Origin of the sequence: Halonotius sp. GCM10025705 (genome assembly GCF_042662885.1) — an archaeon.
GTDB classification, from domain to species: domain Archaea; phylum Halobacteriota; class Halobacteria; order Halobacteriales; family Haloferacaceae; genus Halonotius; species Halonotius aquaticus.
In genome coordinates this window covers 2008124-2231668 of record NZ_JBHSZD010000001.1, presented here as the reverse complement: position 1 = coordinate 2231668, position 223545 = coordinate 2008124, and the positions used below count along the sequence as shown (strand labels likewise).

The following is a 223545-nucleotide window of genomic DNA, read 5'->3' as shown; positions in this document are numbered from 1 at the left end:
CGTTCGGCAGTGCCGTCGCGGACGAGACTCACGTCGCTTGAGGTGCCGCCCATATCGAAGGTGACGACGCTGGGGGCGGTGGTCGCATCCGATTCGGCGGCTGTCGCCGCCGCGCCGACGACGCCAGCCGCGGGGCCCGAGAGCGTCGTCGAGACGGCACGGTCGCTGACGGTCGCGCTGTCGGCGATCCCGCCGTTGGCCTGCATGATTCGCGGTTCCGGCACACCGGCGTCAGTCGCTTTCTCGGTAAGTCGGTTCAGATACCCGCGGATCGCCGGTGTGACGTAGGCGTCGACGGCAGTTGTGGCGGTACGCTCGAACTCCCGAAACTCCGGGAGCACCTCGTGAGAGGCCGAGACTGGCACGTCGAGTGCTTCTCGAAGAATGTCGGCGACGCGCTGTTCGTTTTCCGGATGGGCGTAGGCGTGGAGCAGACAGACCGCGACGCTTTCGGCGTCGGTCGCGGCGATTTCGCGGGCAAGGTCGCGCACATCGTCGGGGTCGATCGGCTGCTCGATGCCCTCGGTCGTCGCGCGTTCGTCGATCTCGAAGCGTCGGCTGCGGGGGACGAGCGGGTCGGGTTTGGTGGCGTTGAGATCGTAAAGATCCGGGCGATCCTGTCGGGCGATCTCTAAGACATCGCGGAAGCCTGCGGTCGTCACGAGTGCCGTTGTCGCGCCGTCGCGTTCGAGCAGGGCGTTGACCGAGACAGTCATCGCATGCGCGAAGGCATCGATGTCGGCAGGGCCGATGCCAGCAGCGTCGCTGGCCTTTGCAATGCCGTCGAGAACGCCGACGCTCTGGTCGGCAGTCGTCGGTACTTTCGCGGTGTAGCGGTCGCCGTCGACGACGAGAACGACATCGGTGAAGGTACCACCGACGTCGACGCCGATCCGGGTTGGGTCGATCGCTGGCGGCGGCGTCATTCCTCGGGGGCGACGCTGACGACGTTCATCAGCGAGGAGACGGGGACGCCGTCGATCTCATCGAGGCCCTGTTTGTCGACGAGGACGACACAGCCGACCGGGGTGCCGCCGTGCTCGCGGACGGCCGTGATCGTCTCCCGCATCGTCGTCCCCGAAGTGATGATGTCATCGATGATGTAGCAGTGCTGATCGGAGACGGCCGAGAAATTCTGGGAGAAGCCGCCGTCGATCTCGTCGATATCGCCTTCCTCCCACTGGTGTTTTGCGGGGCCGTAGGCCGCGATATCGGTGTCGAGTTCGTTGGCGACGACCGTCGCCAGCGGGACGCCCGCCTTTTCGATGCCGACAGTCAACCCGACATCGGTATCATCCTTCGAGATCAGGTCGGCCATCGCGTGGCTGACGTAGGTGAGCCGCCGGCTGTCGCGGCCGATCGCACTCCAGTCGACGTGGATATCCTGTGGGCTGGCGGTCGCACGCGGTTCCTGGTCGGCTTCGTGTTCGACCCCGCCGCGCTCGACGAGCCAGCTTGCGGTCTCCCGAGAGACGTTGAGTTCATCGGCGATCTCGCCGCGGGAGAGCCCCCGCCCCGCCAACTCGGTCGCGCTCTCGATGAGGTTATCGACGTTTTTCATACTCGCTGAATTGAATCGCGTTTTTGATAGTCCTGTCGTCGTCGACGAAGGCGGCTTCGTAGTCGTCGAGCTCGAAAATTCCAGTCACGAGATCGTCAAGGAACGAGTCCGACAGCGACGCAAGCGTGTCGACAGCGGCCTCGAAGTGGCCGACATGGGAGTTGACGCTGCCGACGACAGCTTTGTTGTGCAACACCAGTTCGCGGTGGAGCTTCCCGCCCTCGATCTCGAAATCCCAGTCGCCCGGAATGCCGAGCGCCGCGAGGACGCCGTTTGGCGCAAGCGCTTCGATCGATTCGAAGGGGTGTTTCGCATACCCTGTCGACTCGTAGATCAGATCGGGCGCCTCGTGGGCGTCGGGGATCTCAGGCACCGGTGTCTCGGTGCTGTTGACGTAGGTGCTCCCCAGCGATTCGATGATATCGATGGTCGGATCGGGCCGCTCGCGGCGACCCAGACAGTAGGTGCGGTCGAACCGCTGTTCGAACATGGCCAGCGTGATCAGCCCGAGGCTGCCGTTGCCGAGCACGAGGGCTGAGTCGGGGTTCCACTCGAAGGCCGACCGGCTGGCGTCGGCGTGGTCGACCGCCTTTTCGGTAATGGAGATCGGCTCAACGAGAAACCCGTGTGCCGCAAGTTCGGGTGGAACAGTGACGAGAGACTCCGCCGGGCTGGTGAAATACTCGGCCATGAAGCCGTGTGCGCCGACGATGCCGCGCTCGTGGTACTGGCCGTCGGGGGCCATATCCGGCTCGCCGCGGGCGAAGTAGGCGTTGTCGCCGTTGGGTCGCCGTCGGACGGTTGGGACGACGACATCGCCCTCGCTAAGCTCGGTGCCGTTGGCGTCCTCGACGACGCCGACGGCCTCGTGGCCCAACACCATGTGGTCGGTGCCGGCCGGATAGTCGCCGTGGCCGCCGCTGATAACCTCGTGGTCGGTGCCGTCGACGCCGACCCGCAGCGTCCGAACCAGTGCCTCGCCGGCGTCGGGATCGGGTCGCGGCAGGTCGATGAGTTCGGGCTCCGATTCGCCCTCGTAGACCGCGATAGCGTGCATACCGTGTCGGATGATCCCACGGCTCAATAGCGTTACTCTTCTGTGAGTAAGAATTTCACACGCGCGAATGAAACGCGGATCGGTCGTGACGGCGGCTGTCTCAGGCGTCGAGTTCGTCGCGGAGCAGTTGGTTGACGCTGCCGGGATCGGCCGAGCCGCCGGATTTCTGCATGACCTGGCCGACGAGGAAGTTGAGCGCGCCGTCCTCGCCGCTGTGGTAGTCGTCGACAGCGTCGGGGTTTTCCTCGATGGCTTCGACCACGAAGTCGGCGATGGCGTCGTCGTCGGCCTTGCCGAGGCCCTCGCGGTCGATGATCGTTTCGGGGGCGTCGCCGTCATCGAGCATTGACCGGAGGACGACCTCCTCGGCGTTTTTGACGGTGAGTTCGTCGTTTTCGACGAGTTCGATGAGCCGCGAAAATTCGTCGAGGCGGCCCTCGATATCGGTGATCAACATATCCCGATAGTTGAGTTCGCCGAGGAGGTTGTCGGCGACCCACGTCGCGGCCACATCGGGATCGAACTGCTCGGCGACAGCCTCGAAGAAGTCCGCGACCTCCTTCGTTGAGGTGAGTTTTGAGGCGGCCTCGCTGTCGAGGCCGTAGTCGGCAACGAATCGCTCCCGTCGAGCGTCGGGGAGTTCCGGGATGTCGATTTTATCCTTCCAGTCGGCGACTTCCAGCGGCGGAAGGTCGGCTTCCCGGAAGTACCGATAGTCGGCTTCTGACTCCTTTGAACGCATCGAGACGGTGATCCCGCGGGACTCATCCCAGTGGCGGGTCTCGGTTTCGAGGGCGCGGCCGCGCTTGACGGCGTTTTTCTGGCGGCTGACCTCGTAGGCGAGGGCCTTCTCGGCGGCTTTGTGACTGGAGATATTCTTGACCTCGGTGCGGTTCGCATCTTCAAGCACAGCGTCGTCAATCGCGCCCTCCTCGTCGACTTCGTCGGCATCAACAAGCGAAATATTGGCGTCAACGCGGAGGCTGCCGTCGCGGGTCGCATCGAAGACGCCGAGATATTCGAGGACTTCTTCGAGTTTCGCGAGGAAGGCCCGCGTTTCGGCCGGCGAGCGGAAATCCGGCTCGGTGACGATCTCGACGAGTGGCGTCCCCGCGCGGTTGTAGTTGATCAGCGTCGCCTCGGCGGTGTCGATGCTGCCGCCCTTGTGCTGGAGGCTGCCGGGATCCTCTTCGAGGTGTGCACGGGTGATCCCGATCTCTCTGCGGTCGCCCTCAACGCTGATCTCGAGTTCGCCCTCCTGGCAGATCGGCGCGTCGTACTGCGTGAGCTGGAAATTTTTGGGGAGATCAGGGTAGTAGTAGTTCTTCCGGTGGAACGTGGTGCGCTCGGGGATGTCGGCGGAGAGTGCCTTCCCGATCTTGACGGCGGCTTCGACCGCGCCCTCGTTGAGCACCGGCAGTGCGCCCGGCAAGCCGAGACAGACCGGGCAGGTTCGGCTGTTTGGCTCTTCGTCATCATCGGCCGCAGTCGAGCAGCCACAGAAGATCTTGGTGGCCGTCTCAAGCTGGACGTGCACCTCCAGCCCGATGACGACCGCGTGTTCGTCGGTTTGGACGGCCTGCGCTGTCATTGGCCGGGATTTGCCGCCCGCCCGCTAAAGCCTAACGGAGCCACGGGATCGACTGCTAACGCCGCAAAAGCATCACACGACGCGTCGATCCCCGTGGTGGCCAAGGGTGCCCAGCCGAACCCGCGAGCCGGTGCTGGAGCCCTCGACACCGGCCCGCAGCGCGTAGATGTGTGTGTCGTCGCTGCCGACAAACAGGGTGCCGTCGACCACCGTCGGCGAGGAACGACCACCGATCGGGAGGCTCCACTGCTGGGCACCGGTGGCCGCATCGACAGCGTAGACCTTGCGTAATGATTCGAAAAAGACCGTCTCGTCGGCGACCGTCGGCGAGGAGTGCAGCGAACTCTTCGTCTCAAAGGCCCACTCGCGGTCGCCGGTTGCCGCCGAGAGGGCGTAGAGCAACCCGCCAGCACCGGTAACGAAGACCGTGCCGTCGGCGACGGTTGGCGAGGAGACAACGGTCGCATCGACACGCCACTGTTCGTCGCCGGTGGCAGCATCAATGGCATGCAACTGCTCCCACCCACCGACGAAGACCGTCCCATCGGCGACCGTCGGCGACGACTCGATCTTCCGGTCGGTCTCAACTGTCCACTGGCTGTCGCCAGTCGCGGCAGCAGGGCATAGAGCGTGCCGTCATCGCTGCCGACAAAGACCGTCTCGTCGACAACCGTCGGCGACGACGTCACGTGATCGCCGGTGTCGACAGCCCACTGCTGGTCGCCGGTCGCGGCGTCGACCGCATAGATCGAGGCGTCGTTGCTGCCGACGAAGACCGTGCCATCGACGACGGTCGGCGAGGAGCCGACGCTGTCGCCGGTGTCGAACGTCCACTGCTGGTCGCCGGTGGCAGCGTCCAGCGCGTATAGGCTGCCGTCGTCGCTACCGATAAAGACCGTCCCGTCGGCGACTGTCGGCGATGCGTAGACGTAACCCCCGTTTCGGCCGTCCACTGCTGGTCGCCGGTTGCAGCGTCCAGCGCGTAGATGTTGCCATCCCCGCTGCCAACAAAGACCGTCTCATCGACGACGGTTGGCGAGGATGCAACAGCGTTGTCAGTGTCGACCGCCCACCGTTGTCGGTCGCCTGGTTGTGCACTCGCCCACGACGCAGCAACCCCCGTGGCGAGTCCGACGCCGACAACCGATTTCAACAGTGTGCGGCGGCTCGGACGATACGTGCCGTCCCCCAGCGGCTCATGGTACGCCATCAGTATCACTATTGCAAGTTTTCATATAAATAACCAGTGCAGCGACGGCTCGATCGGCACACCTCGCGTCGATCATCGTTCGGGAATCAGACATGTGTCTGACACAGTTTTATACAGAGACAGAACGGTTGTCATGGTATGAGTAATCGGGTCGATGAACTCGAAGGACAGCTCGCAGAGCTCCGCGCCGCAGTCAACGGTCTCACCGAGGAACTCGTTGAGACGAAAGACCGGGTTCGTGAACTCGAAGCCGAGGCCGCAGCCACCGACGCCGAGACACCGACCCCGGAGACCGAAACGCCGACGAAAAGCGACGATCACGTCGTTGTCGTCGAACAGGAGCAAGACGATGTCGACGTCGCCACCGACTCGCTGGCGGCAACCGAGTCAGAGGCCGATCCGATCGACGAGGCTGTTGAAACGGAAGACACAACTGAGGAGGAGTCCAACGAGTCGACCGACGACATCATCGTCGCCTAACCGACCGGCGACGACCCAGGCTGTCGCCCGAGTTCATCCATGCACATCAAAGCCCTCGTCTTAGACGGTTTCAAGAGTTTCGGGCGGCCGACGCGTATTCCGCTGTACGAAGATTTTACCGTGATTACCGGGCCAAACGGCTCGGGGAAGTCGAACATCATCGACGGCGTGCTCTTTGCCCTCGGACTCGCGAAAACCCGTGGCATCCGCGCCGAGAAGCTAACTGATCTGATCTACAACCCTGGCCACGACGGCGAGGCCTCAACCGACGATGGCCCACGCGAGGCCAGCGTCGAGGTCATCCTCGACAACAGCGCGGGGACGCTCACCCGCGAGCAGGTCGTCACCGCCGCCGGCACCGACCGCGTCGGCGATGTCGAGGAGATCACGATCAAACGCCGCGTCAAGCAGACCGACGACAACTACTATTCGTACTACTACCTCAACGAACGCTCGGTGAATCTCGGCGACATTCAGGACCTCCTTTCGCAGGCCGGCATCGCCCCTGAGGGGTACAACGTCGTCATGCAAGGCGACGTGACTGAGATCATCAACATGTCAGCCGGCCAGCGGCGCGGCATCATCGACGAGATCGCCGGCGTCGCCGAGTTCGACGCCAAGAAGGAATCCGCCTTCGAGGAACTCGACGCCGTCGAGGAGCGGATCAACGAGGCGACGCTCAAAATCGAGGAAAAAGAAGAGCGACTCGACCAGCTGGCTGACGAACGTGACACAGCCCTCGAATATCAGTCCTTACGCGACGAGAAACAGGAGTACGAGGGCTACCTGAAAGCCGCCGAACTGGAGGATAAACGCGCCGAACTCGACGAGATCGAAGACCAGATCGACAGCCACGAGGAGACCCTCGCTGAGCGGCAGGACACCCTCGACAGCGCGCAGGGCCGCCTCACCCGGCTGGAAGACGAACTGGAGGAGCTCAACCGCGAAATCGAACGCAAGGGCGAAGACGAGCAGTTGCGGCTCAAACGCGAGATGGAGTCGATCAAAGGGGAGATCGACCGCCTCGAAGGCCGGATTGAGGCCGCCGAAGGCCGGATCGAGGATGCCGAGGACGAACGCCGGCAAGCGTTCGTCCAGATCGACCGCAAGCAGGAGGAACTCGATGAGATTGAGTCGACGATCAAGGATCTCAAAGTCGAGCAGGCATCGGTCAAAAGCACGATCCAGAGCAAGCAGGCCGACCTCGCCGAGATCCAAGACGAGATCGACAACGCCGACACCGAGTTCGACGAACTCAAAGCCGAGTTGGCCGACAAAAAGGAGCGACGCGAGGAGCTAAAGACGCAGGCCAACGATATCCAACGGAAGAAGGATCGCCTGCTCGACGACGCTCGGCGACGCTCGACCGAAGTCGAGGAGGCCCAAGCCGATCTCACGGAGGCCCAAGAGGCGATTCCGGATCTCAAAGCCGAGCTCTCGAACCTCCAGAGCGAACTCGACAAAGCCGAAAAGAACAAATCGAAGATCGAAGCCTCAATCGGCGCGCTCCGGGATGACCGCGAGGAAACGAAAGCCGAGTTGGAGGAGGTCGAAGCGAAGCTCCGCGAGAAACAATCGGAGTACGCCGACATCGAGGCCCGCAGCGACGACGACAGCTCGTGGCCGCGGTCGGTGACGACAATCCTCAACGCCGGTAAACGCGGCGTCCACGGCGCGGTCGGCGATCTCGGTAGCGTCGACAGCGAGTATGCGACCGCCTGTGAGACCGCGGCTGGCGGCCGGCTCGCCAACGTCGTCGTCGACGACGACGGCGTCGGCTCGGAGTGTATCGACTACCTCAAATCACGTAACGCCGGCCGGGCGACCTTCCTCCCAATTACGGAGATGGACAACCGCGGGCTGCCGACCCTCCTCCCATCCGGGTGTCGTCGACTTCGCGCGCAACCTCGTCGAGTACGACAGCAAATACGAGGGCATTTTCTCGTACGTGCTCGGCTCGACACTCGTCGTCGAGGATATGGAAACAGCCCGCGAGTTCATGGGCCAGTTCCGGATGGTCACGTTGGACGGCGACCTCGTCGAGAAAAGCGGCGCGATGACCGGCGGCTCCGGCGGCGGCTCCCGCTACGCCTTTTCGGCATCGGGCGGCGGTAAACTCGAACGCCTCGCTGAGGAAATCGACCAACTCGAAGACAAACGCCGCCAGCACGAAGACGAAATCCGCGACCTTGAGGAGCAGATCGACGCCGCCCGCGACCGCAAATCCGACGCCGTCGAGAAAGTCCAATCCATCGAGGCCGATATCGAACGCACCCACGAGGAGATCGACGACGCCGAAAGCGAGATTGACGACCTCGAAGCGCGCCTCGACGAGATCGAAGCCGAACGCGAGGCTGTCGAAGAAGAGATGGCCGAGGTCGATGCCGAACTCGATGAGATCGAGAGCGAACGCGAGGAGATCGACGCGGAAATCGACGACCTCGAAGCCGAGTTGGCCGAGTCAAAAATCCCCGAGTTGACCGACGAAGCCGACGCGATCCGCGAGGAGATCCGTGACCACGAAGACCGGATGGACGATCTCGAAGGGCGACTCAACGAACAACAGCTCGAACAGCAGTACGCGGAGGAGGCCATCGACGACCTCCACGACACCGTCGAAGCGGCCCAAGACCGGAAGGCCGACGCCCAAGACGAGATCAGCGAGTTGGAAAGCCAGATCGAGGACAAGGAGGACAACCTCGACGAGAAACGCGAAGCTATCGAGGAGTTGGAAGCCGAGTTGGTCGATCTCAAAGACGAGCGCGAAGACCTGAAGGCGACAGTCAAAGACGCCCAAGCCGAGCGCGACGAGGCCAAGGAGGCCGTCGGCGAAATCGAGTCAAAACTCCAGTCGGCCCGCGAGGAGCGCGATCGCCTCGAATGGGAGATCGACGAACTGGAGCAGGCCGTCGGCGACTACGACCCCGAGGAGGTTCCCGATCACGACGAGGTCGAGTCCAACATCGACCGCCTCGAAACCGAGATGGAGAAACTGGAGCCGGTCAACATGCTCGCTATCGACGAGTACGAGGAGGTCGAAGCTGACCTTGAGGAACTCGTCGATGGCCGCGACACGCTTGAGGAGGAACGCGACGGCATCCGCGACCGGATCGACCAGTACGAATCCCAGAAGAAGGCGACGTTCATGGACGCCTTCGAGTCGATCAACGGCCACTTCCAGGACATCTTCTCGCGGCTCTCCGACGGCTCAGGCGAACTCGTCTTAGAAGACCCCGACGACCCCTTCGAGGGCGGACTGACGATGAAGGCCCAGCCCGCGGACAAACCGATCCAGCGACTCGCAGCGATGTCCGGCGGCGAGAAATCGCTGACAGCGCTGGCCTTCATCTTCGCCATCCAGCGACACAACCCCGCGCCGTTCTACGCCCTCGATGAGATCGACGCCTTCCTCGATGCGGTCAACGCCGAGCGCGTCGGCGAGATGGTCGACGATCTGGCCGGCGACGCCCAGTTCGTCGTCGTCTCTCATCGCTCCGCGCTCTTGGAACGCTCCGAGCGCGCTATCGGCGTGACGATGCAGGACGACAACTACAGTGCGGTGACCGGCATTCAGTTCGACGGCGACGACGCGGACGCGGAGGTGCCAGCCGATGACTGATCTCCCCGATTCGGTTGGTCTCGATGGGATCGCCGGTGAGTACAGCGACGACCAAGAGCGACCGCCGGAGCCGACCGCCGACGATGACGAAGTCGAACCCGTCGAACTGTTGGTGCAGTTGGCCGAGGAAGGCGAAATCGAGCCGTGGGATATTGACATCGTCGAGGTCACCGACGCTTTCCTCTCGAAACTCGAAGCGACTGATCTGCGCACGAGCGCGCGAGCACTGTTCTACGCCAGTGTCCTCCTGCGGATGAAAGGCGACGAACTGCTCGATCCAACCGAGGACGAGCCAGACGACGAGCCCGAACCGTGGGAGCAAGCCTTCGAAGGCGGTGAGCGTGCCGCCGACGAGGGAGGCGCGCCCGGCTTCGACCCGGTCGACGAGCTTGAAGCCGAGATGGATCGTCGCCTCGACCGGAAAAGCACCCGTGGCAACCCCGAAACGCTGGACGAACTCGTCCGCGAACTTCGGGAGGCCGAACGCGACAACTGGTGGAAGCGACGCCGGGAGTACGACACCAGCGACACCGGCGGCGGGGGTACGGCACCCAGACGGTCGATTACCGCGCGGCCGACGATTTTCGGGAAGATGACGAACCGACCGAAGGCGACGTGACCGCCAACACCCACACCGAGGATATCGACCACGTCATCGAACAGGTGCAGGCCGCGCTTGCCCCCGAGTTCGACAATGGCCGCAGCGAGGTGCTGTACGCCGAAATCAAGTCCGCCGGCGGCCGGCCGTTCATGACCTATCTCGCACTGTTGTTCCTGTCGCACCGCGGCGAACTCCGGCTGCAGCAGGATGATCTCTTCGGCGACCTCTGGGTGCAGGATCCCGCACAGCGATCTGGAGACGATGCACAAGAGGAACCCGACGAGGAACTCGAAGCAACGGCCGACTGAGTGACGGCGATCGAGCGGCGGTGTGTTTATGTGGTATCTCGCTCGACACGGAAACAGTGACCTCCGACCCGTCTCCCACGCCGCCCGAGGAACGGATTCTCGGCCTCGACGTGCTCCGTGGGTTTGCCTTACTTGGGATTCTCATCATCAACATCCAGGTCTTTGCGATGCCGTTTGCGACGCTGAACAACCCGACAGTGTACGCGTCGACAATGCCTTACGGCGAGTTCGCCGGAGCAAACTACCTCGTCTGGCTGGTGAGTCACATCGTCGCCGAGCGAAAGTTCATCACCCTGTTTACCGTCATGTTTGGTGCAGGGATCATCCTCTTTACCCAGGGTAAGGATGAAGACGAGGTGTTGGGCCTCCACTATCGCCGAACCGGATTTCTGCTGGCAGCCGGCCTCGCGCATGCGTACCTGCTGTGGTACGGCGATATCCTCGTCCCCTACGCGCTGTGTGGGTTGGTCGTCGTCTTCGTCCGCGATTGGGAACCAAAACAGCTTGCGCGAACCGGCCTGGTGTTGGTGGCGGTTCCCTCGCTGCTGTATATTATCTCAGGGCTCTCACCGGGGTCGACACAGGCGGTCGCCGCCCAGTGGGCACCCGCCGAAGCCACGTTGCTTGCGGAGGTCGAAACCTATCGGAGCGGCTGGCTCGCCCAGCTCGACCACCGCGTGCCGACAGCGTTCGCCCAACAGACCGGCGGCTTCATCAGCGTCGTCTTCTGGCGGACAAGCGGGCTGATGCTGGCTGGGATGGCGCTGTTCAAATGGGGCGTCCTCACGAATGAGCGATCAACGTCATTCTACCGGCGACTCCTCGCTGGCGGCCTGTTGGGCGGACTTGCGCTGATTCTCGCCGGCGTCTGGTATACCGAGGCAGTCGACTGGGCCGCCCGCGAATCGCTGTTTTTTGGCTCACAGTTCAACTACTGGGGGAGCCTCCTGCTGGCCGGCGCGTATATCGCCGGCATCATGCTGTTGTGTCGTCGCGTCGGCGGCGGGCTCGTGACGACCGCGCTGTCGGCCGTCGGCCGAACCGCCTTTAGCAACTACCTGTTGCAGACGCTGGTCGCCACCTCGATCTTCTACGGCCATGGCCTCGGACTGTTCGGGAGTGTGACCCGCGTCGAACAGGCTGGGATCGTCGTTGGCATCTGGGCGGGACAGATCGCCCTCTCGGTGCTGTGGCTGCGGTACTTCCGGTTTGGCCCCGCCGAATGGCTCTGGCGTGCCGTCACATATGGGCGTCGACCACCGCTACGAAACGATCGATCCGCCGACGCAACCGGCGATTAGTTCGGTGTCGACGCGGCGTGAGCGTCGGTGACGCCCTCGACGGTTTCTCGAACCGCATCACAGCCTTCTTCGTGGAGGAGGTCGCCGACGACGATCACGTCGGCGTGCTGGCCCATCTCGTAGGCACTGTCGTAGTCGCCGATCCCGCCGCCGTAGAACAGCGTCGCGTCGTCGAGGCCGTCGGCGGCAGCCTGGACGATCTCAGGGTCGCCGAAGGTACCGGAGTATTCGACGTAGACGATCTCCTGTCCGAACATCTTCTCGGCGACGCGGGCGAAGGCGCCGACATCCTCAGCGGACTGCTCGCAGTCGGCCTCGGTGTACTCGGCGACGGAGGCCTCGGGGTTCATCACGATGTAGGCCTCGGTCGTCGTGCGATCCCAATCGAGGCCGTCCTCGATGCGCACCCACTCCTTGTGTGCGCCGACCATCCAGAAGGGATCCGTCGAGTTGAACACCGTCGGGATCAGGTAGCCATCGAGATCCGGCGAGTCGATGACGACGCTCGGATTTGATGGCTCCTGGTAGAGCGGCACGTCGTACTCGGCGCAGGCGTCGACGACGCGCTGCATCTTGTCTTCGGTCATCCCGAGGGTGCCGCCGATCTCGATGGCGTCGGTGCCGGTCTGACAGACATCCGCGAACGTCTCGCCCTCGACGAGGGGCTTGTCGGGGTCGATCTTGAGGATATGATCCCACTCCGCCCAAGGTGTGCTCATTGGCTATTGGATGCTCGCGCTGAGAATAAAAAGCGTACGGTGGCGAGAAAGGCGGTGTGTCGACCAAGCGGCCGAACTTACGCCAGTTTCGATGCCGTCTCCCGGAGCAACCCATCGAGCAGTTCCGGCAGCGTCGGGTGATAGGCCCGATCCGGCACCTCGCGGACATCGAGTTCGTTCTCGACGAGTACCTGCAGCGTTTTCGCCATCGTGTCGGCGTGGGCATGGAGCCCCTGATAGCCAAGCACGGTGCCGGTGTCGGCATCGACAGTCAGGCGAGCGAGACCGTGGGGAAGATCCTTGACGGTGAACACGCCGTCGTCTTTGGCCCACCGGGTCGCGGTGACAACCTCGTGACCGGCGGCGTCGGCCGTCTCGGGTGTGTGGCCTACCCGAGCGAAGGGGTAGACGCTGGCCCCCGAGAAGATGACGTGATGGTGGACAGTTTCGTAGGGATCCATCGGCTCGCCGGCGTGGTGAGCGAGGATATTCTCGGCGGCAGCGAACCCTTGTTCTTTGGCGACATGGAGGATCGGTTCCTTGCCGTTTGCGTCGCCAACGACAAACACCTGCTCGTCGTCGACAGCAGCCATCGTGTCGTCGACCCAGCCCGCACCGGGGTCGATCGCTGTGGTGTCGAGGCCAAGGCGATCAATCGAGGGGCGGCGCCCGGTAAACGTGAACAGTGCGTCGGCTTCGATAGCCCGGTCGTCGGTTTGGTCGTTCTCGTCGTCGACGTAGAGCCGAACGCCGCCATCATCGGTCGGTTCGAGCCGCTGTTCGGTGGCGTTGGTGAGGATGTCGACGCCGAACGCCGCCCGATAGAGTGTCATGAGTTCGTCGCCGAAAATCGGATCGGCCTCGTCGATCGGCCGGGCATCGTGTTCGATAACGGTGAGGTCGACACCCGCCTCAGCGAGATACGGCACGAGTTCGAGGCCGATATAGCCAAAGCCCATGACGACCCCCGAGTCGGGGAGGTCAGTCGACGCGAGCACGTCCTTGCTCGTCAGCGGCTCAACGGCGTCCATACCAGGCAGATCAGGGATGGACGGCGAGGAGCCCGTGGCGATGACGACGTAATCGGGCTCGTAGCGGTCGCCGTCGATGTCGACAACGCGGTCGTCGACGAAGCGGGCGGTGTCGTGGATGAACTCGACGCCCGCGCGGTCAGTCAGCCATGGATCGCCTCCCGGCGATGGGCTGCGAAGCGGTCGACATGGTCGTCCTTCCGGGCGACGACACGGTCGAGGTCGATCGTCGGCGGGTCGCCCGCAAGCCGGTCGTCGACGCGAGCCTGAAACCGGTGGGCCGCCGTCGACAACACCTCTTTTGAGGGCATACAGCCGTTGCGAATACAGAGCCCGCCGCCGGGGTCGCCGTCATCGACGAGCGTCAGTCGATCGATATCGCTGCCGACATGTTCGGTCAAGGTGTCAGCGACGGCTGACCCCGCGCTGCCGTAGGCACCGATAACGAGGACGTGCATGGTCGGCGGTCGGCCCGCGGCTACAAAACCGTATGGCGGCTGGCCGGCGCGGCATCACAAGCGCAGCTACTGCTGGGGGCAGTGAAAGTCACGCAACGAGAAAGGCGTAGATGTGGGAAGCACGTATCACTTCCCGACCTGTTCCGGGCAGGCGTGTTCGACAGTCGCCGTCGTTGACACGAGGCGACAACTGTGCGTTTCGACGTATGATATAAATAAGTGGTGTTTGAAATATCAATCACAATAATGCAATGCGTATATCATGATCGGTACACCCTCCAAGACGGCGACGATAACAGTGCTACCAGCGCGCTTAAATTATCTATTCTGAAAACCTGATCCCACTTTTTATTATAATCGTACTCGTCGGTTTAGCTACCGTCTGACCGTGTTCCGGGCAGGCGGTGGCCGTCTCCGGGCAGGCGGCACGCGACTTCCGGGCAGGCACCGCAGTTCATTCCGGGCAGGCGTGCGGTGCAGCAGTTGCGATCGGGTTCCGTTCTTATCGGGAGATTCCAGCCGACTCATCAGCAAGCACCGACTCGATCTCCGCGCGCGTCGAGACCAACACATCACCCGTGATCGTCCGCTTGACCGCCGCAGCCGCCGCCGCATGCGCCTGGGCGGTTTCGACATGCGCCGGCGTCAACGCGCCGTCGCCGTTGGTGAGCAGTTCACCGAGGAAGCCGCCGACAAACGCGTCGCCGGTGCCGATGGCATCAACCGTCTCATCCGAGTAGATCCCTTCTTCGATGACCGTTTCGTCGACGAGTGCGAGCGAGCCATCCGCGCCGCGAGTGACGACAACCGCATCAAGCTCATAGTCGGCGGCCAGCTCACGGGCGACCGCTTCGGCGTCGCCGTCGTAGCCGAGGATGCTTTTGGCATCTCTGAGCGGCGCAAACAGGAGGTCGACGCGGGGCAGCAGGCTATCATAGGCGATCGCGGCCGCCTCCTGTGACCAGAGCTTCGAGCGATAGTTGAGATCGAACGAACACAGCGTGTTGGCCTCCGCAGCGATGTCGAGGAGGTCATGTGTCGTCTCGGCGGTGGCGTCGCTGAGCGCGGGCGTGATCCCGGTGGTGTGGAACACGTCAGCGTCGGCGACCCACTCGGTGTCGAGTTCATCAGTACTGACCGTCGTGATCGACGCATTGGCACGGTCGTAGACAACAGTCGTCTCTCTGGGGTCGGCCCCGTATTCGAGATAGTAGGTGCCGAGGCGGGCGGTATCGCTGTCATCCCACGCAACCGCGGGCGTCACATCGTGGCCGCGGAGCGCGCGAGTGACCCGCCGCCCGAGTGGGTTTGCCGGGAGCTTCGAGCACCACGCTGCGTCGACGCCGAGACAGCTTGCGGCGGCGGCAACGTTGCTTTCGGCGCCACCGACCTGTGCGTCCAGCTCACCCTCCGTTTCAAGTCGCGTGCCGCGAGGCGGCGAAAGCCGGAGCATCGTCTCGCCGAACGTCACCAACTCAGCCATAGTATCGACCGCCGTGCATACCGCGTGGTTGGGCGGTACGGCTCTTAATTCCAGCCGTTGTCACTCCGCGCGCCGACCGTGGCCGGGGTAGTCGCGCTCGAAGCGGTCGGTGATCTCCTCACGGGTAATCTCGATGAGCACCGGCCGACCATGCGGGCAGGCATAAGGATTCTCACAGTCGTCGAGGGCCGACAGCAGGTCAACAACTGAGCCCTCAGTGAGCGAGGTGTTGCCGGTCACCGAGGGATGACAGGCGAGATCGGCGAGCAACTCGTCGATGGCAGCTTCAACAGTTGCATCGCCGTCAGCTGATTCGACGACACCGAGCAGCGCGTCACGAAGGAACTCGGGTTCCAGTGTCGTCTCGAAGATCGCCGGGACACCGGTGACAGCAACCTCGCGGTCGCTGACGCGCTCGGCGCGGAAGCCGATCGCAGCGAGGTGGTCGGCAACCGACTCGAAGAGGGCTGCCTCGCGGGCGGTGAGTTCCAACGACACCGGCTCGGCGAGTGTCTGAGTTGCCGGCGACTCGCCAAGAGCAGTTTGGAGGCGTTCGTAGTTGACGCGCTCGTCGGCGGCATGCTGGTCGATCAACACCAGCCCATCGTCGGTCGCCGCCAGCAGATAGGTGTCATACAACTGGCCGAGCACCCGAAGGGCCGGCAACGTGTCATACCCCCGCTCGACGGTCGTCGACTCGCCGGTGAGCGTTCGCTGGGTCGTTGGCTGCGTTGGCTCGAAGTCCCGCGCGTCAGCGGGTGGGTGGGGAGTGGGGGTTTCGTCAGTGGCAGTACTGCCAGTCTCACCATGCTCGACTGGGGGGATTCGGCCGACGATTCCGCTGGTGTCGTCGCTGCGGTGGTGTCCGGCGTTGCGGGAGTATCTGTTGCGGGGGTGTCTGTTGCTGAGTCGTCTGCTGTCGACAGCTCACCTGCTGTCGACTGCTCGTCCGGTGTCGGCGAGTCGGCTGCTGTCACCGGATCGGTCGCCTGCTCGACGGATTCGGTCGGTGTCGACTCGGTCGCGATGTCGTCGACGACCCAACTGTCCTCCGCGCTTGGATCGACCGGCTCGGCAGAATCGACGCCGTCAGTGGGCTCTGTAGGCGTCGCCTCTGACTCCGAGGTCTGGGGATCGGCCGTATCGTCAGCGGCGTCGTTGACGGTGGAAGGTTCAACAGGAGAAGCGGTATCATCGCGGTCAGACGAACGATCGGCGTCGACATCGCCGACCCCAACAGCGTCACCAGCTTCACCACGGTCGCCACCGCCGACAGCGGTTGTGTCGGGGGATTCCGGCTCGATAGCTGTCTCCTCGGGTGCCGATCGCCCGCGGGGGGCCGACGAGCGGATCAAGCCATCCTCAAGCAGGGCGTCGGTCACAGCCTCGCGGACAGCGGATTCAACGGCATCCTCGTCGTCGAACCGTACCTCTGTTTTGCGCGGGTGGACGTTGACATCGACCGATCCTGGCGGGACATCGACAAAGAGCACAGCGAAGGGATATCGGTCAGGAGCCAGTTGGCCGCCGTAGGCGTCGACAACCGCGCCCCGCAGCAGCGACGCCGTCACGTATCGGTCGTTGACGAACGTCGCCAGATACGATCGAGTGCTTCGGGTCGTCTCCGGGTCGCTGACAAGCCCCGAGATGCGTGCAATTGGCCCATCGCTGTCTGGCTCATAGTCGACTTCGATCATCGCTTCGGCGACATCGCGGCCGTACACCGCGAGCACAGCCGAGCGCAGCGAGCCGGTGCCCTCGGTCGCAAACACTTCCCGGCCGTCGTGCTCGAAGGCGACGGCGACATCGGGGTTTGCCAGGGCATACTGGCTGACGACCGTGTTGACGTGATCGAACTCGGTGCGGTCGCGGTTGAGGAACTTCCGGCGGGCCGGCGTGTTGTAAAATAGGTCGTTGACTTCGACGGTCGTCCCGACCGGACAGCCGGCAGGATCGATCCCGCCGACATCGCCGCCGTCGACGGTGAGTTCGGCTCCCGAGGCGGCGTCGGCCGGCCGCGAGCGAACCGTTAGCCGGGAGACAGCACCGATCGTGGCGAGAGCCTCACCACGAAAGCCGAGAGTGCCGACACCGGCGTCGAGATCATCGATATCGCTGATCTTGCTCGTTGCGTGTTCGGCGACCGCCAGCGAGAGCTCGGATTCGGGGATTCCGTGGCCGTTATCGCGGACGCGGATGTGCTCAGTACCGCCACCTTCGATGGCGACGGCGATCCGGGTTGCACCCGCATCAAGGCTGTTTTCGATGAGTTCCTTGACGACGGAGGCAGGTCGTTCGACGACCTCGCCGGCCGCGATCCGCTGGACAGTCTGTTCGTCGAGATGGCGGATAGCACCGTCGGTGGGGGCAGCGTCCTCAGTCATCGGTGGCAGCCGTCTGTCCGATCGGCGACTCTTCGGCAGCCAACAGCCGATCGATCGCCGTCTGGTGGATACTCACCGTCAGAAACGCATCGCGGGCGGTCGACGGCGAGACCCACTCGTAATCACAGTGCTCGTCGCTGAGCTCAACATCGGTCGTCTCAGCCTCACAGTAGTAGACGACGCTGAACCGTCCGCGGCCAACGTCGTTGCGCCAGGCGGCGGTGTGGATCGGCTCGCCGACGGTCACCGAGAGGCCGGTCTCCTCGGTTACCTCCCGTTTCAGTCCGACGATCGGGGCCTCGGTCGCCCCCATCCGACCGCCGGGGAGTTCCCAGGTATCGGCGTCGACCTGCATCACCAGTAGCTCGTCGGCAGGCGATCGGATGAGTGCCTTCTGGCTGACTTCGGCGATCAACGGTTGGTCAGTCATCGGTAGGTGGGAGGTGTCGGCGGTGATTCACCTCGTCCGGCTGGCAGCCGACCACTCGGCTGCTGGCGGATCGATGGGAAGCGAACGATTGCATTAGCTGAGTTTTGTGGGTGAGCGGTATGAATCCATTGTTGCTTCCGTGTCATGTCAGCGCGCAGAGTGCGTTCTACGACACCGGAAGTTGACGGTACTCGTTGCCAGCGGTGACAGAACAGCACCGAAAGGAGTGGGGTGGATCGACGGTGAGCACTCAGGCGGTTCGCTCGACGCGCCACGTCGTCGCGCCGGTGTACGACCACCGTTCGATCGAGAGGTCGTCGATCGAGTCTTGGAGCTTGACGATCAGGGCACCGATCTCTTTGGCGGAGAGGCCGACTTCCTCAGCGATAAACTTGCTTTTGAAGTACATATCGCCGGCGTCGGCACGCTCACGCAGATAGTTGGCAAGCCGTGCCTCCTTCGATTGGGGGCTATCTACGTCGGGCGATTCCTCGGTCTGAACGGGTTGGGTCGTCGCAGTCATAGATTATGGTCTCTTATACTGGTGGCCAGCAAGCAATGCGAGCAGTTGACAACCGAGCAGTCCAAGGAAGACTGCCCCAGTGTGCGTGCCGATACCGAGGGAGAGGACTGGCAGGTAGACTGCCGGCAGGACGATCGCCGCCCAGAAGCCAAGCCAGCGGATCGGCTGGGTGAGCGACAGACTATAGGAGGCCTGCGGGGGCGACTCAGCTTCGGCCGGCGGCGACCGACCAACGGTTGATGGGGAACCTGTCATTGAGTGCTCACCGTCTACCCGTGTCAACAGGCCGTACCCATATATAATAGCCCGAGCGTTCGGGAGAATTCATCGTCTAAAACGTCGTAAAACGTACTCAACTGATAGTTTATAATTCGCTCAAACGGCGTTAGACCTTTTACAATTGTATCTCAGCCACTTACTTTCCTACAAGCAAAAATCACCGGTGAATGAACGACCACCGTGTTTAAATATGAGTTTCGGTGCCGCTCAGTGCTGGACGTCATCAGCGTCGGCGAGCTGTTCTTGCCACTGCTGTACCTTCGCCATCAGCTCGACCGGCGGTGTTTCATCGATATCGGTCGCCTCTAACTCCGAGAGTACCGATGTGACCGCCGGATCGGGCGCCTCACTCGTCTCGGTTGCCGCGGCAGCGTCCGCACCGTTGTTGGCCGCCCGAAACTCACCCGCACTCAGATCAAAAACCGCCTGTGTCGGCTCATCGGAGCCGCTGCCTTTCGCTTCGACAGCCTTCTCCGACCGAAGTTTGTCGAGGACATCGCGCGCGCGGCCAACAACAGGATCAGGGACGCCCGCAAGATCGGCGACGTGAATCCCATAGGAGCGGTCTGTCGCGCCCGCTTCGACCGTCCGGAGGAAGGTGATCTCCTCGTTGCTCTCGCCCTCGTTGGCGACGGCGACGTGGACGTTGCCAACGCGGTCGAGATGGGAGGCCAGCGCGGTTAGCTCATGGTAGTGGGTCGCAAACAAACAGTGACAGCCGATTCGGTTGTGAATATACTCTGTTGCGGCCCATGCGATCGAAATCCCATCGTAGGTCGCGGTGCCACGACCGACTTCGTCGAGGATCACCAGCGATTCGTCGGTCGCCGAATGGAGGATGTTGGAGAGCTCCTGCATCTCAACCATGAACGTCGATCGACCCTGGGCGAGCTCATCGAGTGCGCCAACGCGGGTGTAGATCCCGTCGACGACGCCGACGGTCGCCGCGTCGGCGGGAACAAAGCTGCCAACCTGTGCGAGTAAGGTAATCAGCGCGGCCTGTCGCATGTAGGTCGATTTCCCGCTCATGTTCGGCCCCGTCACAAGCAGAAAGCCGCGGTCGTCGTCAAGCCGGAGGTCGTTAGGCACGAACTCGGTGGCCTGTTCGACGACGGGATGGCGACCAGCCGTGATGTCGAGAGTTCCCGGCTCGGCCAGTGTCGGGCGGCACCAGCCGTTGGCGGCGGCGTGAGTTGCCAGCGAGCAGTAGACATCGAGTTCGGCGATAGCTCGGCCCACGTCTTGCAGCAACGCTGCCTGCTCGGCAACGGTTTCGCGGAGTGCCTCAAAGAGCTCATATTCGAGGTCGCCGCGCTGTTCTTCCAAGCGAAGGATTTCGCGCTCACGCTCGGCTAACTCGTCGGTGACAAACCGTTGTGAGTTTTTCAGCGTCTTGACGTGCGAGAAGGAATCGGGGACGGCGTCGGCTTCCGACTGGCCGACCTGGACGTAGTAGCCGTCGGTTTTGTTGCGGCCGACCGAGACGTGGGTGAGTCCATGTCGCTGTTTGAGACGGTCAGCCAGCCCATCGAGCCACTCCTTGGCGGCCTCATGTTGGTCGATGAGATCATCGAGGTCGTCGTCGTAGCCGCGTTTGAAAAGTTCGCCCTGTGTCACCGTCTGTGGTGGATCCGCAACGATGGCATCGCCCAGCGTTGCCCGAAGGTCGGCTGCGGCGTCCCGGTCGATGTCGGCGAGAACGCCGGGTAGTGGCGAGTCTGCGAGTTCACCATCCGTGAGTTCACTGGCGATATCGGGCAGCAGTGCCAGCGTGTCACGGATCGATAGCAACTCGGTTGCGCCCGCGCTCCCGCTGGCGACGCGGCTGGCGAGGCGTTCGAGATCGCTCGCGCCCGCAAGCGTTTCCTGGAGTCGTTGGCGGGAAAGCGCGGCCGAGGCGACGGCGGCGACGCTGTCGAGGCGGCGATCCAACGTTGTGTGGTCGCGACGCGGCCGGGTCAGCCACTCCCGCAGCAGGCGACGCCCCGGACTCGTTTCGGTGTGATCGAGCGTCGCCAACAACGAGCCGTCGCTGTCGCCCTGCATCGTCTCAACGAGTTCGAGGTTGCGCTGGGTCGTCGCATCGAGCGTCAGATGGTCGTCGGCTGTATACGGCTGAAGCCGGGTCATCGATTGCCGGACGCCGACGCCAGTTTCGGCGACGTACGCGAGAATTGCACCCGCAGCCCGACGGGCCAACTCGGAGTCCAGCCCGATGCTGTCGGCGGTTTCGTCGCCGAACTGTTCGGTGACGGCATGGGTCGCTCGTCCGGGCGCAAAGGCATCGGTGGTGTGCAGCGTCACCTCGGCGTTGCTGCGGTCGGTGACCGCATCGAGGAACGCGTCGTCGGTGCGGACGGCCGGGCCAGGCAGCAGTTCGACGGGGTCGAACCGATAGCATTCGGCGACCGCGCTGTCGGCATCTGCGACCTCGGTGACAAGGAACTGGCCGGTTGTGATGTCGGCGAAGGCAAGTCCGTAGGGGCCGCTGTCGGCGGCGTTGTCGTCGGCAGCGGGTGCGACGACCGCTGCGAGATACTGGGCGTCGCTGTCGGCGGTTTCCAGCAGTGTGCCGGGCGTGACGCGGCGGGTGATTTCTCGGTAGAAGTCGCCCGAATCATCTTCGAACTGGTCGGCGACAGCGACGGTGTAGCCGCGTTCGACGAGCGCGGTGAGGTACGGTTGGAGTTCCGAGACCGGTACGCCAGCCATCGGGTAGGATTCGCCGCCGGAGGATTTCGTGGAGGTTGTCAGATCCAGTTCGGCAGCCACACACTCGGCGTCATCGTCGAAAAACTCGTAGAAATCGCCGCACTGCATCGCCACCAGATCGGCGTCGCTGTCGGCCTTCAGCGCGTGAAACTGGCCGACGATTCCCTGAGACATACCGGCCGTGGGGCGGACAGTCGCTAAAACGCTACGATGCAGGTGGCAGTGGTGCCGCCGTCACTCCGTAATTAGCGCGTCGTGAAGCCCCACCAGCCGCTTGCGGAGCGTCGCCGCCGTGGGTGCAGCCACGATCACCGCGGGCTGTCGATCCGCACCACCGGCGTCGATGATCGCTGCTGGGGGCGCGTCAGCATCGTCGAGTGCGGTTGCGACGACCTCGGTCGCGCTCGCCCCTGAACCGCGGACGACCGCCCCATCGAGTGTGTCGAGAGCTTGCTCGACAGCGTCGTCAAGGCGACAGGTGGCCGCAAACCGGAGCGCGGGGAACGCCTCGCGGGCAGCTAAGAGCTGGTGGGCGAGGTCGCTGCCGACACCGGATCGAACCCCGGCGTTGTGTCGGATCCCGGTTCGCGTTTGGCTGAGGCGGCCGTCAACACCGACAACCTCGGCGGCTGACTCGGCGTATCGGGTCGCACCAACGACATTCATGCCGCCGGCGGGAACGAGGGGTTCGACGTTGGCCTTGACCAGTCGGGCGACGATCCGCTCGACGGCGGCGGTTGTCGCCTCGCGGTCGGCGCGTTCGCGCATCTCGACGAGGTGGTGGACTGAGCCCGGGCCGCTTCCGGCATCGATCCCGTAGCGGACGGCCCGCTCCATGAACGCGACGCCGCCGGCGACGGCCTCGGTGAGCGTTTCCTCGTGGGCCAAGCGGGCGGCGATAGCACTGGAGAGCGTACAGCCCGAGCCATGCGTCGCGTCGGTGTCGATGCGCGGGTGGCTGAACCCTTCGGTGTGGGTTGCGTCGGTGGCTGACTCGTCGATGACGAGCGTGTCGACAACGTCGTCGCCGTCGATGTGGCCGCCCTTCACGAGCGCGGCGTCAGCCCCTAACTCGACGATATCGCGGCCCGCGGCCTCGGCGGCGTCGACGCTATCGACCGTCCGGTCGGTCAGCAGTTCGGCTTCGTCGGCGTTCGGCGTCACGAGCGTCGCGTGATCGAACAACGCCTCGTAGGCGGCTTCGGCGTCCTCGCTCAGCAGGCGGTCGCCGGTCGCCGCGACCATGACAGGGTCGACGACAACCGGGCCGTCGAACTCGGCGAGGCAACCGGTGACGGTCTCGATCACCGCAGCGGTGGCAAGCATGCCGGTTTTGATCGCACCGACATCAAAGTCGTCGACGACGGCGTCGTACTGGGCGGCGATGTGGTCGGTCGGGAGGACGTTGATATCCTCGACACCGGTCGTGTTCTGGGCGGTCGTCGCCGTGATCGCCGAGGTGCCGAAGGCGTCGTGGGCTTCGATCGTTTTGAGATCCGCTTGGATCCCCGCGCCGCCGCCGGAGTCGCTGCCGGCGATGGTGAGGGTTACCGGCGGGGAGACAGGTGCGTGTGTACGCGTCATGGGTTGATTCGGATGCGAGAAGCGGTCGGTTGGGTGACACCACTCGTCATAGCTACCGATACGTCGGTTTCGGTAAAAAGTCGCGGGACTCACCGGGTGCTGTCGCCGTCGATCTCAGGCGTTCGGTTGTGGGTCGTTGATCCCGCAGCCGTCGCTGTAGTCGACCGCGGCGATCGAGTCGATGCTGTCCTCGCCGCAGACCGGGCAGTCCGGCGACTGCTGGTAGGGGACGCGTTCGGTCGCAAGTTCCATCGCATCATACGACAGCAGCGTGCCGACCAGCGGGTCGCCAACCCCGACCAGCAGTTTCACGGCTTCGGTCGCCTGCAGACAGCCGATGGTGCCCGGCAGCACACCCAACACGCCGGTCGTCGCACAGTCGGGGACGGTACCCGGATCAGGGGCCTCAGGAAACAGACATCGGTAGCAGGGCCCGTCGGGAACGAGCGTCGTGACCTGGCCTTCAAACTTGTAGACCGCGCCGTTGACCAGCGGAACCCCCGCCAGCCGACAGGCGTCGTTGAGCAGGTATCGCGTCGGGAAATTGTCGGAGCCATCGACAACGAGGTCGTAGTCGGCGATCAGTTCGGCGGCGTTGTCGGGGCTGAGGCGTCGGTCGTGGGTTTCGACCGTCACGTCGGGATTGAGGTCGGCGACGAACGCCGCCGCGCTCTCGACTTTCGGCCGGCCCACATCGCTGTCGGCGTGGATCACCTGTCGCTGGAGATTTGACCGCTCGACGACATCGTCATCAACGACACCAAGCGTGCCGACGCCGGCGGCCGCGAGATACTGGATAACCGGCGCGCCGAGGCCGCCCGCGCCGACGACGAGGACACTGCTATCCAGCAGTGTTGCCTGCCCCTCGGGGCCGATCTCGTCGGTGATGAGATGCCGCGAGTAGCGGTCAAGTTGGGTTGCATCCAGCGAGAGGCTCATAGCCCCAGGTTGGGCGACAGCAAAATAAGACCGCGGATGTCACTGCTCGGGTGGCTCAGTTGTTGGCCGGGACAGTAAACGGATCGTTCGTCGACTCGGTGTGTTCGATCACGTCGCCGTCCTCGTTTGTATCCGCGCCGTTCGTGTTGACCGTGTCGCGCTGGCCGGTCGCTCCCTCGGTGGCCACGTCCTCTTCAAGATCAAACTGCGAGAGGAGCGATTCGAGTTCGTCGGCCTCGCTGGCGAGTGATTCGACCGTCTCCGAAACGGTCGACAGCGACACCGTCTGCTGTTCGGCCGCCGACGCCGCGCTGGCGGCATCCTCGGCGGTCTCATCGCTGATGTCGGCGACCTCATCCACGACGGCCGCGACATCCTCTGCGGAGGTGGCCTGTTGGTCGGTCGCGTCGCTGATCTCGTGGACGCTGTCGCTCAACTCGGTGACGACCTCAGCGATCTCATCGAACCGACCCAGTGAGCGTTCGACGGCGTCGGTGCTCTCGCTGACGCGCTGGCTGGCTGATTCAACCTCGGCGATCGTGTCGTCGGATTGGGCCTGAATCTCTTCGAGGCGGTCGGCGATCTCACCGGCGGCGTCTTTCGTCTCCTCGGCGAGACTTTTGACCTCCTCGGCGACAACCGCGAAGCCATCGCCCTCCTCGCCGGCGCGGGCGGCTTCGATCGAGGCGTTGAGTGCGAGCAGGTTGGTCTGTTCGGCGATATCGGTGATCACCGAAACGATCTCGTCGACCTCGTCGATCCGGCTGCCGAGTGCCTCAACGCTGTCGGCGGCCTCGGTGATCTCGACTTCGATCTCATCGAGTTCCGCGATCGTATCGGTCACCTCTTGGCGGCCCTCGGTGGCGGCCTCGCTTGCGGTTTCGGCCGTTCGGCTGACCTCCTCGGCGGAGGCGGCGATCTCCTCGACGGTCGCCGACAGCGTGTTGACCTCGCTGACGGCGGCTTGGAGCTGCTCGCGTTGCTCGTCGGCTCCGGCGGCGATCTCGTCGGTGGCGGCGGCGATCTCGTCGCCCGCGCGGTCAAGTTCGGTCGTGCTCTCGACGACGCTGTCGGTCGATCGGGAGACCTCAGCGGCGAAGGCGGCGGTCTCGCCGAGGGATTCCTGGAGTGTTCGCAGCAGTTCGTTGTATCGCTCGATAACTACGGTGTAGGTGCCGTCCTCGTCGTTGACGACGGCGGGGTCGATGGTCGCCGTCAGATCGCCGTCGATGGCGGCGGTCGTCGACTCCTCGAAGGCCTCGACAAGGCGTTCAAGCCGGGCCGAGCGGGTTTCGACCTCGTTGGTGTGGGCTTCGAGGTTGTCAGCCATCCGGGTCAGCGATTCACCGAAGGGGCCGGGGACTGACTCATCGAGGGCGTCGTCGTCGAACTCCTGTTCGGCCAAGGCGTCAGCCTGTGCGGAGACCGTCGCAAGATAGGACTGCAGCGCGCTGAACGAGCGGGTGAGTTCGCCGACCTCGTCAGGCTGGTCGGTGGCGACGGCCTCAGTTTCGACGTGGCCCTCAGCGATTCGTCCGGCGGCGGTTTCGATGTCGGCCAGTGGGTCGATCAGATCCCGCTGGACGATCAGGGCTGTGTTGATAAACGCCACAGTCGCGCCAGTGAACAACAAGGCCTGGATCGCTGTCAGTACCGTTCCCGACAGGACGAACGGGAGCCCAAAGAGACCGATGGCGACGCTGAACTGGATCGCCACCGCTGCCAGCATCTTCCGACGGACGGAGTCGGTGATCCGGAGCCAGTCCATCGTCTTCCAGAGGACGGCTTCGTAGCTATCGAGCAGTGACATAACGTCCGGTACATCAGTCTAATATAAGAAAAAGATGTAGGTTATCACTGTCTGGGAATCGACAATTCGACGGAAAACAGCCCGAACCCGGGGCTCGATCGGTGAGCAGCGGTCGTGAGACCGAGGTGAGCAGCTACTTGCTGCGGTTGCGATCGCTGTTGACGCTCGGGCGCGCGTGCTCAGTCCCTTTCCCACGGGTCTGCATGCCGCGGCCTTTGTCGCCCGCGTTGGTGAGGCCACGGAACGCCCGACCCTTGTGTTGATCCTCGCAGATCCAGTTGAGGTCGTCGTCGGCCTCGATGGCGGGATGGTTCGGGTCGATGAGGATGACCTCGTGCCATTTCTGTGAGCCGTCTTCGCCGACCCAGTAGGAGTTCAGCACCCGGAGGTTGCGGTATTTCCGGGAGGCGCGCTCCTCGGCGATGCGCTGGATCGATTTCCGGCGGCCGATGCGGTTGACGCCCTGCCGTTTGGTACGGCGGCCGGCTTTGTGTCGCTGCTTGCGCGCCCCGCCCTTGCGGACGGACACGCGGGCGACAACGACGCCTTGTTTTGCTTTGTAGCCCTGCGAGCGAGCCTTATCGAGGCGGGTTGGGCGATCGACGCGTTCGATCGCTCCTTGGTTCCGCCATTCCTGTTTGCGCTGCCACTGTAGTTCGGCGAGTTTGCCCTCGCTTGGGCTCTCCCATGCTTCGCGGATGTGTGAGTAGACGCTTCGTGCCATAGTTGTCCTCGGGCGCTTGCGATTCAGTCGGTCAGGCCGACCACATTTCGTCCCGGCGAACCGGGTGCCCACTGGTAGCCCGTTACCGCAGTGAGTTGCCTGTTCTATCCCCGAAGCCCGTTTAACCGCTTCGGACTCGCCGCACCGCGGGACGGTGTCACACGGGCAGAAGTCACAGCGAGACGCTACGCTGGACAGTCGCTCTCGCTGACGGTCTGTCGCTCCGAACCCTGCAAAATCGCGTTCTGCCCGCCAGAGTCGAGATTTACCACGATCGCCCGGCCGCCGTAGCCGTGGGTCTGGTCGTGGCCGCGAACGACGACGCAGGTCACATCGTCGGGGATTTCGATTGTTCCGGATCGTTCGAACGGTTGTTCGTCATGTGGGTGTGTGAGATCACGGCGGCCGAGTTGTGTGCCATCAAGCGTTTCGACCTGCCACCAGTCGGCATAGCCATCCTCGCCAGCGTCGTCGTGGTGGAGACCAACAGTGAACGTACTCGCTCCGCCGTTGTCATCGACGACGACACTCACAACGTTGGCCTCGCGGAGATCCAACTCGCTGTCGTCGTCAGCGGTTGTCGGTTCGTTGTCGTCGCTTGAACTTCCAGATTCGTTTCCGTCGGTTTGCCCCCGGATTCGTTCTGCTCGACGCTGAAACAGCCAGCCAGCGTCGTCGACAGTGTGATCCCGCCAGTGACCGTGAGCACGTCGCGTCGATTCATGACCGGGATTCAGCCGCGATAGTGAAAAAGTCAGGTCTCAGTGTCACACAGCTCGCAAATATACTGCCCAACGTGGTCGTCCATCCGTCGCTTATAGCCGTTTTGGCGAGCCAGGCGATCCAACTCGCGGCTGACATAGGTGCCATACTGTACCGCTTTCTTGTCCGCGCCCGCGACAGAGTCCGGGAGGCCAACCGTCTCACGAGCAACCCGCCGCAGGGCAACCTTCCGCGCCTCAGGCGTCGCCAACAATTTGCCGGGCAGCCGCAACGCGGCGTCGACAACGCGATCCTGGAGGAATGGCGTCACCGGCTCGACGCCAGCGGCTGAGAGCCCACACACGTCGCGTTCCAGTTGGCCGGGGAGCGTCTCGATCGTCTCCCGCACTGCGCCGCGAACCGTGTCGCTGTCGACGCGGTGATCGTCGGCCGGCTCGACGACCTTCGAGTAGCCGCCAAAGAGTTCGTCCGCCCCCTGGCCGAGCGCGAGGCGATCGTAGCCGTCGGCTGCGGCCCGCTCGGCGACAACGAGCAGCGGCAGCGCGATCGTTGCGTCCATCGGATTTGTCCGGTCAATCGCAGCAGCGACCCGCGGGACGGCGTCGATCAGATCGTCGTGAGTGAGTTCGATGACCGTGAGGTCGGCGGCGCGGTCAATTGCGGCGGCAGCCTCGCGGGCGGCGGCGATGTCGTGGCAGCCCTCGAAGCCGACGACGTACAGTGGCGCGTCCGGGAAGCCGCTGGCGACAAGCGCTGAGTCGACCCCACCAGAGAAGGCGACGGCAACGTCGTCTGTGGCCGTCTTCTCGGTGTCGTCGACGCCGAGCGCGCCGAGGAGTGCGTCAGTCACAGCCGCCATCGCCGCGTCGCTGTCGGCGGCCGGCGGCTCCGGGAGCGTGAGTCTCGTCTCGTCGCCGGCGGCGGTGCGAACACCACCAGGTGGGACGACAACTGGATCCTCAAGGTCGCCAGGCGTGAACGCCCACGCGCCGGCGGCGGTCGGGTCGGCGGCGTCGGCCTCGCTGTAGACCGGCTGGCGTCCCAGTACATCCCGGACGAGGCAGTTGTCGAGACGGCCGCCGAAACCGTCCATCGCTGCCGGCCCAACGTTGCTCGCGCCAGGAAGCGGATCGCCAGCGTCGAGCGCGGCGCGGACAACATCGGGGTCAGCACCGCGAAGCGGCGGCTGTGGTGGCTGCCTCATCGGAACAACTCACGGATCGCCCGCTGGGCGCGGCGTTTCGCGCCGCCGCCGAACTGCCGGAGGCTAACGTGCCACGGCGTTCGGTGGCCGATAACGCTCGTGCGACCCCCGCGGATCGCATCGAGAATCGCGTCGGCGGTCGGCTCGTCGGCGTCGACCTCGGTGACCGCTTGACCGACCAGCTCGGAGATGTGGGCGTCGCTGCCGGCGGTCATCGGGAGTTCGCGTTCGAGGGCGAACTGTTCGGCTTGGCGGTTTGCCCGGCCGGTGAACAGCCGGGAGTTGTAGACCTCGATGGCGTCGGCTGAAGCGAGTTGGTCGTCGGTGATATGCGGAGCGACGCCGTGGCGGGATTTCTGGAACGGATGGGGGACGACGGCGATCCCGCCTTGATCGTGGATGCGATCGAGCGTCTCGTCGTAGGAGAGGCCCGGCGGGACGAGTTCGTCGATGCCTAAGGCGAGAATATGGCCGACCGCGCTGGTGACCTCCATACCGACAATGCCGACAAGGCCGTAGTCCGGTGCGCTCACCGCGGCCTCGATGCTGGCGTCGATCTCATCGTGGTCGGTGATCGCAAGCGCGTCGAGTCCGACAGCCGCGGCCTGTTCGAGCAACAGATCGACGGGGTCGCGGCCGTCATGGGAGCGTTCCGAGTGGGCGTGAAGCTCGACGCGAAACACATCGCTTCCTTCGTGGCGACGCTAATAACTCCCCCGTTTGCGTCGCGGTCGACAGGGGGCTGTCAGCGATCGGCTTAGCTGCTCGATCGCATGCTCGGGACGATCAACAGGATGGCGATAACGGTTGCCAGGACGACCGCACCGCCGTAGGCGACGGGCAAGGGGTTGCCAACTTCGATCCCGTGTTGGATTTCGGAGATGACAAACGCGGTGCCGGCCAGTGCCAACACGAGCCCCGCGCCGCCCCAGGTGATGTTCGCGTTCATACCCATGGCTGATTCCATCGGCCTACAAGGAGGTGTCGGATTCCAACGGGTGCCGATGGCCGCCAGCGGGCGCAACCGGAGAGGGAACCGGACGCAACGCCTATGGCCCCGTCGCTCCTATGGAGTGGTATGACCTTCCAACCCGACAGCGAACTGGACGCCGAGAACGTCCAGGAACGCGTCGATGAGGCGATCGAAAGCAACGATGTGGTGTTGTTCATGAAGGGGAATCAACTGATGCCGCAGTGTGGCTACTCGGCGAACGCCCTTGAGTTGATCAGCGAACACGTCACCGAGTTTGAGACCGTCGACGTGTTGCCCGCCCTCGACGAATACCGCGAAGCCCTATCGACTCACAGCGATTGGGAGACGATCCCCCAAACGTTCGTCGACGGCGAGTTTGTCGGCGGCAGCGATATTCTGACCGAACTCGACGAGCGCGGCGAACTCGAAGCGACGCTGACGACCTGAGCCCACACGAGGTCGCTGGCGACGCCGCCCACAGCCATCGGTCGCGGGCGGACACGAAAGGATAGCCCATATACCAGTGGGGGCCCTACAGTCGGTAGGTATCGGCACCCACGTCGACGACACCACCATCCAACATCATGACAGGCCGCGTATTCCGTCTCCACTCGACGCTTGAATTGCCGCTCGAAGACCTGAGGAGTATCTGGAGGATCCAGCACTCCCCGATGAGATCGACGAGGTGACACTCACCCGACGCAACAACACGTTAATCATCAACGCCGAGGCCAGCGACGAGAGCCTCAGCAAATACACCCCAACAGCCCAACTCAAAGCCAGCGTGACCGAAACCCGGGTCTACGAGGAGGAACCGCCGCGGGCCGGCGGGCCGAGCTGGGGCGACGAGGAGGAAGAAGAGATCCCCTCAGAACTCGTCGAGTTCGCCTGCTTCAAGGGCGACCGCGAAACCGTGCTCCAGAACACCGCCGTCCAGTACGGGATGTTTCAGGTGCTCACCGAGATCGCCAAGCTCTCTGAGAAAGGGACGCTGACAGCGATCTCCGAACACGACGGCGAGCTCGAAGCAACACGGATCGTCGAGGGCGAAAAACGACCCGCAACCGTCGAGGTCGTCGAAAACCCACAGAACAGTGCCGGGAAAAACGGTGTCGACTGGCGCGACAACGAGTTTATCGACGAATAGCGCGAGGACGTGTTTTTCTGAGACGCAGCCAGCAGCGACAACACGTTAGTCAGCCGCAGAATCACCGGCCGTGGCGTGGTCGGTGGCTGCGTCGGCAACGCCGTCTGCGGCCGGGGCCGCAGGGACGGTCGCAACCGTCGTGATCGCCTTCGGGCTACCGGGGCTGGCCTGTTGGATATGGTGTTCGAAGTCAGTGTAGCCGGCAGTCTCAAACATGCGGTCGGCCTCGTTTTCGTCGTAAAACAGCATGATCGCATCGGCGAGTTTCTGCATGACGACCGAGTTTGGATAGTCGGGGCCGACGACGAGGACGCGGCCGCCGGGCTTGGTGACCCGCCGGAACTCTTCGAGGGCGTCGATCGGGTTGGGCCAGTACTCGATCGAGCCTGACGACCAGAGGTGATCAAACGTGTCGTCAGCAAACGGGAGGCGTTCGGCGTCACCGCGGTGGAACCTCACCGTGTCGTGTTTGCCGAACTTGTCGAAGGCCTTCTCCATCTGGTGGATCGACTGGTCAAGACAGTACACGTTGTCGGTGTGTTGGAGCAGCCCTTCGGTCGCAAACCCGGTGCCTGAGCCCACATCGAGGACGCGGTCGTCGGGCTGGATGTCGAGCCACGCGATGGCCTCGTCGCGCATCTCGTCGTTCCAGATGAAGGGGTTGATGGTATCGTAAACCTTCGAGAGATATTTGTAGAACAGGCGCGCTCTGGCCTTGTTCTCAAGGATTCCCATGTCAATATTCCCTATGGGCGGCGTGACAATAACGGTACGGATTTGCTGAACACACGGAGCCGACACAGACCCATCGAACCGCCGAGACGTTCCGCAAACACCTTATATGCAGCTACTGCAATTCCGGATGATTAGTGAGCATGCCGAGACAAGAGGTTCTCAACGAGATCAAGGCGGCCGAGGACGACGCCGAGGAGATCGTTGCCGAGGCGGAAGCCGACGCCGAGGAACGCATCGCCGAGGCCCGATCCGAAGCCGACGAGATCCGCACGACGGCCGAGGAGGAGGCCGAACAGGACGCGGCCGACCAACTGGAGGCGGCCCACGAGGAGATCGACGCCCGCCGTGAGGAAATCCTCGAAGAGGGCGAGGCAGCCCGAGAGGAACTCGTCGAGGAGGCCCAAGACCGGATCGACGAGGCCGTCGAGTTGGCCATCGACCGCTTCGAGGAGGCCGTAAATGCTCAGACCTGAGCAGATGAGCAAGGTGTCGGTGACGGGTTCGAAACGCGTCATCGACGATGTCATCGAGGCTGTCCACGCGCTGAACCTGCTGGATCTGTCGGATTACGACGGCTCCTGGGAGGGCTTCGACGGCGGCCGCTCCTGAGAGCGCGGAGGAAACCAACGAGCAACTCGTCACCGTTCGCGCGCTCAAAAGCACGCTCGGGATCGAAGCCGGCGACGCCGGCCAGACCCGGATCGTCGACCGCGAGGAACTCAACGCCGAGCTGCCGGAGCTCCGCGACCGGATCAACGACCTCGACGACCAGCGCGGCGAGCTTGAAACCCAGATCCGCGAGATCAACGAGGAGATCGAGGCGGTCGCCCCCTTCGCCGAACTCGGCCTTGATTTGGCTCTCCTGAGCGGTTACGACTCCCTGGCTGTCCTCGTCGGCCACGGCGACCGCGACACCATCGCCGCGGAGCTCGACGACGAGGAGACGATCAACCGCTTCGAGATCTTCACGGGCGGCGACACACAAGCGATCTTCGCCCAGCCCGCCGAGGGGTACGACCCCACAAGTGAACTCATCGCCGACTCACTCGTCGGTGTCGAGTTCACGACGCTATCGGTGCCTGACGCCGAGACCTCTCCCAAGCAGTACGTCGCTGACCTCGAAAGCGAAAAGGAAACACTCGAAGCCGAACTCGGCGAGGTCGAAGCCGAGTTGGAAACGGTCAAAGCTGAGTCGGCTGGCTTCCTGCTCGCGGCTGAGGAGTATCTCGCCATCGAGGCCCAAAAGAAGGAGGCGCCACTGTCGTTTGCGACGACGACCAACGCCTTCGTCGCCGAGGGCTGGATTCCGACCGACCGCTACGACGACCTTGCGGCCACGCTCGATAGCGAGGTCGACGGCCCGGTCGATGTCGACGAGATCGAGCGCGCCGAATTCAAATCAAGCGGCGAGGCGCACGTCGAAGACCACGGCAGCGCGGCTGACGCTGATGCCGAGGCTGCTACCGATGGCGGCGAAGTCGTCGCCGACGGTGGTGGCGCGGTCACGATGAACGATGACGATCCGCCGATCATCCAGAGCAACCCCGGCATCGTCAAACCGTTCGAAGTGCTCATCGAAGCCGTCAGCCGGCCAAAGTACAACGAGTTCGATCCGACGGTCATCCTCTTTCTGACGTTCCCGGCCTTTTTCGGGTTCATGATCGGTGATCTCGGCTACGGGCTCATCTACATGGGGATCGGCTACTACCTGTATACGGCCTTCGACAGTCAGGGATTCAAGAGCATGGGCGGGGTCACCATCGCCGCCGGTGTGTTCACCGCTGTCTTTGGGATTCTCTATGGTGAGCTGTTCGGCTTACACGTGATTGCGACGTACTTCTGGGAAGGCGTCGTCGGCCTTGCCCACGCACCGATAGAGAAGGGTCTCTCGCCGGCTGGTGCCGACTGGGCCCGCGGCTGGCTCGTCGTCAGCGTGCTCGTCGGTGTTGTCCACCTCAATATCGCGTGGATTCTCGGCTTCATCGAGGACTTCCAGATTCACGACCTCAAACACGCGATCTACGAAAACGGCTCGTGGATCCTGATGATGAATGGGCTGTGGGTCTGGGTCTTCAGCGACGCGGTTCGCGGTGCCGTGCCGGAGTTCATCTACACCACCTTCGCTGCTGAGGGTGTGCTCCCACTCGGATTCAGTGGCTTCCCGGCGATGGGGCTGTTCAGCATTCCGGTGATTGGTGGCGAATTCACGATCCCGCTGTTGGTCTTCGTCATCGGGCTGTTCCTCTTGGCCCTCGGCGAGCCGATCGAGGTCGTCGAATTCCTGAACGTCCTTGTCAACGTGCTGTCGTACACCCGACTTGCGGCGGTGCTGCTCGCCAAGGCGGGGATGGCTTTCACGGTCAACCTCCTGTTTTTCGGCGTGTGGGTCACCGAAACGAGCCACGGTGCGGAGTGGCACTTCGGGCTTCAACACTCGCCGGCGTACTACCTCGAACAGGGCACCTATCACGGTGAGGCGGTCACCGGCGTGTTGTTCCCGGGACTCGTCCACGGGGAAGCCGCCTCGCTGTTGATCGGGATTCTCGTCCTCGTTCTCGGTCACATCCTCGTCCTCGCGCTTGGTGTGACGAGTGCCGGCCTGCAGGCAGTGCGTCTTGAGTACGTCGAGTTCTTCGGGAAGTTCTTCGACGGCGGCGGTCGTGAGTACACGCCGTTCGGCTACGAGCGGACGTACACGACCAGCGACGAATAACACCACCCGACGGCGTTTTTCTCTCAGCGGTTTTGCGGTACCCATTGAGATCGAGTGACCACAGCAGTGAGTGGGCCGAGAGCCGTTCGCAACCGCGAAGGCGGCTGTGAACCGCTCCCATAGGATTCGCTCGAAATCACCGTCTATGACCGTTCCAACCAGTGGGTTTGGGAAGCTTTATGCCCACGGTAAAACCAACAAGCAACTGTTCGGCGACAAGCCAACGCAACCAGAGCGGACGAGACACAATACATGAGTTTGGAACTTGCATCAGAGCTCGGTAACGTTGTACTGCAGACTGGACAATCCGGCGGCCCGGCACTCAGCCCATCGGCAGCGGCTGCCCTCGGTGTTGGACTGGCGGCCTTCGGCGCTGGCTATGCGGAGCGCGGCATCGGTGCGGCCGCAGTCGGCGCAATGGCCGAAAACGAGGATCTGTTCGTCAGAGGCCTGATTCTGACTGTCCTGCCCGAGACGCTCGTGATCCTCGCACTCGTTGCGATCTTCCTCGTCTAACGGGGCGTTCCTTTCACCAATGAGTTTGGAACACGTCGTAGACGACATCAAAGACGAAGCCCGCGCGCGTGCAGAGGAGATTCGTGCGGACGCCGAGGAGGAAGCCGAGGCCATCATCGCCGAGGCCGAGGCCGACGCCGAGGCGATCAAAGACGAGCGCGCCGCCGAGGTCGAGCGGCAGATCGACCAAGAGCGCGAACAGGCACTGTCGAGTGCGAACCTCGAAGCCAAACAGCAGCGGCTCGAAGCCCGTCGGGACGTCCTCGCCGATGTTCGCGAGGAGGTCGAAGCCGCATTGGTCGAGCTGTCGGGTGACCGCCGCGAGTCGCTTACCGAAGCGCTCATCGCAAACGCCGCGACGGAGTTCGATGACGACGCGACCGTCACCGTCTACGGGCGCGGCGACGATCAGGAACTCATCGAGGGGATCCTGACGGACTACGACGGGTTCAGCTTCGGCGGCGAGCGCGACTGCCTCGGCGGCGTGATCGTCGAGAGCGACACCTCACGCGTTCGGGTGAACAACACCTTCGACTCGGTTCTCGACACCGTCTGGGATGAGAACCTGAAGGAACTCTCAGAACACCTCTTCGAGCAATGAGCACGCCCGGCATGAACGCATCGTCCGGCTCGCCCGGTAGCTCGAACCCCGAGTACGTCACCGCCCGGGTGCGAGCCCGGCGGGGCGTGCTGTTCGACGACGACGAGTACAGCAAGCTCGTCCGGATGAGTCCCGCGGAGATCGCCCGCTACATGGAGGAATCCGAGTACGAACAGGAGATCAACGCCCTCGGCAGCCGCCACAGCGGCGTTGACCTCATCGAGTACGCGCTGAACCGCAATCTGGCGCGGCACTTCGATGCACTGCTGGGCTTCGCCGAGGGGCAGCTGTACGATCTCATCGCCCGCTACCTGCGAAAATTCGACGCCTGGAACGTCAAAACGGTGTTCCGCGGCGTCTACACTGACGCAGATAGCGAGGCCGTCGAGACCGATATGATCCGGGCCGGCGAGTTCGACGACGCCCTGATCAACCGCCTGCTTGAGGCCGGCACCGTCGAAGATGTCGTGACCGTCCTCGATGGCACGATGTTCGGCGACGCGGTCGACGCGGCCTTTGAGGACTTCCAGGAGAGCGAGACGCTGGTGCCGCTGGAGAACGCCGTCGATCGGGCGTTCTACGAACAGCTACTCGGCACCCTCCCCAGCGGGGAGGCGATCGATCTCTACCGGGAGTTCCTCGAAGCCGAGATCGACTTCCGGAACGTTCGCAACGCCCTGCGGCTTGCCCGCAGCGGCGCGGAGATCGACCCCGGCGAGTACTTCATCGATGGCGGGCGGCTGTTTTCGGCCAGCGAGATGACGACACTGGTCGAAAACACCGACGAGCTCGTCGCGCGGATCCGAGAGAGCCGGTACGGCACAAAGCTCTCCGAGCCACTCGATGAACTGGAGGCCGCCGATAGCCTCATCGACTTCGAGCGCGCCTTGGAGGGTGTGTTGCTACGATACTCCAAACAGCTCGGCAACGTCCATCCGTTGTCGATCTGTCCGGTCGTAGCCTACATCTTGATGAAGGAGCGGGAAGTAACCAACATCCGTGCCATCGCTCGCGGCCGCGAGGCCGGGCTGAGCGAGACGGCCATCGAACAGGAGTTGGTGATCCTATGAGCCAGGAGATCGCGGTCATCGGCAGCCCGGATTTCACCACCGGCTTCCGGCTGGCCGGCGTGCAGACGTTCGAAAACGTTCCCGACGACGAGAAGGACGACGCGCTTGACGACGCCGTCGAGCGTGTTCTCGACAACGAGAACGTCGGTATCATCGTCATGTACGACGACGATCTCGATCACCTGTCCCGCGGGACGCGGAAAGCAGTCGAAACCAGCGTCGAGCCAACGCTTGTCACCCTCGGTGGCGGCGCGGGCAGCGGCGATCTCCGCGGACAGATCAAACGCGCCATCGGCATCGATCTGATGGAGGAAGACGACTAACTATGAGTCAAGCAACCCAACAGGACGCCGCAACCGGCGTCATCGAAAGCGTCAGTGGGCCGGTTGTCACCGCCCGCGATCTCGACGCCCGGATGAACGACGTCGTCTATGTCGGCGACGAAGGGCTGATGGGCGAGGTTATCGAGATCGAAGGCGACGTGACAACCATCCAGGTGTACGAGGAGACCTCCGGGGTCGGCCCGGGCGAACCCGTCGAGAACACGGGCGAGCCGCTGTCGGTCGACCTTGGCCCTGGCATGCTGGATGCCATCTACGACGGCACCCAGCGCCCACTCGACGTGCTGAAGACAAGATGAACAGTGCGTTCCTCGACCGTGGGGTCGACGCCCCCGGCATCGACCTCGACAAGGAGTGGGAGTTCCAGCCCGAGGTCGAGGCAGGCGACGAAGTATCCGCCGGCGACGTGGTCGGCATCGTCGAGGAGACGGTCACCATCGACCACAAGGTCATGGTGCCACCGGACTACGAGGGCGGCGAGGTCGTCGCCGTCGAATCCGGCAGCTACACCGTCGAAGAGACGGTTGTCGAACTCGACAACGGCGAGGAGATCTCGATGCACCAGGAGTGGCCGGTCCGCCAGCCACGCCCGGCCGTCGAGAAGAAGACGCCGACGAAGCCACTCATTTCGGGCCAGCGCGTCCTTGATGGGCTGTTCCCGATCGCGAAAGGCGGGACGGCGGCGATTCCGGGGCCGTTCGGCTCGGGGAAAACCGTCACCCAGCACCAACTCGCCAAGTGGGCCGACGCCGACATCGTCGTCTACGTCGGCTGTGGCGAGCGCGGCAACGAGATGACCGAGGTCATCGAGGATTTCCCGGAACTGGACGACCCGAAAACCGGGAACCCGTTGATGGCCCGCACCTGCCTCATCGCCAACACCTCAAACATGCCCGTCGCAGCACGCGAGTCCTGTATTTACACGGGCATCACCATCGCGGAGTTCTTCCGCGACATGGGGTACGACGTGGCACTCATGGCCGACTCCACCTCGCGGTGGGCCGAGGCCATGCGGGAAATCTCCTCCCGGCTTGAGGAGATGCCCGGCGAGGAGGGCTATCCGGCCTACCTCTCGGCACGGCTCAGCCAGTTCTACGAGCGAGCCGGCTTCTTCGAGAACACCAACGGGACGACCGGCTCGGTGTCGGTCATCGGTGCCGTCTCGCCGCCCGGCGGTGACTTCTCCGAGCCAGTCACCCAGAACACGCTGCGAATCGTCAAAACGTTCTGGGCCCTCGACGCGGATCTGGCCGAACGCCGGCACTTCCCGTCGATCAACTGGAACGAGTCCTATTCGCTGTATCGGGATCAACTCGATCCATGGTTCGAGGAGAACGTCACCGAGGACTGGTCGGAGATCCGCCAGTGGGCTATCGACGTCCTCGACGAGGAAAGCGAACTCCAGGAGATTGTGCTTCGTCGGCAAGGACGCCCTGCCGGAGGATCAGCAGCTGACCCTTGAGATCGCCCGCTACCTCCGGGAGGCCTACCTCCAACAGAACGCCTTCCACCCAACGGATACGTTCTGCCCGCCGGAGAAGACCCACCTCATCCTGACGACGATCAAGACGTACAACGACGAAGCCTTCGAGGCCCTCGACGCCGGCGTGCCGGTCGAGGATCTCGTCTCGCTTGACTCCACGCCGCGGATCAACCGGATCGGCGTCCAGGAGGATTACGAGGCGTTCATCGAGGAACTCAAAGACGATATCACCGAGGAACTGCGGGGGATGTACTAATGAAAGAGTACGAGACAATCAACGAGATCAGCGGACCGCTCGTCTACGCCGAGGTCGACGAACCGATCGGCTACGACGAGATCGTCGAGATCGAGACCGACGACGGCCGCACGCTCCGCGGCCAGGTCTTGGAGTCCAGCGACGGCCTTGTGGCGATTCAGGTCTTCGAGGGCACCAGCGGGATCGACCGCAACGCATCCGTGCGCTTCCTCGGCGAGACGCTGAAGATGCCCGTCACCGAGGATCTGCTCGGCCGAGTCATGGACGGAACGGGCCAGCCCATCGACGGCGGCCCCGAGATCGTCCCTGAATCCCGCGAGGACATTATCGGCGCGGCGATCAATCCGTACTCCCGGGAGTATCCCGAGGAGTTCATCCAGACGGGTGTCTCAGCCATCGACGGCATGAACACCCTCGTTCGCGGCCAGAAGCTCCCGATCTTCTCCGCCTCTGGGCTGCCGCACAACGATCTGGCACTTCAGATCGCTCGGCAGGCCAGCGTGCCTGAGGAGGAAGAAGAGGGCGAAGAGGGCAGCGAGTTCGCTGTTATCTTCGGCGCGATGGGCATCACACAGGAGGAGGCCAACGAGTTCATGGACGACTTCGAGCGCACCGGCGCGCTGGAACGCTCCGTGGTCTTCGCCAACCTCGCGGACGACCCCGCCGTCGAGCGGACGGTCACGCCGCGACTCGCCCTGACGACCGCCGAATACCTCGCCTTCGAGAAGGACTACCACGTCCTTGTCATCCTCACGGACATGACGAACTACTGTGAGGCACTGCGCGAGATCGGTGCCGCCCGCGAAGAGGTGCCGGGTCGCCGTGGTTACCCGGGTTACATGTACACCGACCTGGCGACGCTCTACGAGCGTGCCGGTCGGATCCAGGGCCGTGAGGGGTCGGTGACGCAGATCCCGATCCTCACGATGCCCGGCGACGACGACACCCACCCGATCCCCGATCTGACGGGGTACATCACGGAGGGCCAGATCTACGTCGACCGCGACCTCAACAGTCAGGGCGTTCAGCCGCCCGTCAACGTCCTGCCCAGCCTTTCACGGCTGATGGACGACGGGATCGGCGAGGGCCTGACCCGCGAGGATCACGGCGACGTGGCCAACCAGATGTACGCCGCCTACGCGGAGGGTGAGAACCTGCGCGACCTGGTCAACATTGTCGGCCGCGAAGCACTCAGCGACCGAGATAACAAATATCTCGACTTCGCTGACGACTTCGAGACCGACTTCATCGACCAAGGGTTCGACACCAACCGCGAGCTTGAGGACACCCTCGATCTCGGCTGGGAGCTGCTCAGCAAGCTACCGAAAGAGGAGCTCAACCGGATCGACGAGGAGTTCATCGAGACCTACTACGTCGACGACGAGGGCGAGGAAGTCGAAGCGACCGCCGACTAACTCACCGCTCTCTTTCCTGTTGTTTCGGTTCGCTACAACACGCTTCAGGCAGTGTCGCGTGTGCCGAGATAGTTGTTCACGAGCAGCGGCGCGATGACGCCGAGTCCCAACAGGCTGGCAAACGGGAGCCAGCCGGGCAGCGTGGTTGCGGTGTCGATGCCGACGGCGGCTGTCACGGCGACAGCGATGAAACCCAGGATGACGATGTTCTCTCTGGAGGGCATAGCTGTCGGTGGCGGCCGCGGCAGCAAAATGGTACTGGTGGCTAAAATCGAGATTTATTCGACGTCGATCTCGTGACCGCCGGGCGCGTCGGGGTCGAGTTTCGGCAGCGTGACCGTCAGCACGCCGTTGGTGTAGCTCGCGGTCGCCGACGCGGCGTCGACAGCCTCGGGGAGCCGCACCCGGCGACTGACCGACTGGTGGCTGCGTTCCTTGCGGTGGTAGTTGGCATCTTCCTCGACGGCCTCAGTCTCGGCGTCCGCGCTGAGCGTGATAGACTCCTCGTCGGCCCGGAGATCGATATCCTCCTCGGCGAAGCCGGGAAGATCAGCGGTGACGACGATCTCCTCGCCGGTGTCAGCCACATCGACGCTGATCTCCGAGAGGACACTGCCGCCCTCAAAGGTTTGGCTCAGCTCGCCGAACTGGTCGTTCATGCGCTCGATCAGCTCGTCAAGCTCCTCGAAGGGATTTGGTTTCTCAGGCATACCTGATCATTGGTGGCTTATGGGTTTGAATCTTTTCGTCGTTTACTTAGCGACAGAATTTCTCCGGTGGCAGCCGCAATTCTCGTGACAATACCAACATCACGGGGCGACCTCGTCGTTCGGAACAACAGTGAACCCGAGCGTTCGGAAGTCGTCATCGAATGCCAAAACGTGGTCGATATCGCGGTCGGCAGCGAGCACTGCCGTCGTATGATCGACAAACGAGATCTCCTGATCGTCGTAGGCAGCGAACTGCGTGGCCGCGGTATCGAATGTATCCGGCTCAACAGCAGGACGGTGATGCTCTGGGAATCACGGACGGCAGTCAGCGTTCGGACGGCAACATCGTGGCCGAGTTTGTACCGACAGAGCGTTGCCGCTTCTGCGAGCACAGCCTGTGTCGTATAGAGCGGCCGATATGGGAGCCCACCGGATCGGATCCGCTCGAATACATCCGTGGCCGTCTCGTGGTGGGTATCATCGCTGTCGGCACGGGCGTACAACGCGCCGGTGTCAATCATCAGCGGCGTCGCGCTGGAAACGCTCATGTGCCGCCGTACAGTTCCTCGTCAACAGTCTCCGAAACGGTGTGCTCACCAGATGCTCCGGGTTCCAACTCCCAGATCGGATCCTCGGGGTTGATCTCACTGGCGTCCACCGGCGGCTCAACGAGCCACCAGACCACGCGGCCTGCCGTCTTCCGGCTGGCAACGCGGCCCTGCGCTTCGAGCGTTGCCAGCTTTCGCCGCCCGGTCTCCCGCGAGCAGTCGAGTGCGTCGGCGATATCGCCGGAAGTGACGACGGGGCCATCGACACGCTCGAACACCCCGAGTACGTCCGCGAGCGTGACGGTTTCGGTGTATCGACCGCCATCGCCCCGATCTCGTGACATGCCTGTCAGTTAGCACGCAAGCAGTATTACCCTTGTGGCGTACCCACTATGGAAACCGCGGATGGTTGTCGCACTACGTAGCCATGCTCGGTCGCTGCCGATTCAGTACAGCACGTGTTTCGTGTCGTAGGAGCCGAGGTTGCGAACCCACCCCTCCGAAGCCAACTCTTCGATCTCATCGAGGGCGTTCTGCACGCGGCTCTCGTAGACGCCGGCCTCGATATCGAAATGGAAGAGGTAGTCACCGAGTCGCGCGCCGCTGGGGCGGGACTCCACGCGGGAGAGGTTGATATCACGGTCGGCGAACGCCTCCAGCAACTCCAACAGCAGGCCGGGGTAGTTGACGTTGGGGTAGACGATCAGCGACGTTTTGCCGCCGGCGTCGGTTCGCTCCGCGGCGGGCGCGACGACGAAGAACCGCGTGGCGTTGGAGTCCTGATCCTGGATGTCCTCAGCGAGGATCTGGAGGTCGGTCCCGTTAGTCGCGTTGTCGGGGTGGCCGATGCCGGCGATGGAGCTATTTTCGCGGGCCGACTGGACGCCACGGGCGGTGCTGGCGACGGCTTCCTGTGTGGCGTCGGGATAGTGGTCTTCGAGGTAGCTACGACACTGGGCGAGCGCTTGGGCGTGGCTGGCGATGGTGTCGAACTCCTCGCCTTGGGCGAGCAGCGCGTGGCGGATCGGCGTGACGATCTCGCTTGTGACGCTGACCTCGTAGTTCGCTAAGGCATCCAGCGTTTCGGTGACGCTGCCCTCGATGCTGTTCTCGATGGGGACGACGCCGCGTTCGAAGTCGCCGCTGGCGACGGCTTCGATGATCGCGGTCACCGACTCTCGGAAGGCAACGTCGTCGGCGACGGCGCGGGCGGCACGGTGTGAATAGGTTCCGGTCGGACCAAGCGTGACAGCGTTCATTAGCGGCGTTTCGGCAAGCCGGCTGAAAAACGCGTCGGGAACAACTCAGAACCGCGATTCGAGTTCGTCCCGTAGGTCGTCGACATCCAGCCCTTTCATCGCAAACAACACCAGCAGATGGTAGACGAAGTCAGCCGACTCATATTGAAGCTCGTCGAGGTCATCATCTTTTGCCGCCAAGATCACCTCGGTCGCTTCCTCGCCGAGTTTTTCGAGCACCTCGTTTTCGCCCTTTTCGTGAGTGAACAGCGAGGCCGTATAGGAGTCCTCCGGGAGTTCTGCTTGCCGCTGTTTGATCGTCGCAAACAACGAGTCAAGCACAGCTTCGGGATCAGCAGCATCATCGACCCCGTCGAACCCGGTGGCAGTATCGTCGCTCATTGACTGACCTCCGGGGTCTCGGCTGTTGCCGGCTGGCCGTCGAACAGCGCGAGTTCGTGCAGGCGGCTGTCCTCAGTCAGTTCGGGGTGGAAGGAGGTAGCGACAACCGGCCCCTGCCGGACGGCGACCGGGCTCCCCTCCCAGTCGGCGAGTACGTCGACACCTTCACCAACCGATTCGACCAGCGGCGCGCGGATGAACACCGCCGGAAACGGCTCGTCGAGGCCGGCGATATCGAGGGGTGCCTCGAAGCTATCCTTCTGGCGGCCGAAGGCATTTCGGTCGACCGTGATATCAAGAATATCCAGCGATTGGACGCGCTCGTCCTGTGGATCCCGGGCGGCGACAATCAGCCCGGCACAGGTCGCCAAGATCGGCTTGCCGGCTTCGACGTGAGCGTGGATCTCCTCGTCGATGCCCTCATCGGCAAGCAGTCGGGAGATCGTCGTCGACTCCCCACCTGGCAGAAGCAACACGTCGCAGTCGTCGACGAGCCCGGCCTCGCGGATCGTCGTGATCTCGGTGTCGACGCCGCGAGCATCGGCGACACGCCGGATCGCGGCAGCGTGTTCACTCACATCGCCCTGGACAGCAATCACGCCAACATGCATACCGATAGCTGGCGCGCTGGAGACAAAAGCTACCGGATCGATCAGGCGACCGTCAGCGTCAGCACCTGCACGAAGACGCCAAAGAGGACGCAGAACGCCATCACGGTTTTCGGATCGATACGGATCGCGTTGCGATCCTCGGAGTCGAAGTACCGCACCAAGCCGGCACTCGACATCAGTCCGCCGGAGTTCCCACTGGAAGCCATTATCGACACTCGCCACTTGGGCAACCTAAGCGTTTCGGCTCACACCGCGGTCGCCGACGACCGCCAACGACGGGGTGGAAACCCTTATGGCCGCGTCGGCGCAACGATGGGCCGCACGATGACTGTTCGACTAACAGACTTTTACGCCGACTGGTGTGGCCCGTGTAAGACGCAGGATCCGATCCTCGAAGAGCTGGAGGCCGACTACGAGGACGTGGAGTTCGCCAAGGTCGACGTCGACGAGGAACAGGAGGTCGCCAACGAGTACCAGGTGCGATCGCTGCCGACGCTTGTCATCGAAAACGACGACGGTATCGTCGAACGGTTCGTCGGCGTCACCCAGCGCGGCGATCTCGAAGACGCCCTCCAAGACGCCGGGGCCTAACGCGGTCGATCGCGGGGCTGTTCTCGGAACTGTTAAACAGCGACCCCCACAATGAGCGGATATGCCAACCAACGACGTCGCCGCCAGCCGAACGCTCAACAAACAGATCTGCATGCGGTGTAACGCGCGCAACGCCCCGGACGCCGACAGCTGCCGGAAATGTGGCTACTCGCGGCTCCGCCCGAAAGCCAAAGAGCGACGCGCAGCCTGATTCTGCCGGTCGGTTTTTCGTCAGCCTCCTGCTCCGAGCGACAGCCGTGTCGCCAGCGTCGCTTCGACGATCCCGACCCACAACCGCAAGCGACCGCGCCAAATCGAGGCTACTCGTCGGGATACTTCGGCTCCCGGCGTTCGGCGCGCTCAAGCGCACGCTCAATGACGGTTCGCACGTCTTCGCCAGCGGGGTCAGCGCGGAACGGGTCGCCGTGGCCGGCGTACATCACCGACACCGAATCGGGCAGTCGGTCAAGAATACGTTCGAGACTCTCGATCAGCCGTTCGCGTGACTGCCCGCGGCGGTCGGTGCGGCCGAAGCTACCGTCGTCGAACGCGCCGTCGTTGTAGACCACCACGTCGCCGCTGAAGATGGCCTCGTCGCTGACGAACGAGAGGTGGTCGCTCGCGTGGCCGGGCGTGTAGATCGCTTCGAACTCGTCGTCGCCGATGGTGATGGTGTCGCCGTCGTCGATGGCAGCGGTTCGGCGCGGGTGGTCGGCGTAGGTATAGAGGTCGGCGTCAAAACGATCCAAGACGGCGTCGAGTTCGCCGACGTGATCGCCGTGTTGGTGGGTGAGCACGACCCGATCGAGGTCGGCAACGTGGTCGGCGATCACGTCGGCAACGCCGGGCATGGTGCCAGCGTCGACGAGTGTCGGCGTCTCGCCGTCGACGAGATAGGCGTTGCAGGTGAAGACATCCGCGCCGTCAGTGACGACAATCGGCTTCATACCGGGGCAACGTGGTCGATCAGCAAAAGTCCCCGGCGTCGGGTGACTACTGACAACCAGCCTGCATGGGGATTTTTCAGTCCGGGAACCATATAGACTAACGTATGGGATTCGGAAGCTACGATGAGTCTGAACAGGAGAACCAAGATTTTGATACCGACTTCGAGGACGACGACGGGCTCGATGCCGGCGAAGCCGAACACAAAGGCAGCGTTGATTTCGAGATCGGCGCGTCCAACGACGAACTACTCGACAGACTCGAATCGATGAAGGACGAACCCGACGCCGAACCCGCAGAGTAGGCCGCTGCTGCGATGGCTCCGAAGCCCGGTAGTCGGGCGGTCGGCATCGCCGCCTCGGATGGCCCCGAATATACTCAGTTGTGTGGGGCCGTCGTTCGTGCCGACCGCGTCGTTGAGGACTTCGTTTTCGCTCGTTGTACGACCGGTGGCAGCGACGCGACCGCCGCGTGTCGTGACCTACTCGATCGACTGGACAGACCGGACGCGCAGTGGGTACTCCTCGCTGGCGTCGCGCCCGCGTGGTTCAATCTCATTTCTCTCGACGACGTGCACGCGGCCGCCGACCGCCCGGTGATCGCGGTCTCCTTCAAGGATAGCGACGGATTGGACGACCCGCTTCGTGCGCACTTTTCTGGGGAAGCGTTACGACGACGACTCGCCACCTACCGCGAACTGCCGCCGCGCGAACCAGTCGCACTCGACGACACCGAGCTGTGGGTGCGGACGGTCGGCATCGACACGGCCGACGCTGCCGACGTCCTTCGGGCGTTTGCTCCCGACGACAACGAGCGTCCCGAACCGCTCCGGGTCGCCCAGCGTGCGGCCCGCGCAGGACGCCAACAAGCTGAGCGGTTTGGCTGGGAAACCGCCGGCGACGCGACGATCGACGAACCGACCGACAGTTAAGCCGCCCGCCACACCAATCGGTATGGACGGATTCGACGGCCGGTGTGTCACCGATTGCGAGCAGTGCCCCGATCTCGTCGCCTCCCGAAGCCAGATCGTCAACGGCATCGGCCCCGACGACGCCGACCTGGTGTTCGTCGGCGAGGCCCCCGGCGCGAACGAGGACGAGAAGGGCGAGCCGTTCGTCGGTCGGTCGGGCTCAGTGCTCGATGACGCACTCGGCGATGCCGGCGTCGATCGATCTGCCGTGCGAATCACCAACTGTGTTCGGTGTCGACCGCCGGAAAACCGCGATCCGACGACCGACGAGCTTGCCAACTGCCGCGGCTATCTGGAGGCTGAGATCGAAACCGTCGATCCGAGCTTGGTCGTCACCCTCGGCAAGGTGCCGAGTGAACACCTGCTGGATCGCTCGGTGGCGATCACAAACGAGGCCGGCGACGTTGTCGACTGTCGGCTTGGCGATCGCTCACAGCGCGTGTTGCTGTCGATGCATCCGGCGGCGACGCTGTACGACGCCAGCCAGCGGGACGCCTTCGAGGAAACGATCGCGTCAGCGGTTGCACTCGCCGGCCTGGGCGACGGCGACAGCGATGATGGCGACGGCCAGTCGAGACTCGGCGAGTTCTGATCGGTTCGCTCACCCGTGCGTTTCTGGCTCTGAAACACGGCGAATGGGGTAAGTGACCAGCGGGGCGACCATGCTGGTGGGGCCATCCCATCGACCGCCGGTTCCCACCCGCCGGCGGGTCGTGTGTTGTGTCCACGCCCCCGGCGGCCGGTTCAGCCCCGACGCGGCCGCCGCTCCCTCTCATCTCGTTCAGACGGCTGGCAAGCCGTAGGTATCGCGGACAGTTTGAGCCAGCATCCCGTCTTTGCGGAAGACGATATACACCACAACAAACGGCTCATCGGCCGGGTTGAGAACGAAAACCGCACGCTCGGCGGGATCGTCAGCATCGCTGTCAGCCGTGGACGCAGCATCATCGGTATCGACAGCATCGTCGCTGTCGTGGGTGGCGTTAACACGCTGGATCAGCGGCTCGATCGGCGTTGCGCCCGTCCGAAACTCCTCGAAGAGGTCTCGCGGCGGGTCTTGTTTCGCAAACACGTAGACGACGCCGTTGGGTTCCTTGCCGGTGCTGTAGGTCACCGCGGAGTTCATCGCCTCGCCGGCGACCTGGGCGTCGTGCCACGTTTCCTGGGCCTTCTCGAAGAGGCCGGTCACGCCGTCGGCGTACTGGATCCGGGTGCGGTTCGTGATCGTACAGTCAAGAAAGGCGGCGTCGCTGTCATCCCATGCGAGTTCGGCCTCAACGACGTACCCGGGTTCCAGCGACCGGATCGTGTCGGCTGTCTCGGCGTCGAGATCGGGCGCGTCGGTCTCCGGATCGTCGTCGACGGCTGGCGGGGTGACAGCGATCGGGCGCAGATCGGCGTCGGGATTCTCGCCGGTCGCCGCAGCGGTGGCTTCCGCAAGATCGACCAGCAGGATCGTGCCATCCGGGCGACGGTCGAGGACGCGAAACCGGCCGGTCGTCGTCGGCTCCATACCCCGGCTTATCGAGGGGCGCGAATAAGCCCCGCGGCTTGCGATTGGCGGCTCGACAACGAGACACGCGGGCCGAATAGCTATACAGCCGTAGCCGGAAGCACCGGTATGAGCGACACCGAACACAACGTGGTAGGTGGCGAGTTACAGCCCTGTAGTGAGAGTCCCGAAACCGGCTTTCTGCGGGATGGTAACTGTCGACAGCTGCAGCGTGATCCCGGCCGCCACGAGATCTGTGCGGTGATGACACAGGACTTCCTCGAATACAGCCGCGAGCAGGGCAACGATCTCATCACCCCGCGGCCGGAACTCGACTTTCCCGGGCTACACCCGGGCGACCGCTGGTGTGTCTGTCTCCCGCGGTGGGTCGAAGCCCGCGAAGCCGGCAACGCGCCGCCGGTAGTGCTCGAAGCGACAAGCGAGGGTGTCCTCGATGAACTCACAGTCGACGAACTCCGCGAGTACGCCGCAGAGGGCGACAAATAGCAAACAGATCGAAGCCGCCAGCAGCGTTAGTCGGCGTCAGCCTGCCAGTCGCGGACGGTATCGGCACCGACGCCGTCGACTTCCTCGGCCAGTTCGTCGGGATTTGCGTCTTTCAGGCCCGCAACATCCTCGATGCCGGCCGTCTGTAGCTTTTCGGCCGTTTTTTCGCCGATCCCACTGATCGTCTCCAGTTCCGAGCCGTTCTGGCGAGCCTGGTACTCCCGGTAGTTACAGATCGGACAGCCGAGCTCCCACGGCTCTCTGTCCTCGTCCTCGTAGGTGACGAGCAGTTCCGGCAGGCCGTGTTCCTCGCAGTGCTCGTCGGTGATCTCGATATCGCCGCGCCGGGGCAACGGGAGGGAATACTCACAGTCGGGGTACCGCGTACAGCCGACGAGCCGCGAGCCGTTGCGGAGCTGTTTGATCGCCACCTCACCGCCATGTTCCTCACCGCAATCGGGACAGTCACCGATGACGCGGTCAGCCTCGGCGTCGGCGGCAGCGGCCTGACACTGCGGACAGCCGTGGACGAACGTCTTCCGGCCGGCCAGCAGTTTCACTTCGCGTAGCTCGTGTTCCTCGCAGGTCTCATCGAGCAGGAGCGGTTTCCCGGTCGACGGCAGCGGGAGGGTATACTCACAGTCGGGATAGCCGTTGCAGCCGATGAAGTACGATCCCTGTCGGCTGGTGCGGATGAGCAGGTCGTCGCCGCACTCCGGACACGGGCCGAGCGTCTTGTCGGCTTTCAGTGATTTTTGAATCTGATCGCCGATCTCCTCGCGGGAGTCAGTAAGGTCGTCGAACACCTCTTCGAGCAGTTGCCGAGAGGCTTCGGTCACCTCGTCGTACTCCTTGTCACCAGCCGCGATGGCCTGCATATCGGCTTCGAGTTGGGCGGTCATCTCCTCGGAGACGACCTGATCGGCGAACTCCTCAGCGGCTTCGACGACCGCCTTGGCCAGCATCGTCGGCCGCGGCGGATCGTTTTCGAGGTAGCCGCGGTCGTAGAGTTTCTCAATGGTATGGTGTCTGGTACTTTTGGTGCCGATCCCAAGTTTCTCCATGGTTTCGATCAGCCGCGACTGGCCGTAGCGACGCGGCGGCTGGGTCTGTTTGGCCTCGATCTGGGTGTCGGTGATCGCCAACTCGTCGCCCGCGGTCACATCCGGGACGTGGGTTTCCGACTGGCTGAAGTACGGATAGACGGCGTGGTAGCCGGCCTCGACGAGGCGTTTCCCGTTGGCCTTCAGCGTGATATCCTCCGTGGCCGGTTCGCCGTCGACAACGACCTCACGGTCGGCGATCTCGGCGACGACCTTCAGGTGTTCCCACGTCGCGTCGTCGGCAACGGTGGCAAAGAAGCGGCGGACGACGAGTTCGTAGATCTCCCACTCGTCGTCGGAGAGCTCGCTGCGGCTGGGGAGTTCGCCGGTCGGGTGGATCGGCGGGTGATCGGTCGTCTCCTCGTCGCCTTCGGTCGGAGTGATGTCGTCAGCTGCAAGGAGGCTCTCGGCGTCGTCACCGAATGTGTTGTCGGCGGTGAACGCTTCAAGGAGTTCGCGCGGGTCGAGATCCTCGGGATAGACCGTGTTGTCGGTGCGGGGGTAGGTGAGATAGCCGGCGGTGTACAGTTCCTCGGCGATGCTCATCGCCTGCTGGGCGGAGTAGTTCAGCGAGCCGGCCGCGCGGATGAACTGCGTGGTGTTGAACGGCGCTGGCGGGCTGTCAGTGCGGGTGCGGCGATTGACGGAGTCGACGGCGGCGGTGTCGGCGGCGGCCAGTGCCTCGTAGACAGCTTCGGCGCGGTCGCCGTCCCAGAGGCGTTCGGCCTCGTTGCCGTCCTCGTCGCGATAGAAGTACTGGCTCTCGAAGCCGCCGTCTTCGTCGGTTTCGAGGTCGGCGAACAGTTCCCAATAGTCCTCAGGATCGAAGGCCTCGATCTCGCGTTCGCGGTCGACGATCAGCTTGAGCGTTGGGCCCTGGACGCGGCCCACAGAGATGAAATCGTCGCCGAGTTGGCGCGCCGAAAGGGAGAGAAATCGGGTGAGGGCCGCACCCCACAGGAGATCGATGACCTGCCGGGCCTCACCGGCGGCCGCAAGCTCAAAGTCGAGTTCGTCGGGGTTCTCAAATGCCTCAGTCACTTCGCGGTCGGTGATCGAGGAGAAGCGCACGCGGTCGATCTGGACGTCCTCGTTGACCTCCCGCACCAGTTCGTAGGCTTCCTTCCCGATCAGCTCGCCCTCGCGGTCGTAGTCGGTGGCGATCGTGACGTGGGAGGCCCGGCGGGCGAGTTGGCGGAGCGCGCGGACGATGCCCTCCTGGGTGGGCTGTTTGTCAATCGGTGCGTCGATCAACTCGACGGGTTCGACATCCCGCCAGTCGTTGTACTCCGGTGGGAAGTCGACGCCGACGACGTGGCCCGAGAGGCCGATACAGCGGTTGCCACCCCAGTTGTAGACGGTGGTGCCGGCGACACGCTCGGTGTCGGCGGTACCGTCGCTGAGGATGTCGGCGATCCGCCGGGCGGCGTTATCCTTCTCGGTGATAATCACTGCAGGGCCGCGACTCATTGAATCGGCGTAGGCCGCTGGCTCGCCTAAAGCTTTCGCGCGACGGGAGCCACAGCTCCGTGTGAGACGACCGGCGGGTTTTTGCTCACTGCTGTCATCGGTTCGGCTATGTTGAAGCTCCTCCTCGGTGGTGTCGGCCTTGTTGAGACGTTGTACCCGGAACGGTTCATGCAGGTGCTCACCCGGCTCAGCTACGAGTACGACGACGATGCCCCAACCCCGAAACCGTGGGTCGTTACCGCCGCACGACTCGAAGGGCTGGTCATCCTTACCGCGGTCATCTGGTCGGCACTGAAGACGGACTGCAACTGTAGCCTGCTGTCCCGTGACGACGAGGTCGACGCCAACACGGAATAAATCGACACGAGAACGTACACGAGGCATTGCCCACAGCAGGATTTGCAGTCGAAATAGTAGGCTATGAGTGCAAGCACGTCTGAGAGATACCCAGCGTCGTTCGTCAAGTTGAGAGACAATACCTGCTCACGTCGACGGTTTCTATTATTCGAGTAGACTGTTTGGTGGCACACTGTCGGCGGCAACACCACAGTTTCGCCTGCAAATACTGACGGTAGTATCGTGGTGGGAGCCAGCTGCCCGAAGGAGCCGAACCTGATCAGAGATCGACAGCCGGCGTCTCGTAGGCTCCCTCGTCGGATTCAGCGTCGTACTGGTCGATGGCGGTTTTGACCAGCTGGAAGACGCCCTCTTTGCCCCAGCGGGCGGTGTTGATGTTGAGATCGTAGAACTCTCGATCCTCGACGTCGATATCGTAGTATTTCTGATACCGGCCGGCCTCGCTGACCTCCCGGACGCGCATTTCGGCTTCAGTTTCCTCACGGCCCTCGATACGATCGACCCGTACCTCATCCGGCGCGTCGAGCCAGATGCGGAGATCGGCGTTCTCGCCGGCGAGCCAGCCAGCCAGCCGGGATTCGAGGATGAAGGGTTTCCCGGAGGCACCCCACTTTTCGGCGATCGATTGGAGTCGCTTGTCGAGTGCGCGATCGATATCAGCGGAACTGTCGGCGATGGCGGTCTGCTGGTGGAGGCTGAGTTCGCCATCCTCGGCGAGTTCCCGGAAGATGTCGCCACCCGACACGTAGGGGCAGTCCATCGCCTCCGAGAGTCGTTCACAGAGCGTCGTCGCCCCACAGCCCGGCGGGCCGGAGACGGTGATGAGAAGATTGCTGTCGATCTCTGGCGTCGATGGCTTGCTGGCGTGGCCCTGCGTGCTCATATACCCGCCCTGTTTCACATGAACGTACCTTATGGTATCGATCTTAGCCCCGGTCGGTAAGTGTGAGTCAAGCTATCGAATGAACGAACAGCACGGTCGACACGGAGTAACGAGACAGGGCGAGGTTCTTGTCGGCGACGCTGCTACAAGGGATTGTGTGTACACTCGTCCTCGCGTGGCAGGCTGTCGTCGACGCGCCGGTCGTCGTCGCCGCCAACCGTGATGAGGCCGTCGACCGTCCCAGCGAGCCGCCGGGGGTGTATCGAGCCGAGCCCCAAGCGATCGCCCCGCGAGACGCCCGTGCTGGCGGGACGTGGATCGGCTACAACGAGGCCGGCCTGTTCGTCGGGATCACCAACCGCTGGGTCGACCGCGCGGGCGAACGCTCGCGGGGCCAGCTTGTCGCCGACTGCCTCGGCTGCGAATCGGCTGATGCCGCCGTCGACACCGTCGAACGCGCGGTCGCGGCCGACAGCTACGCCGGCTTCAATCTCGTCGTTGCCGATGCCGATCGGGCCACCCTGCTTGAGTGGGATGGCGAACTCGGCGTCACCGATTTCGAACCCGGCGTCCATGTCGTCGTCAACGTCGGCGCGGACGGGGCGTCCTTCGAGCCGCCGGGACGCCCGGAGCTGGGTCGTCAGCAGGCCGCCAATGCGACCGCGGTGCGATCGGCTCTTAGCGTTGAGGCGGGGCCCCCACCGACGGCCGCAGTGTGGCGCGAGCAGGCCGCCGCCGTGCTCGGCGATCACGAGTACGGCGTCTGTGTCCACGGCGATGGGTTTGGAACGCGGTCGGCGTCGCTGATCGAACTCGGCGGCGAGGCCACCGCAGGCGTCGGGGGCTACTGGTTTGCGGATGGGCCGCCGTGTCGGACAGGCTTCGAGCGCGTCGAAAGCAGCCTTTAAACGAGTTGCGACCCCAGGAGAAGTAATGAGTGTGTCCGAAGCCGAGGTCGACCTCTCCGCCGACGAGCAGCGCGGACTTGAACTCATCAAGGAAACCGGTGGGATCCATCAAAGCGATTTCTGGAAGGAACTCGACATCTCCTCGCGGAAGGGGAGTCGGATCGCCGAAAAGCTGGTCGAGGCTGAGTTGATCAACCGCGAACAGACCGTCTACAACGGACACAACACCTACTACCTTGAGCCGACGGCGAAGGATCTGGAGTTCCGGCTGCTGATGGCCGGCGATCTGCTCTCGCCGTTTATCGGCGAGGAGGAAGTCGATCCACAGAGTGACTCCTTCTCGCAGTGGCTGATGAATCTGGCCTACGAGGAGTAGTTGACTGCCGGAAAAGAGAAGCCTTATTTACCTTACCGCGGTACGATAGGATGCGTTCGCCCGGATGGTGTAGTGGCCCATCATACGACCCTGTCACGGTCGTGACGCGGGTTCAAATCCCGCTCCGGGCGTCTTCTGCTGTCGCAACTACGAACGAGGAGCGAAGCGACGAGTGAGTCTGCGACAGCGAAGCGGCCAGAAGGGATTTGAAGCAACGATCGAACGCAGTGAGCGAGTGAGGTTCAAATCCCGCTCCGGGCGTTCTTCCGACGAACAATACTCCCGAGCACCGTGTAGCGTGTGCGAGGATCCCCCGTGAGTCGGAAACGTTCGACAGCGGATTTGAAGCAACGAGCGAACGCAGTGAGCGAGTGAGGTTCAAATCCCGCTCCGGGCGGTTTCGATATACCCCATGTCCAGATTTTTATCCGATGCCGCGGAGAGACAGCACCGAGCGCGATGGGCAAAAAGAAACCGCGGGACTACGACAGGGAGTTCACTGCCCATGTTGCCCACCGAACACGGTACCGTCTTGGTATCACCACTGACCGTGGCACAGTGACGCGCTTTGTACTCCAGCTCGAATACCTGCTCAATCCGACCACCGACGAGTGGAGTGAAGTCGTGCGCTACGATCACGACAGCCGCGGTAGTAGCGAGGCGACCCACGACGTGACTGTCGATGGACTACATATTGATGTCTACCGCGAGGGCGAAAAGATCACCAGCCATGAACTGACGCCGCCGCTACCGGCGAACGAAGCACTTGATCGGGCCGAAGAACACTTGAAGCAGAACGCCGAAGGATACATCAAGAGGTTCGAAACATGGCACAGTATCGAGACGACCCGATGACCGACGAGGAGTTCGAGGAACTCCGCGAAAAGATGGACGAGACACGCGAGGAGGTCAGGGAGTACCTCGACGCACAAGGCGTGGACACTAGCCCGTGGGACGATTCTTCGACTGAAGCGCGGGCCGACAGCGGCGACTGAGGTTCAAATCTCGCCTCAGATCCTGTTTCAAATATCATTTGCTGGCTTTCTCCATTCAGCAGCGTAGTGTTCAACAAAATTTAGTGCATTTGCTTGAGGAGCCGTTCATATGCCCTTCGTTGAGCATCCTGTTTTCACTCAGCCAGACAACGAGAATCATGTTGTGTGGCGATACTACGATGCTACACAATTCATATCGGTGTTACAAAATAGAGGACTATATTTCAATCGTAGTGATGTATTTTCAGACCCATTTGAAGGAATATACCCAAAAGAACAAAAGAGAATATGAGAGAAATCTATTTAGTAAAATAACTGAAAATATATTGGCTGATAATGACCACTATCCTGAAGAAGCAGTCCGAGAGGAGCCTAAAAAAGAAGTGTTAAAATTATCTGACCGTTTTCGATCTCGATCTTACATGAATTGCTGGCACATGAATGAATCAGAATCGATGGCAATGTGGAAATCATACATTGATTCTGGTGATGGTGTTTTGATAAAATCCACATATTCAAAACTGAAGTCAGCTATCGATGCCCACGATGATCATAAATACCGTATGGGGACAGTCGGTTATCTTCCGTGGTTCGACGACAAGGTGGAAGAAGAGTTAGATGAAAGTGAGCAGCACAATCGGTTCTATGCGTTCATGTATAAACAGGAAGAATACGAGTACGAAAATGAAGTTAGAGTGATTATTTCGCAACAAGAAGGCGGTGATGGGTTCTTTGTCAAAACTGATTTGAATGAGTTGATTGATGAGGTAATTATTTCACCAAACTCCCCACCGTGGAGTGGAATTCAATTTTGGGAGAATATTCTCCGCAAGTACCGCGTTAGATCCGATGTTAGAAAATCCGATCTAGAGACGACTCCGGAAGATATCCTTGAGAATATTGATAGAGAACAAATAGAGAAAGAGGTGGCCGAAAGAGTGGAAGAATGGAAGGAAAAGAAAGATTTTCTTGATTAACTCTATCAGACTGGTGGTAGATTAAATATACCCCCTTCACGCGCCGCTAACAACGCTGTCAACGTCCAGCCCGTTGTCGGCGATGTTTTTGCTGATTCGATGGCGTCCTCCACACTCATGAACCGCCACTCGATGTACTCGCCCTCGTCGGGATCGGCCTCGCCAGCCTCCAGTCCGGTGGCGACGACCAGCCCGCGTTGGAACCGCATCGTCGCACTCGGGTAGTACGTCGAGAGCAACGTACACTCCTCGGCCGACAGCCCGGTTTCCTCCTTGAGTTCGCGTTCGGCGGCCTCAACGTAGGATTCGCCGGGTTCAACGTAGCCGCCGGGACACTCCACAAACGACTCCGCTAACTTCGGGCGGTACTGTTCGACCATCGCCACGCGGTCGTCGTCGGTGACGGCGACGATTCCGAGGCCGTCGTTCGGTTTGTCGACCCAGTAGTAATCGGCCGCTCGACCCGAGGGTTCAACCACGCAATCGTAGCCGGCGGTGAACCAGCCACAGTCGTATTCGGTTTCCGAGGCAAGTCGCTGCCAGCCGGTCATACCCGGGGAAGCGACCGCAGTTCGGGTAGCCGTTCCGGTTCGAGAACCGGCTCCAGCGCGGACAGACCGGATTTAAGATTAGCTTGAATGCTGTATTTTTCTGCTTGCTCTTTTGTATTCATACTTTGTATTGGCTATACGAGAAACAATCCTGGACTGAAATCGCATTAACATTCATGAATAAAAACTTACGTATGTCGATACAATGAACCATAATAACGAATGTCAGTAGACAACGAGCAGGTCGATACCGAATCGCAGGCAGCCGTTGAGGATGGAATGATCGCCAACGCCCAGGGCGCGGTCGGGGTCGTGCATGCGACCTCCGAAGCGGTCGATGATCGCCTCGAAGCGATCCAGTCGACGGCGACACGACAGGTCGATGAGATGGAAAGCGTCGCCAGCGAGGTCTCGGATCTGAGCGCGACCATCGAGGAGGTCTCCTCGTCGGCCGCCGAGGTTAGCGAGACGACCGATCGAGCGGCGACAGCGACAACCGCCGGGCGAGAGGCCGCCGCCGAGGCGACCGACGCGATGGAGACCGCCTCGACAGCCACCGAACAGGTACAATCACAGGTCGAAACCTTAGAGCGCAAGGTCAGCCAGATCAACGAGGTCGTCGACGTGATCGATCAGATCGCCGAGCGCACAAATCTGCTGGCGCTCAACGCCTCGATCGAGGCCGCCCGGGCCGGCGAGGAGGGCGACGGCTTCGCGGTCGTCGCCGAGGAGGTCAAAAGCCTCGCCGAGGAATCCCAGACCCGAACCGAGGAGATCGAGAGTGCGGTCACCGAGATCCAGGACGTGACCGCCGAGGTGACCGACGCCCTCGATGAGGCGGTCGACGCCGTCGAAACCGGAGCCGAGGAGGTCGAAACCGCCGACGACGAACTCGATGTCGTCACCGAGGAGATCCAGTCGGCGGCCGCCGGCATCGACGAGGTCTCGACCGCCGTCCAGCAGGGCGCGGAGGCCGCCACCCGCGTCGCCTCGGTCACCGAGGACACCGCCGACGCCGCCCGCGGGATCGAAGCGTCGGTCGGTGAGATCCACGACGAGCGCGCCGACACCACCGATCTGCTCGCCGAGATCGACGACGTGCTGTCGGCAGCCCGCAAGAGCCGGGAGGCGCGGCTCCAGGAGGCCGAAACCGTGCCGACAGGACTCGATGACTTCGATCGCAACGGCGGGCTGCCGGCCGGCTCCCGGTCGGTGGTGACCGCCGACACGGGTGAGGGTGGTGTCAGCGAGCAGACTGTCGACGAGGCGGTGGCGACCTGTTGTGCCGCCGCCATCGATGCCGGCTGGGCGGTCTCGCTGTCGCCGACAGCGACGATGGATCGCCGGACGCTGGCGAGCGCGCTGTCGGCCACCGCCGAGGTGACGCTGACGGACGCACTGGCGAGCGATCGGCTGTTCGTCCTTGATCCCTTCGGCACCTGGGACGCTGGCGAGAACGTTATCGACGTGACGACCCGCGGACTCGATGAGGCCAACGCCCGCGTCGACACCAAGCGTGACCGGCCGCTGTTTGTCATCGGCAACATCGCCGGCGAGTTGGATCTCATGGGCGAGCAAGCAGTGAGGGAGAACACCTACGAAAACGACGGCGACGTGCTGAGCGACGACGATCTCGTCGTCAACGTTGTTGATAAGGCGACTGTTCCTGATCAACTGACCTCCTTCTACGTCGGCGCGGCCGATCGGCACTGTGAGCTGGGAACCGCACAGCCACGGCAAAACGGGACACAGCTGACCCATCCAGACTAGCTGCCAGCCGACCTCGACCGGTGGCCTTAGCCGCCGAGTCGGGTGAGGATGACGTAGCCGCCGACAGCGAGAACCGTAAGCAACAGCGTCCCGAGGAGAAAGAAGCCGGCAACGGTCGGATACACCAGCGAGAGGGCGACAAGGAACGTGAGCGCGAACAGCCCCAAGAGAATGACAACGATCGCCTTCGAGGGATCTTGGGCGGTAGCGACGGCGATCCGTTCTTTCAGCGTCAGGGCTGCGAAAGCGTCGTCGCGGTCATCATCTGCGGAAGGCTCTGATCCGGCCACGGGTGGTGTTGGGTCGCAATGGCCCTGAGTGTGTCGCTTGCGAGTGCCGGCTTGTGCCTGTTCCTACCGTGAGTCGAGCCGATCATCCCAGTCAGCCACTCGTACTCCCAGCCCGTTTTGGCGAAGTAGCCCTGGGAGTCGAACTCGGCGTCCTCCCGGCGGGTTCGGTTGCGCTCGTGGCCGCTGGGCTGCTCGCCGTCGACCAGCATTGGCCGAAAGCCGACAGGGCCAAACTCCCCGACTGATTCGAGGTCGCCGTCGGCTGCGGGCTCAACAGCAACGAGCGTCTGGTCGGTCGTCCCGCGTGGAAAGACGATCCGGCCCCCGTCGGCGAGTTGCTCGCGGATCGCCCGCGGCACGTCGTGTACCGCGCTCTCGATCAAGACGCGATCAAAGGGTGCGTACTCGGGGTAGCCGCGAGCCCCATCGCGGCGGTCGACCAACACCGCGTCGTAGCCCGCCGCGCCGAGGTTGTCGCGGGCGATGTGGACGAGCCGGCGGTCGATATCAATCGCGTGGACGTGCCGGCCGCCGACGATCTCGGCCAGCACCGCCGCCGTGTAGCCGACACCCGCACCGACGACGAGCGTGTCGTCGCCCTCGTTGGCTTCAAGCGCGGCGATCATGCGGGCGACCGTTCGGAGACCGAGCACCCGGGAGCCGGCGACCTCGTCGCTACCGGGCTCGTAAGCGTCGTCGACAAATTCGTGGCGTGGCACCGTCCCCAGCGCGTCCAGCACCGCGGCTCCGAGCGGTCGCTCAAGGGCGTGTTCCAGCCCATCGACCATATCGGCCCGGAGCGTCTCGTGATCCATTGTCGGAACTGGGGGCGGGATCGGCTTAACCCCACCGCGTCACCGCATCGTGACGAACCGAACCGGTGCGATGGTTTCAGCGTCATAGCTCCCGTCAGGCTGCGGAACAAGCCGTTTGAGTTCCTGCTGGCCCGAACCGAATGGACCGACGACAGCGCCGTCGGTCGCGGTCTGTTCGAGCACCGCCGACGGCGGCTCGGCGGCAGCACAGGTGAGATAGCTGGCATCAAAGGGAGCTTCTTCGGGCCACCCCTCCCGGCCGTCACCGATGCGGACAGCCACGTCGTAGCCGAGGTCGGCGAGTCGCTCGCGGGCAGCCTCGCCGAGGTCGGGGTCGTACTCGACGCTGTAGACGTTGCCGTCGCCGACGACCTCGCTGGTGACCGCGGCGTGGTAGCCACAGCCCGTCCCGATTTCGAGGACGCGGTCGCCGGGGGCGACATCGAGTAAGTCGAGCATCTGGCCGACCATATGCGGCGCGCTGATCGTCTGGTCGTTACCGATCGGCAGCGGACGATCCTGGTAGGCCTGCTCCTGTTGGTCAGCGTCGACGAACTCGTGGCGCGGCACCGCGCGCATCGCCTCGGCGGTACTCGATTTCGTGATGATGTCGTTGGCGACGAGGCTGTCGACCAGCCGGTCGCGGGCTGTCGCCATTTCCATGTTGGGTGTTGGCGCACTGCGTATGTAGCCGTTACGCTCAGGCTTTCGTTCGATTGACCAGCCGATATCCTGGCGGACTGAAAGGGCGAGACGCTATCGACGAACCCCGGCGACGTAAGCACTGCAGGAGCGAGCGTAGCGAGCGACGAAGCGCGCAGCGAGCCGCGGGAGTCGATAGCGTCGAGGGCTTTCTGGGCCTCAGTAATCGTAGTACGGTTTCCAGTAGAAACAGCGGTGTTACCGACTCGACAGATAACGCCTTACCACGCCGACCAGGCCGTCGTCTGCTCGTCGACCCCGTAGACCCGCTTACAGTCCTTCGCGTAGACCATATCGCCATCCTCGTCGAACTGATCGAACCGGTAGCCCTCGGCGTCATCTCGAACCAACAGCCCGGTGATCGTGAACTCGTCGTCGCCGAAGGATTCGGTCTCGCCGACGGACAGCTCGTAGTCACCGGGAACGTTGACCGTGAGACTTCGGCTTTCGTCGCGTGAGCCGTCGTTGGGGTGGAGGGTCACGTTGACCGAGACGTTGTCAACCGCGCGCGTCCAGATCGCCTCGATCTCCTCCATGACCGCGCTCTCGGGGCGAGCGTCGCCGTCGGCGGGTTCGAGGCTGGTGACCCGGGCCTGAAAGATCGCCTCGGGGGTGTCGACGATGAACTCATCGCCGACGGCGACCTGCTCCTCAGGGTCGACATCGATGTGTGTGCTGACCGACTCACCGCCCTGGGAGACGATCACGCGTTTCTCGACTGTCGTCGTTGATTCGATCGTCTCCTTGTGAACGTGCTCGCAGTCGTTACAGCGGACGGTCGCGGTGCCGCCCGGTTTCAGTACCTCGTGGACGGTGTCGTCGTGGGGCGAACAGGCCGGGCAGGTGAGGGCCACGGTGTCGCCGGCGTCGAGATCACTCATTGGCGTTTGTTCCGTGGCTGTGGGTAAAAGCCGTGTGACACGTAGCGATGCCACGAGAGCAGCGAAACACCCCGCGAGACGCCGACTAATGATCAGTCGTCTTCGGCCGTCTCGGTGCGGGCCTGTCGGCGACTCGCACGATCGATAAACGCCTGCGGTAGCGAATCGATCTCGCCCGCTTGGACGCCCCAGAGGTGCGCATAGAGTCCGTCGGCGTCGAGCAGTTCCTCGTGTGTGCCGCGCTCGACGATCCGGCCGTCTTCGAGGACGACGATCCGGTCGGCGTCCTTGATCGTCGACAGCCGGTGGGCGATGGCGAACGTCGTCCGGTCGGTCGTGAGGTCGTCGAGGCTGCGCTGGATCAGCATCTCCGTCTCGGTGTCGACATCGCTTGTCGCCTCGTCGAGGACGAGGATCGCCGGATCTTCGAGGATCGCCCGCGCGATGGCGATCCGCTGGCGTTGGCCACCGGAGAGTTTGACGCCGCGTTCGCCGACCATCGTCTCATAGCCGTCGGGGAGATTCTGAATAAAGTCGTGGGCTTCGGCGGCCTCGGCGGCCGCCTGGATCTCGGCGTCGGTCGCCTCGAAGCTGCCGTAGGCGATGTTGTCGCGGACGGTGCCGTAGAACAGGTAGGATTCCTGGCCGACGTAGCCGATGGCCTGCCGGAGAGAGGTGCGGCTCACCGACTGGATCTCCTGGCCGTCGATCCGGATCGTCCCCGAATCGGGATCGTAGAGCCGCAAGAGCAGTTTGAGGACGGTCGATTTGCCGGCACCGGTCGGCCCGACGAGGGCGAGCGTGTCGCCGCCGTCGACGCTGAAGCTGATATCGTCAAGCACCGGCTCCTCGCCGTAGCTGAAGCGCACGTCGTCGTATGCGACCTGCCCGTCGTCGACGACGAGATCGTCGCTGCCGGTGTCGTCTTCGAGCGCGTCGGTTTCGTCCATCAGCCCGAAGATCCGCTCGGCGGAGGCTTCCGCCCGCTGGTACATATTGATGATCTGGCCGAATTGGGCCATCGGCCAGACGAGCTGCTGGGTAAAGAGGATGAAAACGACGAACTCGCCGGTCGAGAGCGTGCCGGTGAAGGGGCCCGGCCCCGACCCCGAGAAGACCCACAGCCCGCCGACGAGGAAGGTGAGGATGAATCCCGCCCCGGAGATGAGTTGGAGGCCAGGGAAGAAGCGGATGCGGATCGTGATCGCCCCCCAGTTGGTCTCGTAGTAGTCCCGCGAGACGTCGTCGACGCGGCCGGACTCGAACGCCTCGGTGTTGGAGGATTTGATGACCTGGATGCCGCCGAGGTTGTTTTCGAGCCGGGAGTTCACGTCGCCAACGCTGGAGCGGACGGCGGCGTATTTCGGTTGGATCGTCGTGACGAAAATATAGGTGAACAGGGCGATCAACGGGACGGGCGAGAGCGCGACGACCGCAAGTTGGGGGTTGAGATAGACGAGATACGCGGCGATGGCGACGACCATGACCGCCAGCCGGAAGGCGGAGTTCAGCCCGTCGTTGAGGAACCGCTCCAGTTGGTTCACGTCGTTGGAGAGAATCGACATCAACTCGCCGGTTTGTTTGTCGGCGAAAAAGCCCATATCGAGCTGCTGCATCGTGTCGTAGGTATCGGTGCGCACGTCGTGTTGGATGTCCTGGGCGAAGGAGTTGAACCCCCAGTTGCGGAGCCAGTGAAAGCCCGCGCCGACGACAAAGGAGGCCGTGATGAGGACGATAACGAGTGTGAACTGGTCGATGGGTTTGGTCGGCAGCCATGCTTGCGGCACCAACGGCAGCGAGAAGGGTTCGACGCCCTGAAACAGGCTGTCGATGGCGACGCCGAGCAGGATCACTGGTAGCAGATCCAGCAGGCGCGCGGCGAGGCTGGCGAGCACGCCGAGGGTGACCGACAGCCAGTAGGGCCGGCCGTACTCGCCGACCAGCCGGCGCATAGGATCATCGACCCGTTCGCGCTGCTCCTCGAATGGGTCGTCATCGGCCGCCGGCTCGACGCTACTCATTGGGATCCGTAATGGGGCAGTCGGCAAGAGGGTTGGCTTCGGTGGGGGTAGTATTCGACAAACAGTCAGATGGTTCGGTCAATCGACCAACCGCTATTCCTGGCGGAATGAAAGGGCGAGGCACGGTCGACGAACCCCGGCGACGTAAGCACCGCAGCGAACGCAGTGAGCGAGGAGCGCAGCGAGCCGCGGGAGTCGAGCGGGCCGAGGGCTTTCTACACCTACTATTCTCTCATGCCTGCATCAAAATCGTACTAAGACCGATACTCGTCGGGAATCTCGACCCGATCACCGACCGCGATGTCGTTGTCGGTTGTGTAGTTGTACGGGACTTCAAGAACGTATTTCCCGGTACCGCGGAACGTCCCGTCGTCGTCGGGCTCGGCGTGGTGAATCGTCGTGATCTCGCCGTCGGCATCGATGAAGACGATATCGATCGGGAAGGCCATGTCACGCATGACATACCCGTGGCGGCCCTCGCTGTTGTGAATGAACAACATCCCTTCGTTGGGGTCGAGCGCGGTGGTATTGCTCAGACCGGTGTAGCGTTTCTCGAAGGTGTCGGCGATTCGCGCGTCGACGGTGGCGAGTTCCGTGTCGGTGTCGCCGTCGACGACGGTGACGGTTGTCCACTCGTAGTCGCCGGCGAAGACGCCGCTGGTGACAGCGAGGGCACCGCCGCCGACGATGACGGTGACCGCGAGGAGTGCCAGGATGCACGTGCGGGGCCGGGCCATTGGTCATCGGTTGGGCTGAACGGGGGATATGGCTTCCGACGCGGAAGGAAACCGTTATTGACAGGCGGGCGGTGACATCGAATGCGGGCTCGTGGTCTAGTGGTTATGACGCGGCCTTTACAAGGCTGAGATCGGTGGTTCAACTCCGCCCGAGCCCATCCACCTTTTGCGCTGCGGGCTGCCGTCGGCAGCCCTCGGCAAAAGCTGACCAAAACGCGGCGTCGCTCCCGGTGGTCGCTCCTTGCGCCACTCGCTCGCTGCGCTCGCTCGTGGTACTGCCACTGGCGACGCGACCGCACCGCCGCGGTGCCGTCTTTCGAAATCCTTTTTACTGCAATCCACTTCGTCTGGAGTGCGCGCCGCCTTAGCTCAGACTGGGAGAGCACTCGACTGAAGATCGAGCTGTCCCCCGTTCAAATCGGGGAGGCGGCATTCCACTTTTGCTGCGTCGGGTGTCCTCGCTCACTTCGTTCGCTGCGGGCACCGCTCCTTGCAAAACCTGGACTAAAACTGCCGGCCGCTCCCTACGGTCGCGGCCGGTGAAACCACGGCTCGCTTCGCTCGCCGTGGTATACAGTACTACCTGTCTATTTCGCCTGCAATTTCGATCCCAACAGGCTCGCCATCTTCCCGTGTCACACCCTGCACCACCTCACCAAGCGACGCGAGTCGCCGCGCCACGACCGCCAGCGGATGGGCGTCGATGAACGTCGCCGCCTGTCGGTCGACGACCCGCTCCCCGCTATCGAGTTGCAGATGCACCGGCCCTAACTCCTCGTGGCTCCCGTCCTGATGCCACCCGACTGCAAGCCCACGATCCGGTTCGATCCAGGTACACCAGTAGTGTTCGTACTCGACCTCGATTTCGAGTCGAACCCCGATCTCGATTCGCGCGTCATCGGTCGGATAGGCGTCAACCCCGAGAAACCGCCGCGGCGTTACCTCGCCGACGACGCGGTACGGCCCCGGCTCGCCGGACTCGGCGCGTCGCCGCCACACCGTCTCACAGGAGCCGCGAAGCCGGGTGGCGATCCGGTTGTGGAGTCGTCGGGCCTGCAGGTTCGCCCGGTTGGCGAGCAACACCACCATCAGGCGAGCGTTGACGACGAGTCAGTTTGCGGTGAGGCGAGTTCGACGACATCGTCGTACAGCTGAAGGGCGTGTTTCACGAGCCCGATCTCCGTGTTGATCGCCTCCCACGTCTCGATGACGTTCCGACGCTCACGCAGCTCGGCCGCCGACAGCTCCTCGGTCGCCAGTTGCTCCCGAAACGCAGCCAGTGAGGGAGCGTCGTATGCCGCCGCCACCTCCTCTTGTTCGGTTTTCAGATCCGCCAGCTGCTGTTCTAACTCCTCGCGGGAGTGGTCGTCGATCAGGTCGGTCACCTCGTCGAGGAGTAATCGTACCGGGTTCAGATCGTAGGCCTGCGTGCCGTCGACGGTCGTTTCGGTCACCCAGTCGTCGCTGGCCAACCCTTGGAGTTCGTCGGCCGCGGTCGCCCGCGAAACCTCGGCTCGCTCGGCGATCTCGCCGACAGGCGTTGGTTCGGTCAGCGTCTCCGCGACATGCCGAACCCGCTCCCGACCGCTGGTGTCGGCTGTCCACGACGTCGGTGTCGATTCAGCCATCTCAGCCGAGTGTTCGGCCCCAATACTCAAATAATTTTGTGAGAGTTAATTATTTACTGACAGGGCTGCCCACCGTCGGATGGCTCCTTTCGCTTGCCGCAACGGGGTTCGGTCACCGAGCAACACCTCACACCTCATGTTGAACTGGAGAACCACCGGGCTCAGCCGCTCGTGGGAAACGTCGATCTTGAAGCCTACTGAGCGCACACCGGGAGCAACCCAACCACTTACCTTGCCGCCGGACGACTAGAGACGTACCCGATGGAACCAAACGCGGCACCACCACTCGGAGACAGGCCCCACTGCTCGGACTGTCGTGCGGCCTTGGAATCCGGTGGTCGACAGGCGATCTCGTTTCTCCTTGTGGAGACACTCACGGTGCCGGTCGTTGGCTGCGATGCCCATCTTGAGGAGTTTCGGGCGATCTGCGAACTCACAACCGAAGACAACGCAGAGCTGTTAGGCCACCTGCCGGCTGGCGGGATTCAGTGTCCAGCCTGTCGCAATCACGAGCAGGGCGGCGGTATGCCACTCATCTTTGTCGAAGCCGGCGCGGTTGGGATCTTGGCGTGTGAGCGACACGCCACAGCAGTGATCGAGTGTTACCAATCAGGGCTGCAGGCACGACAGCAGTTGGGCGCAAACGGGCCCCGCGGTGGTGGCAGTATCCACAACACCGGTGGGATCGAACTGCCGGATCTCGACGACAGCTAACCCGAAGCGAGAGACAGGCACCCGGGGAACACGGCGCGTGTACTGAGAGCCGACGCCACGCTCAACAGGACGGACACTCACAGTAGCTCGCACAGACTGGATTATCGCAGTCAGGGTTTTGTGCCGAACAGTACTCCTTGCCGTGCGTGATCAACAGCACGTGCAGGCTGTATTTGATATCGTCTGGAACGATCTCATTCAGCACCTCGTGTGCGTGGTCGGCCGTCGTCGATTCCTCGATCAGGCCGAACCGGGTCGCCAGTCGCTCGATATGGGTGTCGACCGCGAAGGTTGGCTTCTCGAAGTGAAAGTTCAACACGACATTCGCGGTCTTCGAGCCGACGCCTTTGATATCGGTCAGCCACGCCTGGGCGTCCTCGGTGTCCATCGCATCGAGAAACGCCAGCGTGTACTCGCCGCCCGTCTCCTCGCGAATCGCCGCCAGCGACCGCTGGATACGCGTCGCCTTCTGGTTCATCAACCCAACCTCGGAGATAACGTCTGCCAGTTCGTCGTGGTCGGCCGTTTCCATCGCCCGATAGTCGGGATAGGCCGCAAACAACTCCTTGGAGGCACGGGCTGTCTGTACGTCGGCAACATTCTGAGAGAGGATCGTCGTGAGGAGCTGCCGGACGCCATCTTCGCTATACGTCTTGTTTGGTCGCCCATGGAGCTCGATCAGATCGCGGTGCAGTTGCCGGATGTCCATACTGTATGTCAGCACTACGGCGGTAACTGGATATCGGTCACTCCGTGGTCGATTGGGGGTCAACCAACCGGAGCGATCAGAGAAGGCTGGTTTGGATCGTCTGAATCACGTCGACGATATTCTGATACAACACGTATGAGAGCACCACAACAACCGGCACTCGGAGTACCCAAATCCAAAGTTTCGGGATGAACTGCGGGGAGGTGAGTCCCTTGCTGAACTCTGTGATCGCGTCGGTGGCGTACACCCACCCGCCGAAGAGCGCCAACAGCAATCCACCAAGCAGCAGTAGCACGTTGTTTGCAATGGCGTCGTAGACGGTGAGATACTGGAGATCAAACGCCGTGGGGAGTCCGACGATAAAGATGCCAGCCACCGAACCAGCGGTTGCATACGAGCGCGCGCTCCCGGTGGTGTCGATGATAAACGAGACGATCACCTCAAGAATACTGAACGCACTCGTCAGAGCCGCCAACAGGAGGATGACAAAGAAGACCGTTCCGACAAGTCGACCGCCGGGAAGCGTGGTGAACGCGCCAGCCAGACTGACGAACGTCGCGCCGATCCCACCGTCCCCTGGAGCGATGCCTTGGGCGAAAAACACTGGAAAGACGATCAGCCCAGCGAGAACAGCGATACAGGTGTCAGCCAGCATAATCACGAACCCATCACGCAGCAGGCTTCGATCCTCATCGAGATACGAGCCGTAGGTGATCATGACACCCACCCCGGTCGAGAGCGTGAAAAACGCCTGACCGGCCGCAGCCGGCAGGATCGCAAGCGCGTCGCTGCGCAACGTCGCAAGATTCGGTGAGAGATAGTACGCATACCCCTCGGCAGCACCCGGAAGCGTTGCAGCGTACACCGCCAAAAACAGCATGAGTCCGACCACACTCGGTACCAACAGCTTTGCGGCCCGTTCAAGTCCGTCGCGAACGCCGAAGCCGACAACACCAGCGACAAGCAGGATAAACAGCAGGTCAAAGCCGGCGGTGTTCAGCCCGCTTGAGACCTGCCCGAAGTAGGCCTCCGCACTACCGGTGTACGCGCCGGTGAGACTTCCGAAAATATACTGGATGACCCACCCGCCGACGACGCTGTAGTACGAGAGGATGATGAAGCCGGTGATCGAGCCGATCACCCCGATCGCCTTCCAGTTGCCGTAGCCGATCGCCGGGAAGGCGTCGACGACATTTTGTTTTGACTCACGCCCGATGACAAACTCGACAAGCATCACCGGCAGCCCGATAAACGCAACAAGGAGGAGGTAGACAACGAGGAATGCGGCCCCGCCCGACTCGGCGGTAATAAACGGAAACCGCCAGATGTTGCCCAGTCCCACCGCGCTGCCGATCGCGGCAAGGATGAATCCCAGCCGCGTTGCCCATGTCTCACGAGAGCCCATATGGGTGGCTGTCACCGCCGGCTAATACGTTGCGTGCATCGACTCCGGACAGGAACGGTGTCAGTAGCAATACTAGGCTGATGAAAGGAAACGAAGCCAAGGGTCGGATTTGAACCGACGATGGGCGGCTCTGCAGGCCGCTGCGTTAGGCCGGACTCTGCCACCTTGGCGCGTGCTGTAGTATCTCCGAGAGTCGCTTAAGCCAGCGGTTAGCCCGCCTGCATGAACTGACAGCGACCGCTGCCGTTCCTGACACTACTCGCCTCGCTCACGTATGATCGCGAGGGCTGCCGCTACCCGGTCAAAACGTGTCGGCGAGCCATGGAAGTGACTCGCCAAGACTGAATGAAGTATGAATGGGTGGCGGCGAACCACAACTCCCAGAGGGTCTCCCACTCCAGTACCGCGTGGTACGCTGACGAGCTTAACTACCGTGTTCGGGATGGGTACGGGTGGAACCTCGTCGCTATGGCCGCCGAAACCGACTACCAGAATCGAACTGGTATCTTACCAGACCACTGTCGGCAATCCTACCACCTCACGATCGCTCGTTTGCTTATCGCGTGTTCGTGCAATCCAGTTCGCGCCTGGACCCATTACAGTGGGTCACAGTGCATAGTATGAATATTGGCTTGGACTGTTAGTGCTCGTGGACTCAACACCTCGTTGCCTTGGTGCGTACATCCCGAGTCTATCGAACTCGTCTTCTACGAGTGTCCTCAATGGTACGTCTTTTTCATGTGGGTTTCGAGCTTAGATGCGTTCAGCTCTTACCCCGCGGCACGTGGCTACTCGGCAACTGCCTTCTCAGACAACCGATACACCAGTGGTGCCCAATCGTAGTTCCTCTCGTACTATACGATCGTTCATGGCACGTACCTTACACCCCCAATAGATAGCAGCCGACCTGTCTCACGACGGTCTAAACCCAGCTCACGACCTCCTTTAATAGGCGAACAACCTCACCCTTGCCCGCGTCTGCACGGGCAGGATGGAGGAACCGACATCGAGGTAGCAAGCCACTCGGTCGATATGTGCTCTTGCGAGTGACGACTCTGTTATCCCTAAGGTAGCTTTTCTGTCATCCACAAGCCTCATCAATAGGCTCTGTGGGTTCGCTAGACCACGCTTTCGCGTCAGCGATCCTCGTTGGGAAGATCACTGTCAGACTTCCTTCTGCTCTTGCGCTCTGCCTCGGGTTCCCGACCCGAGTGAGGAAATCTTGGGGCGCGCTCGATATCTTTTCGAGCGCGTACCGCCCCAGTCAAACTGCCCGGCTACCGGTGTCCTCCGCCAGGAGTGAGAGTCGCAGTCACTACCGGGTAGTATTTCAATGCTGCCTCGGTGGCCCGCTAGCGCGGGTACCTGTGTAACGGCTCCTACCTATGCTGCACAGTAGCGACCACGTCTCAGCGACAGCCTGCAGTGAAGCTCTATAGGGTCTTCGCTTCCCCTTGGGGGTCTCCAGACTCCGCACTGGAACGTACAGTTCACCGGGGCCAGCGTTGGGACAGTGACGCTCTCGTTGATCCATTCATGCAAGTCGCTACTGAAGCGACAAGGTACTACGCTACCTTAAGAGGGTCATAGTTACCCCCGCCGTTGACGGGTCCTTCGTCCTCTTGTACGAGGTGTTCAGATACCCGCACTGGGCAGGATTCAGTGACCGTACGAGTGCTTGCGCATTTGCGGTCACCTGTGTTGTTACTAGACAGTCGGAGCGTCCGAGTTATTGCAACCTGCCTCGCTGGAGGCAGGCATCCCTTCTTGCGAACGTACGGGACTAACTTGCCGAATTCCCTAACGCCGGTTGGGGCCCGACAGACCTTGGCTTTCGCTGCCTGAGCACCTGTGTCGGATCTTGGTACGGACAACACGCTTGCCGTTTCACGGGCTCTAGGTACCACCGCGTTTCCCTGTCTCGGTAGTTACCCGCTTCGTGCCATGACGGCTTCCACGGGCGTGACCGATTCGACCGGGCGAAAACCCGGTGCGGTGTTTCCCAAAGCGTTGGCTTTGAGTGGTGTTGGTACTGGAATATTAACCAGTTTCCCTGTTGTCCCCGTCGAGTTGCGAGGGGACTTAGGACCGACTAACCCTTGGCTGAATGACAGTGCCAAGGAACCCTTGCTCGTAAGGTCGTCGAGGTTCTCACCCGACTATCGCTGCTACTGTGACCAGAATTGTCGTTACTGTACGATCCATACGAGTTCTCACCCGTATTTCCACTCGAACAGTACGCCAACCTACGTAGTCACCATGATTGGTGTTGTACGGTCTCGGAAACGGATTTGAGCCCCGATCATTTTGGGCGCCTCGAACCTCGGCCGGTAAGCTGTTACGCTTTTCTTAGAGGGTTGCTGCTTCTAAGCTCACCTCCCGGCTGTTTAGGGCTCGAGACCACCTTCGGTTGCACTTAATCCGTATTTTGGGTCTTAACCGTACGCTGGGTTGTCTCCCTTACGGACCACAGGCTTACCCCGCAGTCCGGACTCCCACCGTCTACAACGTCCGTAAGTTTGGAGTTCGACAACCCGGCCGACCTCTCTCGAGGGCGGGACGAGTAATCGGTCACTCTACCTCACGGACTATCTCGGGTGAGGTCATGCTTCGACATGTTTCGGTTGGAACCAGCTGTTGCCGAGTTCGATGGGCCTTTCACCCCTACACATAGGTCACGCGAGGGTATTGTAAGACACCAACGCTAACGGGCCTCCACGTGCCTTTCGGCACGCTTCACCCTGCCCATGTGTAGATCACTCGGTTTCGGGTCGTATCCCCACGACTCCCCGCGCTTGAACACGGCGGCCCTGGTGCAAAGCACTGCGGCCATGTCGCTTTCGCTCTGCCTGCCCCGATCATCGGGTTAGGCTTGCCATGGAGATACACTCTCTGGGTCGTTTTTCAAAACGTACGACGCAACATCGGCTTCTCACTCGTCTTACTGGAGGCTTGCACCTCGGTCATTCTGAGTGAGACCTTGTATGCCACGTCGTTCGATCGCCAGCTGATTTCGGGCCCTATTGCACGATCCTTCTCGGAGTGCTTTTCAGCGTTCGCTCACGCTACTTGTTCGCTATCGGTCTCGAGGAGTGTTTAGTCTTTCCGGGGGATGCCCGGGAGTTTTCACACGGGAGTTCCGACCCATGCTACTCTGGAGCTGACGCGCGATGTACTTGCTTTTGATACGGGGTTGTCACCCTGTATCACGCTCCGTTCCAGAAGACTTCTCAAAAGCGTTCGATCGGTGATTGTCAGTCCTGACACCACATTGCCCGTGAGGGCTTCGGTTTGGACTGTGTCGTGTTCACTCGCGGTTACTAACGATATCGCGGTTGCGTTCTTTTCCTGTCGGTACTGAGATGTTTCAATTCCCGACGTTCCCTATTGCGCAAAGCAATTGTGAGAGGGATTCCCATTCGGAGATCCTACGTTCTTCGCCTCCATGCGGCTCCCGTAGGCTTATCGCAGCTTGGCACGTCCTTCATCGGCACTCGAGCCGAGCCGTTCACCAGCTGGCACAGTAGCCAGTTGAAGAGATAACATTCGGACGAATGTTATCGCTGGTGAGGTGATCCAAAGGATCACCTCGCGAGACGAGTATAACTCGCCTCAATGTATGTTCACTGTACCCGGTATGCGCGTTCGGAAGAACACGCAAACTGTAATGGATCCAGTGGACGCCTGGATTGCACGTACACACGATCTCATGGCGACCCAGGGTGGTAGATCTGGGACGCTCGATCCTTCCCAACCCGCTTGCACGGGATGGTGCATCGATCTTGTCGTATCACACTCGAACCGTGTAACCCGTATAAGGGACACGGTTCGGATGCGTGCTGACATGGACTCAGTGGGATTTGAACCCACGGCATCCTCCTTGCAAAGGAGGCACTCTGCCGCTGAGCTATGAGCCCGCCTCGGTCGAGGAATCGACCGAGCGTGTTAGCCTTGGTAGTTCGAAGGTGCCCGATTGCACGCGTGGGCCGAAGACCCCAGTTCATCGGGGATGATGACTGGGACACAGACGCAATGAGTATGAAGGGTGAGTCTGGCCTAGAAGGCCAGATCTCGGACGTTAGGAGGTGATCCAGCCGCAGATTCCCCTACGGCTACCTTGTTACGACTTAAGCCCCCTTGCGAAGCCCAGATTCGACCCTGGTAACAGGGCCTCATCCGGACCTCACTCGGGTGCTTTGACGGGCGGTGTGTGCAAGGAGCAGGGACGTATTCACCGCGCGCTGCTGACACGCGATTACTACCGAATCCAGCTTCATGCGGGCGAGTTTCAGCCCGCAATCCGAACTACGACCAGGTTTGCGAGATTACCGTCACTTCTCAGTGTTGGAACCCGTTGTCCTGACCATTGTAGCCCGCGTGTTGCCCAGCCCATTCGGGGCATACTGACCTACCGTTGCCCATTCCTTCCTCCAGTTTAGCACTGGCAGTCTTCCTAATGTACCCACCCACCGTGCGGTGGTGCTGGCAATTAGGAACGTGGATCTCGCTCGTTGCCTGACTTAACAGGATGCCTCACGGTACGAGCTGACGGCGGCCATGCACCTCCTCTCATCAGCTCGAGCAGATGTCGTCAACATGACTGTCATTACTGATGTCGGGGCTGGTGAGATGTCCGGCGTTGAGTCCAATTAAACCGCAGGCTCCTCCGGTTGTAGTGCTCCCCCGCCAATTCCTTTAAGTTTCATCCTTGCGGACGTACTTCCCAGGCGGCTCGTTTAGCGGCTTCCCTACGGCACAGCACCCACTCGTAGTGGGTGCCACACCTAACGAGCATCGTTTACAGCTAGGACTACCCGGGTATCTAATCCGGTTTGAGACCCTAGCTTTCGTCCCTCACTGTCGAAGCCGTCTTCTCAGAGTGCTTTCGCCATCGGTAGTCCGTCCGGGATTACGGGATTTCACTCCTACCCCGGACGTACTCTCTGAGCCTTCCGGTTCCAAGCCAGCCAGTTTCCACCGGACGCCCACCCGTTGGGCAGGTGGATTTCCCGATGGACTTGGGTGGCCAGCTACGGACGCTTTAGGCCCAATAATATGGGACATCACTCGAGCTGCCGGTATTACCGCGGCGGCTGGCACCGGTCTTGCCCAGCTCTTATTCGTTGACCACCTTACAGTCAACAAAAGCGAGGGCTAATATGCCCTCGCACTTGGGATTCCCCTATCGCACTTCCGTGCAGTGTAAAGGTTTCGCGCCTGCTGCGCCCGTAGGGCCCGGAATCTTGTCTCAGATTCCGTCTCCGGGCTCTGACTCTCATCACCCGTACCGATTACTGGCACGGTGGGCCGTTACCCCACCGTCTACCTAATCGGCCGCAGCCGCATCCTTCAGCGGTGTCTTTAGAAAACAGTGCATTCCAGCGTCTGTTTCATATCGGCCATTAGCCTCAGTTTCCCGAGGGTATTGCCGACTGAAGGGTAGCTTGGCCACGTGTTACTGAGCTATCTGCCACGAGTGTGAACTCGTTCGGCTAGCATGGCTAAATCGAATCCCAATAGCAATGTCCTCCGGCAGGATCAACCGGAATGTGTCCAACTCACTCGGAGAGCGAGTTGGGGGTTGGCGGGAACGATTCCTTGACAGGAATCGGTCACCAAAATGTGTCTCATTGCATGGTCTGTGTTCGGGGCCACGCGAGCAATCGGGTGGCACCGAACTACCAAGGCTAACGTCGGATCCCGTCTGTACGGCGTACCGCAGGGGTGGGATCCCCATTGTGTCGGATCTGAGTGTATCCGATTGGGCCGTATAAGCCCGTCGGATCACTCGTGGTGTGGTGGCCACGTGATCCATGCGAGTGCTGACCGATTCGAACGGTCGGCGGCTCGCGGTGTGTTTTTGCTGCATTCCAGTCGAGCGCCCTGTTGTACTTAAGGGCGTTGGTTCGATCTGGGTGCCGTCCGGCGATTCCGGACGGCGGTGGTCGAGCGTGTTTCCACACACAACCAGTGCATCCTATCGAAGACGGGGTTTATATAAAAGACCGTCGAAGCGAACCCACCACGTCATGCGGTTTCATGCGCCGAACCCACATGCAGAATCGGGAGAGATAGATCGCGACCATGATGGGGTGGTACTGATACGACACAGCGACGGTATGCGTCGCTGGTCGATGCTGAGAGTCAAATGTAGCGCGGCTGGAGGTCGAACGGTCATCCCCTGTCTCGCACAGACGGTCGCGCCGGATGATTGCCGCGCAAGCGGACGGTCAGTGTGACCGAGACAAAACGCTACCGGAAGTGACGGCGGTTCAAAGAACGCGAGGCCAACACGGCAGCGACTCCGGTCACTCGTCGAGGTGTTCGATGCCCTCTTTGGAGACGTTCGCTTCGGTGATCTCATCGGGCATCCAGTCGGGCGAGTTGTCAGGGGCTGTCTCCTCCCAGGCCCACCCCTCATACTTGTGTACCTTGTCGGTGCCTTTCTCACGGAGTTCGAGCGAAACCCGGTCGGCAGCCGATTCCGACGGGGCTGGATCAAGCCGCCGGGCCGCCTTCAGCGCGGCCTGTCGGGGAGTGTTGCCCGAAAAGACACTGTCTTCGGTGCCGTCCGCCTCGCGGAGTGCAAAGTTTCGCTTACCGTCTTCACGTACCATGGTTTGTGGCTCCATGCCAACCGAGGACATGCATTGATATAAATATATCGGGGATTTGAACACTCAACGGGCGATCTTTTAAATACGATCACACGCAGGCCAGTGGTTCTGATCGATGAGTTTCCTAGCAGCGAGCCAGCAAGCACACCTGACCCCGAGTCGCCTAACGAGCCAGCCACACAGCGGTAAACAACACTTATATGAATTCTGTGGCGAATGGGGATAGACACCGGCGATGGTTCGTAAAAAGAAGCTGAGTCCGAGTGGGGCCAAAGACGACGACGGTGAGTACCACAACGTCCACGTCAATCTGCACGAAGACGAGCTTGCGGTCGCCGGCATGGAGATCGGCGACGAGGTCTTCGTGCGGGTGCGCGAGGACAAGATCATCATCCAGAAGGCCGATCCGGATACAGTCCAACACGATTTCTAACGCCTCGCTGTCAGCAACCGTCCGCTATCCCTTCAGAGCTCGAAAAGCAGTCGCATACAGGGCATCGACGCTCGCTCGGTCGTGCGACACCGATAGCATTGCGCTCCCACCACCGCCGTCACGACGAGCGTCGCAACGCGATCCGCTTCGTCGGATTGATTGTACTGCGAGCGGATAGCACACCCAATGAGCCTATACGACGCCGCAAAGCCGGCCCTCTTTCTTCTCCCCCGGAGACAGCCCACAACACGGTACACCGCGGCCTGAAGGCCGTCCAAGATACCCCACTCGAAACCGTCCTTGCGGAGCGATACGCTGTCACCGACGACCGGCTCCAGCAGTCAGTGTTCGGCTGTGAGTTTCCCACGCCGGTCGGTGTCGCCGCCGGCTTCGACAAAAACGCCGAGATCCCCCGCGTGTTGACCGCCCTTGGGTTTGGCCACGTCGAGATCGGCGGCGTCACCGCCGAGCGACAGCCCGGCAATCCACAGCCACGGATGTTTCGCCTGCCGGAAGACAGCGCGCTCATCAACCGAATGGGATTCAACAACGAGGGGGCCGACCGAATCGGTGACCGCCTTGACCGCGAACCACAGCCCGATGTGCCGCTCGGTGTCAACATCGGCAAATCGAAATCGACGCCGCTTGCGGAGGCAGCCGACGACTACCTGTATACCTACGAGCGGGTCGCCGACGCGGGCGATTACTTCGCGGTCAACGTTTCCAGTCCAAATACGCCAGGGTTGCGCTCACTACAGAACCGGGATTCATTGGAGGCGATCTTGGGTGGCCTGAAAGCCGCCGGAGCCGCCCCCTGTTGGTCAAACTCTCGCCGGATCTCCCTGATCCCGCTGTCGAGGACGCGCTGGCCGTTGTCGACGACCTCGATCTCGATGGCGTTATTGCAACCAACACAACGACAAGCCGGCCCGACTCGCTGCAAAATCCGAACAAGGCTGAAACCGGCGGCCTCTCCGGGAAACCGATCGAGGACGACGCAACCGACCAGATCCGGTTTATCGCCGAGCGCACCGACGTGCCGATCATCGGCGTCGGCGGCGTCAGCGACGCCGAGGAGCGTACGAAAAGATACGTGCGGGTGCAAGCCTCGTCCAACTGTACACCGGACTCGTGTTCGAAGGCCCGGGGATCGCTCGCGATATCAATGAGGGACTGCTTGCCCTGCTGGAACGCGATGGTTTCGACTCAGTCGAAGACGCGGTCGGTGTCGACCTCGAATAACAGCAGTCGGGTGGCGAGTTATACCTCGGCGACAATCACGATCGCGTCGCCGGCTTCGAGCATCTCGCCGTCGCCAGCATAGCGGCGCTCGCGGTTGACCTCGAAGAAGTCCGGGCCGAGTGCTTCGCCGGCGACGTGGAGTTCGTCGTCGACAAGTTCGTACTCGCCGGCCTCGATACCGTCTTCGAGGGCAGGCACCTGCGAGCCGTATTCGGGGCCAACCTTCGAGTAGTCGAGGCTGATGTCGGTGATGACGGATTCAATCTCAGGCTCGTTGTCGAGGACGGTCAGCTCATCGACGTGCATCACGCCGCGGATGTCCTCTTCGAAGCCCGCAATCGGCCCGTAAACCTCGATTGCCGACAGTTCGGCATTGAGGGGGAGCTGCTGGTCGCTTTTGTATTTCCGGAGCGCGCCGACAACCGCCATCGCGGCGGTACCGCCCTCGCTGTCGGCGTCGATGCCGAGCGGCTCGGGCCATGCCGACTGGTGGACGCTCTCGTCGGCATCGTACATGTCGCGGTAGAGCTCCTCGGTGACATGCGACAGCAGCGGCGCGAACAGTTTGAGGAACCGCTCGTGGGCGGTGCGCAGCGTATAGACTGCCGACTGATCGTCGCCGTCGTCGAGTCGCTGTTTGGCGATTTCGAGGTAGTCGTCACAGAAGGTGCCCCAGAAGAAGGTTCGGAGGCCGTCGCGGGCCTTCGAAAACTCACGGTTTGCCAGCAACTCGGTGACATCCTCGATTGTCGCGTCGAGTTCCGCCAGCAGCCAGCGGTCAAGCGCGGCGAGATCGTCGGGCCGGTCGATCGGCTCGGGGGCCAGCGAGTCGACGAGCTTGGAGGCGTTCCAGAGCTTGCGGATCAGCTTCTCGCCCGCTCGGAGGCCCTTCTCCTGGTACGGCAGGTCGTCGCCGATCGCGCTGCCGGCGGCCCAGAACCGCGCGGCGTCGACCGGGTACTCGTCGAGGACGGCGTCGGGATCGACGACGTTCCCCTTTGATTTCGACATCTTTTCGCGATTCTCATCGAGCACCATCCCGTTGATCATCGTCGTGTCGAACGGCACCTCGCCGGTGTGCTCGTAACACTTGATGACGGTGTGGAACAACCAAAAGGAGATGATGTCGTGGCCCTGCGGCCGGAGATCCATCGGATAGATCTCGGGGCGATCCATCGTGAACTCCTCGGCCTCGTCGTCCCAGTCCCAGCCGGCGTTAATGAGCGGCGTCAACGACGACGTAGCCCACGTATCGAAGACATCGGTTTCGGGAACGAGTTCGTCGTGGCCGCACTCGGGACAGCTGTCGACCGGTGGCTCATCCGAAAGCGGATCGACCGGCAGCTCACTTTTGTCGGCGATGACTTCGTTGTCGCAGTCGGCGCAGTACCACACCGGGAACGGAATTCCGGAGGAGCGTTGCCGGGAGATACACCAGTCCCACTCAGGCCGTCGATCCAGTGTTCGTACCGCGTGAACATCTTCTCGGGGAACCACTCCATCTCCCGGCCAGCGTCAAGATACTCCTCGCGTTTGTCGAGCACGTCGACGTACCACTGCTCGGTGACGCGGTATTCGACGGGCACATCGTCGCGTTCGTGTACTTGGACGACGTGGTCGATCTCCCAGCGATCGCGGAGTTGCTCGGCGTCGTCGATATCCTCAACGATGGCTTCGCGGGCGTCCTCGGTGCTCATGCCTTCGTAGTCGCCGGCGAGGTCGGTCATCGTCGCCGACTCGTCGATGGCGACCCGGAGATCGAGGTCGTGGGCTTGGTACCACTCGATGTCAGTCTGGTCACCGAAGGTACAGCACATCACGACGCCGGTACCTTTCTCCATATCGACACGGTCGTCCTCGTAGATCGGAACCTCGTGGCCGAAGACGGGGACGCGGGCGGTACCGCCGACAAGATGCGCGTTGCGGTCGTCGTCGGGGTGGACGAACATCGCAACACACGCCGGGATAAGTTCGGGCCGGGTCGTCGAGATCACGATGTCGTCGCCGGGGTCGGTCGGCGTCGGATACTCGTAGTCCGCGTCGCTGACGGCGTCGGAATCCGGCTCACGTCCGCTCTCGACGAGTTCGAAGGCGATATCGTTGAAGTGGGACTGTTCTTCGTGATCCTCGGTTTCGACCTGCGAGATGGCGGTTTCGCAGTCCGGACACCAGATCGCGGGGGCTTTCTTGCGGTATTCGCGGCCCTGCTCGTAGAGATCGATAAAGGAGAGTTGGGAGACACGCTGAACTCGCGGCGAGATCGTCTGGTAGGTGTTGTTCCAGTCGATGGAGGTGCCCATCGCCTGCATCTTTTCGGTGAACTCCGCCTCGTAGTCGGCACAGACCTCCCGGCATTTCTCTTGGAACTCATAGCGGTCAAAATCCTGATGCCGGATGTCGAGTTCCGACTCTGTCAGGCGTTCGGAGGCGATCCCGTTGTCGTCGTAGCCGAAGGGATAGAACACGTCGTTGCCCTGCATGCGCTCGAATCGGGCGACGATATCCTGCAGGATGGAGCCGTAAACGTGACCCCAGTGGAGACTCCCCGAGACGGTCGGCGGCGGGGTGTCGATGGCGAAGGTCGTGTTCGGGTCAGTCGCGTCGTCAGGGTAGGCGTACGTTTCGTCGTCGAGCCACTGCTGTTGCCACGTGGACTCGACGGCGTCGGGATCGTACTCTCCGGTTGGCATTGCGGGAGGGGACACGCCGCGGGGACTAAGGTTAATCGACTTCCGAACGCGTGGTCGATCGCAGAGAGACTGCGATGTGCTCGAACGGCGACAGACGGGAGCCGTGAGAGCTGCCGGCGTTCCGCGAGCGAATCGAGTCGCTGCGGGATCAAGCGCGGCGGAGGTTTCTCCATCTCATTGGCTCACTGCCCGGCAACCTGACGCGAATCGTTATGTAACGGGAGGTTGTAGGCCGGCCCAGTGTTTGGCGCGTTTTCGTGGCCGGCGATCGCCTCGCTGGGCTCCGGCCTGCTCTCGCTGGCGTTTCTCGCCTACGTCTGGCCCTATCGCGACGAGGATGGGGCGACGTTGTTCATGACGATGATCGGTGCCATCGCGCTGTGGGCGTTTTCCTACGGCGTCGCTCTCCTCGTGTTCGATCCGGCACTCCGGGTGCTGTTTGAGATCCCGATCTGGCTGGGTACCTGTTTCACGAGCCTGTTGTTTCTGGCCTTCGCCCTCGAATACACCGGCCGGAAGGATGTGGTGCGGTCGACGCCGATGGCCGGGCTCGTCGCTCTCACGCTCGGCTTCGTTGGGTTGATCGCCACCAATCCACGCCATCAGCTCGTCTGGAGTAACTACCGGATCGACCCCACCTTCGGCGCGGCGACGGTCGCCTACACGAACGAGGCGTGGCTGTTTCTCATCCTGTTGACGCTGATGATCTTCACCGCCGGTGCGGTGCTCGTCTTGCTGGAGACGTTCGTGAGTTATGGCCCGCTGTATCGCTCCCAGACGCTTGCCCTCGCGCTGTCGCCGCTCCCGGTTATCCCCGGGATCCTGCTGTGGATATTCGACGCCGGCCCGGTTCCACATCTCAACCTCGCCCCGCTGTTGTTTCCGGCGCATCTCGGGCTTGATATGTACGCCTTCTTCCGGCGGAATATGTTCGAGTTGACGCCGGCGGCCCGCCGAACAGGCGATCAGACCGCCATCGACGATCTGGGGATCGGTATCATCATCGTCGACGACGACCGCCGGATCATCAACGCCAACGAGGCGGCAACCGAGATCGTCGACACCGCAAAACCGGCTTTCCTCGGAAACTCACTCGATGACATCGCCCTCGATATCGATCTCGACAGCGACGACCAGCGAATCCGTCACGGCGACACCAGAAGGCGTGATTACGCCGTCACCGTCTCGCCGATCGAGGATTCAGCCGACAGCACGGTTGGACACACAATCACGCTCCAGGACATCACGCTCGAACGCCAACGCGAGCAGCGACTCGCCGTCCTCAACCGTATCCTTCGGCACAACCTCCGCAACGATCTCAACGTCGCCAGCGGGTACCTCGAAGTGGTCGCCGAGGGCGTCGACGACGAGGGGTACGTCGACATGCTCGAAACCGCAAAACGCAACACCGACGACGTGCTCGAACTCGGCGAGAAAGCCCGGATGGTCGAACGGACACTCGAACCCGACGAACTGGGCACCGAATCGATTCCGGTCGCCACGTTCGTCGATCACGTTGCCGAGCCGCTCGTCGACGACCACGGTGGGCATGTCGACACGGAAATCCCGGATGCCCTCGCCATCGAGACGAACCGCCAACTGCTCGAAAGCGTGCTCGACAACCTGATCGAAAACGGCCTCGAACACGGCGGCGGGAATGTCACGGTCGGGGCGACCACCACCGGGTCGACCGTCCGGATCAAGGTCAGCGATAGCGGCGACGGCATCCCGGAACACGAACTGGGCGTGATCGAGGAGGGCACAGAGACGGATCTCGAACACGGCAGCGGGATCGGGCTGTGGCTCGTCGAGTGGGGAACGACCGCCCTCGGTGGGCGTGTTAGCTACGAAACCGGGGCGGCAGGAACGACAGCGACTGTCGAACTCCCGGACGTTGTCGACAGCGAGTAACTCGGGTGTCGGGCGCAGTTACGCGTCAGAGAGGAGGTCGTTCGTGTAGAGCTCGCTCGTCGACAACTCATCGGCGGGAATCGGCTCGTCGTCAACCGTGGTGAGAATATCGTTGGCGGCGAGCCACTCGACAAACGCGTCCCAGCGATCGTGGGCCATCGTTCCCCACCCCCGTCAGCGGTGAGATACGCGTCGGTGAGTTCGCGTTGGCTCTCACGGAGGAAGTCGGGGTCGTCGTTGTCTATGCCCTCGGCCGTCTCACCGAGGATGTCGGCGGCCCGATCGGGGTTGTCGACCGCGAACTGGTAGCCGCGGGCACTCGCCGCGAGGAAGTCGCTGAGGGCGTCGCCGTCAGCGATCGTCTCCGGGCGGGCCAACAACAGGGGTGTGTAGCCGTACGGCACGTCGTACTCGTCGAGATAGAAGGCGTTGAGATCGATCCCGTCGCGGGCCGCGAGGACGCCCTCCCACGGCATGAACACCCAGGTTGCATCCGCCTCACCGTCAAGCAGGGTGTTCCAGATGCCGAGTTTCGGCGGCGTGACGATGTCGATGTCGCCGTCGCCGCCGTCGTTGCGGACGAGTTGGCGGACGATGTGATCCTCGAAGCGGGCGTCGTAGGAGGCATAGCGGTGGCCGTCGAGATCGGCCGGACGGTCGAGGTCGCTGTCGCCGAGCGTGACGATCGCGCTTTTGTCTTCCTGACAGACCGCCGCGACAGCAGTTAGCGACGGGTAGTCGGGGTGGGTCTGGTAGCTGATGACGCTCTCGGAGGGCGCAATCGCCAGCGTTGCCTCGCCGGTGGCGACCTGCTTTGCCGGCGTCGTCTCGTAGTCGTCGTCGGCCGGCGAGTGGATCGACACGTCGAGTCCGCGGTCGGCGTAGTAGCCCTCCGCGAGCGCGACGTAGAAGCCGGTGTGGTTCGTGTTCGGTGTCCAGTCGAGTGCAAGATCGATTGTTGTCATTTGTCGGTGGTATGACCGGGCGATGAAAAAGAGCGGTGGTCAGTCAGCCGGTCGGCCGATCAGCCAGCGCCGGTGTCGGCGGCAGTGTCGTCATCGGTGTCGTCAGTAGCCGCCGCCAGCAGCCGCTCGTATACCGGCCACGAGGAGTCGCCGGCCGGCGGCTCGCTCGGCTCGCCATCGCGGACGACACCGCTCCCCGAATCGACGCTCCCGATCACAGCCGCGGTCGTCCTGCGGTCACGGAGGGCCGCGAGTACGTCGTCGGTCGCATCAGGGTCGACCGCGAGCAGCAGCGATCCGGAACTGGTCGCCTGCCAGGGATCCATCTCAAGAGTCGAACAGACCGCGGCCACATCGTCGTTGATCGGAACCCGGTCGGTGTCGACGCGGAACCGAACGCCGGCACCGGCGGCCATCTCGTGGCACGCGCCGAGCAGCCCGCCTTCGGTGATATCGTGCATCGCCGACACACCGTCGATCCCGGCGATAGCGCGGGTATCGCGGACGACATCGAGATCGTCGAGCATCGCCGCCACGCGAGCGAGGCGGTCGTCCTCGCAGTCGATCACGTCGGGGAACAGCGAGGCAAACAGCGCGGCGGCTTCGACCGCGGGGCCCGTCGTGATGATGAGGTCGTCGCCGACGCGAGCCCCATCCGGGCGGACGATCACGTCGTGGTCACCGACGGCCATCGCGGTCGCCGCGCCGACCCACGGGAACGAACAGCCGGCGTAGCGGGCGGTGTGACCGGTGATGATGTCGACACCGAGCGCTTCGCATTCGTCGTGGATCGCTCCCCAGACCGTGGCGAAGTCGTCGTCGCTGAGATCAGGTGGGAGCGTAAAACCGACCGCGAGATGTGAGAGATCGAGCCCCGAGACGGCCACGTCAGCGAGGACGATCCGGACAGCGAACCGGCCGGCGCGCTCGAAGCCGAGGCCGGGCAGGATCGAGACCGGATCGGTGGCGACAGCGAGGGCCTGTCCGCCGATATCGAGGACGCCGAAGTCAACGCCGTGCTGTGGGCCGAGAGTCGTTTCTGGGCGGTTGGCCCCGAGCTGTGGGGCGATATGCTCCCGAAAGAACGCCCGCGAGATCTTGCCGGTTCGGGGCATCTCACTGCAGGGCGTCAAGCCGGAGTTCGAAGGCCGCGACCGGGAGTTCCAGATCGTGCTCGACCAACACCGCGGGATGGATCTCGCCGATGACACCGACCGGCTCGCCGTCGATCACCACGTCGGCAACCCGGCCGTCGATGAACGTCGGGTGGTCGGTCGGCGGGGTTTCGAGGTCGACACCGAAATCATCGCAGAGCGCGGTGAGTCGCGCCTTGGCGTCCTCGTAGGTCGCGTCGTTGCGGGCGAGGACAGCCCCGATCGATCGCCATTCGGCGACGTTCGTGTTCTCGCTTTCGTCAACCTCAGCAGCGAGGCCGATCTCGGCGAGATCCTGCGGGTAGGCGCGGTGGGTGTTGTTCTCCAAGACCATGAGCAGCGACGGGAGTACCCACGTGCGGAGTTGGGTGTAATCCTCGCTGTAGGGGCCGGTGATCTCGACGGCCTCGCCCGCGCCGACGGCGTCGGATCCTGGCTCGATGGTGAGCCGGTCGTAGTTTGCCGCCCCGGAGATCATATGGAAGTTCAGCAGATCCTCGAACCCGAGGCCGATGAGGCTCGCGCGGGTGGCGTCTTCGAGCCGCGTGCGGTCGTGGCGACCGCCGACAGTACCGATATCGGGGTAGCGTGGCTCCAACTCGTTGAAGCCGTAGGCCCGACCCAAGTCGTCGATGAGATCCATCGGGTGGAGCACGTCGACGCGGTACGGTGGGATCTCGACGGCGTAGACGACGCTGTCAGCGTCAGTAACCGCATCCACGTCATCAGCGTCGTCAACGACCGACGCCGATAGCCCGGCGCGGGCGAAGAGATCGAGAACTTCGCGCTGGTCGAAATCGACGCCGAGGATCGTCTCGATGCGGTCGTGAGCGACGTGTTTGGTGTCGGTCTCGAAATCCGGGCGGACAAGTTCGCCACCGACCTCCTCGTAGGGGCCGGTCGCAGTCGGATACTCGATTTCGACCTCCTCGATGGTGCCGCCGCGGGCTGAGAGCGCGTAACAGATGATGTTGCAGATGTGGTCGATCGTCCACTGGTCGGTGCCGGTAAGCTCAATGAGGAGATCCCGAGACTCGGCTTCGACCTCGGTGCGGCGGCCGTTGATGACCGGCGGGAACGAAAAGAGGCCGAGATCGTCGTAGATCGCGGGATAACGGTCGAACCCATCGAGGAGGTCGCCGTATTTGTCGCCAATGGGGTGATCGGTGAGCACCTCGGCAGGCGTCATCTCGCTGTCGGCATCAAGCGGAACGAACCGGTCGCCGTCGGGATCGATCCCGCGGTAGGTGATCGAGTGGCCGCTGTCATCGTCACCCAGGCCCGCGCCCTTCAGCATCGTCAGATCGTGGATACCGATGGCCGCCTTCGCGCGTTTCCGGCCCATCGTCGCGTGCAGTTTCTCCTGCAGTTGGATCAGCGACTCCAGCACGTCCTCGGTCATGTTCACGTCACGGACGATGGCACCCGTGACGTAGGGGCGGCCATCTGGGACTGTGTCTTCGACCTCATATGTCCAGTCGGGGTCGTTCGTGTCGGGGACGTAGACACCGGTGTCATCGCCGTACTGGTAGCGAAGCGAGCGGGCGACGCCCTCGACGGAGAGGCGGTCGAGGCGGTCGGGCGCGAATTCGAGTTGGAGTTCGCCCTCGTCGGTTTCGCCCTCAAATTCGAGACCGAGGTTGAACAGGTCGTCTTTGAGTTCGTCGTCGGATTTCTCGTCGTGGCCGGTCAACTCGCGGAGTTCGTCGGGGTCGACATCGACAACAGGCATTACTGGAGCACCTCCGTTTCCCGCAGCAGTTCAAGATCACACAACGTCCCGTGGACATCCCGGATATCCTCGAAGCCGTACATCAACATGAGCAGGCGTTCGAGCGCGAGGCCCCACGCCATCACGTCGGCTTCGATGCCGAGCGGTTCGAGTACTTCGGGTCGGAACAACCCGGAGTTCCCGATCTCGACGATCTCGCCGGTCGTCGGATGCTCGCCGAACAGCTCGAAGGAGGGCTCAGTGTAGGGATTGTAGTGGGGTTTGAATTTGATATCGGTGATCCCGAACTGGGCGTAGAACTCCTCAAAGGTGCCCATCAGATCCCGAACGGAGAGATCCTCGGCGAGCACCCAGCCCTCGATCTGGAAGAATTCCAGCAGGTGAGTCGGATCGAGCGTGTCGTTACGGTAGACCTTTTCAACCGAGAAGTACCGCTGCGGCGGCTCGATGTCGGCCCCAGCGAACCCGGAAAGGTAGCGCATCGACAACGACGTGGTGTGGCCGCGAAGCGCGACCGCCTCGGCGAAATCCCGATCCCACGGCGAGTGGTAGCCATCACCGTCCTCGCCGACGCCCTCGCGGTGGGCGGACTCGACGCGGTCGACGAGTTGGTCGGGGAGGTCTTGGATCGGCGGCACGTCGAGCGCGAACCGATCCCAGTGGGTGCGAGCGGGGTGATCCTGCGGCATGAACAGGCAGTCGTTGATCCAGAAGTCGGCGTCAGCATGCGGGCCGTCCATCTCCTGGAAGCCCATCCCGACGAGTACGTCCTTCGCGCGGTCGGCCGTCTGTCGGAGGATGTGCTTGCGGCCGCCCTCGACGCTGGGTGCGTCGGCCTCGACGTTGTACTCGGTGAATTCTACATCTTGCCACTCGCCGCTGGTCAGCATCTCGGGTGTCAGGCGGTCAACCGTCTCGGCGGTCTCGATGCCGGCCATCAGCGCGTCGACCGCGTCGTCGGTGAGCGTGATCTCCCGGAGCGTGTGCTCGCGCTGAATAATGAGGTCGCGGCGCTCGAGTTGGTCGAGGAGATCGGTGTCGATGGCGTCGCCGTCGGCGACGCTCCCACCGTCGGCCAGCGTTGCGAGTGCGTCGGCTTCGGGGTCGCTGTCGGGGTCGGCGTCGGGATCGGCGGTGACGCTTCCCGAGTCGATTTTGCCGTAGCCCTTGCGCGCGAAGTTGGCCAGCGCGATGTCGACCTCGGGGCCTTCCAAGCCGGCCGCGCCGATGAGCTGGCCCAACTCGACGGCCTCGTCGTCGGCTCCAGCCTCAACGGCGGCGCGGTAGAGCCGGACTTCCGGGAGGCCCGATTCGAGATAGTCGTGGGCCTCGTCGGTGAGGTCGGCCGTGGTTTCGGTGCGTTCCTCGATGGTGACCAGCCCGTCGTCGCGGAGATCGAAGGCTGCGCGGGTGACGGTTTCGGGTTTCAGGTCGGTCGCGTCGGCCAGCCGATCGACTGGCGTCGGTTCGGTCGCCGAGGCGGCTTCCAACACCGCGAGTTGTGAGTCCGGGAGTCGCATACAGTTGTTATCGGGTGTCGGTGGGGTCGTCAGTTAGCAGTTGCGAAGACGACAGCAGCAAGACGCAACAAAAATAGCGTCAGTGTGAGCCGCCCGGCCCTTTCCGGTCGGAATCGAGCACGATATCGAGGTCGTCGAGGAGTTCCCGCGCTTCCTCGCGTTTCTCCTGATGGGTCTTCAGAAACTCCTCCATCAGCGTCGCCGCCTGCTCCTTGCAGTCGCCGCAGAGTCGCTCGCCGCCGACACACTCCTCGTAGACCTCCTCGACCAGCCCATCGTCATCGTTGGCGAGGAGATAGGCATACAGCTCATAGACCGGGCAGTCGTCGGCCTCGCCACCGAGTTCGCGCTGTTTTTCAGCCGTCTCGCGGCCGCCCGTCGTCGCGGATTTCACCTTGTCGTAGCCGTCTTCGGGGTCGTCGAGTAGGCTGATGTGGCTGGCCGGAATCGACGACGACATCTTGCCGCCGGTCAGCCCGGTCATGAAGCGGTGGTAGATCGAGGACGGCTGGATGAAGCCGTAGCCGCCGTTGGCGACTTCGACCTCACGGGCGAGTTCTTCGGCCGCCGCGATATCGAGATCGAAGGCGTCGATGTGGCCCTCGTAGACGCGTTTTTCCCCCTCAATGGCGTCGATCATCGCCTCGAAGGCCTCGGCGGGGCCGTGGCGGTGGAAGAACCGGACGCGGGGGCGGACGGGCTCCTTGCCGGCCTCGCTGAGTTTGTCGACAGCGGCATCCTTGGCGTCGGCAAACTCGGTGGCAGCGTCGTAGTCGGCCAGCCAGTCGGCGGCGGCCGCACAGCGAACCATCTCGTCGCTGTCGATTTCCTCGCTGAGTGCGTCGTAGGCGCGACCGATCAACTCCCGTTGGGCGGCGTCGGCCTCGAAACTCGCGTAGGCTTCGGTGACTTTGAAATACCGCATTCGCACCGCCAGATCCCGGGCGAGGCGGACGTGGGGATCCTGATCGGGGCCGACCGGAATGACAGTGGGCTTGGGGCCGTCGACCAACTGTGGGTAGAGCATGTCGGCCATCTGGGTGACGACGCTCTGCATGTGGGAGACGCTGGTCTCGCCGTCGAAGCCATAGATCGAGCCGAACTCCGCAAACCGGGCGTTCGAGCCGAGTTCGAAGGCAAGATCCTGGAGGTCACGGTTCTGGGATTGCCGGTAGAGTGTGCCCTCCTCGGCGTCGAAGCCAAGTGCCAGCAGGCTCAACAGGTAGCTCTCGGTGTGGTCGTCAATCTCGTCCCATGTCATCCCGCGAGCGGAGTGGGCTTCAAGGTCGGCGATCAGGGCATACGCGTCGGCACCCTGCTGTTGATGCCAGATGATCTCATCGAAGACGAGTTTGTGGCCGATATGCGGATCACCGGTCGGCATAAAGCCCGAGAGCGCGGCGGCCGGTTCGTCGTTGGCAAGGGCGTCGGCGACGGGCTCGTAGTCGCGGTGGCCGAAGATGACCCCCGGCGCATGAGGTAGTGCGGGTTGGGGACGTCGCCGAGAATTTTCTCGAACTCCTCGATGCCGAACTCCTCGAAGAGTTTGCGGTAGTCGGCGATCGTTGACGATCCCCACGGGTCAATGGTCGTCTCGTCGACGCCGCCGTCGGTTGCGGCGACCGTGTCGTCGGTCGCGCCAGCTCCGGACGTGCCATCGTCGTCGTGGGGGGTATCGTCGGTCATGGTGTCAGGCGGCTCACGGAGAGCCAGTCTATCTCGCCGTTCGCGCCGGTCAGCGCAAAAACCATTCGTTTCCGTACCCCGCCGGCCAGCCGCACGTCGAGTGAGAGCTCGCGTGGATCGAACGCGTGATCGGGCTCGACGACGCGAACGAGCCGTTCGGAGTGGGGTAAGTCCTCGACCGATTCAACCGTGTTGTAGGTGCGGAAATCCGCGCCGAACTTGTAGCCTGTTTTCGGGACGACCTGTCGGTCTCGAAGCGTGCGATACACCGCAAGCCGGCGGTCGAATCGCTCGCCTTCGACCCGCCGACCCTGCTCGCGGATCGCAGTGTAGCTGGCCGGTGAGTCAGGGGTTATATCGCCGGCGTTCTCGGTTGCGGTGGGCGTCGGCGCGTCGGCTGCGTCGTCGTCAGTGTCGTCGAGTACCAACTGGCCCTCGACAGCGAGAGCAGCAGCTTCGACAAGCGAGAGCTGGACGGCGGTGTCGATGATCGCCTCCCGTGCTTCGAGGGGTTGCCCATAGAAGCCGTGGTCGTAGAAGCCATCGGGGGCATCCCAGACAACCACGCGGTCGCCGATGAGGGATCCTGTGACCCCCGCCGGTGGGCTGTAGGTCGTCCCGCCGTCGAACTCAGGCGTCGCGGTTTCGAGATAGCTGATCTCGCTTTCCTCGTCGACGACCGCGAGGGTGAGATTCGCCAGCTCGTCGGCCGGAATCGACTCGCGTTCGCCGACGACGGCGATCCGGTAGGCCGGCTCGTCGTCGCCTGGTTTCGTGCCACGGGGTGGAACGATCAGGTCGATCAGGTCGTTGTCAGCTTCCGCTGCACCGGGCCAGCCCGCGCGGGCGGGCGTGAGATAGAATCCCCGATCACGGAGGTCGGCGTAGACCAGGAATCGAAGGGCGAACCGCTCGGCGGCCGCTGCGGAGGCGACAAAGAACTCCTCGAACGAGAGGCGATCAGCGGAGCCGTCGTGGTCGACGACAGCCGTGAGGTCGCCACGGAGCAGGAGGTGAGCGGCCTCAACGCGGGCCAGGCGAATCTCGTTGCCGTCGGCCGGCCGGCCGTAGCCGCGGGCGTCGTGGAACTGCTGGCGGGCGTTGCCGCCGACCTCGACGACGCCGTTGCGAAGGTGTCCGTCCATACCGAAGGGGACGGCGGCGAGGCAAAAGGCACACCGATCCAAGAACGGGTGGTGCCGCGGGCAGCGGCGGAATTACTACACGAGCGGGAAAACCCCAATCCAGCGAAGAAAGGCGAACAGCAGGTCGCCGTAGGTGAAAGCAACGAGAAGGCCGGCAAACATCGGGACGACGAACGGAAGCCCCGGTGAGACCCAGATCGTCTCGTCGTCGGTCGTCGCCAGCAGCTCAAGGCCGTCGCGGAGTTGGTCGGGGTCGGTGCCGTAGGTTGACCGATCGATCGACTCGAAAAACTGGTCGACACCCCACGGATCATCGAGATTCTCGACAGCGGCAACGTCGCCATCGACTGTCGGAACAGCGTCGGCGTCGTCCCAGTCGAGGTCATTATCGATGTCGCTGCGGCCGTCGGTCGGCTCGCCGGTCGCCTCGATACTGGCCGGATCGCGCGCAACCTCGGGGGCTGCGCGGAGCGCAGCTGGGGAAGACCGCGCCAGCGCAGGTACATTCGGAGGGCGTCAAGATCAAGCCCGCTGTGGGTGAACCCATCCGGTGTTTCGAACAGGCGTCCGTGGCGATCCGGCAGCGAGTCGATCCGAACCGGTCGAGCCAGAAACATCACCACAGGTTCGATCCGGCGGCGGAGCAGATTTCCGAGGCCCAAGCCAACCGGGGCGGCAACCGCGAGGATCACCGCGTTGGTGAGGACTGTCAACGAGAAGACACCGATTGTCGTGTCGACGACGGGAAGTTCCAGCCCGCTGAGAGCGTAAGTTGGGAACGTCGGGAGCAGGAATGCAAGGGCGATCATCGCCTTTGCATCGGCCGCGCCGAATGCGCCGAACCACCAGAAGGCGTAGCCAAGCGGGGCGACAAACAGGAGGCTGATCCCGGCACGGATCAGGAAGGCTTGGCCGCCGGGATCACCAAACACGAAGAGTTGGACGGCTTCCCAGACGAGCAGCAGTCCGCCAAGGATGACCAGCGGTGGCCACACCCGATTCGGGATGCGGCGGGTGTGGATGTCGCGCCAGGCGGCCCACCCGAGAACCGGAATCACGAGGAGTCGAAGCAGATCCGGCAACGTTGCAACCATTACCACAGTTCGGAACCGCATCACCCATAGGTGTTTAGGTGTCGAACAGCGGCGCGGTGGGCTGGCTCGCGGTGACACTCACTGTCGCCCCGAATTTTATCCGGGTAGATGTGATATACGGTCACATGGATGTCCGGGACGCTGTCGAAGAGGACGCCGAGTCGATCGCGGCACTGGCCGACGTGCCGGCGGATGTCGTCCGGAATCTTGTGCACGATCGGAGCGTCCGGGTCGCCGAGCGGAAGCAGGCCGGCAACGATCCCAACGCCGATACCGACGCGCTTGACTCGGAGTTGTTGGGCTTCGTGAGCTTCGATGTCCACGATCAGACCGTCCACGTCACGCAAGTCGGCGGGACAAAGGAAGCCTGTGAGCGACTACTGAGCGAGCCGATTCGGTTCGCTGCCAGCGAGGGGCTGGACGTGGAACTCCTGGTCGAACAGAACGCGACCGATCTCCAGACGGCCGCCCAAGCCGCAGGCTTTCAGGAGGACGGCGACGGCCCCGTATTCCGTGGGTCGCCGACGATTCGGTACTACCAGGAACCCTAATCGAGGCAGAGACAGGCGGATCGATCACGCGAACTTTCGGACAGTCATCTCCAGGGTATCGAGGTCGACGATCGGGGCGTGGGCCACGTCGGGGTCGATGTTGACCTTCTTTTGGAACGCGGTTTGGGCCTGCCAGCAGCCGCTGTTAACGGCGAGGACGTTGTGGTACTTCCCCCAGCCGAGTTTGTGGACGTGACCGGTGTGGAAGATGTCGGGCACCGTGTCGATGGTGAGATAGTCCTTTGTTTCAGGTGCAAGTCGCATCTTGCCGCCGTATTGGGGCGCAACGTGGCGTTTCTTCAACAGTTGATACATCGCCTTGTGGGGGTCGTCATAGCTGGCTTTCTCTTCGGGGAGTTCAGCGATGACCTCATCGAGTGAGACGCCGTGATACATCAGCACGGAGACGCCCTCGATAGTGACGAGCGAGGGGTTCCCCGAAATCCGTGGGTTGTGTGCGGACATGATCTGGCGGAGCTCCTCGTCGAAGCCGGGTTGGGGTTCGGCCAGCCGGACGGCGTCGTGGTTGCCGGGGATCATCACGATCTCCATGTCGCCGGGGACGGCTTTGAGATGCTCCGAGAACGCTTCGTACTGGTCGAAGATGTCGATGATATCGAGTTCCTCGTCTTGATCGGGGTAGACGCCGACACCTTCGACCATATCGCCGGCGATTAGTAGATATTCGACGTGTTCGGCCTCCTCGGTGTGAAGCCAGTCGGCGAACCGATTCCAGGCGTCGGCCATGAACTCCTGGCTACCGACGTGGACATCCGAGATCAGCGCGGCCTGGACGTGGCGATCGGCCGTACTCGGACGGAAGGTTCGGGGAACATCGGGGAAGTGAATCGAGTCGGTAAACAGGATGCCGGAGTCATCGGCGAGCGTGCCCTGTACCGCGATACACTCGTCGAGGAGGAGTTCATCGACCAACTCGGCGATCGGCCGGTCTTTCATCACGAGCGCAGGGAAGGTTCCGGTCGTGTCTTCGAGTTCGATCAGCCAGTGGCCGCTGGCCGTCGAGCGGATGTCGTTGACAAGGCCGATCATCTCGGCGTCGCTGCCGCCCGGCATGTCGGCGATGGCCGTCGCCGGGCGGTGGTTGACGCGACCCTTGAGAAGTTTCGAGAGCTGTTCGTAGCGATCCCGAAACGTCGTCACGAACTGGCTGTACTCGCCGGTGCCGGTGCTGCGGCCGGTGATGTCGCCGGTGATTTTCGCGGGTGTCGGGTTCCGATCCGGGGAGTGATCGGTGGTTTCTGTTGGTTCCCCAACCACTTCTTTACGCCCGGTCGAGTTCGACCCCTCTGTTTCGTGTGGAGTTTGTGACTGTGTCTGTTGATCTGGGTGTGATTTGGTTGCAGTCGAAGCGGTGGTGTTTGAGCTGGGTTGTTGGGGTGTTTCAGACTGTGAGTCAGTGGGTTCAGCGGAATCTGGAGATGTCGACTCAGTCGGAGCTGCTGCTGCGGTCGACTCGGTTGTAGTTGTCGAGGGAGAGACAGCCGCACCGGTCACAACGGCGTCGCTGTCGAGACAGGCCCGAACATCGCTGCTCGTGATGCGGAGGGTGTCGTCGCCGGCTGCTGAGACGACGGCCTCGATGGCGGCAGCCGGGTCGTTCGCGCGGGCGAGCAGCGTGACCGCCTCGCGGTCGGCGTTGTAGCCGTGGCGGGCCAGCGTCTGAACGATCCGGGACGGCGTCTCGGATGGCACTGTCGGCATCTCGGGATCACCGGGCAAAAACATGCCGACAGCCGGAGCCGGTGGGAGTGGAGCTGGCGGGATGGATCGAAGGGGAGCCGGCGGGTGGCAACCCCGGGTCAGAACTTTCAAACGCGGTGCGGCTGAAGAGACTGGTAATGAGTGATGGTGATCGGCAGCCGGCTGCCGAGTCGGAACCCGACGAGGAGTCGTGGTTCCAGCGGCTCCGTGGGGCCGACGACGGACCGCTGTTGTTCCTTCGGGAACTGCTGCTCAGCCTCTCGATCGTGGCTGCCATCGGGCTTGTGCTCTTTGCGGCGACCGGCGTCTGGCCGCCGATGGTCGCCGTCGAGAGCGACAGCATGGATCCCAACATCAACAAATACGATCTCGTTGTCGTCAGCGAACCGGGGAGATTCGCGCCGGGAGAGGCCAACGATCAAGGGCTCGTGATGGCCGAAACGAGCGAGGCCAGCTACGAATCGTTCAACGAACCGGGGAGTGTGATCGTCTACGACTACCCCGGCCGCGTCGGCTCGCCGATCATCCATCGGGTACGGTTTCAGGTCGAGGCAGGCGAAAACTGGCACCATCGAGCATCGCCCGACGCGATCGACGCCGAGAGCTGTGCTGAGTTGACAAACTGCCCGGCCCCCATGCGGGCTACATCACAAAGGGTGACAACAACCGGCGGTACGATCAAGCAAACGGGGTTGCACCCGTCGTGAAACCAGACTGGATCAACGGCGTCGCCCGATTCCGGATCCCGTATCTCGGCCGGCTTCGATTGGCGTTGCTCGGAACGGGATACAGTGGTGCCATTGACGAGACAATCACCGCAGCCACCGGTGGGAGCGAGTATCTCACCGCAGGTGCAGGCGGTGGGGGCGGTGTGGGGATCTGATCAGTTGTAGGCTGAGTCGATTGTCGGAACGATACGATTTGCCGTGACAGCGAATCGGTCAGTCGACGACAAATCGGTCGAATACGACGATTCGATGGTTGGACGACGATTCGAGAGCCGGACGCGAACGAATTAGAAGGGCGTCGGTGTCGTCGAACGTACGATGCGGATTCCACTCCCAACAAACAGACTCGTTGCGATGACACTCGCCGGCGCGTTGCTAACGATGGTTGCAGCCGGCGGCTTGGCATTTCCGGGGCTTGGGCTCGCCAGTCTGAGCGATGGCGACACCGGTGTCACAGCCAGTGATCAGCAGGCGGCTGGCGACGCCCCGCAACCAAACGAGAGTTTCACGCCGGCGGTACAGACAGGCGGCAATGGCGAGAGCGGTGACGGTGAGTATGAGGAATATGAAGAAAATGAGTACGAGGACGAAGAGGACGAGGAGTATGAGGAGGAGAGTATGAAGAAGAGGGGTACGAGGAGGAAGAGTACGAAGAAGAGGAGTACGAGGAGGAAAACGAGGACGAGGAAGGGGATGAGTACGAATAACAATGCGAAGCACACAGCAGACGCTCTACGCTCGGTTGGGGACAGCCAGTCGTCGCTTTCGAGCCTGTGATACGGACTTTGTCATCAAGGTCACAGGGATTCGAGCTGAGCAGGCAGCCGGCGCGGCAAAACAGCGGATCAAAACGCTGGAAGCCCAGCTAGACCGGTTCAACGAAGCGAGTGCCGCCGCCGAACTCAACGACACAGGCCAGATCCACAACGAACATATCGCCAAGATCGTCCGGCGCGGGCGTGAGTACATCAAACGAACCGACGGGGTATTCGATATCCGACACGGGGAGTGCAAAGATGAGCTCCATCGCTATCTCCGCGGCGACGACAACGCCGTGCGTCGGGGTGGTGACACATCGAGCGCGTCGGGAACGACGGGCTCGGTATCGACGGCGTTTGCGGGTGGGACAATCAGCATCGATGGTGAGCAGGTCGAAACCGACACCGCACTCGATCTGAATGGGCTCGCAAAGGGGTACATCGTCGACCAGGCCGCGAAATGTCTCGATGGCGTTGGTCGACGCGGGTTTGTCAGCGGCGGCGGGGATATGTCGCCGCCAACGGGGCCTGTTGGGATCGAAAGTCCCTATGGAGATGACAAGCACCTCAAGACGCTGGCAACCGACTGGAATATCGCCACGACCGGCGGCTATCGTCGAGAACGCGGCGGAGTCGACCATATCTACGATCCAACAGCCGAGCGGATCGGCTCACGACACGAATCGGTGACCGTGCTTGCGGCACGCGACTGTATGGAGGCCGACGCGTTGGCGACGGCACTCGCCGCACTCCCGCTGGCGGAGGCAAAACAGCTGGCCGCCGACTGGGACGGGGCTGAAGCGCTCATCGTCCACGGTGGCGTGTTCCACACGACCGACGGGTTCGACGAGCACGTCGTCGGGGGTAATGTGATGGGCTGGACACGAAACCAACAGATCACGCTCGTTGTCGTCGTGGTGTTTCTCATCACCGTGCCGGTGCTCTGGCAGATTAGCAGCGTTCGGGCCGCACAAGCAACAACTGAGCCAGCGGAGACGATGGAGACGGTATCGACCCAACAGGCACCGGACGACTATGACGGCGACGGCATCCCTGACGCGACCGATCAGTGTCCCCAACGCCCGGAGACCGAAAACGGATTTCAGGACGACGACGGCTGTCCGGATGTCGTCGAAACCACGGGGGCCTCCTGATGTCAGTCGTTATCTGGTATCTTGACCGGGCGGCTGGCCTCCTCGCGTATCCGAGTCTCACGCTCGCGGTGCTCACCGGGATCGGCTACAACAGTCCATCGTTTGGCGTCCTGCATGCGGCGGCCCAACGCGTCCACATTGAGGTGTCAGTGTTTGCGATGATCGTGACACTGCTGCACGCGGTCATTGGCGTTGTCGACACGTGGAACGTGCTCAGTGGACAGGTGCCGTCACCGACGTATTCGCTTTCGTACTTTTCGGCTGGTGTCATCGTTGGTGGCGGCGCGCTGTTGCTGCTCGTCGTTGCCGTCCTTGGGTTTACCGACCCAGCGCGGTTCTCACGGCCGTGGGGGCCACGGGTCGTCCATACATTCGCCTACGGTGGGTTTGTCTTCGGGACGATCCACGCTGCCGCCATTGGAACCGATATTGCAGGGCTTATTATGCCGCTGTTAGGGCCGACAGCCGTGTTCATCAGCTATGTGCTCTGTCTTCGAGTGCTCGTCCAGCGGGGGTGCTGCCTGGTGTCGGAGTGAAGCAGTGAGAGTTCGAGGAGAGCGCTAACAAGAACCAGAGCGATGGCAAAGTCAGTAGCCGTCCCAAAGTCCCAGTAACCGGTCGACGACGCGGTCGGTAAACGAGCGTCGGTGGATCGTGTAGAGGTATCTGACGCGGTCGGGATCGGTGACCGCATAGCTGACCCGACGACCCTTCCGCTGTTTTGTGACGAGATCGGCATCGGCGAGATTCGAGAGATGCCACGATACTGTTGATTCGGCTTTGTCGAGTCGGTCGCTGAGTTCCTGTGTCGACAGCGGGCCGTCGGCGAGGAGATGTGCCAGCACGCGGCGGCTGTATTCCCGCCGGAGGGCGTTCATCACCGCCTGATCGGCGTCGTCAAACTCGGCGGCAGCGTAGTAGCGGGTGTATTTCCCATCGTCAGCAACGTCGATCAGCTCCGCATCGGCGAGCCAGTTGAGGTGGTACTGGATCGTGCCCTGTGCATACGAACACGCCTCACACAACTCCCGAAAGTGGACACCGGGATTGGCAGCGATATGCTGGTAGATATCGCGCCGAGAATCCACCTCGAATGCTGGCTCAGACATGGCTCAGTCCCGTGTCACAGCGGCGAAAAACGTCAGCAGCCCAAAGAGGATGAGTACCGCAGCGCCATGTTCGATGAGCTCAACCGTGGCATACGGGATCGTTGGCACGACGACGTGTTCGACGGCGACTATGAGGCCGTAGGTTGCAAACAACCCGTAGCCGACGGTAACGGTCGCCATCCGGCGATCACGCTCTCGACGCCACGCCAGATAGCTGACCGCGGCCAGGGTCGCAGCAACGAGGAAGATCCCAAAGCTGACGTACTGTTCGACGAGTTCTGCGGGGATCATATATCAACGGCCGAGCGCGGGAATCGGGGGTGAACAGCGGGGAGAGCGATCAGCTGACGAACGTGGGTCATACCGTGATCCAGTCAGGACTGCATCAAAACGATTGTCGTACAGCTATCGAATCGAAACGGCGACCACCAGCGAGCGGCTGTAGTTGGCGGAGGGAGGAAACAGAAAATCAGTTGTCGAAGCGAGCTTGGACGAACGGTTGGACGTCGTCGATGTTGCCAAGTCGGGAGTCCGACAGCAGGACGGCCTCGGTTTCCTCAAGCGGTACTGAGAGGCTCATCTCCTTCGTGCGCCCGTAGCGACCCTTCGAGACGACAACGGCGTTGACGATGCCGAGCATGTCGAGTTCGCTGATGAGATCGGTGACCCGGCGTTGGGTCAGGACGTCGGCGTCGATCTCCTCACAGAGGCGTTTGTAGATGTTGAACACCTCGCCGGTGTTGATGTTGTGCACCCCGTTTTGTTCCAATAGGATGATCGAAAACAGGACGATCTTGCTTTGCGTCGGGAGCGTGCGGACAACCTCGACGACGCGATCAAGTTCGATCTTATCTTGGGCCTGTCGGACGTGTTCTTCCTCGACGATGTCGGCCTGGCTTCGCTCGGCGAGTTCGCCGGCCGTTCGAAGGAGGTCGAGTGCGCGGCGGGCATCCCCGTGTTCCTGGGCCGCAAACGCTGAACACAGCGGGATCACGTCACCGGTGAGCGCGTCGGGTTTGAACGCGACCTCGGCGCGGTGTTGGAGGATATCGCCGAGTTGGGTGGCGTCATACGGCGGGAAAACGATCTCCTCTTCGCCAAGTGAGGATTTGACGCGTGGATCGAGGAAATCGGTGAATTTGAGATCGTTCGAGATCCCCATGATCGAAATGCGGGAGTTTGTCAGCTCGTTGTTCATCCGCGAGAGGTTATACAGCGTGTCGTCGCCGCTTTTCTCGACGAGCTTGTCGATCTCGTCGAGCATGATGACGACCACGCGCTCGTTGTAGTCGACAGCCTCGAAGAAGGTGCTGTAGACGCGATCGGTCGGCCACCCGGTCATCGGGACGGGCTCCATCTCCTCGGCGTCAGCCTCCAGGGCTTCGATGCGCTCGTCGACGGCGTCGACCGAGGTGTACTGCTCGGTGACGATCGGGAGACTCCCTTCAGGGGCGGCCTCGGCGTCGGTTTCGGCATCCGGGATCGAGACCGTCGTGTCGTCGGCGTCAGTGTCGCTGACGGTGGCTGTTGTGTCAGGGCCGCCCGCGGCGCTCCTCGCGGACGGTTTCGAGTGCGTCAATCCGAGACTCAATGAGGGCGACGTTCTTTTCGATGAATTTGTTGGCGAGTTGCGCGAGCACGCGATACTGGGTATCGGTGACCTCGCAGTTGATATACTCGACCTCACAGGGAACGTCGTACTTTTCGGAGGTCGACTCCAGCTCCTGGCTGACGTACTTCGCACTCGCAGTTTTGCCGGTGCCGGTTTTGCCGTAGATCAGGATATTAGAAGGCGTGTCGCCGCGAAGCGCGGAGACGAGGATCGTCGCCATTTGGTTGATCTGGTCGTTACGATGGGGGAGTTCACGCGGAGTATAGGACGGCCGCAGGACTTCCTTGTTCTCGAAGATGGGTTCACCGGAGAGGAGGTCGTCGAACAACCCCTCGCTGTCGTCGGCCGCGTCCGGATCGGGATCAAGATCAAAATCGAGATCCGAGGAGGCAGTCGAGCGATCGCGGCTCCAGTCGGCGTCAGCGAGATCGAGATCGTCAAGTGACCGATCTGCCGAGGGGATCGGATCCGACGCCAACACCGAGGCGGGATCGGTGGCGGGATCGTCCCGCTCCGGGACAGTTGTATCTCCATCTCCGTCGGACAGATTCAGCTCAGAGCCGTCTGATTCCCCGGACAGATTCGGCTTGGAGCCGTCTGATTCCGCTGTATCGTCCGCACTCGCGGCGTCAGCGTCGATTGCGTCGCTGTGGGTGGCGTCAGCGCTCGTATCGTCGGCCTCGCCGTCACCGGTCGCCGGCGGATCGGACGGCGGTGTCGACTCGGCGTCGGTTGATTCGTCGTGCTGTCGGTCGTGATCGTCGGTCATTGATCCCATCCCATCGTCTTGTGTTCCGCGTTCCACCCTCTGTTTCACATGGAGTCGTCAACACGAACACCCGAAATCGGCCACAAGACCGGAGAGCGTGTCGGTTTTGCCGGATCGGGGACTGTTGACGTGCTCAAATGATGCAGGCGAAACAGAGGGAGACATGGTACAAAAACGTTCTCACTTTGGATACTATTTGCCGATAGCTCCCGGACAGGAAGCCCGGTACTGGCGATTAGCGAAGAACCGATTGGGCTCACCACCGAGTAGAGACGTCGAACGGTGGGAATCCCGTGAGCCGCACGAGAGTTGGACGATGAGTCGGACGTGGTGATTCCTATCGAGGAGCTCGAACACAACTCGTGACGAAGTGATATCTGGATGGGATCTCTGACACCCCCACCCCTTTGTTTCGAGTGGAACAGTGTCGTTGTGTGGTGGCTGTGGCTGCTGTTTGTTTCTTGAAGCTAGTCTAGTGTCTAATACAACCAACTACCAAAATAAAATAATCTATATTTCCTGCAGTACGGGTTTGGTTTAACAGTATAGCATATGAATGTTTTGGGATTAAGTAGCCGTGTCAGGGTACCCCTTCTCTACGTGTTTCCACTCGAAACAAAGGGGTGGGGGCTAGTCGATATCCCCGACCCGATACACCGAGACTCCATCGGCTCCACAGCGAGCATGCTTAACGTCGGTAACGCTGTCACCACTTCCACCGCTACCACCGTTTTTTCCCACTGGAACCAGTGTTCCCACATCGGAAGTGGGCTCACTTCGCCGCTACCGGCTAGTTTTCGCTGAATCCGGCCGCTCAGCCCTGTCTGACGCAGTGTTTAAGTGTTCACGGAATGCAAGGTGCGTCATACGCCCTTCCACGCGAAACAGGGGAGGTGCGGGAGTGTCAGGATGGGTTTACTCACAAATCTCAAGGACAGCGTCTCGCGGGTCACCGACCGGCTGTTCGCCTCGGACGATCCGAAACGGATCGGTATCTACACCGCCGAACGCCGGAAAGACGACCCTCGCAAACCGTATCGCACGTGATTGGACTGGCGACGCCATCGGGCCTGAAAGCCACGTTCCACACGAAACACGCCGTGCACGACGCAAGGAAGGCGTCGATATCGAACGCAACGGCCGCTCGGTCACCATTGACATCGTCGACACCCCTGGTGTCGCCACCAAGGTCGACTACAAGGAGTTCCTCGATCACGACATCGAGAAAGACGACGCGATCCGTCGCTCCCGGGAAGCGACCGAAGGGGTCGCCGAAGCCATGCACTGGCTCAGAGAGGATGTCGACGGCGTCATCTACGTCCTCGATTCGACGACCGACCCCTTCACACAGGTCAACACGATGCTGATCGGCATCATCGAAAGTCGCGATCTCCCCGTCCTCATCTTCGCCAACAAGATCGATCTTGATGAGGCCGATATCAAACGCGTCGCCGACGCCTTCCCCCAGCACGAGACCGTCCCACTGTCGGCCCTTGAGGGCGACAACATGGACGAAGTGTACGACAAGATCGCGGAGTACTTCGGATAATGCCTGAAGCAACACCCTCGGATTCCACGACGGAATCGCAAAACGGTGTCCAGATCGACCTGATTAGCGGGTCACGGATGGAGGGGCTTCGGAGCATGGAGAAGATCCGACTCATCCTCGATGGCGTCCGCGATGGCAACATCGTCATCCTCGAAGAGGGCCTCTCGCCCGACGAGGAGTCGAAACTCATCGAGGTGACGATGACCGAGATTAGCCCCGACGACTTCACCGGCATCGAGATCGAGAGCTACCCCCACGAGGAGGCGGCCGACCAGAGCTTCCTCGACCGCCTCATGGGTCGGGAGTCGACGAAGAAGCTGACTGTCATCGGCCCCGCAAACCAGATCGAAACCCTGCATAAGGACGACCAACTCATCAGCGCGCTGGTCTCTCGGAAGTAGCGTCATGCCCCACCAGTGTACCAACTGCGGCCATGTCTTCCCCGACGGCTCCAAGGAGATGCTCTCGGGGTGTCCCGACTGCGGCGGCAACAAGTTCCAGTTCAAACAGGGCTCTGTCGACGACGTCACCGACGCCGCGGACGATCCTAGCGACAGCCAGTCCGCAGCCGACCGCCCAGCCGACAGTCCCGACACCACCTCGGCTGCGCCCGAGTCCACTGGTGAGACAGCAACTGGTGAGTCATCCACCCCTGCTGCCGACTCGACTTCCTCGCCCGACCCACAAACCGCTGACTCACCCCCGACAACCGCCGACCCAGGCTCAACCGCAGAGCCTACTGATTCATCTACCGCTGACGCCAGCGATGCCGAACTGATGGATTCAAACCGTACCCAAGACGGTGAATCACCGGCCCAATCGACCGCCCGATCGGATGTTGTTTCCGACGACGAACTCCCGGATGCCCCGCCATCTGAGTCACAGTCCCCCACTCCCGACGAGTCTCATGATTCGTCGACCGATCCCGACACACCAGCCGACGAGACTGCTTCCGCGGGCCTCGATCAACTCCGGCAAGAGCTCAACGACCAGTTCGAAAGCATCCGCATCGTCAGCCCGGGCCAGTACGAACTAAATCTGATGGAGCTCTACGATCGCAACGAGTACATCATCTCTCTGCGCGAGGACGGCCGCTATGTCATCGAAGTCCCCGACGGCTGGGGTGCTGACGAGCCGAACTAATCGCTAACAGAAACAGTCGGTTGCTACGCCAGCGGTGTCCGCTCGACGACCGTTCCGTCGACGGTCGGATACTGCTCGACGATCTCGCCGTCGCTCACATCACCGTCTTCGACCATCTCTTCGAGTAGCCACCACGCCAACTCGACGTGATCCGATTTGACGGTGTAGAACTCCTCGGGAACCCCGAGTTCTTCCAGTCGAGCCTCGGGCTCCCATGTTTTCCCGTAGACGAGGGTGCCATCGTCGGTGATCTCGTCGAACTCACGGCCGATGACGCGGGCCATCCGCTTCAGTCGGTTGCGGTGTTGGGCGGCGTCCTTGAAGACGCTCGTACAGAAGTAGACGCGTTCGTGGTCGCCCATCGTCTCAAGAATCTCTTCTTTCGACCCGTCGACGGCGGACATGTGGCCGTCCTGGAGTTCGTAGCCCTTCTCCTGCATTCGACGGTAGTTCCCGTCGCTCATCTCGAACTCGTTGATGTTGCAGAACTCGGCCGCGCCCTCGTCAAGGAATTCAAGGAACTCTTCTTCGGCACGGATACCGGGAATCTCAAAGGCCGGTGTCATCCCTTCCTCGCGAGCGATATGCAGAATCTCTTCCCACTCAGTGCCATGCAACTCGCCCCACTGGTCGTACGGTGGGTGGAACCGAATCTCGTCAAGCCCGGCCTCCGAGAGTCGCCGCATGTTCTCCCGGCCGCCCGTGATCCCGGTGTAGAGGTGGGTGTGGTGGTCTTCCCCAAATTCGTCTTTCAGCATGCGAAGGTAGCGACAGGTCTTCTCCATCGCTTCCTGCGGTTCACCACCGGTAATGGAGGTGCCCAGCGCGTCCATCCGGTGGGCCTCCTCGATGATGTCCTCGTCGTTTTCGACGAGGCGTTCGTTGGCGTAGACGTCGGTGACGTTCTTGCGGTTTTCCCCAAGCGGACAGTAGAAACAATCCCGCTGGTCACAGTAGCCGTAGACGAAAAGTACCATCTTCCCGCCTTTGGCGCACTGTTCGCAGCCTTTGGAGATCATCAGTTACCCAGTATATCGTTCCCCACCACAAAAACCGTCCGAAACGCCGAGCGCGTAACGACAACCGGTGTCACGCTGGGATTTCCGCTCTTCGTCTTGCTGGGTTGCCCCGCTGCTTATCCGCCGTCACGCCCACTATCGACCATGGATTCCACACGTCGTCGGCTGCTCGCGGGCTCCGGTACTCTCGGTCTCGCCTCGCTGGCCGGCTGTTCCGCCCTCGATTTCGCCCTCGGCAACGAGTCGCTCAGTTTTGAGGCTGACCGCGCTATCGTCGGCGAGGCGACGCTTGCGGAAAGTCGCTACACCGAATCGAGCCGCACCGAAGATACGATCACCCGGACATTCGAGGCTGCTGGCCAGCGCCGCGATGTCGATGTCACCAACAAGATCACTGAGTACGACCGTGGATTCTCGATTCTCGGCCAGGAGTACCGCTGGGCGACGTTTACGGTTCTCTCGACGCCGAAGGTCGAACTCCTCGGCGAGGCGTTCAACCCCGTTGCCGACATGTCGACCGACGATCTCGTCGCCATGATCCAGGATCGGTACGATCAACTCGGCAACGTTGAACGCGACAGCACCCGGTCGGTCGATCATCTCGGCGACTCTGCCGAGGTTGTTCGTTACCGTGCCGAGGGGCGGTTCACCGAGGCCGACATCGAACTCGAACTCACGCTGCATATCACCAACGCCGTCCCCGTCGGCGAGGATTTCGTTGTCTGTTTCGGCGTTCACCCCCGCCGGATCGACGACACCGACGCGATCAACGCTCTTCTCGGCGGCGTCGAACACACCGCCTAACTCGGTGACAACCCGCGGCGCTCGCTTCCCCCAGAAAAGTCTTAACCGGTCGCTCGCGTACCTTCGTATGCATGCTGCTCGTCCTCTGTATCGACCTCGACGATGATGTCGGCCGGAAGACCGACATCGACACCCCGGTCGTCGGCAGCGATGCGGTTCGGGAGGCCGCCATCGCCTTGGCGACGGTCGATCCGGAGGACTCCGATCTCAACGTCATGTTCCAGGGGCTCTCGACATACGACTCCCTGCAGGCCGAGGACGACGAGGCCGTCGAGGTCGCCGTCGTCACCGGCGTCGAGGGCAACGATGTCACCGCTAACCGAACTATCGGCGACGAGATCGATACGGTGCTGGCGGGCCTCCAGACCGGCGAGGAGGTCAGCGCGATCGTCATCACCGACGGGGCCCAAGACGAGTCGGTGATCCCGATCATTCGCTCGCGGATGCCGATCGACGGCGTCCAACGCGTCGTCGTCCGGCAGGCCCAAAACCTCGAATCGATGTACTACACGATCAAGCAGGTGTTAGCCGACCCCGAGACCCGCGGGACGATCCTCGTCCCGCTCGGGATTCTCCTCCTCATTTACCCGATGGTCGTCATCGCCGGCGCGTTCGATGTCGCTGGCGCGGTTCTCCTTGGCCTCTTGTCGGCACTCTTGGGGCTCTACACGCTGTTCCGCGGGCTCGGCTTGGAGGACAGCATCGATGCGACGGCCGACCGAATCCGCAACGGGCTGTACGCCGGTCGGGCGACGCTGATCACCTACGTCGTCGCCCTCGCGCTCGTCATCGTCGGCGGCGTCCAGGGTGTCTCCTTGGTCGAAACAGTCACCCCGACCGGCGGCGACACGCCCACGATTGTGACCACAGCGGCAGCCTTCGTTCACGGCTCAGTCCAGTGGTTTGCGGCCGCCGGGATCACCAGCAGCCTCGGCCAGGTCACCGACGAGTATCTCGCTGACCGCTTCCGGTGGCGGTATCTCAATGCGCCGTTCTACGTCGTCGCCATCGCCATCGTCCTCTACGGACTGTCGGGCTTCTTCCTCCCGGATATCGCCGGAATTGCCGCCTTCACGCTCCCGGATCTGGCGATCGCGCTCACCGTCGGGACGTTGTTAGGCGTCCTCAGCACGCTCACCTTTGCGGTCGTCGAATCCCGGTATCCGGCGACCCCGGAACCAGCCTGATTAGCTACTGTTGACTGTTGCCGGCTACTGTTGACCGCTGCCGACTACTGATCGGCCAGTAACTCGCTCGCGGTCACGAGCGCGTCAAGTTCGAGATCATGCTCGGCCAGCGTCTCGGCCGCGCCCTCTTCACGGTCAACAACGACAAGCACCCGATTTACCACCGCGCCGGCCTCGCGCAGTGCTTCGGCGGCCTCGACTGCTGAGGTGCCGGTTGTCGCAATATCCTCCAGCACGACGACCTCCTCGCCCTCGTCCAGCCGTCCCTCAATTCGGTTACCGGTACCGTACTCCTTGGCCTGCTTGCGGGCGATCACATATGGCCGGCCGGTTTCGACGGCGGTCACCGCGACCAGCGGTACCGCACCGAGGGCGACGCCGGCGAGCTTTGGTTCGTCAATTTCGGCAGCGAAGGCCTCCGAAATCAGCTCAAGACAGTGCGTGTCGGTCTCGAAGAGGTATTTGTCGACGTAGTAGTCGCTGGTGCCGCCATGGGAGAGTTCGAACTCGCCGTACTGCACCGCGTCGGCGTCGCGTAAGGCATCGATGAGTGCCTGATTGGTCATACGCGCACTCGGCCAGCCGTCGGCTTAAACGGGGTGGATCTCCATGTTCCCCTCTACAGTCCTGATCTATTCCGCTCGTCTAACCAAGACGTGAACGTGTCTGACCAGCGAGCCATGTACCCGTCGTTCGAACCGCTGATCGACCGTCCACCCCGCTTCCTGTGCGGCATCGTCCCACGCTCGATCGGCGACGACGACCGCCTGCGGGGCAATCCGGCGCGCTTCCCGTAGTGCGCCACCAACCAACTCACCCAACTCGTGGCGGGCGATCTTCGATTGACGGCCGTAGGGGGCGTCGAAGACGACCGCGTCGGCCACGTCGTCGCCAAGCGGAAGCGCGGTCGCGTCGCCACGGAGCACGCTGATGTCGCCGTCAAACTCCTCGCCAGCCGTCTCGCGCAGTGCGGCCAGATTTTCCCGGCTCCCACGGGCCATCTTCCATTGGGCGTCGACGCCGATTACGTCGCTGCCGACGAGGCCGGCCTCCAACAGCAGCCCGCCCGTACCACACATCGGATCGACGACCGTGGTTCCTGGGCCGGCCCCTGCAATATTTACCAGCGCGCGGGCGTCTAACGGAGCCATACTTCCGGGCTGGACAAATGGGCGATCCGTGGGTCGGCGCTCGCCGTAGTCCCGCCGGCTCTCGACAGCGAGCCAGCCGAGGAGACAGCAGGCGTCCTCGCTGTTTACGTCGTCTGTGTCGTCACTGTTCGCGTCGTCCACATCGCCGCCCGCAAACAACACTCGGAGCTCGTGGTCGGGATCGTCGAGATCCACCTCAAACCCGCGATCGACGAGAACGCAGCCGAGCTGCCGTTCGGCCGCCTGCGTGCTGACGCCTGTTTGGCTTCGTACGTCGCGAGCCCGAACTGCGACCGACCCCTCGCGGTCGATCTTCGCTGCGCGGAGCGCGGCCGCCGCGGCCTCGATATCGGCGTCGGTCTTTGCGATGAGCTCGCTGGCGGCATGCGTATAGGCGAGCCGCCGGACGCCCGCGGGATCGATCCCGCGAGCCGTCGCTACCCCGCCGGCGACAACCGAGACGGCACTCCCCGCCGATGTGGCCTCGCAAGCCGCGAAGGCGTCCTCGTCGCCGGCGAGTTCCAGACAGTACACGCATCGATCCACTCGTAGATCGGCTTTCAGCGTGTCGATTCTGGGGCCCCAGCCATTGCCAACCCGGTGTGCTCTTGTCGGTTCGCCCGCCACTCGGTGTATGGCACTCCCCGCTGTCGACCTCGGGTGGTGGTTGCTTGCGGTGCTCTGCTACGGCGTCGGCGACTACGTGACAACGGTCGTCGCCGTCCGGCGGTACGCGGTTGTTGAGGCAAACCCCGTCGTCAGCCGTTTCCTCTCGCAGCAGCCCGGGCCGCTCGGCTTTGCCGTCCTCAAACTCGCCACGCTGGCGGTCACGTTCGCGGGCTATCTCGTCATCGCCGACAGTCCGATCGCGGTCGGGATTCCGATCGTTGTCGCGGCTATCGGTGTCCTCGTGACGCTGTCGAACCTGCGGGCGATCATCCGCAGTCGCCGACTCACTGCGAACTCACACTGAATCCGTTCCAGTTGAAACACTGGGTGCCAGTGTTGCCACATATCGCGTCGCCAAACGACAGATTCGACACCCCCGGGCTCTGTGTACAGCTATGTCGGTGGCTGGATCGTCGGTGTTGGCCCCGCTTGCCCTGCAAACATCCCCGAGCCCGACGGCTGTCCTCGGGACGGTTGGGCTGTTGGCACTGTTTTTGTCGGTCACAGCCCACCTTGCGGCCCGGAACGTCCTCGGCGAGGTCGCCGTCGTCAAGTCACTCGGCGTCGGCGTCGGCCCCGCTGTCGTCTCCACGGTCACGACGTTGTTGTCGTTGCCGGGCCCGCTTGGGATCCTTCTCGCTCTCGCTGTCGATGCGGGGGCGATCCACCTGCTCTACCGGCAACCGCGCCGGACGACCGCGTTGATCACCGCGATCCACGCGATCATCACGGTCATCCTTGGTACCGTCGTCGGTGGAGCGGTGATCCTCTATCTGAGCGCGCCGGGCTGATATCGCTCGCTCTGATACTGCCTCGCGGCTATTCGACCAGCCGTTCGATCTCGGTGACGAGAATCCCGGTCGCGCCCGCGGCTTTCAGGTCGTTGATCACTTCAAAGACCTCGCGCTCGTCGACGACGACGTGAACTGCTAAGTCGTCGCTGCCGGCGACATCCATCACCGTCGGCCCGCCGAGCCCGGGGATCACGTCTTTGACCGCTTCCAGATCCTCGCTGGCGACGTTCATCATCAGATAGCGTTTGTCGTCGGCTGCTGGACTGATTCAAACGCGGTCGTAAGCTGTTGGACTTTGTCGTCGTCGGCCGTTTCGGGCCGTGCGAACAGCCGAACCGAACTCTGTAGCACCTCGTCGATGATCGCCAGTCGGTTGACCGCGAGCGTCGTCCCCGTGGAGGTGATATCGACGATAGCGTCGGCCATCTCGACGTGCGGCGTCAACTCGGTCGCGCCCGTGACCTCGACGATGTCGGTGTCGATCCCCTGCTCGTCGAAGTACTCGCGGGTGATCCGCGGGAACTCGGTGGCGACTGTTTTGCCTGCCAACTGCTCGGGTTCGCTGATCTCGCCGTCTTCGGGAGCTGCGAGGACGAGTCGGCACTGGCCGAACTCCAGATCGACCAGTTCGTCGAGGTCGGTGCCGGACTCTCGCTCCTGATCGAGGCCGGTGATCCCGACGGCGGCCGCGCCGTCGGCGACGTACTCGGGGATGTCCGCGGCGCGGGCGAACAGCACGGTCACCTCGGGATCGACCGTCTCGGCGTAGAGCTTCCGGTCGGCCCCGTTTTCGATCCGCAGCCCGGCGCGTTCGAGTAGCTTCACCGTCGGCTCGTGGAGACGCCCCTTGTTGGGCACGGCGATGCGCATACTCGCTTCTCTCGGTGACGGGGCAACTGTCTTTCCCTCTATACGTGACAGTCTTTGACTACGCAGTTGTATCAAGGACGTAGATGTAGAAAGCCCTCGACGCGCTCGACTCCCGGGCCTCGCTGCGCGCTTCGTCGCTCACTGCGTTCGCTCCTACAGTGCTTGCGTCGGCCGGGTTCGCCGAGCGCGTCTCGCCCTTTCAGTCCGCCAGGAAGTCGGTTGCTTGGCTGGTCGAGCGGGAATGTGGAGCGGAACCGCTATGGGGCCGTCGGCCGCAGTCGGATGTATGACTGTGGTCGCCGTTCCGCTACAGGCCACCATCGATCCGTTGTGGTTCGTCGTCGCCGCCGTCGTCCTGTTCCTGGCGATGGCCGCCCTCGGCCCGCGGGTGTCGCTGTCGCTTCGGGAGACGCGGTCGCCGACGCCCGACGAGCAGAAGTCGCTTGAGGCGTTGCTCGCGGCGGCCAATCTCGATCCGACGACGATCCACATCTCCGAGACGGCCGATCCGTCGTCGATCAAAATTTCGCTGCACGGCCTGCCGGGTCGCCGCCAACTCTTGCTCACTGAGGGTGTTCTCGACACCCTCGATGATTCGACAGCGACCGCCCTGTTGACGGCCGAAGCCCAGCGCGGTCGCCTCTTTTATCTCGAATACCGCGCGCTCGCCGCCGCGGTTGTCATCGGCGTCGCCACCGCGATGTTTGGCGGTTTGATCGCGTTTTCAAACGGATTGTTCGTCATCGCGCTCACCGCACTCGTCCTCTTTTGGATCGGTCGGCAACTCCAGTTCCGCGCGGATCGGGCGGCTGCCGACCACATTGGTGCCGACGCGCTGGCTGACGCCTTCGAGGCAGTCGCCGACCACCGCGGTGTCGATCCCGCGCCGGCGACGTGGCGCACCTATTTCGAGGTGCAGCCGCCGCTCGGCCAGCGGATCGACCGGCTGCGCGCCACCGAGTGAATCGACCCGCTTCTACTCGGTGTCTTCGACGGCTTGCCAGAGCGATTCCGTCCGACTACGGACATCATCGACGACAAGTTTGAGAACAGCTTGAAACTCGCTCGGCCACGTCCGATCCTCGCCGAGCGTGGCGGCATCGGGTGGCGGATGGAAGTGGTCGCGGTCGTTGTGGTCGTTCGGGTGGCAATCCCATCGTTGGCACCACATCCGATCCGGCCAGTCCTCCTGATAATGAATCCTGAAGTCGCCGTTCGTGTACCACCGAATATCCAGAAACCGGCGGTCGATAGCTGCGGGTGTGACTGCCGCTGTCAGCGTGGCTTCCAGCTTCGTCTGGCCATCGGCGACGACGATCACTGCAGTCTCCATCTGTGGTGCGGTGCGGAGTCGATCTCGAATCCCTTCGAGGACAGCACGGTCGATCTCGGGAATCCTATCGCCGCCGGTACTCATTGTCGAACCGGCGGACTCGAATCACCCGCCTTGAGCTGTCGGGCTTGTTCGTGTCGTCGGAGTTCCGCCCGTGCCGTCTGCCAGTCTGTCAGCTCCGCGAATGCGGTTTCCGTCGAGATATCGTCGGGCGGGGCCAGTGCGTCCACCTCGGCAGGGTCGTCGGCGTCGTACCGCTGTTCGTACGTTTCGATTCGTTCGATCAGCGACTGGACTTGCGATTGTAATTCTGCAGCCGGTTTGCTTGCCAGCTCGTTGATCCGCCGCCACTCGAAGTACCGATCATTGCGCTCGTAGGTCGGCGGCTCGCCGTCGTGTTCGGTCACGACGCCGAGCCGCGAGAACCACGCCAGATACTTCCGTGCAGTTTTCGGATCACAGTCGGCGTCGTCGGCGAGGGCTCGGGCTGTTGTCGGCTGCCGCGTCTGGACGACGGTGTTGTACACGCGTTCCTCCGCAGAGGTCGCCGTCTCGAAGGGGTTCTCGAACGGCGGCGGCGCGTCATCACTATTGCTCATGGCTGGTGATTCCGGCTGTAGAGATATAATTCTTTGTCACAGATTTATTTCTTCCTCGCCGCCAAGCCGCCCCGATTAAGAGACCCGCGGTGCAATCGACGGTATGACCGAGACGGCATTCGACGACACCGTCGTGATCGAGGGCGGCCACGTCCTCACGACCGACTTCGAGGTGCGCGAGGCCGACGTACTGATCGACCGCGCGGCCGGCGTGGTGCTTGATGTCGATGACGATCTCGACGGCGACAAAACGCTCGACGCAACCGACTCGCTGGTGATGCCCGGGCTCGTCAACGCCCACACCCACGTCGCGATGACGCTGCTCCGCGGCTACGCCGACGACAAACCCTTAGATTCCTGGCTCCAGGAGGACATCTGGCCGGTCGAAGCCGAGTTGACACCCGAGGACATCCGCATCGGCACCGAACTCGGCCTCGTCGAGTTCATCACAAACGGGATCACCGGCTTCGCCGACAGCTACTTCGAAGTCCCCGAAATCGCCGCCGCAACCGAGGAATCCGGCCTCCGCGCGAACCTCTGTCACGCCTTTATCAGCGTCGGCAAGGACGACGAGTCCGCCCGCGCCGACGCACAGGAGGGCCTCGATATCGCCCGCGAGTTCGACGGCGCGGCCGACGGCCGGATCACCACGGCGTTGATGCCGCACTCGCTGACGACCGTCGAGACCGAGTATCTCGAGGAGTTCGTCCCGCAGGCCCGCGAGGCCGGCGTCTCGCTGCACTTCCACGCCAACGAGACGGAAAACGAGGTCGAGCCCATCGTCGACGACCACGGTGTTCGCCCGCTCGAATACGCCGCCGACCTCGGGATGCTGACCAACGACGATTTCCTCGCTCACTGCGTCCACGTCGACGAGACCGAAATCGACCTGCTGGCCGAAACCGGGGCGAGCGTGATCCACTGCCCGGCCTCAAACATGAAACTCGCAAGTGGGATCGCGCCGATTCAGCAAATGCTCGACGCCGGCGTCAACGTCGGCCTCGGCACCGATGGCGCGGCCTCGAACAACGATCTCGACCTCTTCGACGAAATCCGCGATGCCGCGATGCTCGGCAAACTCGCCCGCGGCGACGCCCGCGATGTTGCCGCCGAGTCGGCTGTCCGCATGGCAACCGAGGGCAGCGCGTCGGCCATCGGCTTGCCTGTCGGCCAACTCGAAGCCGGCGGGACGGCCGACATCGCCGTCGTCGACTTCGACGCGCCGCATCTGACGCCGGTGCACGATTACGTGAGCCACCTCGCCTACGCGGTACGTGGCTCGGACGTTCGCCACACGATCTGTGACGGCGAGATCTTGATGGAAGACCGTGAGGTCAAGACGCTGGACGAATCGGCGATCCGCGAGCAGGCGAGCGAGCATGCCGCCGACTTGGTTGCGCGCGCCGAGTAACCCGCTGCCCCGTGTCGCCGTCTTCGGTACCGTTTTCACCGCCTCGCCCGATGGTTCCGTATGAGCGAATCCGCGTATCCGCCGGTCGACGCGCATCTCGATGACCCCGAATCGGCCCGCAGCGAGGGCCGCCGCAAGATGGATTGGGCACTCCAGCATATGCCTATCCTCCAATCACTCCGCGAGGAGTTCGAAACCGAGCAACCGCTCGCCGGCGAGACGGTCGGCATGGCGATGCACGTCGAAGCCAAGACGGCCAATCTGGTCGAACTACTCGCCCTTGGCGGCGCGGAAGTAGCGATTACCGGCTGCAACCCGCTGTCGACCCATGATGACGTGAGCGCGGCCCTCGACGCCCACGAGAACATCACCTCCTACGCTGTCCGCGGCGTCGACGACGATGAGTACTACGATGCCATCGATGCCGTCATCGACCACGAGCCGACGATCACCGTCGACGACGGGATGGACATGATCGCGGCGATCCACGAGGATCACCCCGACCTCATCGACACCATCGTCGGCGGCTGCGAGGAGACGACGACCGGCGTCCACAGACTCCGCGCGATGGACGACGACGGCGCGCTCGAATATCCGGTTTTCGCGGTCAACGACACGCCGATGAAGACGCTGTTCGACAATGTCCACGGCACCGGCGAATCCTCGCTGGCGACGATTGCGATGACGACGAACCTCTCGTTTGCCGGCAAAAACGTCGTCGTCGCCGGCTACGGCTACTGCGGCAAGGGCGTCGCCAAGAAGGCCGCCGGCCAGAATGCGAACGTCACGGTCACCGAGGTCGATCCCCGGAAAGCCCTCGAAGCCCACATGGAGGGCTACGACGTGCAACCGATGAAAGAGGCCGCCGCAGACGCGGATCTCATTCTGACGACGACGGGTAACCGCGATGTCGTCGTCGAGGAGCACTTCGACGTGATGCCCGACGGCGTCCTGCTGGCCAACGCGGGGCACTTCGATATCGAGATCGATCTCGTTGCACTCGAAGAGAAGGCCGTCGACAACTACGAAGCCAGAGATGGTGTCCAAGCCTACGAGATGCCCGACGGCCGCCGGCTCAACGTGCTCGCGGAGGGCCGACTGGTCAACCTCGCCGCACCCATCGCGCTCGGTCATCCGGTCGAAGTGATGGATCAGAGCTTCGGCGTGCAGGCGGTCTGTGTCCGCGAACTCGCGGCCAACGGCGACGCCTACGATGCGGGTGTCCACGACGTACCTGACGACCTCGATCGGGAAATCGCCGAGATCAAACTCGACGCCGAGGGCGTCGCCCACGACTCGCTGAGCGACGAACAGAGAGAATACCTCGATAGCTGGGATCACGGAACGTAGCCGGAACCGTCGCGCTTTTCACCTCGCTCGGAGCACTACGGGTATGAACGTCGGTTGGGCATACCTCGGGCTGGCCGCCATCTGCGTGATCGTCGGCGCGTATATGGGGATGATCCAGGAGCGACTGCTTGGCGATTTCGTGATGCTCATCTCCCTCCCGCTGATATACGTTGGATCGACGAGTCTCGCCGCCGGCGACGTCGCCGAGAAACTAAGCGAAAACGCCATCGGGAGCAGCACAGAGTCGAGCAAGGACTCTGACGAGCCGTGAGCCGGCTGCCGTATCCTTTTGAGCGCACCCGCCCATCTCCCCGTATGCACCGCACGCGACGACTCCGCCGACCGCACCGACTGCTTGCACCGACTACCCTCAGCCACCGATGAGTGCCAACCGCAAGGGCGACCGCCGAGAACGCGAGTTGGTCAACCAGCTTGATGCGGCCGGCTTCGCGGTCATGCGCGCACCGGCCAGCGGGAGTGCGACCGACCGCGACCTTCCAGATGTGTTGGCCGGCGACGACGGCCGATTTTACGCCATCGAAGCCAAATCCTCCAGCGGCGACCCGATCTATCTCTCCGGCGAGGAGGTCGAAGCCCTGATCTACTTCGCGCAGAACTTCGGCGCGAAAGCCCGGATCGCCGTCCGCTTCGATCGAGAGGACTGGTATTTCTTCCATCCGGGCGACCTCTATACGACCGACGGCGGCAACTACCGCGTCAAAAAGGAGACCGCCCTCGCTGATGGCACCGATTTCGATGAACTCGTCGGCCACAGCGAGCGAACGACGCTCGACGACCTCTGATCGCCCGACGCCGACCCGATCGCTGCGGCCGCTGCCGTCGGCGGTTTCGAAGCCCTTTTGCGCCGGCCTATAGAATCCGGGGTATGGAAATCGACGCGGAACTCCGCCGGCAGATCATTGCGTCGCTGTTTGCCGTCGGGCTGTTCCTCGTGAGTCTTGTCGCTATCGGCGTCGTGTTCAACGGCACCGACGGCTTCGATCCGACCGGCGGCTTCGCGCTTGTCGGCGCACTCGCCGGCTTTGTCCTGTTGATGGCTGCCGTCGGCTTCGGCCTTGCCCGCGCCGGCGACTGATCCGTTTGATTTCTCACTCGCTGTCGTCCACTGCTGCTTGCTCTCGCCAGTCGACGAGGTCGTCGTCGGTCGCCTCCAGTTGGTGTTGGTAGTATGCCAGTGGATGGCCGGCGACCTTCCAGTGGTCGTCCTCGTTGTGACAGATCCCGTACGTGCTCAGGGTTTCACACGACGGCGGCGGGTACTGCGTTCCACGGTCGGCCTGCAGATACTCGATCTGGTAGCGAATCCCCTCGGGATCGAGTGAGGATTCCTCGCAGAAGGCGACGATCTCGTCGGCGTCCATCCCGATCCCGGTGAGAAACGCCATCAGCGTGAACTGCTCGATGGCTTCGAGTTCGATCCCGTCTTCGGCCTTCTGCAACAGGTTCTCGATACACGGCGGGAATAGCTCGCGGGCGACAAAATCGATCTCGCCGACCGTGGTGCGCTCTGATAGCAGCCGTCGCAGTTCAGTGAGTTCCGCCTCCAACTCGGCGGCGATCCCCTCGTCCTCGTCGAGGCCCTCGAAGGGCAGCCCCTCGGCGACCCGCCGGCGGATCGCCGCCCGCAGCAGCCGGAACAGCTCCTCGCGGTCGACCTGTACCTCGCCGTCGCTGAGTTCGCGGTTGACCAGTCGCCAGTCGTCGCCGAGCCCGGTCGCTAAATCGAGATACGTTCCAACTTCGATCCAAAACCACTCCGGGGCGGCCGCTGGCTGTGGCGTGTCGGCTTCCGGCGCGATCGCCCCATCGAGTCCGAGTTCGGCGATCAGCGTTGCGCGATCGAGGCTGGCGTCTGGCGTACTCCGGGCCGCTGCCGGCGGCATCGAGATCGTCTTTGAGCCGCTCGATCGCGGTTTTGGCCTCCGCGGCGGCGTACTTTTCGACGGCTGCCGGCGAGTCGAGCAAGGACACGAGAATGCGGGCGATCGGATATGACAGCAGTTCGTCTTCAAGCCGCCACTCATCGGGCGTTTCGGCGTCAACACGGCCGGCCAACAGCGCGCGTTCGACCCGCTCGCGGCCGCGGTCGACGGCCGGCTCGTCGTTGGCGACAAGCGTTCCCAGATCGACACCCGTCTCCGTGACAGTCTCTCGGGCCGCAGCGAGAAACGGATACCGGGCGTCTCGGGGGTGATCGCCATCGTACGCCGTCTTCACAAGCGGGGTGAATAAGCCCGACGGTCAGCGGCGTCGCCCCGCGGCACCGTCATCAGTGACGTAAAGTATAATCACCGCGCGCCGAACTATCGGTCGTGCCGCGTTTCAGCTACCCCTGTCCCGGCTGTCGGACGACCAACAGCCTCCATGATCCCGACTGCCGGTTTGAGGGCACCCCGTGGCCAACCATCGAGAAGGCTTATATCGATTGTCTTGCCGTTCTGACCGCTGAGGAGCTCACCGAGGAGGAGCTTCGATCGTCGGTCGACAGCGAGTGGAGCGACCTCCATACCGCCGCGCTGGCGACGCTCAAATCGCTCAACCGGATCGAGCAGGCCGACGATGGTACCCTCCGGCTGCTGACGGCCGCCGAGTACGCCGAGCAGGTTTCGGAACCCTCCATCGAGCCGATGGCAACGATCTACGAACACGGCTCGGTGCCGGGCTGTCACGACAACGCGGTCTTTGCGATGATCGCATGGTACGAGATGGTCGACCTCTCGTGGCCGGAGACGAAGGACAACGTCGTCACGTGGCTCCGAGAGTCCGGCGCGTGGGATCGCGGTGGCTTCGAGGAGTCCTCCCCGGAGGAACTCGTTGAGAGCAAACGCCACGTCTATGAGTCAGGCTACGGCTGGAAACAGGCCGGCCAAGAGGCCAAAGCCGTCATCGACCGCCATCTCGGCTAGCGCTGTCTCGCAACGCTGTGCTGTGGCCCCCGCCAAATCTCCAGTCGAAGCGGGGCCGAAGGAAACGCCTTTCATCGCCCAACCCCCGACACCATGCAATGAGGCACCCCGCCGGTGAGTCGCCGTGAAGGTCGCCGAGGCGATCCCGGAGTTCGCCGACGCCTTCGGCTTCGAGGAGTTCAACCGGATGCAGCGGGAGGCCCTGCCGGTTATCTTAGAGACCGACGACAACGTCGTCGCCAGCGCGCCGACCGCCGCTGGCAAAACTGCCCTCGCGGAGTTGGCGATCTGTCGCTGCCTGCGGGACGGCGGTACCGCGCTGTTCATGGCACCCATGCGCGCGCTCACCAACGAGAAGGAAGCCGAGTGGGATCGGTTTGAAGATCTTGGCTATTCCGTCTACGTCGTCACCGGCGAGCGGGATCTCAACCCCCGCCGCGCCGAACGCGCCGATATCCTCGTGATGACGCCGGAGAAAACTGACTCGGCGACGCGAAAACACGACTCTCCGCGGTATTCGTTCATTACTGACGTTGACTGCGTCGTCATCGACGAGGTTCACTTGCTTGATTCGGAGGGCCGCGGCGGCGTCCTCGAAGTGACGATTTCTCGACTTCGGCGGCTCTGTGACCCCCGAATCGTCGCGCTGTCGGCGACAATGCCGAACATCGAGGACGTGGCCGGCTGGCTCGACGCGCCGCCGGAAGCGACTTTCGAGTTCGGCGAGGAGTACCGCCCGGTCGAACTCCACACCGATGTGCAGACCTACAGCCACGGCGACAACGCCTTCGCCGACAAATACCGCCGGCTCTATGCCGCCCTCGATAAGGTTGAACCGCATCTCCGCGAGGAGGGCCAAGCCATCGTCTTCGTTTCATCCCGGCAGGACGCGCTGCGAGCAGCCGCGAAAGCGCGCGACGAGGTCGCCGACCGCGATATTCCGATGGGCGCTCGTGGCGACTACGACTTTCATAACGAGGCCAAAGACCTCAACAACGACAGCCTCCGGAAGGGGGCTCCCGACGGCGTCGCCTTCCACCACGCGGGCCTCGCCAAGGACGACCGCAACAAGATCGAAGAGTGGTTCAAAGACGGCAAGATCCAACTGCTGTTTTCGACCTCGACGCTGGCGTGGGGCGTCAATCTCCCGGCCCGCTGTGTCGTGATCCGTGATACCAAGTACCACGACCCGCTTGAGGGCGAGGTCGACATCAGCCCGCTCGATATCCTCCAAATGCTCGGTCGCGCCGGCCGCCCCGACTACGACGACGTTGGCTACGGCTGGGTGATCTGCGACCGCGACGATGCCGACAAATATCGCCGGCTGCTCCGGGAGGGCAAAGAGATCGAATCCCGCTTGGCCGCCGACCTCGACGCCCATCTCAACGCTGAGATCGCCCTCGGCACCATCCGTGATCTCGACGACGTGATGAGCTGGCTGGAAACGACGTTCTACTACCAGCGCGCCCACGCCGACCCCGAGGCCTACGATCCTGAGGGGCTCCGCGAGCGGGTTCGCTCGACGCTGGAAACGCTTGTCGACCGCGGCTTCGTCGACACCGACAGCGATCTCGGCGTCGAGGGCACGCAACTCGGCCGCCTGGCGTCGAATTTCTATCTCCGATTGCCGACGGCCGTCCGCTTTGCCGACCTCGTCGAGCGCGATCGCCTCTCGGTCGATGCCGTCCTCGACGCCGTCGCCCGCGCCGAGGAGTTCGACAGCGTCTCCGCCCGACAGGCCGAAACCGACGCCATCGACGAGGTGCTCGGCGACACCGATACCGACCTCGAAAACGGCCACCGGAAAGTCCTCGCCATTCTGCAGGCGAGCATGGATGACCGAGTTCCTTCGGGCCTCCGCAGCGACGCGTGGGTGATCAAACAGAACGCCCTGCGCCTGCTTGCAGCACTCCACGCCTTCGCCGACCGGTTTGCCGGCCCGCGAGCCGCCAACCTCGTCCGCCGGATCGAAGCCCGCGTTGAACACGGCGTCTCCCGCGAAGCGGTCGGCCTCACCGCCATCGACGGCGTCGGCGCGGGCCGGGCGGAAACCCTCGCTACTGGCGGGTTGACAACGCCCGGCGATCTCGTCGCCGCGGGCGTCGACGAACTCACGCGGGCTGGTCTCACGGCTGGCGTCGCCGACCGCGTCGCTGACGCGGCCGCCGAGTTGCCACGGATCGCCGTTGAGTGGGGTGAGTTTCCGACTACCATCGCCCGCGGCGACAACGAAATGTGCGAGATCACGGTACGGACGACCACAGGCGGCGCGGCTGTCGGGATTCGCGTGACGGTCAACGGCGTCGAGATGAACGAAAAGCGGTGTTATTTGAGCGATGAGACGGCGGTTCCGGTCGGTGTGTTCGGGGCCGACGAGGATCTGGAGTTCACCGTTGAGGTCACGTTCCCCGATCTTCCGCTGCCGCCGGTGCGGGCGAGTCGGTCGGTGACGGTGGAGTAGCGTGCTTTCGTTCACTTCGCGATTTAGCTTGCGTCTATGTGGGGGAGTAATACTTTTGCAGTATTACGACTTAGATCAAATAAGCAATGCCACGCGTTACCACGAAAGGCCAAGTCACGATCCCGAAGGAGATCCGCGACGCCCTCGGTATCGAACCGGGCGATGAGGTCACCTTCGAGGAGGGCGAGGCCGGCTACACACTTCGGAAACACGCCCCGACGACAGCTGACGGTGACGACCCGTTCGCAAAACACCGGGGGCGGGCTGACAGCGACGACTCAATGGCTGAGCGGATGCGTCGGCTCCGTGGTGAATACCCGCGTAACGTGCGCGACGATAGCTCGGCTCTTGAACACGACGACGATTCGGGAGCAGACACGTGACCACCGCGGTTGACACGAACGCGTTGCTCGCGTTGCTGTATGACGACACCCATGCTGACGAGAGTGAGTCGGCTCTGCGGCGTGCGTATCAGGAGGGTCGAGTCGTCATCACACCTATCGTTTACGCCGAACTCGCTGCCGATGGCCACTTCGAAACAGCGTCCGGGCTTGATCAGTTCTGTGCCGATCTCAGTATCCAACTCGACGAACCGTCACGGGATGCACTGTTCCGTGCCGGCGAGGCGTTCCAACAGTACACTGATCGGCGACCCGATGGGTTGCAGTGTCCGTCCTGTGGTGCGGAACAGACGCTTCCCTGTGAGGAATGCGGTACCGCGCTTACCCCACGCCAGCACATCGCTGCGGATTTTCTCATCGGTGCGCATGCGGCCGCCGACTGTGCGGGGTTGATCTCGTTTGATACGGCGTTCTATGAGACGTATTTCCCCTCAGTGACGGTCTATCCTGAGCAGTGACCGGTCTTCAGCAACTTCGACCTTCAGCGACAGTACCGACTCCTATTCGTCGAGCCCAGCTCGCCGTCGAATCTCGGCGTGCAACTCCTCGGGGCCGTCGGCAACGACATCAGCCGCCGAGAGATCGGTCTCGCTGTTCGGGCCGGTTCGGTAGGCGATGACGACCATCCCGGCTCGCTTCCCGGATTCGACGCCGTTTTTTGAATCCTCGACGACGAGGCAGTCCGCGGGGTCGATGCCGAGCACGCCGGCCGCATGCTCGTAGACATCTGGAGCTGGCTTCCCGTCGCCGTCGATGTCCTCTGCGCTGATCGTCTCGTCGACCGTGATATCGAACCGTTCGGTGACAATCTCGTGCCACGCTGGCGGCGCGGAGGTGACGATAGCGACAGTGATGTCGTTGCCTCCGAGTTCCGCTCGGAGGTCGTGAAACCCATCGAGCAGCGAGACGCGTTCCCGATAGATCTCGCGGGCCGTCTCGTCGAAGATCTCGATGAATTCCGCTTTGCTGATTTTCGGCTCGTAGTTGGCGTCGAGATAGTCGTAGATCTCCTTGTAGTTCATTCCCGTCGTCTCATCGAGATCGGGGTACTCGCCCGCGAGCGTCGCCGGAAAGATGTGTTCCGGTTGGGCGTCATGCCAGTATCGCTCGGAGTCGACGATCACGCCGTCCATATCGAACAACACCGCTTGGCTCGTGGCGTTGGCTTCGTCCATACCGCCCCCTCATCGCCTTCGCCTAAAGACTCTCGCCCGTAGCTTTAGGGCACAAGCCGCGGCCACGCCGGCCCATGGCCGACCGCACCCGCATCCTCACCGGCGACTGCACCGTCGAGTTCGAAGGCACCCGCGACCGCACCCAACGCGGCCACGTCGTCATCTTGGTCAAGCCTGACCGAACCGTTCTCGTCCATGACGCCGACGGCTACCAGCCCGTCGCGTGGCTCACCCGCCCCGACGAGGTCACCGTCGAACACGACGGTGAGGGATTCAGCCTCACCGCCGCGGCCGACGGCCAACAGCTCTCGGTCAGTTCTCACGACGTTGCCGGCGTTGATTCTTACCCAGTCTCGGAGGCTGGCGTCCCGGTCGGCGACTGCCCGCTCTGTACCGGCCAACTCGTCCGCACGCGAGGGGAGGTTCGGTGTCTCGACTGCGCCGAACAGTACGGTTTGCCGTCGGGAGCGACCGTGCTTGATTCCGCCTGCCCGGACTGTGGCCTCCCACAGATACGCGTCGAACGCGGCGAGGCCTTCGACCTCTGTGTCGATTACGCCTGCGAGTCGCTGTCCGACGCCGTCCGCGAGCGATTCGATGAGGCCTACGACTGCCCGGACTGTGGCGCGCCACTCCGTGTTCGCAGCCCCGACGGTCGGCTCTTCTTCGGCTGTGATGACTACCCGGACTGCGAAACGTCGTTTTCGTTCCCGGCTGGCGTCGTCACCGATACCTGCGACTGCGGGCTTCCGCGGTTCCGCACAGCCTCCGGCGAGCGGTGTCTTGACGGCACCTGTGAGCATGATCGGCCAGCCTCCGAGACGCCCTCTGCCTGATCGTCAGCGGCTGTTATCTCGGGTTTCGCCGTTGTTGTCGCCGTCGACCTCAGTCGTCGATCGCAAGATCACTCTCAGCCAGCGGTCGCGCCGACTCCCAGTACCGACCGTGCCGATCCGTCGCCCACACCTCCACCTCCGGGTCGTCAGTGTCGACAGCCGCTTGCAGCCGTCCGTCGTCGTCCCGCAGCAACAGGCTCACCGTGTCGTCGGCGACGGTCACCGCCAGCGGAATCGCGTCATCGATGACACGAATCCTCGCCCTATCGGCCGCCTGCAACTGCTGGAGTTGCCCGCGCAGCCCCGTCTCGTGGGCCACCGCATCGATCGCCGCCGCGGAGAACCCCCTCGAACTGCCCGCCGTCGGCGACCCACTCGACGACCGCGGCCAGCGTCTGCTCATTAAACGCATGCGAGAAGATCCGTACCCGGTGTGCCGCCTCGATCAGCTCGATCACCCGACTGATCGGCGCGCTCGGCCGGGTCTGGGTTGGGGTCGTAATCGTCGCCTCACCCAGTCGCCCCAGATCGAAACCGAGGCCGTCGGTCGGCAGCCACTCGCTCACCTCCCGGAGATGTAGTTCGGCAGCAAGGCTCTCGGAGAGTTCGGTTAGCCCCGCGGCGACGAGCCGCCCGGTCGCTGTCGCCGTGTAGCCGCCCTCGGTTGCTCGCACCCAGTTGCGCTCCTCGAAATCTCGAAGAATTCGCCCAAGTGTCGGCTGGGAGGCACCGGTTTCAGCCGCCAACGCCTGCCGATCGTGCGGGGCCTCGGCCACCAGCGTCAACACGTCACCGCGGTTGGCCGACCGCGCGAGAAACTCCATCTCTTCGAACACCCGATCCATACCTGATCTTCCCTCCCTGGCCGCAAGTCGGTTTCGGCTCTCTTTCACACCATGAAATCACTGCAAGATGCAGTGTGATTCCGCGTCGAGACCACCCTTCACATCCTGTCTGATTGTCTCGCAGTGCAGCGATTTCTGGATTGGTTTATCCCCGTTCGGCCCCTTCATCTGAGTATGATCGATACCGTCTTTCGCCTTGTCTCTCCTCGCGGTTTCGACGGGTTGGAGGCCCGATGGAACTGAGCAATCACCGCTGGACGGCGGCCTTCCTCGCTGTCAGCGTGCTGTTCGGCGGCACCTTTGTTGCGGCGAAGGCTGGCCTCGCTGATGTCCCGCCGCTGTTGCTCGTGGCGGTTCGGTTCGATCTTGCCGCGCTCGTCCTTGGTGGGTACGTCCTCTACACCCACGACGTACGCGATCTCGTTCCCCGAACCCGCGGCGACATCGCGGGGGTTCTCGCGGCTGGCGTCTTTGCGATCGGTCTCGCCAACGGGCTGTTGTTCCTCGGCCAGGGCTCGGTCACCAGCGGCGTTGGCGCGATCCTCTTCGCGCTCGTGCCGATCTTCACGCCGCTGTTTGCCGGCGGCCTCCTCAGCGATGAACGCCTCTCGGTGACCGGCGCGGTCGGCACGCTCGTCGGCCTCGTCGGCGTCGGCATGGTCATCGAGATCACGCCGGCGACGCTGCGGGCGACGCTGTCGGGCGGCGCGGCGATCGTGTTGGCGGGTGCGGTTAGCCTCGCCCTCGGCACGGTGTTGATCCGCCGTTCCGCGCCGCGGCTGTCGAGTACGGTTCGCACCGCGTGGGCCCTCCCGGTCAGCGCGGCGTTGCTCCACGCGCTCAGCCTCGGTACTGGCGAGTCGGTCGCCGCGGCGACGTGGACGCCATCGGCCCTCCTCTCGGTGGCCTACCTCGGCGTCTTCGCGGGCGCGCTCGCCTACATCCTGCATTTCAATCTGCTCGATGCCGTCGGCGCGACCCGATCGAGTCTCGTCTTCTATGTTAGCCCGATCGTTGCCACCCTCGGCGGCTGGCTCCTCCTTGGGGAGTCGCTGTCGGCGATGACTGTCGCCGGCTTCGGCGTGATCGTCGTCGGCTTCGGGATCATCGGTGCCCCGGAGTTGGCCCCGCTGGCCCGCCGGAGTCGCCACCGCCTCGCCGAGTGGGGGCGCGCCCACGGCTACGGTCGCGCTGAGGGTGTTCGCTACAGCGGCGAGTAGGGACGCGCCGGCAGCCAACGAGCCGACGGGAAAGGCCTATTCGCCTCGCCGCGCTGGGCCCTACCAATGACCGATCAGGTAGACGTCGATTTCGGCGACAACGGGCTTGTCCCGGCGGTCGCCCAAGACGCCGACTCGAAGGACGTACTCATGCTCGCGTACGTCTCCCCGGAAGCACTCGAAAAAACTGTCGAGACCGGTCGGGCCCACTACTACTCCCGCAGCCGCGAGGAACTCTGGGAGAAAGGCGCGACCAGCGGCAACACTCAGTCAGTCAAAGAAGTTCGAGTCGACTGCGATGCCGACACCCTGCTGTATCTCGTTGAGCAAGAGGGCGGGGCCTGTCACACCGGCCATGAGAGCTGTTTCTATCGCACCATCGACGGCGAGACCGTCGGCACAAAGGTTTTCGATCCCGACGCAGTCTACGAGTAACATGGTTGATTCCGCCGCGGGGTCGTCTCCCGACGTCGTCGACGACCTTCGCGCTGCTGCCGACCGCGTTGCGGCCGCTGAGGCCGCCATCGACGAGCACGGCGAGGCAAGCGTCGAAGCCGCCGCGGACGCCTACCGGAACGCGACACGCCTGCTCGACAGATATGAGGACAGCGCGACCGGCACCGGTGATTTCACCGCGTATCTCCAGTTCCAAACTGAGATCCTCGAACTCGTCGACGCCCTGCCCGACGATACTTTCGCCGCCGACGCCTTCCAGCGCGTCAGCGATCGGCTGGACAAACGCCGACTGAACGAGGCGGATTTCGAGTTCGCCCGCGAGGAGATCGAGGCTGCCGGTGAGGCTGTCAACATGTTGGAGGAACGCGAGGCCGCGATCGACGCCTATCGAGCGGCCCGTGGCGACGCCGACGAGCGGTTGGCCGAACTCCGTGAGGAAGCCGACCGTCTCCGCGATCTCCAACGGCTCACCGACGTTGATCTCGATGTCTCGACCGAGCCGCTGCGAGAGCGCGTCGATGCCTACAACACGGCGGTTCGCGCCGCATTCGAGCGATTCCGTGAAACCCGCCCGGCGCGTGAGCTATTCGATCTCCTCGCCGATGCAGCCGACCGCCCGCTGGTCGGCGTCGACCGCCCGCCGCGGGATCTGGTTGAGTACATCGACTCCACGCCCGCTGGAACCGAGCCGTTGGCCGAACTCGTCGAGTACGCCGACTACTCGCCGTCAAAACTGGAACACTACGTCGACGACCCCGGCGCGCTCCGCACCTCGGTTGCGGTACACCAGACCTATCTCGACCGCCTCGATGCTGAGGCATTCTCTGTCACGTGGCCGCCCGCTGAGGCCGCAACGTTGCGGACTCGGCTTGATGAGTTGGCTCCGTTCGTTCGTCGGCTTGAGTCAGCCTTCGCAGACGACGACAGCGGCGACGATGACAGCGGCGACGCCGCCACTGACGATGACACCGACGCTGCCGGCGATGCTGCTGACGCCACCGCTATCGAGGCCGCTCGCCGCCGCCTCGCCCGATTTACGCGCCGCGACGAGTACGAGCGGCTCCGCGAGGTTGCTGTCGCCGAAGCCGAGTTGGATGACGATGCGTACGACCGCGTTGCGAGCGGGGTCGTCGACGACGATCTCGCCGCCGTCACCGACGCGATAGCCGAGATCGAAGCCGCCCTCGATGAGACGGCCCTTGCGTAGCTACCCGTTCACAGTCCCGTTGATCACGTCGCGACAGCGGCCTGCGTACCGATATGCGACTGAGTAATTAACGGTCGGTCTTTGTATTACCTGACATCCTGGCGCAATTAACCTTTAGTCTATCACAGACAATTATGAACATGGTTATGAAGAAACTGATCAACGATTCGGACGATGTCGTCGATGAAATGCTCGATGGGATGACTGCGGCCTACCCCGACATGCGGCGGCTGCCTGACACGCAGGTGCTTGTTCGTGATGACGCGCCTGTCGACGGCAAAGTCGGTGTCGTCTCCGGCGGTGGCAGCGGCCACGAGCCGACCCACGGGGGCTATATCGGTGACGGCATGCTTGACGGCGCGGCCGCCGGCGACGTCTTCTCTTCGCCGACCGCCGACGAGTTCGAGGCCCTGCTCGATGCCACCGACAGCGGCGAAGGGGTACTCGCCGTCATCAAAAACTACGAGGGCGACGTGATGAACTTCGAGACCGCCATCGAGATGGTCGAGATGGAGGGTACCGATGTCGCCACCGTCGTCGTCAACGACGACGTCGCTGTCGAGGACTCGCTGTATACATCGGGCCGTCGTGGGGTCTGTGGGACAATCCTCGTCCACAAGGCCGCCGGCGCGAAAGCCGCCGAAGGAGCCGACCTCGACGAAGTCCAGCGGGTCGCCCAGAAGGTCGTCGACAACGTCGGCACGATGGGAATGGCGCTCACGTCCTGTGTAACGCCGGAAAAAGGCGAAGCAACCTTCGATCTCCCCGACGACGAGATCGAACTCGGCATCGGCATCCACGGCGAGCCGGGCACCGAGCGCACCGACGTGATGTCGGCCGACGAGATCACCGAGGAACTCACCAAAGGCGTCCTCGACGATCTTGATCTCGACGAGGGACAGGAGGTCGTCACCATCGTCAACGGGATGGGTGGGACGCCGCTGATGGAACTGTTCGTCGTCAACCGCAAGCTGCAGGAACTCATCGGCGACCACGGCCTCGAAACGTGGGACGCGTGGGTCGGCGACTACATGACCTCCCTGGACATGGAGGGAGCGTCGATCACGGTCTGTGCGGTCGATGAGGAACTCAAGGAGCTGCTCGACGCGCCGGCCGACACCCCGGGTCTGACAGTGCAATGAGCGGGGACGCTGCCGCCGTCGTCGCCGCCGTCGAAGCCGTTGCTGAGCGCATCCAAGCCGAACGCTCGCATTTGACCGACCTCGACTCCGCGATCGGTGATGCCGACCACGGCGGCAACATGGCCCGCGGCTGGGCCGAAGCCGCTGATGCCGTCGCTGATCTTGAAGATCCTGATGCCCAGACCGTCGTCAAAACCGCGGGCAAAACGGTACTCTCGGAGGTCGGCGGTGCGGCTGGGCCGCTGTACGGCGGGTCGCTCGTCTTTGCTGCCAAGAACTGAAGACGGGGTTACCCCGGAAACCGCCGTCGCCTTCGCGGAGACCTACCTCGAAAAGGTGCAAGACCGCGGCGACGCCAGCGTCGGCGACCAGACGATGGTCGACGCGCTGACGCCGGCCGTCCACACGTTCAAGAAATCCATCGAGACCGACGACCTCCCGCCGCTTGAGGCTCTCGCCAAGGCGGTCGCCGCCGCCGAGGCCGGTGTTCAGTTCACAGTCCCGATCCGGGCGAGTAAGGGTCGGGCCTCCTATCTCGGCTGGCGGTCAGTCGGCCATCAGGATCCCGGCGCAACGAGTACGCTCTACATCATGGAGGAACTGCTCGAAACGGCGGCTGACCACCTCGACAGCGAGGTGCCGGATGTCGACGCGTCGTCGCCGACGATCCCGGATGCGGAGGCCGCGGAGGAGTGATGGTCGGGCTTGTCGTCGTCTCCCACAGCGCGAAAGCCGCCGAGGGGATCGTCGAGGTCGCCGCCGAGATGGGTGGTGACACCGCCATCGAGGCCGCCGGTGGCGACGGTGACGGGGTGATCGGCACCAACGTCGACCGCATCAGCGACGCGCTTGCCGCCGCCGACGATGGGGATGGTGTTGTCGTCCTTGTCGATCTCGGCAGCGCAGTCATGAACGCCGAGGTCGCCATCGAGATGCATGACGGCGAGGCCGTCATCGCAGACGGCCCCGTGCTTGAAGGCGCGGTCAACGCCGCTGTCGCCGCGACCGATCCAAAGGCGACGCTGGAGTCGGTGGTCGAACAGGCTGAGGCCGCCGCCGATATCGACAAAACCTGAGCGCGGCCGCCGCTGTCGCTTTTTTAGACGCCGGGGATGCCGAACGCGCCGATCCCGAGACTGAAGAGGCTGTTTGTAATAAACAGGATGACCGACGCCGCGAGCCAGGCGATGAAGCCGATGGCTCCGGCGTTCATCCAGCCGCCGGGGTATCGCCAGTTGATGACGCCAATCCAGACGACGAGGGCGATGAGAGGGCCGATCAGCGGCACCCACGAGGTGAGCGCCCAGCCGACCGCGCCGAGAAACGCCGTCATGATCGCGTGCCCGTAGTCGTCGACATCGACGATGACTCGGGCGCTGAGTGAGATCGCCACGCCGCCGATGAGGAGGGCGATGACAAATGAGACGAGGCCGCCGACAATCGGTACCATACGTGAGATGAGTCCCTGCGTGCGTATGTACGTGCGCACTGGTGGACAGTGGTGTTTATCTGTCCAGTCGCGTGCTGGACGCGGGTGTCGAACGCTCTTGGTGTGTTCTGGACTGCTCGGTGGTACGTATATAAATCGAGTCGAACTCGGGGTGTTTCTCACGCAAAGATGCGTGGTAACATGCGGCATGAAACGATCGAACCCCGGCGCTTGCTGTGTGTTTTTTCGATTCGGAAATTGTGGCTTCGTTCGTCGCTGTCGACCATGACCAACAGGGTTATATAGAATCACAAACAATCACGCAGTGAACTATGAGTCAGCGCATGCAGCAGGGTCAACCGATGATCATTCTCGGAGAGGACTCTCAGCGCGTCCAGGACAAGGACGCCCAGCAGTACAACATCTCGGCCGCTCGGGCGGTCGCCGATTCCGTCCGATCGACACTCGGACCGAAAGGGATGGACAAGATGCTCGTCAGCTCGACGGGCGATGTCACCGTCACCAACGACGGCGTCACCATCCTCACCGAGATGGATATCGACAATCCGACCGCCGAGATGATCGTCGAGGTCGCCGAAACCCAAGAGGACGAGGCCGGCGACGGGACGACCACTGCGGTCGCTATCGCAGGTGAACTCCTGAAGAACGCCGAGGATCTGCTCGACCAGGAGATCCACCCGACGGCGATCATCAAGGGCTTCCACCTCGCCAGCGAGCAGGCCCGCGAGGAAGTCGACAACATCGCCGAACCCGTCGACCCCGACGACGAGGAACTCCTGAAAAAGGTCGCCGAAACTTCGATGACCGGCAAGGGCGCGGAGCTCGAAAAGGACGTGCTGGCCGACCTCGTCGTCCGCGCCGTCCAGCAGATCACGGTCGCAGCCGACGACGGCTCCCACGTCGTCGACCTCCAGAACCTCAACATCGAAACCCAGACCGGTCGCTCAGCCGGCGACAGCGAACTCCTCGTTGGCGCGGTCATCGACAAGGATCCCGTCGTCGACGACATGCCAACCAGCTTCGAGAACGCTGACACGCTGCTGCTCAACGAGGCCATCGAGGTCGAGGAAACCGACGTTGACACGCAGGTCTCGATCGAATCCCTGACCAGCTCCAGAACTTCCTCGACCAAGAGGAAGAACAGCTCAAAGCAAAGGTCGACAAAATCGTCGACTCCGGTGCTGACGTGGTCTTCTGTCAGAAGGGCATCGACGACCTCGCCCAACATTACCTCGCCAAGGAGGGCGTGCTTGCGATCCGACGCACCAAGAAGTCCGACATCAAATTCTTGAAGAACGTCCTCGGTGGCTCCGTTGTCTCCGATATCGACTCGCTGACGGCCGCCGACCTCGGCACCGGCTCGATCAGCCGCGACGAGGAAGACGAACTGTTCTACGTCGAAGGCAGCGGCGACGAGGTACACGGCGTCACGCTCCTGCTTCGTGGCTCGACCGACCACGTCGTCGACGAGCTCGAACGCGGCATCAGCGATGCCATCGACGTTGTCTCGACGACCGTCTCCGACGGCCGCGTGCTCGCCGGCGGCGGCGCGCCCGAGGTCGAACTTGCTTCGCGGCTCCGCGATTACGCCGACAGCATCGAAGGCCGCGAACAGCTCGCCGTCGAGGCCTTCGCCGACTCGCTGGAACTCGTCCCCCGCGTGCTCGCCGAGAACGCCGGGCTGGACTCCATCGACTCGCTGGTCGATCTCCGAGCCGAACACGAAAGTGGCGACACCCACGCCGGCCTCGACGCCACAACCGGCGAGGTGACCGACACCTTCGACGCCGGCGTCGTCGAGCCAGCCCACGCCAAAGAGCAGGCCGTCGCGTCTGCTGCTGAGGCCGCGAACCTCGTCCTGAAGATCGACGATATCATCTCCGCCGGCGACCTCTCGACGGACAAAGAGGACGACGACGACCTGGCGGTGCTGGCGGTATGGGCGGCATGGGCGGTATGGGTGGCATGGGCGGCGCAATGTGAAGTAGGTTCTACGCCAACCTCACACCCGTTCCGACCCACGCCTCGGCTGTCAACTACTTTCGGTCACACGCTCCACATTCGGTTTTTGTTTTGCGTTCGGTAGGGTAGTTCCGAAACTGGCGAACAGCGTCGACTCCGCGTACGGCGAACGCTACCAACAGAGTGATAAACGTTCCTTCGGGAATATGCCGTATCGGATTCCTGTTACCGGGTCGTGTCCCGGGGTAACCAGACAGCTATGTCCTCAGTTATCGGGATTGTCTCTGTTGCACTCGTCGCATCGCTGTTTATGTCATTCACCGTTGGGGCGAACAGCAACTCCGCTCCGATCGCCCCGGCCGTCGGCGCGAACGCGCTGTCCACAATGCGGGGGGCGATGTTGGTCGGCCTCGTCGCCGCGCTTGGGGCTGTCGCACAGGGGGTAGTATCTCGGAAACGATCGGCCACGGACTGGTGACCGGCGTGACGATCACCCCGCTGGCCGCCACGGCAACGCTGCTCACCGCAGCCACGCTCATCACGATCGGGAACTCTCGGGGGTACCCGATCCCCTCCGCGTTCACGGTGACCGGCTCGGCAATCGGCGCGGGGATCGCCCTCGGCGGCGGTTTCGCGGTCGTCACGTACGGCAAGATCCTTGGCTTTTGGTTTGCGATTCCGGTTGTCGAGGGCGTTCTCGCGTATGGCCTCGCGTGGCTGTTGCTCGAGGAGACGGTTTCGGATACGCTGAGTATTCCGCTGCTGGCCGGTGGTGTCGGCTACGCCCTTGCCAACATCCAACTGTCGTTTCTCCCGGCCCCACAGAGCGAGCAGGCATCGATCGCCGGCGTCATCACGCGGCAGTTCGATCTCGCCTCGACAGTGGCCGGCGAGACCGGCGTCATCATCGTCGGGGGTTTCATCGGGCTTCTCTCGGTCGGTGTGGTTTACTGGCAACTCCGGCGTGACGTGACGGCCGGGATCAACCGGATGTTGGTCGCCCTCGCCCTCGTCGTCGTGTTCACTAGTGGCGGCTCGCAGGTCGGCCTCGCGACCGGGCCGCTGGAGTCAGTCTTCGAATCGTCGCTGGGGCTTCCTCGCTGTACCTGCTCGCCCTCGGCGGACTCGGCATTCTCTTCGGAGGCTGGTTCCGGTCGCCGCGACTCATTCAGGCTGTGGCCCGCGAGTACGCCTCACTCGGCCCGAAACGGTCGATCGCCGCGTTCATCCCCGCGTTTCTCATCGCGCAGGCGGCGATCGCGCTCGGCTATCCCATCTCGTTCAACAAGGTCATGATCTCCAGTATCGTCGGTGCTGGCCTCGTCGGCGGGTCATCGAGTTCGGATGGCGTCTCCGCTCGGAAGACCGGCTACACGGTCGGCGCGTGGATCGGGTCGATGGTCGGCGGTGGCGCGATCAGTTTCGCGCTCTATCACGCGCTCGCTGCCATCCCGGGGTTGGGGTAGTCAGACGTTCTGGAGCGTGACGAGGTCTTCGATCGCCGCGCTTTCTTTCATCGCGTCCCATGTCTCGAAATCGGTCGTCCGCGCGACGAATGCGTCCCGTTCGTCGGGTGGAAGCTGTTGGACGCCGCCGACAGTATCGTCGTCACACGGGCAGGCCGCATAGAATGCCCCCACCGAGTCGAACTCCGTGTGGCGGCGGATGAACGGCTCCGAGGTGACCTGTTCCCGGGGGCGTGACACCCACGTCTCCAGTGTGAGTGCTCGTTCGATTGCTGTTGTCAAACTGGTCTGCAGCGAATCGCCGGTCTTGACTCCAGCGTCAAGAACCATGCCCCAGATGTGCGTCTCAAGCCACCTAAAACCGGTGGCGGCACTCCTCACCCCGCTCGACCCTGTCCAACCCAATCGTTACTATCTCGCGCTCGAAGCACCAGCTATGCACACCCTGCTGCTCGATAGCGACGATGTCGGGGCCAACGCGCCGATGGCCGCGGTCGTGCCGGCGATCGAAGCCGCCTTCGGGGCCTACGAACGCGGCGACGCCCAGATGCCGGCGAAATCCTACATCGACCTCCCGCAGTACAACGGCGACTTCCGGTCGATGCCGGCGTACCTCTCGGTCGACGGCGACGCGGTCGAAACCGCCGAGGGGGCCGCCGACTGGGACGCCGCGGGCGTCAAATGGGTCAACGTCCACACCGACAACGCCGACCGTGGGCTGCCGACCGTGCTGGGGACAATGATCTACTCCGATCCCGAAACCGCATTCCCGCTGGCGATTATGGACGGCCGTGAGCTGACACGGCTGCGCACCGGCGCGGCCGCCGCCGTCGCCACCGACCATCTCGCAGTCGCGGACGCAACCTCGCTGGGCATCGTCGGCGCGGGTGTTCAATCCTACACCCAACTCGAAGCGATTGCGACGGTGCGCCCCATCGAGGAAATCGTCGTCGCCGATCAGAGTCCCGAGCGCGTCGCCGACTTTATCGACCACTTTGCGGATCGCTTCGACGTGCGGGGTGGCGAGATCAACGAGGCCGCTGCCTGTGACGTGCTTTCGACCGTCACACCGGTCGAATCACCCATCGTCGACCGCGCCGACGTTGGCAACCACACCCACATCAACGCCATCGGCGCGGACGCGGCGGGCAAACACGAACTCGCGGATCAGATTCTGCTGGATGCAAAACTCGTTATCGACGACTACGAACAGACGACTCACTCCGGCGAGATCAACGTCCCCTACAGCGCGGGCACGCTCACCGACGACGACATCTACGGCGCGTTAGGTGAGATCGTTGTCGGCAAAAAAGAGGGTCGCACCCCCACCGACGGCATCACCGTTTTCGACTCGACGGGGTTGGCGATTCAAGATGTGGCTGCCGCCCACGTCGTCTACACTGAGGCCAACGAGGCCAACAACGGCACCGCCTTCGACCTGCTCGGCCTCGCCGACGCCTGACTGCCAGATCGACTACTCGATGTGGATCGCCGGGCGGAACGGCACTGCTTTCGATGCCCGCCCCTCGGGGTCGTCGATGTCGTCGCCGTCCTCGGCGTAGACCGCCACGTCGGCGTCGTACTCGCGTTCCAGGAAGTCGACCGCCGTTTCGTACGTCGAGACCTCATCGATCTCGGCCATCGCAGCAAGCGTCTCGTCGTCGACGCCGCGAACGAGTTCGACCAGATCCTGTGCGAGATCGTTGACGGCGTCGCCGCGCTCCCGGAGGTCGGGATCCTGCATGACCTCGCCCATGATCTGCCCTACGTCGGTGCCGACCTCCCGAACGGTCTCGAAGACCTTGCGTTTCCAGTCGGCGGCGACGTAGACCCGGATCGTTGCGGGATCCTGCTCGGTGACGGTGAGGATGTCCTGAATATCGTCGGCGAGGCGTTCGATCTGTCGCTCCTCGGTTTCGGTGCGTGGCGACTCCCAGCTTTCGTCGACCTCGGGCCACGGCGCGTCCTCGGCGGGCGTGCCCGTCAACTGCTCGTGGAGTTCGTTCGTCATGAACGGGATGAACGGCGCGAGCAACCGGAGCCGCGTTTCGAGGACGTGCCGGAGTGTCCACTGTGCGCCGTCCCGATCAAGATCGGCCCGCCGGCGGTACCACTTGAGGTGCTCCTCGAAACCGTAGAAGGCGGCCTGTGAGGCGGTTCGGGTTTCGGCGTTGTCGAGGGCAGCCGTCACATCAGCAATCGTCGTCTGGAGTTTCGACAGCAGCCAGCGATCGATGTGTTCGAGATCGCTGTCGGGGTCGACGCCGTCGGCGGCAGCCGCCGCCTCGTCGTCGATCAACTCTTGGGCGCGGTTCCAGAACCGGCGGAGCTGATCCTCGACGCCTTCGACCTGCTCGGCCCGCCAGTCGTAATCCTGCCACGGTTCGGCGGAGTTCAGCAGGAAGAAGCGAACCGTATCCGCGCCGTAGTTCTCGATTGCCTTGCCGGGCAGGACGACGTGGCCCTTCGAGGAGGACATCTTCTCGCCTTCCAGCAGGCCCATGCCCATGATCGTGATCCCCTCCGGCCACTGGGCCTCGTCGAACAGTTCGGCATGGTGGTACAGGAAGAACGTGAGGTGATTCGAGATGAGGTCGTTGGCCGAAAATCGCTGGGTGACGGGGTACCAGTACTGCCACTCTGCCCGGAGGTCAAGGGCGCGCTCGTCGGCTGCGCCCTCGACGGCGTCGGCTCCGTAAAACAGCGCGTCGAAGAACTCCCGATCGAGGTCGTCGACCGGAATCTCTTCGAGGCGGTGGGCAATCGTGTAGTAGGCCATGTAGATCGTCGAGTCCGACAGCGGTTCGATGACGAACTCGTCGTCCCACGGCAGCCGGGTGCCGAGCCCGTAGTTGCGGATACAGGGCCACTCGTTGAGCCAGTCGATAGTATGGGTGTACTCCCCGCGGGTGTTCTCGGGGGTGGCGTCCAGCCGCTCGACGGCGCGCTTGGCGGCCTCCTCCCAGTCCTCGTCGTTGTACGTGAGGAACCACGTATCCTGATAGGCGACGACGACTTTCCCGCCGGCCCGTGAGATGACGGGTTCGGGGAAGTCGTACATCGCGCCGAAGGCACCCTGCTCGCGGTAGTGGGCGGCCAACTCGTCGCGGACATCTTCGATCACTTCGCCGGCGTACTCGCCGTACTCGTCGTGGAGTGTACCGGTGTGGAATTCCGCGTTGTATACGTCCTGGGTGACTTCCTCCAGGTCTGGATCGGTGCTGTTGGTGATACCCGCTGATTCAACGGCGTCCTTGGCGGGAATCTCGCCGTAGCCCTCGACATCGAGAATCGGGATTGGTTCGATGGCCTCGACTTCGTCGGGGTCGATGCCGTAGGATTTGAGTCGGTCTGGGTCGGCTTTCGCTTCCTGCAGTGCAAGATAGTCGTCGGGGCTGTGGGCCGGCACCGACATGACGACGCCGGTGGCGTTGTCGGGATCGACGAACTCCGCGGGGAGGATGATGATCTCGTCGCCGGTGACGGGGTTGGTGACGGTCTCGCCAACGACCTCGCTGCCGGGGAACTCGCGGTGGATTTCGACGTCGTGATCCTGGAGTTCCAATTTCTCTGCGGCCTCAACGGAGACAAGCCACGTTTCGCCATCGACGCTGGCCTCCACGTAGGTCGCTTCCGTGTTGATGTAGGCGTTGGTGACACCGCGGACGGTTTCGGGGCGGAGCGTCGCCATCGGAATGACCGTTTCGTCGTTGGCGTCGCCGCCTTCGCCGTCGCCGGCGTGGGAGAACTTGATCAGGGTGTACTCCTGATACTCCACGTCCTCGCCTTCGAGCAGATCGTGAGTCGTCACCGGGTTTTCCTGCTCGGTGCAGTATTTGACCGGGTGAAGGCCCTTTTCGAGTCGCCCGCGCTCTTTCAGCGTCTCGTACTGCCACGTGATGAACTTGGAGTAGCGGTCGTCGTTGGTGGTAAACTCGCGCCGCCAGTCGATCGAGAGCCCGAGCGAGCGCATCCCCTTCTTGTAGTGCTCCTCGATGAAGTGATGCGCGTAGCCCATCGGCGTTTCGAGGTCTTCGAGCACGTCGTCGGAGACGTTGTAGGTGTCCTGCAGGACGGACATCTGGGACTCCTCGCGCTTCTGCAGACGTTCGACCGCGCCGATGATCGGGGTGCCGGTGACGTGCCAGGCCATCGGGAACAGTACGTTGTCGCCCTGTTGGCGTCGATACCGGGCGTAGACATCGGGGACGGTGTAGGTTCGGGCGTGCCCGATGTGCATACCGCCGCTGGGGTAGGGATAGGGAACCGTGATAAACGTCGTCTCCTCGTCTTCGGGGGCTGCCGCATCGCCGGGGTCGGGCTCGTATCGGGCCTCGTCGGCCCACCGATCCCGCCACTCGGCTTCGAGTTCCTGCGGGTCGTAGTCCATACGGCCCTCTCTGTGGGTGTGGCGTAAAATAGCATCTATCCGGGCGCACGCGACGCCGCTGTCGCCGTCGACCCTGCCACCACGCGGACTGACACCCACCAACTTAGGACGGCCCCCACCAACCTGCTCCCAATGGGTCGCACATACCCACACGTCATCGCCCACCGCGGCTACGCCGCCGACAACGCTGAAAACACGGTCGCCGCGATGCGTGCAGCCGCCAGCGACGACCGCACTGACGCCATCGAGATCGACGCCCGGGCGACCAGCGACGACCGCGTGATCGTCTTCCATGACGACGACCTTTCGCGGTTGACCGACGCGCCGCCGGCCGTCAGCGACACGCCGGTTTGGGAGCTTTCCTACGACGGGATCAGCGGGTACACTATCGGCGACAGCGACGAGCCGATCCCCTTACTGACCGAGGTATTGGCAGCGATCCCCGACTCGGTGGGAGTCAACCTCGAACTCAAACACCCCGGATGCGGGGGACTCCAGTTTGGCGAAGTCGATGACGACGACGCTCGCAGCGCCGCTGGCGACCGCTGGCGACCGTTCGTTACACGCGCGCTTGCTGTTGCGATCGACACCGACCACGACCTGCTCGTCTCGTCGTTCTACGAGGGCGCGCTGGCGGCGACCCGTGCAGTCGATCCTGCGGTTCCCGTCGCGCCGCTCGTCGCCGACGACGTGGAGAGCGGGATCGATCTCGCTGACCGCTACGATGCCGCAGCGATCCACCCGCCGCTGGATGCGCTCCTCGACGAATCGGGTACGACGACCGCCGCTGGCGACCAGTTGCTCGACCGTGCGCACACTGCCGACCGTCGAATCAACGCTTGGACGGTGACGACCCAACAGGAGGCCCACGCGCTCGCTCAGGCCGGTGTCGACGGCCTCATCGCTGAGTCACCACATGTTGTTTCGGGAGATAGCTGATCACCGGTTGCTGGTGGCGGTTTCGAGGTCGGTGATCCGAGGTTCCCTAACCAGTCTGGTAAGCAGTTTTTACCATTTCCGCCCCTAACTACGTATGGATTATGGCAGCACCAGTAACACCAGGCAGCGAGCAGATTTGGCTGTGGATCGGCACAATAGGGATGGCCCTCGGACTCCTGTACTTCCTTGGCCGGGGGTGGGGCGTGAAAGACACGAAGCTCAAACAGTTCTATGCGATCAACATCTTCGTTACGACCATCGCATTCAGCATGTACTTCGCGATGGCAACCGGCTTCGGGTTGACCGAGGTCGAACTGGTAGACGGCACCGTGCTTGACATCTACTGGGCACGGTATACTGACTGGCTGTTTACCACACCGTTGCTCCTGTTAGACCTTGCGTTGCTCGCCAATGCTGACCGAGAGACGATCTACACGTTGATCGGCCTCGACGTGTTCATGATCGCCACCGGTCTCATTGGCGCCTTCGCACAGGAAGCGATCTGGCGGATCGTCTGGTGGGGTATCAGCACCGGTGCCCTGCTCGTCCTCCTGTACGTGCTCGTCGGCACACTCAGCGCCGCCGCGGCAAACCAGTCCGATGCGGCCCGCAGCCTGACGAACACGTTGAAGAACCTCCTGATCGTGCTGTGGTTGGCCTACCCGGTTGTCTGGATCCTCGGCACCGAAGGGACGCTCGGCTTCATCCCGCTGTACACCGAGACGGCCGCCTTCATGGTGCTTGACCTCACCGCGAAGGTCGGCTACGGCGCGTACCTCCTGCAGAACCACGACATCCTGAAATCCGTCGGTGGCGGCGCAAGCGCTCAGCCTGCCGACTAATCGGGACTGTCGACACCCACCCGCGGCTCATTTTTTCGACCGAACTGAAAAGATTAACACCGTGGCCGCCAACAGTCCGGTAAGCGATGGCTGAGGACGTTAAACCGACACGGAAGAACCTGATGGCGATCGAAGATCGCATCGAGCTCTCCGAGCGTGGCCACGATACGCTCGAACAGAAGCGCGACGGGCTGATCATGGAGTTCATGGATATCCTCGATCAGGCCCAAGACGTACGCAGCGACCTCAACGAGGATTACGAGACCGCTCAGCGGAAGCTCAACATGGCGCGAGCGATGGAAGGCGACGTGGCGGTTCGCGGCGCGGCCGCCGCGCTCAAGGAACACCCCGAGATCACGATCCAATCGAAGAATATCATGGGTGTCGTCGTCCCACAGATCGAATCCTCGAAGGTGAAGAAGTCCCTCGATGAGCGCGGCTACGGGCTGCTCGGCTCCTCGGCCCGCATCGACGAGGCCGCCGACGCCTACGAGGAACTACTGGAGACGATTATCCTCGCCGCGGAGGTCGAAACGGCGATGAAAAAGATGCTGACGGAGATCGAAACGACAAAACGCCGCGTCAACGCCCTTGAGTTCAAACTCCTCCCGGATCTCTACACCAACCAAGAGTACATCGAACAGAAGCTCGAAGAACAGGAGCGCGAAGAGATCTTCCGGATGAAGAAAATCAAAGAAAAGAAGGAAGAAGCCGAAGCCGAGGAAGCAGCGGCCGCGGAAGCCGCCGCCGCAGAAGCAGCCGACGCCGACGCTGTCGCCGTCGACGAGTAGGGCGATCGACCTCCTCAGCCGATATCTTTATTACATCCAACCCACAATTATCTGGTACCGTCTGGTGTCTCGGTTCTCAGTGTTGAACATGGTACGCCTGACTGTTGACACCAGACGGCTACTCTTGCCTGCACACCCTACCTGACCGATTTCTTTCCGGGCTTTTTGATTCGCGCTGGCAGTCACCGTCCAGTAGTCACTTCTGGGAGTTCCGTGTCGATGCTGGCCGACTGCTTGGACAGTTGGGCGTGTGTCGAACCGCAAGCGCCGTTCACCCTCGATGAGATGGCCGGATCGGCTGATTGAATTATCAGAGTTGATTCTAAGGCCAGTATTTTTATTAGCTATCTCCCGGTTATGTACAGATACCGTCTGTGAATGGTGGTATCACTGCAGACGGGTACCATGTTCAACACTGAGAATCGAGGCACCACTCAGCCTTGATTCGCTGACCCCCTAAACCCCCTACCCATTATTCGAACGCTGACACAGCACGTGTCAGCGACAGGTGTGGCAACGAACAGTTCGCGTGGCTAGTCGGTGTACTGCTGGTTTCCAGCCGGCTGACTACCGATTTTAGATCACATCATCACTCCTGCTTCGGTGTGGCGGGTTCGCCTGTGCCTGTCTGCCCTCGACGTGGTAGGTTAGGCTTCGGATTCGTCTTTCGGCGTGCCGTCGAGGTGGTACTCCGCGGAGTTGTCTGTCGGCTCATAGTCGAGCACGCGTCGGGTGTTCTCGATAGAATAGTATTTACGGTCGTTATCGGAGATGCCGTACACGATCTCGAAGCCGTAGTCGGCGATGATACTGCGTTCGAAGAGGTGGGCACAATCTCGGTAGGACAGCCACATCGCCTGGCCGCGCTCGTAGTTGCGCGGCGGATGGCCCTCGGTGAGGTTGCCGATCCGGACACAGACCACCGAAAGATCGTGTTCGTCGTGGTAGTACTGTCCCAGGGTTTCGCCGGCAGCCTTTGAGACGCCATAGAGGTTGCTGGGTCGCTGGAGTTCGGTTCCGTCAAGCGTGAAATCGTCGTGGGTGCGGTAGAGATCGGGTTTCTTTGCTTCGGTTTCGTAGTTGCCGACCGCGTGATTCGAGGAGGCGAAGGCGACCTTTTCGACGCCGAGATCGACGGCGGTCTGGAGTACCGACTGTGTACCGTCGATGTTGTTGTGGAGGACGCTTTCCCACGGGGCGTTCGGTCGCGGGTCGCCGGCGAGGTGGATGATGACCTCACAGCCCTCGGCGGCGTTGCGCACCGCCTCCCGGTTGGTCACGTCGGCGACGTAGACGTCGCTGTTGTCCACCCCATCGGGGAGTTTCGCCGCCGGAAGCGGCTCACGATCCAACAGCCGCCAGTCGTAGTCGGCGCCGATATGCCGGAGGATGGCCTGCCCGACACGACCGCCGGCCCCAGTCAGCAGCACAGATCGCGCCATTCATTCGGCAAAGGGAGGACGACGCGTAAGTAACGCGCGGTTCCGTGCCGATTTCATGGTAGTTGTTAGCGTTTACGCCCCGGTCGGTGGTGTCGCCCCTCACCGAGTCGACACGCCTTAGCCGCCGCCAACCGTGGTTGCTGTATGCCGCCCGCCACCGAACAGGCCTGTTTTGAGGCCGGTATCAAATTTGGCTCGCTGTACCACCAGTTTGCCGGCACGCCGGTTAGCCCCGACAGCACCCGAAGCTTAGAGACGGCGATGGCTGAGGCCATCGAGAACCAACCGTTTTGCGAGTCGGTCACCGTCGCCATCGACGACGACCGGGTCGCCGACGCCATCGACCACGACAGCGGCTACACCGAACTTACGGGGAGTCTGATGACCGTTGAGATGCAAATCCAGTATGAGGGCGTGACCGCACAGACTCGTATGGAGATGGAGGATGGCTACCCACTGATGAAGTTGGTCGCCGTCGACGAAGCCGGCGAATGAGCCGACAGCACGGCTGATTTCACTTTCACTTTCGGGCTCGTTTTTAACCGCCCCCGCGCCTAGCATCAACTATGAGTCAAGCTACCTTCGATGACGACGAGCTGTTCGGCGAGGCCGCTGCGGAGACCCGCGAGGATGTCGAACAGCACCTGTCGGCGGCCCGCGGGGCCCTGCCGACGGCCGACGATATCTGGGAGACCGACGCCGACAACGTCCTCGGCGTGCTCAACGGGTTGAAATCCGCCCTCGATGTCGGCGAGGCCCCGGAGCACCTCCGCCAGGCGAAAAAGTGGTACACCCTCGGCGAACGCGCCGATGCCTTCGAGGACGCCGAGGATCTGGAGGCCGACATCGAGGCCGTCGAGGAACTGTTGGAAACAATTGAGGCCGCCCACGACGACGTCGGTGAACTCACCGGCACCGTCCCGCGCTCCGGAGTTCGCTCCAGGACGCCCACGATGATGCGGACGGCGATGCCAGCGACGACGACTAAGCCGGCATCGAACGTTGTTGGTCTGCGTCGTTAGTTTTCTCTGTTGTCAACAGCGTCAAGCAGGTCGGCAAGTGCCTCGCCGCTGCGGGCAAGGAGTTGCTCGCCGAGTTCGGCTGTCGCCCCGGTTGGATCGCCGACGACACCGTTGTCAGTGAACTCGTCGCTGTCGTGGGCGAGGTTGACGCCGGCGACCCACTCGCCCCACCCTCGCTGGCGCCCTCGCGGGCGGCATCTATTTTGTCTTCGCGGATCGCCTCGTCGTCGATGTGAGAGAGGAGGCTGGTTTCGACGGGGCCAGCGTGGCCCATCGCTTCGTCGGTATCGATGCTGTCGAACCAGGTGAAGGCGACCACGTAGGCGTCGTCCTCGCGTGAGATAACCCCGGTTACCTCCCGGAGTGCGTCGGTGTTGCCGCCGTGGCCGTTGACGATGACGACGCGGTTGAAGCCGTGATGGGCGAGGCTGGCGACGGTCTCCCGGACGTACGCCCGAAATGTCTCGGGGCTGACCCACAGCGTCCCATCGAAGGCGCGGTGTTCGGCGGCGATTCCGACCGGGATCGTTGGCGCGACCGGCACGTCCACGCCGGTTCGCTCGCGGTAGGTCTCAACACCAGCCTCGGCGACGGCGGCGGCAGTTTTGGCGTCGGTGCCGAGCGGGGCGTGGGGGCCGTGCTGTTCGGTACTCCCGGCCGGGAGCACCGCGAGGTCGCTCTCGCAGTCGCGGATATCGGGCCACGTGGCCTCCGAAAGCTGCATACTGGCTGTGTGGCCCGGTGGTTCTTGAACGCCCCGCTCGCTTTCAGGCCGGCAACTCGATTTCTTCGCCGTCGGCGTAGACCGTCGGCTCCCGGAGGATGCCGTCGAGATGCAGCGGCGCGTCGGTTTCCCCGCCGATGGCGGCGTTGTCGCCGATCGCGAGGTGGACAGTACCGGCGGCTTTCTCGTCGAGCAGCACCGAGCCGACGAGTTCGTCGACGCCGACGTTGGTACCGATCCCCAACTCCGCGAGATTGTAGGCGTCGCGGCCCACCTCTTCGGCGGCGGTTTCGATCTGGCTTCGGATCGCGTCGTCGCTGATCTCGGTCACATAGCCGTCTTCGACTTCGAAGGTGAGCTGTTGGTCGTCGTCGAGCAGCCCATGGGGTCGCATCGTCCCGTCGACAACGTAGGTGCCGGTCGCACTCTCGGGGCTCACGAAGATCTCGCCAGCCGGGAGATTGGAAAAGCCGCCGTCGTCGTGGACGATCCCGGTGTCGAGCAGCCACTCGCGGTCGCCGATCTCGACGGTGATGTCGGTGCCCTGCGGGCTGGTCACCCGGATCTCGTCGGCATCTTTGACCTGTTCGTGGAGGGTCTCGCTGTGAGCTTCGATCGCCTCGTAGTCGGCATCGAGGCCGGTGACGAAGACCGATTCTGTGATCCCCGGGAGGGTCGCTCCGCGGGCACCGTTCTCGCAGGCGTCGCCGCGAGCGCGGGTGTGGCTGATGCTTTTCGTCGTTGGGGCGAGAAACACGTCGGCTGCGTTGAGGGCGGCGGCGACGGGTTCGGGTGGCTCCGCGCCGTGTTGAGGGCCAGGTGGGTAGCGGACGATCACCGGGTCGTCGGTGATCGCGCTGGCTTCGGCATAGAGGGTCTCGCCGATTCGCTCTCGTTTGTCGTCGGTGACGATCAGGCAGGTCTCCTCGCTCCTGAGGTTGAGACATTGGGTGAGGGCAGTCTTGGCGGCCTCACGGAGGTCGGCGTCGCTCGGTTCGGTGTCGCCTGTCGCGTCGGCGGTGGGCATACATTCGTTTGCCGCTGCCGGGGGTTAGCCCTTACTCTGGTTGGCGTGTGATCCTTGGCTTACGCAATCCGCTCAACTCGCTCGTCGAGGTCGACGTCGAGGTCGCTGGCGGTCTCTGGTGTGAGATTCCAGATCGCATCGAGCAGGTTCGTGTGGTAGCTTGCTGGTCCGCTGTACTCGTCGTCGGCTGCGCGCTCGCCGACGAGCCCGAAGGCCAGCGTCGCGTGCAGTGCAGCGGTCAGCGTGTCGTCGACGCCGCCACAGAACGTGGCGACCGTGCCGCCGAGGATACAGCCTGTGCCGACGACTTCGCCCATCATCTCGTGGCCGGCCGCAACGCGGTAGGCGGCGTCAGCGGTGGCGACGATGTCGGTTTCGCCGGAGGCGACGACAACAGTGTCGGCGGAGTCGGCGACCGCCTGTGCCGTCTGTTCGATCTCGTCGTACTCGCCGACGGATTCGACGCCTTTGACCTCGGCTTCCGCGCCAGCGAGAGCGGTGATCTCGCCGTAGTTGCCCTTGATCGCTGCGAAATCGACATCCGCGAGCAGTCGCTCGACGAGTTCGTTTCGGGTCGGCGTTGACCCCATCCCAACCGGGTCGAGGATGACCGGCACGCCGAGTTCGTTGGCCGCGAGTCCGGTCTCATAGATCGCCTCGCTGAGCGAGTCGTTCACCTGTCCGGTGTTGAGCAGCACTGCGCTCGCGCCGTGGGCCATCTCCGGGCCGTCGTTCGGCCCGTCGGCCATCACCGGCAGCGCGCCCCAGTGGAGGGTGCTGTTGGCCACGTCGTTGATCGTCACCCGGTTGGTGAGGTGTTGGATCAGTGGTTCAGTTTCCCGCAGACTCGTCAGCGACTCGGCAAGCGCGGCCGGCGACACAGCCGCGTCAGTCATCTGCGGCCACCTCCGCTTTTTCGGCCGTGTTGTCGACCGCTTCGCGCAGCGCGCGGGTGACGGCCGCCGGATCGTCGGCGGCGGTGATCGCGCTGATGACCGCTACGCCACTCGCGCCGGCTTGGATCGGGCCGCCCGCGTTCTCCGGGGTGATGCCGCCGATGGCAACGACCGGGATCGTCACCGCTTCGACGATCTTGGCGAGCTGGTCGACGCCGAGGCCGTCGTCGGCCGTTTCGGCGTCCGGCTTCGAGTCGGTGCCGTAGACCGCGCCGACACCGAGATAGTCCGCGCCGCTGATCGCCGCGAGCCGGGCCTCCGAGACCGTCGACACCGAGACGCCGATCGTCGCCTCCGGGCCAAGGATCTCCCGGGCCGTCGACACCGGGGGTCGGATTGGCCGAGGTGAACGCCGTCGGCACCGACCGCGTAGGCGATATCGATCCGGTCGTTGACGATGAGATCGACGCCAGCGTCGCTTGTCAGCTCGCGGAGTCGCTCACCGAGTTCGATCCGGTGTTGCGCCGAGGTGTCTTTCTCGCGGAGCTGGACGGCGTCGATGCCGCCATCGATGGCCGCCTCGACGATAGTTTCCGTCGACCGGCCCGCAGAAAGGGACTGCTGTGTGACGAGGTAGGTGCGCCACTGATCGGGAGTCATGGGTGTGATTACCCCGTGATCGGTAAGCGGCTTACGGTCTTTCGGCCGGTCTCTCCATCGGCCCCGCAGTGAAAGCAATAGACGCAAACCGACCGCTCCCAAACTGGTGTTGAATGGTCGACCTCTCCCGTCCGTTCGCCGTCCTCGCCGCGCTGTTGGCCCGGCTGGGGATCATCGAGCGCGACCGCTTGACGGCGACGGTCGATCTCGCCTGGCCGCGGGTGATCACCGGCTTTGCCATCATGTCGAAACAGACCGCCGACCTTGCGATGGTCGGCTCGGTGTTGGGCGCGCCAGCGGTCGCCGGGCTGGCGTTTGCCGGCGCGTACTGGACGGTCGGGAAGTTCGTTGCCATCGGCCTTGCCGGTGGGACGGTCGGGTTAGTCTCCCAGAACTACGGCGGCGGTGAGTCCGCTCGCGCCGCGCTGTTGGTCAAACAGAGTGTCTGGGTCGCCCTCGCGTTGGCGATCCCGGTCGTTGCTGGCTTCGTCCTCTTTGCCGATCCACTCATCGCCCTCCTGAGCAACGACGCTGCGGCGGTTGGCTACGGCACCACGTATCTCGGGATCGTTGCGCCCGCACTCGCCTTCGAGTTTCTGAACATGATCGCCAGCCGCACCTACGCCGGCGTCAGCGACACGTTCACGCCGATGGTGGTGCGGGCCGGCGGCGCGGTGTTGAACGTCGTCCTCAGCGGGACGCTGATCTTCGGCTTCGGCTGGGGTGTCGCCGGCGCGGCGGTCGGCACCGCGGTGGCGACAGGGGTGGTCACCCTGGTGTTCTCGTGGGGCATGTTTGGCCGCGAGTACTTTGGTCGCGGTGCCAGCCCGGTCGCGCTCTCGCTGGCTGGCCCGCAGTTCGACCGCGAGCTTCTGGGGCAGCTGCTCCGGGTGTCGACGCCGCTGATCGCCCGGCGGGTCTCACAGGGGCTTGCTACCTTTCCGCTGTTGGCGATCACCGCCAGTTTCGGCTCGGCGACGGTGGCCGCCCTCGAAGTCGGCCGCCGGGTACGTAACATCGCCAACAGCACCAGCTGGGGACTTTCGATCGCCTCCAGCACACTCGTCGGACAGGAACTCGGCGCGGGCGAGGAGGAGAGGCGACGGCCTACGGCACCCAGATTATCACGCTCGCCGCCGTTGTCCACCTGCTGGTCGCCGCTGTCGTCATCCTGCTGGCCGAGCCGATAGCGACCCTCTTCGTTGACGATCCGGCGGCGGTGGCGTTGTCGGCGACATTTATCGCCGTTTCGGCGGTGAGCCTCGTCGCCATGGGCGTCGATGGTTCGGCAACGGGCGCGCTGCGTGGGGCTGGCGACACGCGGATTCCGTTTTACGCGTCGCTGATCGGGCTTTACGTCTTCACCCTGCCGGTAGCGTATCTCGGGACGGTGACGGCACTCGGCGAGACCGCGCTGTACGTCGCGTTGGTGCTTGAAACTGGGGTGCCGGCGGCGGTGACGCTGTGGCGGTTCCGGACTGGGAAGTGGCGGGCGGTGAGTCGGGACTATCGGCCGGGTGAGGCATAAGCGAGAAGCGTTACGAGAAGGGGTTGGTCGCTGTCGACAGCCGCGTGATGTCGGTCACGGCGTCGAAATCGTCGTCGAACGAGTAGATGTATTCGATGTCGGTACGCTGCATGTGTGCCACGAGAACCGCATCGACGAAGGAGAGTTCACTGTACTGGCGGAAAATCGGTTGTGCGGCGTTGAAATCGGCCTGTGCGACGTGTGTGAGTTCGAACCGCGCGCCGGCAATGAGTCGGTCGAGTAGCTGGGTCGCCGCATCCGAGCCGAGTTTCGTGGTGGCAATGTTCAGTGTCTCCGCGACGACGTAGTTCGTGACGATAGCGTTGGGAAGTTCACCGTGGTCGATCCCACGGACGATTTCGCTGGCGCGGTCGTGGTACTCGTCGCGGGCACTCGCGCTGGCGAAGAGTACGTTCGTATCGATCAGCGCGACCGCCATCACTCGGCCCCGAACTCGCGTTCGGCCTCGACGGCGTTCGTTTCCCCGGCGTCGACGGGTTCGAAATCATCGAACACGCCCTCGCGCTGGTGGACGACCTCGACCGAAAGCTCATCCTCCTCGTCGGCCGTCCAGCGGAGCTTGTCGCCCGGCTCGATCCCGAGCTGGCGACGAAGATCAGCCGGAATCGTGACCATTCCCCGATCGCTCACTTTCGTTTCTGCGGTACCGTCTCCGGCTGCCATATGCGTGAATACCGGCGCGACAGACATACATGTTTCTCCACATGTGTCGTCGCAGCCCCCAGCAGGCGGGACACTCACCGCGTGCTCGTCCGCAACACGTACCAGACCAGCCCCGCAGCCAGCACTAACACGGGCAGCGTGGCGAGGGTGACGTTGAACCGGTAGCCGAGATTCCACACGAGCACCAGCGTCTCGACCCACGCGAAGACGACGCCGACAAAGAGGACAGCGGGGGTTTCGCCGCCCGGTGTGCTCGTCAGCGAGTCGGGCAGCAGGCGAACGGCGACAACCGTGGCGATGCCGAACAGCGGCAGCCCCAGCGTCGCCAGCGGTTTCGCAACCGCGTTGTCCGGGGTGCCGGCAGCGTTCCAGTGGATCGCCATCTCGGCGGGGAGGCTATTCCAGACGATCAACGCGGCGACTGCCGGGATCGCCATCAGGCCGACAGCCAGCAGGTCGAATCGGCGGGCGGGGTTCATGTTTGAGGGGTTCGCCAGATCCGTCTTATTGGTGCTGGATTCGACGGCGCGGCGGCGATCAGGCCGCCGCAAGCGGCCCGTACCGGCTGCCGAACCCGTACGCGAGCACCGCCAGCGCGCTCAGCGTGAGCCCGGCGAGGAGCACCGTGGCAAGAAGCTGCACCGGGGTCACCACGAGCATGGGGTCGCGCCCGAACTGCAGCAGGCGGAGCAAACCCGCATCGTCGGCAGCGACGGCAACCGAGCCGCCGATGCTGCTGACAGCAACGAATCCGATCCAGCCAGCCTGCATGCGTGTCGACAGCCCGCGGCGATGTGTGTCGACGGCGACAACCGTCGTCGCCACCAGTCCCACCGCGAGGTTGAGGAGGGCAAGAACGACCATACCGGCTTGTTGACAGCGAGGCTGATAAAACGATATCGGCTGTTTTAGCGGGTGCGATGTTCTGTGTGGGTGTCATTTTTATCTTATCGCTGTGAGTGCTGTTGGCATGGGATCCGATACCGACGACTGGTACGACACGCGCTGGGGACGGATCTTCTACTGGACGGTGCTGTCGGCGACGCTGCTGGCGGTCATCATCTCGGCGAGCAGCGTCGGGATCGCCATGCAGATTCCGGCGACCGTCTACCTGTTCGGCTTTCTCGGAGCCGCCGTCTACACGTGTGCCAACTTCGCCAAACAGTTCGAGCGAGCGGGTCGCTACCGGCTGAAAATCCTGAGCCGGACGGTCGCCGTGTTGCCGCTGTCGGCTGGTGTCTTTCTGCTGGCCGGCGTGTTCGTCGATCCGCCCGGTTCGACGGCGACGCTGGGCGAGTCAGGGCTGCGTTCGACCGAGCGGCTCGTCGGTGGGCTGGTGTTCGTCGCTGGCATCTACGTCAGCACGACGCTCAAAGCGCTGGACGCCTTCGCTAAACGGACGCTTGGCTATCGCGGACACCAAGTGGATCGGGAGGTGTCACAGGACGACGACGCAGGAACAAGCAGTAACACCGTTACACAAGCTGACAGTAACGAAGTGCGAGATACAGAGCAGGGATACAGCAATTAGAGCTGACTTGGAGTAATCAGACATTTTCCGCCTTCATTTGACATTGAGTCAGATAGTAATCAAGGATATTAGTATGAGACTTGTTTCAAGATGACAATACTTATCAAAATTTAATTGTACTATTATTCATATGCGTAACAGTATGTCTATTACCCGTAGAAGATTTTGTGCAGCAGGCGCATTGACTTTGTCTTCACCGGCTATTATCGGGAGTGCTTCGGCACAGAGTGGAGTTGAAGTTGTGGCCACAGTTCGTTCTGAGGTTGAAACAGATGTTTCAGGGGTAGAGTTCCAACTGCAAAATATAGTGAACGAGGACATTCATCCCAGAACGTTAGTTGACACTTCTGGAGAAATAACTTTCAACCTACCAGAAACAGGCTCGTATAGGGTTACTGCTTTCGATACTACTGAAAAATATAATAAAATACCTGTAGTTTACTCATTTGAAAATGTGAATATCAACGAGAGTGGAAATATCGGTGAGTTCGTGATTCCTGAAGCATATGAAACAGATATACGCTTTATCGATGAAGAGGGCAGTCCTGTTGAAGATCTTCCAGTCCAGTTTCGAGCTGAAAATGGTACTGGCCCCAAGCCGGGTGAGTATTTCACTACCGATTCAGACGGCTATACAAAATACGAACGCTCAAATGAACGCGGCGTTGAATTAGTTAGTCCAACAGACGTGGAAATACAGTCATTTGGAGAACGACCACAAAAAATACAGACTGTTTTCGTTACTGAACCTACTGAATTTGAATTCAAATTATCGAACCCAGAACAGTATACAAATAGTGCCTCAAGTGGTTCGGGTGCATCTGGTCAACGCGGTTTATTTTCAAACAATCCGTCTGGGGGAGGCGGAGCATTGTCGAATCCAACAAACCTCACGACGCTCGGATTTCTGCTGTCAGTAGGTGGAATAGCGTATCAGTTAGTGGGAGGACGTTAACAATGGCACGAGGGCGACCTGCCATTTGGAGTGCGCTATTTGGCGTATTTTTCCTTTCCAGTGGAGCGTATGCCTATTTCGGACAACATAATGCCCCACAGGGAATCGGGGTACCGTTTATGTTATTTGGCACATTCATAATTGCTGTCGGGATTTATATTGAGTATGTTGCAGCACCGGATGAACCAGAGATGGACGAAAATGAGAAAATCATTGATACCAGGAGCCCTGTACAGCGAGCTGCAATTGCAAAAATGGGTATTGGGTCGGTTTTACTCGGTATTTTCATATATTTGATTCTATTCACACTTCTACCCTACATATATCCTATCGCCGCACTTATTCCCGGATTGTACCTCTTCTCTACTGGACTATTTGCCTACTGGACTAATACACTCACCACATATTACATTACAACCCAGCGGTTCATCAAGGAATATCGTTTCATATCTCTTGTCAGACAGGAACTGCGACTGGATAAAGTTCGTGGCGTTGAAGAGCGGAAATCAATCTGGGAAGCCCTTGTTGGCCTCGGAAACGTGCAAGTTTCTTCAGGCGGAGGGCGAGCACTCCAAGTCAAAGCCAAAAATATATTTAAATCAACAACGTTCGCTGACGAAATCCGAGAGTTGTTGTAATCTTTCCGTTTTTCAAGTAATAATTTTTAAGAGTCTATTCCGAACAATGTGACGACGATTTTTATATGAAATTGATATGAGATAAACGATTTAAAACACAAAATATTCCCTTCTATCCTGAAAAAGCTGAAATAAATAATAACTAGCCACAACAAATGCCGGCTTCCATAGCTACTGTCTACTCAGTCCTCAACCGCACTCGCCGCCCGGATGATCGTCTCCTCGCCGAATTTCGGGCCGATGAGTTGGCAGCCGACCGGCAGGCTGTCCACGTCGCCAGCAGGCACCGAGATCGCCGGCAGATTGGCGAGATTGACGGGGACGGTGTTGGCATCCATCAGGTAGAGTTGGAGCGGGTCGTCGAGGCTCTCGCCGAGTTTCGGCGGCACCACGGGCATCGTCGGCGACGCCAGCACGTCCACGTCCTCGAAGGCGTCGTCGAAGTCCTGTTTCACCCACGCTCGGGCGTCCTGGGCCTTCTTGTAGTACTTGTCGTGATAGCCCGCCGAGAGCGCGTAGGTGCCGAGGAGGATTCGGCGTTTGACCTCCGGACCGAAGCCTTCCTCGCGGACGGCGGCGAACTGCTCGTTCCAGTTGCCCTCGCTGTCGGTCGCGGGGCCGTAGCGAACGCCGTCGAAGCGCGCGAGGTTCGAGGAGGCCTCCGACATGGCGATCACGTAGTAGGCCTGGACGGCGTGTTCCAGCGAGTCCAGCGAGACCTCGGTGATCTCAGCGCCTTGGGCTTCGAGATCGTCCAGCGAGGCCTCGAAGGTCTCGACCACGTCGTCGTCCGCACCCTCGATCAGGTCGGTGATGACGCCGACTGTGAGCCCCTCGACATCGCCGTCGGCGGCGGCGGCATACTCGGAGTCAGCACCGCCGTCGTTGGTCGTCGCGTCGTTCGGGTCAGGGCCCGAAATCACATCGAGTAGGAGGGCGGCGTCCTCGACGGTGTTGGCCAGCGGGCCGACCTGTTCGAGGCTGTTGGCGTAGGCGACGATGCCGTAGCGGGAAACGAGCCCGTAGGTCGGTTTGATGCCGACGACACCGCAGAAGGCGGCGGGGTTGCGCACGGAGCCGCCGGTGTCGCTGCCGAGCGCGAGGTCGGCTTCGCCGGCGGCGACGGCCGCGGCCGAGCCACCGGAGGAGCCACCGGGCACGCGGTCGGGCGCGGCGGGGTTTTCGGTCGCGCCGAACGCTGAGGTTTCGGTGGTGCCGCCCATGGCGAACTCGTCCATGTTGGCCTTGCCGACCATCGTGGCTCCCGCCTCCAGCACGCGGTCGACGACGGTGGCGTTGTACGGCGGGACGTAGTCCTCGAGCATGGCTGACCCGCAGGTCGTCCGGACGCCGTCGGTCGACATGTTGTCCTTGATCGCGATGGTACGGCCGGCCAGCGGGCCGTCGTCGTTGCCCTCGATGGTCGCTTCGGTGACGAAGGCGTTGTGGGCGTCGTCGCCGGCGTCGGTGTGATCGCTGCTCATGAGACGCTCGGCCCCTTGAAGAAGCCGTCCTCGGTTTCGGGGGCGTTCTGAAGGGCTTCGTCCTGTGAGAGCCCCTCCTCGACCTCGTCGGCTCGCATCACGTTGACCAACTCGGGGTCGCTGTCGACCTCGGGCACCTCATCGAGGGCCGCGAAGTAATCGAGGATGTCGGCGAACTGCGCGGCGAACTCGTCGGCGTCGGCGTCGTCGAGATCGACCCGCGCGAGGTCGGCGACGTGTTGTACCTCGTCGGCGTCGACGGGCGAATCGCTCATACGCGCCCCGAATCACGGCCTGAGAGTAAGGGTTTCGTTTCCCGGGTCACCCCGGTGTCGCTGCCAGTTGGGAATCCCCGTCTCGTCTCAATGGGTTGTCGTTTTCACCCCTCACGAACAGCCGGGCTATCGGGCGAATTGACCCGCCTGTGAGCGGCACATCCATAACGATTCTTCACCCGCTCTCGTCTAACAGTTTTCATAGCAAATTTGGCTGCAATTATAGGGTATTATTAAGTTGTTTCAGCCCGTGTCTATTGATGCACAAAACGGGTGTGATACCGCGATCTCTCACACCGTTTCATCCATATCATGAGCGACAACGTTCGTACGTTTACCGACGAGCACACCCGGAGCCACAACCGGTCACCCCAGCAGACGGAGTCGACTGACACCGACGAGACCCTCCGCTGTCCGGAGTGCGACGGCCAACTGGCAACCGACACCGAACACGGCGAAACGGTCTGTCGTGACTGCGGACTCGTCGTCGAGGAAGACGAGATCGACCACGGCCCCGAGTGGCGCGCCTTCGACAGCAACGAGAAGGATCAGAAATCCCGCGTCGGCGCGCCGACGACGAACATGATGCACGACAAGGGGTTGTCAACCAACATCGGCTGGCAGGATAAAGACGCCTACGGCAAGTCGCTGTCCTCGCGGCAACGCCAGAAGATGCAGCGGCTCCGCACCTGGAACGAGCGGTTCCGCACACGGGACAGCAAGGAGCGCAACCTGAAACAGGCCCTCGGCGAGATCGACCGTATGGCAAGCGCCCTCGGGCTGCCCGATGCTGTTCGGGAGACCGCCTCGGTCATCTATCGCCGGGCCCTCGATGAGGATCTCTTGCCCGGCCGCTCGATCGAGGGCGTTTCGACGGCGGCCCTCTATGCGGCGGCTCGACAGGCTGGCACCCCGCGCAGCCTTGATGAGCTCACGGCTGTCTCCAGAGTCGACAAAGACGAGATCGCCCGCACCTACCGCTACGTCGCCCGCGAACTCAACCTCGAAATCAAGCCGGCTGACCCTGAACAGTACGTCCCGCGCTTTGCCTCGGATCTGACACTCTCCGATGAGGCCGAGCGTCGGGCCCGCGAACTGTTGTCGACGGCGAAAGCACAGGGCGTTCACAGCGGGAAATCCCCGGTCGGTCTCGCCGCGGCGGCGATCTACGCCGCCTCGCTGCTGACCAACCAGAAGGTTACCCAAAACCAGGTCAGCGAGGTCGCCAACATCTCCGAGGTCACGATCCGTAACCGCTACCACGAACTGCTTGAAGCCGACGAACAGCAGTCCGTCGCCTGACGACGCCCGTTTTTGCTCGCTTTCGCAACCGCAAAGCCGCCGGCCCGCAAGCGATAGCCATGGAGACGACACGCCATTTCACCTCGACCGTCTACATCGTCAACGACGGCGCGACCGCACTGCATCGGCATGCCGGCCTTGGGATCCGCATCCCACCCGGTGGTCATGTCGACCGCGACGAACTGCCCCACGAGGCGGGTCGCCGCGAAGTCCGCGAGGAAACCGGCCTCGATCCGACCCTCCACCGCGAGACCGCCGAACTGAACCCACCGGCCGGCGAGGTGTTGCCACAGCCGGCTCATATGCTGCTGTACGATATCAACACCCACCCTGACGGGACGGTCGGCCACCAGCATATCGATCACATCTATTTTGCAGCCGTTGAGCATCGTGAGATCGAGCCCCGAGACGGCGAAGCCCCCGCAGACCGCTGGGCGTGGTATACGCCGACAGCGCTCCGCAACAGCGATCTCGACCCCGACACGGTCGCCATCGGCTGTGAAGCCATCGAGACCATCGACAACGCTGTGTAGCCGCCACAATGGTCGCGTTGGTCTTCGTCTACGGCACGCTCACCGACGACGAGCAGGTTACGTCGCTGCTCGACAGCTACCGGTTTGTCGGCGCCGCCACCTGCGTTGGGCTCCGCCGCGTCGACGGCCGATATCCGACACTTGTCCCAGGCGACTCGGTCACCGGTCGGCTGCTCAAAACTGACGACATCGAGCGACTCGATCGGTACGAGGGCGTCGACAGCGGGCTCTACCACCGGGTGTCAGTCTCACTTGCGCCGTCGCTTGCGGCGACAGTGTCGACCCCGACAGCCAGCGTCTATCTCGGCGAACCGGCCGCGCTTGGCCTCGGCTCACTCGACCAGTACTGGCCCGGCACCGGCGCGTTTTCAGCGCGGGTCGAACGCTATCTCCCAGCGACTCAGATTGAACCTATCAATACAGAATAACAATTTCGAACTGCGGCCGACAGCCGTCTGACAGACGTCAGCAGTCGCCGCCTGCGTGCGGTTTTCACTTTCACCACGCATGCCGGATGTTTATATACCTCCGGGCCAAACGCTCAGTTGCGCGTCACACGCGTGCATTCCCCATCCCGTTTTTACACTCGTGAGTCACAACGACCTGCTGGTGGCGATGACGATCGATCTGGTTCCTTCTCCTGGCGACGCTATCACCAACACCGAAACCGATTAGCGCACGTCCCCACCAACGGGAGATATGCTCTCGCTTGCGGCGATACGTGCGGCCCGCGATCGCATCGCCGATGTGGCCCGCGTGACGCCGGTTCGCTACTCACACACCTTCTCGGAGCGAACCGGCGCGTCGGTACATCTCAAGCTGAAAACGTCCAGCGGACGGGCGCGTTCAAGATTCGGGGCGCGCTCAACCGGATTGCGACGCTTTCCGATGCTGAACAGGCCGCCGGCGTCGTCACCGCCAGCGCGGGCAATCACGCCCAGGGCGTCGCCTTGGCAGCGACCCGGGCCGGCGTCGATGCGACGATCGTCATGCCGGAACACGCGCCGATCTCGAAGGTCAAAGCGACCCGTGGGTATGGCGCCCGTGTCGTCCTCGACGGCGCCGACTACGCGGAGGCCCAAGCCCGCGCCCACGAGATCGAACGCGAGGAGGGCCGCACCTACGTTCACGCCTTCGATGACGAGATGGTGATGGCCGGTCAGGGCACGATCGGCCTCGAAATCCTCGAACAGCAACCCGACGTAGAGACCGTTGTCGTCCCCATCGGCGGGGGCGGCCTCATCTCCGGGATCGCCACCGCGATCACAAGCCAGCAACCGGACGTGCGGATCATCGGCGTCCAAGCAGAGGGTGCCTCCAGCGTCATCGATTCTCTTGAGGCTGGTGAGATCCGATCGCGAGACAGCGTCGACACCGTCGCCGACGGGATCGCCACCCGCTCGGTCGGCGAGCAACCCTTCGAGATCATCACAGAACGCGTCGACGAAGTTGTCACCGTCTCCGACGAGGAGATCGCCCTTGCGCTGACGCTGCTGCTTGAACGGAGCAAAACCGTCGTCGAGGGCGCGGGTGCGGTCGCGCTGTCGGCGCTGCTGGAAGGTCGCTTCGACTACGAGGAAGGCGAGGTAATCGTCCCCGCACTGTGTGGCGGCAACATCGACATGAACGTGTTGACAACGGTGATCTTGCGGGGGATGATCCAACTGGGGCGGTATCTGAAGATCCGCACTGTCCTGCCGGATCGCCCCGGCGCGTTGGAGTCGCTGATCGAGATCATCGCCGACAAAGGCGCTAATATCTACGAGATCCACCACGAACGCACCTCCCGGGAGGTCGGCATGAGCGACACCTCCGTCGAACTCGAACTCGAAACCCACGGCCCTGACCACGCCGCCGACCTGCTGGCGACACTTCGAGACGCAGGCTACACCGTTGACGTGCGGAAGTGAGGGGCGGATTTATTCGGCTCGACCGCCCACCCGAAGCTATGAAACGCACCATCAGTACCGACAACGCCCCCGAAGCCGTGGGTGCCTACAGCCAAGCGACGACCGACGGCTCGACGCTCTACACCGCTGGTCAGATCCCCCTCACGCCCGACGGCGACCTCCACGCCGACGCCGACATCGCCACCCAGACCGAACTCGCCCTCGATAACATCATAGCGATCCTCGCGGCTGAGGATCTCGCCGCCGAGCATATCCTCAAAACGACGGTCTTTCTGGCCGATATCGACGACTTCGGCGCAATGAACGAGACGTACGAGACGTACTTCGCTGCCGCCCCGCCGGCTCGTAGCGCGGTCGAGGCAGGCGCGCTCCCGAAGGGTGTCGGCGTCGAAATCGAGGCGGTGGCGACGTATCCGGAGGCGTGAGCCCGCGTCGTAAATCGAGTCTCCTGTGGGGGCTCGTCGGCGCGCTGCTGTTTCTCGTGCTCGCGCTGGGGTATCGCCTCGCGGGTGGCACGATGCCGGTCGGCGTCGGCGGTCTCGCTGTGATCGCGCTTGGCGTCGGTCTCGTTGTCACCGCGTCCGCGCCCGTCGTTGCGACACGCCTGCGCCGCTAATCGAAGCTGTCGACGACGCGGGACAGACAGCCTTCCTCGGGTTCGAAATACGAGTAGTGATCGGTGACGAGGTCGGTCACGTCGACATCGCGGTAGCCATCGGGCGCGGCTGCCGGGTCGTCGATGCCGACGCTGCCGACCGCCGTGGTGCGATCCGAGAGGCGGTAGACCCAGCCGAGCACGCGGTCGCGCCCGCTGTGGAAGTTGGTCATGGGCGCGTCGACCGCGGCGATGGCGTCGCCATACTCCCCATCGCGTTCGACGCTATCGCTCGGAATTGCACCGCCGAGCAGTGACACCGACGCAAGCGAGGTGGCCATCTCGCTCGTCTCCAATTCGGTCAGTGCCTCACAGACGACGCGCGCGCCCAGCGAGTAGCCGATCAGGTGGACGGGGCGGCCGTCCTCGGCGGCCCACTGTTTAAGCCAGTCGGCGAGCGGTTCGGCGTTCGCGTCGGCAACAGCCTTGGCGTCGGCCCATTCGCCATCAGAGTCCCAACTGTAGCCGGCGACCGGCGACGAGCGGTACTCCTCAAGGCCGACATCCAGCGTGTAGGTCTGATCGCGGGCGGCCTCCGGGTCGGTATCGAAGCCGTGGACAAACAGGAATAGTTCGTCGGCGTCAGCGAACGACCACTCGCCCTCGGTGGCGACTGTTGGTGTATTGCCGTCGTCGCCGAGTCGCCCGCGAGTGGTGAGCATCGGGTAGTCCTCGGGTGCGGTGTAGTCGGCGTGTTCGGCGTCCAGTTCGCTGAGGACGTAGGCCACGCCGCCGGTCAGCACGGTGAGTACACCGCCGGCACTGAGCAGGAGATTGCGTTTCGTGAGTCGGGGTCGCGTAGTGGAAGGTTGGTCGGCGATACGACGGCTACTGGTTCCGGGCGAAAGTAGTTGCTGGCCGGCGGTCGGAATAGCCGACCAACACGTTTAAAATCGGCAGCGGGGTAGAAGGGGACGAGCCAGGATGGCCGAGTGGTAAGGCGCACGCCTGGAAAGCGTGTTCCCTTTGGGATCCGGGGTTCAAATCCCTGTCCTGGCGTTTTTGCGACGAACAACACCGCCGAGCACTGTCTGTGCGAGGCTCCTCGTGAGTCGCAAACGACACACGACAGGATTTGAGCAGCGAGCGACCGTAGGGAGCGAGTGAGTTCAAATCCCTGTCCTGGCGTTTCTGACGGATCAGCACACACCAGCGGCGCGGACGTGGCGCGTAGCGCCACGAAAACGAACGGCGGAGCCGTGAGTATCCCGCCGCGATCACTGCTGCTCCGGAACCGCTGACTGACAGGATTTGAACAGGGAACGAAGCGAGTGCAACGAGCGGAGTGACTGAGTTCAAATCCCTGTCCTGGCGTTTTGTACGAAAACAACCGTCTTAGATCTCGTCGAGCACGTCCAGCACCTCGGCCCGTGTCTCACAGGCCAGCGCGTCGGCAGCGAGGTCGCGGGCAGCGTTGGTCGCGGTTTGCTGCACCTGCTGTTTCACCGCCGGTACCGTCACTGCGCTCATACTGAGTTCATCGAGGCCGAGGCCAACAAGTAACGCCGTCAGATCGGGGTCGCCGGCCATCTCGCCGCACATGCCGACCCAGGCGTCGTTGCCGTCGGCCGCCGAGACCGTTCGGTCGATGGCGCGCAACACCGCCGGATGCAGCGGGTCGTGGTAGTCGGCGACGGCGTCATTCTCGCGGTCGACGGCCATCACGTACTGTGTGAGGTCGTTGGTGCCGATACTGAGGAAGTCGAGTCGCTCAGCCAAGCTGTCGGCAAGAAACGCGGCCGCCGGTGTTTCGATCATCACACCAAGCTCCGGCATCGCGTAGTCGACGCCTTCGCCGTCAAGATCGGCGGCGACCGATTCGACGCGCTCGATGGCGGCCGCAACTTCCTCGATCTGTGTCGCCATCGGAAACATCACGGCGAGGTCGTCGCCGTGCTCGCTGGCCGCCGCCCGCAGCAACGCACGCAACTGCGTCTCGAAGAGGTCGCTGTGGGCCCCCAGCGAAAGCCGAATCCCGCGCTGGCCGAGGAAGGGGTTTGTTTCCTCTGGAAGGTCGAGATACGGCACGGCTTTGTCGCCGCCGATATCGAGCGTTCGGACGACGACCCGGTTGTCCGGAAACGCCGCCAGCGCGGTCGTGATCGCGTCGTACTGCTCGGCCTCATCCGGCGGGGCCTCCCGATCCAAAAACAGGAACTCGCTGCGGAAGAGGCCGATCCCGTCGGCACCGCGGGCGACGGCCGGATCGAGTTCTGCCTCGCCGCCGATGTTGGCTGCGACCTCGATTTCTACTCCATCCGCTGTCGACACCGTTTCCTCGACGACCGGTGCGTCAACGCCGCCGGCGGCCGCCCGCTCGTCCTCGTCGGGATCGACAACCACGGTGCCGGCCTCGCCGTCGACGAGTACGTCCGCCCCCTCCTCGATCTCGGTCAGTTCCTCGCCGGCGCCGACGACCGCTGGGATCGCCAACGAGCGGGCGATGATCGCAGCATGAGAGGTGCGCCCGCCGGTGACGGTGGCGATGCCGGCGACCGAATCGGGATCGAGCTCTGCGGTATCACTCGGGGTGAGACGTTCGGCCAGGAGGATCGTGCCGGCTGGCAACGCCGAGAGATCGACGGTTTCGACAGCCAACAGCGACCGGAGGAGTCGATCCCGGATATCACGCAGATCGTCGGCACGCTCGGCCATCCGGCCGTCCATCCCCTCGAACTGGGCGATTGCTTCCCCAAACCGATCGTCGACGGCGTGTTCGGCCGGTGTGCCCTCGCCGATCGCGCTTTCGATATCGTCGACGAGTTGGGGATCATCGAGAAACTGGAGATGGGCCTCGAAGACGGCGGCCTCATCTTCACCGACGCGCTCGGCGGCCTGCTGGCGGGCCTGTTCGATCTGCTGGCGGGCGGTCGCTTGGGCGTCCTCGAAGCGGGCCTGTTCGGCGTCGCTGTCGACGTCGCTGGGGTCGGGTTGCTCAGGCAGTGTCAGATCACTGGGTCGGTACCAGCGGGCGGTGCCGACACCGGACAGCGGTGTGCTCCCGATGCCGCTGAGCTTCATTCGCTGTCTTCCTCCTCGTCTTCGACCGGCGTTGTCAACAGGGCTTCGAGTTCATCAAGCGCAGCCTCGGCATCGTCGCCGTCAGCGGTGATCCGCACCGACTCGCCGTGTTCGATGTTCAGCCCGGTCACCGCGAGCATGCTGTTGGCACCCACGGCGTCGTCGCCGTCGGCCCGCCCGACTGTGATCTCACTGTCGAATCGATTTGCCGTCTGGACAAACTGTGAGGCCGGTCGTGCGTGCAAGCCAGCGTCCGGAACCACCTCGACGATTCGTTCCATGGCTCCCTGTTTGGGTGGGCGGGCTATTACCATGTTTGCCGCCGTGGTGACAGGTTTCCCGTCGGCGCGGTGTTATTCCACGGCCGCCCGCACCACGTCGGCGAGATCGGTCGCCAGTTCCTCGGCGCGGTCGGCGGTCGTTCCCTCGGCGACGATCCGGATCTTCGGCTCGGTGCCGCTGGGTCGCACCAACACCCACGAGTCGCCGTAATCGAGGCGGTAGCCGTCGAGCGTCGAGATCTCGGCATCGGCAGTGTGGACGTACTCCTCGGCGGCCGACAGCATCGTCCGGCGTTCGGCCTCGCTGCCGTAGGCGAGATTAACCCGTGTGCTGTGGTAGTCCTGATATGGGGCGACGACCTCGCTGGCCGGTCGGTCGGCGATCAGTTCGAGGAACTTCGCGCCGATATACGGGCCATCCCGGACGAGGCGGTGATTCGGGAAGAAGACGCCGCCGTTGCCCTCGCCGGCGATGGGAACGGTCTCACCGGCCGTCCACAGCTCCTTGATCCGGGTGATGATGTGGGTCGCGCCGATCGGTGTGAGCGCCAACTCGGCGTCGACGCGCTCACAGACATCGACCAACCGCTGGGAGACGTTGACCGCGGCGACAGTGTGATCACCGGCTGACAACTCGCGTGCAGCCAAGGCGGCCAGCGAGGCGTCGCCGTCGATGAAGCGGCCCTGTTCGTCGAAAAACACCGAGCGGTCGGCATCGCCGTCGTGGGCGATCCCAACGTCGGCGTCGGCGGCCTCGACGAGCCGACCGAGGTCAGCGAGATTTTCGGGGACGGGTTCGGGCAGCCGGCCGGGGAACCGGCCGTCGAGTTGTGCGTTGACGGTGACAACCTCACAGCCTAACTCGCGGTAGAACTCTGGGCTGACCAGCCCGCCGGCACCGTGGCCAGGATCGAGCGCGACTGTGAGGTCGGCGTCGGCGATGCGCTTGGTGTCGATGGCGTCGAGCAGCGATTGTTGATAGGTGGCGTTGGCGGTGTCGACCTCGCGGCTCTCGCCGACGAGTTCCCACGGGACGAGGTCGAACTCCTCGCCGAGGGCGTGGGCTTCGATCCGCTCTAAGCGGTCGATCGAGAGCTCGATCCCGTCGGCGCCGATGAGCTTGACGCCGTTGTACTCCGGTGGATTGTGCGAGGCCGTCAGCATCACCCCCGGGATCGCTTCCTGTTCGCAGTACCGGCCGATCGCCGGCGTTGGCGTCAGTCCGAGGCGGTCGACATCGAGCCCGACCCCAGCCAGTCCCGAGGCGGTGGCATCGGCGAACATCTGCCCGGTCAGGCGGGTGTCGGTGGCGACGGCGGCGCGGTCGGCCTCCCAGACCGTCCCAGCGGCTTGGGCGACCTGCAGCACGAACTCGGGGGTGAGTTCGGTGCCGGCGATCCCGCGGGCTCCACTGGAGCCGAACACTTCCATACCTACGCCTCAAGCGGGTGCGTAAAATCGGTTGCGGCCTGCCGCTGTCAGCCTGCCACGCCAGTCGATGCGTGCTGCCGTCGTTATTCGCTTTGAATCCGCGGGGCGAGCATGTAGGTGACCTGGCCGAGGCCCTCGGCAAACTCATAGTGGAGTTTGACGGGGAACTCCTCGCCGAGCTCGGTCGTGACCTCGGCTGCCTTCGGGATCGCCTTGTTCATATCCTTGAGATAGTCGAGTGAAAACAGGGAGTCGGCCGCGCCGGCGGTGAGATCGATCAGATCGTCGCTGTCGAGTTTGAGATCCACGTCGTCGGTGTCGCCCTCGGCTTCGATATAGAAGGCTTCCTCGTCGGGGTCGACACGGAGGGCGATGTGGTCGCTGACCATGTCGGCGGCGGTGATCCCGCGGCTGAGTTGGCTGCCCTCCAAGACGATCTCCGCCGAGAGATCGAGATCCGGGATGTCGGGTTCCTGGCGGATCGAATCGGGGTCAATCAGCGCAAGGGTATACGAGAGGCCGTCGATCTGGATGTGGAGCTTGCGGGTTTCCTCGTTGAGTTCGAGATGAATGAGATCGCCGCTGTTTGCCATCCCGGCGATATCTTCGAGTCGACCGAGGTTGACGCCGATGACGCCGCCGTCGGCCTCGTAGGACTCAAAGGCCGCGGCGGCCAGCGAGAGGTCGACCATCCCGACGTTGGCGGGGTCGACGGCGCGGATGGCGAACTCTTCCTCGTTCAGCCGGATCTTACACTCGTCTACCAACACGCTCACCGAGTCAAGCGCGTCCTTGAGCGTGTCAGCACTCACGATGGCCTTGAACATGCTGCGGGATACGAAAGCCCGGATAAAAAGACACCCGGTTTACACACCGGGCCACCGCAGTCGACAGGCGGTGAGAGCCTACACCAGCGGTTCGACGAGGTCGACGCCCTCGTCCAGGAGTGTCTGGAGCCGTTCGTCGCTGCCGGCCTCGCCGTAGACCCGCAGTTTCGGCTCGGTGCCACTTGGCCGAATTAGCAGCCACGAGCCGTCCTCAAGGAGGAGTTTGAAGCCGTCGAGGGTGACGGTGTTGGCAACGGCTGAGCCGGCGACCGACTCCGGAATGTGGTCTTCGAGGTCGTCGAGGACGCGCTCCTTCTCGCTGTCGGGGCAGTCGACGCTGCGTTTGCTGGCGTGGATCTCACCGTGCTCCTCAAGCAGGGCGTCAACGCGCTCATCAAGCGGCTTTTCCGCGGTGACCGCGCCGGCCAGCAGGGCCATCAGGACGCCGTCTTTCTCGCGGATGTGACCCCGGATCGAGAAGCCGCCCGATTCCTCGCCGCCGATCAGCGCGTCGGAGTCACCCATCGCTTTGCCGACCCACTTGAAGCCGACCGGCACCTCGACGACCTCCTCGCCGTTGGCCTCGGCGATGCGGTCGATGAGGAACGTCGTCGACACCGAGCGGACAGCGGGGCCGGAATCCGATTCAAGGAGGTAGTCGTAGACCGCGGCGAAAAACAGGTTCTCGTCGAGATAGCCGCGCTCAGGGGTGGTGATCGCAATGCGGTCGGCGTCGCCGTCGTTGGCGATCCCGAGGTCGGCGTCGTGTTCTTCGACCGCGTCAGCCAGCGGTTGGAGATTGCTCGGGCTCGGTTCGGGTTCGCCGCCGCCGAAGTCGGGATCTTGGGTGCAACGGCGGGTGATGACCTCCGCGCCCGCCGACTCAAGCAGGGCGTCGGTGACGCCGCGGCCGCTGCCGTGGAGGGCGTCGTAGACGATGGTGAGATCCGAGAGATCCGCGCCGACGAGATCGGTTGCATGCTCGGCGTGATCCGGGATCGGATCGATCTCGGTGATCTCACCCCACTCCTCCTCGGGGAGGAGGTCGGGTTCGGCGAGGTTGTCGACGATCTTCTCGGTGCGTTCGGGTAGGGCGGGTGCGCCGTCTTCGGGAATGAACTTGACGCCGTTGTACTCCGGCGGATTGTGCGAGGCCGTGACCATCAGCGCACAGGAGAGTCCGCGGTTGACGATCGCGTAGGCGATCACGGGGGTCGGGCAATCACGTTCCGGCAGGAGTACGTCGAAGCCGTGGCCAGCCATGATCTCAGCGAGACTTTCCGCAAAGCCGGGTGAGGTTTCGCGGGCGTCATAGCCGATGATGACGGGATCGGTGTACCCCTCTTCCTCAAGATAGGTTGCGACCGCTTCGCCAACGATTCGAACGCGTTCGTCGGTGAAGACATCGAGGGTGGCACGCCACCCATCAGTGCCGAAGGCAATCTTGTCCATACCCTACCTGCTGTGTGGATCGTCAAAAAGATAGGAGGTCACAGCCCCGGGGGCCCTTCCATCGACGGCTGCCGGGAGCCTCGTCGTTATGCCTGTTCGGCCCCTCTCGTTGGTGTGGATTTCACAGACGCCGTTGCGACCCGACGATCAGTACACGACTACAGTGACGAGTCGATCGCACAGTCGACCCTCGATGCCATCTTCCAGGCGACGACGCTTGCGCCCTCCGGCTACAATCTCCAGCCCTGGGAGCTGCTTGCGCTGCGCGACACGGAGACCAAGGAGCGACTCAAAGCCGTCGCCAACGGCCAAGACCACGTTGTTGACGCTGACACGACTGTCGTCGTCCTCGGCAACACCGATCCGATGGCCCACGCCGAGGCGGTGTTTGACGACTGGCTCGCCAAGGAGTACATCCCGAACGACGACGTCCGAAACGCGCTGTTGGACAACGTTGAGGCGATGGCTGGGATGTCGGCGGCCGACCGGCAAACGTGGACGACCCGATCGAGTTCGCTGGCGGCGATGACGCTCATGTATGCGGCGTGGACACACGGCGTCGCCAGTTGCCCGATGGAAGGCTTCGACGCTGATGGGCTCGTTGAAGCGTTCGACATCCCGGACGGGTACGAACCGGTAATGCTCATCACGCTCGGCTATCCGACTGACCCGGCCGCAGACATCGACAACGAGCGAAAAGGTCGCCGCCCGATTGAGGAGGTTGTCCACTACGAGGCTTTCGACCCACGCGAGGAGACAACGCTGGAAACGCCTGCGTTCGGCGCTTAAACGTCGGGTTCGTTCGATGTCGTTGCTAAAACGGGAGCGCGGTGGGACGCTCCCGGTGCAGTGGGGTTTCGGTGTCGGTGGCCGCCGTATTGCGGCCATCTATGGCAACAATGCTTGCGGAAATAAACCTACAGTCTTCTTTCGACGGGTGATCGACTGGGAGGATCCGTGTCCCGCAGAAAATACCAATCCGCGACCACCCCGGATCTCGAACGGGAAGCGTTGGGTAACTTCCCCTACCTGTTCCGGGTAGTAGTCACACAGTCACCTTCAGTCACGAAAGGCGACTACCAGTTGGTTGGAGCGAGAGGGTAAAATAAGTACCGACAAGATATCAAAAAAGAGAATTAGAGAAAAATTCTCTTGCTGTTCAGAGTTGACTGAGACTTGTCTATCGAATTTGGTTGTCCTGTAATTCTACTATAATTATCTCTTTTGAAAATTGCTGCCACAATTTTATATCCCTCTTCGGAGTTCGTTCTGCTATCGCCGACCCTGTTCCGGGTGGGCGACGTCACACTATGTTCGAACCAGAGAACCGAGGTCAGGTGGGGATCGGCACGCTCATCGTGTTCATTGCGATGGTGTTGGTCGCGGCGATCGCCGCGGGCGTGTTGATCAACACTGCAGGCCTCCTGCAATCACAAGCACAGGCAACCGGTGAAGAAACAACGGCTGAGGTCAGTGATGTCGTTCAGGTCGGTAAGGTGATCGGGCTTGAGACAAACTCAAACAAAACGATCGACACGCTCAATGCGAGCGTTCGACTCGCGTCCGGCTCCGATCCGATCAACCTCAGCAAGGTCTCGTACACGATTGAAACCGATGGCGAAGCGACTGTGGTCAACGGTGAAAATACGAGTGCCGGCACTGCCAGCGATGGCATTGAGTTTTATCCAAAACAAGGGCTTGAGGACGGTGCCGATACAATAGCCGATCAAAACGACCTTATGGTCGTTGAGTTTTCGTTGACGGATATTAGTGGTGTGTCGCCACTCAACGAGTCAGAATCGATCACGTTCATCTCTCAAGCCCCGGCAGGTGGAAGCACCTACAAGCAGCTACAGGCCCCTCGCCACATCGAGAACAACAGCGCGTACATCCTCTAAGCTGCCGGCTGTTTTCAGCGGCTTCTTCTCGGCATCCGTCTCAGTCTGCCCTCCTCAGTCGTCGCTCTACAGGTAGATTTCCGTGACCGCGGCGGCGGTCGGTGACCTCTCGAACGGTAGTGGTAGTGATGAATCACGGCCATACTTCCACTAAATTGGAGTTTTGAGGACTATAACCTTCGAATCGGCGCAATATTCTTAAGCCCACATCCGCTCTTGCTAAACGTATGACAGTTCCGTGGGGGAAAATAGCCGCGTTCGGATCGCTACTCACGTTCCTTGCTGTGGCTCCGTTCCTATTTGGGATGATAAATATCACCTCCAGTATGAGTATGCAGAATGCGGACATGGTGATGGTTGAACAGGTGGTCTATCTATTTGCGGGGGCTGTGAAGGCGATGGTTCCGCTCACCGTGGTTGGGGCGGTTGTTTTCATATTTTTCCAGTTTGCAGGGGAGATGGCATAGATGTCCGACTTGGACAACGCGGACGATCTGGCGACCGCTGTGGCAATACTCGGAGCGGCTGGTGTCCTCCTAACCATGACTTTGAGTATTGGTGACGCGAGTACCGCCCAAATGGTCGCATGGGCTACGGATGTGATTCGAACTATCGTCGTTCCGTCTTTTGGGGTTATTATCTTATTCTGGTTCCTTCTCAAAGCGGAACCACTGATAGACGCCTTTGTAGATTGGTGAAGAGCATAGTCAGCATAACAGTTGAAATCCATTGACTGAGCCTATGAACAGCCCTCCATCTAAGAACAAGATAGTGGCGTGGCTGTTCGCCGTCGCTTCTGTGTTGTTCGTAACTCTCTCCGTGTTTTTTGACTATCGCCCTGCTCAGACGCTCTGTAATCCTGATGGGTCGGGGTAGCGGGGATTGCAACAGTCTGGCGAAGTGACCCGAGAACAGTGGCTAAGCGGCTACCTATCAGGTTGGTAGAATTGTGTAGCGAGATCAACCCCGACCATCGGCTATCACCTACAAACTTGTGTATACAATCAAACACAAAATACTTATTTCCCCCAGAACGGATCGCGCTTTCGTCGCTTGTTCAGATACCCCGACAACGCCTCCAGTTCGTCGGCTGGGATCTCTTCGTTGAGCTCCTGTTCGAGGATCTTGGCGTGTTTCTCCGGCAGTTCGATCCAGAGCTCGTCGCCCTCCTCGATCTGTCGACCCACCGTCGGCCCGTCGATGGCGACGCTAACACGCTCGCCGGCGCGGGCCTCTTCGACATCGTCGCCTTGGGCCTGAATCCCCGACAGCTCACCGACGCGGTCGGGCTCGTTGTTGTCGAATTTGGCAACATTCGTGTTGTTCTTAATCGTCCCTGACATGATCTCGACGCCGACGACCGCAGGATCGGATTGTCGGAAGGTGTGGTCGTCGAGGATCTGAAACCGCGCGGGCCGGACGATCTTATCGAGGATCGTCTCCTGTTGGGCCCGCTGCATCTCCGCGACGTGTTCCTCGTAGTCCTCGACGAGTTGGTAGATCACGTCGTCGTGGAACAGCGTCACCTCGCTTTGTTCGAGTTCGCGCTCGGCATCCGGCAACACCTCGACGTTGAACCCAAGGATCACCGTATGCTCAGGCTCTCTGGCCGTGCCGGCGACCGCGATATCGCGGGGTGCCACATCGCCGACCTCCGCCCGGAGGATCGGCACCTCGGCCTCCTGTAAGGCGTTGGCCATCGCTTCGAGACTGCCGAGGGTGTCGGCCTTGACGACGACGCCTTCCTCCTCGGTGTCGACCTCGATTTCGGCCAGTTCGGCTTTGACCTCCTTGATTACGTCGTCAACATCGCGGTCGCGGACGACCCGCACCGGCGCGCCGGCCATCGCATCATCGAGGTCGGGGGCGGCGATCTTGACACCGGCGGCGGCCGCAACCGCGTCGACGCGCTCGAAGCGGTTTTCGACCCGGATCTCGGCGTTGGGCTGCGGCTGGAGCAACGCCCGGATCTCGGTGACGATCGGCTCGTTGACCCCGCCGACGACGATCTGATCGCCCTCGTGGATCGTCCCGTCGTAGACAACAACATCCAGCGTCGCGCCGAAGCCCTGTTGATCTTTGACCTCCAAGACTGTCCCCTCGCCGGGGCCAGCCACGTCGATCTCCATCTCGGCTTTCATGAACCGCTGGGAAAGCCCCATCAACACCGCGAGGATGTCGGGGACGCCCTCGCCGGTCAGCGCGGAACAAGGGACGACGCCGATGTTCTTCTGGAAGTTCTGGACGCGCCAGTAGAGATCCGCCGAAAAGCCGTCGTCCGATAGCTGGCCGATGATCTCATAGAGGTTTTCGTCGAGTCGCTGGCGGGCGGTGTCGCTTTGGGCGTCGTAACTTGGCTTGATCGGGGAGTTCTCGTTGGGGTTCCAGCCCGGCGTCGTGTCAGCCTTGTTGGCGGCGACAACGAAGGGCGTGCCGGTGCGCTGGAGGATGTCGAGGGCCTCCTCAGTTTGCGGCTGGAAGCCGTCGTTGACGTCGACAACGAGGATCGCGATATCGGCGAGTGCGCCACCCCGTGAGCGCAGCGTCGAAAACGAGTGGTGGCCGGGCGTATCGATGAAGAGCAGTCCGGGGAGGTCGAAGTCTTCGACTTTGACAAGGTCGCCAGCCATGTCGGCGATCGTTTCGAGTGGGACGGCCGTCGCGCCGATATGCTGGGTGATCGCGCCGGCCTCGCCCTCGCTGACCGCCGAGCCGCGGATCTTATCCAGCAGGCTGGTTTTGCCGTGGTCGACGTGGCCGAGGACAGCAACGATCGGGGTTCGCAGTGAGGTATCGTGATCTGACATGCATAGAACTCCGGCAACCGCGTTACCGGTGGAACCGGGCCCTCGGAGTTAAGCCTTTCAACTTCCCGGCTGTCTGCCAGCCGTCGGACGCGCCCGTGGCGTTTATATGAGTTCGCCCGTCTACCTCAGGCATGGTTGACATACTCGCGGAAAATCTCTCGGGCAAAGCCGTGATGGGCGCCGACGGGACGGAACTCGGCGACCTCTACAACATCACAATGGATCTCAAAACCGGTCGCCTCCACGACCTGCTTGTCACCCCCAACGAGGGGATCTCGGCGGCGTCCGCCGATTTCCCGGCCAACGAGGATGGCCGACTCGAAATCCCAGCCGGTGCCGTTGATGCGGTCAAAGACTACATCGTTGTTTCTCGGTAATTATATGCAGATTCTCGACACGTCGGCGTTTATCAACGAGTATCACACTGACGAGGACACCGCCTCGGTTCCGCAAGTCCACGAGGAGTTGGAGGGCGAACACGCCTTCCGCTTCGACGCCGAGGAGGGCGCGGGGATGCATATCCACATCCCCTCCGAGGAGACGGTTGAGAAGATCAACCGTGCGGCAACAGAGACCGGCGATGCTGACGAACTCAGCGAGACTGACATCATTCTCATCGCCGCTGCCTTCGAACTTGACGGCACCTTGGTCACCGACGACTACGCGATGCAGAACGTCGCCGACCGGCTCAACGTCGCCGTCAACGTGATCGCCCAGGAGGGGATCACCGAACAGCGGGAGTGGCAGTTCCAGTGTCAGGGCTGTGGCCGCACCTACGACGACAATCTCGATCGCTGTCGGATCTGCGGCAGCGACCTTGCCCGGAAGAACCCGAGCTAAGCCCGTTTCGCCGGCTGTTTTCAGACAACACCGATCTCGCCCAGATAGAGCCACGCAAAGATGACGGCGTTGTTGACGCCGTGGATGACCGCCGGCACGACGATGTTGTTGGTGCGCTCATAGAGGTAGCCCAACAGTACGCCGAGCAGCGTTGCGGTAACAATGTAGGCAGCGATCCCGGCGATGCCGCCGGAGACGGAGGCATGACTCAGCCCAAAGAGCACGGTTGCCGCAAGAATTGAGGGCCAGACCCCCCACGTTTCCCGCAGACGACCTTGGACAACACCGCGAAACAGCAGTTCCTCGGCTGGCCCGACAACGAGTAGGGAAAAGGCCACCATCGTCAACAGGTAGGCTGGCTCGCCGGTGCCGATGGTCACGGCAGCGTTGTCGCCGAGGCTCACGTCGACGGCGGCAAACAGCCGGGTGATCCCATTGTTCGCGCCGACGAGGATGACGATCCCAGCGACGATGAGTCCGAGTTCCCGGCGGCCGGGCGTCGCCCACGGGATCAGCGGCTCGTCTCTGACAGCGAGGGCGTACCAGCCGGTGACCAACAGAAAGCCGGCGTACTGGAGGGCGAACTGTGCGAGGTATTCGTCGGTGCCGCCGGGGGTGACGATTCCGGCGTCGACCAGGGGTGGATTTACCGCCGCAAGCACGACGCTGGCGACGAGGTAGGCCCCGAACACGACAAGGAGGGCTTCCCCGAGGGCCTTCGCGTGTGGCTCCCAGCCAGCGGTATCGGTCGCCATTATCGGCCGGCTACGCCGCCGCCCCTGTTAGGGACACCGATTCGATCGATCTGGCTACTCGATCTCGAAGGTGCGCTTGTCGGCGACAGCGTCGGCTTCCGCGAAGTCGCCACCGCCGAGCAGCCCGCGGGCGGCCTTTTTGCCCCATTCGACAGCGGGCTGGGTAAACGTCGACAGCCCGGCAAGTTCGCCGTACATCACGGTCGCGGCCTCCATTGCGTACAGCAACTCGCCGATATTTTCGGCGTCGACGGCGTCGATCTCGATGCGGACGTTGGGTCGCCCCTCGGCGGCGAGGCTGGCTTCGGTCGCCTCGAACTCCGCGTCCAGTAGGTCGCCAAGCCCGGAGCCCCCGAGATACGACAAGCCTTCGAGGTCGGTTTCGGGGATGTCGATGTCCTCGCGTTCGCGCGGACGGACGAGCGTCACGAGCTTATCGCGTGGGCCAGCCCGGTAGAGTTGGAGTTGGGAATGTTGATCGGTCGCACCGAGGGCGCGCGCCGGCGTCTGGCCGACCTGTTCCTTACCCAAACTCTCGGCCCACAGTTGGGCGAACCACTCAGCGAAGTATTCCAGCGACTCCGCGTAGGGCATCATCGCGTTGGTGAGTGCGCCGCGCTCGGCAAGGCCGTAACAGACCGCGCCGTAGGCGTAGGCCGGCGACTCATACAGCGACCCCGAGAGATCGTCCATCGCGGTTTGGGCGCCAGCGACGACGCCCTCGATATCGAGGCCCTGCAGCGCGGCACAGGCCAGCCCAACTGTCGAGATCGCCGAGAAGCGACCCGGCACGCCTTCGGGGACTTTCAGCGACGGGAGATCATGTGTATCGGCGAGATTTCGGAGGTTGCCCTCGTCGCCCGTGGTCACGAAGGTCTGCTCGGTCCAGTCGACGCCGGCGTCGTCCATCGCTTCGCGGACGACGAGAAAGTTCGAGAGGGTTTCGGCCGTGGTGCCCGATCGGGAGACGACGTTGACGACGGTGTCGTCCAGGGGTAGCGAGTCGAGGAGTTCGGCGGTGTCCTCGGGGTCGACGTTATCGAGGAAGTGCGCCTCCACGTCGGTCTGGTCGGCCAGCGCGGCGGAGATGGTTGCCGCGCCAAGCGCGCTGCCGCCGATACCGACCGTCAGGACGGCTTCGGGCGTTCCGAACGGTTCGACCGCCGCGCGGATTGCATCGGTGTCGACCGTTTTGGGGAGGTTGAGCGCGGCGTAGCCGTGTTCATCGTCTGCGCGGCCCTGCTCGATGCGCTCGTGGGCGAGCCCGACCCGCTCGTCGAGGTGATCGAGGGTTTCTTCGGTAAGACCGGGACTGCCGCCGAGTGCGTTGCCGATATCCAGATACATACCTGTGGTCGCGTCCGGCGGCGGTAAAATCGTTGTTGTCGTCACAGCCTCTTTGGCCGGCCTACGCCATTACCGACTATGCCCGACCATGTCGATCTTACCCACCCCATCGACACCGGCATGCAGACCTATCCCGGTGATCCGGCGGTCAGCCTGACCGACCATGCGACCCACGCCGCCGACGGCTACCATGTTGAATCGCTCTCCTGCGGCAGTCACACCGGCACCCACATCGACGCGCCACTCCACACCGAACCGGACGGCGATCCGCTGTCGGCGTTCTCGCTCGACCGCTTCATCTTCGACGCCGTTCGGGTCGACTGCCGGGACTGTGCCGCCCGCGAGGCTATCACCCCGGAACGACTCCCCGCAGACGACGCCTTGGCCGACGCCGACATGGTCGTCTGCTGGACTGGCTGGGACGACTACTGGAACACCGACCGCTATCTCGATCATCCCTACATTGCACCCGAAACGGCGGCCCGCTGTGCCGACCACGGGCTGGCGGTCGGCGTCGACGCGTTGAGCCCCGATCTGACACCGAGCCCACAGGCCCGCGACGACGAATCGACTGATTTTGCGGCCCACCACGCGCTGCTCGGCGAGAACTGTCTGATCGTCGAGAATCTGACAAACCTCGGGAGCGTGACCGAGCGGTTCGAGCTCCGGGCGTACCCGCTTGCCCTCGGCGGCGACGGCGCACCGGTGCGGGCGGTCGGCGTCCGGCAGTGAAGGCTTTATTACCGGCCCCGTCGAAGCCGACGGTATGTCGCAGGCCACCAAGGTTGTGCTCGGCACCGTGCTTCTGTCGGCCGTCTTTGCGGTCGGGATCATCCTCTCGTACGTCTTCGCCTGATGTTCTCCGAGCGATCGCTGTCGCCGCTGCTCTCAACTGTCCGTCAGCGACACGCCCCTGAGGCGACCGTGCTGGATGTCAAGACCGATTTTGAGACGTTGCCGCCGGCGGTCGCCGAGGATCTCGGCTTGCTGGCCGACCGCCTCGATCCGGCCAGCTACCCCGCCGACTGGCTGCCAGAGACCGCCCCGGCAGTCCTCGAAGAGTACGCCGGCGAGGCCTTTACGATCGGCACCCCTGACGACGGCACCGTCGTCTGGACGACCCAGACCGAGCCGCCGACCGTCCTGGTCAAACAGCGCGCCGAGAACACCCCCGATGACTTTCTCAATTTCCTCATCGCCGAAGCCTTCGTCCAACTCGACTGCGATGTCCCCGAACACTTCCTGCCGTTCTTCGGCGAGCAGTATCCCGACCTTGACGCCGCGGTCGGGCTCAACGGCACCGATGTCTATCAGATTGCCGCCGCCCTCTTCGAGGGCTGGGTCGGGCTGCAGACCCGCGAGGTCTTCGCGTCGTGGGCCGACGATGACGACCTCGAACCGCTGTACGACGCCTGGATTGATGCCGGCCAGCGACTCGAACCCCGGCTCGACGACCTCTCGCGGGCGGTCGCCCACGACGAGATGACGTTTCCCGAGGCAACCGAGTACGCCTGTGCGGCGGTCAAACACGATCTCGATCTTCCGACGCCGTTCAGCGCGCTCGAGACGACGGCCTACCGCGAACACGGCGCGGCCTACGCTATCGAGTGGGCTGAGAAGACATTTGCCGAGCTCCGCGAGTAGCCGCCACAGCCGACTCAAACCGCCGTTTCACCTTTAGGAACCTATTCATCCGCAGGCCACCTGTGAGCGACCATGCAGCGACGTGACTTCCTCATCGGCACGGCAGCAGCCGGCGCGACCGGCCTCTCCGGCTGTCTCGGCACCGCACAGCAAGCAACCGACACCGCCGCTGGCGACGGTGATAGCGGTCGGACGGTCACCGTTACCGGGTCGGCAGAGATGCAGGCCGCCCCCGACCGCGCGGTCATCGAGGCCAGCGTCGAGGCCACCGGCGACAGCGCGGCCGCCGTCCGGGATGCGCTGTCAACACGCTCCGACAGCCTCCGGCAGGCCCTCCGGAACGCCGGCCTCGACGATGACCAACTCACGACCGGGCGGTTTGCGATCCGCCCACAGTACACACGCCGTGAGCCGGGAACGGAGCCCGAACAGACCGGCTACGAGGGCACCCACACCATCACCATCGAGGTCGACGATGTCGAGACGACCGGCGACGTGATCGACACCGCAATCGATGGCGGAGCCGACTCGATCGGTCGGATCGAGTACACGCTTGCGGAGTCGACCCGCGAATCATTGCGGGAGGATGCCCTCAAAGCGGCTGTTGATACCGCCCGCGGCGAGGCGGATGTCCTCGCCACCCGCGTCGACTCACAGGTTGTATCGGTACAGCAGCTCAACGCCGCCGGTGGTGGGATCTCGCCAACGTATGAACGCTACGCCGTTGCCGAAGATGCTGCCGGTGGCTCGACGGAGCTCCAGCCTGACGATGTCACTGTCAGTGCGTCCGTTGAGGCAACCTACCGAATCGACTGATCGGCGGCCGCTTAAAATTCGGCGGTGACGCTGCCGTCGTCGGCGAGATCGATGACGCCGTCGAAGCGTTCGCGGAAGCGATCCAGCGTCGCCTCGTCATGAACCTCTTTCGAGAGGTGGAAGAGGCCGACCGCATCGTGTTCGGCCAGCAGTGCAAGCAGCTTTTCAGTTGCATCGACGACGCCGTCCTCGTCGGCGTAGTAGATCATCTCGGTGAGGGAGTCGACGCTGAGCCGTACTTTTCCGTCGTGGCTGGTGAGGAACTCCTCGACCTTGGCGACGATCCCATCGAGGTCGTCGGGGGCGGAGACGTAGTGGACATCGTCGGTGCCGCGCCGGGAGTAGCCGCGCTCGACCGACAGCGTATCGAGGATGACCGCGCTGTCCTCGTCGACATCGTAGTGTTCGAGCTTCTGTTCGACCTCTCTGGCGGTCGTCCGTGTTGAGACAACGAGGAAGTGGTCGGTGTCGGTTTTGAAGAAATCGGTGTCGATGCGGTCGGTTTCGCCGATCGAGGGATGCAGCAGGAGGACGCCTGTCCCACCGCTGATCGTCTCCGGCGCGTTCTCAACGGCTAGCGTGTAGTCCATATCAGCCCCACCGCCTCAGTGACCTTAATGATGTATGGATTCGGGCTCGCGGCCTCACAGTCGTTCCGCGATCGTCGCCGCCGTTTTCTCCCCGACGCCGTCGACAGCCTGCAGGTCGGTCTGGGAGGCATCCCGCACGTTGTCGACGCTGCCGAACCGCCGGAGCAGCCGTTTTCGGGTTTCGGGGCCGACGCCCGGAACCCCATCCAGCGCGGTCGACACGTCGTCCCGGAGCTGTTGGTGGTACTGGACAGCAAACCGGTGGGCCTCGTCGCGGACGCGCTGGCAGACGTGGAGGTGGTCGGCGTCGCTCGGCCAGTCGAAGACGCGGTCAGGCGTGATCACCAACTCCTCATCCTTCGCCAGCGCGACAACCGGCACGTCCCACCCCGTTTTGTCGAGGGCGTCCATCGTGGCCCCGAGTTGGCCCTCGCCGCCGTCGACCAACAGGAGGTCGGGGTCGGGGCGGTCGTCACGACCCGCCAGGGCGCGATTCGCCCGCCACTCGATCAACTCCCGCATGTTGGCGTAGTCGTCGTTGCGGTCGGTGAGCTGCTTCCGGCGGTAGTCGCCTGTCTCCGCGCTGCCGTCGACGAAACAGACGTTGCTGCCGACGACCGCTTTGCCCTGACTGTGGCTCACATCGAACCCCTCAATCCGGCCCGGGCGGTCGATTCCGAGGGCCTCCCCGAGGGCTGCGAGTGGGTCGCCATCGACCGGCCCCTGCCGGGCGTTTTTCAGCGCGAGTTCGACGAGCGTTGCCTCCCGGCCCGCCCCCGGGACGCGAACTGCAACGCCCTCGCGCTCCAGCCACTCGATCACGTCATCGTCGGCTGGGCGTTCGGAGAGCAGGATCGCATCCGGCAGTTGGCGTTCAGCGTAATACTGCGGGAGAAATGCCGACAGCAACGCGGCCACGCGGTCGCCGCCGTCGGCTTCGTCGGGAGCATCAAGGCTGTGTCGGGAGCGATCGACGAGCTGGCCGCGCTCGCTGCGAAGCCGGGCGACGGTTGCGTGGTCGCCGTCGACAGCGACGCCGAGTACGTCCGCGACCGCCTCGTCGCCACCCGCCTCGGCCGTATCGCCGCTGGCGACCGCCCGCTCGCTGTCGTCGTGGATCGTCTCGACGGTGTCGAGTTGGTCGCGGAGATTCGCGGCGCGCTCGAAGGCCTGCTCTTGGGCGGCGGCCTCCATCTCCCGGCGAAGCGGGTCGGCCAACACGCCGGTTTCGCCCTCGAAAAACCGGATCGCTGACTCAACGTCCTCGCGGTAGCGCTCGGCGTCGATCTCGCCGGTACAGGGGGCCGAACACAGCCCCATCTCGTAGTCGAGGCAGGGTCGCTCCCGGCCCTGATACTTGTGTTCTGAACAGCCACGCAGCCCGTAGACCGATCGGATCGCCTTGATCACGGTTTCGATCCGACCCTTGTCGGTGAAGGGGCCGAAGACGGTTGCGGCGTCGTTGGGGTCGCGGGTGCTCTCGATCCGCGGGATTTCGTGGTCGGTGAACTGCACCAACGGGTAGGATTTGTCATCCTTCAAGCGGACGTTGTACCGCGGTTGATGGCGTTTGATCAGGTTGGCTTCCAACAGGAGCGCCTGGGTTTCGGTGTCGGTGACGGCGACCTCAAGCGACTCGGCGCGGGCGACCATCTGTGCGATGCGGTCGCTGCGTGGATCGGTGTAGGAACGCACCCGGGAGCGAAGATCGACAGCTTTGCCGACGTACAACACCCGATCGCCGGCCTGAAACTGGTAGACGCCGGGCTCGGTCGGTAACTCGCCGGCGCGTTCCCGGAGCGTTCCACCATCCATCATCGACAGTACCGGTGGCAGACAATTGAACGTAACGCGATAGCAGCACTGACGGGGTCGTGTCGGATCGACAGCCACATGTTGGTCCTTCGATATCTCCTGGTATGGCCCGGCTCTGGCTGGTCGAACGCGAGTACGACGACCGTAACCTGATCTCTTTCGTGTATGCAACGACTGACGGCACCCAACAGCTTCGCAAAGAGCTATCGGCAACACTCCTCCAACAGCGAAGCGAGCCGATTACCGCTGCCATCGACGCCGACGAGGATGATCTTGCTCCGGTTGATCCCGATGAGCAATCTCGATATGCGGCGGAAGCCCAATCGGTCGCCGAGAGCCACGATCCGGACGACCCGATCTGAGGCTGGTGCGACCGGCGCTACGAGTGGGCTCGTCGCACGGCAGCCTCCATCTTGTCTCGCGGTCTTTTTGTCGGTCGCTGGCAACATTCTCACAACACCGATGGAATACGAGCAAACCCTCCGGCGACTGTTGGCCAACGGGCGGGCGGATATCGGTCGGATCGTGTTGTCGACCCCGGCGATGCTCTTCTTCCTTCTTTCGCCGCGTGCCGGCTTCGAGGATGAGCCCTTATCAAAGATTTACGCGGCCGGCATCCTCGCGTATGCGTTGCTGGTGGTGGTGCTGTTTGCGCTGCTTGGGGCACTGTTCTAATACCGCTTGCCGCAGACGGTTTGCTTCGCGGTAGTACTCCGGGATACTCCCTCTTGGGAGCCCCCGGCCGAACCCTTAATCTCGTTCGTCCCCAACCAAATTTATGAGTATTCGCCCCCGGGCCCGCAGGGCGTTCCGCTGTTCGGCAACGGCCAGCAGTTCGCCGATGACCCCTTCCAGTTCATGACGGCCTGCGCCGACGCTTACGGCGACGTCGTCGCCTTCAATCTCGGCCCGATCCCGCTGTATATGCTGACGAACCCACAGGACATCAAGCGCGTCCTCGTCACCGAACCCGACCGGTTTCCAAAACTGGATCTCGGCGACGACGCGATCTATGAACTGCTGGGTGATGGGCTGCTGTTGAGCGAGGGCGAGACGTGGCAACAGCAACGCCAGCTGGCGAACCCCGCTTTCCATGGCCGTCGCATCCGGACGCTCGGCGATATGATGGTCGAGCACACCGAGTCAGCGGTCGACGACTGGAACGACGGCGACCGCCTCGACATCCAAATCGAGATGGCCCGGCTCACGGTGCGGATCATCGTCACCGCGATGCTGGGCACTGACATCAGCGAAAAGCGGGTTCAGCGAGTTCAAGAAAACCTCGAACCGCTGGGCGCGCGCTTTGAGCCCGATCCGTTCCGTCGACTGATCCCTGACTGGGCCCCAACCGCCGAGAACCGTGAGTTCCGGGCGGCGATCGCCGACCTCGAATCGGTGATCGACGATATCGTCGCCGACCGCCGCCAACGCGGCTACGAAGCCGGCGCGGACACCCCCGTCGACGCCGACACTGACGAGCCGATGGATCTGCTCTCGCTGTTGCTCCGTGCGAAGGATCGCGGCGAGCAGACTGACCGACAGATCCGCGATGAGATGATGACGATGCTGTTGGCCGGCCACGACACGACCGCGCTCATGCTGACCTATACCTGGTATCTGCTCTCCCAACATCCGGCGGTCGAGCGTCGTCTCCATGCCGAACTCGATTCGGTACTCGACGGCGCGACGCCGACGGCGGCCGACGCACGACAGTTGGAGTACACCGAGCAGGTGCTCAACGAGGCGATGCGGCTCTACCCGCCGGTGTACACGCTGTTCCGTGAGGCGACAGCCGATGTTAAGATCGGCGGCTACCGCATTCCGGCCGGCAGTGGCCTGATGTTGCCGCAGTGGGTCGTCCACCGGTCGCCGCGGTGGTACGACAATCCCGACCAGTTCGATCCTGATCGCTGGACGCCGGAGCGGGCGGCCGACCGGCCGCGGTTTTCGTTCTTCCCGTTCGGCGGCGGCCCCCGACACTGCATCGGCAAGCAGTTCTCGATGCTCGAAGCGAAGCTGATCCTTGCCACCGTCGCTCAGGAGTACCGACTCGATTACCTTGGCGACGCCTTGGACCTCCGCGGGTCGCTGACGATGCACCCGAAGGAGCCGGTGGCGATGCGGCTGGAATCCAGATAGCGACGCCGACCGCCGATCAGGCTGGCAGTCCGAACCGCGACGCCGGCGTGCGGTGTCTCGAATCCCAGATTACGAGCGCAGAGACCGTCCAGGTGACCGGATCGATCTTCCGCGCTCGCAACTGCTCTGCGGCCGCCGCTGCCGCAGCCGACCCGCCGCGAGCCAGCGTGACGTGCGGCGTGTAGTCGTCGCCTTCGAGATCATCAACCACGCCAAACGTGTCGGTGAGCGTGCGGTGAATCCGGTGGAGTCCGGGGCTCTCGATGGTGAGATACACCACTGGGCCGTCGCCACGCACCGGCTGGTCGAAGCTGTCGATCCCGGTGACCTTTGCTTCGACTGCAGGTAGCCCGCTGATAACCGGGCGGAGCCGCTCCTGTAGCGTCGCCAACTGATGCTCCGGGTGGCCGTTTGCCAACTCGTCGTCCGGAAACCGCTTGACGACGAGCGTGTGGTCGTCCCGAACCTGCTCGAAATCGAGGAGTTGTGGCTGGAGGTCGTTTGCGAGCCGCTTGACGGCTCCCGGAACGGGGACGTTGAGGCTGAACACACCAGTGTTCGGTTCCGTGAGCCCAAAAACGCTCCTTTCGTGTCGACCCCACCGGCATCGTCGCCAGCGGGGGATAGGCGTAAGTGTCGCCATCGCCTTGTTCCGCTATGTCCTCCCGCTCTGAGTTCGATGAACTCGCCGCCCTCAGCGATGACATCCCCGATGGCGTTTGGCGAACGGTGGCCGCCGTTGGTGCCGCCGTCGTCGGGCTGTTAGTCTTCGCCAGTCTCGATCCGATCGTTGCCGTCGGCGCGCTTGCTCTCTTTGTCCTCGCGGCCACCCTCGTCAGCGCCGTTGAGATCGTCGACGCCTACGAAAAGCGCGCGCTGACGGTCTTCGGCGAGTACCGCAGCCTGCTCGAACCGGGGCTGCATCTTGTCCCACCGTTTGTCTCCCGCACCTACGCTTTCGATGTTCGCACCCGCGTCATCGACGTGGCCCCACAGGAGGCGATCACCCGCGACAACTCGCCGGTCACGGCCGACGCGGTCGTCTACTACCGGATCGTCGACGCGAAAAAGGCGTTTCTGGAGGTTGATAACTACGAAACCGCGATCTCGAATCTCGCGCAGACGACGCTCCGAGCCGTGATCGGCGATCTCGAACTCGACGATACGCTCTCGCGGCGCGATGAGATCAACAGCCGGATTCGCCGCGATCTCGACGAGCCGACCGACGAGTGGGGGATCAGCGTTGAAGCCGTCGAGGTGCGGGAGGTCAGCCCCGCCGCCGGCGTCAAAAGCGCGATGGAAGAACAGAGTTCCGCCGAGCGTCGTCGCCGGGCGATGATCCTTGAAGCACAGGGTGAACGCCGCTCGGCCGTCGAAACCGCTGAGGGTGACAAACAGGCCGATATCATCCGATCACAGGGTGACAAACAAAGCCAGATCCTCGAAGCGCAAGGTGACGCTATCTCCACGGTGCTTCGCGCCAAATCCGCCGAGTCGATGGGCGAACGCGCGATCATCGAACGCGGCATGGAGAGTCTCGAACGCATCGGCCAGGGCGACTCCTCGACGTTCATCATCCCGCAGGAACTCACCTCGCTGGTCGGTCGCTACGGCGGCCATCTCAGCGGGAGCGATATCCAATCGGCAGCCTCCGCACTCGAAAGCCGGGATTTCGACGAGGAAACGCGGTCGATCCTTGGGCTCGACAACATCGACGAACTGCTGACGAATCTCACGGAGGCCGACCACTCGAATGTCGGTGTTGAGGTTGACGATGAGGAGGAACTTGATCTCGAACCCGATGTCGAACCCGACGCCGAGATGGAATAGTTATTCGGCGTTGTCCCAGTATTCGCGCCACTCACGGAGTGGGACGCGCACTTCCCCGAGGCTGACGGTTACGTCGCCGTCGAACTTCCAGCGAGCGGTCTCGGCGTCAGGGCTCATCCGCATCGGGATGTCGAGGGTTACGTCGTCGAGTTCGCATTCGAGTGCTTCCTCGTTTTCAGCGAGTTCGCCGGTGAGGTGGTCGATCAGATCAAGCCAGTTGTCGACCGCCGGCGGGTCGATCTCGTCGAACTGCGGGCTGGCGTCGGCCGACGATGAGTCCATATCTACCTCCTCGCGGTGCACAGTCAAAGGCGTTTCCGCGGTTCCCGGTGGGTGATGATGGTCTGTCGCTCAGCACTCGGGCTCTGTTTTGGGTGCAAGGGCGCCTTTCATTTGGTCTCTTCATACCCTTCTCGTCGGCTGAGTGGCGGACACAGCGCACTCGCGTCCTCCCCCGCTGTAACCTTCTTTATCCTCCAACGACACGTCCGGGTTAGATGTCAGAGCAACAGCTCAAAACGAGGTTTCTGACGGGTATCGCCGTAGTAATCCCACTCGCTGTGTCTGCGTGGGTACTGTTGTCTCTGTTTAATTTTATCGGCGGGGCACTCTCACCGATCAGTGAGATACTGTCTGAGAGTGGTGTTGAATCGGCGACCGTCGTGATTATTATTCAGGCGTTGAGTGTGGTGCTCATTGCGATCTTGGTGTTGGTAATCGGAACGGTCGCACAACAGCAGGTCGGCGAGAACATCATCAAAACGGTGGATAGCTATGTGACACAGATCCCGGGCATCGGATCGGTCTATCAGACAACGCGGCAGATGAGCGATCTGGTGTTGGATCCCAGCGAAGATGGCGCCCAGTTTCGGGAGGTGAAACTGGTCGAGTTTCCAGCCGACAACGCCTACACCCTGGCGTTTCTCACGTCTGAATCGCCACCGGAAAGCATTGCGACGGCTGCCAACCGTCTCATGGGCGATGATTCGGCAACGTATCAAACCGTCTTCCTCCCGATGGCTCCCAATCCGGTGATGGGCGGGCATCTCACGCATGTCCCGGTCAGCAGGATCGAAGATGTCGATATGACCGTTGAACAGGCCGTCCAGTACATCCTCACGACCGGGATCGTGAATACAGATGCGTCGACTGAACGTGTGTAATATTACGCATCTAGACATCCGCTGAACCCACTCGTTTCAGCAACGGCCCTTCTCACTCGGTCTGTCCATACCCTTATTGACGATGCCGCCCGAACGATGACGTATGCGGATCGTACAGGACGCGGCCCACAGCGACAGCGCGCCCACGATTGAGGGCACCGGTATCCGCGTGAAAGACGTTGCGAGCGCGTACGAACACAGCGGCTACGAGCCCGACGAAATCACGCAGTTGTATCCCGATCTCTCGTTGAGTGACGTACACCGCGCACTCGCGTACTACTACGACCACATCGACAGCTTTCGGTCGCCGGATTCCGCACAGGCATGAGGCCACTGTACTGTGATGAGAGTATTTGGATTCCCGTCGCCGATGGCTTACGCCGTCGTGGCTGGACAGTCTATACCGTTCGCGGACAGGATCGACTCGGTGATACCGACCGCGAACACCTCTCGTACGCCCTCGAAAACGACTGGCTCCTCGTGACCTTCGACGACGATTTCCTCTCCCTCGTTGAAACTGAGGGCCTTGATCATGCCGGTATCATCTACGTCCGACAGGCTGGCCGCGATATCGGCGACGTTGTGAAAGCTATCGATGAGCAACTGGAGAACAGAGAGTCAGACGATCGTGGGATCGACTACTGTTAATCGGCCCCAGCATCGGTAACGACAATCCTGTTTCAGAACTCGGGTTCCGTTTCGGGTGCAACGCCCTCGTCGCCGCCATCGAGATCGAACTCCTGTCGCAACTCCCGGATTCGATCGCGGATGTCGGCGGCGAGTTCGAATTCGAGGTTGTTGGCGGCCTCCTGCATCCGATCTTCCAACTGCTCGATCTGTCGGGCGGCCTCGTCGTCGGTCGTCGGTGCCTCGCCCGCCACGCCGCCGGTGTCGGTTTTCGAACCCGGCAGGTTCGTTTCGCCGATCGCTTTGTCAATCGTTGTCGGCTCGTGGCCGTGTTCCTCGTTGAACTCGCGTTGAATCCGGCGGCGACGCTGGGTTTCGTCGATGGCGGCTTCCATCGCGTCGGTTGTCTCGTCGGCGTAGAGAACGACTTCGCCGTTGACGTTGCGGGCGGCCCGCCCCATTGTCTGGACGAGTGTCGTCTCCGAGCGGAGGAAGCCCTCTTGGTCGGCGTCGAGAATCGCCACCAGCGAGACCTCCGGAATATCCAGCCCCTCGCGCAGGAGGTTGATCCCGACGAGCACGTCGATCTCGCCGAGCCGGAGGCTTCGGATCAGTTCGTGGCGTTCGAGCGTGTCGGTCTCGTCGTGCATGTAGGCGACATCGACGCCGCTTTCTTCGAGATACTCCGTGAGGTCTTCGGCCATTCGCTTGGTGAGCGTCGTGACGAGCGTTCGTTCGTCGCGGTCGATCCGCTTGTCGATGCGGTCGGTCAGGTCGTCGATCTGGCCGGTCGCGGGCGCGGTTTCGACGGCGGGATCGACGAGGTAGGTCGGCCGGACGATCTGTTCGACGACCTGTGCGGAGTGCTCCAGTTCGTAGTCGCCGGGCGTCGCACTCACGTAGAGCATCCGGTTCGTCTTCTCCTCGAACTCCTCGAAGGTCAGCGGGCGGTTGTCGTAGGCCGTCGGCAGCCGGAACCCGTTTTCCACAAGGGAGTCCTTCCGGGATTTGTCGCCCTCGTATTGGCCCTTGATCTGTGGCAAGGTAACGTGTGACTCATCAACGACACACAGGAAATCGTCGGGGAAGTAATCGAGCAGTGTGTAGGGGGCTTCGCCGGACTCTCGATCCGACATGTGGACGGAGTAGTTCTCGATTCCCGAGCAGTAGCCCGTCTCCTGAAGCATCTCGATATCGAAGGTCGTCCGCTCCTCGATGCGCTGGGCGGCGACGAGGTCGCCCTCGCGCTCGAAGTACCGGACACGGTCTTCCATCAACGCCTCGATCTCGTTGATCGCCTGTTCAAGAGTTCCTTCGGGGATCGAGTAGTGTTCGGCGGGGTGGATGAGGGCCGCCGGCTCGGTCGACTGGACTTCGCCGTTGAGCGTATCGATCTTCAGCAGGCGGTCGATCTCATCGCCCCAAAACTCCACGCGGACGGCGTAGCGACCGTACATCGGGAAGATCTCGACGGTGTCGCCGCGCACCCGGAAGGAGCCCTGCTGGAAGTCAACGTCGTTGCGCTCGTAGTTGAGATCGACCAGCCGACCGAGGAGGTCGTCGCGGTCGATCTGCTGGCCCGCCGTCAGTTCAAGGGCCATCTCGCGGTAGTTGTTCGGATCACCCAGCCCGTAGATCGCCGAGACGGAGGCGACGACGATCACGTCATCCCGCGTCAACAGCGACCGGGTCGCGGAGTGTCGCAGCCGCTCGATCTCCTCGTTGATCGACATATCCTTGTCGATGTAGGTGTCGGTCTGCTCGACGTAGGCTTCGGGCTGGTAGTAGTCATAGTAGGAGACGAAATATTCGACGGCATTGTCGGGGAACAGTTCCCGAAATTCCTCGTAGAGTTGGGCTGCCAGCGTCTTGTTGTGCGCCAAGACGAGCGTCGGCGTATCGAGTTCTTCAACGACCCACGACACCGTGTTCGTCTTGCCCGATCCGGTCACGCCGAGCAGCGTCTGTTCGTCCATCCCCGACTCGTAGCCCGCGACCAACTGCTCGATGGCGTCTGGCTGGTCGCCGGCGGGCTCGAACGGCGCGTCGACGGTGAAGGGGCGATCCTCGCCCGGCCGGTCGGGCTGGAGGGGCGCGGCATCCGCGTCACTCATTGGCGGTAGTTGGTGGCGAACGCACTTGACGACCCCGGTGGCAGCGATGTGTGTCTCGTTTCACCCACCTCGGTTTCGACTGCAAACTGCAGACACAGGGTGCTGTCGCCCACCATGTTCGCGGTGATTCGGAGCCATTAGGGGCCCCCGATGTCTACGACGCTGTGTGACCGTTGGATCCGCCCTCCAAACCGGCCTTCGGCTCCTCGTTGACCGCCCGGCTGAGGTGCTGCCGGTCTATCTGCTCGGAATCGGGCTGACCGCCACCGTCCGTGTCCCGGTGGTGGTATCGATCGGTGCTGTCCTCGCCCTCCTCGTCAACGATGGCCGCCTCGAAGCGCTGGTGACCGAACTCGAAACATATCTCCAAACAACCGATCTCGACCCCGAGGCGATGGCAGCAACGCCGCCGGATATCCCAGCAGGGCTTGAATCAGCCGTCGTCGACGTGTTTTCGCCGGCCATCATCGCCCTGCTGGTCGTCGGTGTCGGGAGCGCACTGCTCGTCGGCGTCGTCGCTGCCGGCCTCTCGAATGCGGTCGCCCTCCATGGCGTCTACGGCGCGCTCAATGGTGACGATGGGATTCGAACAGCCCTTGCGGGGCTTGCCGCTGACTGGTCGTCGTTCGTTGGGCTGTCGATCCTCCAGACGCTGGTTACCGTTCTCGGCCTTGTCCCGATCGGGATCGGGGTGAGTCTGCTTTCGCTTTCGCCGGCCGCCGGTGCCGTCACTACCGTCGTCGGCGTTCTCCTCGGCGGCGGCCTCATCGTGGTGAGTTCGTTACTGTTGCTCTTTGTTGGTCAGTCGATCGTTGTCGACGATGTTGGGCTGGTTGGCGGTGTTCGCCGGAGTGTGCGCCTCCCCTTCGCGCGCCCTTGGGCGTTTATCGGCTATGTTCTCGTCGCACTCACCGTGTTTGCGGTGCTGTCGATCCTCGGCTCGTTGTTCTCGCTGCTCGGCGTTTCACAGCTCTCGGGGCTGGTCGGGCCGCTGTTGTTGTTGCCGTTTCTCGATATCGTGAAGTTCGGCATCTATGCTGATCGGTCGTTCCCGATCGTGGCTGGAGCGGATGATTCGCCGGCGACTGACTCCTCACCTGCGGCCGACCCGACTCGGCCTCACCGCACTCGCTTCGTCGCCGCCTTCCGCGATGGGGTGGGCGCGCTTGGTAGGTTCCTCCGGCATGCGCCGCTGTCGGTGGTGTTTGCGACAGCCATCTTTACTGCTGCTGCGATCATCGGCTTCCAGACGACGAGCGGCTTCGGTGCGGAGCTCCCGACGCCAGCCGAGCCGAGCATGGTGTTTGGCAGCTACCCCGTCGACACGTTCGTCATGCTGGCAGCCAACAACTGGCTCGTCTCGGCGACAGCCGCCTTCGGCGGGGTTGCCCTCGGCGTCCCAACAGGCGTTGATATGCTGCTCAACGGCGCGCTCATCGGCGGGCTGTACGGCGTTATCGACTCGACGGCGTTTCTCGCCTTGGTCGCCCCGCATGGGATCATCGAACTGCCGGCCATCTTCATCGCCGGCGGGCTTGGGTTCCATATCGCGGCTGTGGCCCTCGATGTCGTCACCGGCCGGGCGACCCTCTCAAGATTTGTTGACGCTTTCAGATTGGCCTACCGGGTGTTGCTTGGGTTGGCGGTTGTTCTCGTTGTTGCCGCGCTCATCGAGGCGTTTCTGACGCCAATGATCGCGGCGGCGGTGCTGTGAGTCAGGCCGACTCCTCGTCGATATCGAACTCGTCGGCAACGAGACCGGCGGCTTCTGCCAGCAGCGCGACGACCAGCGGTCCGACGATGATCCCGATCGCGCCGAGACTCAACAGCCCACCGACAAACCCGATAAAGTAGAGGCTGCCGTCGAGATCGGCCGTCCGTCTGGCCAGCCGCGGGCGGATCGCCAGATCCGGGAGCCACGCGATGAGCCCGCCGCCGATCACGCCGATCAGCACCGCGCCGACGATGTCGCCGGCGAGGAACGCCCCGATCACGAGGGCGGCGATCAACACACTCGGGCCGACAACCGGGATGAACTGGAGGATCGCCGCGACCGTCGCCAACACGAACGGCGACGCATAGCCGAAGACGACAAACACCGGCAGAGCGATCAGAAAGGTGCCAAGCGCGGTCGCGGCCTGGAGGACGTACAACGCATACAGCGTCTCGCGAGCACGGGTGTGGAGGGCCTTGGCGATATCCCGCTCGGCCGGCGGGACAACCGCGAGTACGCTTCCTCGGATGTCGCTTTCGTTGTAGAGCAGCGAGAACACCAACAGCACGAACAGCGTGAGTTTGATCAGCAATACGGGGAGGGCGGCGGCAACGCGTGTCGCTGTGGTGCGAAAGCCGGTTTCGACGACCGCCAGCACGTCAGCGATGACGATCTCGTCGCTGACGCCGGCGATCTCGACTGGGATCGATGCCGGCAGCGTGTCGAACAGCGCGACAACCTCGCTAAACCGTCCAAACACCAGATACCCAAGCGGCGTGAGCAACGCAAGCACGCTGACGAAGGCGGTGGTTGTCACCGCCACCGTCGCCGTCAACCGCGAGTAGCCGCGCTGTCGCAACCACTGCCGCAGCGGTGCCAACAGGAACGCCACCGTCAGCGCAAAAAAGACCGTCCCAAGCACGTCGACAAGGATGATCGCGGCCAGCGCGGCGATCCCGATGAGGGTGCCGCCGAGGACGGCGAGTCGCCGATTCATACCGAGAGAGGGGACGGCCAGTCACAAAATCGTTCGTGCCAGGTGTCGACTACGGCGCGACACCGACGGTTAGCAGCGTTCCCCACGTCCGGTAGCGATCGACCATCGCCGCTCGTGTCTCCCAGTCCTCAGTCGGGAACGTCTCGGCCGGTGGGATGTCGATCTCGCGGTCGGCGATGGTATCCTGTTCGGCGACATGGAGGCCGGCGTCCCGAAATGCCTCCCGGTACTCCGCCCTGTTCCACCGTGTCATCTCGATGGCGATGTTGTCCTGCCAGGCGTGGCTCGCCTCATTTTCCTCGTAGTAGTTGACCGCACAGTAGAACGTCCCACCCGGCCGGAGAATCCGTCGGATTTCTTCAAGCGTGTGGAGCGGATCGCGGGCGTAATAGAACGCCTCCATCGAGAAGACGTGGTCGACGCTGTTGTCGGCAACCGGCAGGGCGTCGAAGTCGCCAACGAGAAAGCCGATGGCGTCGTCGTCGGTGTAGCTGGCGGCGTTGCGTGCCATCTCTGGGGCGCCGTCGAGGCCGTAGCCGCGACCGATATCGGCGGTCTCCCGGAGGGCTCGCAGCGCGTAGCCGCTGCCCGTTCCAAGGTCGACGACCGTCTCGCCGGCCTCGACTGGCATTCGCGCGAGGACGTGTTTGGCGGTATGCCAGTGGCGATCCTCCATCCCCTTATCGCGACCCTCGGCGGCCCAACTGTCGAACTCCTCGCGTGCGCTCATGGCTGGGTCTTGGCCGCCGATCCCTAAACACATCGTCATTGTCGTCGACGGCCTCCGATTTTATACCGCCGCCGTTCATGCTTCTCGTATGCGCCCACGCGCCGTGCTTCCCTCCGGGACGCAGCTCCGACGCCAGTTTCGGCTTGCTGATTCCGCCCAGCAGCTTGTCGGCGGCTTTCTGTTGGCCGGCCCGTTTGTCGTCACCGAGGAAGTCTGGACGCTAGCGGCGAGTATGAGCCAACTGCAGGCTGCACTCAACGTTCTGCTTGTGTCGCTGATCGGCTACGGCGCGCTCTACCAAGCGGACACGAAACGCGACCCCGATGATGAACAGCAGGTCGTCGGGGTGCCGATCCGGTTTATCTCGCTGATGGTCGTTGCTTTCGGCTCGGTGGCGATCCTCGCGGCCATCTTCGACGCACCGGCGACGTTCGTGGGGTCGCCACCAGCGGTTCCACTCGCTGAGGTCGCCACGGTCACCTTCCGGGCGATCAGCGTCGGCGCGGTGTTTAGCGTTGTTGGCGCGGCAACCGCAGACAGCGTGTTCTAACGCGCTGTCTCAATCTTCTGTTTCAGTTTCTCTGCCGCACGCTCAAGCGATCCGGTTGTACTGATCCCGCAACTTCTCGGCGGCATCATCCATGAGTTCCGTCTCGTAGTCGTCGAGGCCCCACTCGACAACCTCCTCGACGCCGTCGCTGCCGAGTTTTGCGGGGACGCCGAAGGCGGTGTCGTCGTGGCCGAACTCACCGTCGAGGACGACCGAGCAGGGCAGCACCTCGCCGGTGTCGTTGAGGATGGCTTCAACCGTGTGGGCGACGCCCGTTGCCGGCCCCCACTGGGTCGCGCCCTTTCGCTCGATCACGTCCATCGCCGACTGCTGGAGGTCGGCGAGGATCTCGTCTTTTTCGCCGTCATCGAAGTCCGGATCGTGGCCGTCGACGCGTACCTTCGAGAAGACCGGCACCTGCGCGTCACCGTGTTCGCCGAGGATCGTCGCCTCGACATTTTGTACTTGGGTGTCGAACCGCTGGCTGAGGACGTAGCGGAACCGCGCCGAGTCGAGTCGGCCGCCGAAGCCGATGACGTGGCCTCGCGGGCGGTCGCCCGTCTCGTAGAGGTGCCGGTTCAGCAGATCGACCGGGTTCGAGGTTGTGACGGTGATGAATTCGTCGTTGTGCTCGGCCAACGACGCGCTGATATCCTCCATGATCGGCGCGTTATCTTCGGCGAGATCCAGCCGCGTGTCTCCCGGTGAGCGCGGGATGCCGGCGGTGATGACGACCACATCGGAGCCGGCGGTATCGGCGTACTCGCCTTGCTGGACGACCGTGTTGGAGTCGTAGGCGATCCCGTGGTTCGTGTCGGCGGCTTGGCCGACGGTCTCGTCTTCCATATCCGGGATATCGACGAAGACGAGTTCGTCGACGACATCTCGAAGTGCGAGGTTGTAGCCTGTTGCCGCGCCGACGGTGCCGGCGGCACCGACGATTGACACTTTTGCCATAGCTGAGTATGCGCCCGGATTTCGAGTAAGCGTTTCGGTGATTCTATCTTCGGTGTTTAGAGACGACCAGCCAAACAGATGGGTCGGCTATCCGACCAAACCACGCCCTGGCGGATTGAAAGGGCGAGGCGCGCTGGACGAACCCCGGCGACGTAAGCACCGCAGGAACGAGCGGAGCGAGTGACGAGGAGCGCAACGAGCCGCGGGAGTCGAGCGTGCCGAGGGCTTTCTACACGTATTCGTAGCACTCAGCTGTTATTTGTACACTTTCGTTGAGCCGCTGTGTTTTTCCGGGCACCACTCCTTCGTCAGGGTATGAGCGACTTCGATAAGGAAGCCGAACGCGAGAAGCTCCGGAAGAAGTACGCCGACGACGAGGACAAGCGGGCCAACACCAAGCGCATGAGCGAGCTGTTGCTGAAGGGGGCGACGATGACAAACCAGCACTGCGATACCTGCGGTGATCCCCTGTTCCGGCACAACGGTCAGACGTTCTGTCCGACCTGTCAAGCCGACAGCCAGCAGGCGGCCGCCCAGAGCGACGGAACACAGCAGCCCACTGACCAGGCGGGCGACGCTGATCAGCCACAGCCCGCGAACGCTGAGTCGACACCCGAGCAGCCAGCTAACAACACGTCACAGCCGAATCAGTCGACACCAACCCAGCCCGCGACAAACGGCCAGCCGACACAAGCCGACAATCAGCCCACCAACACGTCACAGTCGCCGGCCACGCAGTCGTCGCAACCGACCGCCACGCAACCGTCGCAGTCGACGCCACAGCCGTCGCAGTCGACGCCACAGCCGTCGTCGCCGGCAACCGCTAGCGGTAACGGCCTCGTCGACGCTCGGCAGTCGCTCGCCGCCACCGTCACGCGGTTCTCTCGGCGTGCGGCCGAGACCGACGATCCACGCCGTGCCAAGGAACTCCTGTCGGCCGCCCGCGAGGCCGCCGAGACGCTGCGCGCACTCGAATTCAACTAAGGCTCGTACTCGTCGCCGACGACTTCTCTGATCTTTTCGGCCGTTACCTCGCCGACGCCGCTGACCTCCTGTAGGTCGTCTTCCCGTGCGGTCATCACGGCCTCGACGGTGCCGAAGTGTTCTAGCAGCGACCGCGCCGTGACGGGCCCGATGTCGGCGATCGAGGCGACGACGTACTCCTGCTGCTCGGCGGTTGTTTTCGTACTCTTCTCGCCGTGGACTGAGACCTCTCGGTCGCGTGTCTCCTGCTCGCGTCGGGCAATCGTATCGAGCAGTTCAGCGGTCTCGCTTTCGTCCGCTGTCCGGAGGATGCTTGCGTTGAAGTCGACCGCGAGACTCGACAGCGCGCCACGGATCGCGTTCGGGTGGACGTTGCGCTCGCCGTAGAGGTCCTCGCCCTCGACGAGGACGATTGGGCGGCTGTAGTTGCGGACGAGGTCGCCGACCTGCTCGAACATCGAGCGGTCGCCGCCGGTGAGCGTATCGAGGAAGTCCGCGACCGACTTGCGCTCGACGGCGACGCGATCCGACAGGACGTAGTCGCCGACAGCCAGCGTTTCGAGTCGGGTCGTGATCCCCTCGCGCTTCGAGAGGTCGCGGGCGACCGTCGACTCCAACTCGCGTTGGTCGGCGACGATCTCGACTTCGTCGGTGTCGGTGCCGGCGTTGGCAACGATTTCGTCCTCGGCGTCGTCGCTGGTGTCGGTGTTGTCGCCATCCTCGTTCGCGGAGTCGGAGTCGGAGTCGTTGTCGGTGACGGCGTTGGTGTCGCTCTCGGTGGCCTGTTCCTCGTCGGTCTCGTCTTCGTCTTCAACTTCGCCGAAATCCGCTAATCCGGGCTGGCTCTCGGCGTTGCCGCCGTTTGTCGCCGTCGACGGGGTGGTGTCGTCGCTCGCGGCGCTGGCCTCGCCATCGAACTGATCGAGCGCGGACTGATCGTCGTCTAACTCCTCTTCGACCTCGTCGGCGACGCCCTTCAGTTTCCGGAGTTCCGACTCCATCTGTTTCTCCTTGCGGCGGGCGATCCAGAAATAGGCCTCATCGCGGGTGTCGTTGGCCAGCAGGACGACGACGCGGCCGGTCGTCTGCCGGCCAGTCCGACCTTTCCGCTGGATCGATCGAATCGCCGTCGGCACCGGCTCGTAGAACAGCACGAGATCGACTTCCGGCACGTCGAGGCCTTCCTCGGCTACTGAGGTCGATACCAGTACGTCAAATTCGTTGTTGCGAAACCGATCCAGCGTTTCTTGCTGTTCGGTCTGGGTCATCCCATCCGATCCCTCCTTGTCGCCTTGGCCGACGAAGCGTTGGGTGTCGAAGTGCTGGCCCAAGAATTCGGTCAGAGCTTCGGCGGTATCCCGCGACTCGGTGAAGACGATCACGCGCTCACCGTTGTTGATGCCCAGCGTCTCGGCCAGCAGGATTCGCGTCTGGGAGAATTTCGGGTGGCGGTCATCGAAACTCTCGATTTTACGCATCGCCTCGCGGACTTTCGGCTCGGATACGAGTCGCTGACTGGCCTTTGAGGCGCCCGAACTCTCGGCGGCGTTGCGCTGGCGTTCGAAATACCGCCGGACGGATTCGACGCTCTGGGTTTCGACGAGTGTGACTGCCCGCCGGAGCTTCATGATCTCGGCGTGCGTTGACATCCCTTGATACCCCTCCGACTGGTCGTTGTCCATCAGCTTTCGGAGTTCCGCGCTGATCTTGTTGAGTTGTTTCTGGGAAATGTCGGGACTGCTCGCTTGCGTGACGCCGAGTTCGCGCAGTTGTTCGAGTCGATCCGAGATCACCTCGTTGAGGCCGTCCCGGATATCGAGTAGTTCCTGCGGGAGGTCGATCCGTTTCCACTCCACATCGGTGTCGTGGGTGAACTCGTCAACGTCGGCGTCGTCTTCGGTCATCACTTCGACGCCGTCGAGCCCGAGGTTTTCGCAGATGATCTCGATGTCTTCCTTCGTGCCGCCCGGCGACGCGCTCATCGCCGTCACGAGCGGCTGGTCGGCGTCGGCGTGGTACCGCTCGGCGATGTAGACGTAAGCGTAGTCGCCGGTGCCGCGGTGGCACTCGTCGAAGGTGAGATGTGTCACGTCGGCCAGTGAGATGCGGTTGCCGACGAGGTCGTTTTCGATCACCTGCGGCGTGGCGATGACGATTGTGGCTGAGTCGAACAGTTCGGCACGGTCTTCGGGCCGTACTTCGCCGGTGAAGACGACGATGTCGTCGTCAGGGATCTGCAAGGCGTCGCGGTAGAATTCGGCGTGCTGGGAGACGAGCGGTTTCGTCGGCGCGAGCAGGAGCGCGGTGCCGCCGACTTCCTGTAGGCGTTCGGCTGTGACCAGCAGACTGACCGTCGTTTTGCCGAGGCCGGTCGGCAGACAGACGAGCGTGTGGCCCTGTTTCGCGGCGTCGGCCAACTGGAGTTGGTAGAGCCGCCGCTCGATGAACTCCTCGGCGAGCAGCGGATGCTCGATGTAGCCAACGTCCTCGGTGGCCGCCATTGGTTGCGGTTAGGAAGCGTCGCGGTTAAGGGTTCGCTGAGCAGGGTGGAAGTGAACTAGTGGTGGTCAGATTTGGAATCAGCTGAGAAGTGTAGAAAGCCCTCGACACGCTGGGCTCCCGGGACTCGCTGCGCTCCTCGCTCACTTCGTTCGCTGCGGTGCTTACCTCGTCCGGGTTCGCCCAGCGTGTCTCGCCCTTTCAGTCCGCCAGGGCGTGGCCTGATCGGTTAGTCGATCAGTGGTACGTTTCTCCGTACTGCACTCGATCCATCCACGTCACCACGGCGACGTGCGGCAGCGTCAACACGGCGATGCCGACGAGATAGATCGCCAGCAACGCGTTCAGCGAGCCGTCGGTCGGTACCCAGACGTACAGCCCGACAAACAGCGCGAGCGACGCTATCGTCAGCGGCGTCGCATCCCGGTAGAACCGCCAGAGTGCGGTCGGCCACTCGCCCGCGTCGAGTGCGTCCCGGGCGGCCGGATCGACGATTGCCAGTCGACCGATGTGCCTGACAGCGTGCCAGACGGCGAAATAGAGCCCGACCGCAAACACCGGCGGAACGAGCCAAAAGAACACCCACAAGACCCCGATTTCCACTGCGTCCCACGTGATCCCAGCGGCGGATGTGTCACTCTTCCACACATGGCGAGCCGTCCACAGCAGGCTGCTGAGAGTGAATACCCCGAATCCGACCCCCAGCGCCAGGCGCGTGTCCAGCCGAAACAGAGGGGTTAGCGCGGCTGTCGCCGATGGATCGAACAACTCGATGATGCCGTTGACAACGCGCTGGTAGCCTTCGGGCTGGCCGAGCAGCGGCACCAACATCGGCAGCCCGCCGCGGACGATCAGCGACGCCCAGCGGTCGCTTCGCGTCCGGATGTGGTCGGCCTCGCCGAATGCCCGCAGCGCGAACACATCGCCCTGTCCCCAGTGGAACCACGTCATCCCGAGAAACGCCACCAGCGCGACAGCCGGCGAGACCGCCCAGACCGCGAGATACAGCCCACCCAAGATGGCGTAGACAACGCTGACGACCCTAGCGACCGTTTCAGCGAGGCGTCGCTGAGCCGAACCGGCATCAGATGATCGACCGCGCCGTGCGGGAGGCCGAACAGGCCGACGCTCACCACAAACGGCGCGAAGCGGATGGCTCTCGGGAGCTCCTCAAGAAATAGCCCAACCGGGATCGTCAGTGCGATCACGGCGATCGGCAGCGTCATCGTCAGCCGGCCGACAGCCGAATCGCGGTGCCATGTGGCCTCCATAGTGGTGAGACAGCGGCAAGGGTGACAAATTCGGGGCGTGAGATCGACTCGTTAGCTGTTGTCGACGGCCGCCGACAGGACACCGCGCGATTCGAGCAGGTCGCCTAACTCCGCCATCGTCGACACAACGTCGTCGCACGAGGGTTCGACGGCCGGTTTCGGTTCGAAACCAACTGCGAGGCCGGCGACCTCCAACATCGGCAGGTCGTTCGCGCCGTCGCCGACGGCGACCGTCTCGTCCATATCGACGCCGAGATCGCCGGCGAGGGCTTCGAGTTGGTCGTCTTTCGTCCCCTCGATGAGCGGGCCGGTGACCTCGCCGGTCAACTCGCCGTCTTCGATTGGCAGGGCGTTGGCGACGATGTGGTCGACCTCGGTGCCCGCGTCGTCGAGGGCGTGTGCGACGCCGCGCTCGAAGCCGCCGGTGAAGATGGCGACCGTGTGGCCGGCTTCGCGCAGGCGATCGAGAACGTCGGCGGCACCCGGCCGGAGGACGACCTCGCTGTAGGCGTCGTCGGCGTCGGCCTCGCTCAGCCCGGTCAGCAGCTCCGCGCGACTGCGCAGACTCTCGGCGTAGCTGAGTTCGTCGTTCATCGCTCGCTCGGTGATGTCGGCCATCTCGTCGGCGACGCCGAGCTTTTCGCCCAGTAGCACGGTCATCTCCGAATCCGACAGGGTGCCGTCGAAATCGAACGCAATGAGACTCATTGATCGCGTTTCGCGGCCGGGGCATGAAAAACACCCGTCTTCGCCTGCGTGTGGTCGGCGGTCGATCCCGCGGCGTTTAATTCGTCGGCGATGCTACTGTCGACAATGGCTGAGGCCTACCGCGGCGTCATCGGTGCGTTCCCCTACGCCTTCCGGCAGGGTGACTCGCTGTTTTTCCGGCTCTACGTTATCGTTGGCACGCTGGCCGCGCTGTTTGTCGGCGGCCTGTTCACGCTCGCGTTGGTCGTCTGGATCGGCCAGACCGCAGCAACGCCGGGCGGATCGCTGACGCTGTCCCGGACGTTTATCGCCGTCGTCGGGCTGTTCACCGCCGGGCCGCTGCTCGCGCCGACGCTGCTTGTCGCCCGCAAACATCGTAAGGGGCTGTCGTATCACCCTCGCTACGACACGATCATGGCGGCGCTCGGCTACGCCTTCTTGATTTCGCTGTACGTCGCGGCGATCATCTCGATGCCCGAGTCGTTCACCCTCGACGGTGAGGTAGTCACCCGCCCGCAACCGAGCGGGCTTACCGCCCCGATCGTTGCTGTCCTGTATGCGATCCCACAGCCCGGCGCGATCGCGCCGCCGGCCGGGCTGTTGGGCGTGATGGCTGCCGTCCACTACGTTCTCTCGCGGTAGCGCGAATGTGCTCCTGTGGGTCGAAACCGACAACACGCCCCCGTTGCTACCGGTGTGTATGACCGATGAGTCGACGACTGACCCCAAGGAGAGCACGTTTCTCGTCACCCACGCAGATGACGACTCGGCCGTGCTGAAGGATGTCCACGACGGCCAGGTACACACCCTCGCCTCGAACCCCGGCGTCGAGGTCGACGATGCCATCGAGGGAACGGTCGCCCCTGACCCGCCGATGGCGGTCTCATGGCAACTCACCGAGATCGACGAGCGACGGTCGCTGTCGATCGAGGAAAGCGCGGAGCCGCCGACCGCCCGCGAACAGGAACTGGCTGCCGATCAGCCCGTCGGGGAGTTGACGACCGAACCGCGGGCCGGCACCGGCGAGCTGCACGTTCTTACCGTTCCGGACGATGACACCGCTACCGCCGTTGCTGACGTACTTGATGATCGGGAGGCGACCCTGTCGCGGGCCGCCCGGCTGGGCGTCAATCGCGTCGAGGTTCGATCGGAACCGGGCGTCGTCAGCGTTCGATACCTGCCGTAGTCCGCCCCAGACCGTCGCTACCCCCGTGTTTGGCTTCCGGAATATGAGAAGGCTTATTCAAGCCTGTATTCCACCGACAATATGGCTCAGCTTTCGGTACCGACCGTCGACTACACCCAGTATTCGAACCGCCAACTGGTGGCGGTGCCGCTGGCGTTGCTCGCGGTCGCGCTGCTCGTGATCGGTGGCTGGTATCTGTTTACCGGCGCGCCGGCGAATCTCGGCTTGGAGTTCGTCGGCGGCTCGGAGATTCGGATCGATGACCCCGGCGGCAACGCCGCCCAACAGATTGAAACGGCGTTCAGTGCCGAACCGTCGTCTGTCCGGCAGATTGCTGCCGACGGCACCTACATTCTCACGTTCTCCGAGGGGGCTGTCGAGACGCCTGACGGCAGCAATCAACTCACCGTCTTAGAACAACAGGCCGAGGCGGCCGGCTTTTCGATCCAGGCCAGCTCCTCGGTGTCGCCAAGCTTCGGGTCGAACACCCAAACGATCGCTCTCGGCGGCGTGCTCGTCGCCTTCCTCGGGATGAGTGTGCTGGTGTTCGTGATGTTCCGCAGCATCGCGCCGTCGGTCGCGGTCATCGCCTCGGCGTTTTCGGACGTGATGTTGCCGCTGGCGATGATGAACCTGCTTGGGATCAACCTCTCACTCGGGACGGTCGCCGCGTTGCTCATGCTGATCGGATACAGCGTCGACTCGGATATTCTGCTCAACAACAGCATTCTCCGGGAGTCCGGTGACTTCTATGAGTCGACCAGCCGGGCGATGCGAACCGGGGTGACGATGACGCTAACCTCGATCGCAGCGATGGCCGTGATGACCGTCGCGGCGTATCTCTTCGGGATTCAGATCATGACCGCCATCGGGATCGTCCTCGTTGTCGGCCTGCTTGCCGATCTGATGAACACCTATCTGTTGAACGTGAGTCTGCTGCGCTGGTATGTCAACCGCGGGGTGAAAGCATGATCGAGAAGCTCAAATCCAACTGGCGGCTGACGCTGCTGGCGGTCATCCTGCTCATCTCGCTGTTTGTGGTGTTTTCGCCGACGATGGCCCCACAGACAAACGTCGGCGGTGAGAACGCGACCACCGGCGATCGACTCACAAACCTCCAGTACGGCCTTGATCTCGCCGGCGGCACCCGCATCCGCGCGCCACTGATCGGGATGACCGCCGAAAACGTGGAGATCGCCAACGAATCCACCACCAACGTCGCGGCCGCGGTCGCCGCCGAACTCCCTGACAGCGATACGACTGATGTGACAGTCAGACGCGGGACGATCAACGGGCCGACCGTTGAGGTGGTCAACCCCGACATCTCGGAATCACAGTTCGCCGACGCCCTCGACGCGACGGGCTACAGCTACGAGACGATCCGCGATGGCCTCACCCAGGAGACCCGCGATGAGGCGATCAACGTCATCGAAGGGAAGGTCAATCAGGCCGGGCTCTCGGGAGCGAGCGTCCAGCAGGTCACCGACGGCACCGGCTTCTTTATCCTGATCGAGGTGCCGGGGCAAGATCGAAGCGATGTGATCGACCTGATCGAGCAACGCGGGAACGTTCGGATCGACATCTACCACGACAACAACGGTGACGGCGAGTACACCACCGAACGCGCCGTGTTGACGCAGAATGACTTCGCCTCGATCAGCAACGCTCGCCAACCCGACGACCGCAGCCCGAACCCACGCGTCCCGGTCTCGATCCGGCAGGAAAACGGCATCGCTGAAACATTCCAGTCGACCGTCGTTGAGACCGGTGTCGCCCAACAGGGTGGTTCGACCTGTCGCTACGAGGAGAACCCGGAGAACACTGATCCGTGTCTCCAACTCGTCGTCGACGGCGAGGTCATCAACTCCTTCGGGATGAACGGCGACCTCGCAAACAGCATGCGAACCGGCGACTGGGCCCGAAGTCCAAGCTTCGTGCTGACGACGACCTCCTTCGAAGAGGCCCAAGAGATCGCCATCAACCTCCGGGCTGGCGCGCTGCCGGCCCCGCTGGCGATCGATCAAGGGACGACCTCGTTTGTCTCGCCGACCCAGGGTGAGAACTTCCGTACCGACTCGCTGATCATCGGGATTCTCGCCATCCTCACCGTCTCCGGGGTCGTCTTCGCCCGCTACCGCGAACCGCAGGTCGCTCTGCCGATGATCCTGACGGCGTTCTCCGAGGTGTTGATCCTGCTTGGCTTTGCCGCCTACCTCGGCTACCCGCTGGATCTATCGGTCATTGCGAGCTTTATCGCCGTCCTTGGTACCGGGGTCGACGACCTCGTGATCATCGCCGATGGGGTGATGGCCGAGGGCGATGTCTCCAGTAATCGCGTCTTCAGCTCGCGGTTCAAGAAGGCCTTCTGGGTCATCGGCGTCGCCGCCGCAACGACGATTATCGCCATGTCGCCGCTGGCGGTGCTCTCGTTGGGTGATCTCCGTGGCTTTGCCATCTTCACGATCCTCGGCGTGCTGGTCGGGGTCTTCATCACCCGCCCGGCCTACGGCGACATCCTCCGGAACCTGCTGACGAAACGCTAACCCCTACGCTCTTTTTGTTCGCTGTCAAAGCATCGCTCATGCCCTCCACTGACGACGACACAGCGCTTGATCCTGAGACCGAAGCCGCGGTCAGACGGGTGGTTCGTGAAGAGCTCCAACAGCAGGATGCTACTGGCCTTGGTGGCGTGCTGCGAGCGATCTCGCAGTTCGGCAGCGGATTTGTGATCGGTGCCATCGGTATCGCAACCGTCGGTGGGATGCTGATCGCTATTGACGCGCCACCGGCGGCGTTTGGTGTCGGTGCTGTCGCTGTCCTGTTGTTGATCGCCTACGGCTGGCGACTGCCGCCGTTCCGCTAAAACTCCCCCAGGTCGGACTGCTCGGCCGCAGCCAACACGTCTTCGGCGGTCGCCCACGACGCACGCGCACAGGCCGGCAGCTCACCGTGGCGGTCGACGTAGTCGGCGAGAAACGCGCGGGTGGTCGGATCGCTCGGGTAGCCGCTGCCGATGTCGCTGTCGTACTCCTCGTTGAGGGCGTTGATCCGGCTGTCGCGTTCAACTTTGGCGACGATGCTGGCAGCGCCCACTGCCGACTGGCTTCGTCGGCACCGTGTTCGGCTGTCACGTCGATAGCGACACCGCCCCTGGTATCGGTTCCAGCGTCGGCGGCACCCTCCTGCACTCGACGCGCGAACCGTGATTCCGACACGTCGCCGGCGTCGACGAGCGCGTGGTCGCCGTCGGCTGCAACATCGCCCAGTGCTCGCACCTGTGCAGCCACCGTCAGGCTGTTCATATCCGTCTCTGGATCATCGATCTCGTCGGTGGTGACGACGCCGACGCCGACCTCGACCGCCGGCGACTCGCGGAGCTGTGTCGCTATTGACTCGCGTTTTGCGGCAGTGAGTTGCTTCGAGTCGTCGATCCCGTCGGGGAGGTCGGTCTCATCAGCGCGAACTGCGGCAGCGACCATCGGGCCCAAGACCGGCCCTTTACCGGCTTCGTCGACGCCGATCTGATACGGTGACATCGCTGTCTACGTGTCGTCCTCGTCGCTATCGATGAAAAATTCCTCGCGCTCGAAGGGTTCCTCCGCGCCCTCGACGGCGAGGACATCGAGTGCGGTCACCGTCGCGTCGACGCCGAGAATACCGGCGAGACTTGGCTCGGTTCGGCCGTCGTCGCTGGAGATGAGTTCCTTGATGTAGAGGCCCCCTCGCCGTGGATATCGACCGTCGCATGGCGGGCGTCCTCGTGTTCCGCGCTCGCCGACAGCACCTCGCGGGTGCGGGTCTTGCTCGCCCGCCGATGGTCGACGCGCTGGGGGTCTCCTGTTCGATCGTCGCGCCGTCAATCTCGGCGATTGCGTCGGCGAGCGCGGATTCGCTCACGTCGGCATCGAACTCGACGGCGGCTCGGTACGTTTTCGAGGCGTCGAGTTCCTTGACGCGCTCGACCAGCTCGTAGCCGGCCAGCCGCAGCCCCTCGACTTCGACCTTCCCGTCGGCGAAGGCGTTGATGTCGGCTTCCAGTTCGTCGACATCGGCCCGGCGGCGGTGTGGTTCTTCGACCTCGATCACGAATGGCCGGCCTGTGCCGAGCATCTTCGCGTCCACGTCCTCCCGGCCCGCGCCGTGGAACGTTGCGTCGGTGCCCTCCATCGCCTCCTCGACGACGGGCGCGGTCAACTGCTCAACGCTTTCGGGGTAGAGATACCCCTCGCCGTCGCAGTGATCGCACGGCTCGCCGCGCCGCCGACCGCTGCCGTGACACTCCCGGCAGGGCCACTCAGTCTGGGGGATATCGCGTTCGAGCTTGCGGTACCGGCCGTAAACGAATGCGGAGTTGATCTGGCTGTCGACGCGATCGGTGGCAAGATCGAGTGTGAACTGGATGTCGGGGCGGCCGAAGTCGACCTCGGTATCGGTTTGTCGACCGATTCGCTTGCCAACCTCCCGGTTGAAATTCGATTTGAACAGTTCGCCGGCGTCCGGATCGAGCCCGGCGTCCTCGCGCAGCAGGCGGTCGTTTTCCTCGATCAGCGGCGGTGTTCGGGTGCCGACCTGGTAGGTGTCGAACTCGACGGTCTGAACCGCGGCGACCGCCCGATCGGCCCACTCCTCGAAGCGGTCGCATTCGCCATCACAAACCCAGCAGTCTGCAGGGGCGACCGCCTCGTAGGGCTCGTCGTCGGCGAGGGCGACGGCGGTTCGCAACCCCTCGCCGCGGTCGGCGTTCGAGAGCCCGAAGCTCCGGTCGGCGAACACGCGGCCCAGACAGCTATCGCAGACTGGGCCGGCGTCGATGACCGCGCGGGCATCCGCAAGGAAGTCCATACAGTCGGCAACGTCGGCGGCGACAATTGTCTTGCCCTTCGTCGCCGTGGGTCGCCGCCGCACGGATCGGGGGCATTTACGCCTACCTGCTGTATTGTAGTATCACGATATGGATGGAGCCAACCGGACGACCCCTCTTTCTACTTGCTGTCACAATCGACCGCAGCAAGCCGCGATGAGACGGCCAACGCGACCCAACAAGGAGCGCAGACAATGAGCGGCCAGCCAGCCCTCGATATCGAAAACCTCCGCAAGGAGTACGACGACGTAACTGCCCTTGACGGCGTTTCGCTGACCGTCCCTGAGGGGAGTTTCTTCGGCCTGCTTGGCCCCAACGGCGCGGGCAAAACGACGTTTATCAACATTCTCGTCGGCCTCGTCCGGAAGTCCGGCGGCACCGCCCGCGTCTTCGGCCACGACGTTGAGGCCGACTACCAACAGACGCGCAACGCCATCGGCTTGGCTCCCCAAGAGTTCAACGTCGACCGGTTCTTCCCGATCCGCGAAGTTCTAGAGCACAAAGCCGGCTACCACGGGATCCCCGCCGAAGAGGCCAAATCACGGGCCGACGAGGTGCTCAAACAGGTCGGCATCTACGACAAACGTGACACCCGCTTCGATTGGCTCTCCGGCGGCATGAAACGCCGCTTCCTGCTGGCACGGGCGCTCATCACCGATCCGGATCTCCTGATTCTCGACGAACCCACAGCAGGCGTCGACGTACAACTCCGCCGCGACCTCTGGGAACTGGTCACCGATCTCAACGACCAAGGCAAGACGATCCTGCTGACGACCCACTACATCGAGGAGGCCGAACGCCTCTGTGACGAGGTAGCGATCCTCGATTCCGGCCAGGTACGGGCGGTTGCGACGCCAGACGAACTGAAGGATCGCGGCACCGACCAGATCGTGGTCGAACTCCGCGAGCCGCCAACAACGCTGCCTGACCTGCTCGCCGGCGACGACCGCGTCGAGGCTATCGACCGCGACGGCCACCAACTCACTGTCACCGCTCGCAACGGCGGGCTGGTCGCTCCCCAACTCGTCCGCGAACTCGACCGCGAAGGCATCGAGATCGTCGATCTCGAAATCACCCGCACCTCCCTTGAGGAGGTCTTCGTCGAGATGACGCGGCATGACGACGACACCGCTGCTGCGACGCGGGCGATGACGATAGCGACGCTGATAGCGCTGGCGACGACACTGACACAGACTCCCCGCGGGCTGAACAGCAGGTCGCCCCCGATGGAGGCCAGCGATGAGCGTCGTCGACCGCGCGGCAGCGGCCGCAGGCGTCCCGACGGGCTTCTACACGCTGGTCAAACGCGAGATCCTCCGCTACGTCCGTCGACCGAAGAATACCTTCGTGCCGCCGTTTATCACCAATGTCCTGTATTTCTCGGTGTTCGGCGTCGTTCTCGGCAGTCGCGTCGGCGAGATCATCGGCGTTCCCTACATTCTGTTCATCCTCCCCGGCCTCGTCGTCCTCGGTGCGGTGTCGAACGCCTTCGAAAACGCCTCGTTTTCGATCTTCCACGGCCGGTGGAACGAGTATATCGACGAGACGCTGACCTCGCCGCTGTCGTACACCCAGATGGTCTGGGCGTACCTGCTGTCGTCGGCGTTGCGCGGCGTGTTGGTCGGGACGCTGATCGGCGTCCTCGGCTTCTTCATCATCGGCGGGCTCTACCAGCCGGTTCCCGTCGAGCAGCCGCTGTATCTGGTCGCCTTCCTGCTGGTGATCACGATGCTGTTTTCGAGTCTCGGCATCGTTGGCGGCCTGCTCGCGGAGGATTTCGACGACCTGACGATGATGAACCAGTTCCTGCTTCGGCCGCTGGTGTTCTTTGGAGCCGTCTTCTACTCGCTTGAGGATCTGACGCCGCTGCTCCGTGATTTCTCGCTGCTGAATCCGATGGTCTACATGGTCAATGGTGTGCGGTACGGCTTCCTCGGCGTCTCGGAGGTCGACCCACAACTCTCGTTGGCACTGCTGACCGGTGGAACGGCCGTCGTCGCTGCGCTCAACGTCTGGCTGTTCAAACGCGGCTACGGGCTGACTGACTGAGGAAGAAAAACGAGCGGGCGGCTACTCCGTCAGCCGACTCACGGCGTCGGAGACGTCTTCGATGGTGTCGGCCTGCTGTTCGTTGGCGGCGGCGATCTCTTCGACCTCCGCGGCGACGGTGTCGGCCTGCTCGACAAGCTCGTCAAGCATGCTGGCGACCTCCTCTGAGCTGGCGGCCTGCTGGTCGGTCGCATCCGACACCTCACGAATCCCGTCGGCGGTCTCCTCGACGGCTTCGGTGATATCGCCGAGCAGCTCCATCGCCTCGGCGACGCGCTCGACGCCGCGGTCGATCTGTTCGGTCGTCGTCTCAAGGCTGTCGACGGTCTGTTCGGTATCCTTCTCGATCGCTGTGACGAGATCCTCGATCTCTTGGGCGCGGTCTTGGGAGTCTGTGGCCAGTGATTTGACCTCGTCGGCGACGACGGCGAACCCTTCGCCGGCCTCGCCGGCGCGGGCGGCCTCGATCGAGGCGTTGAGTGCGAGGATGTTTGTCTGTTCGGCGATGTCGTTGATGACCTCGACGACGGAGTTGATCTCGCTGACGCGGGCTTGGAGATCATCCACATCGGTTGAGACATCATCGACCGCCTCCCCCACGTCGTCCATGACACCCATGGCGTCGTCGGCGGCGTCCTCACCCTGCTCGGCGAGATTGCGGGCGCGTTCGCTGTTGTTCTCGACCTCGTCGGCGGAGGCGGCGATCTCCTCGACGGTCGCGCTCATATTGGAGACCTCACTGGAAATGGAGTGAATGCGCTCGGATTGCTCGCCGGTGAGATCGGAGATATCCTGTGCGGATTGGGCGACCTCGGTGGAGGATCGCTGGAGATCGGTCAGTGGTTTTTCGAGATCGCTTTCGACCTCTTGGGCCAACTGCTCGCGTTGGTCGATCTCGCGCTCCAACTTCTGGCCGTAGGAGTGGATGTAGGTGTCGGCGACGACCTGCATATCGAGGTTGATGATCCGAAGGACGCTGGTGATATCGGCCCGCAGCTCGTCGATCTCCGATTCGACGATCCTCTCGATCTCGTCGTCGCTGGCGGTTTCGTCGACGGCTCCCTGAATCCGATCGGTCAGTTGATCGGTCGTCCGCTCGGTGAGCAACGGGAGGATGAGGTCGTAGTAGACGCCGTACTGGCCGATGTACTGCTTCATCGGCATCTCCAACAGGTCGTGGAGTTTGCCGATCCGGGCGCGGTTTGTGAAGTACTCGTAGTCGTACTCGCCGCCGGCCAGCGTGGCGAAGTATGCTCGCTGAGTCTCTTTCAGCTGTTCGACGTTTTTCTCCGAGCGACCGATCACCTCGACGGTCTGGTCGTACTGGGTGAGGTTCTCGTAGAATAGCTCGGCGATATCCTCGGTGTGAGCCTCAAACAGCGGTCGAAGGTTGGTCAGTCGTGCGACATCTTCCTCGTCGAAGTTGACGAAATCCTTTCGCCATTCGATCTCCCCGCGGTCGATCCCGATCTCCCGCATGAGTGAGTCGACATCAACCTGATCGTTCATCCCGCCTTCCCCAAAGGAATCGGCGTAGTTGCTCATATCTCGTACATTTGTTCGCAATCAATTTAACTTACGTTACTAGGCGTTGATTTTGATAACGCAGATTTAAATCGGAAATACTGATGAATATTGACTGTAAGCTGGCTAATATATTTATTTTATATACTTTTGTCGGGATACGAGCGTAAATATTGCCAAACCCGCTACTGGCTACTGTGTGTCGGTGCTGCCGCGGTCACCGTGAGTAGTCGACACTAAACCCCTCGCTGTTGACGCCCCGGTATGTGTCAGTTCATCGTGCTCGGTCACGACGCCCCAACGACAGCCGACTTCTCGCTGGACGACCTCTCGGGAGCCGGCCGCCTCGACGTGCTTTGTCGCTGCGTCGGCGCGGCGGTGTTTCTCTCTCATGGCATCCGCGACGATGTGCGGATTCACCTTGTCGTGAGCGACGAGTACACGCTTCGATTCGACAGCAATACGCTCCGGCGACTCTACCCCGACGAGCGAACCATCGCTGCCCGAATCCGGGACGCTCTCGACCAGCGCGAGGATGCGATCGGTCATCTGCCTGCTGAGGTCTCCCCGGGATGGAACTCTACCGTCTCGGCTTCGAGGCGACGCTTGACGACGTTGCCAGCGACGGAACGGTCGTTCAGCTGCACGCCGAGGGCACGCCGCTCCCGGAGGCGTCACCCCCGGACGATCCGGTCTTCGTGCTCTCTGATCACAACGATTTCACCGACCGCGAGGCCGAGTTGCTGGCCGCCCAGGCCGAGCAGCGCCTTCGGGTTGGCCCCGAGACGCTGCACGCCGATCAGACGATCACGGTTGCCCACAACTGGCTGGATACCGCCGGCTACACCGAGTACTGAGTCGGACCGATCATAACGGTTAAATTCGGCCGCGGCGTGCCGATGAGTGCGGGCCGGTGGGGTAGCTTGGTATCCTTCGGCCTTCGGGTGGCCGTAACCACGATTCAAATTCGTGCCGGCCCATTTCTACCCACCGTTCACAACTCCCGAGCGACTGCTCGCTGGCGACACACTCCCCGGCAGCGACGCGTGGTGTCGAACAGAGTATTTTTGAGTGCTACCCGGTAACGAACACCTATGTACCGCGCACTGACCGCCCGTCGGCACCCATCTCTGCGATGTTGCCGACGGTAATCGCCATCTCGCTGGTGGTATCAGTGCTCGTCTATCTGGGGCTGTTTGGCTTTGCTGTCTCTCAGTACCGATCGTCCCGACAGCAACAGCAGACCGAAACTGTCGACCCCCACTCGTTCAGTGCCAAAGATCAGCCCGAAACGGTGTATACGACCGCCGAACTGGAGTATTTTGACGTGCTCTGGCAGGGTGAGTACGGCAAGTGGCGGTCGTCGGACTACAGTGCCAACGACACCGCCTACACCTACGTGCATGGGCCGTACTGCCCCCACGACAAGCATGCCCTCGGGATTCAAACGGTGCCCAAATGGGTCATTCTGACCGAACACGTCTGGGTCTGTGACGCCTGCGACCGCACTTACCCCTACCCCGATGAGGAACTCGGCGACGGCACGATCATCGAACGAGCGATGCACCGCCGGATCAAACGCAAACGGCAGGCAAACCAGTCGGGGTAACAGCCTATTTATTCGATACGACCGATAGCCCTCTGTATGCCCTCCACACTCACCGCCCGCGTTACACAACGCGTGTCACTCCGAACACTCTTGGTGTATCTCCTTGTGGCTGGTGGCGTCATTGTTTTTACCGGCAACGTCGCCCTTGTCGCCGGGCTGGCGACCGCGTTTCTCATCACTGAAACCCGCCAGTTCCTCATCGACACGCCCGGCATCGACGATCGCTGGGTGACTGTCGGGCTGGCCGTGGTGCTGCTTGCCGTCAGCCTCGTGTGGCTCGTTGCCGAACTGCGGCAGCCACCGCTGCTCCGGACGCTGTGGGCCCCCGTTGCGGCCGTCCTCGGGGGCTTTGGCTGCTGTTGGACGCCCGTGTCGACTTCGCGTACGACACCGCCGATACCGAGACCGATCCGGTCGACGATCTCGATCCCGGTGCGTTCCTGCTTCGGATGCTCCGTCTCAACCGCATCGCCGACACGCTTGAAGCCGGCCCGAAGACCGTCTCCGAGATCACCGCCCGTTGCGATCTCACCGAACGCCAGGTGCAGGCGGCGATCGAGCTGTCCGGCGACGATGGGCCGATCGTCCGTGTCGACGACCCGCCAGCCGATTCAGTTGCCGAGGAGACGGTGACGACCGCCGATGAGCCACCCCGGTATGCACTCAACACGCGTCAGCTCGGTGTCACCGGCGTTGGTCGGCTGGCCATCGGTGGACTCACTGGCCTGCTTCGACGGCTGGCTCGACCGGTTCTGGGCCCGGCCTGATGCGTCAGCGGTGTTCCTATCGCTTGCCGAGTGCCGTCTCAAAAACTCTCTGGGCGCGCTCGTAGGCCGCATCGCGGTCGACGATCGGATCGGGATAGTCGGGGGCGAGTTGGTCTCGTCGCTCCGCCGACAGCGTCGGCCACTCGACGATCTTTGCTGGTTCGACGCCCCGAAGCTCGGGAACGTACTCGGTGACGTAGTCGGCGTTGGCGTCGTATTTTGAGAGTTGGGCGACAGGATCGAAGATCCGCACGTCGACGCTGTCGGTGCCGGTCGAGGCGATCCACTGCCAGTTTGCGTAGTTGTTTGCGGGGTCGTGATCGAGGAGTTGTTCGGCGAAATACCGCGCGCCGATCCGCCAATCAATCAGGAGGTGTTTGGTACAAAACGAGGCAACGTTCTGCCGGGGTCGGTTGTGGATATACCCCTCCTGATTCAGCTGTCGCATCCCGGCGTCGACGAGCGGATACCCCGTCTCGCCGGCCTTCCAGGCGGTGATCTCGTCGGGATCGTTCTCCCAGGCGATCCGGTTGGGGAGGGATTTGTAGTTCTCTGTCAGCAGCGTCGGATTGTAGTGCAGGAGGTGGTAGTTTTGCTCCCGCCAGGAGAGCTCATACCGGTATTTGTCGATGTTGCGAGCGGCGTTTCCCTCGGCGGCGTTGTATCGCTCGGTTGCATCGGCCCATACCTCACGGATTCCGATCATACCGGCGGCGAGATACGATGAGAGCCGCGAGACCGCCCCGACCGGTCGCTCCACCGCGGCCTGCATGTCATCGCGGGTGTCGTTGTAGGCCTCGATCCCGTCGGCCAGAAACGTGTCGTATCGATCCCGGGCGGCAGCGTAGCCAGCCGGTGGTCGATCGATCTCGGCTACAGCCGAGTCAGGGGCTTCGTCGTCAACGGTGGCTTCGTCGCTGATCGGGATATCATCGATGGTTGTCGCATCGTCGATGGCGGCCAATGCGTCCGTCCGGACGGTCGCCGGCGTCGGTTTCGGCTCGGCTTCCCAGTCGTTGTGAAACTGGCTGTGATTCGGATACGACGGGGCCAGCGTTGCGGGATCGACGAGCGTGAGATCGATCACACTCGCTGTCGGTAGCTGTTCGTCGACCTGCTGGTGGCGATGTCGTCGCGCCGGCCGATAGTGGTGATTGTAGTAGACGGTGTCGGCGTCGTAGCGCTCGGCTACCGATGCGAGTGTTGTCGCTGGTGTGCCCGCTCTGATCAGGAGATCGCTGCCGAGTTCGCGGTAGCGCGCTTTGAGCGCGCGAACGCCGTCGATGATAAACGCCCGTTGTCGCCGCCCGAGTCGCGCAAGCATGTCGTGATCGACGATATACACCGGCAGTGTCGTGTCGTCGGCTGTCGCCGCCGCCAACCCGCGATTGTCTGGAACCCGGAGATCCCGTCGGTGCCAAAAGAGGTGCATACCCAGCTATGGGGTTCCAGTGAAATCAATCTGTGTGCCGTCGCTGGGATCAGCGATTATCCTTGTCGGCGATGAAGTTGGTCTCGGTTGCTCGGATCACGAGATCAAAGGAGTCGTTGAGGAGACTGAGCGTCGATTTGTCGTGGGCATCGGGATCCAGCGGATAGTAGGCGATCCCGCCGACCGTTTTGAACTGGTTGGTCAGGATCTGGAGGAATTTGAACGCGGGCTTTTCGCCGAACTTGTCGATGATCTCCGAGAGGATGTCGAACTCGACGGTGATCCGCCCCTCCGAACGCCCATGTTCGTCGAGTACCTGTGAGATCGTATTGCCGAGCTTCGAGAGGCTGAGTCGTTTGCTGAGCTTTACGATCTCGATCGGCACATCGGAGACATCCAGCCCGGCGATGTCCTCGGCGGGGTTATCCTTCGTTGTCAACACGACCGTCAGCGCCGGCCAACTGCCGAGTTCTTCCCGCAGCAACCGGAGTCTTGCTGCCGGATTCGTCGTCACGAGGATGACGATATCGCCCGGCGCGAGAAAGTGGATCCGGGCGTTTTTGATGCCCGGACTGCCCTGTGGTGCCTTCACAAGAATATTGCCCGACCGGTCGATGTCGTCGGCGACGTGGACGCCCGACTCGATGAACTGGTCTTCGTGTTCGAAGAGGTGGTCTTTGAAATGCTGGATCGTCTTTTCCTCGTCGTAGCTGATCTCCGATCGATCGCAGTAGGGACACTCCCAGCTGACGCCCGGATCCTCATGCGATAGATAATCCTGGTGATGGTCGAAGAGATGCTGCTTGATCTCCTCGGCCATCGGCTCTCGCTGGGCTCCCCACACCGTGTAGGCAGCCTGCCGAGACCGCCACCGATAGACCATAGCGAAGGTGCGATGTATACCCAAATAAGTCTGGGGATACTCCCCAACAAGCCCCGCAGTTTCACGGCTACCGCAGCCGTGTGCGGAAGGAGACGATCCCGGGGCCGTCGTGACGACGGTGACACCGCCCGTAGCCGCTCGTCGGCTCGCTGATCGAGACGGCGAACCGCTCGGTGAGTTCGGTGACCGTCTCTCTGTACAGCTCGTACAGCTCCGCTGGGAGTGCATCAACGGTGTTTGCGCCGGTCTCGAAGGACTGCTCGCGCCAGATGGAGGCATGTGCTGGCGTCATCGACGCCGTCACCTCATCAAGTGGGACGTACAGCGTGACACACAGCGCGTCGTCGCCCGCTGTTGCTGGATGAACCCGAATGACGGTGTCGCTGTCCCGGTAGACCGTCCGTTCGGCCTGTGGGATCGTTTCCGGAATCGTTGCGCCCTCGCCGGTCGGATCGGTCGGCCCGGCTGTCGGCGTCATCGTCGGCTGCCCGGTGCCGTGGAGGTTTGTTGAACTCATACGTCAATCCTTTCGTCCTTGCAGGTGGCACAAGTAGTCAACGAGTAATAAAATTTTGGGCGAAAACAGTAATGATTGTTCAGGTGTACACGATATAAAGTTTGAAACAACGGCTGTTATCTAATATATTAGGACAAACTGGATTTACTCTATTGTGCGCTATGTGTGCTATTAGTCACCACACTTGCTCACCGTACCCGATGGCCACCTCTCTCCGGTGGTCGACGTAGGGTTCCTAACACTGAAGCGAGCAGATTGGCGTCGCCTCAATCCGCGCTGACGACGAATCGCTCGGCTGCTTCGTCGATGCCGGCTGTGGTCACCCACGAGACACCGATGGTTAGTGCCGCCCCCAGTGCCATTCCAGCGAGAGCAACGTCCCAGCCACCGTACGTTCGCGCAAACAGCGCGATGGTGACGCCACCGATATCGACCGGCACCGTCGGCACGAAGACGTGACTCAGATACAGCAGTTGGCTCCCGCCGATCCCGGCGAGCATCCCGAGTCGCGTTGTCTTCGGCCAGTAGAGGGCGACCATGACCGGCAACGCGAGTTGCGCAAAACCGCCGAAGGCGGTGCTGCCGACCTGGATCAGCGTCCCCGGGCGGGTGAGACTGGCGAGGAAGGTTCCGGTTGCGAAGGCGACGACGCCGCCTCTGGCGAGCCATGCTTCCCGGTCGGCTGTCACCGCAGGCTCGACAAATGGCCGGTAGAGATCCCGTGTGAAGTACGACGACCCCGACAACAGCATCGAGTCCGACGACGACATCATCGCCGCCATCGCGCCGGCGATCACGAGCGCGGCGAACCACGCCGGGGTGTACTCCCCGAGCAACACCGGCAGCACGTTCGCGCCCTCAGGCACACTCACCCCGAGGCCAGCCGCCCATGTCCCCAACAGGAACGCCGGGACGAACAGCAGCAGCACCAACACCGGCCACAGCGTGAATGAGCGTTTCAGCACCGCTGCCGATTGAGCGACGAAAAATCGCTGGTTGATTTGCGGAAACATCGTCACCCCGAAGGCGATGACGACGGCCGTCGAGATGATATACTGTGGGGTGTAGAAACTGCTCCCCAACGCGAGGAAGGTCGGGTTGTTCACCTCCAGTCCGGCGGCGGCGACCGCGGGGCCGCCGATCGCCGACAGCACCCACGCGACGGCGATCCAGATCACGCCCAGCATGAACAGCCCCTGAATGGTATCGGTCACGCCACCCCGCGCATCCCCGCGAGGCCGACATAGAGAATCATGAACACCGTGATCAGCGCGGCCCCACCCCAGTAGGGCACCGCGCCGTCGGTGAGGCCGACCAACGCCTCGCCGGCACCCATCTGTTGGAGCATCACGTACGGAAAGAGCCAAAATAGGCTCACACCAGCCACCAGCCCGCGAAGCCGGGTGGAGCCGAAACGATCACCGAGCATCTCCGGCAGCGTGACGTAGCCGTGCTGCTGGCCGATCAGCCACTGTTTGTAGCCGATGAGATACCACAGGATCGCAAAGAGGATCCCGTCCATCGTTCCCATCACAGGATCCACTCAGGCCCCTGGGCGTACGCGAGGTTCGGGCCCGCAAAGAAGGTAAACGCCGACAACAGCGTCGCAAAGGTCGTAAACAGCAAGACGAGCGTACCGAGCGATCGACTCGCAAGGTAGTAGTCCTCGGCGTCGGTGCCGGTCAGTCGGTAGGCAAGCAGTCCGACTACGAGGGCGACAAGCAGGTAGCCCACAACGACCAGCAACTCAACCGATGTCGCCGCTGTCGACAGCCCGCCGCCGGACAGCAGGGCTGGGCAGGCATCAACGCCTCCCAGATACTGATCCCACCCATGGCGGGTAAAGGCCGCAAAGACGGCGGTGGCGACGATCATCCAGCCGATATGCCACCACAGCCACAGCGGGAGGCCACCGATCAGTTGGCTGTTCCCCCAGAGAAACCACGGTACCGCGCCGGCGACGACGATGGCAAACGCGAGCAGCCAGCCAGCGGCACGTAGTGACGGGTTCATTTGGTGCGTCCTGCCGACAGCGACGCCTAAATATTGCTACTGCTTCCCAGATCCCCGTCTTGAAGACAATTTTTCTTCAGATCGACGCAGGCTGTTGTGCCTTCGATCACCCTCTCCACGCGTTGCCCTTGCGGCCAGCGGTGACGACAGGTATTTCAGATCGTAGCGCTTATATATGATATCAGCGGCACCACGCCACTCGCGTTCGTCGCTGGAGTGTTCCCATGGACGACACAACCAAGTATCTGATTCACGCCCGGATCGCCGCCAACGGCATCGTCGAGCGCAGCGATGTCGTCGGCGCGGTCTTCGGCCAAACCGAGGGGCTGTTGGGCGATGAGTTGGATCTCCGTGACCTCCAGCAGTCCTCGAAGGTCGGCCGGATCGACGTTGAGATCTCCTCCGAAAATGGCCAATCGTTCGGCGAGCTGACGATCGCCACCAGCCTCGGCAAGGCCGAAACCGCGATCTTAGCGGCCTCCCAGAGACGATCAACCGTGTTGGCCCCTGCCGAGCCGACATCGAGGTCACCGCCATCGAGGATATCCGAGCGGCCAAACGCCGAGAGATCGTCGACCGCGCCAAGGAGCTGTTGGCGACAGCGTTCGACGAAACCGGTGTCTCCGGGGCAGACCTCGTCGACGACGTGCGGGATTCCGCCCGCGTCGCCGATGTCGTCGACTACGAGGGCTGCCCGCCGGCCCGCGGGTCGAAAGTTCTGATGCGGTGATCGTCGTCGAGGGCCGGGCCGACGTGCGCCAACTGTTGGCCTACGGGATCAAAAACGCCATCGCCGTCGAGGGTACCGACGTGCCCGACGCCGTCGCCGAGCTCACCGCCGAGCGAACGACGACCGTCTTTGTCGACGGCGACCGCGGCGGCGAACTCATCCTTCGGGAACTGCTGCAGGTCGGCGACATCGACTTCGTCGCCTTCGCGCCGCCCGATCAGTCGGTTGAGGATCTGTCCCGAGCGGCCGTGCTTGATCGCCTCCGGCAGAAGGTCATCGCCGACCGGCTTCGCGGCGCGCCAAACGTCCGGGAGGCGATCGCCGACATCATCGACGAAACCGCCGACGAGCGACCCCGGTCGGCCGACGACCACCTGCCGCCGGACGACGAGGACACCGAAGTTGAGGTCGTTCCGACGAGTTCCCCTGCGGCGTCGCCGTCGCCGCCGTCCGACCAGCCTCCTGCCAGCACATCATCTCGCGTCGCCGCCGCGGATGCTGAGTCACACACAAATAACGAAGCCGTCACAGCGGAGTCAGCTGTCGACGCTGCCGGGGCCGTCGACGACACGGCCGACGCTGACGCCGCGACGGCCGATGCCGATGCGGCAGCACCTGTTTCCGACGACGTGGCTACCACACCGGATGCGATATCTGACTCCCCGGCTGACGCTGGCTCCCCCACGACACCTGCGGCCAGCGACGACGCGGACGATGACACCGATTCGGCCGTCGACGACGAGCCCTCGGCTGACGACGCCGACGAATCTGACGATGCCACCAACGCCGATGACGACGCCGAGCCAGTGACCCTACGCAGCCACGTTGAGGCGGTCATCGATGCGGAGACTGGCACCGCCCGACTCCTTGACGCCGAGTTTGGGGTCATCACCGAGACCGAGCCAGCAGCACTCATCGAGGCGATCGAGGCCGCCGCCGACCCGTACGCGCTGGTCGTCGACGGCGAATGCAGCCAGCGACTTCTCGACGTTGCTGCCCAACACGGCCTCGATCACATTGTCGCCGCCAGCACCGGCGAGTTCGTGAAAAAGCCGGTCGGGACACGAGTGGTGACCGCCGCGGAACTGCAGCCACCAGAGCCGGAACTGGAAGCCTAATCCTCGCTTGGATACCGCAGCGTCAGCCCGGTGGTGTCGTCGAATTGATCGTCGCTTCGCGCCTGTTCCTGAAACCCGACTGCTTCATAGAGTGATCGTGCCGCGGTGTTGTCGACAGCGACGTGGACGGTTATCGGATGGCTGTATTGTTCGAGCATGGTGGCAAGTAGTGCCTTCGCTCGACCCTCTCGGCGATATGCTGGCTCGACAACGAGCTCAGCAATATGCGTTGGTTCGCCGGTCACTGCGAGCAGATAGCCAACGGCTAGATCAGCGTCGTTGACCGAGACGAACAGCCCAAACGACTCACCGATCGCTGGTGACGTGTCGTCGGTTGTTGTGGCGGCCACGCTGTTTGCTGTGTCTACCTGGGTGAGTGCTGCGTCCAACAGAGTTGGTGCAGGCTCGGTCAGTTCTGCTTGCAGCGTGCGAATCCTCGCCGCATCAGCGGCTGTTGCGTGGCGGATCGTCGACCGCATTACAACAGGACGACTGCGAGGGCGACGCTGACGCCGCCGCCGGTCAGCGTTGCACAGAAGTTCACCAGTTGGTTGCCGAGTCGGTCGCCCTCGATGGTCGCCCCCAGTATGCTGTCGGTCGTGATGCCGGCGAGCCCGCCAGCGGCGACGATGCCGGCGGCGATGCCGGTCGATCCCCCGGCCCAAGCGGGAGCGTCGCCGTCGCCAACGCGCTGATGATCCCGATGCCGACGAGCCCGGCGAGTTCGCCCTGCCACGTCACCGCGCCGTCGGTGCCGGGGTCGACGCGTTCGAAGGTTGTGATGAGCCGCGGGCGGTCGTAGAGACAGCCGATCTCACTCGACAGTGTGTCGCCGAGGGCGGTCGCCAGCGAGCCAGCAAAGGCAAACGGGACGGCGAGGCTGACGATGGCTGCCGGCTCGACCAGCTCCCCGGCGGCGGCCGCGATCACCGCCAGCAGGGCAACCCCCGAGTTGGCAAGGACGTTGCTCATCCCGCGGGCACCGTCGTTGTCCTCGGCGACGCCGCGGGCGGCCTTCCGGTCGTAGCGAAACTTCGAGGCCAGCCCGCCGATCGCAAAGAAGGCGATCAACACGGCAAACCAGCCGAAGCCGCCGAGGACGATCGTCAACACGCCAAGCAGTACCCCGGTCAGCATCCCGGAGACGTTGGCCGTCCCGAGCCCATAGGAGATCCCACCGAGGGCAACGGTCACGATGACGGCGGCGATCAACTCCGTGGTTGGGACTGTGCCGACCAATGTAGCGACAAACCAACTGGCGAGGCCGACCGACAACACGACGACCGGATCGTCACGCTCGTACAGCAACTCCCGGAGCAGCGCGGCGATCAGCCCGCCGATCACGGCCAGAAAGATCACCGCCGACCACGCGACGGTCTCGCCGTCGACGACCGCGACGACGAACTGGCCGGCGATCGCTGCCGGGATCCCGCCAGCGAGAAAGCCGGCGACGGCGACAAATGGATCGCTACTGCGGGTGCGAGCGACCTCAGTCCCAAAGTTGCCGACGCCGAGTACCAACAGCGCGGCGACAAAGATCTCCGCTGGGAGCCCCGCCTGCGGCAGTGCCAACAGCAAGGCCAAGCCAGCGGCTGCAAAGCCGAAGCCGGCTAGTCCGTTGAGCCGGCCGTCCTGGCGATCGCCCGGTCGGGCAAACAACTCGAAGACGGGGCCGTCGTCGATGAGTGTTGCCGCGGTCACACCGATTGCGGCGAAGGGAACCGCTGTCGCCGCGCCGGCAACCGGGGCCACAAGCGACAGCGTGGCCACGAGGGCGAACGCGCCGGCACGACGAACCCGTGATGTCACACCACCGGGTATCCCTGACGGCCACTTAACCCTCCCGACATGCCGAATCCGGCGTGTGGCTCCCTCACACGCCCGGTTCGTGCCACCGCAGTTTTTTGCACCACCGACCCGAACCGACGACAGTGCTCTACGAGGCCTATCTTTCGTTGCGGCTTCGCCGGGAGTCGAACCCGCCGCCGGAACACGTCGCCGTCGTCATCACCGAACGTGACCTCCTCGAACAGGGGGCCTACGAGACGTTGCGGGACTTCTTCGGATGGGCTGTCGAATACGGGGCCGACCGGATCACCGTCTCCGTGAGTGTGCTTGATGAGGCTGTCATCCCAACGCTCAGCCGTGAGCTCACCGCCTTAGAGACACCGCTGCCGCTGGCGGTCGTCGCCCCGGCGACACCGAGTCCGTCGATGCCCCCATTCAGGTGAGTATCGGCCTCGGCGGCAAACGCGAGTTCGCCGAAACCGTCCGCCAGCTTGCCGAAGCCGTTGACGACGGCGATCTTGAACCGGCGGAGATCGAGGCCGACGACATCGACAGCCGGCTCGTGTTCCGCGATGAGCCCGATCTCGTCATCAAAACGGGAGCCGAGCGGCTCTCGGATTTCATGATCTGGCAGTCCGTCTACTCCGAGCTCTACTTTACTGACGTGAACTGGCGAGATTTCCGCAAGCGTGACTATCTGCGCGCGCTGCTCGATTACGCTGATCGCCAGCGGCGGTTCGGCAAATAACGGTTGGCAGACCCCTCAGTCGGCAGGGTCGAGGGTCGAATCCGCTCCCGTCGACTCCGAGTCATCGTCGGCTGGCGTCGCTGTCTCAAGCTCCTCGGCGACGGCCCGACGCCCGGCTTGCGGCAGCTTCCCGCGGAGTCGGCTCACCAACTCGCTGGCCTCCTTGAGTTCAAGGCTGCCGACCGCGCCGGCCAGCGCGACAGCGCGGTCGATCTTACTTTCTTGCCACGACTCCTCGCGGGCCTCGTAGGTGCGAATCCCTCGCAGGAAGTCGATCTTCGAGAACTCCGGCCAGTAGGGCGCACAGAAGTAGACGGCGGCCTCGTTGCCGTTGGCGTGCCACGGCAGGAAATTCGAGGTGCGTTCGTCGCCGCCGGTGCGGATGATCAGGTCGACATCTCGAACCGGCTGACGGTACAAACAGTTCTCGATTGCTTCGGGATCAACATCGTCGGCGTCGAGGTCGCCGTTGTCGACGGCGGTCGCGACTTCGCGGGCCGCCCGAAGTAGCTCGTTTCGGCCGCCGTAGGCGAGCGCGACGTTGAGTCGGAAGCTGTTGTAGTCGGCCGTCTCGGCTTCGGCGTAGGCGATGGCGTCTTGGACGCGCTCAGGGAGTCGCTCGATTTCGCCGATCGCTCGGATCGAGACCTCGTTGGTGTGGACACGGTCGCTGTCGGCGAGTTCATAGAGCTTGGCTTCGATGATATCAAAGAGTGGCTCCCGTTCCTCGGGTGGCCGCTCAAAGTTCTCGGTCGAAAAAGCATACAGCGTTAGCTCGTCGATGCCGAGCTCCTCACACCAGTTGAGCACCTGCTCGGCGGTGTCGGCACCCTCACGGTGGCCCTCCGGGGCGTCCTCGCCCTGTTTGCGGGCGTATCGACGGTTGCCGTCCTGAATAATGGCGACGTGGGTCGACCTCGCCGATCTCCCGGCGGAGCAGCCGCTCGTAGCCACGGCGGAACTGACGGTTGAGCCACCCGTACATCTACCCCTACCCAGCGGATGGGGCTATGTGTGTTTTTCTATCTCACTCGACAATCGCAGCGACCGCTGGCGATGATTCGGTAGGCGAGGTCGTGGCTGTTCTGGCGGCTTCACCGCCAGAGCCCGACCGACTTTCTACGAAAGTTGTTCGATGTTGTCGACGACAGCGTCAGCAAACTCGCTGGTGGCGAGCTTTTCGCCGCCCTCGATCTGTCGGTGGAGGTCGTAGGTGACCGTCCGGTCGACGATCGTCTGCTCGACGGCATCGCGGACGAGCTCGGCGGCATCGTCCCAGCCGAGGTAATCGAGCATTTCGCGGCCCGAGAGAATCATCGCGGTTGGGTTGACCTTGTCCTCGCCCTCGTATTTCGGCGCGGAGCCGTGTACCGGCTCGGCGAGACAGCGACCGTGGCCGAAGTTCGCGCCCGGTGCGATGCCGAGGCCACCGATCTGTGCGCCGGCAGCGTCGGACATGTAATCGCCGTTGAGGTTCATCGTAGCGATCACGTCGTACTCGTCGGTACGGGTCAGGAGTTGCTGGAGCATGTTGTCGGCGATGCGGTCGTTGACAACGAGCGTGCCGTCGGGCGCGTCGCCGTCGTACTCCTCCCAGAGTTCGTCCTCGGTGATGACATCCTCGCCGTACTCCTCTTCGGCGACCTCGTAGCCCCAATCGCGGAACGCGCCCTCGGTGAACTTCATAATGTTGCCCTTGTGGACGAGCGTCACCGAGTCCCGATCGTTGGCCAGCGCGTAGTCGATGGCCTCCCGAATCAGCCGCTTCGAGCCGAATTCGGTGATCGGCTTGATGCCGATGCCGACGGGGCCATCGTGGATCGTGTTGTCGAAGCCCATCTCGTCTTCGACGAACCCTTTGACTTCCTCGACCTCGTCGGTGCCGGCTTCCCACTCGATGCCGGCGTAAACGTCCTCGGTGTTTTCGCGGAAGGTGACCATATCCATTGCCTCGGGATCTTTGACCGGCGATGGGACGCCGTCGAGGTGGTAGGTCGGCCGGACGTTCGCGTAGAGATCCAGCCGTTTGCGGAGTGCGACGTTCAGCGAGCGGAAGCCCGCGCCGACCGGCGTCGTCAGCGGCCCCTTGATCGCGACACGGTGTTCGCGGATGGCGTCGACGGTCTCCTGTGGAAGGTTTTCGTCGTATTTGTCGCGGGCCGACCCGCCGGCGTAGACGCGCATCCAGGCGATTGAGCGGCCGGTCGCCTCGGCGGCGGCGTCGAGTACCTGTTGGGCGGCCGGGCCGACATCCGAGCCGATTCCGTCGCCGTGAATGATCGGAATGATCGGTGTTTCTGGGACGTTCAGTTCCCCGGTGTCCTCGTCGGCGAGCGTGATCTGCTCGCCTGCCTCGGGAACCTCAATCTTGTCGTAGCTCATAGACGGTGAAGGATTCTGGAACCAAAGTAAAAGGCCTGCCGTTCTCCGTGTGACACCTGTTCGTCGACAACGCTACGCCACGATTCTGTTGTCCCGAACCGGTTTGTCTTACGCCCTCCGCAGTTGGCATCGCCCACACGAGATGAGTGCACAAACTACTTTCCGGTATCACCGATACCACTAGTTAGTGGGGCAGTTCGTCTCAATGCAGGTCGCCGCAGTAACTGGCTTGGTGAGCCTCGGTTACCTCGCATTCGGTGGCTACCTCCTCAGCCGCTATGAGGGGATCGGTGTCCGCAGTCTTAGCCTCTTTTCGGGGCTCTGGGGTGGAAATTTTCTGTCGGCAGCGGTGGTCATCTTCGCGTTTTCGAGTTTCGGGATTACCAACGGTGCCCAACTCACCCAACTCGGCTCGCAGGTGCCGCCGACGCTGCAACCCCTCTTGATCAGCGTCGATTTCCTCGCTGGGTTGTTTACCGTTAGTGGGATCTTTGTCTGGCTTTGGTTTGTCCTCCAGTACACCCAGCGAATCGGTCGCCGGGAGAAGATCGCTATCGGCGGTCTCGGCGGGGGCACCTTCCTCATCTCGGCGGCCAACGGTCTCACCGGTGCGGCGGCGGCTTTTGGGGTCATTGCACTCCAGCCCACCTTCCGAACGAGCATCCACCAGTTTGCCACCGTGTTCGAAGTCCTCGGGACAAGCGTTGCCATCGGCGTCGGGATTGCGCTGTTGTACACGACTGCGACCCGTCATCACCCTTTCCGCGGGCGGAGCGTTATCGGCCTGTCGCTGGCGGTCGTCTTCCCGTGGCTTGTCGGCTACCTCTACCAGTTCGGCCTCGTCACCGAGTTCGCGTCTGTCAGTGCGCTCCGTGCGAGTGCGCTCACGCTTGGGCTCGGTGGGTTGTGGTTGACGGTCACCCGGGATGATCTCTTTGAGCAACTGCCGGCCTCCCGAACGGTAGGTCGACAGACCGCCTTCGATGCCTCCGATACCGCCATCGTCGTCGTCAACAACGCTGGCAACGTCTCGGATCTCAACTCGGCGGCCCAGGCGCTATTTGGGGCCGCTGAACTCGATAGCATCGGCGCGCCGCTGGATTCGCTGCTGCCCGAGACGGTCGACGGCGATGCGCTCAGACAGGCCGAACCGATCACGTTCGAACTACCGGCCGGCAATACGGTCGTTGAGGCGGCGATGACGACCGCAACCGACGACAGCGGACAGGTGATCGGCGAGACCATCGTTTTCACCGACATCACTGACGAGCGTCGTCGGCAACAACGGATTCAGGTGCTCAACCGCGTGCTCCGGCATAACCTGCGAAACGATCTCAACATTGCCCAGGGGTACGTCGACGTCATGTTGGATATCGATGACGGCGTCGAACAGTACCAAGACAAGATCGACGCTATCTTTGAGAATCTCGTGACGATGGGCGATAAGGCCCAACGCACCGAAACCGTGTTGGCTGCCAACCCGCTGTCGACCGACTCAACGGCACTCTCGGAGCTGATCGACAATGCACTCGATTCGATCGACGCCGACATCGACTCGATACCGACCACAGTGACCGTTCCCGACGGGATGGCTGTCCGCATCAATCCGGTTGTCCTCCAGTCGATCATCGAGGAGTTGCTCTCCAATGCGGTTCGGCACAGCGGCTGCTCGGAGATCACGATCAGCTACGATCCCGAGGAGACGACCCTCGTTGTCGCCGACGACGGATCGGGGCTCCCGAGCCACGAGATCGCTGTCCTCGACAATGCCGAGGAGACCGATCTTGAACACGGCAGCGGACTCGGGCTATGGCTGATCAAATGGGGCACCGATAGCTTCGGTGGGACAGCCACCTTCGACACCGACGCAACGGGCACGCGCGTCCGGGTTGAAATTCCACCCGATCTCGTCGAGGAGCCCTCGCCGACCTAAGCTACCGACTGGGTCGCCACGCGAGCAGCGTTGTCGCCGCCAGTGCGATGAAACTGGCCCCGATCCCGAAGCCGAGGGTGCTGTTGGTCGTCGTTGCCGTCGCATTCGCTGCCGTCGTCGCGTTGATGGCGTTTGTCGTCTCTTCAGAATCGGTGTCGTCCTCGCCGTTGAGTTCCGCGACAGCAAACAGGGAGAAGCCGCCGGTTTTCGCACCCAGCGTGACCGTTTCATCAGTGGTAGCTTCGACGGTCGTCTCCAGTTGCTCCCACCCCTCGTCAGTTTCGTGGACAACGACCGCGTTTTCCGGCTCGTCCAGTTCGGCTGCATCGACCTGCATGGTCACCGTCGCGGGGGTGTCGCTGGCCGGCTCGCCCGCCTCGTCGAAGACGGATATGTCGGCGACGGTGACGACATTGACGGCCGATTCGTCGGTTTCAGCGGTCGAATCCTCAGTGGGTTCCTCTTCGTCGCCTTCGCTGTCAGATCCCTCGTCGCTGGTGCCTCGCTCACTCGGATCGGCCGCAGCGGCGGCGAGATCACTGGCGACACTTGCGGTGAGCGCGTCGGTCACCTCGGCCGGTGGGTTGGTGTACTCTTTCACCTCGACGCTGCCACGGAGCGTTTCGTCATCGAGGGTGATCTCAGTGACGGTCTGGGTGGCTGTGTCCGGTCGAACTGTGGCTCCCGGTGTGTCAGGTCGGGTGTCGTCGATCCCGACTTCGGTTGCTGCGTCGGGGTTGGAGGTTCGTACTCTGTTGGCGACTTCCCTGATATCCGGGTTGTTGCCTCCGGCGTTGGTGGCCGCTTGCTCGTTCGCCTGCGCTGCGTTGTTGCCGGGCCCAGCGCTGTCAGCACTAGATGTCTCATCGCTTCTCTGGCTGTTGCCGGCCGCTCCCTGTCCGTTGGCTGTGTTGGACGCGTCGTTTGCGTTTGACGCGCTGCTCCCGGCAGCGTTGTCGTTGTTCCCGCCGGCGTTGTTCTCGTTCGCGTTGCCGCTACTGTCGCCGTTGCCATCAGGAGTCGACCCTCGGGCGGTATCCGAGCCGCCGTTGCTGGCACCGTTTCCACCAACTGAAGTACCGCTGGTACCACTACTCCCGTCAGAGTTAGAACTGAACCCACCGTTGCCGCTGTTACCGCTACTATCTCCGTCGTTTCCAGCAGAGCCAGAGCCGCTATTAGCGTCACCACTGCCACCATCTCCTCCGCCACTACCGCCATCAGAACCTGACCCGGTATTACCGTCGCTACTGCCGCCAGAATTGGAACCATCTCCGCTGCTGCCGTCGTTGCCGCCGCCGTTACCACCATCACTTCCCGTACCACCGCTACTATCACTTCCACCACTGCCATCAGAATTAGAACCGCCGCCACCGGCACCATCGTTGCCACCGCCGTTACCACCATCACTTCCCGTACCACCGCTACTATCACTTCCACCACTGCCATCAGAATTAGAACCGCCGCCACCGGCACCATCGTTGCCACCGCCGTTACCATCACTACTGCCGCCACCACCAGCATCACTTCCACCGTTGCCGCCAGAATCAGCACTCCCACCGCTGTTGCCGTTACCACCGCCAGGGTTGTCGCCGCCTTGGGCTTGGGCAGCAGTTGAGCCGGCAAACGCGGCTCCCATTGCTACTGCTGACACTATCATGACCACCGCAAGCAGCATTGCCCGGATCTGGATCTTCGTTGTCGTCATCGTTTATCGACCCATGAGGCCACTGATTGCCGGTGTGTGACGTGGACTGTGTACTCTCCACGCGAATGCCCGGCCGTTTCGTTTGAGCTTGCCCTTGATTCCTGTCGATTCATACTGACGTCTCCTCGATTCAGCGTGTTCGGATACTGCCCGGATACCCGAGACACCGCCGTATTACTTTACAAATTGATCGATACCTACTTTGTCTTATCGGTTCTGCGACGCTGCCCCTTTGACTGCCCGCGTCCGTTTCTAAACACGCCGGTCGAAACCGCTTTGCGGCCACCAGCCAACACCTATCTATGAGCATTGGTGAACTCGATACCGACGCCGTCGAGAGCTACCGCGAGGCCGGCGCAATCCTCGTCGAGACGATGAACGAAGCCCGCGAGATGATCGAGCCCGGTGTTACCCACCTCGAAGTCGCCGAGTACGCCGAAGATGCCATCCGCGAGGCCGGCGCGGGGCTGGCGTTCCCGGTCAACATCTCTGTCGATGAAGCCGCCTCCCACGCGACGCCCGCCCGCGACGACGACACCGAGTTCGGCGAGGAGATGGTCTGTCTCGATATCGGCGTCCACGTCGACGGCTACATCGCCGACGCCGCCGTCACCGTCGATTACACCGGTCACGACGACATGGTCGCTGCCGCCGAGGACGCACTCGAAGCCGCCGTCGGCGCGGTCGGGCCGGGCGTCGAAACCGGCACGGTCGGCGCGGCGATCGAGAACGCCATCGAGGGCCGCGGCTACACGCCGATCCTCAATCTGACAGGCCACGGTGTCGAACGCTACGACGCCCACACCGGCCCGAGCATCCCGAACCGCGCGGTCGACCGCAGCGTCGAGCTCGAAGTCGGCGACGTGATCGCCATCGAGCCGTTCGCCACCGACGGCCGCGGCAAGGTTGGCGAGGGCGCGACCGAAGAGATCTACGAACAGGTCGGCGACGGCTCAGTTCGGGATCGGCGAGCGCGACAGGTCATAGAGGAACTGGAGGCCTTCGACGAGTTGCCGTTTGCGGCCCGCTGGCTCGACAGTTCGCGGGCGGCGATGGCCCTCCGCACGCTGAAAAACGCGGATATCATCAAGGGCTACCCCGTGCTGAAGGAAGCTGACGGCCAGCTTATCAGCCAAGCTGAACACACCATGATCGTCACCGAAGACGGCTGTGAGGTGACGACAGCAGGGATTCACGACTTCGATTAAGCCCCGGCTTCAGCTGGACACAAGAGTTAGGTATTAATAGCGAAAAATTATGAACCGTGAGCAAATCTGAATCAAGTGACGACCCTGAAAAAGAGATCGTCGCGGTCACGAAACACGGGCAGGCGACGATTCCCAAACGGTTCCGTGACCAACTCGGGATCGACGCACCGGGGAAAGTCCTGTTTCGGGAGGCAGACGACGGAACGATCACCGTCGAGCGGGTTCGGTCGCCGAGCGAGATGCGCGGCTTCGCCACCCGGAGCGACGCGACGACTGACAAGCCCGCGACAGAACTCCTCCGTGAGAAACGAGCCGAAGATCGAGCCGAACGCGACAACCGGGTCGACACCGAATGACGATCCCTGATCGCGTCGTCTTCGACGCCGAACCGTTGGTCGCACACGCCGACGCGGAAACTCGGAAGCGAGGTTGTTGAAGACTATCTCGACGCCGTTGCTGCTGACGATACAACGGGCTATGTCAGCTACGTCACGCTCACCGAGATTCGGTACATCCTCTCGCAGAAATACGACCGTGGGACTGCCGACGAGTACATCGACTGGCTCACTGATCTCGGTATCGAATCGGTCGGTATCGACGACATCTGGCAGGAAACTGCTGATCACGTTCTTTCGTCTAACCCAGCACTTGGCGATGCGTTCGCGTTGGCGACGGCTGACCAGCGTGACGCGACTTTGCTCGTCGGGGCAGATGACGATTACGACGCTGTTGACGACGTATCGATCACACGATTCCGGAATGAAGCCGGCTAGTCACGTTCACCTTTGTTAGATTAGCTGATCAAGCAGTTTCATCGGTGATCCGTTCGACCGTCCCGCGGCTCAGCGATTCGATTTCATCGTTGACGTGGTCGGCCGTCTCGGTATCGAACATTTGCTGGCCTGAAATCTCGGCAAGTGTCCCACTGCTGTCGAGTTTCGCTTCGATGACCTCGCTGAAACTCCTGTCACCCTTCTCTCGTTTCAGACGACGATACACCTCGTCGCTGACGGTGATATTCTTGCTCATATGCTATGAGTGGGCACCCGCACTCAAAAAATGGCTTGCAGGAGTAACTACCTGAGCGGCACCGGTATCAGTAAACTATCGTACAAAATATTGATACCTCAATCGACTTCTGGCAGTATTTCACCAGTATACTTACGTACAAGAAGATAGATGTATTATGTAGAAAAAGTATGAGTAAATCAGAATCAGAACAAGTCGTCTCCGTCTCGGCACGAGGGCAGGCGACCATCCCGAAGGAGTTCCGGGACGCCCTCGGCATCAAGACACCGGGGCGAGTGAAATTCGTTCGCACTGAGAGTGGTGATGTCGTCGTGCGACCGATCCAGTCCGTGACAGACTTACGCGGTATACTGGCGGGTCAAACTGACGGCGAGGGCCGATCGGCAACAGAACAGTTACGCGCCGAACGGCAACGAGACAAGACTGCCGAGACTGACCTCCGAGATCGCTACGTCACTGAGAAGAACGACGAAGATGAGTGACACACAATCTGTCCCCGAAACGGTCGTCTTCGATGCTGAGCCGCTGATCGCCTATTTTTCGGATGAACCGGGAAGCGATACGGTCGAACAGTATCTCACAGCTGTCGAAGGTGCAACTACTGGATATATCTCTGCTGTCAACGCTGCCGAACTTCACTATATTGTTCGGGGGAATGCAGGGCTGGAACGCGCAGAGACAGTTATGGAAGTCCTGGAGGAAAGCGGTATCCAACGGATCAGCACCGACGAATTATGGCGGAAGGCAGCCGATTTTAAATTCGGGTATTCGCTCGCCCTCGGAGACGCATTCGCTCTCGCCGCGGCGGCAGTCGTCAATGGCACGCTGTTGGTCGGTGCCGACGATGACTTTGCCAATGTTACCGACCTACCGATCACACGGTTCCGCACCGACGCGGCGTGACAGCAGAACCTAACACCCCACACCCATACCCCTCCGTATGGAGCAGATCTTCGCCCCCTGGCGGATCGACTGGGTTGAACGCGACCCCGATGAAAAGACGATCGACGGCTGTCCGTTCTGCGTCCTCCCCGAACACGACGCCGACCGCGAGAGCCGGATCGTCGCCCGCAGCGAGCGCAGCTTCGCGCTGCTCAACAACTACCCCTACAATCCGGGCCATCTCATGATTATCCCACACCGGCACGTCGGCGAGTACGCCGCCCTCACCCGCGCCGAACTGCTGGATCACGCTCGGCTCAAACAGGTCGCTATCGACGCACTCCACGACGGCCTCGAACCTGACGGGCTCAACATGGGGATGAACTGCGGCGAGGGCGCTGGGGGCTCTATCGGCGACCACCTCCACACCCATATCGTGCCACGCTGGGAGGGCGACACCAACTTCATGCCCGTCATCGGTGAGACGAACGTCATCGTTGAAGCCGTCGATGACACCTACGAGCGACTCCACGAGGGATTCGCTGCTCAGCCCGGAGCCATCGTCGAGGATACGGAGACAGCGGTCGCATTCGAATTTGATCTCGCGGTCGACGACGACACCGCGTAGCGATATCGTCGCAGCCCGTCAACCGCCAAGACCAGCCGATTTTTGCCCGTCGCTGCCAACGCACCGCTATGGAAGCGGAGACGCCGGTGCTCGACAACCACATGCATCTCGATCCCGACGCCGCCCGCGGGATGGACGCCGTCGATGACTTCGTCCAGTTGGGCGGCACCCACTTGCTTGTCGTCAACAAACCCTCGTGGCATCTCGGCGTCGAATCGACCGATCCCGAGGATTTCCGCTCGATTTTCGAGACCACCATCGACATCGTCGCTGCCGCAACCGAGCGGTTGCCGGGCCGAGCGTGGCCGGTTCTCGGTGTGCATCCGGGGCTGATCAGCCGGCTCATCGAGGATCGTGGCTGCTCGCCAGCCGAAGCCCGAGAGTGCATGCAGGGCGTCCTCGATATCGCCGCCGCGTACGTTGAACGGGGTGACGCACTCGCGCTGAAATCTGGGCGACCACACTACGAGGTCGATGATGCCGTCTGGGCGGCCTCAAACGACGTGATGAAACACGCCTTCGAGCTTGGGGCTGATCTCGACTGTGTCGTCCAGCTCCACACTGAGGCCAGCGAGGATTTGACTGAAATCGCCGAGTGGGCCGATGATCGTGGCCTCGATCCACTCCATGTTGTCAAACATTACGCCAGCGGTCGCCTCGCAGGCCCGACACCGAGTGTGATGTGCAAGAAAGACTGGCTGGAGACCGCCGCCGAATCGGGCGACCCGTTTCTGATGGAAACCGACTACATCGACGACCCCGACCGACCGGGTGCGGTTATGGGGCCGAAAACCGTCCCCCGGCGCGTTCGGTGGCTCCGCGAACAGGGTTACGACGATGCCATCGAGACCACCCACGTCGAGACGCCGAAGCGGGTCTACGGTATTGACACCCGTCGAACGCTTGGGTAGCGCCCCAAACGAGAAGAAAGGCCTTTGAGTGCGCCCGCGGAGACACATGTATGACCGACGACGACGAGCCAGCCGAGACCTTCTATTCGGAAGACCGCTGGCAGAACTGGCTGACGCGGGTCGGCGAGGAGGATCTCGATCCCGAAAGCGAGGACTTCGCCCGGCTCTACTTCAATCTCCAAAACGACACCACAATCGCTATCGCGAAGATCATCACCGCCGTCGAGGACGGCCATCTCGACGAGGAGGAAGCCCTCGACAAACTCGAGTTCATCAACGACATCGTCCTCGCCGAACC

At 62.7% G+C, this 223545-nt stretch carries 205 protein-coding genes, 7 tRNA genes, 3 rRNA genes and 34 pseudogenes (2 of these 249 only partly in view); 124 read left to right on the top strand and 125 right to left on the bottom strand.

What is annotated here, in order from left to right:
• The 7 genes and pseudogenes from ACFQJB_RS12455 to ACFQJB_RS12425 form a co-directional block, all read right to left on the bottom strand.
• On the bottom strand, positions 1 to 926 hold the 5' end (the start) of the coding sequence (locus ACFQJB_RS12455) for a hydantoinase/oxoprolinase family protein (RefSeq protein ID WP_379727763.1). Its footprint begins 1126 nt before the window's first position; only the first 926 of its 2052 coding nucleotides appear in the window; its start codon is at positions 924 to 926; the stop codon falls past the left edge of the window.
• Positions 923 to 1561: a transcriptional regulator GfcR gene (gene gfcR / locus ACFQJB_RS12450; protein WP_379727761.1), complete on the bottom strand. Its 639-nt coding sequence runs from the start codon at positions 1559 to 1561 to the stop codon at positions 923 to 925. The genes ACFQJB_RS12455 and gfcR overlap by 4 nt, the downstream gene beginning before the upstream one ends.
• Positions 1545 to 2618 carry a glucose 1-dehydrogenase gene (locus ACFQJB_RS12445; protein ID WP_379727760.1) on the bottom strand — a complete coding sequence of 358 codons (1074 nt, stop codon included), beginning with the start codon at positions 2616 to 2618 and terminating at the stop codon, positions 1545 to 1547. Before ACFQJB_RS12445 ends, gfcR begins: the two co-directional genes overlap by 17 nt.
• A gap of 100 nt (positions 2619 to 2718) precedes the next feature.
• The gene (gatB, locus tag ACFQJB_RS12440) at positions 2719 to 4209 is read right to left on the bottom strand and encodes an Asp-tRNA(Asn)/Glu-tRNA(Gln) amidotransferase subunit GatB (RefSeq protein ID WP_379727758.1); all 1491 of its coding nucleotides are present in this window, start codon (positions 4207 to 4209) and stop codon (positions 2719 to 2721) included.
• A gap of 72 nt (positions 4210 to 4281) precedes the next feature.
• Positions 4282 to 4779, bottom strand: a complete 498-nt coding sequence (locus tag ACFQJB_RS12435; RefSeq protein ID WP_379728045.1) for a PQQ-binding-like beta-propeller repeat protein — start codon at positions 4777 to 4779, stop codon at positions 4282 to 4284.
• Positions 4780 to 4877: 98 nt separating this feature from the next.
• A pseudogene (locus ACFQJB_RS12430) lies at positions 4878 to 5162 on the bottom strand (PQQ-binding-like beta-propeller repeat protein); the annotation flags it as partial.
• An 11-nt stretch (positions 5163 to 5173) separates the two neighbouring features.
• Positions 5174 to 5419, bottom strand: a pseudogene (locus ACFQJB_RS12425) (PQQ-binding-like beta-propeller repeat protein); the annotation flags it as partial.
• A 138-nt stretch (positions 5420 to 5557) separates the two neighbouring features.
• Between ACFQJB_RS12425 and ACFQJB_RS12420 the strand changes: the two are divergent.
• From ACFQJB_RS12420 to ACFQJB_RS12405, 4 genes and pseudogenes are all read left to right on the top strand, one after another.
• Entirely contained in the window at positions 5558 to 5899 is a 342-nt protein-coding gene (locus ACFQJB_RS12420) for a DUF7518 family protein (RefSeq protein ID WP_120101516.1), read from the top strand.
• Between the two features lie 39 nt (positions 5900 to 5938).
• Positions 5939 to 9518 (top strand): annotated as a pseudogene (gene smc / locus ACFQJB_RS12415) (chromosome segregation protein SMC).
• Positions 9511 to 10427 (top strand): annotated as a pseudogene (locus ACFQJB_RS12410) (segregation/condensation protein A). The pseudogenes smc and ACFQJB_RS12410 overlap by 8 nt, the downstream one beginning before the upstream one ends.
• Before the next feature lie 56 nt (positions 10428 to 10483).
• Complete coding sequence (locus ACFQJB_RS12405; protein ID WP_379727756.1) at positions 10484 to 11728, top strand: DUF418 domain-containing protein; 1245 nt, start codon at positions 10484 to 10486, stop codon at positions 11726 to 11728.
• Here ACFQJB_RS12405 and ACFQJB_RS12400 read toward each other — a convergent pair.
• The 18 genes and pseudogenes from ACFQJB_RS12400 to ACFQJB_RS12315 form a co-directional block, all read right to left on the bottom strand.
• Positions 11725 to 12447 carry a phosphoglycerol geranylgeranyltransferase gene (locus ACFQJB_RS12400; RefSeq protein ID WP_379727754.1) on the bottom strand — a complete coding sequence of 241 codons (723 nt, stop codon included), beginning with the start codon at positions 12445 to 12447 and terminating at the stop codon, positions 11725 to 11727. The genes ACFQJB_RS12405 and ACFQJB_RS12400 overlap by 4 nt on opposite strands.
• Positions 12448 to 12524: 77 nt before the next feature.
• Positions 12525 to 13936 (bottom strand): annotated as a pseudogene (locus tag ACFQJB_RS12395) (dihydrolipoyl dehydrogenase family protein).
• 502 nt (positions 13937 to 14438) lie between these two features.
• Positions 14439 to 15419: a bifunctional 2-dehydro-3-deoxygluconokinase/2-dehydro-3-deoxygalactonokinase gene (gene kdgK1, locus ACFQJB_RS12390; protein WP_379727752.1), complete on the bottom strand. Its 981-nt coding sequence runs from the start codon at positions 15417 to 15419 to the stop codon at positions 14439 to 14441.
• A gap of 60 nt (positions 15420 to 15479) precedes the next feature.
• Positions 15480 to 16058, bottom strand: a complete 579-nt coding sequence (locus tag ACFQJB_RS12385; protein WP_379727750.1) for a hypothetical protein — start codon at positions 16056 to 16058, stop codon at positions 15480 to 15482.
• Positions 16010 to 17803 carry a DNA mismatch repair endonuclease MutL gene (gene mutL / locus ACFQJB_RS12380; RefSeq protein ID WP_379727748.1) on the bottom strand — a complete coding sequence of 598 codons (1794 nt, stop codon included), beginning with the start codon at positions 17801 to 17803 and terminating at the stop codon, positions 16010 to 16012. Before mutL ends, ACFQJB_RS12385 begins: the two co-directional genes overlap by 49 nt.
• The gene (locus ACFQJB_RS12375; RefSeq protein ID WP_120101497.1) at positions 17796 to 18233 is read right to left on the bottom strand and encodes an NUDIX hydrolase; all 438 of its coding nucleotides are present in this window, start codon (positions 18231 to 18233) and stop codon (positions 17796 to 17798) included. The genes mutL and ACFQJB_RS12375 overlap by 8 nt, the downstream gene beginning before the upstream one ends.
• Before the next feature lie 250 nt (positions 18234 to 18483).
• Positions 18484 to 18756, bottom strand: a complete 273-nt coding sequence (locus ACFQJB_RS12370) for a DUF7123 family protein (RefSeq protein ID WP_379727746.1) — start codon at positions 18754 to 18756, stop codon at positions 18484 to 18486.
• 3 nt (positions 18757 to 18759) lie between these two features.
• Positions 18760 to 19011: a hypothetical protein gene (locus ACFQJB_RS12365; RefSeq protein WP_379727744.1), complete on the bottom strand. Its 252-nt coding sequence runs from the start codon at positions 19009 to 19011 to the stop codon at positions 18760 to 18762.
• Between the two features lie 231 nt (positions 19012 to 19242).
• Entirely contained in the window at positions 19243 to 21921 is a 2679-nt protein-coding gene (gene mutS, locus ACFQJB_RS12360) for a DNA mismatch repair protein MutS (RefSeq protein WP_379727742.1), read from the bottom strand.
• 60 nt (positions 21922 to 21981) lie between these two features.
• The gene (gene thiD / locus ACFQJB_RS12355; RefSeq protein ID WP_379727740.1) at positions 21982 to 23331 is read right to left on the bottom strand and encodes a bifunctional hydroxymethylpyrimidine kinase/phosphomethylpyrimidine kinase; all 1350 of its coding nucleotides are present in this window, start codon (positions 23329 to 23331) and stop codon (positions 21982 to 21984) included.
• A gap of 114 nt (positions 23332 to 23445) precedes the next feature.
• Positions 23446 to 24270, bottom strand: a complete 825-nt coding sequence (gene ubaA, locus ACFQJB_RS12350) for an SAMP-activating enzyme E1 (RefSeq protein ID WP_379727738.1) — start codon at positions 24268 to 24270, stop codon at positions 23446 to 23448.
• Between the two features lie 55 nt (positions 24271 to 24325).
• Complete coding sequence (locus ACFQJB_RS12345) at positions 24326 to 26080, bottom strand: methyl-accepting chemotaxis protein (protein WP_120101490.1); 1755 nt, start codon at positions 26078 to 26080, stop codon at positions 24326 to 24328.
• Positions 26081 to 26213: 133 nt separating this feature from the next.
• Positions 26214 to 26804, bottom strand: coding sequence for a 50S ribosomal protein L15e (locus ACFQJB_RS12340; protein ID WP_120101489.1), 591 nt, complete (start codon positions 26802 to 26804; stop codon positions 26214 to 26216).
• 185 nt (positions 26805 to 26989) lie between these two features.
• Entirely contained in the window at positions 26990 to 27361 is a 372-nt protein-coding gene (locus tag ACFQJB_RS12335; RefSeq protein ID WP_379727736.1) for a hypothetical protein, read from the bottom strand.
• Positions 27334 to 27528, bottom strand: a complete 195-nt coding sequence (locus tag ACFQJB_RS12330) for a hypothetical protein (RefSeq protein WP_379727734.1) — start codon at positions 27526 to 27528, stop codon at positions 27334 to 27336. Before ACFQJB_RS12330 ends, ACFQJB_RS12335 begins: the two co-directional genes overlap by 28 nt.
• Before the next feature lie 30 nt (positions 27529 to 27558).
• Positions 27559 to 28731 (bottom strand): asparagine synthase C-terminal domain-containing protein, encoded by a 1173-nt coding sequence (locus ACFQJB_RS12325; RefSeq protein WP_379727732.1) that lies wholly within the window; start codon positions 28729 to 28731, stop codon positions 27559 to 27561.
• On the bottom strand, positions 28728 to 29414 hold the full coding sequence (locus ACFQJB_RS12320; RefSeq protein WP_379727730.1) for a PHP domain-containing protein: 687 nt from the start codon (positions 29412 to 29414) through the stop codon (positions 28728 to 28730). Before ACFQJB_RS12320 ends, ACFQJB_RS12325 begins: the two co-directional genes overlap by 4 nt.
• 74 nt (positions 29415 to 29488) lie before the next feature.
• Positions 29489 to 29680, bottom strand: coding sequence for a hypothetical protein (locus ACFQJB_RS12315; protein WP_379727728.1), 192 nt, complete (start codon positions 29678 to 29680; stop codon positions 29489 to 29491).
• A 129-nt stretch (positions 29681 to 29809) separates the two neighbouring features.
• Here ACFQJB_RS12315 and ACFQJB_RS12310 point away from each other — a divergent pair, with 129 nt between their 5' ends.
• Both ACFQJB_RS12310 and ACFQJB_RS12305 read left to right on the top strand, forming a co-directional pair.
• Complete coding sequence (locus ACFQJB_RS12310; RefSeq protein WP_379727726.1) at positions 29810 to 30151, top strand: glutaredoxin family protein; 342 nt, start codon at positions 29810 to 29812, stop codon at positions 30149 to 30151.
• Between the two features lie 137 nt (positions 30152 to 30288).
• Positions 30289 to 30851, top strand: a pseudogene (locus ACFQJB_RS12305) (hypothetical protein).
• A 45-nt stretch (positions 30852 to 30896) separates the two neighbouring features.
• On the opposite strand, the gene ACFQJB_RS12300 reads toward ACFQJB_RS12305, so the two are convergent.
• Positions 30897 to 31586 (bottom strand): methyltransferase domain-containing protein, encoded by a 690-nt coding sequence (locus ACFQJB_RS12300; RefSeq protein WP_379727724.1) that lies wholly within the window; start codon positions 31584 to 31586, stop codon positions 30897 to 30899.
• A gap of 140 nt (positions 31587 to 31726) precedes the next feature.
• Here ACFQJB_RS12300 and ahaH point away from each other — a divergent pair, with 140 nt between their 5' ends.
• The 8 genes and pseudogenes from ahaH (at position 31727) to ACFQJB_RS12260 (ending at position 39981) form a co-directional block, all read left to right on the top strand.
• Positions 31727 to 32059, top strand: coding sequence for an ATP synthase archaeal subunit H (gene ahaH / locus ACFQJB_RS12295; RefSeq protein ID WP_379727722.1), 333 nt, complete (start codon positions 31727 to 31729; stop codon positions 32057 to 32059).
• Positions 32046 to 34299 (top strand): annotated as a pseudogene (locus ACFQJB_RS12290) (V-type ATP synthase subunit I). The gene ahaH and the pseudogene ACFQJB_RS12290 overlap by 14 nt, the downstream one beginning before the upstream one ends.
• Before the next feature lie 252 nt (positions 34300 to 34551).
• Positions 34552 to 34815 (top strand): F0F1 ATP synthase subunit C, encoded by a 264-nt coding sequence (locus ACFQJB_RS12285; protein WP_142978655.1) that lies wholly within the window; start codon positions 34552 to 34554, stop codon positions 34813 to 34815.
• A gap of 19 nt (positions 34816 to 34834) precedes the next feature.
• Positions 34835 to 35416 carry a V-type ATP synthase subunit E gene (locus tag ACFQJB_RS12280; RefSeq protein ID WP_379727720.1) on the top strand — a complete coding sequence of 194 codons (582 nt, stop codon included), beginning with the start codon at positions 34835 to 34837 and terminating at the stop codon, positions 35414 to 35416.
• Between the two features lie 11 nt (positions 35417 to 35427).
• Entirely contained in the window at positions 35428 to 36486 is a 1059-nt protein-coding gene (locus tag ACFQJB_RS12275; protein ID WP_120101792.1) for a V-type ATP synthase subunit C, read from the top strand.
• Positions 36483 to 36809: a V-type ATP synthase subunit F gene (locus ACFQJB_RS12270; RefSeq protein WP_120101451.1), complete on the top strand. Its 327-nt coding sequence runs from the start codon at positions 36483 to 36485 to the stop codon at positions 36807 to 36809. The genes ACFQJB_RS12275 and ACFQJB_RS12270 overlap by 4 nt, the downstream gene beginning before the upstream one ends.
• 2 nt (positions 36810 to 36811) lie before the next feature.
• Positions 36812 to 38566 (top strand): annotated as a pseudogene (locus tag ACFQJB_RS12265) (ATP synthase subunit A).
• Entirely contained in the window at positions 38566 to 39981 is a 1416-nt protein-coding gene (locus ACFQJB_RS12260) for an ATP synthase subunit B (protein ID WP_379727717.1), read from the top strand. The pseudogene ACFQJB_RS12265 and the gene ACFQJB_RS12260 overlap by 1 nt, the downstream one beginning before the upstream one ends.
• Positions 39982 to 40025: 44 nt before the next feature.
• Here ACFQJB_RS12260 and ACFQJB_RS12255 read toward each other — a convergent pair whose 3' ends face one another.
• The 8 genes from ACFQJB_RS12255 to ACFQJB_RS12220 all read right to left on the bottom strand — a co-directional run bounded on the left by ACFQJB_RS12255 (position 40026) and on the right by ACFQJB_RS12220 (position 43696).
• Positions 40026 to 40205, bottom strand: a complete 180-nt coding sequence (locus tag ACFQJB_RS12255) for a hypothetical protein (RefSeq protein ID WP_379727716.1) — start codon at positions 40203 to 40205, stop codon at positions 40026 to 40028.
• Between the two features lie 54 nt (positions 40206 to 40259).
• Positions 40260 to 40691, bottom strand: a complete 432-nt coding sequence (locus ACFQJB_RS12250) for an Hsp20/alpha crystallin family protein (protein ID WP_379727714.1) — start codon at positions 40689 to 40691, stop codon at positions 40260 to 40262.
• A gap of 17 nt (positions 40692 to 40708) precedes the next feature.
• Positions 40709 to 41239, bottom strand: coding sequence for a type II toxin-antitoxin system VapC family toxin (locus ACFQJB_RS12245; protein ID WP_379727712.1), 531 nt, complete (start codon positions 41237 to 41239; stop codon positions 40709 to 40711).
• Complete coding sequence (locus tag ACFQJB_RS12240; RefSeq protein WP_379727710.1) at positions 41236 to 41583, bottom strand: hypothetical protein; 348 nt, start codon at positions 41581 to 41583, stop codon at positions 41236 to 41238. Before ACFQJB_RS12240 ends, ACFQJB_RS12245 begins: the two co-directional genes overlap by 4 nt.
• Before the next feature lie 102 nt (positions 41584 to 41685).
• Entirely contained in the window at positions 41686 to 42498 is an 813-nt protein-coding gene (gene pheA / locus ACFQJB_RS12235; RefSeq protein WP_379727708.1) for a prephenate dehydratase, read from the bottom strand.
• Between the two features lie 45 nt (positions 42499 to 42543).
• Positions 42544 to 42879 (bottom strand): phosphoribosyl-ATP diphosphatase, encoded by a 336-nt coding sequence (hisE, locus tag ACFQJB_RS12230; RefSeq protein WP_120101436.1) that lies wholly within the window; start codon positions 42877 to 42879, stop codon positions 42544 to 42546.
• The gene (pdxT, locus tag ACFQJB_RS12225) at positions 42876 to 43490 is read right to left on the bottom strand and encodes a pyridoxal 5'-phosphate synthase glutaminase subunit PdxT (RefSeq protein WP_379727706.1); all 615 of its coding nucleotides are present in this window, start codon (positions 43488 to 43490) and stop codon (positions 42876 to 42878) included. The genes hisE and pdxT overlap by 4 nt, the downstream gene beginning before the upstream one ends.
• A gap of 41 nt (positions 43491 to 43531) precedes the next feature.
• Positions 43532 to 43696: a preprotein translocase subunit Sec61beta gene (locus ACFQJB_RS12220; protein WP_120085109.1), complete on the bottom strand. Its 165-nt coding sequence runs from the start codon at positions 43694 to 43696 to the stop codon at positions 43532 to 43534.
• A 118-nt stretch (positions 43697 to 43814) separates the two neighbouring features.
• Between ACFQJB_RS12220 and trxA the strand changes: the two genes are divergently transcribed.
• The gene (gene trxA / locus ACFQJB_RS12215; RefSeq protein ID WP_120101790.1) at positions 43815 to 44081 is read left to right on the top strand and encodes a thioredoxin; all 267 of its coding nucleotides are present in this window, start codon (positions 43815 to 43817) and stop codon (positions 44079 to 44081) included.
• A gap of 61 nt (positions 44082 to 44142) precedes the next feature.
• Positions 44143 to 44292: a 50S ribosomal protein L40e gene (locus tag ACFQJB_RS12210; protein WP_120101431.1), complete on the top strand. Its 150-nt coding sequence runs from the start codon at positions 44143 to 44145 to the stop codon at positions 44290 to 44292.
• 109 nt (positions 44293 to 44401) lie between these two features.
• On the opposite strand, the gene ACFQJB_RS12205 is transcribed toward ACFQJB_RS12210, so the two are convergent.
• Positions 44402 to 45028 (bottom strand): MBL fold metallo-hydrolase, encoded by a 627-nt coding sequence (locus ACFQJB_RS12205; protein WP_379727703.1) that lies wholly within the window; start codon positions 45026 to 45028, stop codon positions 44402 to 44404.
• Between the two features lie 104 nt (positions 45029 to 45132).
• Here ACFQJB_RS12205 and ACFQJB_RS12200 point away from each other — a divergent pair, with 104 nt between their 5' ends.
• From ACFQJB_RS12200 to ACFQJB_RS12190, 3 genes are read left to right on the top strand one after another with little or no spacing between them, the layout of a single operon-like run.
• Complete coding sequence (locus tag ACFQJB_RS12200) at positions 45133 to 45330, top strand: DUF5786 family protein (protein WP_120101426.1); 198 nt, start codon at positions 45133 to 45135, stop codon at positions 45328 to 45330.
• 12 nt (positions 45331 to 45342) lie between these two features.
• Positions 45343 to 45957: a DUF99 family protein gene (locus tag ACFQJB_RS12195; RefSeq protein WP_379727701.1), complete on the top strand. Its 615-nt coding sequence runs from the start codon at positions 45343 to 45345 to the stop codon at positions 45955 to 45957.
• Between the two features lie 22 nt (positions 45958 to 45979).
• Positions 45980 to 46588, top strand: coding sequence for a uracil-DNA glycosylase (locus tag ACFQJB_RS12190; protein WP_379727699.1), 609 nt, complete (start codon positions 45980 to 45982; stop codon positions 46586 to 46588).
• 189 nt (positions 46589 to 46777) lie between these two features.
• Here ACFQJB_RS12190 and ACFQJB_RS12185 read toward each other — a convergent pair whose 3' ends face one another.
• The gene (locus ACFQJB_RS12185; RefSeq protein WP_379727697.1) at positions 46778 to 47509 is read right to left on the bottom strand and encodes a DUF6663 family protein; all 732 of its coding nucleotides are present in this window, start codon (positions 47507 to 47509) and stop codon (positions 46778 to 46780) included.
• 108 nt (positions 47510 to 47617) lie between these two features.
• Here ACFQJB_RS12185 and ACFQJB_RS12180 point away from each other — a divergent pair, with 108 nt between their 5' ends.
• The gene (locus ACFQJB_RS12180; protein ID WP_379727695.1) at positions 47618 to 47995 is read left to right on the top strand and encodes a DUF2237 family protein; all 378 of its coding nucleotides are present in this window, start codon (positions 47618 to 47620) and stop codon (positions 47993 to 47995) included.
• A gap of 26 nt (positions 47996 to 48021) precedes the next feature.
• On the opposite strand, the gene ACFQJB_RS12175 is transcribed toward ACFQJB_RS12180, so the two are convergent.
• On the bottom strand, positions 48022 to 50568 hold the full coding sequence (locus ACFQJB_RS12175) for a DNA topoisomerase I (RefSeq protein WP_379727693.1): 2547 nt from the start codon (positions 50566 to 50568) through the stop codon (positions 48022 to 48024).
• Between the two features lie 108 nt (positions 50569 to 50676).
• Between ACFQJB_RS12175 and ACFQJB_RS12170 the strand changes: the two genes are divergently transcribed.
• Positions 50677 to 50925 (top strand): hypothetical protein, encoded by a 249-nt coding sequence (locus ACFQJB_RS12170; RefSeq protein WP_379727691.1) that lies wholly within the window; start codon positions 50677 to 50679, stop codon positions 50923 to 50925.
• A gap of 259 nt (positions 50926 to 51184) precedes the next feature.
• Here ACFQJB_RS12170 and cmk read toward each other — a convergent pair whose 3' ends face one another.
• Complete coding sequence (gene cmk / locus ACFQJB_RS12165; protein ID WP_379727689.1) at positions 51185 to 51808, bottom strand: (d)CMP kinase; 624 nt, start codon at positions 51806 to 51808, stop codon at positions 51185 to 51187.
• Positions 51809 to 51963: 155 nt separating this feature from the next.
• Here cmk and ACFQJB_RS12160 point away from each other — a divergent pair, with 155 nt between their 5' ends.
• From ACFQJB_RS12160 to ACFQJB_RS12135, 6 genes are all read left to right on the top strand, one after another.
• A complete protein-coding gene (locus ACFQJB_RS12160) occupies positions 51964 to 52716 on the top strand; it encodes an NRDE family protein (RefSeq protein WP_379727687.1) in 753 nt (250 codons plus the stop codon).
• A gap of 25 nt (positions 52717 to 52741) precedes the next feature.
• Positions 52742 to 53092: a helix-turn-helix transcriptional regulator gene (locus ACFQJB_RS12155; protein WP_142443100.1), complete on the top strand. Its 351-nt coding sequence runs from the start codon at positions 52742 to 52744 to the stop codon at positions 53090 to 53092.
• Positions 53093 to 53150: 58 nt separating this feature from the next.
• Positions 53151 to 53223: transfer RNA gene (locus ACFQJB_RS12150), tRNA-Asp, on the top strand.
• A 427-nt stretch (positions 53224 to 53650) separates the two neighbouring features.
• On the top strand, positions 53651 to 53947 hold the full coding sequence (locus tag ACFQJB_RS12145; RefSeq protein ID WP_379727685.1) for a DUF7718 family protein: 297 nt from the start codon (positions 53651 to 53653) through the stop codon (positions 53945 to 53947).
• Entirely contained in the window at positions 53920 to 54087 is a 168-nt protein-coding gene (locus tag ACFQJB_RS12140; protein ID WP_379727684.1) for a hypothetical protein, read from the top strand. The genes ACFQJB_RS12145 and ACFQJB_RS12140 overlap by 28 nt, the downstream gene beginning before the upstream one ends.
• Positions 54088 to 54320: 233 nt before the next feature.
• Positions 54321 to 55064, top strand: a complete 744-nt coding sequence (locus ACFQJB_RS12135; protein ID WP_379727682.1) for a hypothetical protein — start codon at positions 54321 to 54323, stop codon at positions 55062 to 55064.
• 5 nt (positions 55065 to 55069) lie between these two features.
• On the opposite strand, the gene ACFQJB_RS12130 is transcribed toward ACFQJB_RS12135, so the two are convergent.
• Positions 55070 to 55615, bottom strand: a complete 546-nt coding sequence (locus ACFQJB_RS12130) for an NUDIX hydrolase (RefSeq protein ID WP_379727680.1) — start codon at positions 55613 to 55615, stop codon at positions 55070 to 55072.
• Between the two features lie 222 nt (positions 55616 to 55837).
• Here ACFQJB_RS12130 and ACFQJB_RS12125 point away from each other — a divergent pair, with 222 nt between their 5' ends.
• Entirely contained in the window at positions 55838 to 57385 is a 1548-nt protein-coding gene (locus tag ACFQJB_RS12125; protein ID WP_379727678.1) for a methyl-accepting chemotaxis protein, read from the top strand.
• Between the two features lie 26 nt (positions 57386 to 57411).
• Here the strand turns inward: ACFQJB_RS12125 and ACFQJB_RS12120 are convergent, their stop codons facing one another.
• The 6 genes from ACFQJB_RS12120 to ACFQJB_RS12095 all read right to left on the bottom strand — a co-directional run bounded on the left by ACFQJB_RS12120 (position 57412) and on the right by ACFQJB_RS12095 (position 62831).
• Positions 57412 to 57675, bottom strand: a complete 264-nt coding sequence (locus ACFQJB_RS12120; protein WP_379727676.1) for a hypothetical protein — start codon at positions 57673 to 57675, stop codon at positions 57412 to 57414.
• The gene (locus ACFQJB_RS12115; protein ID WP_379727674.1) at positions 57618 to 58490 is read right to left on the bottom strand and encodes a protein-L-isoaspartate O-methyltransferase family protein; all 873 of its coding nucleotides are present in this window, start codon (positions 58488 to 58490) and stop codon (positions 57618 to 57620) included. Before ACFQJB_RS12115 ends, ACFQJB_RS12120 begins: the two co-directional genes overlap by 58 nt.
• Before the next feature lie 39 nt (positions 58491 to 58529).
• Positions 58530 to 59153 carry a protein-L-isoaspartate(D-aspartate) O-methyltransferase gene (locus ACFQJB_RS12110; protein WP_379727672.1) on the bottom strand — a complete coding sequence of 208 codons (624 nt, stop codon included), beginning with the start codon at positions 59151 to 59153 and terminating at the stop codon, positions 58530 to 58532.
• A 260-nt stretch (positions 59154 to 59413) separates the two neighbouring features.
• Positions 59414 to 60073 (bottom strand): HVO_0476 family zinc finger protein, encoded by a 660-nt coding sequence (locus tag ACFQJB_RS12105; RefSeq protein WP_379727670.1) that lies wholly within the window; start codon positions 60071 to 60073, stop codon positions 59414 to 59416.
• 92 nt (positions 60074 to 60165) lie between these two features.
• Positions 60166 to 62094, bottom strand: a complete 1929-nt coding sequence (locus ACFQJB_RS12100; RefSeq protein WP_379727668.1) for an ABC transporter ATP-binding protein — start codon at positions 62092 to 62094, stop codon at positions 60166 to 60168.
• Between the two features lie 254 nt (positions 62095 to 62348).
• Positions 62349 to 62831 carry a DUF192 domain-containing protein gene (locus ACFQJB_RS12095; protein ID WP_379727666.1) on the bottom strand — a complete coding sequence of 161 codons (483 nt, stop codon included), beginning with the start codon at positions 62829 to 62831 and terminating at the stop codon, positions 62349 to 62351.
• 85 nt (positions 62832 to 62916) lie between these two features.
• On the opposite strand from ACFQJB_RS12095, the gene ACFQJB_RS12090 reads away from it, so the two are divergent.
• Both ACFQJB_RS12090 and ACFQJB_RS12085 read left to right on the top strand, forming a co-directional pair.
• Positions 62917 to 62989: transfer RNA gene (locus ACFQJB_RS12090), tRNA-Val, on the top strand.
• A 200-nt stretch (positions 62990 to 63189) separates the two neighbouring features.
• Positions 63190 to 63263: transfer RNA gene (locus tag ACFQJB_RS12085), tRNA-Phe, on the top strand.
• Between the two features lie 147 nt (positions 63264 to 63410).
• On the opposite strand, the gene ACFQJB_RS12080 is transcribed toward ACFQJB_RS12085, so the two are convergent.
• Positions 63411 to 63920: a hypothetical protein gene (locus tag ACFQJB_RS12080; RefSeq protein ID WP_379727664.1), complete on the bottom strand. Its 510-nt coding sequence runs from the start codon at positions 63918 to 63920 to the stop codon at positions 63411 to 63413.
• The gene (locus ACFQJB_RS12075; protein ID WP_379727662.1) at positions 63920 to 64459 is read right to left on the bottom strand and encodes a DUF7342 family protein; all 540 of its coding nucleotides are present in this window, start codon (positions 64457 to 64459) and stop codon (positions 63920 to 63922) included. Before ACFQJB_RS12075 ends, ACFQJB_RS12080 begins: the two co-directional genes overlap by 1 nt.
• A gap of 261 nt (positions 64460 to 64720) precedes the next feature.
• Here ACFQJB_RS12075 and ACFQJB_RS12070 point away from each other — a divergent pair, with 261 nt between their 5' ends.
• Positions 64721 to 65173, top strand: a complete 453-nt coding sequence (locus ACFQJB_RS12070; RefSeq protein WP_379727660.1) for a hypothetical protein — start codon at positions 64721 to 64723, stop codon at positions 65171 to 65173.
• 61 nt (positions 65174 to 65234) lie between these two features.
• On the opposite strand, the gene ACFQJB_RS12065 is transcribed toward ACFQJB_RS12070, so the two are convergent.
• From ACFQJB_RS12065 to ACFQJB_RS12030, 8 genes are all read right to left on the bottom strand, one after another.
• On the bottom strand, positions 65235 to 65882 hold the full coding sequence (locus ACFQJB_RS12065; RefSeq protein ID WP_379727658.1) for an endonuclease III domain-containing protein: 648 nt from the start codon (positions 65880 to 65882) through the stop codon (positions 65235 to 65237).
• Positions 65883 to 65958: 76 nt separating this feature from the next.
• A complete protein-coding gene (locus ACFQJB_RS12060; RefSeq protein ID WP_379727656.1) occupies positions 65959 to 67287 on the bottom strand; it encodes a sodium-dependent transporter in 1329 nt (442 codons plus the stop codon).
• A 94-nt stretch (positions 67288 to 67381) separates the two neighbouring features.
• Positions 67382 to 67457 (bottom strand) — tRNA-Cys (locus ACFQJB_RS12055).
• Between the two features lie 188 nt (positions 67458 to 67645).
• Positions 67646 to 67767, bottom strand: a 5S ribosomal RNA gene (gene rrf, locus ACFQJB_RS12050).
• 142 nt (positions 67768 to 67909) lie between these two features.
• Positions 67910 to 70823: ribosomal RNA gene (locus tag ACFQJB_RS12045) — 23S ribosomal RNA — on the bottom strand.
• Between the two features lie 309 nt (positions 70824 to 71132).
• Positions 71133 to 71204: transfer RNA gene (locus tag ACFQJB_RS12040), tRNA-Ala, on the bottom strand.
• 163 nt (positions 71205 to 71367) lie between these two features.
• A 16S ribosomal RNA gene (locus tag ACFQJB_RS12035) occupies positions 71368 to 72836 on the bottom strand.
• Together the 16S, 23S and 5S rRNA genes with 2 tRNA genes alongside form the textbook arrangement of a ribosomal RNA operon.
• Before the next feature lie 759 nt (positions 72837 to 73595).
• The gene (locus ACFQJB_RS12030) at positions 73596 to 73904 is read right to left on the bottom strand and encodes a non-histone chromosomal MC1 family protein (protein ID WP_120085877.1); all 309 of its coding nucleotides are present in this window, start codon (positions 73902 to 73904) and stop codon (positions 73596 to 73598) included.
• A 235-nt stretch (positions 73905 to 74139) separates the two neighbouring features.
• On the opposite strand from ACFQJB_RS12030, the gene ACFQJB_RS12025 reads away from it, so the two are divergent.
• Both ACFQJB_RS12025 and ACFQJB_RS12020 read left to right on the top strand, forming a co-directional pair.
• Positions 74140 to 74337 carry an AbrB/MazE/SpoVT family DNA-binding domain-containing protein gene (locus ACFQJB_RS12025; protein ID WP_120103794.1) on the top strand — a complete coding sequence of 66 codons (198 nt, stop codon included), beginning with the start codon at positions 74140 to 74142 and terminating at the stop codon, positions 74335 to 74337.
• Between the two features lie 186 nt (positions 74338 to 74523).
• Positions 74524 to 75579, top strand: a pseudogene (locus ACFQJB_RS12020) (quinone-dependent dihydroorotate dehydrogenase).
• 18 nt (positions 75580 to 75597) lie between these two features.
• Here the strand turns inward: ACFQJB_RS12020 and ACFQJB_RS12015 are convergent.
• Positions 75598 to 78269: pseudogene (locus ACFQJB_RS12015) on the bottom strand (valine--tRNA ligase).
• 240 nt (positions 78270 to 78509) lie between these two features.
• On the opposite strand from ACFQJB_RS12015, the gene ACFQJB_RS12010 reads away from it, so the two are divergent.
• Positions 78510 to 80180, top strand: a complete 1671-nt coding sequence (locus ACFQJB_RS12010) for a histidine kinase N-terminal 7TM domain-containing protein (RefSeq protein WP_379727654.1) — start codon at positions 78510 to 78512, stop codon at positions 80178 to 80180.
• Here the strand turns inward: ACFQJB_RS12010 and ACFQJB_RS12005 are convergent.
• The 7 genes and pseudogenes from ACFQJB_RS12005 to ACFQJB_RS11975 form a co-directional block, all read right to left on the bottom strand.
• Entirely contained in the window at positions 80114 to 81145 is a 1032-nt protein-coding gene (locus ACFQJB_RS12005; RefSeq protein ID WP_379727652.1) for an ABC transporter substrate-binding protein, read from the bottom strand. The two genes, ACFQJB_RS12010 and ACFQJB_RS12005, sit on opposite strands and share 67 nt — an antisense overlap.
• Positions 81146 to 81204: 59 nt before the next feature.
• Entirely contained in the window at positions 81205 to 82260 is a 1056-nt protein-coding gene (locus tag ACFQJB_RS12000) for an AIR synthase family protein (protein ID WP_379727650.1), read from the bottom strand.
• Position 82261: 1 nt separating this feature from the next.
• Positions 82262 to 84031, bottom strand: coding sequence for a phenylalanine--tRNA ligase subunit beta (gene pheT / locus ACFQJB_RS11995; protein ID WP_379727648.1), 1770 nt, complete (start codon positions 84029 to 84031; stop codon positions 82262 to 82264).
• A complete protein-coding gene (locus ACFQJB_RS11990; protein ID WP_379727646.1) occupies positions 84031 to 85551 on the bottom strand; it encodes a phenylalanine--tRNA ligase subunit alpha in 1521 nt (506 codons plus the stop codon). The genes pheT and ACFQJB_RS11990 overlap by 1 nt, the downstream gene beginning before the upstream one ends.
• A gap of 79 nt (positions 85552 to 85630) precedes the next feature.
• A pseudogene (locus tag ACFQJB_RS11985) lies at positions 85631 to 87237 on the bottom strand (tryptophan--tRNA ligase).
• A complete protein-coding gene (gene endA / locus ACFQJB_RS11980) occupies positions 87234 to 88382 on the bottom strand; it encodes a tRNA-intron lyase (RefSeq protein ID WP_379727644.1) in 1149 nt (382 codons plus the stop codon). The pseudogene ACFQJB_RS11985 and the gene endA overlap by 4 nt, the downstream one beginning before the upstream one ends.
• Positions 88383 to 88457: 75 nt before the next feature.
• Positions 88458 to 89476: pseudogene (locus tag ACFQJB_RS11975) on the bottom strand (A24 family peptidase C-terminal domain-containing protein).
• A 125-nt stretch (positions 89477 to 89601) separates the two neighbouring features.
• Here ACFQJB_RS11975 and ACFQJB_RS11970 point away from each other — a divergent pair.
• Positions 89602 to 90027: a hypothetical protein gene (locus tag ACFQJB_RS11970; protein WP_379727642.1), complete on the top strand. Its 426-nt coding sequence runs from the start codon at positions 89602 to 89604 to the stop codon at positions 90025 to 90027.
• A 24-nt stretch (positions 90028 to 90051) separates the two neighbouring features.
• Here the strand turns inward: ACFQJB_RS11970 and ACFQJB_RS11965 are convergent, their stop codons facing one another.
• Entirely contained in the window at positions 90052 to 91749 is a 1698-nt protein-coding gene (locus ACFQJB_RS11965; RefSeq protein WP_379727640.1) for a DNA-directed DNA polymerase II small subunit, read from the bottom strand.
• 137 nt (positions 91750 to 91886) lie between these two features.
• Between ACFQJB_RS11965 and ACFQJB_RS11960 the strand changes: the two genes are divergently transcribed.
• The 5 genes from ACFQJB_RS11960 to ACFQJB_RS11940 all read left to right on the top strand — a co-directional run bounded on the left by ACFQJB_RS11960 (position 91887) and on the right by ACFQJB_RS11940 (position 94925).
• Positions 91887 to 92456, top strand: coding sequence for a S26 family signal peptidase (locus tag ACFQJB_RS11960; protein ID WP_379727638.1), 570 nt, complete (start codon positions 91887 to 91889; stop codon positions 92454 to 92456).
• Positions 92453 to 92632 carry a hypothetical protein gene (locus ACFQJB_RS11955; protein ID WP_379727636.1) on the top strand — a complete coding sequence of 60 codons (180 nt, stop codon included), beginning with the start codon at positions 92453 to 92455 and terminating at the stop codon, positions 92630 to 92632. Before ACFQJB_RS11960 ends, ACFQJB_RS11955 begins: the two co-directional genes overlap by 4 nt.
• A gap of 199 nt (positions 92633 to 92831) precedes the next feature.
• Positions 92832 to 93254 (top strand): hypothetical protein, encoded by a 423-nt coding sequence (locus tag ACFQJB_RS11950; protein ID WP_379727634.1) that lies wholly within the window; start codon positions 92832 to 92834, stop codon positions 93252 to 93254.
• Entirely contained in the window at positions 93187 to 94389 is a 1203-nt protein-coding gene (locus ACFQJB_RS11945) for an FAD:protein FMN transferase (protein ID WP_379727631.1), read from the top strand. The genes ACFQJB_RS11950 and ACFQJB_RS11945 overlap by 68 nt, the downstream gene beginning before the upstream one ends.
• On the top strand, positions 94389 to 94925 hold the full coding sequence (locus ACFQJB_RS11940) for a hypothetical protein (RefSeq protein WP_379727629.1): 537 nt from the start codon (positions 94389 to 94391) through the stop codon (positions 94923 to 94925). Before ACFQJB_RS11945 ends, ACFQJB_RS11940 begins: the two co-directional genes overlap by 1 nt.
• 51 nt (positions 94926 to 94976) lie before the next feature.
• Here the strand turns inward: ACFQJB_RS11940 and ACFQJB_RS11935 are convergent, their stop codons facing one another.
• From ACFQJB_RS11935 to ACFQJB_RS11925, 3 genes and pseudogenes are all read right to left on the bottom strand, one after another.
• A complete protein-coding gene (locus ACFQJB_RS11935) occupies positions 94977 to 95498 on the bottom strand; it encodes a winged helix-turn-helix transcriptional regulator (protein ID WP_379727626.1) in 522 nt (173 codons plus the stop codon).
• A 3-nt stretch (positions 95499 to 95501) separates the two neighbouring features.
• Positions 95502 to 95789 carry a hypothetical protein gene (locus ACFQJB_RS11930; protein WP_379727623.1) on the bottom strand — a complete coding sequence of 96 codons (288 nt, stop codon included), beginning with the start codon at positions 95787 to 95789 and terminating at the stop codon, positions 95502 to 95504.
• A gap of 178 nt (positions 95790 to 95967) precedes the next feature.
• Positions 95968 to 97888, bottom strand: a pseudogene (locus tag ACFQJB_RS11925) (Cdc6/Cdc18 family protein).
• Between the two features lie 900 nt (positions 97889 to 98788).
• Here ACFQJB_RS11925 and ACFQJB_RS11920 point away from each other — a divergent pair.
• From ACFQJB_RS11920 to ACFQJB_RS11910, 3 genes and pseudogenes are all read left to right on the top strand, one after another.
• Positions 98789 to 99428, top strand: a pseudogene (locus ACFQJB_RS11920) (GTP-binding protein).
• A complete protein-coding gene (locus ACFQJB_RS11915) occupies positions 99428 to 99829 on the top strand; it encodes a DUF2073 domain-containing protein (protein ID WP_120103775.1) in 402 nt (133 codons plus the stop codon). Before ACFQJB_RS11920 ends, ACFQJB_RS11915 begins: the two are co-directional and overlap by 1 nt.
• 4 nt (positions 99830 to 99833) lie before the next feature.
• Entirely contained in the window at positions 99834 to 100571 is a 738-nt protein-coding gene (locus tag ACFQJB_RS11910; protein WP_379727619.1) for an OapC/ArvC family zinc-ribbon domain-containing protein, read from the top strand.
• A gap of 23 nt (positions 100572 to 100594) precedes the next feature.
• Here the strand turns inward: ACFQJB_RS11910 and ACFQJB_RS11905 are convergent, their stop codons facing one another.
• On the bottom strand, positions 100595 to 101590 hold the full coding sequence (locus ACFQJB_RS11905) for a radical SAM protein (protein ID WP_379727616.1): 996 nt from the start codon (positions 101588 to 101590) through the stop codon (positions 100595 to 100597).
• Between the two features lie 144 nt (positions 101591 to 101734).
• Between ACFQJB_RS11905 and ACFQJB_RS11900 the strand changes: the two genes are divergently transcribed.
• Positions 101735 to 102394 (top strand): DUF6517 family protein, encoded by a 660-nt coding sequence (locus ACFQJB_RS11900; protein WP_379727614.1) that lies wholly within the window; start codon positions 101735 to 101737, stop codon positions 102392 to 102394.
• A gap of 71 nt (positions 102395 to 102465) precedes the next feature.
• On the top strand, positions 102466 to 103581 hold the full coding sequence (locus tag ACFQJB_RS11895; protein ID WP_379727611.1) for a DUF373 family protein: 1116 nt from the start codon (positions 102466 to 102468) through the stop codon (positions 103579 to 103581).
• Between the two features lie 44 nt (positions 103582 to 103625).
• On the opposite strand, the gene pyrE is transcribed toward ACFQJB_RS11895, so the two are convergent.
• Together pyrE and ACFQJB_RS11885 are read right to left on the bottom strand one after the other, a co-directional pair.
• On the bottom strand, positions 103626 to 104147 hold the full coding sequence (gene pyrE / locus ACFQJB_RS11890) for an orotate phosphoribosyltransferase (RefSeq protein WP_379727608.1): 522 nt from the start codon (positions 104145 to 104147) through the stop codon (positions 103626 to 103628).
• 66 nt (positions 104148 to 104213) lie between these two features.
• The gene (locus tag ACFQJB_RS11885; protein ID WP_379728042.1) at positions 104214 to 105266 is read right to left on the bottom strand and encodes a methyltransferase domain-containing protein; all 1053 of its coding nucleotides are present in this window, start codon (positions 105264 to 105266) and stop codon (positions 104214 to 104216) included.
• Between the two features lie 100 nt (positions 105267 to 105366).
• Here ACFQJB_RS11885 and ACFQJB_RS11880 point away from each other — a divergent pair, with 100 nt between their 5' ends.
• Both ACFQJB_RS11880 and ACFQJB_RS11875 read left to right on the top strand, forming a co-directional pair.
• A complete protein-coding gene (locus ACFQJB_RS11880) occupies positions 105367 to 105705 on the top strand; it encodes a DUF5658 family protein (protein WP_379727605.1) in 339 nt (112 codons plus the stop codon).
• Between the two features lie 91 nt (positions 105706 to 105796).
• The gene (locus ACFQJB_RS11875; RefSeq protein ID WP_379727602.1) at positions 105797 to 106192 is read left to right on the top strand and encodes a DUF7473 family protein; all 396 of its coding nucleotides are present in this window, start codon (positions 105797 to 105799) and stop codon (positions 106190 to 106192) included.
• 28 nt (positions 106193 to 106220) lie between these two features.
• Here ACFQJB_RS11875 and hisG read toward each other — a convergent pair.
• Positions 106221 to 107065, bottom strand: a pseudogene (gene hisG, locus ACFQJB_RS11870) (ATP phosphoribosyltransferase).
• A 286-nt stretch (positions 107066 to 107351) separates the two neighbouring features.
• On the opposite strand from hisG, the gene ACFQJB_RS11865 reads away from it, so the two are divergent.
• Entirely contained in the window at positions 107352 to 108029 is a 678-nt protein-coding gene (locus ACFQJB_RS11865; protein ID WP_379727599.1) for a peptidase, read from the top strand.
• 12 nt (positions 108030 to 108041) lie between these two features.
• On the opposite strand, the gene ACFQJB_RS11860 is transcribed toward ACFQJB_RS11865, so the two are convergent.
• Entirely contained in the window at positions 108042 to 108482 is a 441-nt protein-coding gene (locus ACFQJB_RS11860) for a hypothetical protein (RefSeq protein ID WP_379727596.1), read from the bottom strand.
• Complete coding sequence (locus ACFQJB_RS11855) at positions 108479 to 108997, bottom strand: DUF7342 family protein (protein ID WP_379727593.1); 519 nt, start codon at positions 108995 to 108997, stop codon at positions 108479 to 108481. The genes ACFQJB_RS11860 and ACFQJB_RS11855 overlap by 4 nt, the downstream gene beginning before the upstream one ends.
• Before the next feature lie 103 nt (positions 108998 to 109100).
• On the opposite strand from ACFQJB_RS11855, the gene ACFQJB_RS11850 reads away from it, so the two are divergent.
• The 5 genes from ACFQJB_RS11850 (at position 109101) to ACFQJB_RS11830 (ending at position 112854) form a co-directional block, all read left to right on the top strand.
• Positions 109101 to 110408, top strand: coding sequence for an amidohydrolase (locus tag ACFQJB_RS11850; RefSeq protein ID WP_379727590.1), 1308 nt, complete (start codon positions 109101 to 109103; stop codon positions 110406 to 110408).
• 60 nt (positions 110409 to 110468) lie between these two features.
• Positions 110469 to 111758, top strand: a complete 1290-nt coding sequence (locus tag ACFQJB_RS11845; RefSeq protein ID WP_379727587.1) for an adenosylhomocysteinase — start codon at positions 110469 to 110471, stop codon at positions 111756 to 111758.
• A gap of 43 nt (positions 111759 to 111801) precedes the next feature.
• Complete coding sequence (locus ACFQJB_RS11840; RefSeq protein ID WP_120103761.1) at positions 111802 to 112029, top strand: hypothetical protein; 228 nt, start codon at positions 111802 to 111804, stop codon at positions 112027 to 112029.
• Between the two features lie 109 nt (positions 112030 to 112138).
• Positions 112139 to 112561 (top strand): Holliday junction resolvase Hjc, encoded by a 423-nt coding sequence (gene hjc / locus ACFQJB_RS11835; RefSeq protein ID WP_120103760.1) that lies wholly within the window; start codon positions 112139 to 112141, stop codon positions 112559 to 112561.
• 83 nt (positions 112562 to 112644) lie between these two features.
• A complete protein-coding gene (locus ACFQJB_RS11830; protein ID WP_379727582.1) occupies positions 112645 to 112854 on the top strand; it encodes a DUF7472 family protein in 210 nt (69 codons plus the stop codon).
• A gap of 13 nt (positions 112855 to 112867) precedes the next feature.
• On the opposite strand, the gene ACFQJB_RS11825 is transcribed toward ACFQJB_RS11830, so the two are convergent.
• Positions 112868 to 113662, bottom strand: a complete 795-nt coding sequence (locus ACFQJB_RS11825; RefSeq protein WP_379727579.1) for a hypothetical protein — start codon at positions 113660 to 113662, stop codon at positions 112868 to 112870.
• 429 nt (positions 113663 to 114091) lie between these two features.
• On the opposite strand from ACFQJB_RS11825, the gene ACFQJB_RS11820 reads away from it, so the two are divergent.
• From ACFQJB_RS11820 to ACFQJB_RS11805, 4 genes are all read left to right on the top strand, one after another.
• Positions 114092 to 114685, top strand: a complete 594-nt coding sequence (locus tag ACFQJB_RS11820) for a DUF7474 family protein (RefSeq protein ID WP_379727577.1) — start codon at positions 114092 to 114094, stop codon at positions 114683 to 114685.
• Positions 114686 to 114809: 124 nt separating this feature from the next.
• Positions 114810 to 117146, top strand: coding sequence for a DEAD/DEAH box helicase (locus ACFQJB_RS11815; RefSeq protein WP_379727574.1), 2337 nt, complete (start codon positions 114810 to 114812; stop codon positions 117144 to 117146).
• Between the two features lie 86 nt (positions 117147 to 117232).
• Complete coding sequence (locus ACFQJB_RS11810; protein WP_379727571.1) at positions 117233 to 117529, top strand: AbrB/MazE/SpoVT family DNA-binding domain-containing protein; 297 nt, start codon at positions 117233 to 117235, stop codon at positions 117527 to 117529.
• Positions 117526 to 118005 carry a PIN domain-containing protein gene (locus ACFQJB_RS11805; RefSeq protein WP_379727569.1) on the top strand — a complete coding sequence of 160 codons (480 nt, stop codon included), beginning with the start codon at positions 117526 to 117528 and terminating at the stop codon, positions 118003 to 118005. Before ACFQJB_RS11810 ends, ACFQJB_RS11805 begins: the two co-directional genes overlap by 4 nt.
• A gap of 42 nt (positions 118006 to 118047) precedes the next feature.
• On the opposite strand, the gene ACFQJB_RS11800 is transcribed toward ACFQJB_RS11805, so the two are convergent.
• Positions 118048 to 118722, bottom strand: coding sequence for an HAD family hydrolase (locus tag ACFQJB_RS11800; protein ID WP_379727567.1), 675 nt, complete (start codon positions 118720 to 118722; stop codon positions 118048 to 118050).
• 74 nt (positions 118723 to 118796) lie between these two features.
• On the opposite strand from ACFQJB_RS11800, the gene ACFQJB_RS11795 reads away from it, so the two are divergent.
• A complete protein-coding gene (locus tag ACFQJB_RS11795; protein ID WP_379727565.1) occupies positions 118797 to 119558 on the top strand; it encodes a topoisomerase DNA-binding C4 zinc finger domain-containing protein in 762 nt (253 codons plus the stop codon).
• A 49-nt stretch (positions 119559 to 119607) separates the two neighbouring features.
• On the opposite strand, the pseudogene ACFQJB_RS11790 reads toward ACFQJB_RS11795, so the two are convergent.
• Positions 119608 to 120403, bottom strand: a pseudogene (locus ACFQJB_RS11790) (helix-turn-helix transcriptional regulator).
• Positions 120404 to 120636: 233 nt separating this feature from the next.
• Between ACFQJB_RS11790 and ACFQJB_RS11785 the strand changes: the two are divergent.
• The 6 genes and pseudogenes from ACFQJB_RS11785 (at position 120637) to dhaM (ending at position 125504) form a co-directional block, all read left to right on the top strand.
• Positions 120637 to 121623: a DMT family transporter gene (locus tag ACFQJB_RS11785; RefSeq protein WP_379727562.1), complete on the top strand. Its 987-nt coding sequence runs from the start codon at positions 120637 to 120639 to the stop codon at positions 121621 to 121623.
• Positions 121624 to 121689: 66 nt separating this feature from the next.
• Positions 121690 to 122058, top strand: coding sequence for a phosphoribosyl-AMP cyclohydrolase (hisI, locus tag ACFQJB_RS11780; protein ID WP_379727559.1), 369 nt, complete (start codon positions 121690 to 121692; stop codon positions 122056 to 122058).
• A gap of 1 nt (position 122059) precedes the next feature.
• Entirely contained in the window at positions 122060 to 123286 is a 1227-nt protein-coding gene (locus ACFQJB_RS11775; protein WP_379727556.1) for a DUF7118 family protein, read from the top strand.
• Between the two features lie 146 nt (positions 123287 to 123432).
• Positions 123433 to 124428, top strand: coding sequence for a dihydroxyacetone kinase subunit DhaK (gene dhaK, locus ACFQJB_RS11770; protein WP_379727553.1), 996 nt, complete (start codon positions 123433 to 123435; stop codon positions 124426 to 124428).
• Positions 124425 to 125124, top strand: a pseudogene (gene dhaL / locus ACFQJB_RS11765) (dihydroxyacetone kinase subunit DhaL). The gene dhaK and the pseudogene dhaL overlap by 4 nt, the downstream one beginning before the upstream one ends.
• Positions 125124 to 125504: a dihydroxyacetone kinase phosphoryl donor subunit DhaM gene (gene dhaM, locus ACFQJB_RS11760; RefSeq protein WP_379727550.1), complete on the top strand. Its 381-nt coding sequence runs from the start codon at positions 125124 to 125126 to the stop codon at positions 125502 to 125504. The pseudogene dhaL and the gene dhaM overlap by 1 nt, the downstream one beginning before the upstream one ends.
• Before the next feature lie 23 nt (positions 125505 to 125527).
• Here dhaM and ACFQJB_RS11755 read toward each other — a convergent pair whose 3' ends face one another.
• Complete coding sequence (locus tag ACFQJB_RS11755) at positions 125528 to 125878, bottom strand: hypothetical protein (protein WP_379727547.1); 351 nt, start codon at positions 125876 to 125878, stop codon at positions 125528 to 125530.
• Between the two features lie 311 nt (positions 125879 to 126189).
• Here ACFQJB_RS11755 and thsB point away from each other — a divergent pair.
• Both thsB and ACFQJB_RS11745 read left to right on the top strand, forming a co-directional pair.
• Positions 126190 to 127964 (top strand): annotated as a pseudogene (gene thsB, locus ACFQJB_RS11750) (thermosome subunit beta).
• Positions 127965 to 128099: 135 nt separating this feature from the next.
• A pseudogene (locus ACFQJB_RS11745) lies at positions 128100 to 129306 on the top strand (inorganic phosphate transporter).
• On the opposite strand, the gene ACFQJB_RS11740 reads toward ACFQJB_RS11745, so the two are convergent.
• Positions 129307 to 129636 (bottom strand): hypothetical protein, encoded by a 330-nt coding sequence (locus ACFQJB_RS11740; protein WP_379727544.1) that lies wholly within the window; start codon positions 129634 to 129636, stop codon positions 129307 to 129309. It lies immediately after the preceding pseudogene.
• A gap of 106 nt (positions 129637 to 129742) precedes the next feature.
• Between ACFQJB_RS11740 and ACFQJB_RS11735 the strand changes: the two genes are divergently transcribed.
• Positions 129743 to 130768 carry an ornithine cyclodeaminase family protein gene (locus tag ACFQJB_RS11735; protein WP_379727541.1) on the top strand — a complete coding sequence of 342 codons (1026 nt, stop codon included), beginning with the start codon at positions 129743 to 129745 and terminating at the stop codon, positions 130766 to 130768.
• A gap of 12 nt (positions 130769 to 130780) precedes the next feature.
• Here ACFQJB_RS11735 and leuS read toward each other — a convergent pair whose 3' ends face one another.
• Entirely contained in the window at positions 130781 to 133696 is a 2916-nt protein-coding gene (gene leuS, locus ACFQJB_RS11730) for a leucine--tRNA ligase (protein ID WP_379727538.1), read from the bottom strand.
• Positions 133697 to 133828: 132 nt separating this feature from the next.
• On the opposite strand from leuS, the gene ACFQJB_RS11725 reads away from it, so the two are divergent.
• The 3 genes from ACFQJB_RS11725 (at position 133829) to ACFQJB_RS11715 (ending at position 136268) form a co-directional block, all read left to right on the top strand.
• Positions 133829 to 134635, top strand: a complete 807-nt coding sequence (locus ACFQJB_RS11725) for a glycerophosphodiester phosphodiesterase (RefSeq protein WP_379727535.1) — start codon at positions 133829 to 133831, stop codon at positions 134633 to 134635.
• 101 nt (positions 134636 to 134736) lie between these two features.
• On the top strand, positions 134737 to 135477 hold the full coding sequence (locus ACFQJB_RS11720; RefSeq protein WP_379727532.1) for a bacteriorhodopsin: 741 nt from the start codon (positions 134737 to 134739) through the stop codon (positions 135475 to 135477).
• Positions 135478 to 135563: 86 nt separating this feature from the next.
• Positions 135564 to 136268, top strand: coding sequence for a V-type ATP synthase subunit D (locus ACFQJB_RS11715; RefSeq protein WP_379727529.1), 705 nt, complete (start codon positions 135564 to 135566; stop codon positions 136266 to 136268).
• A gap of 647 nt (positions 136269 to 136915) precedes the next feature.
• Here ACFQJB_RS11715 and azf read toward each other — a convergent pair.
• Entirely contained in the window at positions 136916 to 137710 is a 795-nt protein-coding gene (azf, locus tag ACFQJB_RS11710) for an NAD-dependent glucose-6-phosphate dehydrogenase Azf (RefSeq protein ID WP_379727525.1), read from the bottom strand.
• A gap of 144 nt (positions 137711 to 137854) precedes the next feature.
• Here azf and ACFQJB_RS11705 point away from each other — a divergent pair, with 144 nt between their 5' ends.
• Both ACFQJB_RS11705 and ACFQJB_RS11700 read left to right on the top strand, forming a co-directional pair.
• The gene (locus ACFQJB_RS11705; RefSeq protein ID WP_379727522.1) at positions 137855 to 138205 is read left to right on the top strand and encodes a dihydroneopterin aldolase family protein; all 351 of its coding nucleotides are present in this window, start codon (positions 137855 to 137857) and stop codon (positions 138203 to 138205) included.
• A 71-nt stretch (positions 138206 to 138276) separates the two neighbouring features.
• Positions 138277 to 138698: pseudogene (locus ACFQJB_RS11700) on the top strand (DUF5790 family protein).
• A 30-nt stretch (positions 138699 to 138728) separates the two neighbouring features.
• Here the strand turns inward: ACFQJB_RS11700 and ACFQJB_RS11695 are convergent.
• From ACFQJB_RS11695 to thiE, 4 genes and pseudogenes are all read right to left on the bottom strand, one after another.
• Positions 138729 to 139456 (bottom strand): annotated as a pseudogene (locus ACFQJB_RS11695) (creatininase family protein).
• A gap of 43 nt (positions 139457 to 139499) precedes the next feature.
• On the bottom strand, positions 139500 to 140483 hold the full coding sequence (locus tag ACFQJB_RS11690; RefSeq protein WP_379727519.1) for an aminopeptidase: 984 nt from the start codon (positions 140481 to 140483) through the stop codon (positions 139500 to 139502).
• A 59-nt stretch (positions 140484 to 140542) separates the two neighbouring features.
• Complete coding sequence (thiM, locus tag ACFQJB_RS11685) at positions 140543 to 141379, bottom strand: hydroxyethylthiazole kinase (RefSeq protein WP_379727516.1); 837 nt, start codon at positions 141377 to 141379, stop codon at positions 140543 to 140545.
• A pseudogene (gene thiE, locus ACFQJB_RS11680) lies at positions 141372 to 142039 on the bottom strand (thiamine phosphate synthase). Before thiE ends, thiM begins: the two are co-directional and overlap by 8 nt.
• Positions 142040 to 142152: 113 nt before the next feature.
• Between thiE and ACFQJB_RS11675 the strand changes: the two are divergent.
• Positions 142153 to 143567: pseudogene (locus ACFQJB_RS11675) on the top strand (MATE family efflux transporter).
• Between the two features lie 10 nt (positions 143568 to 143577).
• Here ACFQJB_RS11675 and ACFQJB_RS11670 read toward each other — a convergent pair.
• The 4 genes from ACFQJB_RS11670 to ACFQJB_RS11655 all read right to left on the bottom strand — a co-directional run bounded on the left by ACFQJB_RS11670 (position 143578) and on the right by ACFQJB_RS11655 (position 145115).
• Positions 143578 to 144006, bottom strand: a complete 429-nt coding sequence (locus ACFQJB_RS11670) for a type II toxin-antitoxin system VapC family toxin (RefSeq protein WP_379727513.1) — start codon at positions 144004 to 144006, stop codon at positions 143578 to 143580.
• Positions 144006 to 144251, bottom strand: a complete 246-nt coding sequence (locus ACFQJB_RS11665) for an AbrB/MazE/SpoVT family DNA-binding domain-containing protein (RefSeq protein ID WP_379727510.1) — start codon at positions 144249 to 144251, stop codon at positions 144006 to 144008. Before ACFQJB_RS11665 ends, ACFQJB_RS11670 begins: the two co-directional genes overlap by 1 nt.
• A 74-nt stretch (positions 144252 to 144325) precedes the next feature.
• Positions 144326 to 144730 (bottom strand): DUF1648 domain-containing protein, encoded by a 405-nt coding sequence (locus ACFQJB_RS11660; protein ID WP_379727507.1) that lies wholly within the window; start codon positions 144728 to 144730, stop codon positions 144326 to 144328.
• Between the two features lie 58 nt (positions 144731 to 144788).
• Positions 144789 to 145115, bottom strand: coding sequence for a hypothetical protein (locus ACFQJB_RS11655; protein ID WP_379727504.1), 327 nt, complete (start codon positions 145113 to 145115; stop codon positions 144789 to 144791).
• A gap of 106 nt (positions 145116 to 145221) precedes the next feature.
• Between ACFQJB_RS11655 and ACFQJB_RS11650 the strand changes: the two genes are divergently transcribed.
• The 3 genes from ACFQJB_RS11650 (at position 145222) to ACFQJB_RS11640 (ending at position 147375) form a co-directional block, all read left to right on the top strand.
• The gene (locus ACFQJB_RS11650; protein ID WP_379727501.1) at positions 145222 to 145782 is read left to right on the top strand and encodes a hypothetical protein; all 561 of its coding nucleotides are present in this window, start codon (positions 145222 to 145224) and stop codon (positions 145780 to 145782) included.
• 130 nt (positions 145783 to 145912) lie between these two features.
• On the top strand, positions 145913 to 146737 hold the full coding sequence (locus ACFQJB_RS11645; protein ID WP_379727499.1) for a hypothetical protein: 825 nt from the start codon (positions 145913 to 145915) through the stop codon (positions 146735 to 146737).
• A gap of 2 nt (positions 146738 to 146739) precedes the next feature.
• The gene (locus ACFQJB_RS11640) at positions 146740 to 147375 is read left to right on the top strand and encodes a PH domain-containing protein (protein ID WP_379727496.1); all 636 of its coding nucleotides are present in this window, start codon (positions 146740 to 146742) and stop codon (positions 147373 to 147375) included.
• A 182-nt stretch (positions 147376 to 147557) separates the two neighbouring features.
• On the opposite strand, the gene gatA is transcribed toward ACFQJB_RS11640, so the two are convergent.
• Both gatA and gatC read right to left on the bottom strand, forming a co-directional pair.
• Entirely contained in the window at positions 147558 to 148859 is a 1302-nt protein-coding gene (gatA, locus tag ACFQJB_RS11635; protein WP_379727493.1) for an Asp-tRNA(Asn)/Glu-tRNA(Gln) amidotransferase subunit GatA, read from the bottom strand.
• Positions 148856 to 149134, bottom strand: coding sequence for an Asp-tRNA(Asn)/Glu-tRNA(Gln) amidotransferase subunit GatC (gene gatC / locus ACFQJB_RS11630; protein WP_120103727.1), 279 nt, complete (start codon positions 149132 to 149134; stop codon positions 148856 to 148858). Before gatC ends, gatA begins: the two co-directional genes overlap by 4 nt.
• 312 nt (positions 149135 to 149446) lie before the next feature.
• Here gatC and ACFQJB_RS11625 point away from each other — a divergent pair, with 312 nt between their 5' ends.
• From ACFQJB_RS11625 to ACFQJB_RS11600, 6 genes and pseudogenes are all read left to right on the top strand, one after another.
• Positions 149447 to 150436, top strand: coding sequence for a transcription initiation factor IIB (locus tag ACFQJB_RS11625; RefSeq protein ID WP_120103726.1), 990 nt, complete (start codon positions 149447 to 149449; stop codon positions 150434 to 150436).
• 59 nt (positions 150437 to 150495) lie between these two features.
• Positions 150496 to 150969, top strand: a complete 474-nt coding sequence (locus tag ACFQJB_RS11620; RefSeq protein ID WP_120103725.1) for an NUDIX hydrolase — start codon at positions 150496 to 150498, stop codon at positions 150967 to 150969.
• An 8-nt stretch (positions 150970 to 150977) separates the two neighbouring features.
• Entirely contained in the window at positions 150978 to 151397 is a 420-nt protein-coding gene (locus ACFQJB_RS11615; protein ID WP_379727489.1) for a gamma-glutamylcyclotransferase family protein, read from the top strand.
• A gap of 271 nt (positions 151398 to 151668) precedes the next feature.
• Positions 151669 to 152879: pseudogene (gene ilvA / locus ACFQJB_RS11610) on the top strand (threonine ammonia-lyase).
• 38 nt (positions 152880 to 152917) lie between these two features.
• A complete protein-coding gene (locus ACFQJB_RS11605; RefSeq protein ID WP_379727486.1) occupies positions 152918 to 153304 on the top strand; it encodes a Rid family detoxifying hydrolase in 387 nt (128 codons plus the stop codon).
• A complete protein-coding gene (locus ACFQJB_RS11600) occupies positions 153301 to 153495 on the top strand; it encodes a hypothetical protein (RefSeq protein WP_379727483.1) in 195 nt (64 codons plus the stop codon). Before ACFQJB_RS11605 ends, ACFQJB_RS11600 begins: the two co-directional genes overlap by 4 nt.
• On the opposite strand, the gene ACFQJB_RS11595 is transcribed toward ACFQJB_RS11600, so the two are convergent.
• Positions 153492 to 154277, bottom strand: a complete 786-nt coding sequence (locus ACFQJB_RS11595) for an alpha/beta fold hydrolase (protein ID WP_379727480.1) — start codon at positions 154275 to 154277, stop codon at positions 153492 to 153494. The genes ACFQJB_RS11600 and ACFQJB_RS11595 overlap by 4 nt on opposite strands.
• 175 nt (positions 154278 to 154452) lie before the next feature.
• On the opposite strand from ACFQJB_RS11595, the gene ACFQJB_RS11590 reads away from it, so the two are divergent.
• Positions 154453 to 154533, top strand: a tRNA-Ser gene (locus tag ACFQJB_RS11590).
• Between the two features lie 336 nt (positions 154534 to 154869).
• On the opposite strand, the gene ptsP is transcribed toward ACFQJB_RS11590, so the two are convergent.
• From ptsP to ACFQJB_RS11565, 5 genes are all read right to left on the bottom strand, one after another.
• Complete coding sequence (gene ptsP / locus ACFQJB_RS11585; RefSeq protein ID WP_379727476.1) at positions 154870 to 156555, bottom strand: phosphoenolpyruvate--protein phosphotransferase; 1686 nt, start codon at positions 156553 to 156555, stop codon at positions 154870 to 154872.
• On the bottom strand, positions 156552 to 156836 hold the full coding sequence (gene ptsH1 / locus ACFQJB_RS11580) for a phosphocarrier protein HPr (RefSeq protein ID WP_379727473.1): 285 nt from the start codon (positions 156834 to 156836) through the stop codon (positions 156552 to 156554). The genes ptsP and ptsH1 overlap by 4 nt, the downstream gene beginning before the upstream one ends.
• Before the next feature lie 72 nt (positions 156837 to 156908).
• Entirely contained in the window at positions 156909 to 158267 is a 1359-nt protein-coding gene (glmM, locus tag ACFQJB_RS11575) for a phosphoglucosamine mutase (protein ID WP_379727470.1), read from the bottom strand.
• Between the two features lie 83 nt (positions 158268 to 158350).
• Positions 158351 to 159094 (bottom strand): DNA polymerase sliding clamp, encoded by a 744-nt coding sequence (locus ACFQJB_RS11570; protein WP_120103716.1) that lies wholly within the window; start codon positions 159092 to 159094, stop codon positions 158351 to 158353.
• Between the two features lie 78 nt (positions 159095 to 159172).
• Entirely contained in the window at positions 159173 to 160546 is a 1374-nt protein-coding gene (locus ACFQJB_RS11565) for a phosphoglucomutase/phosphomannomutase family protein (protein WP_379727466.1), read from the bottom strand.
• 114 nt (positions 160547 to 160660) lie between these two features.
• Here ACFQJB_RS11565 and ACFQJB_RS11560 point away from each other — a divergent pair, with 114 nt between their 5' ends.
• The 4 genes from ACFQJB_RS11560 to ACFQJB_RS11545 all read left to right on the top strand — a co-directional run bounded on the left by ACFQJB_RS11560 (position 160661) and on the right by ACFQJB_RS11545 (position 163142).
• Positions 160661 to 161335 carry a nitroreductase family protein gene (locus ACFQJB_RS11560; RefSeq protein ID WP_379727463.1) on the top strand — a complete coding sequence of 225 codons (675 nt, stop codon included), beginning with the start codon at positions 160661 to 160663 and terminating at the stop codon, positions 161333 to 161335.
• Positions 161336 to 161856: 521 nt separating this feature from the next.
• On the top strand, positions 161857 to 162444 hold the full coding sequence (locus ACFQJB_RS11555) for an archaellin/type IV pilin N-terminal domain-containing protein (RefSeq protein ID WP_379727460.1): 588 nt from the start codon (positions 161857 to 161859) through the stop codon (positions 162442 to 162444).
• A gap of 227 nt (positions 162445 to 162671) precedes the next feature.
• Entirely contained in the window at positions 162672 to 162911 is a 240-nt protein-coding gene (locus tag ACFQJB_RS11550) for a hypothetical protein (protein WP_379727457.1), read from the top strand.
• The gene (locus ACFQJB_RS11545) at positions 162912 to 163142 is read left to right on the top strand and encodes a hypothetical protein (protein WP_379727454.1); all 231 of its coding nucleotides are present in this window, start codon (positions 162912 to 162914) and stop codon (positions 163140 to 163142) included.
• A 321-nt stretch (positions 163143 to 163463) separates the two neighbouring features.
• Here the strand turns inward: ACFQJB_RS11545 and infB are convergent, their stop codons facing one another.
• The gene (infB, locus tag ACFQJB_RS11540) at positions 163464 to 165251 is read right to left on the bottom strand and encodes a translation initiation factor IF-2 (protein WP_120103712.1); all 1788 of its coding nucleotides are present in this window, start codon (positions 165249 to 165251) and stop codon (positions 163464 to 163466) included.
• Between the two features lie 131 nt (positions 165252 to 165382).
• Here infB and ACFQJB_RS11535 point away from each other — a divergent pair, with 131 nt between their 5' ends.
• Positions 165383 to 165628, top strand: coding sequence for a PRC-barrel domain-containing protein (locus ACFQJB_RS11535; protein ID WP_120103711.1), 246 nt, complete (start codon positions 165383 to 165385; stop codon positions 165626 to 165628).
• A gap of 4 nt (positions 165629 to 165632) precedes the next feature.
• Complete coding sequence (locus tag ACFQJB_RS11530; protein WP_120103710.1) at positions 165633 to 166091, top strand: NOB1 family endonuclease; 459 nt, start codon at positions 165633 to 165635, stop codon at positions 166089 to 166091.
• A gap of 20 nt (positions 166092 to 166111) precedes the next feature.
• Here ACFQJB_RS11530 and ACFQJB_RS11525 read toward each other — a convergent pair whose 3' ends face one another.
• The gene (locus ACFQJB_RS11525) at positions 166112 to 166846 is read right to left on the bottom strand and encodes a CPBP family intramembrane glutamic endopeptidase (RefSeq protein ID WP_379727450.1); all 735 of its coding nucleotides are present in this window, start codon (positions 166844 to 166846) and stop codon (positions 166112 to 166114) included.
• Positions 166847 to 166900: 54 nt separating this feature from the next.
• Positions 166901 to 168193 (bottom strand): glucose-6-phosphate isomerase, encoded by a 1293-nt coding sequence (locus ACFQJB_RS11520; RefSeq protein WP_379727447.1) that lies wholly within the window; start codon positions 168191 to 168193, stop codon positions 166901 to 166903.
• Between the two features lie 78 nt (positions 168194 to 168271).
• Between ACFQJB_RS11520 and ACFQJB_RS11515 the strand changes: the two genes are divergently transcribed.
• The 3 genes from ACFQJB_RS11515 (at position 168272) to ACFQJB_RS11505 (ending at position 170653) form a co-directional block, all read left to right on the top strand.
• On the top strand, positions 168272 to 168925 hold the full coding sequence (locus ACFQJB_RS11515) for a cyclase family protein (RefSeq protein WP_379727444.1): 654 nt from the start codon (positions 168272 to 168274) through the stop codon (positions 168923 to 168925).
• 123 nt (positions 168926 to 169048) lie between these two features.
• Entirely contained in the window at positions 169049 to 169837 is a 789-nt protein-coding gene (locus tag ACFQJB_RS11510; RefSeq protein WP_379727441.1) for a DUF7089 family protein, read from the top strand.
• Positions 169838 to 169909: 72 nt separating this feature from the next.
• On the top strand, positions 169910 to 170653 hold the full coding sequence (locus tag ACFQJB_RS11505) for an SIMPL domain-containing protein (protein WP_379727438.1): 744 nt from the start codon (positions 169910 to 169912) through the stop codon (positions 170651 to 170653).
• Positions 170654 to 170664: 11 nt separating this feature from the next.
• Here the strand turns inward: ACFQJB_RS11505 and ACFQJB_RS11500 are convergent, their stop codons facing one another.
• Together ACFQJB_RS11500 and ACFQJB_RS11495 are read right to left on the bottom strand one after the other, a co-directional pair.
• Positions 170665 to 171243, bottom strand: coding sequence for a DUF7090 family protein (locus ACFQJB_RS11500; protein WP_379727435.1), 579 nt, complete (start codon positions 171241 to 171243; stop codon positions 170665 to 170667).
• Positions 171244 to 171297: 54 nt separating this feature from the next.
• The gene (locus ACFQJB_RS11495; protein WP_379727432.1) at positions 171298 to 173058 is read right to left on the bottom strand and encodes an excinuclease ABC subunit C; all 1761 of its coding nucleotides are present in this window, start codon (positions 173056 to 173058) and stop codon (positions 171298 to 171300) included.
• A gap of 104 nt (positions 173059 to 173162) precedes the next feature.
• Here ACFQJB_RS11495 and ACFQJB_RS11490 point away from each other — a divergent pair, with 104 nt between their 5' ends.
• The 3 genes from ACFQJB_RS11490 to ACFQJB_RS11480 all read left to right on the top strand — a co-directional run bounded on the left by ACFQJB_RS11490 (position 173163) and on the right by ACFQJB_RS11480 (position 175197).
• The gene (locus ACFQJB_RS11490) at positions 173163 to 173420 is read left to right on the top strand and encodes a hypothetical protein (protein ID WP_379727429.1); all 258 of its coding nucleotides are present in this window, start codon (positions 173163 to 173165) and stop codon (positions 173418 to 173420) included.
• Positions 173421 to 173520: 100 nt separating this feature from the next.
• Positions 173521 to 173733 (top strand): hypothetical protein, encoded by a 213-nt coding sequence (locus ACFQJB_RS11485; protein WP_379727425.1) that lies wholly within the window; start codon positions 173521 to 173523, stop codon positions 173731 to 173733.
• A gap of 99 nt (positions 173734 to 173832) precedes the next feature.
• A complete protein-coding gene (locus ACFQJB_RS11480) occupies positions 173833 to 175197 on the top strand; it encodes a cytochrome P450 (RefSeq protein ID WP_379728040.1) in 1365 nt (454 codons plus the stop codon).
• 16 nt (positions 175198 to 175213) lie between these two features.
• Here the strand turns inward: ACFQJB_RS11480 and ACFQJB_RS11475 are convergent, their stop codons facing one another.
• On the bottom strand, positions 175214 to 175747 hold the full coding sequence (locus tag ACFQJB_RS11475; protein ID WP_379727422.1) for a 2'-5' RNA ligase family protein: 534 nt from the start codon (positions 175745 to 175747) through the stop codon (positions 175214 to 175216).
• Between the two features lie 107 nt (positions 175748 to 175854).
• On the opposite strand from ACFQJB_RS11475, the gene ACFQJB_RS11470 reads away from it, so the two are divergent.
• Positions 175855 to 177027 carry an SPFH domain-containing protein gene (locus tag ACFQJB_RS11470; RefSeq protein WP_379727419.1) on the top strand — a complete coding sequence of 391 codons (1173 nt, stop codon included), beginning with the start codon at positions 175855 to 175857 and terminating at the stop codon, positions 177025 to 177027.
• Here ACFQJB_RS11470 and ACFQJB_RS11465 read toward each other — a convergent pair whose 3' ends face one another.
• Positions 177028 to 177309, bottom strand: coding sequence for a hypothetical protein (locus ACFQJB_RS11465; protein ID WP_120103696.1), 282 nt, complete (start codon positions 177307 to 177309; stop codon positions 177028 to 177030).
• A gap of 215 nt (positions 177310 to 177524) precedes the next feature.
• Between ACFQJB_RS11465 and ACFQJB_RS11460 the strand changes: the two genes are divergently transcribed.
• From ACFQJB_RS11460 to ACFQJB_RS11450, 3 genes are all read left to right on the top strand, one after another.
• A complete protein-coding gene (locus ACFQJB_RS11460) occupies positions 177525 to 178190 on the top strand; it encodes a DUF502 domain-containing protein (RefSeq protein ID WP_379727416.1) in 666 nt (221 codons plus the stop codon).
• A 103-nt stretch (positions 178191 to 178293) separates the two neighbouring features.
• Positions 178294 to 178518, top strand: coding sequence for a DUF433 domain-containing protein (locus ACFQJB_RS11455; RefSeq protein ID WP_379727413.1), 225 nt, complete (start codon positions 178294 to 178296; stop codon positions 178516 to 178518).
• Positions 178515 to 178838, top strand: a complete 324-nt coding sequence (locus tag ACFQJB_RS11450) for a DUF5615 family PIN-like protein (protein ID WP_379727410.1) — start codon at positions 178515 to 178517, stop codon at positions 178836 to 178838. Before ACFQJB_RS11455 ends, ACFQJB_RS11450 begins: the two co-directional genes overlap by 4 nt.
• Positions 178839 to 178870: 32 nt before the next feature.
• Here the strand turns inward: ACFQJB_RS11450 and uvrB are convergent, their stop codons facing one another.
• Positions 178871 to 180931 carry an excinuclease ABC subunit UvrB gene (gene uvrB, locus ACFQJB_RS11445; RefSeq protein WP_379727407.1) on the bottom strand — a complete coding sequence of 687 codons (2061 nt, stop codon included), beginning with the start codon at positions 180929 to 180931 and terminating at the stop codon, positions 178871 to 178873.
• Between the two features lie 166 nt (positions 180932 to 181097).
• Between uvrB and ACFQJB_RS11440 the strand changes: the two genes are divergently transcribed.
• A complete protein-coding gene (locus ACFQJB_RS11440; RefSeq protein ID WP_379727404.1) occupies positions 181098 to 182645 on the top strand; it encodes a stage II sporulation protein M in 1548 nt (515 codons plus the stop codon).
• Between the two features lies 1 nt (position 182646).
• Here ACFQJB_RS11440 and ACFQJB_RS11435 read toward each other — a convergent pair whose 3' ends face one another.
• Together ACFQJB_RS11435 and ACFQJB_RS11430 are read right to left on the bottom strand one after the other, a co-directional pair.
• Positions 182647 to 183642, bottom strand: a complete 996-nt coding sequence (locus tag ACFQJB_RS11435; RefSeq protein ID WP_379727401.1) for an AI-2E family transporter — start codon at positions 183640 to 183642, stop codon at positions 182647 to 182649.
• 49 nt (positions 183643 to 183691) lie between these two features.
• A complete protein-coding gene (locus ACFQJB_RS11430; RefSeq protein ID WP_379727398.1) occupies positions 183692 to 184372 on the bottom strand; it encodes a class I SAM-dependent methyltransferase in 681 nt (226 codons plus the stop codon).
• Positions 184373 to 184460: 88 nt separating this feature from the next.
• Here ACFQJB_RS11430 and ACFQJB_RS11425 point away from each other — a divergent pair, with 88 nt between their 5' ends.
• Positions 184461 to 184922 carry a DUF2391 family protein gene (locus ACFQJB_RS11425; RefSeq protein ID WP_120103691.1) on the top strand — a complete coding sequence of 154 codons (462 nt, stop codon included), beginning with the start codon at positions 184461 to 184463 and terminating at the stop codon, positions 184920 to 184922.
• 42 nt (positions 184923 to 184964) lie between these two features.
• Here ACFQJB_RS11425 and mdh read toward each other — a convergent pair whose 3' ends face one another.
• Positions 184965 to 185879, bottom strand: coding sequence for a malate dehydrogenase (gene mdh, locus ACFQJB_RS11420; RefSeq protein ID WP_379727395.1), 915 nt, complete (start codon positions 185877 to 185879; stop codon positions 184965 to 184967).
• Between the two features lie 315 nt (positions 185880 to 186194).
• Here mdh and ACFQJB_RS11415 point away from each other — a divergent pair, with 315 nt between their 5' ends.
• Complete coding sequence (locus ACFQJB_RS11415; protein ID WP_379727392.1) at positions 186195 to 186863, top strand: Sjogren's syndrome/scleroderma autoantigen 1 family protein; 669 nt, start codon at positions 186195 to 186197, stop codon at positions 186861 to 186863.
• On the opposite strand, the gene ACFQJB_RS11410 is transcribed toward ACFQJB_RS11415, so the two are convergent.
• From ACFQJB_RS11410 to serB, 4 genes are all read right to left on the bottom strand, one after another.
• Entirely contained in the window at positions 186860 to 189364 is a 2505-nt protein-coding gene (locus ACFQJB_RS11410; RefSeq protein WP_379727389.1) for a DEAD/DEAH box helicase, read from the bottom strand. The two genes, ACFQJB_RS11415 and ACFQJB_RS11410, sit on opposite strands and share 4 nt — an antisense overlap.
• 235 nt (positions 189365 to 189599) lie before the next feature.
• Positions 189600 to 190379, bottom strand: a complete 780-nt coding sequence (locus tag ACFQJB_RS11405) for a Brp/Blh family beta-carotene 15,15'-dioxygenase (RefSeq protein ID WP_379727386.1) — start codon at positions 190377 to 190379, stop codon at positions 189600 to 189602.
• The gene (locus ACFQJB_RS11400; RefSeq protein ID WP_379727383.1) at positions 190310 to 190633 is read right to left on the bottom strand and encodes a hypothetical protein; all 324 of its coding nucleotides are present in this window, start codon (positions 190631 to 190633) and stop codon (positions 190310 to 190312) included. Before ACFQJB_RS11400 ends, ACFQJB_RS11405 begins: the two co-directional genes overlap by 70 nt.
• Positions 190634 to 190684: 51 nt before the next feature.
• Entirely contained in the window at positions 190685 to 191341 is a 657-nt protein-coding gene (serB, locus tag ACFQJB_RS11395) for a phosphoserine phosphatase SerB (protein ID WP_379727380.1), read from the bottom strand.
• A gap of 105 nt (positions 191342 to 191446) precedes the next feature.
• Here serB and ACFQJB_RS11390 point away from each other — a divergent pair, with 105 nt between their 5' ends.
• From ACFQJB_RS11390 to ACFQJB_RS11370, 5 genes are all read left to right on the top strand, one after another.
• On the top strand, positions 191447 to 191983 hold the full coding sequence (locus tag ACFQJB_RS11390; RefSeq protein ID WP_379727377.1) for a hypothetical protein: 537 nt from the start codon (positions 191447 to 191449) through the stop codon (positions 191981 to 191983).
• A 58-nt stretch (positions 191984 to 192041) separates the two neighbouring features.
• The gene (locus ACFQJB_RS11385; RefSeq protein ID WP_379727374.1) at positions 192042 to 192527 is read left to right on the top strand and encodes a DUF5812 family protein; all 486 of its coding nucleotides are present in this window, start codon (positions 192042 to 192044) and stop codon (positions 192525 to 192527) included.
• An 81-nt stretch (positions 192528 to 192608) separates the two neighbouring features.
• Complete coding sequence (gene secF / locus ACFQJB_RS11380; protein ID WP_379727371.1) at positions 192609 to 193499, top strand: protein translocase subunit SecF; 891 nt, start codon at positions 192609 to 192611, stop codon at positions 193497 to 193499.
• A complete protein-coding gene (locus ACFQJB_RS11375) occupies positions 193499 to 195070 on the top strand; it encodes a preprotein translocase subunit SecD (RefSeq protein WP_379728038.1) in 1572 nt (523 codons plus the stop codon). Before secF ends, ACFQJB_RS11375 begins: the two co-directional genes overlap by 1 nt.
• Positions 195071 to 195108: 38 nt before the next feature.
• A complete protein-coding gene (locus ACFQJB_RS11370; RefSeq protein ID WP_379727368.1) occupies positions 195109 to 195390 on the top strand; it encodes a hypothetical protein in 282 nt (93 codons plus the stop codon).
• Here the strand turns inward: ACFQJB_RS11370 and rnhB are convergent.
• Together rnhB and ACFQJB_RS11360 are read right to left on the bottom strand one after the other, a co-directional pair.
• A pseudogene (rnhB, locus tag ACFQJB_RS11365) lies at positions 195387 to 196063 on the bottom strand (ribonuclease HII). The gene ACFQJB_RS11370 and the pseudogene rnhB sit on opposite strands and share 4 nt — an antisense overlap.
• A 6-nt stretch (positions 196064 to 196069) precedes the next feature.
• A pseudogene (locus ACFQJB_RS11360) lies at positions 196070 to 197369 on the bottom strand (tRNA pseudouridine(54/55) synthase Pus10).
• 213 nt (positions 197370 to 197582) lie between these two features.
• Between ACFQJB_RS11360 and ACFQJB_RS11355 the strand changes: the two are divergent.
• Both ACFQJB_RS11355 and ACFQJB_RS11350 read left to right on the top strand, forming a co-directional pair.
• Positions 197583 to 198527: pseudogene (locus ACFQJB_RS11355) on the top strand (ATP-binding cassette domain-containing protein); the annotation flags it as partial.
• Between the two features lie 100 nt (positions 198528 to 198627).
• Positions 198628 to 199437: an ABC transporter permease gene (locus ACFQJB_RS11350; RefSeq protein WP_379727365.1), complete on the top strand. Its 810-nt coding sequence runs from the start codon at positions 198628 to 198630 to the stop codon at positions 199435 to 199437.
• A gap of 21 nt (positions 199438 to 199458) precedes the next feature.
• Here the strand turns inward: ACFQJB_RS11350 and ACFQJB_RS11345 are convergent, their stop codons facing one another.
• Positions 199459 to 200982 (bottom strand): globin-coupled sensor protein, encoded by a 1524-nt coding sequence (locus ACFQJB_RS11345; protein ID WP_379727361.1) that lies wholly within the window; start codon positions 200980 to 200982, stop codon positions 199459 to 199461.
• A 243-nt stretch (positions 200983 to 201225) separates the two neighbouring features.
• Between ACFQJB_RS11345 and trmY the strand changes: the two are divergent.
• From trmY to ACFQJB_RS11325, 4 genes and pseudogenes are all read left to right on the top strand, one after another.
• Positions 201226 to 201818 (top strand): annotated as a pseudogene (trmY, locus tag ACFQJB_RS11340) (tRNA (pseudouridine(54)-N(1))-methyltransferase TrmY).
• 50 nt (positions 201819 to 201868) lie between these two features.
• Positions 201869 to 201941: transfer RNA gene (locus ACFQJB_RS11335), tRNA-Pro, on the top strand.
• A 155-nt stretch (positions 201942 to 202096) separates the two neighbouring features.
• Entirely contained in the window at positions 202097 to 202570 is a 474-nt protein-coding gene (locus tag ACFQJB_RS11330; protein WP_120103676.1) for a hypothetical protein, read from the top strand.
• Positions 202571 to 202929: 359 nt separating this feature from the next.
• Positions 202930 to 203337, top strand: a complete 408-nt coding sequence (locus ACFQJB_RS11325; RefSeq protein ID WP_379727357.1) for a hypothetical protein — start codon at positions 202930 to 202932, stop codon at positions 203335 to 203337.
• A gap of 16 nt (positions 203338 to 203353) precedes the next feature.
• Here ACFQJB_RS11325 and ACFQJB_RS11320 read toward each other — a convergent pair whose 3' ends face one another.
• From ACFQJB_RS11320 to ACFQJB_RS11300, 5 genes and pseudogenes are all read right to left on the bottom strand, one after another.
• Entirely contained in the window at positions 203354 to 204769 is a 1416-nt protein-coding gene (locus ACFQJB_RS11320; RefSeq protein ID WP_379727354.1) for a cryptochrome/photolyase family protein, read from the bottom strand.
• Positions 204770 to 204818: 49 nt separating this feature from the next.
• Positions 204819 to 205652, bottom strand: coding sequence for a DUF7504 family protein (locus ACFQJB_RS11315; RefSeq protein WP_120103673.1), 834 nt, complete (start codon positions 205650 to 205652; stop codon positions 204819 to 204821).
• A 67-nt stretch (positions 205653 to 205719) separates the two neighbouring features.
• Positions 205720 to 206169, bottom strand: a complete 450-nt coding sequence (locus ACFQJB_RS11310; protein ID WP_379727350.1) for a hypothetical protein — start codon at positions 206167 to 206169, stop codon at positions 205720 to 205722.
• A gap of 266 nt (positions 206170 to 206435) precedes the next feature.
• Positions 206436 to 207942 (bottom strand): annotated as a pseudogene (locus tag ACFQJB_RS11305) (sodium:solute symporter family protein).
• A 66-nt stretch (positions 207943 to 208008) separates the two neighbouring features.
• Positions 208009 to 208182: pseudogene (locus ACFQJB_RS11300) on the bottom strand (DUF3311 domain-containing protein); the annotation flags it as partial.
• 224 nt (positions 208183 to 208406) lie between these two features.
• On the opposite strand from ACFQJB_RS11300, the pseudogene dnaG reads away from it, so the two are divergent.
• Positions 208407 to 210030, top strand: a pseudogene (gene dnaG / locus ACFQJB_RS11295) (DNA primase DnaG).
• Here the strand turns inward: dnaG and ACFQJB_RS11290 are convergent.
• Both ACFQJB_RS11290 and ACFQJB_RS11285 read right to left on the bottom strand, forming a co-directional pair.
• Complete coding sequence (locus ACFQJB_RS11290; RefSeq protein ID WP_379727347.1) at positions 210027 to 210509, bottom strand: GNAT family N-acetyltransferase; 483 nt, start codon at positions 210507 to 210509, stop codon at positions 210027 to 210029. The pseudogene dnaG and the gene ACFQJB_RS11290 overlap by 4 nt on opposite strands.
• Positions 210509 to 211839 (bottom strand): annotated as a pseudogene (locus ACFQJB_RS11285) (DUF92 domain-containing protein). Before ACFQJB_RS11285 ends, ACFQJB_RS11290 begins: the two are co-directional and overlap by 1 nt.
• A gap of 122 nt (positions 211840 to 211961) precedes the next feature.
• Between ACFQJB_RS11285 and ACFQJB_RS11280 the strand changes: the two are divergent.
• Positions 211962 to 212566: pseudogene (locus ACFQJB_RS11280) on the top strand (undecaprenyl diphosphate synthase family protein).
• Positions 212567 to 212581: 15 nt separating this feature from the next.
• Here the strand turns inward: ACFQJB_RS11280 and uppS are convergent.
• Both uppS and icd read right to left on the bottom strand, forming a co-directional pair.
• A pseudogene (gene uppS, locus ACFQJB_RS11275) lies at positions 212582 to 213551 on the bottom strand (polyprenyl diphosphate synthase).
• Between the two features lie 134 nt (positions 213552 to 213685).
• Entirely contained in the window at positions 213686 to 214948 is a 1263-nt protein-coding gene (gene icd / locus ACFQJB_RS11270) for an isocitrate dehydrogenase (NADP(+)) (RefSeq protein ID WP_120103664.1), read from the bottom strand.
• A gap of 187 nt (positions 214949 to 215135) precedes the next feature.
• Here icd and ACFQJB_RS11265 point away from each other — a divergent pair, with 187 nt between their 5' ends.
• Positions 215136 to 216881 carry an ATP-binding protein gene (locus ACFQJB_RS11265; RefSeq protein ID WP_379727344.1) on the top strand — a complete coding sequence of 582 codons (1746 nt, stop codon included), beginning with the start codon at positions 215136 to 215138 and terminating at the stop codon, positions 216879 to 216881.
• A gap of 1 nt (position 216882) precedes the next feature.
• Here the strand turns inward: ACFQJB_RS11265 and ACFQJB_RS11260 are convergent, their stop codons facing one another.
• Positions 216883 to 218589, bottom strand: a complete 1707-nt coding sequence (locus ACFQJB_RS11260) for a surface glycoprotein (RefSeq protein WP_379727341.1) — start codon at positions 218587 to 218589, stop codon at positions 216883 to 216885.
• 302 nt (positions 218590 to 218891) lie between these two features.
• Between ACFQJB_RS11260 and map the strand changes: the two genes are divergently transcribed.
• Genes map through ACFQJB_RS11245 form a run of 3 tightly spaced genes read left to right on the top strand, consistent with a single transcriptional unit; the run spans position 218892 to position 220570 of the window.
• A complete protein-coding gene (gene map, locus ACFQJB_RS11255) occupies positions 218892 to 219797 on the top strand; it encodes a type II methionyl aminopeptidase (RefSeq protein ID WP_379727338.1) in 906 nt (301 codons plus the stop codon).
• Positions 219798 to 219853: 56 nt separating this feature from the next.
• Positions 219854 to 220153, top strand: coding sequence for an AbrB/MazE/SpoVT family DNA-binding domain-containing protein (locus tag ACFQJB_RS11250; RefSeq protein WP_379727335.1), 300 nt, complete (start codon positions 219854 to 219856; stop codon positions 220151 to 220153).
• Between the two features lie 6 nt (positions 220154 to 220159).
• Positions 220160 to 220570, top strand: a complete 411-nt coding sequence (locus ACFQJB_RS11245; RefSeq protein WP_379728036.1) for a PIN domain-containing protein — start codon at positions 220160 to 220162, stop codon at positions 220568 to 220570.
• Between the two features lie 28 nt (positions 220571 to 220598).
• Here the strand turns inward: ACFQJB_RS11245 and ACFQJB_RS11240 are convergent, their stop codons facing one another.
• Positions 220599 to 220826 (bottom strand): antitoxin VapB family protein, encoded by a 228-nt coding sequence (locus ACFQJB_RS11240; protein ID WP_379727332.1) that lies wholly within the window; start codon positions 220824 to 220826, stop codon positions 220599 to 220601.
• A 170-nt stretch (positions 220827 to 220996) separates the two neighbouring features.
• Between ACFQJB_RS11240 and ACFQJB_RS11235 the strand changes: the two genes are divergently transcribed.
• From ACFQJB_RS11235 to ACFQJB_RS11215, 5 genes are all read left to right on the top strand, one after another.
• The gene (locus tag ACFQJB_RS11235; protein WP_379727329.1) at positions 220997 to 221308 is read left to right on the top strand and encodes an AbrB/MazE/SpoVT family DNA-binding domain-containing protein; all 312 of its coding nucleotides are present in this window, start codon (positions 220997 to 220999) and stop codon (positions 221306 to 221308) included.
• Positions 221301 to 221729, top strand: a complete 429-nt coding sequence (locus tag ACFQJB_RS11230) for a PIN domain-containing protein (protein WP_379727326.1) — start codon at positions 221301 to 221303, stop codon at positions 221727 to 221729. The genes ACFQJB_RS11235 and ACFQJB_RS11230 overlap by 8 nt, the downstream gene beginning before the upstream one ends.
• A gap of 37 nt (positions 221730 to 221766) precedes the next feature.
• Positions 221767 to 222336 (top strand): HIT family protein, encoded by a 570-nt coding sequence (locus ACFQJB_RS11225; RefSeq protein WP_379727323.1) that lies wholly within the window; start codon positions 221767 to 221769, stop codon positions 222334 to 222336.
• A gap of 68 nt (positions 222337 to 222404) precedes the next feature.
• Positions 222405 to 223247, top strand: coding sequence for a TatD family hydrolase (locus ACFQJB_RS11220; protein ID WP_379727320.1), 843 nt, complete (start codon positions 222405 to 222407; stop codon positions 223245 to 223247).
• Positions 223248 to 223297: 50 nt separating this feature from the next.
• Positions 223298 to 223545, top strand: partial view of a DUF2150 family protein gene (locus ACFQJB_RS11215; RefSeq protein ID WP_379727316.1) — the start only. The gene runs 343 nt beyond the window's last position; 248 of the gene's 591 nt are visible here — the first part of the coding sequence; its start codon is at positions 223298 to 223300; its stop codon lies beyond the right edge, outside the window.

Bases quoted from the DNA above. Each gene is read 5' to 3' on its own strand.
- ACFQJB_RS11500 (WP_379727435.1), bottom strand. From the start codon at position 171,243: ATGGACTACACGCTAGCCGTTGAGAACGCGCCGGAGACGATCAGCGGT.
- ACFQJB_RS11705 (WP_379727522.1), top strand. From the start codon at position 137,855: ATGCCGCCCGCCACCGAACAGGCCTGTTTTGAGGCCGGTATCAAATTT.
- ACFQJB_RS11290 (WP_379727347.1), bottom strand. From the start codon at position 210,509: ATGCGGTCGACGATCCGCCACGCAACAGCCGCTGATGCGGCGAGGATT.
- ACFQJB_RS11785 (WP_379727562.1), top strand. From the start codon at position 120,637: ATGGAACTGAGCAATCACCGCTGGACGGCGGCCTTCCTCGCTGTCAGC.
- ACFQJB_RS11850 (WP_379727590.1), top strand. From the start codon at position 109,101: ATGACCGAGACGGCATTCGACGACACCGTCGTGATCGAGGGCGGCCAC.
- ACFQJB_RS11720 (WP_379727532.1), top strand. From the start codon at position 134,737: ATGGCAGCACCAGTAACACCAGGCAGCGAGCAGATTTGGCTGTGGATC.
- ACFQJB_RS11965 (WP_379727640.1), bottom strand. From the start codon at position 91,749: ATGCCGACAGTGCCATCCGAGACGCCGTCCCGGATCGTTCAGACGCTG.
- mutL (WP_379727748.1), bottom strand. From the start codon at position 17,803: ATGACTGAGGACGCTGCCCCCACCGACGGTGCTATCCGCCATCTCGAC.
- pyrE (WP_379727608.1), bottom strand. From the start codon at position 104,147: ATGACCAATCAGGCACTCATCGATGCCTTACGCGACGCCGACGCGGTG.
- azf (WP_379727525.1), bottom strand. From the start codon at position 137,710: ATGGCGCGATCTGTGCTGCTGACTGGGGCCGGCGGTCGTGTCGGGCAG.
- ACFQJB_RS12105 (WP_379727670.1), bottom strand. From the start codon at position 60,073: ATGAGTGATCTCGACGCCGGCGACACCGTGGCCCTCACCTGCCCGGCC.
- ubaA (WP_379727738.1), bottom strand. From the start codon at position 24,270: ATGAGCCTCTCGCTGGATGCAACCCAACTTGACCGCTACTCGCGGCAT.
- ACFQJB_RS11865 (WP_379727599.1), top strand. From the start codon at position 107,352: ATGACTGTGGTCGCCGTTCCGCTACAGGCCACCATCGATCCGTTGTGG.
- ACFQJB_RS12130 (WP_379727680.1), bottom strand. From the start codon at position 55,615: ATGACCGGCTGGCAGCGACTTGCCTCGGAAACCGAATACGACTGTGGC.
- dhaM (WP_379727550.1), top strand. From the start codon at position 125,124: ATGGTCGGGCTTGTCGTCGTCTCCCACAGCGCGAAAGCCGCCGAGGGG.
- endA (WP_379727644.1), bottom strand. From the start codon at position 88,382: ATGGACGGACACCTTCGCAACGGCGTCGTCGAGGTCGGCGGCAACGCC.
- glmM (WP_379727470.1), bottom strand. From the start codon at position 158,267: ATGGAAGTGTTCGGCTCCAGTGGAGCCCGCGGGATCGCCGGCACCGAA.
- ACFQJB_RS11505 (WP_379727438.1), top strand. From the start codon at position 169,910: ATGCAGCGACGTGACTTCCTCATCGGCACGGCAGCAGCCGGCGCGACC.
- ACFQJB_RS11905 (WP_379727616.1), bottom strand. From the start codon at position 101,590: ATGATCTCCAAAGGCTGCGAACAGTGCGCCAAAGGCGGGAAGATGGTA.
- ACFQJB_RS12345 (WP_120101490.1), bottom strand. From the start codon at position 26,080: ATGTCACTGCTCGATAGCTACGAAGCCGTCCTCTGGAAGACGATGGAC.
- ACFQJB_RS11950 (WP_379727634.1), top strand. From the start codon at position 92,832: ATGACACTCGCCGGCGCGTTGCTAACGATGGTTGCAGCCGGCGGCTTG.
- gatA (WP_379727493.1), bottom strand. From the start codon at position 148,859: ATGAGCAGCGATCACACCGACGCCGGCGACGACGCCCACAACGCCTTC.
- ACFQJB_RS11390 (WP_379727377.1), top strand. From the start codon at position 191,447: ATGGCTGAGGCCTACCGCGGCGTCATCGGTGCGTTCCCCTACGCCTTC.
- ACFQJB_RS11235 (WP_379727329.1), top strand. From the start codon at position 220,997: ATGAGTAAATCAGAATCAGAACAAGTCGTCTCCGTCTCGGCACGAGGG.
- ACFQJB_RS11460 (WP_379727416.1), top strand. From the start codon at position 177,525: ATGTCAGAGCAACAGCTCAAAACGAGGTTTCTGACGGGTATCGCCGTA.
- ACFQJB_RS11615 (WP_379727489.1), top strand. From the start codon at position 150,978: ATGGTCGCGTTGGTCTTCGTCTACGGCACGCTCACCGACGACGAGCAG.
- ACFQJB_RS11425 (WP_120103691.1), top strand. From the start codon at position 184,461: ATGCGCCCACGCGCCGTGCTTCCCTCCGGGACGCAGCTCCGACGCCAG.
- ACFQJB_RS11825 (WP_379727579.1), bottom strand. From the start codon at position 113,662: ATGCCGCCGGCAGCGGCCCGGAGTACGCCAGACGCCAGCCTCGATCGC.
- ACFQJB_RS12155 (WP_142443100.1), top strand. From the start codon at position 52,742: ATGAGTGTGTCCGAAGCCGAGGTCGACCTCTCCGCCGACGAGCAGCGC.
- ACFQJB_RS11320 (WP_379727354.1), bottom strand. From the start codon at position 204,769: ATGCACCTCTTTTGGCACCGACGGGATCTCCGGGTTCCAGACAATCGC.
- ACFQJB_RS11660 (WP_379727507.1), bottom strand. From the start codon at position 144,730: ATGAACCCCGCCCGCCGATTCGACCTGCTGGCTGTCGGCCTGATGGCG.
- ACFQJB_RS12190 (WP_379727699.1), top strand. From the start codon at position 45,980: ATGGACGGATTCGACGGCCGGTGTGTCACCGATTGCGAGCAGTGCCCC.
- ACFQJB_RS11910 (WP_379727619.1), top strand. From the start codon at position 99,834: ATGCCCCACCAGTGTACCAACTGCGGCCATGTCTTCCCCGACGGCTCC.
- ACFQJB_RS12420 (WP_120101516.1), top strand. From the start codon at position 5,558: ATGAGTAATCGGGTCGATGAACTCGAAGGACAGCTCGCAGAGCTCCGC.
- ACFQJB_RS11855 (WP_379727593.1), bottom strand. From the start codon at position 108,997: ATGAGCAATAGTGATGACGCGCCGCCGCCGTTCGAGAACCCCTTCGAG.
- ACFQJB_RS12325 (WP_379727732.1), bottom strand. From the start codon at position 28,731: ATGAGGCAGCCACCACAGCCGCCGCTTCGCGGTGCTGACCCCGATGTT.
- ACFQJB_RS11550 (WP_379727457.1), top strand. From the start codon at position 162,672: ATGACAGTTCCGTGGGGGAAAATAGCCGCGTTCGGATCGCTACTCACG.
- ACFQJB_RS12100 (WP_379727668.1), bottom strand. From the start codon at position 62,094: ATGAGTAGCGTCGAGCCGGCGGCCGATGACGACCCATTCGAGGAGCAG.
- ACFQJB_RS11535 (WP_120103711.1), top strand. From the start codon at position 165,383: ATGGTTGACATACTCGCGGAAAATCTCTCGGGCAAAGCCGTGATGGGC.
- ACFQJB_RS12125 (WP_379727678.1), top strand. From the start codon at position 55,838: ATGTCAGTAGACAACGAGCAGGTCGATACCGAATCGCAGGCAGCCGTT.
- ACFQJB_RS12175 (WP_379727693.1), bottom strand. From the start codon at position 50,568: ATGAGTCGCGGCCCTGCAGTGATTATCACCGAGAAGGATAACGCCGCC.
- ACFQJB_RS11605 (WP_379727486.1), top strand. From the start codon at position 152,918: ATGAAACGCACCATCAGTACCGACAACGCCCCCGAAGCCGTGGGTGCC.
- ACFQJB_RS12205 (WP_379727703.1), bottom strand. From the start codon at position 45,028: ATGAAGCCGATTGTCGTCACTGACGGCGCGGATGTCTTCACCTGCAAC.
- map (WP_379727338.1), top strand. From the start codon at position 218,892: ATGAGCATTGGTGAACTCGATACCGACGCCGTCGAGAGCTACCGCGAG.
- ACFQJB_RS12195 (WP_379727701.1), top strand. From the start codon at position 45,343: ATGGCTCCGAAGCCCGGTAGTCGGGCGGTCGGCATCGCCGCCTCGGAT.
- pdxT (WP_379727706.1), bottom strand. From the start codon at position 43,490: ATGCATGTTGGCGTGATTGCTGTCCAGGGCGATGTGAGTGAACACGCT.
- thiD (WP_379727740.1), bottom strand. From the start codon at position 23,331: ATGACGCGTACACACGCACCTGTCTCCCCGCCGGTAACCCTCACCATC.
- ACFQJB_RS11415 (WP_379727392.1), top strand. From the start codon at position 186,195: ATGAGCGACTTCGATAAGGAAGCCGAACGCGAGAAGCTCCGGAAGAAG.
- ACFQJB_RS11545 (WP_379727454.1), top strand. From the start codon at position 162,912: ATGTCCGACTTGGACAACGCGGACGATCTGGCGACCGCTGTGGCAATA.
- ACFQJB_RS11490 (WP_379727429.1), top strand. From the start codon at position 173,163: ATGGCCCGGCTCTGGCTGGTCGAACGCGAGTACGACGACCGTAACCTG.
- ACFQJB_RS12070 (WP_379727660.1), top strand. From the start codon at position 64,721: ATGGAACCAAACGCGGCACCACCACTCGGAGACAGGCCCCACTGCTCG.
- ptsH1 (WP_379727473.1), bottom strand. From the start codon at position 156,836: ATGGAACGAATCGTCGAGGTGGTTCCGGACGCTGGCTTGCACGCACGA.
- ACFQJB_RS11915 (WP_120103775.1), top strand. From the start codon at position 99,428: ATGCCTGAAGCAACACCCTCGGATTCCACGACGGAATCGCAAAACGGT.
- ACFQJB_RS12400 (WP_379727754.1), bottom strand. From the start codon at position 12,447: ATGAGCACACCTTGGGCGGAGTGGGATCATATCCTCAAGATCGACCCC.
- ACFQJB_RS11990 (WP_379727646.1), bottom strand. From the start codon at position 85,551: ATGCGACTCCCGGACTCACAACTCGCGGTGTTGGAAGCCGCCTCGGCG.
- ACFQJB_RS12330 (WP_379727734.1), bottom strand. From the start codon at position 27,528: ATGAATCGACGCGACGTGCTCACGGTCACTGGCGGGATCACACTGTCG.
- ACFQJB_RS12180 (WP_379727695.1), top strand. From the start codon at position 47,618: ATGAGCGACACCGAACACAACGTGGTAGGTGGCGAGTTACAGCCCTGT.
- ACFQJB_RS11555 (WP_379727460.1), top strand. From the start codon at position 161,857: ATGTTCGAACCAGAGAACCGAGGTCAGGTGGGGATCGGCACGCTCATC.
- kdgK1 (WP_379727752.1), bottom strand. From the start codon at position 15,419: ATGGCTGAGTTGGTGACGTTCGGCGAGACGATGCTCCGGCTTTCGCCG.
- ACFQJB_RS12115 (WP_379727674.1), bottom strand. From the start codon at position 58,490: ATGGATCACGAGACGCTCCGGGCCGATATGGTCGATGGGCTGGAACAC.
- ACFQJB_RS11625 (WP_120103726.1), top strand. From the start codon at position 149,447: ATGAGCGACAACGTTCGTACGTTTACCGACGAGCACACCCGGAGCCAC.
- ACFQJB_RS11690 (WP_379727519.1), bottom strand. From the start codon at position 140,483: ATGCCCACCGCCGACGCGACAGGCGACACCGAACCGAGCGACGCCGAC.
- ACFQJB_RS12220 (WP_120085109.1), bottom strand. From the start codon at position 43,696: ATGGCTTCCAGTGGGAACTCCGGCGGACTGATGTCGAGTGCCGGCTTG.
- ACFQJB_RS11370 (WP_379727368.1), top strand. From the start codon at position 195,109: ATGCCCTCCACTGACGACGACACAGCGCTTGATCCTGAGACCGAAGCC.
- ACFQJB_RS11860 (WP_379727596.1), bottom strand. From the start codon at position 108,482: ATGAGTACCGGCGGCGATAGGATTCCCGAGATCGACCGTGCTGTCCTC.
- ACFQJB_RS11230 (WP_379727326.1), top strand. From the start codon at position 221,301: ATGAGTGACACACAATCTGTCCCCGAAACGGTCGTCTTCGATGCTGAG.
- ACFQJB_RS12245 (WP_379727712.1), bottom strand. From the start codon at position 41,239: ATGAGCGTTTCCAGCGCGACGCCGCTGATGATTGACACCGGCGCGTTG.
- trxA (WP_120101790.1), top strand. From the start codon at position 43,815: ATGACTGTTCGACTAACAGACTTTTACGCCGACTGGTGTGGCCCGTGT.
- ACFQJB_RS12110 (WP_379727672.1), bottom strand. From the start codon at position 59,153: ATGGAAATGGCGACAGCCCGCGACCGGCTGGTCGACAGCCTCGTCGCC.
- ACFQJB_RS11525 (WP_379727450.1), bottom strand. From the start codon at position 166,846: ATGGCGACCGATACCGCTGGCTGGGAGCCACACGCGAAGGCCCTCGGG.
- pheT (WP_379727648.1), bottom strand. From the start codon at position 84,031: ATGCCTGTTGTCGATGTCGACCCCGACGAACTCCGCGAGTTGACCGGC.
- ACFQJB_RS11880 (WP_379727605.1), top strand. From the start codon at position 105,367: ATGGCACTCCCCGCTGTCGACCTCGGGTGGTGGTTGCTTGCGGTGCTC.
- ACFQJB_RS12170 (WP_379727691.1), top strand. From the start codon at position 50,677: ATGTTGAAGCTCCTCCTCGGTGGTGTCGGCCTTGTTGAGACGTTGTAC.
- ACFQJB_RS11840 (WP_120103761.1), top strand. From the start codon at position 111,802: ATGAACGTCGGTTGGGCATACCTCGGGCTGGCCGCCATCTGCGTGATC.
- ACFQJB_RS11520 (WP_379727447.1), bottom strand. From the start codon at position 168,193: ATGTATCTGGATATCGGCAACGCACTCGGCGGCAGTCCCGGTCTTACC.
- pheA (WP_379727708.1), bottom strand. From the start codon at position 42,498: ATGAACGCTGTCACGCTTGGTCCGACCGGAACCTATTCACACCGTGCC.
- mutS (WP_379727742.1), bottom strand. From the start codon at position 21,921: ATGTCTCAGGGAATCGTCGGCCAGTTTCACGCGCTGAAGGCCGACAGC.
- ACFQJB_RS11450 (WP_379727410.1), top strand. From the start codon at position 178,515: ATGAGGCCACTGTACTGTGATGAGAGTATTTGGATTCCCGTCGCCGAT.
- ACFQJB_RS11740 (WP_379727544.1), bottom strand. From the start codon at position 129,636: ATGGTTCTTGACGCTGGAGTCAAGACCGGCGATTCGCTGCAGACCAGT.
- ACFQJB_RS11970 (WP_379727642.1), top strand. From the start codon at position 89,602: ATGGATGTCCGGGACGCTGTCGAAGAGGACGCCGAGTCGATCGCGGCA.
- ACFQJB_RS11330 (WP_120103676.1), top strand. From the start codon at position 202,097: ATGTTGCCGACGGTAATCGCCATCTCGCTGGTGGTATCAGTGCTCGTC.
- hjc (WP_120103760.1), top strand. From the start codon at position 112,139: ATGAGTGCCAACCGCAAGGGCGACCGCCGAGAACGCGAGTTGGTCAAC.
- ACFQJB_RS12365 (WP_379727744.1), bottom strand. From the start codon at position 19,011: ATGACAGGTTCCCCATCAACCGTTGGTCGGTCGCCGCCGGCCGAAGCT.
- ACFQJB_RS11385 (WP_379727374.1), top strand. From the start codon at position 192,042: ATGACCGATGAGTCGACGACTGACCCCAAGGAGAGCACGTTTCTCGTC.
- ACFQJB_RS11725 (WP_379727535.1), top strand. From the start codon at position 133,829: ATGGGTCGCACATACCCACACGTCATCGCCCACCGCGGCTACGCCGCC.
- ACFQJB_RS12255 (WP_379727716.1), bottom strand. From the start codon at position 40,205: ATGCCCTCCAGAGAGAACATCGTCATCCTGGGTTTCATCGCTGTCGCC.
- ACFQJB_RS11640 (WP_379727496.1), top strand. From the start codon at position 146,740: ATGGCACGAGGGCGACCTGCCATTTGGAGTGCGCTATTTGGCGTATTT.
- ACFQJB_RS12340 (WP_120101489.1), bottom strand. From the start codon at position 26,804: ATGGCACGAAGCGTCTACTCACACATCCGCGAAGCATGGGAGAGCCCA.
- ACFQJB_RS11895 (WP_379727611.1), top strand. From the start codon at position 102,466: ATGCTGCTCGTCCTCTGTATCGACCTCGACGATGATGTCGGCCGGAAG.
- ACFQJB_RS11755 (WP_379727547.1), bottom strand. From the start codon at position 125,878: ATGGTACCGATTGTCGGCGGCCTCGTCTCATTTGTCATCGCCCTCCTC.
- ACFQJB_RS11530 (WP_120103710.1), top strand. From the start codon at position 165,633: ATGCAGATTCTCGACACGTCGGCGTTTATCAACGAGTATCACACTGAC.
- ACFQJB_RS12025 (WP_120103794.1), top strand. From the start codon at position 74,140: ATGGTTCGTAAAAAGAAGCTGAGTCCGAGTGGGGCCAAAGACGACGAC.
- ACFQJB_RS11465 (WP_120103696.1), bottom strand. From the start codon at position 177,309: ATGGACTCATCGTCGGCCGACGCCAGCCCGCAGTTCGACGAGATCGAC.
- ACFQJB_RS12315 (WP_379727728.1), bottom strand. From the start codon at position 29,680: ATGAACGCGAACATCACCTGGGGCGGCGCGGGGCTCGTGTTGGCACTG.
- ACFQJB_RS11800 (WP_379727567.1), bottom strand. From the start codon at position 118,722: ATGGACGAAGCCAACGCCACGAGCCAAGCGGTGTTGTTCGATATGGAC.
- ACFQJB_RS12310 (WP_379727726.1), top strand. From the start codon at position 29,810: ATGACCTTCCAACCCGACAGCGAACTGGACGCCGAGAACGTCCAGGAA.
- ACFQJB_RS11775 (WP_379727556.1), top strand. From the start codon at position 122,060: ATGGTTGATTCCGCCGCGGGGTCGTCTCCCGACGTCGTCGACGACCTT.
- ACFQJB_RS12000 (WP_379727650.1), bottom strand. From the start codon at position 82,260: ATGCCCCGAACCGGCAAGATCTCGCGGGCGTTCTTTCGGGAGCATATC.
- ACFQJB_RS11830 (WP_379727582.1), top strand. From the start codon at position 112,645: ATGGAAATCGACGCGGAACTCCGCCGGCAGATCATTGCGTCGCTGTTT.
- ACFQJB_RS12060 (WP_379727656.1), bottom strand. From the start codon at position 67,287: ATGGGCTCTCGTGAGACATGGGCAACGCGGCTGGGATTCATCCTTGCC.
- ACFQJB_RS12080 (WP_379727664.1), bottom strand. From the start codon at position 63,920: ATGGTGGTGTTGCTCGCCAACCGGGCGAACCTGCAGGCCCGACGACTC.
- ACFQJB_RS11645 (WP_379727499.1), top strand. From the start codon at position 145,913: ATGCGTAACAGTATGTCTATTACCCGTAGAAGATTTTGTGCAGCAGGC.
- ACFQJB_RS11345 (WP_379727361.1), bottom strand. From the start codon at position 200,982: ATGAGCAACTACGCCGATTCCTTTGGGGAAGGCGGGATGAACGATCAG.
- ACFQJB_RS11470 (WP_379727419.1), top strand. From the start codon at position 175,855: ATGTCCTCCCGCTCTGAGTTCGATGAACTCGCCGCCCTCAGCGATGAC.
- ACFQJB_RS12210 (WP_120101431.1), top strand. From the start codon at position 44,143: ATGCCAACCAACGACGTCGCCGCCAGCCGAACGCTCAACAAACAGATC.
- gatB (WP_379727758.1), bottom strand. From the start codon at position 4,209: ATGACAGCGCAGGCCGTCCAAACCGACGAACACGCGGTCGTCATCGGG.
- mdh (WP_379727395.1), bottom strand. From the start codon at position 185,879: ATGGCAAAAGTGTCAATCGTCGGTGCCGCCGGCACCGTCGGCGCGGCA.
- ACFQJB_RS11435 (WP_379727401.1), bottom strand. From the start codon at position 183,642: ATGAATCGGCGACTCGCCGTCCTCGGCGGCACCCTCATCGGGATCGCC.
- ACFQJB_RS11485 (WP_379727425.1), top strand. From the start codon at position 173,521: ATGGAATACGAGCAAACCCTCCGGCGACTGTTGGCCAACGGGCGGGCG.
- ACFQJB_RS12140 (WP_379727684.1), top strand. From the start codon at position 53,920: ATGGCACAGTATCGAGACGACCCGATGACCGACGAGGAGTTCGAGGAA.
- ACFQJB_RS12200 (WP_120101426.1), top strand. From the start codon at position 45,133: ATGGGATTCGGAAGCTACGATGAGTCTGAACAGGAGAACCAAGATTTT.
- ACFQJB_RS11430 (WP_379727398.1), bottom strand. From the start codon at position 184,372: ATGAGCGCACGCGAGGAGTTCGACAGTTGGGCCGCCGAGGGTCGCGAT.
- ACFQJB_RS11935 (WP_379727626.1), bottom strand. From the start codon at position 95,498: ATGTCTGAGCCAGCATTCGAGGTGGATTCTCGGCGCGATATCTACCAG.
- ACFQJB_RS12275 (WP_120101792.1), top strand. From the start codon at position 35,428: ATGAACGCATCGTCCGGCTCGCCCGGTAGCTCGAACCCCGAGTACGTC.
- ACFQJB_RS12185 (WP_379727697.1), bottom strand. From the start codon at position 47,509: ATGGAGCCGACGACGACCGGCCGGTTTCGCGTCCTCGACCGTCGCCCG.
- ACFQJB_RS12005 (WP_379727652.1), bottom strand. From the start codon at position 81,145: ATGACAACAATCGATCTTGCACTCGACTGGACACCGAACACGAACCAC.
- ACFQJB_RS11400 (WP_379727383.1), bottom strand. From the start codon at position 190,633: ATGGAGGCCACATGGCACCGCGATTCGGCTGTCGGCCGGCTGACGATG.
- ACFQJB_RS11670 (WP_379727513.1), bottom strand. From the start codon at position 144,006: ATGGCGGTCGCGCTGATCGATACGAACGTACTCTTCGCCAGCGCGAGT.
- uvrB (WP_379727407.1), bottom strand. From the start codon at position 180,931: ATGAGTGACGCGGATGCCGCGCCCCTCCAGCCCGACCGGCCGGGCGAG.
- ACFQJB_RS12375 (WP_120101497.1), bottom strand. From the start codon at position 18,233: ATGACTGACCAACCGTTGATCGCCGAAGTCAGCCAGAAGGCACTCATC.
- ACFQJB_RS12240 (WP_379727710.1), bottom strand. From the start codon at position 41,583: ATGTCACGAGATCGGGGCGATGGCGGTCGATACACCGAAACCGTCACG.
- ACFQJB_RS11565 (WP_379727466.1), bottom strand. From the start codon at position 160,546: ATGGACAAGATTGCCTTCGGCACTGATGGGTGGCGTGCCACCCTCGAT.
- ACFQJB_RS12075 (WP_379727662.1), bottom strand. From the start codon at position 64,459: ATGGCTGAATCGACACCGACGTCGTGGACAGCCGACACCAGCGGTCGG.
- ACFQJB_RS12270 (WP_120101451.1), top strand. From the start codon at position 36,483: ATGAGCCAGGAGATCGCGGTCATCGGCAGCCCGGATTTCACCACCGGC.
- ACFQJB_RS11495 (WP_379727432.1), bottom strand. From the start codon at position 173,058: ATGGATGGTGGAACGCTCCGGGAACGCGCCGGCGAGTTACCGACCGAG.
- ACFQJB_RS12065 (WP_379727658.1), bottom strand. From the start codon at position 65,882: ATGGACATCCGGCAACTGCACCGCGATCTGATCGAGCTCCATGGGCGA.
- ACFQJB_RS11795 (WP_379727565.1), top strand. From the start codon at position 118,797: ATGGCCGACCGCACCCGCATCCTCACCGGCGACTGCACCGTCGAGTTC.
- ACFQJB_RS11620 (WP_120103725.1), top strand. From the start codon at position 150,496: ATGGAGACGACACGCCATTTCACCTCGACCGTCTACATCGTCAACGAC.
- ACFQJB_RS11960 (WP_379727638.1), top strand. From the start codon at position 91,887: ATGAGTGATGGTGATCGGCAGCCGGCTGCCGAGTCGGAACCCGACGAG.
- hisE (WP_120101436.1), bottom strand. From the start codon at position 42,879: ATGAGCGACGATACTGCCACCGGGTTCGACGGGGTCGATGATGCTGCT.
- ACFQJB_RS12095 (WP_379727666.1), bottom strand. From the start codon at position 62,831: ATGGCCCGGCCCCGCACGTGCATCCTGGCACTCCTCGCGGTCACCGTC.
- icd (WP_120103664.1), bottom strand. From the start codon at position 214,948: ATGAGCTACGACAAGATTGAGGTTCCCGAGGCAGGCGAGCAGATCACG.
- ACFQJB_RS11650 (WP_379727501.1), top strand. From the start codon at position 145,222: ATGGGATCCGATACCGACGACTGGTACGACACGCGCTGGGGACGGATC.
- infB (WP_120103712.1), bottom strand. From the start codon at position 165,251: ATGTCAGATCACGATACCTCACTGCGAACCCCGATCGTTGCTGTCCTC.
- ACFQJB_RS11410 (WP_379727389.1), bottom strand. From the start codon at position 189,364: ATGGCGGCCACCGAGGACGTTGGCTACATCGAGCATCCGCTGCTCGCC.
- ACFQJB_RS11240 (WP_379727332.1), bottom strand. From the start codon at position 220,826: ATGAGCAAGAATATCACCGTCAGCGACGAGGTGTATCGTCGTCTGAAA.
- ACFQJB_RS12280 (WP_379727720.1), top strand. From the start codon at position 34,835: ATGAGTTTGGAACACGTCGTAGACGACATCAAAGACGAAGCCCGCGCG.
- ACFQJB_RS11900 (WP_379727614.1), top strand. From the start codon at position 101,735: ATGGATTCCACACGTCGTCGGCTGCTCGCGGGCTCCGGTACTCTCGGT.
- ACFQJB_RS11930 (WP_379727623.1), bottom strand. From the start codon at position 95,789: ATGATCCCCGCAGAACTCGTCGAACAGTACGTCAGCTTTGGGATCTTC.
- ACFQJB_RS11225 (WP_379727323.1), top strand. From the start codon at position 221,767: ATGGAGCAGATCTTCGCCCCCTGGCGGATCGACTGGGTTGAACGCGAC.
- ACFQJB_RS11715 (WP_379727529.1), top strand. From the start codon at position 135,564: ATGGCTGAGGACGTTAAACCGACACGGAAGAACCTGATGGCGATCGAA.
- ACFQJB_RS11940 (WP_379727629.1), top strand. From the start codon at position 94,389: ATGTCAGTCGTTATCTGGTATCTTGACCGGGCGGCTGGCCTCCTCGCG.
- ACFQJB_RS12260 (WP_379727717.1), top strand. From the start codon at position 38,566: ATGAAAGAGTACGAGACAATCAACGAGATCAGCGGACCGCTCGTCTAC.
- ACFQJB_RS11350 (WP_379727365.1), top strand. From the start codon at position 198,628: ATGAGCGTCGTCGACCGCGCGGCAGCGGCCGCAGGCGTCCCGACGGGC.
- ACFQJB_RS12030 (WP_120085877.1), bottom strand. From the start codon at position 73,904: ATGGTACGTGAAGACGGTAAGCGAAACTTTGCACTCCGCGAGGCGGAC.
- cmk (WP_379727689.1), bottom strand. From the start codon at position 51,808: ATGAGCACGCAGGGCCACGCCAGCAAGCCATCGACGCCAGAGATCGAC.
- ACFQJB_RS11510 (WP_379727441.1), top strand. From the start codon at position 169,049: ATGTTCTCCGAGCGATCGCTGTCGCCGCTGCTCTCAACTGTCCGTCAG.
- dhaK (WP_379727553.1), top strand. From the start codon at position 123,433: ATGAAGAAACTGATCAACGATTCGGACGATGTCGTCGATGAAATGCTC.
- ACFQJB_RS11735 (WP_379727541.1), top strand. From the start codon at position 129,743: ATGCACACCCTGCTGCTCGATAGCGACGATGTCGGGGCCAACGCGCCG.
- ACFQJB_RS11220 (WP_379727320.1), top strand. From the start codon at position 222,405: ATGGAAGCGGAGACGCCGGTGCTCGACAACCACATGCATCTCGATCCC.
- ptsP (WP_379727476.1), bottom strand. From the start codon at position 156,555: ATGAAGCTCAGCGGCATCGGGAGCACACCGCTGTCCGGTGTCGGCACC.
- secF (WP_379727371.1), top strand. From the start codon at position 192,609: ATGGCTCAGCTTTCGGTACCGACCGTCGACTACACCCAGTATTCGAAC.
- gatC (WP_120103727.1), bottom strand. From the start codon at position 149,134: ATGAGCGATTCGCCCGTCGACGCCGACGAGGTACAACACGTCGCCGAC.
- thiM (WP_379727516.1), bottom strand. From the start codon at position 141,379: ATGACTGACGCGGCTGTGTCGCCGGCCGCGCTTGCCGAGTCGCTGACG.
- ACFQJB_RS12300 (WP_379727724.1), bottom strand. From the start codon at position 31,586: ATGGGAATCCTTGAGAACAAGGCCAGAGCGCGCCTGTTCTACAAATAT.
- ACFQJB_RS11315 (WP_120103673.1), bottom strand. From the start codon at position 205,652: ATGGTCTATCGGTGGCGGTCTCGGCAGGCTGCCTACACGGTGTGGGGA.
- ahaH (WP_379727722.1), top strand. From the start codon at position 31,727: ATGCCGAGACAAGAGGTTCTCAACGAGATCAAGGCGGCCGAGGACGAC.
- ACFQJB_RS11875 (WP_379727602.1), top strand. From the start codon at position 105,797: ATGTCGGTGGCTGGATCGTCGGTGTTGGCCCCGCTTGCCCTGCAAACA.
- leuS (WP_379727538.1), bottom strand. From the start codon at position 133,696: ATGGACTACGACCCGCAGGAACTCGAAGCCGAGTGGCGGGATCGGTGG.
- ACFQJB_RS11810 (WP_379727571.1), top strand. From the start codon at position 117,233: ATGCCACGCGTTACCACGAAAGGCCAAGTCACGATCCCGAAGGAGATC.
- ACFQJB_RS11260 (WP_379727341.1), bottom strand. From the start codon at position 218,589: ATGACGACAACGAAGATCCAGATCCGGGCAATGCTGCTTGCGGTGGTC.
- hisI (WP_379727559.1), top strand. From the start codon at position 121,690: ATGACCGATCAGGTAGACGTCGATTTCGGCGACAACGGGCTTGTCCCG.
- ACFQJB_RS11515 (WP_379727444.1), top strand. From the start codon at position 168,272: ATGCCCGACCATGTCGATCTTACCCACCCCATCGACACCGGCATGCAG.
- ACFQJB_RS11570 (WP_120103716.1), bottom strand. From the start codon at position 159,094: ATGTTCAAGGCCATCGTGAGTGCTGACACGCTCAAGGACGCGCTTGAC.
- ACFQJB_RS12370 (WP_379727746.1), bottom strand. From the start codon at position 18,756: ATGACTGCGACGACCCAACCCGTTCAGACCGAGGAATCGCCCGACGTA.
- ACFQJB_RS11945 (WP_379727631.1), top strand. From the start codon at position 93,187: ATGCGAAGCACACAGCAGACGCTCTACGCTCGGTTGGGGACAGCCAGT.
- ACFQJB_RS11455 (WP_379727413.1), top strand. From the start codon at position 178,294: ATGCGGATCGTACAGGACGCGGCCCACAGCGACAGCGCGCCCACGATT.
- ACFQJB_RS11655 (WP_379727504.1), bottom strand. From the start codon at position 145,115: ATGGTCGTTCTTGCCCTCCTCAACCTCGCGGTGGGACTGGTGGCGACG.
- ACFQJB_RS11845 (WP_379727587.1), top strand. From the start codon at position 110,469: ATGAGCGAATCCGCGTATCCGCCGGTCGACGCGCATCTCGATGACCCC.
- ACFQJB_RS12445 (WP_379727760.1), bottom strand. From the start codon at position 2,618: ATGCACGCTATCGCGGTCTACGAGGGCGAATCGGAGCCCGAACTCATC.
- ACFQJB_RS11310 (WP_379727350.1), bottom strand. From the start codon at position 206,169: ATGAGTTCAACAAACCTCCACGGCACCGGGCAGCCGACGATGACGCCG.
- ACFQJB_RS11665 (WP_379727510.1), bottom strand. From the start codon at position 144,251: ATGGCAGCCGGAGACGGTACCGCAGAAACGAAAGTGAGCGATCGGGGA.
- gfcR (WP_379727761.1), bottom strand. From the start codon at position 1,561: ATGAAAAACGTCGATAACCTCATCGAGAGCGCGACCGAGTTGGCGGGG.
- ACFQJB_RS12250 (WP_379727714.1), bottom strand. From the start codon at position 40,691: ATGCCTGAGAAACCAAATCCCTTCGAGGAGCTTGACGAGCTGATCGAG.
- ACFQJB_RS12285 (WP_142978655.1), top strand. From the start codon at position 34,552: ATGAGTTTGGAACTTGCATCAGAGCTCGGTAACGTTGTACTGCAGACT.
- serB (WP_379727380.1), bottom strand. From the start codon at position 191,341: ATGAGTCTCATTGCGTTCGATTTCGACGGCACCCTGTCGGATTCGGAG.